Source organism: Ruegeria sp. H7 (assembly GCF_056532945.1).
The window spans coordinates 110,986-335,548 of record NZ_JBQFNZ010000002.1 but is presented as its reverse complement, the minus strand read 5'-3'; the positions used below and the strand labels follow the sequence as shown (position 1 = coordinate 335,548).

The window sequence follows — 224,563 nt, the reverse complement described above, 5'->3', positions numbered from 1 at the left end:
CTCGCGCGTTGATGTCGCCAACGCCCTGACCCAGCAACGCCTGCAAGCATTTGCCGAAAGCCTGCTGGAACAGCTGCGCGCCGACGCATCCATAACCGAGCAATGACAGCCCCCATCGCGCTCAGCTGCGGTGATCCGGCGGGCATCGGCCCTGAAATCGCCGCCAAGGCATGGGGCGAACTGCGTGACACCTGCCCGTTTTTTTATATCGGCGACGCATCGCACCTGCCCGCCGGCACACCAACGCAACACATCGCAGACCCGGCCGAAGCTGTTCAGATCAGCCCAAACGCGCTGCCGGTACTGCATCTGGACTTCCCTGCCCAAAACACACCCGGACAGCCCGACCCCGCCAGCGCCCCAAGCGTGATCGACGCGATCGAACGTGGCGTGGCGCTGGTGCAATCTGGCGCGGCCTCGGCGCTCTGCACCGCGCCGATCCACAAAAAGGCCCTGATCGACGGGGCCGGGTTTGCCTATCCGGGCCATACCGAGTTTCTGGCCGCACTGGCGGGGCGACAGCGCGTTGTGATGATGCTGGCCAGCGCGCAGTTGCGGGTTGTTCCCGCCACCATTCACATCCCCCTGTCACGGGTACCACAGGAACTGACGCCCGATCTGCTGACCGAAACAATCGCGCTGACCGCCGACGGGCTGCGCCGCCAATTCGGCATCGCGCATCCAAGGATCGCTATTGCGGGGCTGAATCCCCATGCCGGTGAAGGCGGCAAGATGGGCACCGAGGAATTGGATTGGATCGCGCCCCTGATCGCGGGTCTGGACAGCAAGGATTGCTCCGTCACCGGGCCGCATCCGGCAGACACGCTGTTCCACGCCGCCGCCCGCGCCCGCTATGACGCGGCCATCGCCATGTATCACGACCAGGCCCTGATCCCGATCAAGACGCTGGATTTCGACCGAGGCGTCAACGTGACGCTCGGCCTACCCTTCATCCGAACATCCCCCGACCACGGCACCGCGCTGGACATTGCCGGACAAGGCATCGCCAACCCCACCAGCCTGATCGAGGCCCTGAAACTCGCCCAACAGATGGCACAAACCCCTTGATCCTTCACCTGGCTGAAAATATCCCCGCCGGAGGCAAAAAATCTCTGGCGCTCCCCCATCAACCCGCGCCACGGTAACCGGATCATGAGCGCTATCGACACCCTCCCCCCCCTGCGCGAGGTCATCGCGACCCACCAGCTGTCGGCCCGCAAATCGCTGGGCCAGAACTTTCTGCTGGACCTCAACCTGACCGCCAAGATCGCACGTCAGGCCGGGGATCTGACGCAATGCGACGTTCTGGAAATCGGCCCCGGCCCCGGCGGCCTGACGCGGGGGCTGCTTTCGGAAGGTGCGCGCAAGGTTGTGGCAGTGGAAAAAGACACCCGCTGCATCGCCGCCCTGAACGACATCGCTGCGGCCTATCCGGGCCAGCTAGAGGTGATCAACGGCGACGCGCTGGAAATCAACCCGCTGGAACATCTGACGCCACCGATCCGCGTCGCCGCCAACCTGCCCTATAACGTGGGCACCGAGCTTCTGGTCCGCTGGCTGACCCCGCCCGAATGGCCGCCCTTCTGGCAAAGCCTGACCCTGATGTTCCAGCGCGAGGTCGCCGAGCGCATCGTCGCCCAACCCGGCAGCAAGGCCTATGGCCGCCTTGCCATTCTCGCCCAATGGCGGGCCGAGTCGCGCATCGCCATGTCACTGCCCCCCGGCGCATTTACGCCCCCGCCCAAAGTCTCCAGCGCCGTGGTCCACCTGACCGCCCTGCCCGAGCCGCGCTATCCGGCCGATGCAGCCACGCTGTCGCGCGTTGTGGCCGCCGCCTTCAACCAACGCCGCAAGATGCTGCGCGCCTCGCTGAAAGGCGTGGCCCCCGACATCGAGGACCGCTTGATCGCAGCCGGGATCAAACCCACAGAACGCGCCGAACAAGTCCCGCTTGAAGGTTTTTGTGCGCTGGCGCGCCAAATTACGAACCGCTGAGCAAAAAAGCCCCGGACAGTGTCCGGGGCTTTTTGAATTCGTCTATCGGGATTTACTCAGCCGCTTCCGGGGTATCCCCATCCGTTTTGGGCGCACCCTCTGACGCAGGCGCGGCCTTGGGCTTGCGGGCACGCGGTTTGCGGGCGGGTTTTTCTTTTTTCTCGGGCGCTTCAGCCGTTTGGGCGTCGCCTTTGCTTTCCGGTGTTTCGACCAACCCGCTTTCAGGCGCCGACGCCTCGGGCGAGAAATCCATCACATCGGGTTGTGGTGCCTCGGCCGGGTCGGCCTGACGGGCGGCTTCGCGTTCCTGCCGTTCGGCGCGTTCGCGGTCACGCTCGGCCTGACGCTCGCGGTTCTGGCGCTCCTGCTCTTCGCGGCGGGCTTCGATCTCGCGCTGTGCCTCGCTCAGCATCCGCAGATAATGTTCCGCGTGCTGCTGAAAGTTCTCGGCTGCGACACGGTCGTTTGACAACTGAGCGTCGCGGGCAAGCTGGTTGTATTTGTCAATGATCTGCTGCGGCGTGCCACGCACCTTGCCCTCGGGGCCCGAGCTGTCAAAAACACGGTTCACGACGTTACCGCCGGAAGGACGATTGCGGTTGTTCTTGGCCCGCGAGCGGGATTTGGAAGATCTCATCTTACTTTACGTCAGCCTTGTCATTCGCTGTCGACCAACCCGTGTTCTGCACTGCTCTGCGGCGTTTGCCATGACGGGAAGTCAACTTTTTTGGGCTTGGCGTCAGGGGTGCGCTGCAACAGCGTCAACCTCGCCGACTAATCCTGAGTAAACATGTCCTGCCCCGGCAGACAAGAGGATTCTCGGATATTTCGCAGCTTTTTTACCAAAACCGGCGTTTTTCGGCCTCATACTGTTGATTTCAAGCAGGCAGACGTGCGCCCACGACGCGGTCACGCCCGTCCAGATCCGGGATCACGCGGATATCCGCCAGACCAGAGGCGTCAAACAACGCGGCAACCTGCGTGGCCTGTGTAGGGCCGATTTCAACCAGAATGCGCCCGCCAGGCAGCAGAAAATCCGGCGCATCGGCGGCCAGATGGCGGTAGGCGTTAAGCCCGTCGCCCTCATCTGTCAGGGCCATCCGGGGTTCATGCTCGCGCACTTCCGGGGACAGGTCCGGCATTTCCGTCAGCGCAATGTATGGCGGGTTCGAGACGATCAGGTCGAACTTGCCCTCGACCACCTCGAACCAGTCCGAGCGCAGCACTTCGGCACGCGCCTGCACATTGTGCTGCACTGCATTGGCGCTGGTTTGCAGGCAGGCGGCCTCGCTCAGATCCACGCCCACCCCGCTTGCGCTGGTGCGTTCAGCCAGCAATGTGATCAGTATACAGCCCGAGCCGACACCAAGATCCAGCACATGGTCGAACGGCTCGCTCAGCGCGGCTTCGATCAGCGCTTCGGTCTCGGGGCGCGGGTCCAGAACGTCGCGGCTGACATGGAACCGGCGACCATAGAATTCACGCTCACCCAGAAGATGCGAGACTGGCACCCGGATGGCGCGCAGCGAGATCAACTGGTCGTAGCGTTCGGCAATGTCGGGCGGCAGTTCTTCGGGCGCGATCAGAGTGACCCGACTGGCTTCAATCCGCGCCGCATGGGCCAGCAGAACACGGGCGTCCCGCGCCGGATCTTCCACGCCCGCAGCCCGCAGGCGCGCCGTGGCGGCCACCATGGCCTGTGCCGCTGTTTGCACCCCGGTCATTGCGCCATCTCGGCCAGCAGCCGGGCCTGATCATCGGCGGTCAGTGCGTCGATCACTTCATCCAGATCGCCCTGCATCACCTGATCCAGCTTATAGAGCGTCAGGTTGATGCGGTGATCCGTCATGCGGCCTTGCGGGAAGTTATAGGTTCTGATCCGTTCCGACCGGTCGCCCGACCCCACCTGACTGGCCCGATCGGCCGAGCGTTCGCTGTCGATCCGCTGCCGCTCCAGATCATAAAGCCGCGTTTTCAGCACCTGCATCGCGATCTCGCGGTTGCGGTGCTGCGACTTCTCGGAACTGGTCACCACAAGGCCTGTCGGCAAGTGGGTGATCCGCACCGCCGAGTCGGTCGTGTTCACGTGCTGCCCACCTGCACCGGAACTGCGCATCGTGTCGATGCGGATGTCATTTGCGTCGATCTGGATGTCCACATCTTCAGCCTCGGGTAGAACCGCCACCGTCGCTGCCGAGGTGTGAATACGCCCGCCGCTTTCGGTTTCAGGCACGCGCTGCACCCGATGCACACCGGATTCGTATTTCATCCGGGCAAAGACATTGTCGCCCTTGATGTGGGCCACAACTTCTTTGACGCCCCCCAGATCCGAGGCCTGTTCCTCGATAATCTCGAACCGCCAGCCGCGACTTTCCGCATAGCGCTGGTACATGCGCAGCAGGTCCCCCGCAAACAACGCGGCCTCGTCCCCGCCGGTGCCGGGTCGGATTTCCAGCATCGCCGGGCGGGCGTCCGCCTCGTCCTTGGGCAGCAAGGCCAGTTGCAGCGCATGTTCGGCTTGCGGAATCTGCGCCTGCAATTCCGGGATTTCTTCCTCGGCCAGTTCCTTCATATCCGGGTCGGACAGCATCGCCTCGGCCTCGGACAGATCGGCAACCAGCTGACGCCACGCCATGATCTGGTCAACCACCGGCTTGAGGTCCGAATACTCCTTGGCCAAAGCCGCAATGTCCCCGCCCGAGGCACCATCAGCCATGGCCGCTTCGAGGTATTGGAATCGCTGGGTTATCTGCTCAAGGCGTTCTTCGGGGATCATCCCGGCGGTGTCTCTTAATCCGGGGCTTTGGTCAAGGGCTAGCCTTGTGCTAAGATTCTGCCCATGAAACGGTTTGTTCTTGGATTACTGCTGTGTGCCTCGCCTGTTATGGCGGATGTGACCGGCCCGAATGGCAAGGTTCAGGACTGTTATTGCACCGACAAAACCGGCACGCGCGTTGAACTGGGTGAGATGATCTGCCTGCAGGTCGATGGCCGCATGTTCATGGCGCAATGCCAGATGTCACTGAATGTGCCCATGTGGCGCGAGGTGCAGGAAGGGTGCTTGTCGTCTGGTTTGCCGTCCGACTGGCCGGATCTGGAACCTGCGCCCGACACCGCCGCGTCCTAAGCGACACCTGCGGCGTCACATCTGCCCCAACCACCCATCAACCCGCGCCTTGTTCACTCCAAAATCCTTGCGGCCAAAGCGCAAACGCCCGTGAATGCGCAGGACATCCCCATCCTGCTGTACCGTCGTGTAGTCCGGGAAGCCGATCACCTTGGTGCGGGTGATGTAGGTGATCATCCCGTCCCCAACCGATCCGGCCAGAACCGTGGTGCGCGGTGCCGCCCTTGCAATCGCATCCAGACGCGCCAGGCCATCCGGACCCGCCTCAACCACGCGCAAAACGCCGCCCTGCAAGTCACGATCCGCATCGGCCTGAGGGGCCACGTGCCAGCGCTTTGGGTCTGACGGTGCCAATCGGATATACGCCGCCATCCCAACGGCCAGAAAAAGAAGCAAACCAAGGGCTATCTTCATCACCTACCTCAACCTTTTCCCGTCAGCCTATCCCGATCCGCCACCGGAACAAGGTGCCCCGTACGGCTTTACCGCGACGTCACGCCGGGCAGGATGCACAACAGCTCGAACAGCAGGTTCGCCGCCGTCAGCGCCGTGTTGCCCGACGGGTCGTAAGGCGGAGAGACCTCGACCAGATCACAGCCCACCACATTCACCCCCTGCAAGGCGTGGATCAGTTGCAGCGCCTGCGGGGTGGTCAATCCTCCAATCTCGGGCGTGCCGGTGCCGGGTGCGTAGGCGGGATCGAGACTGTCGATGTCATAGGTGATGTAGACCGGGTGATCCTCGACCGTCTTGCGGATCTGCGAGCCGATCTGGGTCAGGTTCTGTTGCCACAACTCCCACGCCGGAAACTGGCGAAAGCCCCAGTCTTTGGCCTCGGTAAAGTCGGTGGCGGCGTAGCCCGAGCCGCGAATGCCGATCTGGAAGGTCTTGTCGGGGACGATCAGCCCCTCTTCATAGGCGCGACGGAAGACGGTGCCGTGGGTTTCCTTCTCACCAAACATCTCATCGTTCACATCCGCATGGGCATCCACATGGACCAGAGCCACCGGCCCGTGTTTGGCCGCAATCGCCCGCAGGATCGGCAAAGTGATCGAGTGATCCCCGCCCATCGCCACCGGGATCACGTTCTTCGCCAGAATACCGTCATAGCTGTCCTTGATGATCTTCAGGCTTTCGGACAGCGAGAAGGTGTTGATTGCAAGATCGCCAATATCGGCAATCTGCAAACTGTCGAACGGGGCAGCAGATGTGGCCATGTTATAAGGCCGGATCATCGCGCTTTCGCTGCGGATCTGCTTGGGGCCAAACCGGGTGCCCGAGCGCCACGAGGTGCCGATATCCATCGGGATCCCCAACAGCGCAACGTCCAGCCCCGCCAGCGAGGTCGCCTGCGGCAGACGCATAAAGGTGTTCGGCCCGGAAAACCGCGCCAGATCATTGCCGCTGATCGGTTGATTATACTCAGTCATGCGCGTTTGGTTCCCACTCCATCAGATCACGTCCCTCAGCACATACCGGAGGTATGGCTAACCATTGGTTAACGCCCGAGGGGTCGCGTTTACGTTTTGCCAGCCATCAGGCGTTTCCACCCCAGCAGGCAGATGATCTGCGTGGCCACATGCGCCCCGGCAATCGCCGTCGCACCGGATGTATCGAACGGAGGCGACACCTCGACCACATCGCCGCCCTTGATGTTGATCCCAGCAATGTCGCGCAGGATGATCTGCGTCTGGATCGAGCTCAGGCCACCCCAGACCGGCGTCCCCGTGCCAGGGGCAAAGGCCGGGTCCAGACCGTCAATATCAAAGCTCAGGTAGACGGGATTGTCGCCCAGAATGCCCTTGATCTTCTGGGCCACGGCGGCGGGGCCGGATTCGTAAACCTCGCGCGCGTCGATGATGTTGACGCCCAGCGTGTCCTCGTTATGGGTGCGAATACCCACCTGGACCGAGCGTTTGGGGTCCACGATCCCTGATTTCACCGCCTTGTAGAACATCGTCCCGTGATCCACGCGCGACATATCATCGTCGGCCCATGTGTCGGTATGCGCATCGAATTGCAGCAGAGACATCGGCCCGAATTTCTCGGCATAGGCTTTGAGGATCGGGAAGCTGATATAGTGATCCCCGCCCAGCGTGACCGAGGCCACATCGGCGGTCAGAATAGTCCGGATATGATCGGTCAGCGTGTCCGGAAAGGCCGGGATATTGGCGTAGTCATAGGCCATGTCGCCGTAATCCACAATGGCCAGTTCGCTGAGTGCATCAAAGGGCCAGCCATAAGGTGCATCTGGCGATTGCAGCGCGCTGGCCTCGCGGATCGCGCGGGGGCCCAGACGTGTGCCGGGGCGATTGGTCACGGCCTGATCGAACGGCACGCCGGTTACGGCGATGTCCACGCCCTTCAGCTCTTTGGTGTAAAGCCGCCGCAGGAACGAGGTCGCGCCGCCGAAGGTGTTCTCATAGGACAACCCTTTGAGATCGGGGTTGGTAAAGGCCTCGTCTACCTGATGCTTAGCGTCTTCCAGTGCCATACCTGCCCCCCATCAGCCCAGCGGCTGGGCCTTTTCGACGATCCGCGCGAAGAACGATGCGCCCACCGGTGCAATCTCGTCATTGAAGTTGTATTTCGGGTGATGCAGGCCCGCGCCCTCGCCCTGCCCCAAGAACAGATACGCACCGGGGCGTTTCTGCAGCATGTACGAGAAATCCTCGGCCCCCATCTCACGCCCGGTATTTGCGATGACCCGGTCTGGCCCGGCAACGTCCCGTGCAACCTCGGCCGCAAAACCCGCCTTGTCGGCATCATTGATCGTCGCGGGATAGCTGACGACATAATCCAGCCGCGCCTCGACTCCGTACGAGGCCGCCTGCCCCTGCACGATCTGCTCCATCCGCTGCATCACCATTTTCTGAACGGCAGGGTCGAAGGTGCGGACGGTGCCGTTGATATAGGCCGTATCGGGGATCACGTTGTTGACCGTCCCGGTATGGATTTGCGTGACCGAAACGACCAGATCGTCCAAGGCATAGTGATTGCGGCTGACAATCGTCTGAATCGCCTGCGCAATGGCGCAGGCGGCCATGACCGGGTCGCGGGTCTCATGCGGCATCGCACCGTGGCCACCGACGCCCTGGATATGCACCTCGAACGTATCGACCGCTGCCATGATCGGACCGGGCGTGGTGTAGAACGCGCCTTCGGCAAAGCCCGGCGCGTTGTGCAGCGCGTAGACCTGAGCGATGTCGAACTGCTCCATGATGCCTTCCTGAACCATGACATTGGCCCCGCCACCCTCTTCCTCGGCGGGCTGGAAAATCAGCGCAACGCGGCCGCGGAAGTTTCGCGTCTCGGCCAGATAGCGCGCGGCGCCCAGCAGCATCGTGGTGTGCCCGTCATGGCCGCAGGCGTGCATCTTGCCGGGGTGTTTCGAGGCGTAGTCTACGCCCGTCTCCTCGGTAATTGGCAGCGCATCCATATCGGCGCGCAGGCCAATGGTCGGCCCGTCGCCCTGCCCGTTGATGATCGCGACCATCCCGGTTTTCGCAATACCTTCGTGCAGTTCATCCACCCCGAACTCGCGCAACCGTTCGGCCACAAAGGCGGCGGTTTCAAAGCACTCGAACTCCAGTTCGGGGATCGTGTGCAAATGCTGGCGCCATGCGGCCATGTCGGCTGAGAAATCGGCAATTCGGTTGACGACGGGCATCTGGGGTGGACTCCTGATCGGGACTGCGGAATGGATGCATCTGACACCGGAACGAAAGGGTTCGCAATGGCCGAAAATCCTCTGATCCACGACAGCGATGCGGGTATCGAACGTTTGCTGGAAATCATGCGTCGCCTGCGCGACCCGGATTCAGGCTGTCCGTGGGACATCGAACAGGATTTTTCGACGATTGCCCCCTATACCATCGAAGAGGCCTATGAGGTTGCCGACGCCATCGAACGTGAGGCCTATGATGAGCTGCAAGGAGAGCTGGGCGATCTGCTGTTCCAGTCCGTCTTTCACGCCCAGATGGCCGAAGAAGCCGGGCATTTCACCTTTCAGGACGTGGTGCGCACCATGTCGGACAAGATGGTCGACCGCCATCCGCATGTGTTCGGCGACGAATCCCGCGACAAATCGGCTGAACAGCAGACGCGCGACTGGGAAACCATCAAAGCGGCTGAGCGTGCGGGAAAGGAACAGAAAGGCGCGCTGGACGGTGTCGCCGCCAACCTGCCTGCCCTGTTGCGCGCGCATAAGCTGCAAAAACGCGCCGCCCGCGTGGGGTTCGACTGGCCCGATGCCAGCCACGTACTGGCCAAGATCACCGAAGAGGCCGCCGAACTGGAAGAGGCGCGCAACAGCAAAGACGCCGATGCGCTTGAGGATGAGTTCGGCGATCTGCTGTTCGTGATGGTCAATCTGGGCCGTCATCTGGGCATCGAGCCCGAAGCCGCCCTGCGCCGCACCAACGCCAAGTTCACCCGCCGGTTCGAACAGGTTGAGGCGCGCCTCGCCGCCCGTGGCAAAACGCCGTCGCAAAGCGATCTGGCCGAGATGGATGCGCTGTGGGATGAGGTCAAGATCGAGGAACACCGCGCCAACGGCAAACTCCCGCCTGTGGACGCACCGACCGGGGCCTGAAACCGCTGGACAAGTGCGGTGACACTTGCGAGTGTCCGCGCTTCAAGACCCCGGAGGCACAGCATGGCACCGCGCAAGATCATCATCGACACCGACCCGGGACAGGACGATGCCGTCGCCATCCTGCTGGCGCTGGCCAGCCCCGAAGAGATCCAGGTTCTGGGCATCACCGCCGTCGCCGGAAACGTCCCGCTGGCGCTGACCGCCAAGAACGCGCGCATCGTGTGTGAACTGGCCGGGCACACGCATATCCCGGTCTATGCCGGGTGCGACCGCCCGCTGAACCGCCCTCTGATCACCGCCGAGCATGTGCATGGAAAAACCGGGCTGGATGGCCCTGTATTGCCGGACCCGGTGATGCCGCTGGCCGAGGGCCACGCGGTCGATTTCATCATCGACACCCTGCGCGCGCAGGAACCGGCAACGGTTACGCTGTGTCCGCTGGGACCGCTGACAAACATCGCCTCGGCGTTCCAGAAGGCGCCTGACATCATCGACCGGGTGCAGGAAATCGTGCTGATGGGCGGCGCCTATTTTGAGGTCGGCAACATCACTCCGGCTGCGGAATTCAACATTTACGTCGACCCGGAAGCTGCTGAAATTGTGTTCAAATCCGGCGCTCATATCGTGGTCATGCCGCTGGACGTAACCCATGACGCCCTGGTCACGCCCCATCGCAACGATGCGTTCCGGGCGCTGGACAGCAAGGTTGGCCATGCGGTTGCCGAAATGACCGATTTCTTCGAACGCTTTGACAAGGAAAAATACGGCTCGGAAGGCGCACCGCTGCACGACCCTTGCGTGACGGCCTATCTGATCCGGCCAGACCTGTTCTCGGGCCGCCACATCAATGTTGAGATCGAAACCCAGTCAGAGCTGACGCTGGGCATGACCGTGGCCGACTGGTGGCGGGTCACGGATCGTGCGCCGAACGCGATGTTCATGGGGGATGTCGACGCCGAAGGATTTTTCGACTTGCTGACAGAAAGGCTGGCCCGCCTATGAGCGCCGCACTGAGACTTGCCCGCCCCGAGGATCTGGATCGCCTGATGGGTCTGGTCACCGCTTTCCATACCGAGGCACAGATCGCGCAGGATGCCGATCAACGACGCGAGGCGTTGCTGCCGTTGCTGGAAGGCATCCCGCATGGCTGCATCTATCTGATCGGTCCGGGCCGCGCGCCTTTGGGCTACATCATCCTGACCTTCGGCTGGTCGGTCGAGTTCGGCGGCATGGACGGCTTTGTCGACGAGATCTACATCCGCCCTGCCGTCCGGGGCCGTGGCATCGCAACCGAAGTGCTGTTGGACTTGCCCAAAGCGCTGGCCGAGGCCGGGCTGACTGCCCTGCATCTGGAAGTCGATCGCACCAATGAAACGGCGCAAAAGCTGTATCTGCGCACGGGCTTCAAACCGCGTGAGCGTTACATGTTGATGAGCAAGCCGCTCTAGCGGGATTCCCCACGGAAAATCAGGCCCGGATTGTACATCTCTTGAACCGGGTCGTCCTGAGAGATCTCTGCCCCCGTAATCGGATAGGTTCCGGGCTCGGTGCAGGCAGATAGAACGCCAGCAGAAATCACTGAAAGAATAAGAAGGAATCTTGAAGCAGACATCGCGTCCCCCTTTCTGTAATATGTTAAGGATTACCGCGAATATTGTACCTCATATAGGAACAAGTTCACATATGAGCATGTTATTGTCAGTTTTTTCGCATCAAAATGGTGAAAAATCAGATGTTTTTCACTTGCCAAGGTTCTTTGTCTCCACCTCGTTCCCACCCAACCGGAGCTGTCGGTTTCACCTGAAATTTGGATTTTAGCAGGCAGCCCTGATAAGCTGTTGTGCATGCGCTTCGGCAGCTCGGTGCGCTTTTGATGATGTCATGCCCACATTTGCGCGTGCACATCCTCCATTTGGGTTCGCACGGCAGCAAAGGCTGAAGCCATCCATGCGGTTTTTGGGGAAGCCAAAGTAAGACTTGGAACGAATCTCGCTTTGGTGTCCTGTATCCGCATTTAGATTAAGAGGTAAGTTAATATGAAATCAGTCTATTTTTCTCTTACGGCGCTGTGCCTGGCGGCCTTGGTAGGATGCGGCGAAACCGTTCCTATCGCAGATGAAACCGGCGGTCGTGAACTGAAACCCCCGCGTGAAGGTATCCGTGTCGGATCTTTGTACTACGTTCGCGAAAACCCCACCAACGACCTGACCCGCCCTGCAAACCTGGAAAGCCTGTGTTTCTTTGACTTGCCTTTGTCCGATGTGACGCTTGAAGCGGACCAGCGCGTCGCTGATATCGACCTTTTGAAAAAGCTCGAAGCGTCCGGTGAGTTGGGTGGGATAGAAACCAAATTCGCCTCGGCCGGGCTGAATGGCGGTATTGATCGCTACTATTCCTACAAGCTGACCAATGCCAGGAAGTCATCCGTGACACTGCAGGACGCATCCCGGTTGTTCAATGAACAGGGCGACGGGCCCAAATGCAGTGGCTGGCGGGAAAATGTCGGACAGTTTGACTGGGCGGCCTATCAGATTCAGTCGGTGATTTCCGGGGACATCGTCTTTGCGCGCAAGTCGACCTCGAACGCGTCAGGCGACTTGTCGGCGGCCCTTGAAGTGCTGGAACCCGAGCTGGTTGCCGAACTCAGCAAGGAAAACTCGGCGGGTGTGACGGGAACAGGGCTGGTCGTCAGCTTCGTTCCGATCAGCCGACAGTAATGTGGCCGACCCCGTCGCGGTGTGCGCCGCCACGGGGTCAACCTTGTTCGTTCAGCGTTTCAGGATCGACGCGCCTGCGTATTCCGCGACCTCACCCAGCGATTCCTCGATGCGGATCAGCTGGTTGTATTTGGCCAGCCGGTCCGACCGCGCCAGCGAGCCGGTTTTGATCTGGCCGCAATTGGTCGCCACGGCCAGATCGGCAATGGTGGCGTCCTCGGTCTCGCCCGAGCGGTGCGACATCACGTTGGTATAGCGTGCGCGGTGGGCCATATCGACGGCGCGCAGGGTTTCGGTCAGCGAGCCGATCTGGTTCACCTTGACCAGCATCGAGTTCGCGCAACCACGCTCGATCCCTTCGGCCAGACGCGCGGGGTTGGTCACGAACAGGTCGTCGCCCACCAGCTGCACCTTGTCGCCGATGGCGTCGGTCAGGGCTTTCCAGCCGTCCCAGTCATCCTCGGACATGCCGTCCTCGATGGAGATAATCGGGTAGTCATTGACCAGCGCCGCCAGATAGGCCGCGTTTTCCTCGGATGACAGCGAGATCCCCTCGCCCGCCAGAACATACTTGCCGTCTTTGAAATACTCGGTCGCCGCACAATCCAGCGCCAGGTGGATTTCCTCGCCCGGTTTGTAGCCTGCCTTTTCGATGGACTTCAGGATGAAATCCAGCGCCTCGCGGGTCGATGCGATGTTGGGCGCGAACCCACCCTCGTCGCCCACACCAGTCGCCAGACCAGCGGCAGACAGTTCTTTCTTCAGCGTGTGGAACACTTCGGACCCCATGCGCACGGCTTCGCGGATATTCGCGGCCGAGGTCGGCATGATCATGAATTCCTGAATGTCGATAGGGTTGTCGGCGTGTTCACCGCCGTTGATGATGTTCATCATCGGCACCGGCAGCACGCGGGCCGAGGTGCCGCCGACATAGCGGTACAAAGGCTGCGTGGTGAAATCTGCCGCCGCCTTGGCGGTTGCAAGCGAGACACCCAGAATGGCGTTGGCCCCCAGACGGCCTTTGTTGTCGGTCCCGTCCAGTTCGATCATGGCCTGATCGATGGCGACCTGTTCGGTGGCGTCAAAGCCAACCAGTTCTTCGGCAATCTCACCGTTCACCGCGGCGACAGCTTCCAGCACGCCTTTGCCCATGTAACGCGCCTTGTCACCGTCGCGCTTTTCCACTGCCTCGTAGGCGCCGGTCGATGCGCCCGAAGGCACGGCAGCGCGGCCCATGGTGCCGTCTTCCAGAATCACGTCCACCTCAACGGTCGGATTGCCCCGGCTGTCCAGAATTTCGCGTGCGTGGATGTCGATGATGGTGCTCATGAGGCCCGTCCCTGTGGCTGCGTTCAGTTGCACGCCTCTTAGCATCACAGGGCAAAAAGTAAACCGTTCATGTTATCGCTAACACGACTCTGGGCAAATGTTTGCGCCAACCTGCGACGATCCGTCAGGCGGCGACAGCCAATGCGCGCGCCAGCCTGCGTTCACGGATGAATGTATACATGCCCGATCCGATGATCAGCGTGGCACCGGCCAGCGTCATCGTATCCGGGCGCTCGCCGAACATGAGCATCCCTGCCGCAATCGAGAAGATCAGGCGGGTATAACGAAACGGTGTCAGGGCCGAGGCTTCGCCGATCCGCATTGCGGTGACGATGCTGTAATAGGCCAGAACGCCAAAGCCGACCGCCCCGACAAACGGCCAGATTTGTGCCGACCCCATCGGGGCCACCGGCTGCGCGTTCAGAACCATCAGGGTCAGCCCGGCCAATGCCACCGCGACATAGGCCTGCAAGGCCACGACGGATGAGGCAATCCGCGCGTCCAGCCGCCGCGTGATCAGGTCTCGCGCAGCGATGGCAATGACGCTGAGCACGACGAACAGTGTTTCCGGCTGAAACCCGTCCAATCCGGGCCGAATGATCATCAGGACACCGATGAAACCCAGACCGATAGCGCTCCACCGTCGCCAGCCGACCTGTTCGCCCAGAAACAGTGCCGCGCCCATCGTCACCGCCAAAGGCATCGCCTGAAACACAGCCGCCACGGTCGACAGATCAACCAGGGACAGCGCGGTCAGGAAAGCCACGGCCCCAACCCCTTCGCACGCCGCGCGGATCAGCGGCAGGGGTTGCCATGCTTCTGTGTTGAAGATGCGTTTGCGTGTTGCCACAGCCATCAGGGCAAACAGCACCGCACAGGCCAGACCCAGCATTACCATGATCTGACCGGTCGGTACCGTCGCCGACATGTGCTTGATGAACATATCCTCAAGCGAGAACGCCGCCATCGCGCCGACGACCAGCAAAATGCCGTGCACGTTGTTCATGATCACATCCGTTGAAACCAGCGGCCCGAATTACCGCTCTTTGACTCACCCAAATCGTAAGACGCCCGTTCAGACAAGCCTTAACCGCCCGGAATATATGATATCCCGTGCGGCTGACCTTCGCGATTGGTGATGAGTCAGTCTTTGTCCAGCGGAACGCCGTACAGTTCCAACCGGTGGCCTTTGAGCTTGTAGCCCAGTTTCGCAGCGATCTTTTCCTGCAGCGCCTCGATTTCGGGGTCGACGAATTCGATCACCTCACCCGACTGCATATCGATCAGATGGTCGTGGTGGTCGCGCTCGGCATCCTCGTAGCGGGCGCGCCCGTCGCCGAATTCCAGACGGTCGAGTATCCCGGCCTCTTCAAACAGCTTTACCGTGCGATAGACCGTGGCAATCGATATCCCCGCATCGATGGCCGAGGCGCGTGCATACAGTTCCTCGACATCGGGGTGGTCTGCGCTCTGCTCAAGCACCTGCGCAATGGTGCGCCGCTGGCCAGTCATGCGCAGGCCCTTGGCCTCGCACCGCGCGATGATCGTGTCGGACATGCTGCCCCTCAGAAGTTACTTGGGGTGCTGTCTTAAACCGTCTCAGCGCCCAGCGCCACAGGGATTCGACGCCCAAGGCGCAGATCATCCGGCGCGCTGCAAATCCGCCCAGATCGGCAGATGGTCCGAGGCGATATGGGCGGGCCGGTCCAGATGTGCGCCGTGGTTCAGCGCCTCGATCCCCTGCCCCAGCGCAATCCGATCCAACGCGCCCAACGGTTGCGCCGCCGGAAAGCTGGCCACAGGTGGTAGAAACCGCATCTCGGGCGCCAATGTGTCCAGCACAGGCTGGCGCGACCATTCGTTGAAATCCCCGGCCCAGACAGTGGGCATCTGGTCCAGATCGTCGTCGAAGCGCCGGATATGCGTGATCTGTTGCCGCCTGGATGCGGGCAGCAGCCCCAGATGCATTCCCATCACACGCAGCGGTCCGATCTGCGTATCAAACTCGACCCGTACAGCGCCACGCGGCTCAAACCCCGGCAGGTCGTGGTGGCCGGTCTGACGGACCGAGATCTGATCCCCGCGCCAGATCACAGCATTGCCATGCCAGCCCAGACTGCCGGCCCCGCCCAGATCGACGATCTGCCATCCGGCCTCATCCAGCATGAAATGCGGCAAAGCGGCCGGGCGCGGCGGCAAGCGCTTATCCGCCTCTTGCAGAACGACAATATCGGCCTGCATGCCGTTCAGAACCTGCATGATCCGCTGCGGTTGACGCCGAAAATCCAGCCCGACACATTTCTGAATGTTGTAGCTGGCAAGGCGCAGGGTCGGTGGTTTTTGGAAGTCGTTTTTGATGTTCACTGCCCCCGACAAGCGCCCCGCCCCGAGATTGTCACAAAACGACCGGGATTAACCCGCATTTGTGGTGTTCTGCGCGTCTTGCGACTTGCAATACCGGGGGCGTATATTCAATGGTCTAAGATTATTAGATTAAGTCAGTGTACACAAAATTCTGCGGGGTTAAACTGCCGCAAAAAGGAACCGCGCTATTGGACGTTGAATCCACATTCGCCACGATGATCATTGCCGATATCGTGGGCAGCACGCCGCTTTACAAAGCTGTAGGCGATGATGAGGCCCAGCGACTGATCCAGCTTGAGATCGACCGGCTTCGCTCGGTTCTGCTGGAGTTCGGCGGCGTACCGGTTGGGCAGAAGGGCGACGATGTTCTCAGCTATTTCGAAGACCCAAGCGCCGCGTACCAGGCCGCGCTCAAGCTGATTGAACCTTCGACCCACACGCCTCTGTCCGTACATATCGGTGTGCATTGCGGCCCCATCGTGATCGGCCAGCGCGGGATATACGGCGAGGCCGTCAACGTCACCGCCCGGTTTGCGACTGCAGCCAATCCGGGTGAGGCCTGTTTCAGTCAGGGCGTTGCGGTGTTGCTGCCAAATGAATTGCGGCAAACTCTGATCCCCTTGGGCCAGCTGAGCCTAAAGGGCCTTAACGAGCCGCAGACTGCTTATTCACTGATCCATCCGGACTCGGATTCGATCATGCAGACAAGGCTGCCCCAGAACTTTGGCCGGTCCGAGGAAAACTGGCAGCCGCGCGAAGGGCTGACGCTGATCCTGCGCCATGAAGACCGGGTCTGGCGGTGTCTGGGCAATGGCGAGTTCAATATCGGCCGCTCTCCGGATTGCCATGTGGTTCTGTCGCAACCCTGGATTTCGCGCCTTCACGCCGTGCTTGCAATGAAGGCGGGCAAACTGATCCTGACCGATCGCAGCACGTCGGGCACCTATGTGAAATCCGAGTCGGGGCGTGAAATCCAGCTAAAACGCGAATCCGTCATGCTGGCCGATAGCGGCCTGATTTCTCCGACCCTGCCCATCGAAATGTCCGAGACCTGTTTGCAGTTCGAACTGCTGGGCCGCAATCAGGTGCCGCAGAACGTGGCGTGAACCACCTCGCCTTGCGTCGGTGGGCGCGTCAGGTCGGCCTCATCCGGCTGGTCGTCATAGGGCCGCGACAACACCGTATCGAGACGCTGGAACAAAGTGTAATCCCCCTGCACCGCCGCTTCGATCATCTGCTCGATCCGATGATTGCGTGGAATGAAGGCGGGGTTTGCCGCGTTCATGACCGTTTGCGGCTCCGGCTCGCGCTGCAACCGCGCGGTCCAGCCCTCGGCCCAACTGTCAAAGGCCTGCGGGTCGGTGAATTGATCCCGCGCCGCCTGACCGCTGAGCGCGCGGAACGTGTTGGTGAAATCCGCCTGTTGTTCGGCCATGCGTTTTAGCAGATCGGAAATCAACTCCAGATCCCCAGCTTCGGCGCTTGAAATCCCGATCTTGGCGCGAAAGCGGGTCAGCCAATGATCCTGAATCTGCTCGGGCATCGCATGGACAATCTCGGTCGCCTCTTCCACCGCGGCCTCTTTGTCCTCCATCTGCTGGATCAGAGCGGTCGCCAGCTGCGCAAGATTCCACACAGCTATGTCGGGCTGGTTGGAATAGGCATAGCGCCCCATCCGGTCAATCGAACTGAACACCGTGTTCGGGTGATAGGTGTCCATGAACGCACAGGGCCCGTAATCGATGGTTTCCCCGGCAATCGAGCAATTGTCGGTGTTCATCACCCCATGGATGAACCCGACGCTCATCCAATGCGCAATCAGCCGCGCCTGCACATCGCGCACCGCGCGCAACAAGCCCATCGGCCCATCGGCCTCGTGATAGTGGCGCTCGATGGCGTATTCCGTCAGGCGTCGCAAACTGTCGAACTGCCCCCGCGCCGCGAAGACCTGAAACGTCCCCACGCGCAAATGGCTGCGCGCCACGCGCGTCAGAACGGCTCCCGGCAGTGGGGTTTCGCGAAACACCTGCTCGCCCGTCTCGACCGCGGCCAGCGCGCGTGTGGTCGGCACGCCCAGCGCGTGCATCGCCTCGGACACGACATATTCGCGCAATACCGGCCCCAACCACGCGCGCCCGTCACCCCGTCGGGAAAACGGCGTGGGACCTGAGCCTTTCAACTGAATATCCCGCCGCACCCCATCGGCCCCGATGGTCTCACCCAGTAAAACCGCACGCCCGTCGCCCAGTTGCGGGTTGTAAGTGCCGAACTGATGCCCGGAATAAAGCTGTGCCAAAGGCTCGGCCCCGTCTGGCAGGCTGTTGCCTGCAAAAGCCTCGGCCATTTCCTGCACATCCCCGGGTGAGATCTGCAGCAACCGGGCCAGATCGGTGTTGAACGCAATCAACCGAGGGGCACTTACCGGAACCGGTGCCTGCCGCGCAAAAAACGTATCCGGCAGGCGGGCATAAGAATTATCGAACGGGATCGTCAGGGTCATGCGCCAAACATATGACCTGAACCGACAATTGCCATAGCGGATCACTTGCACCCGTGCATAATCACCTCAAACCCCCGAGGATACTATGACCGCACAAGAGATCATCGACCACCTGAACCTGCAACGCCACCCGGAAGGTGGTTGGTTCAAGGAAACCTGGCGCGCTGATAACGCGGGCCGCGCAACGGGCACCTGCATCTACTTCCTGCTGCAAGAAGGTGAGAGCAGCCATTGGCACCGCGTCGATGCGACCGAGATATGGCTCTATCACTCCGGCGCGCCACTGGTGCTGTCGCTCAGCGAAAGTGATCAGGGCCCTGCGACCGATCACCTTCTGACCCCCGATCTGAACGCAGGAGCCCCGCAACTGATCGTGCCCGAAGGCCACTGGCAAGCCGCGCGCAGCACCGGCGATTACACTCTGGTCAGTTGCACCGTCTCGCCGGGGTTCGAGTTCGATGGCTTCGATCTGGCCCCACCCGGTTTTGACATTCCGAGGGCATAATCCATGGACCACCGCGCCCTCATCGCCTCAATTCCGGCCGAGACCAAGGACAAGCTGCAACGCCGGTCCGACGCGGCAGGATTGAAACATCTGGCGGTCTATTTCGCGCTTTTGGCCGTTTGTAGCATCGGTATCGCCACGCAAATTCCGCTCTGGCCGGTCCTTATGGTCCCGCAAGGCGTCCTGCTGGTCTTTCTGTTCACGCTCAGCCACGAATGCACCCACAAGACACCGTTCAAAACCGGGTGGATCAACGATGCGGTCGGCCACTTGGTCTCGGTACCGATCGCTCTGTCCTTCACATGGTTTAGGTATTTCCATTTGGCCCACCACAAATGGACCAACCACCCGGACAAAGACCCCGAACTTGGCGGAAAACCGCGCCCTGACAGCTGGCGCAGTCTTGCACTCTACCTCAGCGGTGCACCTTACTGGTCCGGCATGGGCAAAGTGTTGGCTCAAAACGCCTTCGGACAGATCGACGCCCCCTACCTGCCCGCGCGACAGCATCGAGCCATCCGAACCGAAGCCCGCATTTTGCTCGTGCTCTACGCATTGGGCCTGCTCAGCCTGCTTTTCTCCCCGCTCCTGCTCTGGCTTTGGATCATCCCCGTCCTGATCGCCCAGCCCGCGCTGCGCCTTTACCTTCTGGCCGAACACGGCCTCTGCCCACCGGTCGCCAATATGCTGGAAAACTCGCGCACCACCTTCACCAACCGGATCATACGGTTTCTGGCCTGGAACATGCCCTACCACGCCGAACATCATGCCTTTCCGAACGTGCCCTTCCACCAGCTACCCGCATTCCACGACTGGACCCGGACCCACCTGAAATCCACATCCGACGGCTATTCAGGCTTCACCAAAGATTACGCCCGTACGCTCAACTCCTAGGATCCGTTCTTCATCTGGCCAAAAATACCTCGGGGGAGTCGCGCCTGCGCGACGGGGGCAGCGCCCCCTATTTCTCGGTCCGGCTTTTGATCAGCATATTGATCAATGGCACCAAAACCGCCGTCAGAGACCCCAGTGGATTCGCCCCAATGCCTTTGACCGCACGCACCACTTCGCGTGCCTCGGTCGCCATATCCTCAAGCTCATCCTCGATATCCGCAATTGCCATATCACGCAGCTCAACGGCTGGTGCGACCTCATCTTCGGCATTGCTGCGCCGTGCAATCAGCACAAGGAGCCCGGCCAATACAAGATTGCCAAAGGACAGCAGCGCGGCGGCGGCGGCAGGCGACATCGTGCTTCGAAGCGCAAAGAACAGCGCGACGTTCAGCAGAACGAGCGCCAACATGGCGGCAATCCCGGCCAATACCATCAAAATGGTCTGCTGCTGCATAACGGCCAGACGGCGGCGCGCGATCAGGCGTTCGGTTCGGTAGATCGTGACCAGATTTCTGCTCAGCCTGCTCATAACGTTGCTCCTACCCCTTTACCCGCCCAACCACGTAGCCCAGCGAAAACGCAATCAGCAGGGCAGTGATCGGATAATCCTTCTGTAGGCGGCCGAATTCCTCGACCACGTCCTCTCCCAATGACTGCGCTTTGCCCAGATCGATCCCGTGCTCTTCCAGCAGCTTTCGAATCTCATCCGAGGTTTTGACCGGCTCGGTCTGATCCTCGGGGGTCGAAGCCGCACCGCCCATCGCCTCCAACTCGGCATTGCGGCTGCGTAGCGCTTCCAACTCGGATTCAAGCTCGGCTTTGGTTGCCATACTCTCTGGCCCTCATTGCATGGGTGTCGCGCAACCGTCGCACAATGAGTCGTTTTTTTGAACTGTTTTCCGGTTCCGCCTCACCCGGCCCGATTCATCGAGACCGAACTGACAACACCGCCCCCCACCAGCGCCTGCACACCGGTGGTGCCGGGGCACGAGGTCGGCAACCCGCGCGCCACACGTACGGCGAGATAGGCAAATGCCTGCGCTTCCAGCATGTCACCGTCCAGACCCACGGCCTCGACCGGTTCGACCGGGCAATCGAGCGAGACCCGCAGCATCTCCATCAACACCGGGTTGCGCCGCCCGCCACCAGTAACCAGAACGCGGGACGGAGGTTTCAGACAATACCCGATCCCCTGCGCAACCCCTGCTGCGCACATCCCCGTCAGGGTCGCCACCGCATCCGCGTCGCTGAGTTCCTGAACCAGCCCGATCATCTCGGCAAAATCGTTCCGGTCTAAAGACTTCGGTGGCATCTTGGTAAAGAACGGCTCGGCCAGAAACAGTTCCAGCGCGCCCATCTCAACGGTGCCCTCGCGCGCAACCGCGCCATCCCGGTCCATCGGTTGACCCAAACGCGCCTGCATCAAATCATCCACCGGCGCATTCGCCGGCCCGGTGTCAAACGCCAGCAGGGCACCGGGTTGTTCGGGCCCGTCAAAGCTTGGGTCCACATAGGTCAGGTTGCCGACCCCCCCAAGATTGAGGAAACACAGGGGCGCATCAGCCCCGATCCATTTGGCGCAGGCAAAGTGAAAGAACGGGGCCAACGGCGCGCCCTCACCCCCCATGGCGACATCGTCGCTGCGGAAATCCCAGACCACAGGCACGCCCAGCGCCTGCGCCAGACCTTTGCCATCGCCAACCTGCAATGTGCCACGCCCACGTGGCTCATGCGCAAGGGTCTGACCGTGCACGCCGATCAGGTCGATATTGTCGAATTCCGACAACGCTTCGGCATGGGCGATGGTCACCAGTTCAGCCGCCGCATCGACATCTGAGCCGTGCCATTGTCCCAACGCCGCGCGCAGGATCTGACGCTCTTCTTCGGAATAGGGGCGGTATCCGCTTTCGCCGAAACCATAGATGCGGTGGCCATCGGTTTCCACCACCGCCGCGTCCACCCCATCCATCGAGGTGCCGGACATCGTGCCAAGGGCTCGGATCGGCTTGTTTGTCTTAATGGCCGGGCGCACCTGTCATTCTCCTGCTCGTTCTTTTTCTACCCTTGCGGGTTCGACACTGCCCGCCATTCCCGGGCCAAAGCAAGACGAATAGAAACAGAAGCCGCGTTTTTGGGCAGGCGCGACCGCAGGCCCACACTCGGCCCGACCGAACCCGTTGCGCAATTCCCGCTTCTGCGCCAGCATTGCTGGGCATCTTCGAATAACGGGGCGGGAATGACCGAGGCGCAAACGCCAAAAGACGCAAAAGCGGTTGAGAGCCGGAACTACCAGTTGATCTTCTGGTCCGGCGCGCTGGCTACGATTGGCGGGCAATTGGTGAACCCGCGTCTGGTGCTGCCGTTCCTGTACCTGGCCCTTGGGGCACCAACCTTTGTGGCGGGCCTGCTGCTGCCTTTCGTGACAGGGGCGCGGTTGATTGCGGAAATCTTCGTCTCGCCTTTCGTCAACCACGTGACGCGCGCAAAGCTTGCCGTCTATGTGCCCAACATCCTGACGGGGGCCATTCTGGCAGTTGTCGCCCTGTTCGCCACCAACCTGACACAGGTGATGGTGGTTTTGCTGTTCCTGCTGACCGCCATCATCATGGGCTTGTGTCAGGGTATCAACAGCCTTGGCACCAGCCAGATATACGGCACCTCAGTCCCTGAGTCGAAACGCAACCGCATGGTGTTTGCACAGGCGACCATATCCGGTGTGCTGGCCATCATCGTGGTTTGGGTGACCAAGGATCTGCTGGCTTCGGATCAGCCGATGCAGCGGCATATCGTGGTGATGTGGTGCGGCGTGGTTGCCATGTTCGCCGCCGGGATCAGCTTTGCCGGGGTGCGACTGTTCGAGGAAGAGATCAAGCGCCCGCCGAAACGCGTCGAGAAACCGAAACCCCTGGCCGAACTTGCAACAGGCTTCAGGACCGGGATGGCCTACCCGTGGTATCGCAAGTTCCTGTTGGCCCGTGTTCTGTTCATCTCGGTCGAGCTAGCGATGCCGTTTTACACAATTCACGCAGCCACCTACCATATCGGCACCGAACACTCGCTCAGCTATTTTGTGATCGGTGCCAGCGCAGGGATCGTGATCGGATCCATTCTGTGGGGGTGGCTCAGCGGTCGGGTGTCGGTAAAGCATGTGATGTGGCTGGGCTGTCTGACCTCGGCGCTGTCGGCAGTCATGGCGCTGGTGTTCACCATGACCGGCCATGCCAGTAATGTGTGGATCTATGCCGCGGTCATCCTGCTTCTGTCCCTTGGCGGCAACGGAGTGATCTATGGGCGCTACCTCTACGTGATCGAGATGACGCAAGAACAAGAGCGGTCCTATCTGGTCGCCCTGGGCGATGTGACAGCCGGTCTGGTCGGCATCGCCTTTGCCGCCGTTCTGGGTGCCGTGGCGCATCTGCACGACCCGGTGACGCCGATCATCGCGCTGGCCATTTTGAACGTGGTCGCGATGCTCTATGCCTTTCGATTGCCCGCCACCGGAACCGGTGCTGAGACTGCCGCGCATTAGGCTGCCAATTCTTGCAAAATGGTGCCTTTCCCTTACCCATCCTGCCGCCTATACAGTGCCCCGCAATAGTAACCCCGAGGGCACGATATGACCTACCACCCCAAATCGGATTTCATCGCCACGATGATCGAGCGCGGCTTTCTGGCCGATTGCACCGATTATCAGGGCCTTGATGAGGCGCTGATCAGTGGGTGCAAACCGGCTTATATCGGCTTTGATGCAACGGCCAAGTCGTTGCATGTGGGCAGCCTGATCCAGATCATGATGCTGCGCTGGTTCCAGAAGACCGGACACCAGCCGATCACTCTGATGGGCGGCGGCACCACCAAGGTGGGCGACCCGTCGTTTCGTGCGGACGAACGCCCCCTGCTGGGGCCCGAGCAGATCAATGAGAACATCGCGGGCATCAAAAAGGTATTCTCCGCCTATATCGACTATGACAGCGACGCCGAGAACAAGGCACTGATGCTGAACAATGCCGAGTGGCTGGATGGCCTGAACTACCTTGATTTCCTGCGCGATATCGGGCGGCATTTCTCGGTCAATCGGATGCTGAGCTTTGAATCGGTGAAATCGCGGCTGGATCGCGAGCAGTCGCTCAGCTTCCTCGAATTCAACTACATGATCCTGCAGGCCTATGACTTCCTTGAACTGAACCGCCGTTACGGCTGCGTTCTGCAAATGGGTGGCTCGGACCAGTGGGGCAACATCGTCAACGGCATCGACCTGACCCGCCGGGTGCTGGATCACGAGATTTACGGCCTGACCTCGCCCCTGCTGACCACCAGCGACGGCAAGAAAATGGGCAAATCCCAGGACGGTGCAGTCTGGCTGAACGCCGACATGCGCTCGCCCTATGAGTTCTGGCAGTTCTGGCGCAACACCACCGATGCGGACGTGGGGCGGTTCCTGAAGCTCTACACCGAAATGCCGGTGGATGAGTGTGATCGGCTGGGCGCGCTGCAAGGGTCCGAGATCAATGAGGCCAAGATCCGCCTCGCCAACGAAGTGACCACGCTTGCCCACGGTGCGCAGGCCGCGGCAACCGCCGAAGCTACTGCGCGCGAGGTGTTCGAAAAAGGCGGCGTGGGCGACGACCTGCCGACCCTGACCCTCAGCGCCGCTGAGCTGGGCGACGGCATGTCGATCGTGCAATTGATCGTGAAATCCGGTCTGGCCAAATCCGGCAAAGAGGCCAAGCGCCTGATTGCCGAAAACGGGGCCAAATTGGACGACGCGCCGCTGACAGATGCGGGGCTGATGATCGATGCGGGTGCCTTGTCCTCACCCATCAAACTAAGCGCGGGCAAGAAACGGCACGCGCTGGTGCAACTGGGCTAAACCGATTGACCCTGAGCGCGTAAGGGCGTGCTCGGGGGCCTTCTGTGAACTCGGCTTCTTTGCCGTGATGCATTCTGTGCTAACCTGTTCGGGGTTTTGGTTTCGCAGATTGTTGTGTCATGGTTGTTCAGAATATTTTCAAATCCACCAAAAGAAGCGATGTTGTCTTCGAAGGCGAGAAATTCTCGACCGGAGCGGATGAAGTCACCTGTGTTTTGACGACAGACAGTTTGAAGCTGAAAGGCAGCCCGCCCGCTTCGGGTCACTGCAACATCGTCGAACGCTTTAACTCTCGCTGGGACGTCAAGGATTTGATTGACCTATCGGCGGTTCAAAAGGCGCTTGCGAACAAGACGACACTGCAGAAGCTGGCCAAAGCCAAATCGGTCGAAAAAATCCTAGAACTACTGGCGCTTAGCGAAATTCATATGTTGGCCGACTATTCCGAGCTGCAGGCCCAGACCTATGTCAAAGGTCATATCCTCAGCGAAAAACTGGGCGGCCCGGGAACCAACGTGAACCTGACGCCGATGTCGGCAAGTTCAAATTCAACTTACTACAGCAAGTTCGAATCCAAGCTGATCAAATTGCTTGAGGATGTGAAAAAGGAAGAAAAAGTCACCGGCTACCGCGTGCGGGTTCGGTTTCACGCAAAATGCAAGGGCGCGATGAAGCCGTGGTGGGGTAGCGGTGCGTCCAAAGAGACCGCGCGAATGCTAAGCAAGCTACCAAAGACCCTGCAGGCCAGCTGGCGGTTTGACAGTTTCTTCCGAGACGGCAAGCCGACCGAACGTATCCCCAGGACAAAACTCCCCCCTTCGGTTGTCAAGAAGATGCCAGTTGCGGCCGGGATAAGACCGTTCAGCATACCGTTGGATCTTTGATCGACTGGTCTTTTTTGTGAATTGACGATGACCGGGCGTTAGGGATGATCTGGCGCCAACAAAAACTCGGCCACCCGAAAGTGGCCGATGATTGTTCAAGCGTGCCGGGTCACTTTTTGCCTTTGCCGCCACCTTTTCCGTCGCCGCCTTTGCCGTGTCCGGAACCGTTGCCCTGGCCATTGTTGTTGCCGTTATTGCCGGTACCTGGTCCGGAACCGTTGTTGTTACCGCCGCCGTTACCGGGGTTGCCTGCATTCCCGTTGCCGTTTCCGGGGCCGTCGCCGCCTTTGCCGCCGCCCTTGCCGCCACCTTTACCGTCGCCGCCTTTGCCGCCACCTTTGCCGTCGCCGCCCTTGCCGCCACCTTTACCACCGCCTTTGCCGGGGCCTTCACCGCCACCATTGCCGGGGTTGTCACCACCACCGTTTTCAGGGTTGTCACCGCCGCCATTGCCGGGGTTGTCACCACCACCATTGCCGGGGTTATCGCCGCCACCGTCGGCGGGACCGTCACCACCACCGTTGCCAGGGTTGTCACCACCACCGTTGCCGGGGCCATCGTTTCCGCCGTTGCCGCCACCATTACCCGGGCCCTGACCTCCGCCGCCGGTATTGCCGCCATCGTTTCCACCACCCGTCGGGCCTTGTGCGACCCGATCCGAACTGCGGTCTTCGCCCCGTGTGCTACCTGCGTCCGAAATCGACGCCGTCGGCAGATCCGTCAGCAACGCCGCCAGACCGGGGCACATTGCGCCCGTATTTTGCAACGTCTTCTCAAAATCCGCGCGCCGCTGTAGCTGCTTCAGAAAGCTTGGCGTGACCTGCGTGCAGTCACACAGCGCAGCATAATCGCCGCTATTCGCCGCCGTCCGTGCGGTGCGCCAATCGCAAACCTCGGGCGCGGCCGCGGCGCTGCTGGCCATCAAAACTCCAACAAATGGTGCAATCGCAAACGCACCCAATTTGTGCTTCGTACTCGTTAACATGTCGGTACCTCCTGACATAGAAACACCTGACCATGTCAGGCTATTCGATCACGAGATGGAGACGTCTCGTGAGGTCCGGATGAACGCTGGCTGAAGATTTGTTAACCTTGCGTCACCCACGTCGGATGCAAATGACGCTTGGTCTTTGGCCAAACATCTGGACACACCCGACCCAAGCCGCTTATTGAACATACGTTCATAAATCTGGGAGGCATCCGCATGAACCTGTCGAACACAGCCGCACTCGTCACCGGAGGCGCGTCGGGTCTTGGCGAGGCCACTGCCCGCCATTTCGCGCAACACGGTGCACAAGTCACGATTCTGGACCGGGATGAAGACCGCGGCGCGCAGGTGGCCAATGAGATCGGCGGCCATTTTGCACAAACCGATGTCACCGACCAAAGCTCGGTCGCGGCTGCTGTTGCCACCGCAGCAAGCAAAATGGGTCGGATCACGGCCACGGTGAACTGTGCCGGCATCGCATACGGGATCAAAACCGTGGGCCGCGATGGCCCGCACCCGCTGGACGCCTTTCAGCGCACCATCGACATCAATCTGGTCGGCACCTTTAACGTGTCGCGACTAGCCGCCGTTGAAATGGCCAAAAACGAACCCGAGCCGGATGGCGCGCGCGGTGTGATCATCAACACCGCCTCAATTGCCGCATTCGACGGGCAAAAGGGCCAGGCGGCCTATGCGGCGTCAAAAGGCGGCGTGGTGGGTATGACCTTGCCCATGGCGCGCGATCTGGCCTCGACCGGTATCCGCGTGATGGCTATCGCTCCGGGCATTTTCATGACGCCGATGCTGGCGGGCCTGCCCGAAGAGGTGCAGCAGCAACTGGCGGCTGACGTTCCGAACCCCGCTCGCCTGGGGGATCCCAATGAATACGCCCGCCTTGCCGGTTTCATTGTCGAGATGGGCTATCTGAACGGCGAAGTCATCCGCATCGACGGAGCGCTACGTATGCGCTAGGTCTGTCGAATGACCGAGCGTGAAAAGATGCAGGCCGGGCAGTGGTATTGCTGCCTGGACCCTGAGTTGGACGCGTTGCGGGCGCAAGCCCGCCGCGCAGTTCACGCGCACAACACTTGCCCGCCAGACGATCGCGGCGCGCTGGCTCCTGAATTGCAAACGCTGTTCGCGGACCTTGGGTCCGAGTGTTATCTCGAAGCACCGTTTCACTGCGCTTACGGGATGAACATCCACCTTGGACACCGGGTCTATTTCAACGCCGGATGCGTGATTCTGGACACCGCGCCGGTTCGGATCGGTGACGACACGATGTTCGGCCCCCATGTTCAGATCTATTGCGCTCAGCACGCCAAAGACCCAACCGAGCGCGCCCAGGGTCTGGAAATCGCCCTGCCCGTGACCATCGGGCGGAATGTCTGGGTCGGCGGCGGTGCCATTCTGATGCCCGGTATCACCATCGGCGACAACGCAACCATCGGCGCTGGCAGTGTCGTCACCAAAGATGTCGCGGCCAAAGAAACCGTGGTCGGCAACCCCGCCCGGCCTATTCAACCCCTCCGATAGCCCTGTTCTGCCCCCAGTCCGCCAAAGCCGCGATCACAGGGCGCAGCGCTTGCCCCTTTTCAGTCAGGCTGTACTCCACTCGGGGCGGCACCTCGGCAAATACCTTTCGATGCACGATTCCATCTGCCTCAAGCTCGCGCAATTGCTTGGTCAGGCTGCGCTGGGTCACCGTACCCAGCGCACGGGACAAGGCGTTAAAGCGCATGGTGCCGCCAAGAAGATGATAGATTACCAGCCCTTTCCATTTTCCCGATATCTGCTCCAACCCGGCCTCAACCGGGCAGCCTGCACTGCAGTCATATCTTTCAAATCGATCCACCGCCGCCTCCTGCCTTTGACAGTATACAAAAGGTACCTACCTGCATAAATAGTGCGTACTTGCGTGTTTTGTATACGTGTCACATATCCCGGGTCATCGCAACTGAACCCTGTAAGGAGACATCATGGCCCTGACCATTCTCGCTCAAATCACGGCCCATCCGGGTAAGGAAGACCTTGTCCGCGCCGAGCTTGAAAAGCTGATCCCAATCACCCGTGTCGAAGACGGATGCATTCAATACGACCTGCATGTGGACACAACCAATCCCGGTGTTTTCGCGTTTTATGAGAATTGGGAAAGCCGTGACCTGTGGCAAACGCATATGAACGCGCCCCATCTCGCGGCGTATATGGAGGCTACCGAAGGGGCCGTGGCCGAGTTTACGCTGAACGAAATGACACGGATCGGTTGATCCCATCCACGGCAAAGCCGGAGCAGTCGCCAGGCTCCGGTTTTGTGAAACTTTTTCAATGTGGCCTTTTGAGCGTCGAAGAGTCTGCGTTTACCCGGCCTCGGCCTTCTCTTCCAGAATCAGCCACTCTTCCTCAGCCGCCGACAGCTTTTCCTGCCGTTCAACCAGCGCCTCAGACGCCTTCTGGAACTTGACCGGCTCACGCGTGAACAGGTCGGGGTCAGACATCAACTCTTCCAGCTTACCGATCTCGGCCTCAAGGCGCGCGATCTCGACGGGCAGTTTCTCCAACCGGTGTTTTTCCGAGAAGGACAGGCCCGATTTCGGCTTCGCCTCCTGCTTGACCTTCGGCTTGGAGGGCTTTGGTTTTTCTTCCTTTTTCCCAGCAACCTCTCCGCGCTGAGCGATATAGTCCGACCAGCCCCCGGCATAGACCGTGGCGCGCCCATTGCCTTCCATCGCGATGGTGGTTGTGGCAACCCGGTCCAGAAAATCCCGGTCGTGGCTGACCAGCAGGACGGTGCCGTCATAGTCGTCCAGCAATTCCTGCAACAGGTCCAGCGTTTCCACATCCAGATCGTTGGTCGGTTCGTCCAGCACCAGCAGGTTTGACGATTTCGCCATCAGCTTGGCCAGCAGCAACCGCGCCTTTTCGCCACCCGACAGGGATTTGACGGCGGCCCGCGCCTGCGCGTCGTCGAACAGAAATTCCTTGAGATAACCCACGACGTGTTTGGGCTGCCCACCCACCAAGACCTGATCGGCCTTGCCTGACACCCGCATCTCGGGGTCGCCGGTCAGGCTGTCCCACAGGGTCATCTCCGGGTCTAACTGAGCGCGGGTCTGGTCGAACACCGCAATCTCCAGATTGGTGCCCAAAGCGACCGCGCCGGAATCCGGCTCCACTTGCCCCAAGAGCATCTTCAACAACGTGGTCTTGCCCACCCCATTGGGTCCGACAAAGGCCACGCGATCCCCACGCTGCACCAGCAGGTCGAAATTCCGCACGATCTGCGTGTCGCCGTACCCCTTGGCCAGCCCTTTGGCTTCGATCACCTTGCGGCCCGATTTCGGCCCGGCCTCCAGCGTCATCGCGGCCGAGCCCTGACGTTTGATCTGCGCCGCCTTCTCGGCCCGCAGCGCTTGCAATGCCCGCACCCGGCCTTGATTGCGCTTGCGGCGAGCGCTGATGCCCTCAACGGCCCATTTCGCCTCGGACTTGATCAGGCGGTTCAGCTTGTGGCGTTGCTGATCTTCCTCTTCCCAAACCTTGTCGCGCCAGGCCTCAAACGCATCAAACCCCTGCTCTTGCCGCCGTACTGCACCGCGATCAATCCACAGCGTCGCCCGCGTCAACACCCGCAGAAACGCGCGGTCATGCGAGATCAGCACAAAAGCGGCCCGCGTCGCCCCCAACTCGCGCTCAAGCCACGCGATGGCCTCGATATCCAGATGGTTGGTCGGCTCGTCCAGTAGCATCAGGTCCGGCGCTTCGGCCATCAGCTTGGCCAAGGCCGCCCGCCGCCGCTCACCGCCCGAGGCAGTCTCAACAGGGCGCGTGGGGTCGAATTTCAGCCCCTCCCCCGCACGCTCGACCTTATACAGCTCTCCCGGTTCCAACCCGCTGGCGGCATAGTCGCCCAGCGTGGCAAACCCCTTCATTCCGGGGTCCTGCTCCATATACCCGACCGACTTGCCCGGCGGCACGACGATCTCGCCCTGATCCGCCTCGACCAGCCCCGCCATCACTTTCATCAGCGTGGATTTACCCGACCCGTTCCGCCCCACAAGGGCCACGCGGTCGCCCGGCTGAACCACCAGATCAAGCTCGGAAAATACCGGATCGCCCCCGAAGGTCAGGGAAATGCCGGACATCTGCAACAAAGGAATTCTCGCCATGCCCGCCAGCTAAACCGGCTGGGCTGGCGCGTCAACGCCCCTGCTTCTTCTCGTCAAAAATACGGATTCACCCGGCCACCGCCCGCAGCAAACGTTTCCGTGCCGGGGGAATCGCCCCAATCTCGAGCCCGGTGAACACGTGCAGAGTGTTCATATGCCGGTCCACCACCGCATGATCGCTGACCCAACCGCCCATCAGCAGGTATGTCCGCAGCAAAGGCGGCATCCGCAGCATTGCCTGTTTTGCATCCGGCCTGCGCCGCAGGCGCGCGGCGAAACGGAAAACATCCGGCGCCTTGACGCGTGGCAGCCACCGTTTCGGGGCCAGATGGCGGTGTTTGAGCATGGCAAAGGAATCCAGATATTGTTCGGTCTCGATCCCGGCGAAGGACGAGCAACCAAACAGCATCTCGATCCGGTTTTGGTCGACAAACGCGGTCATCGCCCCCCACGCCACGCGCAGGATGTCCGGGTCGGTCCAATCGGGGTGAATGCAGAAACGGCCCATCTCGACCATACGCCCGCTGAACCCTTCCAGACTGGACAGGTCATAGAACTGCGCCGAATAGCTGTGCGCGATCTCGGACCCGCTCCCCATTGTCAACATCCGGAAACAGCACACAAGCTGTCCACCGGCCTGTATATCCTCGACCAGCACATGGGAACACACCGCATCAAACGTGTCCGCGTCGGTTTGATCCGTCGCAAAGGCCAGCGTCCGTAGCGCCTGCGCCGCCGCCACGTCCCGTTCAGACTGCGCCAACCGGGCCCGATAGCGCCCTTTGTTCAACAAAACGGCTGTTGCCATGGTCGCATCCTCCGAGGTTGCTGACCGGAGATCCAAGTTACCGCCCCGATATCATAAGACATGTGACCTTCCTGTGAACCTCACAAGACGATCCCGTGACTTAGTTCGACGCGCCCGGAATGTTGGCCGGGTTGAAGTTGCCGATATTGCCCAGCAGCTGACGCAGGAAGCCGGTGTTCTCGACACTGGATTCGGTCACGCGGCGTTCCAGCGGGATGACGACCCCGTCCTCCAGGCCAAAGCGTTCGACATTGCTGACCACACCGCGCTGGTCGAAGCTGATGGCAACCACCTCGCGGGAAACGACCTCGGGCCGTTTAGGGCCATAGTGGCGGATTCGGGACCGGACATAGTAATATCCGGAATCGCGCACCACGCCCGAGGCACCGGGCGCGCCAACCGCCTCGGCAACGCTTTCGCGTGTATCCGTGCCCACCTTGATCTCGGCCAGATCCTCGGCCGGAGGCACATAGCCGTGATTCCGGAAGATCGGAGTGCAGGCGGTGATCACAGCCAGACAGGCCACCAACGCAAGCGAACGCATCGCCGATTTCGACCTGTTTCCAATCATCAACATACGCACCCTCTTGCCTTGGCCTCTTGCGGCTCCTATCCGATTACAGAAACCGCTGCCACGGTTCAACACATAGAAAGGCTCACGAATGAGCGACGTTACTGCATTACGGGTGGCCGACCTGCCACAAAACGCCCCCACCCGGTTCGAATTGCGCCCGGGAAAGGACGTGTTGGAGGCTATAGGCCGGGATCTGGGCCTGCTCGGTCTGCGCAAGCTCAGCTTTGTCGGGGATCTGCGCGCAGCAGGAAAACGCGACTGGGCGCTGTCCGGCAAGCTGGGGGCGACGGTGATTCAGCCCTGTGTGGTGACGCTTGAACCTGTGACCACCCGGATCGACATCCCAGTTTCGCGCCTATTTGTGGCCGACTGGACCGACCCCGACGAGCCCGAGTTCGAAATCCCTGAAGATGACGAGACCGAGCCATTAGGCGCTGAGATCGACCCTGCAGCTGTGATGGTCGAGGCGCTTTCGCTGGCCCTGCCCCAATACCCGCGCAAGGACGGGGCCGAACTGGGTCAGGCCGACTATACCGAACCGGGCAAACAGGCGATGACGGATGAGGATGTCAAACCCTTCGCAGGGCTGGCGGAATTGCGCGATGCCCTGAAAAAAGACGAGTGACAGAGGTCTGATTTCCTGTCATAGCAGGCGGTCAGAAAAATCACTTGAACATGACGAGAATCGCAGTATTTTCGCGCGCTCATCGGATTTTGGGTTGGACATTTCGGGGCTGGTCCCCTAAACGCGCGTCAAACCACGATAAACGAAATATGAAACCACGGTCGGCGGCGAATCTGCTGACCCTCAGTAGACAAAGGTTGAGACCATGGCCGTCCAACAGAACAAAGTTTCCAAGTCGCGTCGCAACAACCGCCGCGCACACGACGCTCTGGTTGCTGCAAACCCGAACGAATGCCCGAACTGTGGCGAGCTGAAGCGCCCGCACCACGTTTGCGCATCCTGCGGCCACTATGACGATCGTGAAGTCGTCGCGCAGGCCGAGGAAATCGACCTGGACGAAGACGCAGCCTAAGCCTGATTGAGCGCAGGCCAAGGCATGACTGAACAACCCACGCACGCCGAACGGATCACCATCTCGGTTGACGCTATGGGGGGGGACGAAGGTCCCGCAGTTGTTGTTGCAGGCCTCGCGGAATCGGCCAAAAAGAACCCCAATATCGGGTTTCTTCTGCACGGTCCGGAAGACATGCTGCGCAAGCTCGTAGCAAAACGGCGCGTCCTTGATGGGCGCGTCGCTTTTCGTGATTGCCCCGACGTGGTCACGATGGAAGACAAGCCCAGCCAGGTTGTGCGCAGCGGCAAGCAGACCTCGATGTGGTCCACGCTTGAGGCCGTCCGTCAGGGCGAGGCGCATGGCGCGGTGTCCTGCGGCAATACCGGCGCGCTGATGGCTTTGTCGATGATGCGCCTGCGCAAACTGCCCGGTGTGAACCGCCCGGCGATTGCGATTCTGTGGCCTTCGCGCAACCCGCAGGGGTTCAATGTGATGCTGGATGTCGGTGCGGATGTGCGCGCCGACGCCAAGGATCTGCTGCAATACGCCCTGATGGGCGCATCTTATGCCCGTAACGGCATGGCCCTGCACCGTCCCCGGATCGGGCTGCTGAATGTGGGCACCGAAGAACACAAGGGCCGCGCCGAGTTGAAAGAGGCGCATGCCATGATCGCCGATTTCGCCGAGCCTGCGAATTTCGATTTCGTGGGTTTTGTCGAAGGCAGCGACATTCCGGGCGACAAGGCAGATGTCATTGTAACCGATGGGTTTACCGGCAACGTCGCGATCAAGACCGGGGAAGGCACCGCCAGCCTGATTGGCGACCTGCTGCGGCAGGCGTTCAAATACACGCCACTGTCCCGGCTGGCCTCGATCCTTGCCATCACCTCGCTGAACCGTCTGAAAAAGCGGATCGACCCGCGACGTGTAAATGGCGGCGTGTTCCTTGGGCTGAACGGCACGGTTGTCAAATCCCATGGCGGCGCTGACCCGACCGGAGTGTCGGCGGCGGTCAAACTGGCCTTCACCTTGGCCGAGTCGGGTTTTGCCGAAAAATTGGCGGCACGGGTTGCATCGACGGCCCAGCTTGCACAAGATGCCGCGCAATCTGCGCCGCAGACGGAAAAATAACAAAAAAGGCAGTACCCCAGCATGGCAGGCCGCTCAGTTGTTGTAGGTGTCGGGCATTATTTGCCAGAACGCGTTGTTCCGAATTCCGAGTTCGAAAAGACACTCGACACCACCGATGAATGGATCCGGACCCGGTCCGGGATCGAACGTCGCCATTTTGCAGCCGAGGGCGAGACCACTTCGGATCTGGCCACCAACGCCGCCCAGGCGGCCCTTGCGGATGCCGGGCTTGAGGCGGACGATATCGACGCCATCGTCCTGGCCACCTCAACTGCTGACCTGACCTTCCCTTCCGCCGCGACGATGGTTCAGGCGCGGCTGGGTATGACCAGGGGGTTTGCCTTTGACGTACAGGCCGTCTGCGCCGGGTTTGTCTTTGCCCTCAGCAATGCCAACGCGCTGATTCTGTCGGGTCAGGCCAAACGGGTTCTGGTCATCGGGGCCGAGACGTTTTCGCGAATCATGGACTGGACCGACCGCTCGACCTGCGTCTTGTTCGGCGATGGCGCGGGGGCATTGGTGCTTGAGCATCAGGAAGGCCACGGCACCTCAGATGACCGGGGCATTCTGGCAACCGATCTGAATTCGGACGGGCGCTATCGGGAGTTGCTGTACGTGGATGGTGGCGTATCGACGCAATCCACCGGCTATCTGCGCATGCAGGGCAATCAGGTCTTCCGCCACGCTGTTGAAAAGCTGACCAAAACGGCCGAAACCGCCCTGTCGAGCGCTGGCCTGTCCAACGAGGATGTCGACTGGATCGTGCCGCATCAGGCCAATATCCGCATCATTCAAGGCACCGCCAAGAAAATGGGCCTGCCGATGGAAAACGTGGTCGTAACCGTGCAGGACCACGGAAACACCTCGGCCGCCTCGATCCCGCTGGCCCTGTCGGTGGGCAAACAGCGCGGGCAAATCAAGCCCGGCGATCTGTTGGTGACCGAAGCCATCGGCGGCGGCTTGGCCTGGGGCGCGGTTGTCCTGCGCTGGTAACAAGCGCATTCCAGCTTACACACCCGCCTGCAATTCATTGATATTGACAGCGAATTTGCGTGGACCCTATGCTTTGATATCAACAGGGGAAAAAGGTATGGGCGACAAAACACTGACCCGAATGGATCTGAGCGAGGCCGTCTTTCGTGAGGTGGGCCTTTCACGCAACGAAAGCGCACAGCTGGTCGAAAGCGTTCTGAACCACATGTCTGACGCTTTGGTGCGCGGCGAGCAGGTGAAAATCTCGTCTTTTGGTACGTTCAGCGTTCGCGACAAAACCGCCCGTATCGGTCGCAACCCCAAAACCGGCGAAGAGGTTCCGATTCAGCCGCGCCGCGTGCTGACCTTCCGCCCGTCGCATCTGATGAAAGATCGCGTCGCTGCCGGGAATCGCAAGTAACCCGAGGGCCGCACGGACATGAGCAAATCTCCCGACGCGTTTCGCACAATCTCTGAGGTTGCGGACTGGCTCGGTGTTCAGGCCCATGTTCTGCGGTTTTGGGAAAGCCGGTTTACCCAGGTCAAACCTGTCAAACGGGCCGGAGGACGGCGGTACTACCGCCCCAATGATATGCGCCTGCTGGGCGGTATCAAAAAGCTGCTGCATGAAGATGGCATAACGATCAAAGGCGTGCAGCGCATTCTGCGCGAACAGGGCATCGCGCATGTGGCGTCGCTGTCGCCAGAGCTGGACGATGTCGCAGCGTCTGAAAACGCCGGTGATGATACTGTCGTACCCTTCACCTCCGCCCCTGCCCCAGCGTCGGAACAGATTCATATGGATTTGGGCGAACCGCAGGCGGCGCGGCCAGACGTCGCACCCGCGCAGGAACCCGAACTGGACGCGGCCCCACTGATGGGGGGAATCGCCTCACTGGCCTGGAACCGGTCCGAGTTTGATGAGGAACTTCTGGGCCGAATCGCGCCGCTGGCGAAAGACCTGCGCAAATGGCTGGATCGGGTCGAAACCCAAGCGGCGGGATAGGACAAAAAGGCAGTGTTTTCCTCTTGCCCCTGCCGGGAAATTCTTTATGAACACCTCAACGTCGGGCTATGGCGCAGCCTGGTAGCGCGTCCGTCTGGGGGACGGAAGGTCGCAGGTTCGAGTCCTGCTAGCCCGACCAAATCACACCGACGTTTATGGCAGACAGGCCAGATCCCGCTCTGGCATCAGGGGGGATCGGAATGACAGGTGTATGTCCAAATCAACAGATCGAAGCGATGATCACGCGCGGCGAGATCACCGCGAGCCCGGATGTGATCCCTGCACAGGTGCAACCGGCCAGTCTTGATCTGCGTTTGGGAACAGTGGCTTACCGGGTACGCGCGTCGTTTCTGGCCGGTGAAGGGCGCTCAGTCGCCGACCGGCTGGCCGAGTTCGAGATGCACCGCATCGACATCACCGACGGGGCCGTTCTGGAAAAAGGCTGCGTTTATCTGGTGCCGCTGATGGAATCGCTGGCCCTGCCCGACAGCATCACGGCCGTGGCCAACGCCAAAAGCTCGACCGGGCGTCTTGACCTGCTGACACGTACCATCACCGATGGCGGGACCGAGTTTGACCGGGTTCCTGCAGGCTATACCGGACCGCTATACGCCGAGATTTGCCCGCGATCATTCTCGGTGCTTGTCCGTCCGGGGATGCGCCTGAACCAGATCCGGTTCCGTCAGGGACAGGCCGTTTTGACCGACGCGGAACTGATGACGCTGCACGGGGAATCGCCTTTGGTCGATGGGCCTGCGGTGATTCAGGACGGGCTGGGGTTCTCGGTCGATCTGCAATTGCCCGACAGTGATCTGGTGGGGTACCGCGCAAAACCCCACACCGGGGTGATCGATCTGGACCGGATCGGCGAATATGACCCGCAGGAATACTGGGAAGAGGTGCGCACCACGGACGGTCGCATCATCCTTGATCCCGGCGCGTTCTACATTCTGGTCAGCCGCGAGGCGGTGCATATCCCGCCCATGTATGCCGCCGAAATGGCCCCCTATCTGGCCATGGTCGGCGAGTTTCGCGTGCATTACGCGGGCTTCTTCGACCCCGGATTTGGCCACGCTGCCGCAGGCGGTGCCGGGTCGCGCGGCGTGCTGGAGGTGCGCTGCCACGAGGCCCCGTTTGTGCTGGAACACGGGCAGGTTGTCGGGCGGCTGGTTTATGAGAAAATGGCCGAGATGCCGACGCAGCTATATGGTGCGGGCATTGCGTCGAACTATCAGGGTCAGGGCCTGAAACTGTCCAAACATTTCAAGGCCGTAGGCTGAGTTTCAGAACTTCATGAAACGGCGCATCTGACGCGTCACCCGCTGTGCTTGGCGTAGGTTCTTCGCGTGATTTGCCGTGTTGGGGCGTTTCTGCGCCCCCGGGGCTGCATCGGGCTTTTGACCTTTGCGCGTGGCCATATCAAATCCTTTGTCCACGCCCTTGTTGACAAGACGGCGCATGACCTGTCGCACGATCATGTCGATGATCCGATTGGCATTCATTGCTCAACTCCGTTTCTCAAACCACAAGATAGGCATCCTGTGCGGCAACAAAAGGGCGGCGCGATCACTCTTCCTCGAACAGCTCGCTTTGATCCTCATTCTCAGCGTCATCCTGCCCCTCTCCCATCGGTATTGTCCCGGGCGGAGGACGGTTTTCCAGCAACCCAGCAGCGCGCAGTTCTTTCAGCCCGGGCAAGTCACGGGCGTTTTCCAGCCCGAAGTGATCCAGAAACTGCGGCGTCACCACGAACGTCACCGGGCGGCCCGGCGTCATCCGGCGGCGACCGAGCCTGATCCACTCCATCTCAAGCAACTGGTCGATGGTCCCGCGAGAGACCGAGACTCCCCGGATTTCCTCGATCTCGGCGCGTGTGCAGGGCTGGTGATAGGCCACAATCGCCAACGTCTCGATAGCCGCGCGGCTTAGCTTGCGGGTCTCGACCGTTTCCTTCTGCATCAGAAAACCAAGATCGGCGGCGGTTCGGATCGCCCATGCGCCGCCGACGCGTACAACGCACACACCGCGCCCTTCATAGCGTTTCTGAAGTAATTCAACCGCTTGCCCCGCATTGCTGCCATGAGGCATCCGCGCTTCGAGGTCGGCAATGGTGACCGGCTCGGCGCTGGCAAACAGCACCGCTTCGACCATGCGTTCCTGCTCGGCCAACGGGGGCGCTTCGAACAGGGTACCGGTCTCTTCGGGGGTGTCAGTCACGTGTTTCGGTCCTCTTGCGCAATTGGATCGGGGCAAAGGTGTCGCTTTGCTTGATCTCCATATGTCCTTCTTTCACCAGCTCCAGCGAGGCCGCAAAGGTCGCCGCCGTGGCTGATCTGCGCCGCACCGGGTCGGCGTCCCAGCCTTGGGGCAGATAGGTCTCCATATCCGTCCATGTCCCCGCAAACCCGATCAGCGGGCGCATTCGTTCCAATGCCTGCTCCATCGTGAAGACGGCATCGCGGTCCATCACAAAGGGGCGGAATTCGTCGCGGGTGCGGATACGCGCATAGCCCTGCATCAGGTCCAGCAGCGTGGCGGAATAGGTCACGGTGCGGATGCGGGTCACATCCTCGCCCTGCCCGCGCTTGAAGAAATCGCGCCCCAACTGGTCGCGCGCCATCAGACGCGCGGCGGCGTCGCGCATGGCTTGCAGACGTTCCAACTGGAACGCCAGATGCGCCGCCAGTTCCTCGCCCGACGGCCCTTCGTCATCCGGGTCCGGCGGCAGCAGCAAGCGGGATTTCAGAAAGGCCAACCAAGCGGCCATCACCAGATAATCGGCGGCCAGTTCGATCCGCAGCGCCCGCGCCTTTTCAACAAAGGCCAGATATTGCTGCGCCAGCGCCAGAACCGAGATTTTTCGCAGATCGACCTTTTGCGTGCGCGACAAGGTCAGCAGCACATCCAGCGGGCCTTCGAACCCGTCAACGTCAACAATCAGCGCCTCGGCGGCCAGCCGATCGGCGACCGAGACCGGGTCTTCGCTGAAAAGGTTATCGTTCATATACCTGCCCGCCCATTAGGGCAGATAGTTCCGCCTCGGCGGCCTCAATGTCAAGTTCCGCAGGGGTTTTGCGCATGGTCAGGGCGCGCTCTGCGCGGGTCTGCGCCGCCTGCGTCATCTGGCCCGCAGCTTCCAGCACTTCGGCCCGTTCGGCAAAGCTACCATTGCAGTGCAGAACAACGTCACAGCCCGCCTGTAGCGCCTGCCGCGACAGGTCCGCGACAGAACCGCTGAGCGCTTTCATCGAGATGTCGTCGGTCATGATCAGCCCTTCAAACCCGATAACCTCGCGGATCACGCGCATCATCGGGGCCGAGATCGTGGCCGGGGTCTGGTCAATCTGTTCGAACACCAGATGGGCCGTCATCCCCATAGGCAGATCGTTCAACGCGCGGAAGGGCGCAAAATCAGTTTCGGTGAGTTCATCCAGCGACAGATTAACGCGCGGCAGATCGAAATGGGTGTCCAGCGTCGCCCGACCATGGCCCGGCATGTGCTTGACCACGGGCAGAACCCCGCCATCCAGATGCGCCTGAGCCACGGCGCGCCCGATCTGACCAATCGTGCCCGCATCCTCGCCATAACAGCGATTGCGCAGAAAGGCATGGGTTTCCGCCCGTGCGGTATCCACCATTGGGGCGCAGTTGCTGTCGATCCCAAGCTCGAACAATTCATGCGCAATCAGGCGATAGCGCAGATACATGGCCCGTTCCGCCTGATCCCCTGCCCGTTCGGCGTGATCCAGTGGCGGCATCCATTCGCGCGCCAGTGGCGCGCGCAGGCGCTGCACGCGCCCGCCTTCCTGATCGATTGTGATAGGACAGTTGCGCCCGACGGATTCGCGGAAATCATCGCGGAGCGCGCGCACCTGATCGGCGCTTTCGATATTCCGGGCAAACAGAATGAACCCGAACGGGTTCATCTCGCGGAACAAGGCCCTTTCATCATCGGTCAGCCGCAAACCTTCGGCATCGGTGATTACGGCCCCGAAACTCACCTGACGGCCACCGGGATGCAGTCAGCCCCTTGCGCCACCAGCGCGGCGCAGAATTGACGCGAGTCGCTCAGGTCTTCAAATCCCAGCACGCGCAGGCGATAAAACGTGCGCCCACCGCTTGAGGTTCGCTGAATAACACGCTGTTTACCATTCATATATTCGCCAAATCGACCATCCAGACGAGACCATTCCGCCTTGGCAACATCGGCGCTTTCGAACGCCCCAAGCTGTGCCAGACGGGTGCCCTTGCTCAGTGTGTCGGGGTCAACATCCAGACCAGTCGCGGCCTTCACGGCGGCATTGATCGCATCTTCTGAGGCAGCAGCGGCCGAAACACGGCGCGCGGGCCGCGTGTTAGGGCGAAGCGAGCGGCGCACACCCGGCAGTTCCGCAATCGCCGGATCAGGCAGAGATGCGGCCAGATCGGCGGGGTCAATGGCGGGTTCTTCTTCGGGCGTCGCCAAAGCGGCAACCTGCACACCGGGTTCTGCCTCTTGCTGATTCCGCGCAGCCTCGCCCGCCAGTTCAGCGACCAGTGCGTCAACCGCGTTCTGCCGCAGCTCCGCCGCCTCCTGGTTCGAAATCGGCTCTTCCACCACATGCAGCGCCTGGGTTGGCTTCAACTCTCCGGCGGGCAGGTCTTCGTCGGTCAGCGAGACCGGGCGTGGGGCAAGGATCAGGCGATCCGCAGGTGCTGCGGCCGAGCCTTCGGCAGCGACGGCATTGACGGCAAGCCCCTGATGGTCGGCGGGCTGGCCACCCGGATTTTCGGGTTGAATACGCATCGGCCCTTCAGCGGCGCGCACGACCGGGACGCCACTGACATCCCGCATGACCAACTTGTAGCTCCAGATACCGACACCGGCGACCAGCGCCAGAGAGGCCACCGCCCCCAGCACATTCACCGCTTTGCCCAGCCCAAACGAACTGCGCGACGCATCGTCAGCGTACGCATCCTGTGCATGCGGTTGATTCGTGTAATGCATATGCTCGGGGCCTTGCTGCCCCGAGTAATCGTAACTCGCCATGTCCGCCTCGCTGCCCGTTTGCGCCTTAAAAACACGGCGCGCGGGTCATTTCTTGCCTACCTCAGACCGGCGTTTCGGGCGATGTTGGTCACCGCATCTCCTGCGCCGGGGTAACGCCAAGAATACCCAAGCCCGCTGAAATCACAACAGAAACAGCCCGGGCCAAAGCGATTTTCGACTGGCTTGTGGCAACATCGCCATCCTGGATGAAGCGCAGTTGGGTTTCATCGTTGCCCTTGTTCCACAACGCGTGGAAATCCCCTGCGAGTTCATACAGATAGAAGGCAACGCGGTGCGGCTCATTGGTGCGCGCCGCGATTTCCACCAAGCGCGGCCATTCGGCCAGCTTCTTCGCCACGGTCAGTTCCGAGGCGTGATCGTTTTTGCTGAGGTCAGCACCTGTAAGCGTCGCATCATCGGCGGCAATCCCGGCCTCGGCGGCGCGGCGCAGCACGCTCATGACGCGGGCATGGGCGTATTGCACGTAGAACACCGGGTTCTCGCGGCTTTGTTCCAGCACCTTGTCGAAATCGAAATCCAAAGGCGCGTCGTTCTTGCGGGTCAGCATGACAAACCGGGTCACATCCGGCCCGACCTGATCGACCACATCGCGCAGCGTGACAAAGTTCCCGGCTCGTTTGGACATCTTGAACGGCTCGCCATTCTTCCACAGCTTCACCAACTGCGTCAGCTTGATATCCAGCGGCACCTTGCCATCGGACAGCGCCGAAACAGCCGCCTTCATCCGTTTGACATAGCCGCCGTGGTCCGCGCCAAACACGTCGATCAGCGCGTCAAAACCACGGCTCACCTTGTCATAGTGATAGGCGATATCGGGGGCGAAATAGGTCCACGAGCCATCCGATTTCTTGACCGGGCGGTCCACATCATCGCCATGCTCGGTCGATTTGAACAGGGTTTGCTCGCGCGGTTCCCAATCCTCGGGCTTCTTGCCCTTTGGCGGCTCCAGCACGCCTTCGTAGATCAGGCCCTTGTCGGTCAGCGACTCCAGCGCCGCCTCGATCCGTCCGGTGCCGTAGAGCGACTTTTCCGAGAAGAACACGTCCATCTCGACGCCCAGCGCCTTCAGGTCGGCGCGGATCAGGTCCATCATCGCATCGGTCGAAAACTCGCGCAGCTCTTCCAGCCACTCGCTTTCCGGCTTGTCGATCAGGCTGTCGCCATATTTCTCTTTCAGCGCCTCACCGATCGGGATCAGGTAGTCACCGGGATAAAGACCTTCGGCAATCTCAGGGCTGAGGCCATTGGCCTCGCGATACCGTTCATAGGCCGAGCGTGCCAGCACATCCACCTGCGCGCCGCCATCGTTGATGTAATACTCGCGGGTCACGTCATGACCCGAATAGGCCAAGAGGCTTGCCAAGGCATCGCCGAACACCGCCCCCCGCGTATGGCCCACATGCAGCGGGCCGGTGGGGTTGGCCGAGACATATTCCACGTTAACCTTCTGCCCCTGCCCCATGGTCGAGCGGCCATAGTCGGTGCCCTGCTCCAGCACCGCCGCCAGTACGCCCTGCCAGACGGTCGGCGCAAGCCGCAGGTTCAGAAAGCCCGGCCCGGCCACCTCGGCACTGGTGATGCGCGCGTCCTCGGCCAGTTTCCCGGCCAGCACATCGGCAATGTCGCGCGGCTTCATTTTCGCCGGTTTCGCCAGCACCATCGCCGCGTTGGTCGCCATGTCGCCATGCGCCGCATCGCGCGGAGGTTCGACCGCCACGTTGTCAAAGCTCAGCCCCTCGGGCAGCGCGCCTTCGGACTGCATCTGCGCCAGCGCGTCCAGTACAAGGGCGCGGATCTCGGAAAACAGGTTCATTACGGATGTCCTTTTGCTTGCCGCGCGGTTTACCACGCACCACGCCAAGGTCAATGGACGCCTAAAGTTTGCGCTTGGTTTACCGTCAAAGCCCGCTAGTGTCGGCAGAAATCCACGAACCGGAGATCCGACAATGCGCCTTGCCCTGCCGCTGAGCCTGATGCTGACCACTGCCCCGCCACTCTGGGCCGATATGCCCGCGCCGCAGGGCCATGTGCTGCTGACACTGGGCGGAGCCGTGACCGAGACCAACCTGCCCGCCCGCGGCCAGAATGACGGCGGGCTGCTGGGTTATCTTGAGGTCCAGCACGACGGCGCGGCTGGTTTCGATGCTGTGATGCTGGACGGGCTCGAACAGGTCGAGATCACCATAGCCTACGGCCCCGAGGGAAATCAGCGCGACATCGCATTCTCCGGCCCGCGCCTGTCAGATGTGATGACCATGGCCGGGGCCGAGGGGAAAACGGCAAAGCCGATGGCGATGGATGGCTATCAGGCCGAAATCCCGTGGGACAGCATCTCAGCACATCAACCGATTGTTGCCACGCACGTCGATGGAAACCCGATGGGCATCGGCGGTTATGGCCCGACCATGATCGTCTTCCCGCCCACCGACGACCCCGATCTGGCGCAGGAACAGGCCAGTCAGCAGGTCTGGGCACTGGCCTATATCGGGATCGAGTGATCAGCCTCCGGTCAGCCGCGCATGATCCTGCAGGGCGAACCGGTCCGTCATGCCCGCGATGTAATCCGATACGATCCGGGCCAAAGCCGTCTCATCACCGGCGGCTTCGATATCGTCATGCCAATGACCCGGCATCTGTTTCGGGTCATTCAGATAGATAGGGAACAGTTCCTCGACTACTTTGCTGACCTTGGCCCGCACCTCCATCACCGAAGGCGCGCGGTACATTCGCGTGAAAAGAAAGGCGCGGATTTCTTTCAACTGGGTCCAGAGATCGCCCGAGAACTGGATGACCGGAGACCCAAGGTGCCGGATATCTTCGACAGACCCCGCCCCCGACGCCGCGATCAGATCAGCCGAGGTGTCAATGACGTCCGAGACCATAACACCAAAGACCCGCCGCAGCGCTTCATGCCGACGGCGATAAGGGTCGAGACCCGGGTATTTGGCGTCCACCTCGGCAAAACAGGCCCCGACAATCGGTAGATCCTGAATGTCCGCATCCGTGAACAGGCCCGCCCGCAACCCGTCGAACAGATCGTGGTTGTTATACGCGATATCGTCTGAAAGTGCCGCCACCTGCGCCTCGGCGCTGGCATGGGTGTGCAGTTCAAGGTCAAACCCCTGATTGCATTCGGCCAGTGCCCAGGGCAGTTCGCCGACCACCGGGCCATTATGCTTGGCGATCCCTTCCAGACATTCCCATGTCAGATTGCAGCCATCAAACTCGGCATAGTGACGTTCCAGCTTGGTCACGATCCGAATGGCCTGCGCATTGTGATCAAACCCGCCATAGGGCGCCATCAGCGCGTGCAAGGCGTCCTCGCCTGTATGCCCGAACGGCGTGTGTCCCAGATCATGAGCCAAAGCCACGGCCTCGGTCAGTTCGGGGTTCAGCCCCAACGCCCCGGCAATGGTACGCGCCACCTGAGCGACTTCGATGGAATGGGTCAGACGGGTGCGATAGCTGTCGCCTTCATGCTCGACAAACACCTGCGTCTTGTGTTTGAGCCGCCGAAACGCGCTGGCATGAATAATCCGGTCGCGATCACGCTGAAAGCATGACCGGAAACTGCTCTCCTCCTCCGGCACCAGCCGCCCCCGCGCGCGGGCTGGGTCCGAGGCAAAACCCGCTCTTTCCAAAGGTCTTGTCCTTGTCGCCTGTCCTGAGGTTTCATATATTGTACCCGGCTTAGGAAATAAACCTTTGGAGATTGGCATGAATCTGCCCCCAACAGTCACGGAACGCGCCTTTGATCGCCTCGCCGAGATCGGCGCAGCGGATCAGGGTCAAGCCCTGCGCGTCGCGGTGGAAGGCGGCGGATGTTCCGGTTTTCAATACGAAATCGCACTGGATAAACCTCAGGACGACGATCTGGTTCTTGAGGGCAAGGGCCAAAAGGTCATCGTGGATTCCGTTTCCCTGCCGTTTCTTGAAAATGCCGTCATCGACTTCACCCAGGAACTGATCGGCGCGCGGTTTGTGATCGAGAACCCCAACGCCACCTCCTCCTGCGGCTGCGGCACCTCTTTTTCCATGTAGCGCAGGTGGGGGCCAGCCCCCACACCCCCGGGATATTTGTAGCCAGATGAAGCAGGGATCCGTCTCTTCATCTGGCCATAAATATCCCGGAGCGCGAGGCAGAGCCTCGCAAACCCGCCATCCGCCTTGCCGTTGGGCCGGTTCTGCGCGATAGGTTGCCCTGAGGCATCGGAGGAGCGCGCATGAAAATCGCCACGTTCAATATCAACGGCATCAAGGCGCGGGCCGAGGCCCTGCCCCGGTGGCTGGATGATGCGCAGCCCGATGTCGTTCTGCTGCAAGAGATCAAATCGGTGGACGAGAACTTTCCACGCGAGTTGTTCGAAGAGCGTGGTTACAATGTCGAAACCCATGGCCAGAAGAGTTTCAACGGGGTTGCCATCCTGTCGAAACTGCCGCTTGAGGATGTTTCGCGCGGATTGCCCGGAGATGACGAAGATGAGCAGGCGCGCTGGATCGAGGCAACCGTTGTTGGAAAGCAGGCCTTACGGATTTGCGGGCTGTACCTGCCCAATGGCAACCCGGCTCCGGGCCCCAAATACGACTATAAGCTTGCCTGGATGGAACGCCTATATGCGCGCGCCAAGGACTTGATGGCCAGTGAAGAACCCGCGCTGATGGCCGGGGACTACAACATCATTCCGCAGCCCGACGACGCCAAACGTCCCGATGCGTGGCGCGAGGATGCTCTGTTTCGCCCCGAGAGCCGCGCGGCGTTTCGCAAGATCCTGAATCTTGGGTTTACCGAGGCGTTTCGCGCCCGCACCCAAGGCCCCGGGCACTACTCGTTTTGGGATTACCAAGCGGGGGCCTGGAACAGGAATGACGGCATCCGGATCGACCATTTTCTACTGACGCCGCAAGCCGCCGACCTGATGCGCGACTGCCGGATTGATGCCGAGGTCCGTGGGCATGAAAAGCCGTCGGATCACGTTCCGGTCTGGGTGGATCTGGAGATCTGACAGATCAGGCGGTCACGTCGTGGCTGTAAATCCATTCGTACCGGCGCGTCAGATGCGGCCCCAGGGCTGAAAGCGCCAGCTGCGCGGCAAACCGCATGGGGCCTTGCAGGTGAAAGTTGCGGGCGTTTGCGGCAGCTGTGGCGACGACACGCTGGGCGCGAGGGATGCGTGTTGCCTCATAGGCCGCAAGGGCGCGGGCCACGCCCGATTGGTCCGTGAAGGACCGCGCCAATACCCAGGCGTCTTCCAGTGCCAGACAGGCCCCCTGCGCCATGAAAGGCAAGGTTGGGTGCGCGGCGTCCCCAAGCAAGGCAACACGCCCGTTTTGCCATGTCTGGGCGACGGGCCGCAGGAACAGCGCCCAGACATGCGCTTCCTTCACCTCGGCCAAAATATCGCGCACGGGGCCACCGAAGTCAGCGAACCGGGCGCGCAGATCATCTGGATCGCCCTGCTTGCGCCAGCCTTCTTCCTGCCAGTCAGACCGCTCTTCTACTGCCACGATATTCATGAGTTTCTGGTCGCGCAGAGGGTAAGTCACCACATGGCGGCGTGGACCCATTGTAAGGGTTGCGCGCGGCTCTGCTTCGGCACCACTCCACGGGAGCGTCGCGCGCCAGGCGACCTGATGGGTGAAACTGGGCATCTCGGGCCCGTTCAAGTCGGGCCGGATGGCGCTTCGCCCGCCATCGGCGGCTATGGCACATTCGGCGCGGAGGCGTTCCCCGTTAGCCAACACAATCTCGGCTTCTGCGGGGTGCTTGTGCACCTGGGTCACGCGCGCATTTAATCGTATGTCCACGCCCGCCTTTTTGGCCGCGTCATGCAGCAGATCCAGAAGATCGGCGCGGTGGTAGTAATAGGTCGCCCCCGCCGTCGGGCCCGGAACGCGGCTGATCACACGCCCCTTGCGATAGTCGGACAACACCGTGCCATAAGATCGCTGCCCCAGTTCGGGGATGTCCGAGACCACGTTCAGGGCGTGCAGAACGCGCATCCCGTTTGCGCTGATCTGCAGGCCCGCCCCGACCTCGGTCAAGGCGGGGGCCTGTTCCAGCACTGTCACCTGCGCCCCGCGTTGGCGCAAAGCCAGCGCTGCGGCCAGCCCGCCGATGCCGCCGCCGATGACACAGAATCTAAGCCCGTCGATATTCATGCCCTTGGCTTAACGCAAAAACGCCGAGGCGACAGGCCCCGGCGTTTGTGTTCTTGTGGATTCCGCAGCGATCAATCGTCGCGGTGAACCTTCTCGCGCCGCTCGTGGCGTTCCTGCGCCTCTAGCGTCATGGTTGCAATCGGACGTGCATCCAGACGTTTCAGCGAGATCGGATCGCCTGTCTTTTCGCAATACCCGTATTCGCCTTCGTCGATCCGGCGCAGGGCCGAGTCAATCTTGGCCACCAGCTTGCGCTGACGATCCCGGGTGCGCAGTTCCAGCGCACGGTCGGTTTCCTCGCTTGCGCGATCGGCGACATCGGGAATGTTTCGGGTATTGTCTTGCAGCCCTTCGATCGTGTCGCGGCTGCCTGCGAGTAATTCTGTCTTCCAATCCAGCAGCTTGCGTCGAAAATACTCAAGCTGCCGATCATTCATGAAAGGTTCATCTTCGGCCGGGCGGTAATCGTCCGGCAGAAAAACTTCCTGCTTCATATTTGCTCCCTCGGTATGGCCTGAAACGTCGGTAGCGGTAGTATCACCTGACATTTGGCACCCCCTTCTGCGCAGCGTTTATCCGACGGGCACACGATTGTCACTACACAAACGTAGGACCGGCGCGCCGGGTCGCTGGGCTGTCTAAATATGAGACTTGAAACAACAAAACGTTGTTTTTCAGTGGTCATACGCAGGTTTTTTTGGGGCAAGTTTCAACCGGCGGCACAACGGGGGACTTGCGAATCACGTAAAAGGGTTTGGAGTCGTTGCGATTTTCCGCTGAATCGACGCAGCGACCCGGGTTGTCAAAAACCCCACCCCTCTGTAACCCGGAACCAAGATTGCCCGCATCCGCGCGCTACCACATGAGGGGCCCATGACCGCACGTTTCCAAGGCACAGCCGAATATGTTGCCACAGACGACCTGAATATCGCCGTGAACGCCGCCGTCACGCTGGAACGCCCGCTGCTGGTCAAGGGTGAACCCGGCACTGGCAAGACCGAGCTGGCCAAGCAGGTGGCAGGCGCGCTTGGTCTGAAAATGATCGAGTGGAATGTGAAGTCCACCACCCGCGCGCAGCAGGGTCTTTACGAATACGATGCCGTCAGCCGGTTGCGCGACAGCCAGTTGGGTGAAGAGCGCGTGCATGATGTCGCGAACTATATCCGCAAGGGCAAGCTGTGGCAGGCGTTCGAGGCTGACGAAAAGGTCGTTCTGCTGATTGATGAGATCGACAAGGCCGATATCGAATTTCCCAACGACCTGCTGCAGGAACTCGACAAGATGGAGTTCCATGTCTACGAGACCGGCGAGACGATCCGGGCCCAGAACCGCCCCATCGTCATCATCACTTCGAACAACGAAAAGGAACTGCCCGACGCCTTCCTGCGCCGCTGTTTCTTCCACTATATCCGCTTCCCGGACGAGGCCACGATGCGCCGCATTGTCGAGGTGCACCACCCCGGCATCAAGGATGCGCTGCTGACCACCGCCCTGACGCAGTTCTACGAAATCCGCGAGACGCAGGGGTTGAAGAAAAAGCCCTCGACCTCGGAAGTGCTGGACTGGCTCAAGCTGCTCTTGGCCGAGGATCTGACCGCCGAGGATCTGAAACGCGATGGGGCCAATGCCCTGCCCAAGCTGCACGGGGCGCTGCTGAAGAACGAGCAGGACGTGCATCTGTTCGAGCGTCTGGCCTTTATGGCGCGCAGCAAGCGCTAAATTGCATTTGAACAGGCTGTGAACGCGGCTTGCCTTGCGACGGGGTGGATGTCAGCATCGAAAGACCTAAGCTTATCTCAGGAACAGGACGCATCGCTTGGCCAACGCACCGAAAATTCGCCCCCTCACGGCTGAGGACAGGGATCAATGGGCCGAGATGTGGCACGCCTATCTGGCGTTCTATGAAACCTCCGTCCCGGATGAGGTCTACGACACTACGTTTGAGCGCCTGTTAGGCGATGATCCGCAGGATTTCTCGTGCTTTGTCGCGGAACAGGATGGCAGGCTTGTCGGCCTGACGCATTATCTGTTCCACCGCCACGCTTGGAAGGTTGAAAAGGTGTGCTACCTGCAGGACCTGTTTGCCCGGTCCGAGGCACGCGGAACCGGGGTCGGGCGCGCCCTGATCGAAGCGGTGTACGATGAGGCTGACCGACAAGGCGCGCCGTCGGTCTACTGGCTAACGCAGGATTTCAACCACACGGCGCGAAAGCTATATGACCGGATCGGCACGCTGACGCCCTTTATCAGGTACAATCGCTCATGATCCGTTGGGGCGCGCTTGCTGCGGCACTGGTGCTTTCCGCCTGCGCATCCGTCGAACGGATCGAGCTGCCGGACAGCGTGAAAGTTGTCGAACGGTCACTGCCCCCGGCCAAGACGTTTTCAACGGCGCGCCCTACCCCTCCGGCGCGGTCGAACACCAACATCGCTTCGGACTTTGTCGATCTGCATTTCGCACTGGAAGGCGGCACAAAACTGCCGGTGTTCACACGGTTCGAAACGCCGGTCACGGTCCGTCTGACCGGCAGGCCCACGCCCAGTATGCAGCGGGATCTGACCAGTCTTCTGTCGCGGCTGCAACGCGAAGCCCGGATCGATATTCGCCAGATCACCGAGGGTCAGGCCAACATCACTATCGAAGCCGTCAGCCAGCGCGACATTCACCGCATCCTGCCAAACGCGGCCTGTTTCGTGGTGCCCAACTCTTCCAGCCTGGAAGAATACCGCCGCGACCGGCGCAAAATCAAAAGCAGCTGGACCGAACTGCGCCAGCGCGAGCGATTGGGAATTTTCATCCCCTACGATGTCAGCCCTCAGGAAATGCGCGATTGCCTGCATGAAGAACTGGCGCAAGCGCTGGGGCCGTTGAACGACCTGTATCACCTGCCGGATTCGGTGTTCAACGACGACAATATCCACACCGTTCTGACCGGGTTCGACATGCTGATCCTGCGGGCGGCCTATGCGCCCGAGTTGCGCACCGGCATGACCCGCGAACAGGTCGAGGCGGTGATCCCGGGTGTGCTGAGCCGTCTGAACCCGCGCGGCGATCGGCTGGCAGTGCAGCCATTGACCGAAACACCGCGCGAATGGATCGACGCCATCAACAAATCCCTCGGCCCCGGCCCCGGATCCCCCCGGCAAATGCGGGCCGCCCAACGGGCCGCCGAAATCGGTCGGCAACTGGGATGGACCGACCATCGCCGCGCCTATCCGCATTACCTGATGGGCCGCATGGTCCAGTTCCGCGATCCGGCAGCGGCGTTGCAACAATACCAGATCGCCATGCAGTTCCTGAACGCCACACCGGGAACCGAGGTGCACCGCGCCCATGTCACAACCCAGACCGCCGCCTTTGCCCTGGCGCAGGATCGCGGGCCAGAGGTACTGCCGCAGTTGGACAGCGCCATTGATGTGATGACCCGTGCTGAAAACGCCTCACTCCTCGCGACGTTGCTGCTGCTGAAATCCGAGGCGTTGAAGCAGGCGGGACAGATGCAGCAGGCACGCGCCGTCAGGGTGGACAGTCTGGGGTGGGCGCGATACGGGTTTGGCTCGGATTTGGTGGTGCAGTCGCTGGTGGAAAGCGGCGCGGCTGGACGTTTGGACAACAATACAAGCGGATGACAAACGAATGCTCGTAGTACTGGGAATGGCTGTTTTGGGTGCAATCCTGGGCGGTTTGAGCGCACGCAAGCGCAACGGCAACGCTGCGGATATGGCGCAATACGCGGCAGGCTATGGCATTGCTTTTGCCCTGGTGGGCCTGATCCTGTCGCTGATCCTTGTGCGGTTTGTGGGGTAGCCCATGTTCCTGCCCTTCTTCGAAAACCTTCGCAAAGCAGGCATCCCCGTATCCCTGCGCGAATATCTGACCTTTCTGGAAGGCATGAAGAAGGGTCTGGCCACCTATGATGTCGAGGCGTTCTACTACCTCGCCCGTGTCTCGATGGTGAAGGACGAGCGCAACATCGACAAGTTCGATCGCGCCTTTGCTGCCAGTTTCGAAGGGCTGGGCGAGATCAGCTTTGATCAGGTGTTGGATGCCGTCGACATCCCCGCCGACTGGCTGGCCAAGATGGCCGAGAAACATCTGAGCGATGAGGAAAAGGCCGAGATCGAAGCGCTTGGCGGTTTCGACAAGCTGATGGAGACGCTGCGCGAGCGTTTGCAGGAACAGCAAGGCCGCCATCAGGGTGGCAACAAGTGGATCGGCACCGCCGGGACCTCTCCGTTCGGAGCCTATGGATATAACCCCGAAGGCGTGCGCATCGGCCAGAAGGAAAGCCGCCATCAGCGTGCCGTGAAAGTCTGGGACAAGCGTGAATTCAGAAACTTGGACGACACAGTTGAACTGGGCACCCGCAACATCAAGGTCGCCCTGAAACGCCTGCGCCGATGGGCGCGCGAGGGCGCGGTCGAGGAACTGGATCTGGACGGCACCATCCGCGCCACGGCTGAACACGGCTATCTGGACGTCAAAACCCGGCCCGAGCGCCATAATGCAGTCAAGGTGCTGCTGTTTCTGGACGTCGGCGGCTCAATGGACCCGCATATCAAGGTGGTTGAGGAATTGTTTTCAGCCGCGCGGACCGAATTCAAGCATCTGGAATACTACTACTTCCACAATTGTCTCTATGAAGGTGTCTGGCGCGACAACCGCCGCCGCTGGGATCAACAGACCCCAACCCATGAGGTTCTGCGCACCTACGGCCCGGACTACAAATGCATCTTTGTCGGCGACGCCTCGATGAGTCCCTACGAAATCGCCTATCCCGGCGGTGCCAACGAACACTGGAACCAGGAGGCCGGGCAAGTCTGGCTGCAACGTGCCCGCGAACAGTGGAGTTCCAACCTGTGGATCAACCCGGTGCCCGAGAAGTACTGGGAATACACCCATTCCATCGGCATGGTCCGCGAGATTTTCGAGAACCGGATGGTACCCATGACGCTGGCCGGGCTGGAACAAGGGATGCGGGAATTGACGCGGTGAGCAGTGTGCCCGCTTTGAGCCCAAAACGACAGCTTTCGATGTCGAACATATGCTAACTGGTAACACTTTTAGCTTTAGCGCCGGGCACCTTTAATGAGGACTGGTGCGCAGTACGGGCAAATGTCAGTTAGCCTGTTAGCTTTTGCTCTTTCAGACGTTTTCGGTAGTCCTTAGAGTATGCGCTCTTTGTGATCGAGGTTGTCAGATTTGCGGACGGATTTACCAGCTTGATCGATCGAAAATTAATGATACTTGCCAACTTGGGGTCTGGTTTTACTCCGAGGTTGGATAAGCCGATCAAGCATAGTTCCATCATTGAACTGTTTTCGCGCAATGGCTGCTTCTTCCAGTATTTTGGGTCATCAAAGGCTGCGTCGTGGAAGGTTACCCTTTCTTCGCCGTGAGGGACTATAATCTTGTGGTGGTGCCATAGGTAAATCGCCTGAGTTGCAGATATTCTTGACTTCTTTCGTAACCAGGCACCACGAATATCTGCCGACGCCGAAATTGACTTAATTCCATTGTCTGGAAACTCAGATGCAGTCAGCGCTTCCGGAAATTCGTAAACAAATTCGGGGCGGCCGTTCACAACGGGATACTGCATCATGCCATAGCAAAAAATAAACAACGCGAAGTCGGCAATAGAATAACCTGAGAATAGTTTTTCATTCAGAAAGTGCTTCTGTGAACTTGGAAACGAAGCCAGCCATTTTGCGTTCATGTCCAAACGCCCGTCCGGAAACGTCACTTCTCTACGCTCAAAGTACTCGATGATGTCAAAATTTGGCTTGTCGGAGGTGCGTAGAACTCCAATTAACCCGATATCGCAGCGCGCAGCCTTTCGGCGTGCAGGGTCAGAAAAATCGGCGTTCGAGCATATTGCGCCTCCATCGGCCCCGAGGTCTCTAAGCTTGGATTCAAAAGCGTCTAGTGTGGCGATCCCGATACGCCGCTTTTTTTTGTAGTCCTTACACTCAAACAGAAATCTTCGAGTGTCGTCCAAAACTTGGTGTTCTATCATTACATCGACCTCTCTACTTCCATCCGGGCCATCGACCCATGCGCCTTGGGTTACTAACGCGTTTGGTTCGATCGCTTCAATGATCTGAGTGAGCGCCAATTCGTAGGCTGTGCCACGCTTTGTCATAACTGTGAACTACCACAACACGTTGCGTTTCCAAACAGCAACGTTGAAGCAATAAGGCGAGCAGGTCGCATGTGAAACGACGGTCGCGATATGGCGGGAAAGTGCGCACAGCCGACTTAAAGAATTTTTATTTGCTCTCGAAGTGAAGCGCTACCATATCTACCCCATGCTGCGTTTCACCCCGATCCTGCTGGCCATCGCTTATGGCCTTGTGATGTACCGGATTTCCGTCTGGCGCACCCATCGTGAGTTGGACCAGAAGTCGACCGAGCTGGCTGATCCGGCGTTGAAGCGGATGACCGACCGGCTGGCCGCCGCTTTGGATATCGCGCGGGTGCCGGTTTATATTTATGAGATTGATCCGGTGAACGGTCTGGCCGCGCCGGATGGGCGGATTTTCATCACGCGCGGGTTTTATCGCAAGTTCCGGAACGGTGAGGTTTCGGCCGAAGAAATGGCCAGCGTGATTGCGCATGAGCTGGGGCATGTGGCCTTGGGTCATGCGCGGCGTCGGATGATCGATTTCTCGGGACAGAACGCCTTGCGCACGGCGCTGATCCTGGTGCTGAACCGGTTCATTCCGTTTGTCGGCGCGATGATCGCCAATGCGCTGACCTCACTGCTGGCCTCGCGCCTGTCGCGGCAGGATGAGTATGAGGCTGACGAATACGCCGCTGCTTTGCTGACCAAGGCCGGGATCGGGATCGAGCCGCAGAAATCCCTGTTTCACAAGCTGGAAGATCTGACGCAGCAGAGGGCTGGAATGGTGCCTGCCTGGCTCATGAGCCATCCGAAGACGGGTGAGCGGATTGCGGCGTTGGAGGCGCTTGAGCAGCGTTGGGCGGGTGGCTGAAGGGGGCGTAGCGAGAGGCCAGCCTCGCCGCCATTGGCGCTCGAACCAATGGCGCACCAATGGCGGCTCTCCGAGATATTTTCAGCCAGATGAAGTGGGATCCCGCCTATTGAGTGAGTGCTTTGCCCAGACGCGGCAGGCGGGCTTTTTTCATCAGCGCGCGCAAGGTCCATTGGTCGCCGGACAGGCGGTTGGCTTCGGCCAGGATTTGGGTGGCGGTATTGGTCATGCCGTCGGGGTCGGTTTGCCAGAAGCTGTGAAGCAGAGTGTCGGGGTCGCGGCGGCCAAGCCCCTCTTCCGCAAGGATGTTTTTGGGAAAATCCTTGGCGTTGACCGTGGCGATAAGGTCGGCTGAGGCGTCAATGGCAGTTGCCAGAACGTGGATATCTGCCGGGTCAGGCAGCCACAGACGTTGTTCAAGCCCCGTTGCGGGCGCGCGTTCGGCCTGCGGCCATTGCGCCTGAGCCAGGGCGATTTCGGCGCGGGCCTGGGCCTCGCCCTCGGGGCCGAGTTTGCGGGCGGCGCGGGCCCATTCCTCTAGGATGCGGGCCGACCAGATCGGGGTGAAATGGCCGAGTTTGGCGGCACCCAGCAGCATCTCTCGCATCACCGTGGGGTAGATGACGCAGGTGTCCAGAACCGCCTTCACAGCCGGTAGAACACGGCTTTGAGGTAACCGCTTTCGGCCAGTTGCGGCAGTTGCGGGTGGTCGGGGCCTGCGAAACCTGTGTGGATCAGTTGCGCTTGGCGTCCGGCCCGGCCGATCCCGCGCGATGAGGCGTCGCGGAAGCGTCCAAGATCGGCGGCGTGTGAGCAGGAGCAGAGGCCCAGATAGCCACCGGGCTTGACCAGCGGCGCGGCCAGACGCGCGATGCGCTCATACGCGCGCAGCCCCGCATCCAGTGCCTGTTTCGAAGGTGCGAAAGCGGGCGGGTCGCAGATGACAACGTCGAATTGCGCGCCCTCCTCGCCCAGTTGGGTCAGCACGTCGAAAGCGTCGCCCTGGCGGGTCCGGAAACGACCCGAGCAGCCGGTAGCCTCGGCCCCTTTGCTTGCCAACTCCAAAGCGGCGGCAGAGCCATCGACGCAGGTAGCCTGCGCGGCCCCTCCGGCCAGCATGGCGAGGCCAAAGCCGCCCACATGGCTGAACACATCCAGCACCTGTGCGCCGGGATGAACCAGTCGGGCAGCAAAGGCATGGTTCGGGCGCTGATCGTAGAACAGGCCGGTTTTCTGGCCGCCGGTCAGGTCGGCCATAAAAGTTGCGCCATTCATCGGCACCGGCAGTGGCACTTGGGGTGCTGAGCCGCGCAGGGTTTGGTTCATGTCATCCAACCCCTCAAGCCCGCGGGTGCGGCCTGAGGCGTTTTTGAGGACGGTCGTCACTCCGGTCACCTTGACCAGCGCCTCGGTCAGTGTCTCCAGATGTGCCTCGGCCCAGGCGGCGTTGGGCTGGATCACACAGGCATCGCCGAAGCGGTCGATGATCACACCGGGAAAGCCGTCGGCCTCGGCATGGATCAGGCGGTAGTATGGCGCATCGAACAGACGCTCGCGCATGTCAAGCGCGCGGCGCAGGCGGGTTTCGAACCAATCCGCGTTCAACTCGGCGTCGAGGTCGCGGTCCAGCACACGGCACATGATTTTGGACTCGGGGTTGACGGCCACCAAGGCAATTGGCGCGCGTTTGTCATCTTCGAGCAGGGCCAGCGCCCCGGCGGGGATTTTTCGGGTGCGGCGGTCGGTGACGATGTCATTGGCGTAGACCCACGGGAACCCGTGGCGCAGTCCGCGCGCGTTGGCTTTGGGTTTCAGGCGGATACGGGGGCGGTCGTCGGTTTGGGTCATGATCGCCTCATAGTCGCGAACAGAGCGAAGGAAAAGCCCTTAGCGCGGGCGCGAGCGCCAGCCGCCACGTCGTTTCGGGGCCTGAGCGGATTGCAACCCCTCGGCCAGCACCTGTGTCATCGGGTGATCTGCCTCCTGCGCGGCATAGGCGGCGTGCAAGGTGGCCAGCGCCTGTTTCTGATCCAACCCCTCCGGCAAGCTCAGCGCCCAGTCGAGGAAAATGCTGCGGCATTCCGGCAGGGCGATACCTTCGATGTTGTACGCCTCGCGGATCAGGCCCTTGGGGTCGTTGGGATCAGTGCTGCGCGCCATCTTCGCCCTCTTTGATTACGCTGCCGATGATCGCGGCGGCGGATGTGTAACTGTCTTGCAGCGCGGATTGCAGCGCATCGACCTGATCGAACCCTGTGGCCCGGCAGAGGAAAGCGGTTCCGCCCTCGCCAATGTCATCCGCTTCGATCACCTTGCCCGAAAGCAGCCGCGCCGCGCATTGCACCGACCAGCATAGATCGTAACTGTCCTTGAGCGTTTGTGCCTGCGCGACATCCAGCAAACCGGCAGCGACTGCACCGTCGAGGCCCGAGCGGACATCCCGCTCCGCGATGCCCGCCAGCAATGCGCCGGTCTCCGCCATCAACTCGATATCCATCATCCGACCGGGGCCGTTTTTGGCATCCCAAACGCCAGCAGGTGCTTTTGCGGCGGCCAGACGGGTGCGCATCTCGGCCACTTCATGCAGCACCCTGTCGGCCTCACGCTGGTGCGACAGGAATTCGGCCCGAAAGGTTTCAATATCATTTGCCAGACCGGCGTCGCCCGCGACCACATGGGCGCGCGTCAGGGCGAGGTGTTCCCAGACCCATGCCTCTTCCTGCTGATAATGGGTGAAGCTGGCCCAGCTGGTGGCGACCGGCCCCTGATTGCCCGAGGGGCGCAGGCGCATATCGACCTCGTAGAGGCGGCCCTGAGACATTGGGGCCGACAGTGCCGTGATCAGCGCCTGCGTGAAGCGGGCATAGTATGTGCGTGTCGCCAGCGGACGCGGGCCATCGGACATATCCTGATCCAGCGGATCGTAGATCACGATCATGTCCAGATCGGATTGTGAATTGATCCGCCCTGCCCCCAGCGACCCCATGCCCAGAACCGCCGCACCGCGGCCCGGTGCAGGCCCGTGTTTGCGGGCGAAATTGTCGGCCACATGAGGCAAGATCGCCGCGATGACCGCCTGCGCCAGATCGGCGTATTGGCGACCGGCTTGCGCGCCGTCGATCAACCCACGCAAGTGGTGCACACCGACACGGAAATGCCACTCCTTGCACCAGCGCCGCGCCAGATCAAGCTGGGTCTCGTAATCTGCCTCGTCCTCCAGCGCCTGCACAAGTTCCGCCTGCAACGCCGCTTGCCCCGGCCAGTCGGCAAAGAAACTGCCACCGATCACGGCATCGAACACAGACGCATTGCGCGACAGGTGCGAGGCCAACGCATGAGACGTGCCCACAATGTCGATCAGCAGATCAATCAGTTGGGGGTTGGCCTCGAACAGGGAAAACAGCTGCACGCCAGCAGGCAGACCGGCCAGAAACCCGTCCAGCGCCAACAGCGCCTCCTCGGGCTTGGCCGTCTTGGCGAGGCGCGACAAAAGCTCAGGCCGGAGCCGGTCAAAGATCCGCCTGCCCCGTTGTGAGCGCAGCGCCGGATAGGTCGCCCATCGGGCCAGAATGCTCTTGTCAAACGTGACCTCTTGTTCCGGTGTCGGAGACGCCCCGGGTCCGGGGGCAAAGAACCCTTCGGTCAGCTCATGCACTTCGCTCAGGTGGCGGGTCAGGTCAGCGGTCAGGTCCGCGCTGGTGGTCCCCATCAGGCAGGCGACGCGTTCGATCCCGTCCGCGGATTTCGGCACCTTATGGGTCTGGGCGTCATGGATCATCTGGATGCGATGTTCGACCTCGCGATGGGCGCGATAGTGATCGGTCAGCTTTTCAGCAACGTCTTCCGGCACCCAGCCTTTTGCAGCCAAGGCTGCCAGTCCGGGCACTGTCCCCCGCACGCGAAGATCCGGATCGCGTCCCCCGGCGATCAACTGGCGGGTCTGGGTGAAGAACTCGATCTCGCGTATCCCGCCCTGCCCCAGTTTCATGTCGTGGCCCGGGATCGAGAGGCTGCCGCCCGTCCGCTTGTTCTCGCGAATGCGCAGGCGCATGTCGTGGGCGTCCTGAATGGCGGCGAAATCCAGATGCCGACGCCAGACAAAGGGGCGCAGCGTTTCCAGAAACCGCTGCCCGGCTGCAATGTCGCCCGCGCAGGCGCGCGCCTTGATATAAGCTGCACGCTCCCACGTGCGGCCCAGGCTTTCGTAGTACCGCTCGGCCGCTTCCATCGCCATGCAGACCGGAGTCACCGCCGGATCGGGCCGCAACCGCAAATCGGTGCGGAACACATAGCCATCGGCGGTCTTGTCGCTAAGCGTGGCACAGAAATTGCGGGTGGCCCGCACCATCCCCTGCCGGGCTTCGTAGAAGTCATCCGGATCAAACCGCGTCTCGTCAAACAACACGATCAGATCGATGTCCGAGCTGTAATTCAGTTCATGCGCACCCATCTTGCCCATCGCCAGAATGACCATACCGGCGGCGGTTTCGACGTCATCTTCGGTCATGCCGGGCAGTTTGTTGCGGCGGATCAGGGTGGCAATCTCGGCCTTGGCCGCCACATCCGCCGCCAAAGCTCCGAAATCGGTCAGCGCAGCGGTCACCTTTTCCAACGGCCATGCGCCCGCGATGTCGGCCAAAGCGGTCAGCACTGCCATGCGGCGCTTGGCAAGTCTCAGGCCCGGTTTAAGCTGGTCAGGCGCAAGCGCACGAGCCGTTGCCATAACCTCTTCCAGCGCCTCATCCGGATGGTGCAGCGCGTTTGGCAACCACTCTCTTTCTTGCTCGATCAGACCTTTAAGATAGGGGCTTGATCCAGCCGTCCCGGCGATCAGATCGCCTTGCTCAGCACTCAGATCCGGGATCAAAGCGCGCGTTTCATCCCCCAGCGAGGGATCAAACGCACGCGGCAGACGATTGATGGACAGGCTATTATTCATACCCGGACCCTGCGCATCGCCGCAGGGCAAGGTCAATGGGGCAAACGCATCACAGGTCCTGAACCGGAGTGTCCTGGCTAAAGCTGTTGACCCAAACCCCATGCCGACGCTCCCATAGGGAGGAAATCAGCATCGCGCCCCATTCGGTGGCGTCAGGGCGCAGGTAATCCGCCCTATAGGACAACAGCACGATGTCAGGCGTCAGAACCCGCAGCTTTTCCTGGCTCAGCTTGAACTCGGCCATTGTCGGTGCATCTGCGAACTGACCCACATGGTCGTCGCGATTGGCAAAGCCAGAGGGATAAACACCCAGAAAATCAGCGCTCAGCAGTGCCCTGTCGGCGCTGGCATCACCATTGACCAATGCGGCCCAGACCTGCGTTTCAAGCTTCAGAATATCAGCAAGCGAAGGGGCGGTTTCGATTTCTACAGTCATGCCTGCACCCTGCGCGCGAAGCCCTCTGCCGTCAACCGATCCACAAAATGTAAATCTTTTTCACATCGACCCCTTGCAACCGGTCAGAACCTCCCCATCTAGACAATGTGAAAGGAATTTACATCAAACCCTGGAGAGACCACATGACCGCATTGTCCGAACCCGCCGCCCCTGCAAACCCGGGATGGCTTCACCGCACCGAGGCCTGGATGGACGACAAAGGCAAAGGCGCCTGGATCGCCGCCATGGTCCTTGGTTTCATCTTCTTCTGGCCCCTGGGCCTGGCCCTTCTGGCCTATATGATCTGGAGCAAACGCATGTTCAGCAAGTCCTGCAGCCGCCGCAAATCCTGGCACAGCCATATGAGCGCCATGAAACCTTCCGGCAACAGCGCGTTCGACGCCTACAAGGCAGACACTCTGGCACGGCTGGAACGCGAACAGCAGGATTTCGAGGCCTTCCTGCATCGCCTGCGTGAAGCCAAGGACAAGGCCGAGTTCGACCAGTTCATGGATGAACGCGCCCGCGAGAACACCGAAGACGAAGGCAAAGGCGAACCTGCCTAAAGCCCCTTGCCCTGTCCCGAATTTTCGGGACAGGGTGACACGACCTTATCTCTGAGACAGTTATACATGACCCACCTGCCCGATCCTGATCGCCAGCCCGAATTTTACCGATCCGTCGCGACCAAACGCTTTGTCGCGTGGCTGTTCGACATCGCCTTTATCTCACTGCTGTGCATCGTGCCCGTCTTCCTGACATTTGGCGCGGGGCTGTTCTTCCTGCCGCTGATTTATGCAGTCATCAGCTTTGTCTACCGAGTGATCACCATTTCGAACGGCTCGGCCACTCTGGGCATGCGCTTCATGGGGATCGAGCTGCGCGATTCCTTCGGCGAGCGTATGGATATGGGCAAAGCCGTGGCCCATACCGCCGGATACTTCATCAGCATGGCGTTTTTCGTGGTCCAGATCATCTCGATCATCATGATGCTGACCAGCGCCCGTTGTCAGGGCCTGACCGATGCCTTCCTGGGCACAGTCATGATCAATCAGCGGGCCTGAACAGCCTTCGCGTGAATCACTTGGCGGCATCAAAAACCGTTGCTATCATCCGGTCCGAGGCTACATGGGACCTTCATGCGACACACGCTGCCAATTGCGCCACAATTCTATGTGACGGCCCCCCAGCCCTGCCCTTATCTTGAGGGCAGGATGGAACGTAAGCTTTTTACCGCCCTGCAAGGCGAAGGCGCAGACCAGCTGAACAATTCCCTGTCACAACAAGGATTTCGCCGGTCGCAAAACGTGCTCTATCGCCCGTCCTGCACAGATTGCGCGGCCTGCCTGTCGGCCCGGATCGACGTTGCCGCCTTTCGCCCGACCAAAAGCCAGAAACGCGCGGCAAAACGCAACTCTTACCTGCAACGCCGCGCCACATCGCCCTGGGCCACGGACGAACAATACGAACTGTTCCGCCGCTACCTCGATACCCGCCACGCCGATGGGGGCATGGCCGATATGGACGTCTTCGAATTCGCCGCGATGATCGAGGAAACCCCGATCCGCAGCCGCGTTGTGGAATATGCCGACCCCGAAACCGGCAACCTGATTGCCGTCAGCCTGACCGATGTGCTCGATGACGGGCTGAGCATGGTCTATTCCTTCTATGATCCGCTGCAGCCTCAGAACTCTCTGGGCACCTACATGATACTCGACCATATCGAAATCGCGCGCGAGGCCGGCCTGCCCTATATCTACCTGGGTTACTGGGTGCCCGGCAGTCCGAAAATGGGGTACAAGGCCAAGTTCTCAGGGCTCGAAGCCTATGTGCAGGGGCAATGGCAGAAGATCCGGAACCCCGACACCTTCTCGGACGAGTCTCATCACCCTCTGTCCTCGGCACCCATTGCCGAACAGGTGGCGAATATCCAACTGCCAGACCGCCACCCCACCAAAGGCTGACCCAACATGAAACAGACCCTGCACGCCGTCACCCTTGTGGTGCCGGAGTATGATGCTGCAATCGAATTCTACACTGAAACGCTGAACTTCGCCCTGACACAGGATATCGACCTCGGCGGCGGTAAACGCTGGGTCCTTGTCACACCTCCCGGCTCTGACGGTGCCTCCCTGCTACTGGCCAAAGCCGACGGCCCGGATCAAAGCGTCGCCATCGGCAACCAAACGGGCGGCCGGGTCGGTTTCTTCCTGCAAACCGATGACTTCGAACGCGACCACACGAACATGCAAGGCAAAGGCGTCACCTTCGAAGAAGAGCCGCGCCATGAACCCTATGGCTCGGTCGCCGTCTGGCGCGACCCGTTCGGCAATCGCTGGGACCTGATCCAGTTCACCTGATCCATTCTTCATCTGGCCAAAAATATCTCGGGGTTGAATTGGCCGCAGGCCAAGAAGGGGCTGGCCCCTTAACGCCAAACAAACAAGCAAAAGGGGGCCAGCAGGCCCCCTTTTTCAATTTGATCACCCAATCAGATCAATTCGGGATCAAATCCGGCACAATAGTCACAATCGCCGGGAAGGACCACAGGATCGCAATCCCCACCACCTGAATGATCACAAACGGCACCACACCACGATAGATATGGCCCGTCGTCACCTCTTTCGGCGCAACCCCGCGCAGGTAGAATAGCGCGAACCCGAACGGCGGCGTCAGGAACGAGGTCTGCAGGTTCACCGCCACCATGATCGTCACCCATTTCGGATCAAACGACCCGCCATAGATCACCGGGCCCACGATGGGGATCACGATGTAGATGATCTCAAGGAAATCCAGCACAAAACCCAGAATGAACAGCACCAGCATCACAATCAGGAAGACCGTGAACTCGTTGTCAAAGCTCTTGAGGAATTGCTGGATATAGTGTTCGCCCCCGAAGGAAATCACCACAAGGTTCAGCAACTGCGACCCGATCAGGATGGTGAACACCATCGAGGTCACTTTGGCCGTTTCCCGCACCACCGGGCTCAGAACCCCGCTGGAGAACAAGACCCAGCAACCAAAGATCAGACCAAACAGAGCATAAAGGTATGCCGCATAAGCCAGAAAAAACGCGATCCAGGTTTCGACCGGCACATTCCCCTGAGAGATGCGCAGATCGAAATTCACGCCCATCAGCAGGCAGATGATCACTGCAAAGGTTGACCAGATGATCACGCTGCCTGACCGCTCCTGATCCTGCAGCTTGCGATAGGCTGCCAGCATGATCGCACCACCCGCCCCCAGCGCCGCAGCGGGTGTGGGGTTGGTGATACCGCCCAGGATCGAACCCAGCACGGCGATGATCAGAACCAGCGGCGGGAACACCACCCGGATCAGATCGTTTGTCGCACAGCGCGCGGCGGCCTCTCTGCACCCGTAAATCGCGATGGCAAAGGGTATGGCCAGCAGAACAAAGGTCAGCCCGGATGAGGTTGTCGGCGCGATAAACAGAATATCGACCAGCAACATCAACAGAAGGCCAATCGCCCCCACGATCAAAGGCTGCGGCGAACGCGACGGGGCGATGCCCCGACCCAGAACCAGGGTCAGCGCCAGCAGAACCACGACAATCGCGACACCAGTGCCGATGGGCGCGGCGCTGGCGATCTTGGCCTCGCGGGCGGCGGCCAGTTCCTCTTCGCTCAGACGTTCGGCATTGGCGATGCCACCGGCGGCGTCGATCTCTTCCTGCTCGGCCACCGCCTGATCCCAGGCCGCTTGACCGTGCAGGTCGATCATCGACGCTTTACACTCTTCGGACACGTTCGTGCGCAGTGATGCGCCCTGCCCCACATCCGAGAAGGCCGAGACCGAGATATTCTGGCTGCCGATCACCCCGGCACTGCCCAACAGGATCGCTCCAATAATGATCGCAGCCGGTGCACCCAGCAACCATGTCAGACCTTCGGACCGCGTGATCGCCTCGCCCGAGCCGCCGGTCAGTTCCACCGCGGGGGCCTTGTCGGGGTTCAGCAACGCGTAGCCAAAGGCATAAAGCGCATAGAGCAAGGCCAGCATGATCCCGGGCAGCAGCGCCGCCTGGAACAGGGTTCCGACCGAGACCACCGCAGGCTCGCCCAGATAGGTCAGCGCATCGGTACATCCGGCCTCAACCGCGCGGGTTTCCTGCGCGGTCGAATAAAGATCACCCGCCAGAGTCCCCAGAAGAACGATCACAATCGAGGGCGGAATGATTTGCCCCAGCGTCCCCGAGGCCGCGATGACACCGGTTGCCAATTCGGGCGAGTAGTTATTCCGCAACATGGTCGGCAGGGCCAGCAAGCCCATGGTCACCACGGTCGCTCCGACAATACCGGTCGAGGCGGCCAGAAACGCACCCACAACCACGATAGACACCGCCAGACCACCCGGCAACGGGCCGAACACACGGGCCATTGTGGTCAGCAGATCGTTTGCGATCTTCGAGCGTTCCAGTGTGATGCCCATCAGAACGAACATGAGCACGGCCAGCAGAGTCTCAATCGACTGACCGGCCAGAACACGTTCGTTCATGCGGTTCACGATGAAGGACACGTTGCGGTCCAGCGCGGTTTCCCATCCCGCCGGGAAGACAGGTTCTCCTATCCTCGGCAAGTCAGGGTATCGGAACACCGAGACCGAATCCGGTTTCACCCCCTTTGCGACCAGATCGCGGTACATTTGCGAGCTGGTATCGATTGCCTGATGGATCAGCAGCCCGGCGCTGTCCAGCGCGGCAATGATCCCGAATGAGATAACCCCGGCCCCGCCGATGGCAAAGGCCACCGGGAACCCGGACAGGATACCTCCGAAGAGGCAGAAGAATACGATAATGAGGCCTATCTCGACGCCATCAAGTCCGAATAGCATTGTCTTGGTCTCCGTCCTTAATGTGCGCCTTCATAGGCTTCTTCACCCTCACCAAGGCTGTCCTTGTCGAGGTATTTTCCGGCGCTTTCCGGGCCTTCCACGTATTCCAGATACGACCGCCACAGGAACGCGACCGCGTGCAGGAACACCATGCCCGCAAACAGAACGAGCAGGATTTTGAACAGGAAGTAGGCGTTGAACCCGTTGGGGCTGAACCCGATGGTTTCCACGTTCCAGCGCAGGGCGCGTGACTTGGCCACGAGGCGATCCAGCGTGTCACTGGCCGATGGTTTCGGCACGATCAGGTGCCGCCACATGAAGTACCAGCCATACATCCACGTCAGCACCGCCATTGGCATCATGAACAGCACGGCTCCGCACATATCAACGACGCGCTTGGCCCGGTGGCTGATACCCGCATAGATCAGGTCAACCCGCACATGCCCGCCCTGAACGAATGTATAGGTGCAGCACAGGCAAACGACCATGGCGTTATACAGTTTAAGTTCTTCCGCGAACCAACTGATATCCTGACTGAAAGGGATACCCAGGCCAAAGGACATATCAGGCCGTGCAAACACCCGTTGCATGAAGACGATCACGATCTGCTGGATCACCATCAGCAGGCCTGCCCATGCGAAAAACCGCCCGGTTGTGTTCGCAAACCCTTCGAGCCCGCGCACCATGCCCCACATGAAGTTCCGGTAATAAAGGCCAATGGCCGTCAGCACCAGAAACAGGGTGAAGACCACAAAGAAGAACTCGACCGAGCCACCGTAATAGACAAAGCGCATGATCGCTTCTTTGTCAGACCAGTTCAGCCACAGCTGCGGATGCGTCACCGCATATCCGAAATTATAGAAGGCTTCGGCAATGTTCTGAATGAACCAGATCAGTCCATTCCACAGGGCGCCGAAAAACGAGATACCGTTATCGTCCTGCATGTTGTCCCCGGGTCGCGTCAGTTGCATTGCTGATTATAGCGGCATGATGGGGCCGCGCATATGCAACAGGAAAGGTTTCCCCACGCAGGCGGGGAAACCGTTTAGTCTGATGACTGGCGTTTAGCCGCGAACGCGGTCGCGCTGCGAGGTATAGACGCCCGACGACAGGTTGTTCCACGCCGACGATGCTGCCATCGATTCCATGGCGCTGTCGTGGATCCGCTTGAACAGCTCGTCGCCCATGTTTTCGTCCAGAACCTCTTGGCTGGCCTGACCGAAGGCGTCCCAAACGGCATCCGGGAATTCCATGACCTTCACGCCGCCCGACTGCAGACGCTGCAGGGCTGCACCGTTATTGGCCAGGAACTGCGCCAGGTTCCACTGATGCGCTTCGGCGGCTGCGATCTCGATGATCTTCTGTTGCGCCGGTGTCAGTTCATCGAACACGTCGCGGTTGGTGGCCAGCGACAGACCCGCGCCCGGCTCGTGGAAGCCTGCGGTGTAATAGGTCTTGGTGATTTCCTGGAAACCGGCCTTTTCGTCGGCCCACGGACCGATCCACTCGGTGCCGTCAATCGCGCCCGAGGACAGCGCCTGATACACTTCCGAACCCGGAATGTTCTGAACCGATGCACCCAGCTTGCCCAGCGCCTGTCCACCCAGACCCGGCATACGGAATTTCAGACCCTGGAAGTCTTCGGGGCCGTTGATCTCTTTCGAGTACCAGCCGCCTGCCTGCGCGCCGGTGTTGCCAGCCAGGAAGGATTTCAGGCCGAAGATCGAGCCCAGCTCGTCATGCAGCTCCATGCCGCCATCGTGATAGTACCAGTTCACCAGTTCCTGCGCGGTCATGCCGAACGGAACAGCGGTGAAGAAGGCATAGCCCGGATGCTGGCCCACAAAGTAGTAGTCCGCCGCGTGGTACATATCGGCCTGACCCGAGGATACCGCGTCAAACACCTCGAACGCGCCAACCAGCTCGCCCGCAGCTTTGATTTCAACGTTCAGGCTGCCATCGGACATCGCGTTGATGCTGTCGGCGCAGCGCTGTGCGCTGTCGAACACGCCCGCAAGGCCACGGCCCCACGAGGTTACCATGGTCAGGGTCCGCTGACCCTGCGCATAGGCCGGAGCCGCCAGTGCCGTTGCCGCAGCAGCCGAGCCGCCCAGAGCGGATTTTTTCAGAAATGAACGACGATCCATATAAGTGTTCCTCCCCTTTATAGTCGTAACCCGGACAGTTCCGGGCCTGTCGCATTCAATAGGCCGGAGCGTAATGCCGAAGATGTGAAAAGGAATACCTACTACTGCGTAGAAAACCGGATTTCTAACCCTTTTTCGCGGGTTAATCCCTGTGAAACTCCAGCCCAATCGCGTCTTTTCAGCCCTTTTGAGCCCGAATTGTTCAATCTTTTTGCATTTTTGCCGCCGCTTGCGTATCGATTCGACCATGCAAAGACTTAGAAATCTGGTTTCGCTGACCTATGCGCAGAAACTGTCTTTGGTTGCGGCCATCCCTCTGGTCGTTGCCGTTGCCGCGATTGCCATACTGGTCGCCTATCAGGCCCGTGCCACCGCCGAGCGCGAGATCCAAGCGCTGGAGCGCAGCCTGATCCAGGCCAAGAAGGAAGAGTTGAAGAATTACGTCACCCAGGCCCGCAACGGGTTTGCCTATATCTATGGCCGCGCCGAACCGGATGATCAGGTCGCCAAAACCCTTGTCACTCAGATCCTGTCGGCCATGATCTACGGGCAGGACGGGTTCTTTTTCGTCTACGATTACGATGGCACCAATCTGGTCAGCCCGCGCCAGACCCAATTCATCAACCGCAATTGGGAAGGGCTGACCGACAGTGACGGCACCCCGATTGTCGACGAATTCATCACTCTGGCCCGTCAGGGGGCCGGTTGGCACAGCTTCATGTGGCAAAAGCCCTCGACCGGGGAAGAGGCGCAGATGATCGCCTACGTGGTGGGCTTGCAGGATTGGCGTTGGGCTGTGGGCACCGGCGTCTTCATCGACGATATCGTGGCCACCGTCGCCAATGCCCGCGCCGAGGTCGAGGCGCGGGTTCAGCGCACCTTCATGTATATCGGCGGCATCGTTCTGGCTGCTGTGCTGATCGTCTTTGCCTCGGGCATGCTTCTGAATATCCGCGAGCGGCGGTTGGCCGATGCCAAGCTGAAGGAACTGACTCAGCGCGTCTTTGATGCGCAGGAAGAAGAACGTGGCCGGGTGGCGCGTGAATTGCATGACGGTATCAGCCAGATCCTCGTCGGCGTGCGCTACGCTTTGGACAATGCCCGCCGCCGCCTGTCGCGCGGCGATGATGCGGGCGCTCAGGACCCGCTGGACAAGGGCATCGATCACCTCGGGACTGCCATTACCGAGGTCCGGCGCATCAGCCGCGACCTGCGCCCCGGCGTGCTGGACGATTTGGGCCTCGGCCCTGCATTGAAGGCCCTGACCGATGATTTCCGCGACCGCACCGGAATCGAGACCGAGTTCTCGACCGTCGTGTTCCGCAACCGGCTGGACCATGACAGCAAGATCGCCCTCTACCGTATTGCGCAAGAGGCGCTGACCAATATCGAACGCCACGCGGATGCAACCCGTGTTACAATCGATCTGCGTGGCCACAAGAAGGGCGCGACCATGCGGATCACCGATAACGGGCGCGGGTTGCGGACGGAACCGGGCCAGATCACCACCGGGATCGGGCTGCGCAATATGCAGGAACGCATCGAACAGCTTGACGGATCGCTGCGTATTCTGTCATCACGCGGCCCGCGCGGGGGCACGGCGATCGAGGCCAGCCTGCCGCTCAGCCGCCTGCTGCCGCCGCAGGAAGACGCAACCCCGAACCGAAAGGCCGGTACATGACAATCCGAGTTCTCATCGTCGACGATCACCCGATGGTGGCCGAAGGCATCCAGTCGATCCTGGAAAGCTATGATGAGATCGAGGTGGTCGGCACATTGGGCAGCGGTCAGGCGGCGGTGGATCAGGCGGTCGGGCTGGCCCCCGACGTGATCCTGATGGATCTGAACATGCCCGGCCTTGGCGGCCTGAGCGCGACCGAGATCATCCTCGAACGCCTGCCCGAAACGCGCATCCTGATCCTGTCGATGCATGACAGCCCCGAATATATCTCGACCGCACTCAGCCACGGGGCCAAGGGGTATATCCTCAAAGACGTCCCCACCGATGAGATCAAACAGGCCATCGACGCCGTGATGCAGGGTCAGCAATACCTGTGCACCGGCGCAAGCGGATCGCTGAAACCCAAGGGCGACAGCACGCGCGAGGCATTGACGGGCCGCGAACAGACCATTCTGCTGGAACTGGCGCAGGGCAAATCGAACAAAGAGGTCGCGCTGGCGCTGGATATCTCGGTCCGCACCGTTGAAACCCACCGCAAGAACATCAAACGCAAGCTGGGCATCTCGTCTACGGCAGGCCTGACCCGTTATGCTCTGGAACACGGTGTCTTGCAGGGCACCGGCGTCGGCTACTGACACAGCCGCAGCGCGGCACGCGCTGCCTGGCCCAACCAGAGGAGATGCGCCGCAGGCGCTGCGACGATGGACGGGAGGCTTACTCCCTTGGCCGAATATCCTCGCCAAAAAAGATCAGCGTTCCGTCCTCATCGATGACGTGGAATTCCCGTTGCAAATACGGCTGGTCAAACGGTGGACGCACGCGCCCCTCGGGCAGGTCGCTTAGCCCGTCTTTCAGGCTGTCATACAGCGCGTCAATGTCCTGAACGTCGATATAATAGGACTGATTGTCCCCCAAGGGTTTGCCATCTTCGCGTGGCGGGCATTCCAACAGCCGAATGGCAATCGGGCCGTTCTTCAAAAAGGCGTAATTGTCCTGCCTGAAGTTGCATTCAAATCCCAGCCGCGTGCAGTAGAACGCGATCTGCGCGTCCAGTGACGCGCACAGAACAAATGGCGTGAGTTGCAGGATGTTGGACATTCCGGCCTCCGCAAGAAACAGCACCATCCTACACGCTGGGCCGTATCAATCCAGCAGCTGATCTTTGCGCGTTCCTTCCCGTTCGTAATGGTGCGGCAGAACGCGGCCATATAGCTGTCGCGTCCGCTCGATCCCGCCGCACATCCCCTCGGCCTCGACAAAGGAAAAAATCCCCACATAGCGACGCCGCGCCCCGGAAACCGGCGCAACCCGGTGCAGTGAATACCGCCCCTTGAATATCTGCAGGTCGCCCGGTTGAAGTTCCAGCTGACAGACACGGGACATATCGCCATCCAGAACCGAGGCCACCGCATTGAAATTCTCATCTTCTGCGGTGCGGAGGTTCGGCGCATACTCAAACGCCCCGCCCTGTTCCCCGTTCTGGATGGCAAGAGTGACGGTGAAATTGTTGGTGTCGAAATGCCAGGGAAAACCCTGCCCCTCTTCCACTACATTGATAATCACATCCGCCAGCGGGTCGTCATAACGAAAGAACCTGTCCTCGGGTTCATCCAATGCGACGCGTATGAACGGCAGGAACCCGTCAAACTCGTAAATCCGGCGCAGCGGGCTGGATTTCGGGAAGTTGTCAGCCGGGACAAACGCGTTTGACCGATCATAAAAGCGCCGGATCGGGTGGCCGATGCCAAACCGGGGGTCGTCTTTGGTGAAATAGGCGTTGGTGCGATTGAACGAGCGATGCGCCTGCGGCGCGACGGCGTCCGCCTCCTGCACCAGCAGATTTAACCCGTCCTGATGCACGAACCCCGGCAAAACGGCGCATCCATCCTGCTCTAACTCGCGCTGAATGTCGCCGATCATCCGGTCATAGGCATGAGACCCCGGACAGTCTATCGGATAGCGCCCCAAATCCACCAGATCGTGCAGCATGATGAGCCTCGCAGTTGGTTCCGTCCCCCACAGCGTGGCGCAGACACAACCGCCAATCATGCCCGTTTCGGACATTCCATTGACGCATTCCGACCAGTTCAAATTCCGTTCAACCGGCGGTTTTCCACCACAAATTGCCGGAAGTTCCCAGCATGCGGCAATCTGCGCAACAAAATGTCGCAAAATCAGGTCCTCAGGATAGAAAATTGGTGCAATTGCCTGTTGACGCCCCTGCGCGCCGACCATAATGTCCCTGCACGCAAAGAAGGAGCCTCTGGCGATGAGAACGCTAGTCGTAATCGTAGGAACCACGCGCATGGGCCGGTAACGGTAAACCATAATCGAACCCATGCGCCTCCGAAAAAATCGGGGGCTTTTTTTATGCGAAACGCAAGACACATGTCGCGAACGGAGCAAAGCAGATGACACGTGAGATGACCGGCGCAAAGATGGTGGTTCAGGCCCTCAAGGATCAGGGCGTGGACACGGTATTCGGATACCCCGGCGGCGCCGTGCTACCGATCTATGATGAGATCTTTCTGCAAAACGACATTCGCCACATTCTGGTGCGCCACGAACAGGGCGCGGTGCACGCCGCCGAAGGCTATGCGCGCTCGACCGGCAAGCCGGGCGTTGCGCTGGTGACATCCGGCCCCGGCGCGACAAACGCGGTGACCGGTCTGACCGACGCGCTGCTGGATTCGATCCCGATTGTGGTTCTGACCGGACAGGTTCCGACCTTCATGATCGGCTCGGACGCGTTTCAAGAGGCCGACACCGTCGGCATCACCCGCCCCTGCACCAAGCATAACTGGCTGGTGAAGGATACGGATTCCCTGTCCGCAACCATTCACGAAGCCTTTCACGTCGCCAAATCCGGCCGTCCCGGCCCGGTGTTGATCGACATCCCGAAGGACGTGCAGTTTGCAAGCGGTGAATACAACGCGCCGAAGCCGTCGACATCGCATTACCAGCCGGTTCTGAAAGGCGATCTGGAAGAGATCACCGAACTGGTTGCCGCAATGGAAACTGCCAAAAAGCCGGTTTTCTACACTGGCGGCGGCGTCATCAATTCCGGCCCCGCGGCCAGCCAATTGCTGCGCGAGCTGGTGGACGCGACCGGCTTCCCCATCACCTCGACCCTTATGGGTCTGGGGGCTTATCCGGCGTCGGGCGAAAACTGGCTGGGCATGCTGGGCATGCACGGGCTGTACGAAGCCAACATGGCGATGCATGACTGCGATCTGATGATCAATATCGGCGCGCGGTTCGATGACCGGATCACCGGGCGCATCGATGCGTTTTCGCCCAATTCGAAGAAGGCGCATGTGGATATCGATCCGTCCTCGATCAACAAGGTGATCCGCGTGGACATCCCCATTGTTGGCGACGTGGCCCATGTGCTGGAAGACATTCTGAAGGTCTGGAAGTCGCGCGGGCGCAAAACCGATGCGGCCTCGGTCAAGCAATGGCAGGCGCAGATCGCGGATTGGCGCAAGGTGAATTGCCTGGCCTTCACCGCCAGCGAAAAGACCATCAAACCGCAGCACGCGCTGCAGCGGCTGGAAGAGCTGACCAAGAAACACGACCGCTACATCACCACCGAAGTGGGCCAGCACCAGATGTGGGCCGCGCAGTACCTCGGGTTCGAAGATCCGAACCGCTGGATGACATCCGGTGGTCTGGGCACGATGGGCTATGGCTTCCCGGCCTCGATCGGTGTGCAGATGGCGCACCCGGATGCGCTGGTGATCAACGTTGCGGGCGAGGCGTCGTGGCTGATGAACATGCAGGAAATGGGCACCGCCGTTCAGTACCGCCTGCCGGTGAAACAGTTCATCCTGAACAATGAACGTCTGGGCATGGTGCGCCAGTGGCAGGAACTGCTGCATGGCGAGCGCTATTCGCATTCCTGGTCCGAGGCCCTGCCCGATTTCGTAAAACTCGCCGAGGCGTTTGGGGCGAAAGGCATCCTGTGTTCCGACCCCGCCGATCTGGACGATGCGATCATGGAGATGATCACCTATGACGGCCCGGTGATCTTCGACTGTCTGGTCGAAAAGCACGAAAACTGCTTCCCCATGATCCCGTCGGGCAAGGCCCATAACGAAATGCTGCTGGGCGAGGCCGAGACACAGGGCGTGATCGACTCCAAAGGCTCGGTTCTGGTCTGACGCATTTGAAGATTTCAGTCGGACGCCTCGCGCGTCCGGCCACAGATGGATGATGAAAGGGACATAAATGTCTGCCCTACATATCAAAAAAGGCTCCACCCGCCACTCGGCCTATAACCTACGGCCTACGTTTTCGGACGTTCAGGAACGCCACACCATCGCGGTTCTGGTCGAGAACGAACCCGGTGTTCTGGCCCGCGTGATCGGCTTGTTCTCGGGCCGTGGTTACAACATCGAAAGCCTGACTGTGGCCGAGGTGGATCACACCGGCCACCTGAGCCGGATCACCATTGTCACCGCCGGAACCCCGCAGGTGATCGAGCAGATCAAGGCGCAACTTGGCCGTATTGTGCCGGTTCATGACGTGCATGACCTGACGGTCGAGGGCCCCTCGGTCGAGCGTGAACTGGCCATCATCAAGGTGGTGGGCGAAGGCGACAAACGGGTCGAGGCGCTGCGGCTGGCCGATATCTTCCGCGCCAATGTGGTCGACAGCACGCTCAATTCGTTCATCTTCGAGATCACCGGTGCGCCGGACAAGATCGACGCCTTTGCCGATCTGATGCGTCCGCTGGGATTGATCGAGATTGCCCGCACCGGCGTCGCTGCCTTGCTGCGCGGCGACTAAAGAACCAACGCCCTGCCCCGGTTCACTGGATGAAACCGGGGCAAGGACAGGCCTGACGTGCCAATATGCTGCCCCTGACAGCCTCTGATTGAGTTTATGTGCGTTAATTTTGTCATAACGCCGCCCTCTCTCGGATAAACATCAAACAAATTGGAATAAAGCCTATTGCCTTTGGCTTACGGCGCGTTAGCCTCGTGGCCGCAACGCGACGTGGGGATACGTTGCTTGGGGTCATCTTTACGATTGCTGATATGCGTACGGTTATCCGGACGCCGCTATCATGTTTTTGCAGGGAATTGGTAACGCCGGGGACAGACATGACCGACGACATTCGCAGCCCTGCTGAGCTTCGGGCCATGTTCGGTTCGAATCTCAGACAGCTTGCGCGACAGCATCCGTCTGTCTCGGCTCTGTGTCGGAAACTGGGAATCAACCGGACCCAGTTCAACCGCTATCTGGCAGGCGAAAGTTTTCCCCGCCCCGACGTTCTGGATCGCATCTGCCGGTTCTTCGACATTGATGCCCGAATTGTTCTGGAACCGCTGAACGACATCCCCAAGTCCGAGGGCCACCCGGCCAGTTCTGTCCTGACCCAGTTTCTTGGCTCTGGGTCCGAACCCAGCGCCGCGACCCCCTTTCCGTCTGGCTTTTATGCAGTTGTCGAAAGCCAGCCCCTTACGCCGCAAGTGTCGATGCTGTACGCAACCCGATTGCCGCAATGCACGTTGGTCCGCGGATACACACCGCGCGGCCTGATGCCCGGCGCACCGCCAAAAGCCCGCGAGATTCAGGGCATCGCCGCCAGTTCCGGGGATCACGTCTCGATCCTGACATCCCAACGCGGCGGGGCAAACAGCAAGATTTACGTCATCACTCCCGATGCAGATCACTGGCGCGGCACGGTGATCCGGCCGTCTACGGCGCAGGAGCCCAAACCGGTCATGTTGCAGCATCTTGGCCAGAACGCCGGTGCCGTGTTCCACACGGCCCGGCAATCCATGAAATCCAGCACGTTGTCCGCGCCGGGTGGGCTGGCTGTCAGCTAGCGATCTCGGCCTTGTCGGCTTGCGCGATTTCTCGATACAGGTGCCAGCTTGCGTGCCCCAACAGTGGCAGGACAATCAGCAGGCCCAGAAACCACGGAATCATGGCGACAAATGTCAGCACGGCAATGAACGCCCCCCATGCAAGCATCACGGCCTTATTTTCGGAAACATACGTAAAGCTGGCAATCATGGCGGTGACAAAATCCAGCTCGCGATCCAGCAGCATCGGAATCGACAGAACGGAAATCATGTAAAGAAGCGTCGCAAACACAGCGCCAACAACGGTGCCGACGGCCAGCATCGTCAATCCGTTCAGCGTCAGAAATACCTCGATCGACGTGGACACGTTCGTCATGGTCGACAGCCCCATGAATAGGGCAAAGATCATGTGACCCAGAAAGAACCAGAACAGAAACACCACCACAATAATGGCGCAGATCGAAGGCAGTTGACGGCGGCTTTGCTGTATCACCACCCCGAAAATCGCCTTCATATCAAGTGGTTCACCCCGTTCCAACCGGTGCGAGACCTCATACAGCCCAACCGCTGCAAAAGGTCCAAGCAACGGAAAACTGATGGCAGCCAGAACCAGCCAAAAGGTTGTGCCTGTTTGCACCGTCACCCAGGCCATCGCCCACCCGGCCAGAACATAGAACCCGGCAAATATCAGACCAAACACCGGCGCGCGGCGATAATCGGCCCAGGCCTGTCGCAAAGCGCTGCGCAACATCGCGGTGTTGACCGCTTGCATCTGTGGAACTCCAAAAGGCTTCTCCATCTCGTTTCCTCCCTCCCTGCCCGGCGCTATGGCATTGCCGGTCTTCTTTTTGGCCAATCGGTTGCGGCGTGATAAGCCGCGCCCAGCGACAACAACCGCGCGTCCGACCCGCGCGGCCCGAACAGTTGCAAGCCCATCGGCAACCCCTGCGCCCCAAACCCGGCCGGAACCGCCAGACAGGGCAAGCCAATCAGGCTGACCGGCACCGTCACGTGCATCCAGCGGTGATAAGTGTCCATTGCACGCCCGGCAATCTCGGTCGGATACGGTGTCTCAACCGCAAAGGGCCAGACCTGCGCGGCAGGCAGGATCAGCGCGTCATAGCTTTGAAATACCTCCGCCGCCGTCCGGAACCATTCGGACCGCACCACACTCGCCTGATGAACCTGCATGGCGGTCAGCGCCAGGCCCCGTTCCAACTCCCACAGCGCGCTGTCCTTCAAGGCCGAGCGTTGCCCGGACAAGGGCTCCAGACCCGTAGCAACCGACCAGGATCGCAGGGTGATCCAACTGTCCCACATCCGTTCGGCATCAAAGGGCGGCGGCACGGGCTCGACCTCAGCCCCCAGGTCTTCAAAGACCCGCGTGGCCACTTGGCAGAGGTCCAGAACCCCCTCCTCCATCGGAAACGCCCCGTCCCAATCGCCCAGCCACCCAATCCGAATACCGCTCAGATCGGCGGGTCTCACTGGTGAGACCGTTGCGCTTGAAGCAGCCAGAGGCAGGCGCGGATCAGGGCCTGAGATCACATCCAACAACAGGCCCAGATCCTCCGGGCTTCGCGCCATCGGACCCAAAGTCGACAACTGATGCAAAAACCCATCGCCAACCGGGTCCGACGGCACCCGCCCCCAGCTGGGCCGAAAGCCATACACATTGTTCCACGCTGCCGGGTTGCGCAAACTGCCCATCATGTCCGAACCATCTGCCAGCGCCACCATCCCCGTCGCCAAGGCCACCGCCGCCCCGCCCGAAGACCCGCCGCAGGTGCGCGCGGCGTCATATGGGTTCCGCGTCGCCCCATAGACCGGATTGAACGTATGCGAGCCCAACCCGAATTCCGGTGTATTGGTCTTGCCAATCAGGATCGCCCCCGCCGCCCGCATCCGCGCCGCGATCAGATCATCCGTGTCAGGCACAAACCCATCGAACAAAGGCGACCCCTGCGATGAGACAACACCCGCCACGTTGACCAAATCCTTCACTGCGATCGGCACCCCGTGCAACGGCCCGCAAATGGGCCCTTCATCCATCGCCTGCGCCTCGGCCAACAGCGCATCTTCGTCCCGCAAGGCGACAATGGCATTCACCACGCCATTCACCTGCCCGATCCGCTCCAGCGTCGCGCGCATCACCTCGACCGCTGTCACCCGCCTGTGCGACAGGTCAGAAATCAGCGTCCGCGCAGAATGGTCTGAGAGGTTCATATGGGCTCCGGCAGCAATGCAACTCACGTCACAATCAGCCTAGTCGGGCCGCAAGGTCAATAAAACCCACTGTTTAAATACATCTTTCCCGGGTCAGCCTGCGCCGCCTGGATCCCCTTCATCTGGCTAAAAATATCTCGGGGGAGTCGCGGCTTGCCGCGGCGGGGGCAGAGCCCCCGACCCACTTAGTCGCCCTGCGCTTCGGACCGGCTTTTGCCTGCTACGTTCAATGCAAGTGTCGCCGCCATGAACCCGTCCAGATCCCCGTCCAACACACCTTTGGTGTCCGAGGTCTCATGGTTCGTCCGCAGGTCTTTCACCATCTGATACGGCTGCAAGACGTAAGACCGGATCTGGTTGCCCCAACCGGCATCGCCCTTCGCCTCATGCGCCGCATTGATGTCGGCATTCCGGCGGTCCAGCTCTTGTTGATACAGCCGCGATTTCAGCGCCTTCATGGCAATGTCGCGGTTCTGGTGCTGCGATTTCTCGGAACTCGTCACAACAATCCCGGTCGGAATGTGCGTGATCCGCACCGCCGAGTCCGTGGTGTTCACGTGCTGACCACCCGCACCCGAGGACCGATACGTATCGATGCGGATATCCGCCGGGTTCACCTCGATCTCGATATTGTCGTCCACCACCGGGTACACCCAGACCGAACTGAACGAGGTATGCCGCTTGGCCGCCGAGTCGTAAGGCGAAATCCGTACCAACCGGTGCACACCGCTTTCCGATTTCAGCCAGCCATAAGCGTTATGGCCCGAAATTTTGTAGGCGGCAGATTTGATCCCCGCCTCTTCGCCCGCCGTTTCGGACTGCAACTCGACAGTGTACCCCTTCTTTTCGGCCCACCGCACATACATCCGCGCCAGCATCGAGGCCCAGTCGCAGCTTTCCGTCCCACCCGCGCCCGAGTTGATCTCAAGGAAAGTATCATTGCTGTCGGCCTCGCCATCCAGCAGCGCCTCAAGCTCTTTCTTGGCCGCCTTGGCCCCAAGCGCCTTGATGGCCGCTTCGGCGTCCTGAACAACCTCTTCGTCCTCTTCCATCTCGCCCAGCTCGATCAGCTCGATATTGTCGCTGAGATCGGTTTTGATGGTCTCATAGGTCTCAATCGCGTCGACCAGCATCTGGCGCTCGCGCATCAGTTTCTGCGCGTTTTCAGGGCTGTCCCAAAGGTTGGGGTCCTCGACCCGCGCGTTGAATTCCTCTAACCGGTGCGGCGCGGTTTCATAGTCCATGCGCTGCGCCAACAGCTCCAGCGACTTTTCGATTTCCGCCACGATATTCTGGGTTTCGGCGCGCATGGTCTTGTCCCAACTTGCTCAATCAGGCCTGCGTGATAGCAAGAGGTGAAGGCCACCACAAGACAGGCGAGAGGTGAATGCAGGCCCCACCGCAAGAGATTCTGGATCACTGGCGATTGACGATGGTCAGGCCCGTCGCCGAAACCGGTGCCGCGCGGGTGTGGAAGGTGCGCGATGCGAGCGGCGCGGATGTCGCGCTGAAACTCTACCCCCGCGAAAATCGCGGGAACGAGGCCTGCGGGGCCGATCTGTTGTGCGCATGGCAGGACCGGGGTGCCGTTACAATCCTGCGCGAAACCGAAACGGCGATTTTGATGGAATGGCTCGAGGGCCCAACCCTCGGCGACATTGCCCGGCAAGGCGCGGTGACTGAGGCTCTGAACGCGCTGGCAGAAACTGCCACAAGGTTACACGCATCGCCACAACCAACACTGCAAGGGTTGCGCCCGCTAGCGGATGTCATGACACCCCTCTTTCAATGCAAATTCGACCCGAAATGCCCAACGCCCCTGACGCAGGACATGACGCGCGCCATCGTTCTGGCCAAGCATCTGTTGGAAACCCAACCAACACCCCAGCCGCTGCATGGCGACCTGCACCCGGACAATGTCATCCTGACAGACAGCGGCCCACGTGTGTTTGACGCCAAAGGGTATCTGGGCGATCCCGCGTTTGAACTGGCCAATGCGATCCGTCACCCGAAAGGAATGCCGGATTTGGTGCGCCAGCCAAAGCAGATCGAACGCTGCCTGACGCTCTATGCCAACAACCTTGGTGTGTTGCGCAAACGGCTTGCCCAATGGGCGGCCGCTAAAAGCGCCTTGTCGATTTTCTGGAGGTCAAACGGCCTCGTCACAAGGGATGAAGAGGCCGATCTTCTGCACGTGCTTCTGAAAGCGGCTGATCAGTAAAGCCCGCCTGTCGTCACATCGCCCTGCGTGGCCTTTGGCCCAACCGTGACCGTCTGACCGGTCGAGGTCTGCACCTGAACACCCGCGCGCTGCACTTCTTCGAACAGCGGCAGGTCCGAGCCGATAGCAAAGCCACCGTCATAAATCCGGTCGATGAAGCCATCGACGCCATCCCGGAAATACTCGGCCACCACATAGTCGCCCGTTGCATCCGCAGGTAGGCGCGCACCGCTAAAGCGGTCGATCTTGATGAAATGACCACCTTCGGGCACTTCGAACGGGCCGCCACCATATTTCTCAACGGCCTTTTCCATGAAGCTCTGGAAGACCGGGCCGCACATGGTGCCGCCATAGGCCCCCCGGCCCATCGGGCGCGGACGGTCATAACCAATATAGCAACCGGCTACGATGTTCGAGGTGAAGCCAATGAACCAAGCGTCCTTCGACTCGTTGGTCGTTCCGGTTTTGCCCGCCGTTGGAACCGGCAGGTTCACATAGCGCGACGCAGTGCCACGATCCACAACGCCCTTCATCATCGAGGTCAGCTGATACGCGGTGATCGCATCCATGACCTGAGAGCGGTTGGTCTCGATGGTCGGCGACTCGTCTGGCTCCAGCCAGCTTGAGTTGCAATCCAGACATTGCCGGTCGTCATGGCGGTAGATCGTCTTGCCGAAGCGGTCCTGAATACGGTCGACCAGAGTGGGCTCGACCCGTTCACCGCCATTGGCGAACATCGCGTAGGCGGCGACCATTTTGTACAGCGTGGTTTCCTCGGACCCCAAGGAGTTGGCCAGAAACGCGCCCATCCGGTCATAGACCCCAAACCGTTCCGCATATCCGGCGACAACGGGCATCGTGACCTCTTGCGCCAGACGAATGGTCATCAGGTTCCGAGATTGCTCGATCCCCGTGCGCAGCGGCGTGGGACCATAGAATTTGTTCGACGAGTTCTTGGGCCGCCACAGGCCCTGCGGCGTGTTCACCTCGATCGGGGCATCCACAACGATGGTTGCCGGGCTGTAGCCACTGTCCAGCGCGGCAGCATAAACGAAGGGCTTAAAGGACGATCCCGGCTGACGCTGCGCCTGTGTGGCGCGGTTGAACACCGTATCCTGATACGAGAACCCGCCCTGCATCGCCAGAACACGGCCCGAGTTCACATCCATCGCGACAAAACCGCCCTGCACTTCGGGCACCTGACGGGCGGACCATTGGCCCTCTTCCCCGGCCATGACAAGGATCACGTCGCCGCGTTTGAAATTGTCGAAGAAGTTGCCCTGCATCCATTTGATGTCAGATCGCGGGATTGTGCCATCGGACGGGCCATCCTCGATCCCGACCGTCAACTGCTGTTCGGCCACGTCCATCACAACCGCCGGGTACCATTGGGTCGGCAGCACCACGTCGCGGGGGATTTCCATCAGCGCAAGCGCCTGACGCCACTGCGCCTCGTCCGCCAATTGTTCTTCTGGGATCACCTCGCCGGTTCCGCGCCATTTGCCGCGCGACAGGTCGTATTTCTGCAACGCTTCACGCAACGCGCGGGCGGCTTCGACCTGCATCTCTTCGTCAACCGAGGCGCGGACGGTGAAGCCGCCGGTAAAGAATTCACCCTCACCAAAATCCTCGCTAAGCTGACGGCGAATTTCATCGGTGAAATAATCACGCGGTGGCAAGGCGGTACGGAAGCTTTCGAAATCTCCGTTTTGAACCGAGCGCAGAGGCATTTCGACCTCGACCTCATAGGTCGCCTGATCGATATAGCCGTTCTGGTTCATCTCGCGCAGCACATAGTTGCGACGGGCCAGCAGGCGTTCCTTTTGGCGAACCGGATGGTAGTCAGACGGTGCCTTGGGCATGGCGGCCAGCATCGCGGCCTCATGCGGGGCCAGTTCCTGCAGGGTCTTGTTGAAATAAGTCTGCGCTGCAGCGGTCACGCCGTAGGAGTTCTGGCCCAGAAAGATCTCGTTCATGTAGAGTTCGAGGATCTGTTCCTTGTCCAACGTATCCTCGAGCCGGGTGGCGAGGATGATTTCCTTGATCTTGCGCTCGGCCCGACGGTCGCCAGACAGCAGGAAGTTCTTCATCACCTGCTGCGTGATGGTCGAGGCCCCGCGGACGGTCTCACCCTTGGTCCGAACCGCCTCAACCCCTGCCGCGATGATTCCGCGCGGGTCATAGCCCTGGTGGCTGTAAAAGTTCTTATCTTCCGCCGAAATAAAGGCCTGTTTCACCAGATCGGGAATTTCCTCGGACGGGGTGAACAAACGACGTTCCTGCGCGAACTCGTCGATCAACTGGCCTTCACCCGAGTAAATCCGGCTGATCGTCGGGGGCTTGTATTGGGCCAATGATTCATGGCTGGGCAGATCGCGGCCATACATCCAGAATACCGCGCCGATCACCAGCGCGGTCATGAAAATACCCAAAGTCACGAGGCTGAAGATCGCCCCGAAAATCGAAAGAATGAACCGGATCACGTTACTGCCTTTTTCTCGCGCTGCCGCCTATATAGGGACGCACCGCCCAAGGGTCAAAACCACAAGCGCATTCTAGCCGCTTTGCGCCCTCAGGTCACTGTCCAATCAGGGATCGTCTGATCACATCCTGCTGCCGCCAGTCTTCCAACCCCTGATAAATCCCCAGCGCCATCTGGGCGCGCCATTCGGGATTTTTGATGTTTTTCAGGTCTCTGGGGCTGGACAGAAATCCAAGCTCGACCAGAACCGAGGGGATGTCGGCTGCCTTGAGCACCGAGAAGGAGGCAGATCGCAAGGGTTTGCTGTTCATCGGCCCACCCTGCTGCGCCATGCCGTTCGCAACCGCCCGCGCCAGCGCATCCGTGCGCGGCTGGGTTTCCTGCCGCGCCAGATCTAGCAAAACGTCAGTGACTTGATCATCCGCCCCGCTCAGATCGACGCCGGACAGCAGATCCCCCCGATCATGCCGTTCGGCCAGTTTCAGACTGGCCATGTCCGAGGCCTCTTCCGACAGGGTATAGACCACCGCGCCATGGGCCTGCCCTTCGGACAGTGAATCCGCGTGCAGTGAGACAAACAGATCCACACCCGCCTGATGCGCCAGAGCGATGCGGCGTTCCAGCGACACGAAATGATCGCCGGTTCGCGTCAAATAAACCTCGTAACCGCCTGATCGCAAAAGCAGCTCGCGCAGTTCGCGGGCAAAGTTCAGCATCATGGTTTTCTCATCGATCCCGCCAACCTCGGCCCCCGGATCGATACCACCATGGCCCGGGTCCAGCATCACGCGCAGCGGTCGATCTGCATTTGGCGGGACCACTTTGGCGGTCACAGCCGGTTCCGGCAAATCCCAACCGGGATTGTGCGGCACGCCAGCCGAGGCATTGAAGGCGTCAAAATCGACCCCCTTCAGGTTCAGCGACAGCACCGCCGTCCCCGCATTTTGGTCGATTTTCATCTCGGCAGTGTCCACGGCCATCGGCGCACCCAGATCCAGCACCAAACGTGACCAACCGGGCACATAAGCCCCGAATTGCACGCCGCTGATCCGGTCCGATTGCAGGAAATCGTCACGGTTCAGGCCGCGCCAGTCGACTTCCTGAAAGTCCATGACCATGCGGTAGGGATCGCGCAGGGTAAAGATGCGGTACGGCACCCCCTGGCTAAGGCCCAGATCGACGCGGACACCCGTGCGCCCCGTATCCTCGATGCGGCTTTGATCTGGCTGAATACGCGCCAGCGCATTGAAATCCTGCGCAAACGCAGCACTGGCGAGCGCCCAGATCAGGGCGATGCAAAAGAAAATCCTGCTCATAGCCTCAAGTTTTCCCGAGATCGTTTGGCTGGCAGACTATACCACGCGGGGCCTTTTGTGAACGGGTCAGACCTGCTGGACCAGCGCGCCGCGTTCGGACATGAATCTGCGCAGCCGCGACAGGCCGTCTTCGATATCGGCAGTGGCCCGAGCATAGGAAAACCGCAGGGTCTTGTGACCGCGCGCGGGGTCGAAATCCAGCCCCGGGGTGACCGCGACGCCGGCCTTGTCCAGAATTTCCGCCGCCAAGGCGCGGCTGTCGTCGGTCAGGTCCGAGACGTCAGCATAGACATAAAACGCCCCGTCCGGCGGGGCGATATTGGTGAAACCGGCCTTGGGCAGCCCGTCCAGCATCAGCGCGCGGTTCTGGCGGTAGACGTCCAGATTGGCCTGCAACTCATCGTCACAATCCATTGCGGCCAGCGCGGCCACCTGACTGGCATGGGGCGCACAGATGAACATGTTCTGAGCGATCCGCTCGACCACCCTCACCTGATCTTCGGGAACCACCACCCAGCCGACCCGCCAGCCGGTCATCGAGAAATACTTGGAGAAGGAATTGATCACATAGCACTCATCCGTCAGTTCCAGCGCGGTGACGGCTTTGGCCTCATATTCCAGCCCGTGATAGATTTCGTCGCTGATGAATGAGGCGCCCTGTCCCTGCGCCGCGTCGATCAGCGCACCCATAGCCGCGTGATCCAGCATGGTGCCGGTTGGATTGGCCGGGGACGCGACCATGAGACCTTGCAGATCCAGCCCGGCAAAATCGCTGGGCACCGGTTGCAGCCGATTTTCGGGCGCAGTCGGCAGATCGACAGGGACCAAGCCAAGGGCCTTCAGGATCTGCCGATAAGACGGATAACCCGGCGCGCCAATGCCTACGCGGTCGCCACTGTCAAAGAGCGCGGTAAAAGCCAGCAGAAACCCGCCGGATGAGCCGGGCGTGATCACCACACGTTCGGGGTTCAGATCGACATTGTACCATTCGCCATACATCCGCGCGATCCGCTGCCGCAGCGCCGGCAGGCCCAAAGCCACCGTATAGCCCAGTGGCCCTTGCTGCATCGCCTCGGCCAAAGCTTCGGTCGCGCCTTTGGGGGCACCGGTTCCGGGCTGGCCGACCTCCATGTGGATGATGTGGCGTCCGGCCTCTTCCGCTTTGCGTGCGGCCTCCATCACATCCATCACAATAAACGGATCGACCCCGGACCGGGTTGAGTTTCTCATGCCCATCTCCCATGTTGCAGCCATGGCTTTTGAACGCGTATCCCGGCTGGCGTCAATCCCGGCCCTGATACTGGCGGCTGTCGTTTGGCTGACGGCCGCAGCGCAAAGCCATGCCCAAAGCCTGATCCGCGACCCCGATATCGAATATGGGCTGCGAGAGCTGGCCTTCCCGGTGCTGCGCGCCGCCGGGCTGAACACCAACCGGGTGCGAATTCTGGTGGTCAATGAAAGTACCTTCAACGCCTTTGTCATCGACTACAACGCCATCTACCTGAATTACGGTCTGATTCTGGGCGTCGACAGCCCCGAAATGCTGCAAGCGGTGATCGCACACGAGGCCGCCCACATCGCCAACGGGCACCTCGCCCGTCGTGCCGAGAACCTGCGGGCGGCAAACCGCAATGCGGGCCTGGGCACCGCCTTGGCCCTGATCGCCGCCGTCGCTGGCGGTGGGGAAGCCGCAGCCGGGATTGCCGCTGGTGTACAGGGCTCGGCCTTGCGCAGTTTTCTGGGCCATACGCGGGCCGAAGAGGCCTCGGCCGACCGAAGCGCCGCCAGTTATCTGCGATGGGCCGGGATTTCGCCCAGCGGCATGGTCACGCTGCATCGCAAATTCGCCGGACAGGAACTGCTGAGCCTGACCAATCAGGACCCCTATATGCGGTCCCACCCCACCAGCCGCGAACGTCTGCGCGCAGCCGAGGCGTTTTTGGAGGAATTCGGAGACAAGGCCGAGCCCAACGCCAATGCCGATTACTGGTTTTCGCGGGTCAAGGGCAAGCTTTCGGCCTTTCTGCGCTCACCCACATGGACCTTGCGCCGCGCCAAAGAGGAAACCGACCGCGACATTCGCATGATGCGCGAGGCGTCGGCCCATCACCAAAACCGCAACCTCGCCCGCGCCCGCGCAGCCATTGACGAAGCGCTGGCCATTCGCCCGGACGATCCGTTCTACTACGAACTCAAAGGTCAAATCCTGTTGGAAAACAGACAATTGTCCGAGGCTGTTCAAGCTTATGGGCAAGCGGTCGAGATGGCCCCGAATGATTCATTGATTCTGGCCGGATACGGGCGCGCATTGCTGGCGCAAGGCAAGACCAATGAGGCTTTGGGCGTGCTTGAAAAAGCGCGAGCGCGTGATTTTCGAAACGCCCGCCTGATGCGCGATCTGGGTCTCGCCTATTCGCAGGTTGGAAATAACGGGATGGCGGCGACCGTCACCGCAGAACGATATGCCCTGCAAGGCCGGTTGGCCGATGCGGGGATCCACGCAAGGCGCGCCGTCGGGCAATTGCCCGAGGGCTCTCCGGGTTGGCAAAGGGCACAGGATGTGTTGATTGCCTCGGAACGCGCAAAGAAAGCAAAAAGGAACAGGAAATGATCCTCAGACATGCAGCACCCGCCCTTCTGGGGCTTTCCCTGATCACAGGCCCGGCGCAGGCGCTGGACCTGAACGCCATGACCGAGACCGAGCGCGCCGAATTTGGCGCCCAGGTCCGTGAGTACCTTCTGGAAAACCCCGAGGTCATTCTGGAAGCGATCAACATTCTGGAACAGCGCAACGCCGCCGCCGAAGCTGCTGCCGACAAGGAACTGGTCGCGGCCAACGCGGATGAGTTGTTCAATGACGGTTTCAGCTGGGTCGGCGGCAACCCGGACGGAGATATCACTCTGGTCGAGTTCATGGACTATCGCTGCGGCTATTGCCGTCGCGCGGTGCCCGAAGTGGCGCAGTTGCTGGAAGCCGATGGCAACATCCGGCTGGTGATCAAAGAGTTCCCGATCCTTGGCGACGCCTCGGTCCTGTCCTCGCGCTTTGCCGTGGCCACCAAACATGTGGCGGGCGCTGATGCGTATAAACAGGTCCACGACGCCTTGCTTGAATTCAGCGGCGAGCCGTCCGAAGTGACCCTGCGCCGTATCTCGGACGGTCTGGGACTGGACAGCGACGCGATCATCGCCGCAATGGATAGCGATCAGGTCACCGAAGAAATCCAGCACACCCGCACCCTGGCGCAGCGGATGCAAATCTCGGGCACGCCTTCGTTTGTTCTGGGCACCGAAATGCTGCGCGGCTTCCTGCCCGCCGACCAGATGCAACAGATTGCAGATGGGGTTCGCGCGGATCGGGGCTGAACGAACCGTCTGGAGGCGGGCATCCCGCCTCCTCCGGTACAAGTTCGTGGCACCCACTCAATAGGGAAATGGTGCGTCGCACGTCAGCCAGACCACCCACCGGTTCGTACCATCGGAACGGAACTGAGCAGCTGGCACAGCGGTTCCCTTCACGCTGGCGGGGATAACATCGCGCCCCTGCTTGCGGCTTTCGGCCAGCACAGCCTGGATGTCCTGAGGGTTCGAGATGCGCCGCACCCCATTGTTCGGAGCAATCTGACCGGATCGGCAGTAAGTTGAACGTGCAACCTGCTGCGCCACAGCCATTGCCGCCTTCGCGTCGCTGCCGTCTCGTAAGGATACCGCGACGCGCGCGGCCAGATTCGGATCAGCCAGAACCAGCGGTTTGTCTTTTGGCGGCTTTCCCTGCCCGCCCGGAGATAAGGTCACAATGATGCTTGAAACTGTGACCCGGTCAGTACCGGGCGCAAGGTCCGCAGACAGGTAGCGCAATTGGGTTTGAGCAACTGTCGCTGGGATCGGAATATTCACATCCCGTGGATACCGGTCCAGTTCACCCGAACCGTTGCTACACGCGCCCAGAACGAGGCAGAGGACTGCGGTAGCGCAGGAAATAAATTTCATGAAAAAACGCCTTTGAACTGCTCGATTTCAGAACAGTCTTTAAAGGCAATTCAGGCGAAAAAATGTCGTCGTTGAAAAATACCTAGGACGACGTCAGGCACAACGCAGGAAAGATGTAAGGGCCACTCTGCAGCCTTTACTTTCGCGTCCAGTTCTGCGGTCAATTCTTTTTGCCGGTCTTTTCAAACTCGGCGAATTTCTCCGCATAATCCGGGTGCCAGCGTGACAAAGCCGGGCGGTTTTCGGTCAGGTCGACCATATTCCACTCGATCCGGCGGTTGTCGCGGGTGCTGTCCACGTCATTGTCCGGGCAAAGAATGTAGAACGCACCTTCTGACATACGGCTTATGAAATGATCCACCGTCTGCTCGCTGGTCCAGGCGGCATCGGGTTTTTCCGGAAGGAACGCCGCAATCATGCCGGTATATGTGAAACCGGGAACGAACAGATGCACCGAGATCGGGGCCTCGGCCTGCCGCAATTCATGCGCCAATTGTTCGCTGAGAACGCGCACAGCCGCCTTGCTGACATTGTAGCCCGGATTGCCGGGCGGCGTGGTAATACCCTGCTTCGAGCCGGTATTGATCACGACGGCGGGGCGACCGGCCTCGATCATGCGCGGAACAAAGGCCTGTACCCCGCGCAGAACACCCAGAAAGTTAACCTCAAGCAGTTTCAGCCAGTTTTCCATCTCGGACCATGCCTTGGTCGGCAGGCTGATACCGGCATTGTTCATCAATACGGCGACCGGCCCCGTGGCAAAAGCTTTGTCGGCCAGCGCATCGATGTCTTCCTGCTTGGTGACATCAGTCGGAACAGCAAACACCTGGGCTTCGTCCGCAGCATGGCCACGAACCTCGGCCACGGCCTCATCCAGCGGCTCACCGGGCAGATCGGCCAGAATGACGCTAAGGCCTGCCTGTGCGAACCGGATGGCCGATACGCGGCCCACACCGCTGGCCGCCCCGGTGACGACGGCCACACCGCCCTGTTCAATTGCCTTGAGATACATGCCAATCCTCCCTTTGTGGGACAGAAGGCTACTCCGCCGCCTCTGCCGCTGCATCCAGTTCGGCGGCTTTCTTCTCGACCTCTTCCACGATGTGATCGATCATCTGATCGTTCGACATCTTGTGGCTGGCCTTGCCCGCCAGATAGACCATGCCGGACCCTGCCCCGCCGCCGGTAAAGCCGACATCGGTCATCAGCGCCTCACCCGGACCATTTACGACGCAGCCGATGATCGACAAGGACATCGGTGTTTTAATGTGTTCCAGACGATGCTCCAGCGCCTCGACCGTCTTGATCACGTCAAACCCCTGCCGCGCGCAGGACGGGCATGAGATAATGTTGACCCCGCGATGGCGCAGGCCCAGCGATTTGAGGATTTCAAAGCCGACCTTGACCTCTTCCACCGGATCCGCGGACAGGCTGACGCGGATCGTGTCGCCAATGCCCATCCATAGCAGATTGCCCAGACCGATGGCGGATTTGATGGTGCCGCTGACCAGCCCACCGGCCTCGGTGATACCCAGATGGATCGGCGCATCCGTGGCCTCGGCAATGCCCTGATAGGCGGCTGCCGACAGGAACACGTCGCTGGCCTTCACGCTGATCTTGAACTCGTGGAAGTCGTTGTCTTGCAGGATGCGGATATGCTCTAACCCGCTTTCGACCATCGCCTCGGGGCACGGCTCGCCATATTTCTCAAGCAGATGCTTTTCCAAGGACCCCGCGTTCACCCCAATGCGGATCGAGCAATTGTGGTCGCGGGCGGCTTTGATCACCTCTTTGACGCGCCTTTCATCCCCGATATTGCCCGGATTGATCCGCAGACAGGCGGCACCCGCCTCGGCGGCTTCGATGCCTCGGCGGTAGTGAAAATGAATGTCGGCCACAATCGGCACCGGGCTTTCGCGCACGATCTCTTTCAGCGCTTTCGCGGATGCCTCATCCGGGACCGACACGCGAACGATATCCGCACCAGCCTCGGCCGCCGCCTGCACCTGCGCAACCGTCGCAGCCACATCCGTGGTCAGGGTGTTGGTCATGGTCTGCACGGCGATGGGCGCATCACCACCAACCGGCACATTGCCGACCATGATCTGACGGGATTTGCGGCGATAAATGTCGCGCCAAGGGCGTACATGATTAAGAGACATGAGAACCTGTCCGCGTCTAGCTGGGTTGCGACATTAGATAGTCCGCGAACCGGGGTACCGCAATGGCTAGATCACTCGGACGGTTGTTCCGCGACTTCGGTCTGCAGCTCGGCCACGAATTGTTTCAGGGCGCTGTTCTGCTCGGCCTCAAGATCGGCTTCGGCATAAACCTCGGACACCGCATCCTTGGACAGGACAACGCCTTTCGCCACGGTGCCCGGTGCACCGGCGGGGCCGTAATGCTTGCCGTTCATCGAGAAATAGACCGAACCCGAAGCGCCTGCACGCAGCTGCGGCGGTTCTTCGGTCAGCGGCACTTCGAACACATTGCCCTGCTCGACCGTGCCCAGAGTACCTTCGAAGATCACGCTGCCATCGGCGGCCGTGACGCGCATCCAGGCCGGATCGACGGCCACGATCTTCAGCGTGGTGTCGATCTGTTCAACAACCTGCGGCAAGGCCGGGCGTTCCACGGTATGGATGTCGGCCACCACAACCTCGGGCAGTTCAGGCGGGCGGAACGTGCCCACATCACGCGGATCGAGCGTTGAGATCGGTGCATCGCGCGCCACCAGAACCGGCACATCCAAGGCCTGCGGGCGGTACAGACGATCCAGCGCCTCGACACTGGGTGCTTCTGCTGTTTCGACCTCAGGCGAGGCGCTGCGGGCGGCATCCAGCGGATCAAGATCAGACAGAACGACGGGGGCCTGTTCAACCGGGCTGACCTGCACCTGCTGGATCCGGTTCAGAACGGACCAGCCGCCATAGCCGATACCACCGATCAGCGCCAACAGCACCAGCGACGATCCGATGGCGCGCGGTTCTATCTGACTGACCAGAGATTCCTTGCCCGGAATGTAGGGTGTGTTGGGCGAAATGAAGGGGTCGCGCCCCATCGGTCCGCGCGCGGGCAAATCGCCCGAGGGTTTGCGCACAACAGACGCCTGAGCGGACATTCCATGCGCCACCTCGAACCCGCTTTCTGCGCAGAAGGTGGCGAAGGTTTCGTCGGGGTCCATACCCAGATAACGGGCATAGGAACGCACATATCCGGCGATGAAGCCGGGTGTGTCAAATGCGTCGGGGTCGGCGTTTTCAATGGCAGCGATGTAGTTGGCTTTGATCCGAAGCTCGCGCTGAACGTCCAGAAGCGATTTGCCCATGGTGGCACGCTCGCCGCGCATTCGATCACCAAGCCGAACCTCGTAATCGTCAAACCCTTTGGGTCTGACGTCTACACCTTCCTCGGCTTCGCGCTGTGATCTGCGCCCAATCATCCTGCTGCCCCATTCTGCCTGTCACGCGTTTCGCGCTAACGGCGAATCGCCCCCATAACGATTCGTCCGTCACTTTTGTTAGCGTAAGCTTAACACGTGGCAAATAAGTTGCACACTTTGGCGTGAGGTTATCCGGCAAGTTCGGCGCGATTTAGCGCACAATGTGACCAAAGTTCGTCCATGGCCTGCACCAGACGGTTCAATTCGCCCGGTCCATGCACCGGAGACGGGGTAAACCGCAAACGCTCGGTCCCGCGCGGGACGGTCGGGAAATTGATCGGTTGCACATAGATGCCATAATCCTCAAGCAACCGGTCGCTGAGGATTTTGGTGTGTACAGGGTCCCCGACGATGACCGGGACGATATGGCTGCCGTGATCGATCAGCGGCAGGCCCAGCCCTTTCAGGCGCAGCTTCAGGATACTGGCCTGAGTCTGGTGCTGTTCGCGCAGCTCAGGGGCCGTTTTCAGATGCGCCACCGAGGCAGCCGCCCCTGCCGCAACCGCAGGCGGCAAAGACGTGGTAAAGATGAAGCCCGGCGCGTAAGAGCGCACGGCGTCACACATCTTCTCGCTGGCCGCAATATAGCCGCCCATGACGCCGTAGGCTTTCGCCAGCGTGCCGTTGATAATATCGATACGATGGGCAAGACGATCACGCTCGGTCACGCCGCCGCCGCGCGGGCCGTACATACCAACCGCGTGGACCTCATCAATATAGGTCAGCGCGCCGAATTCATCAGCCAGGTCGCAGATCTCTTCAATCGGGCCGAAATCGCCATCCATGGAATAGACCGACTCAAAAGCGATCAGCTTGGGCGCATTGGGATCATCCGCCTCCAACAATTCGCGCAGATGGGCGACGTCATTGTGGCGGAAGATCCGCTTGGCCCCGCCATTGCGGCGCACGCCTTCGATCATCGAGGCATGGTTCAGCGCATCCGAATAGATGATCAGACCGGGGAACAGCTTGGGCAGAGTGGAAAGCGTCGCGTCGTTAGCGATATAGGCGCTGGTGAACAGCAGGGCCGATTCCTTGCCGTGCAGATCGGCCAGTTCGGCCTCAAGCCGTTTGTGATAGACCGTGGTGCCCGAGATATTGCGCGTCCCGCCCGAGCCTGCACCAGCCGCATCGACAGCCTCATGCATCGCCTCCAGAACAACCGGGTGCTGGCCCATGCCCAAATAGTCATTGCCGCACCACACGGTGATGTTCTGCGTTGATCCGTCAGGACGGGTGCGAACCGCGTGCGGGAAATGCCCGTTCCGACGTTCGATATCGATAAAGGTCCGGTAACGTCCTTCGTCATGCAGCCTGGCAATCGCTGTATCGAGCTGAGCAGTATAGTCCACCGGACCCTCCTAATTCACCCAAGGTGATACACCCACCCTAAGCGCGTATTCCACCACCTGTCACAGCCTAAAGCGTTCCGGCGGTTTTTCGTTCCCTCGTGCTACCTGACTACAGGCGAACGGAAGAACCTAACTTTGACCTGCATCAAATATAAACTTCATTCGGGTCGAGCAAGTATAGTTACGCCCCCCAGACGCGAGGAAACGACGCAGGCCCCGTGTCTTAGCCCGCCCGGTTTCCAATGATAGCACAAATTCCACCTCAACGCCTCTGGACGGCAGCGGCTACGCTGGTAGGTTCGCCACAATCCAAAATCACGCAGGAGCCCTGTTATGTCGCTAGACGCCGTGCTGAGCCGGATCGATTCCGATCTGCAAACTTCGATCGACCGGTTGATGGAGCTGTTGCGCATCCCGTCCATCTCGACCGACCCCGCCTTCAAAGAGCAAGTGGATCAGGCCGCCGACTGGCTTGTGGCCGATCTGCAAAGCATCGGTATCAAGGCCGAAAAACGCGAAACCCCGGGGCATCCCATGGTTGTCGGACATGTGGGCGAGGATTTGGACGGTCCGCATGTGCTGTTCTACGGCCACTACGATGTGCAACCGGTTGATCCCCTGAACCTGTGGAACCGCGATCCTTTCGATCCGGCCATCGAAGACACCGAACACGGCCCGGTCATTCGGGGACGAGGGTCGTCGGATGACAAAGGTCAGTTGATGACCTTTGTCGAAGCCTGCCGCGCCTGGAAAGCCGTGCACGGCACCCTGCCCTGCCGCATCACCTTCTTTTTCGAAGGCGAGGAAGAATCGGGTTCGCCCTCGCTGGTGCCCTTTCTTGAGGCCAACAAAGAAGAATTGCAGGCCGATCTGGCATTGGTTTGTGACACCTCGATGGTGTCACGCGGCGTGCCCTCGATTTCATCGCAACTGCGCGGGATGCTGAAGGACGAATTCACCATCATCGGCCCACGCATCGACCTGCATTCCGGCCATTACGGCGGCCCGGGGCTGAACCCCCTGCGCGAATTGTCCAAGATCATCGCCTCGTTTTACGACGATGAAACCGGACGCGTCGCGGTCGAGGGGTTCTACGAAGGCGTGCACGAGGTTCCTGCCGAGCAGCTGCGCCAGTGGGAAAACTGCGGCTTTGACGAAGCCGACTATCTGAACTCGGTAGGCTACAGCCAGCCCCATGGGGAAAAAGGCTACTCGACCCTCGAACAGCAATGGGCGCGCCCGACGCTTGAGGTCAACGGCCTTTGGGGCGGGTACAACGGTGCAGGGTCCAAAACGGTGATCCCGTCCGAGGCGCATTGCAAGATCACCTGCCGCCTTGTTGGCGACATGGACCCGGACGCCCTGCGCAAGAAAATCCGCAAACATGTCGCAGACCGCCTGTCGCCGGACGCCAAAGTCACGTGGGACAATGACCTTGAAGGCTCACCCGCCTCGGTCATGAACCTGGACCGCCCTGAATTTGAAGCCGCGCGCGGTGCGCTGTCTGATGAATGGGACCGCGAGGCCGTCTTTACCGGAATGGGCGGATCGATTCCGGTTGTCGGTTACTTCAATACCGTGCTCGGGTTGGATTCGATGCTGGTCGGCTATGCAAATGACGACGACGCCATTCACTCACCCAACGAGAAATACGACGTCAAAAGCTTCCACAAAGGTATCCGCTCCTGGGCCCGCATTCTGGACGCTTTGAATAAGTAAGAGTCTTTTGCGAGGCTCTGCCTCGCGCTCCGAGGTATTTGGGAACAGAAGAAGTATGGATCCCCTGCTTCTTCTGTTTGAAAATACCTCGGGGGAGTCGCGGCTTGCCGCGGCGGGGGCAGAGCCCCCTTTTCTTACATATGGATCACACGCCCGTAGGCATCCAGCACGGCTTCGTGCATCATCTCGGACAGCGTTGGGTGCGGGAAGACGGTGTTCATCAGATCTTCTTCGGTTGTTTCCAACTGTCGACCAACCACGTAACCCTGGATCAGTTCGGTCACTTCCGCGCCGATCATGTGGGCACCCAGAAGTTCTCCGGTCTTGGCGTCGAATACGGTTTTGATCAGGCCCTCGGGCTCTCCCAACGCGATGGCCTTGCCGTTGCCGATGAAGGGGAAGCGGCCGACTTTGATGTCATAGCCCAGTTCTTTGGCCTTGGCTTCGCTGTAGCCGACCGAAGCAACCTGCGGCTGGCAATAGGTGCAGCCTGCGATGCTTTCGGGTTTGACCGGATGTGCGTGTTTGCCCGCGATAAGGTCCGCGACCATGACGCCCTCGTGGCTTGCCTTATGCGCCAGCCAAGGCGCGCCGGCGATGTCGCCGATGGCATAGAGACCCTCGACCCCCGTGCGGCAATATTCGTCTGTGACCACATGGGTACGGTCGATTTTGACGCCCAGAGCCTCTAGCCCCAGGTTCTCGACATTGCCCACGATACCAACGGCAGAGATCACGGTGTCGAAATCGTGTTTCTCGACCTTACCTTTGACCTCGATATGGGCTGTGACCTTGCCCTTGGCGCGGTCCAGCTGCTTGACCATCGCCTTTTCCATGATGGTCATGCCTTGCTTGGTGAAGGCTTTCTTGGCGAAGGCGCTGATTTCGGCGTCCTCAACAGGCAGGACTCGGTCCATCACCTCGACCACAGTGGTATCCGCGCCAAGCGTATTGTAGAAGCTGGCGAATTCGATGCCGATGGCGCCCGACCCGATGACCAGCAGTTTCTTCGGCATCCGGGGCGGTTGCAGCGCGTGTTTGTAGGTCCAGACCAGATCGCCGTCAGCCTCGAGCCCCGGCAGTTCGCGCGCCCGTGCGCCGGTGGCCAGCACGATGTTCTTGGCCGTCAGTTCTTCGGTGCCTTTGTCTGTCTTGACGGTCACTTTGCCCTTGGCGGGGATCGTGGCCTCGCCCATGATCACGGACACTTTGTTTTTCTTCAGCAAGTGCCCGATGCCGCCGGAAAGCTGCCCTGCAACACCGCGCGACCGTTTGACAACCGCATCCAGATCATAGCCGATCTTGTCCGCTTTCAAGCCGAAATCCTTGGCCCGCTCCATCAGATGGAACACTTCGGACGAGCGCAGCAGCGCCTTGGTGGGGATACAACCCCAGTTCAGGCAGATACCACCCAGATGCTCACGCTCGACCACAACGGTTTTCAGCCCCAGCTGCGCCGCGCGGATGGCAGCAACATAGCCTCCGGGGCCTGCCCCGATTACGATCAGATCAAAAGATTGTGCTGCCATGTGTCCCTCTCGGCGCAGGTCGGATGAAATTTAGTTTACCATTAAACTATTTTTCAGAACGCATCAACACACCCTACCCGCGACAAAAGCGACGCAGGGTAAACAGTGGCAGGATTGCGCTGTTTTCAGCCTATACCCGCGCCATCCCAAAGGCTAGAAAAGAACAGCCGACTGTGGCGCCGCTTTCCTAATCACAAGTCATTCGAAAGGCTTACCATGGCCAAAACTATGAAAGATCTATTTCTTGCCCTACTCAACGCAACATTGATTCTGGTGGCGCTTTGCCTGTTTCTGGGATGGAAGCTGGCCTCGAGCGTCGAAAATGTCACAACCGATTTCGCTGAAACACTGCAGGTTGTGACACCACTGCGGGACGAAGCACAAGGTATCCGTGGGGAACTGGCGGCCTTGCGCAGCGAGCTTGCGGCCCTGCCGACCGATGGCAGCGTCATCGACACCGCCACGTCGCGACGGATTAAGACGGCGTTGAACCGGCTGAATGCGATCGAGGACAAGCTGCAAACAACTCAGGCCCGGTTCTCTGACCTGGCAGAGCAACCGGACCTGTTGATCGAAAAAGCCATTCAGACCTCGGGCGACGTTGTCGCCGACCGGGTCCTTGCCATCAGGGGGTGCGTCCCCGAGACTTAACTCGCCGCCTGAAGCTCGCGCACTGTTGTACCGTAGCCGCCCATGTTGACATATGCTGTCTCATGTTCGGTCGAATGGCGCGACAGTGCCTCGTTCCGATAGGGGAACCGGCCGAATTTGCGGATCACCTCACGATGGGCCCGAGCATGTAACAGATTGCCCGGGTTGCTGCTGAGGTTCTGGCACATCAGGCGCACACAGCGTTCCTGATCGCACAGGTTTTCCGAATGCATCATGGGCAGATAAAAGAACTGCCGGGCCGGTTCATCGATCCTCATATCCCAACCCTTGTCCACCGCACATTTGGCGGCGGTAAGCGCCGCCTTGTCCGTTGCAAAGGCTTTTGCGCTGCCTCGGAACATGTTGCGTGGAAACTGGTCGGTCAGGATGATGTAGGCCAACACCCCGCTGGGATAGGTCAGCCAAAGAGAGAATGTCCCTTCGGTTGCGGCCTCCCATGTTGTCTGGAAACGGTCCCGGATTTCCGCGTCCAACGCGTCATCCTGTAGATACCAACCTTTGGGACCAACTTCATCTAACCAATAACTCAATACGTCTTCAGGCCCTACCATTGCCCTAAACTCCAACTTGTGCCCTCCCCAGGGACGTAACGTCATTTAAGGCTGTTTTACAGAATTGTAACAGTAAAATATTGCAACATTAGCGACATATTTACGTGTCTTAAGCGACTTCCTGCGTATCCTGTTCAGCTTCGGCGGCCTCGATGGCCACCTCTTGTGCCACTTCAAGCGCAACCGGCGACGCGGTGGGATAAAGCGGGGACATGGTGCCGGTTTCGTCGACAGGCACAGTCGGGCGCTGCGTCGTCCGGTAGAGCGCATAGACTGCGGTCATGAACAACAGGGCGGCGATAAACAGGAAGAAGCCCTGCGGCCCGAAAATGGCATCACCCATCAGCCAGCCGGTGATCAGCGGACCGGCAATTGCGCCCAGACCGTTGATGAAGATCAGCCCGCCCGAGGCCGCCGCCATATCCTCATGCTCCAGAAAGTCGTTAGCGTGGGCAATCAGCAGTGAATAGAGCGGATTGGACATGCCGCCGATCAGGAAGGCAGCGCCCAGCAGAACCGGGAATGCCAGACCAAAGATCATTCCAACCACGGCACCGATGCCGCCGCCAGCCGAAACAAGCATGATCAGAACACGGCGATCCATCCGGTCCGAGAACCAACCCAGCGGATATTGCAGAACAACAGCCCCAATATAGAACGCGGCCACGAAGGTCGAGATTTCGATCAGCGACAACCCGGCGCGCGCGCCGTAGACCGAGGCCATGCCGAACTGGGCCGAGAATACGCCGCCCAGCAGGAACATGCCAACGCATCCCAGAGGAGATTTCCCCATCAGCTCGCGCAGGGTCATCGGCTTTGTTCTATCGAAGGCCGGTGTGGGGGAAATTGACAGCAGAATGGGCGCAAACGAGACCGAAACCAGGATCGAGGCGATGACGAATGTTTCATAGCCCGCCGGATCGCCCAGCAAAACAAGCCCTTGCGCGCTGATGATCCCAGTCATCTGGACGATCATATACAGCGACAGGGCCTGACCACGGTTTTCATTGCTGGCGGCGTTGTTCAGCCAGCTTTCGGCAGTGACATACACACCCGAGAAACAGAACCCGATCACGACGCGGCCCAGAACCCAGGCAATCGGGTCGGTCAGCATCGGATACATGATCATCACGGCCGAAATGAATGAGGCCAGCGCGGCAAAGACCCGGACATGCCCGACCCTGCGGATCATCTCGGGCGTCAGGCGCGATCCGCCCAGGAACCCAAGGAAATACGCCGACATCACAAAAGACATCTGAAGGGTCGAGAACCCCTCGATCTCGCCACGAACGCCCAGGATGGTGCCCTGCAGGCCGTTGCCGATCATCAAAAGACCCATTCCGAGCAACAGCGCCCACGCGCTGGACAGGACCTGAAACATTGGGGCCTCCGATGAAATGCCGTTCTTAACTTGGATTCGTTGGTGCGATCAAAAAACGCTCTGGTCGCGCTTGTCTACGACTTTCCTGTCGTTTGCGGCCCGAAACGCGTCCTTCACGGGATCAAAAGCGACGAGTCACCATATGAGAAGAAGCGATATTTCTGTGCAATGGCATGGGCATACACCTCGCGCATCCGGTCCTGGCCCATCAGGGCTGAGACCAGCATCAGCAGGGTGGATTTTGGCAGGTGGAAGTTGGTCATCAGCGCGTCGGTGACGTGGAATTGGAAACCGGGGTAGATAAAAATATCGGTCTCGCCTTCCCATGCCTGGATCTCACCACCCCGCGCGGCGCTTTCTATCAGACGCAGCGCGGTGGTGCCTACGGGGATGACACGCCCGCCTGCGGCTTTGGTGGCACGAATCTCGGCGGCGGCGGTGTCGCTGACCCTGCCCCATTCGGCATGCATCTTGTGGGTGGTCACGTCTTCGACCTTCACAGGCAGGAAAGTGCCCGCGCCGACATGCAGGGTCACATGGCTGAATTCGATACCGCGTTCCTTCAGCGCCTGCATCAGCGGTTCGTCGAAATGCAGCGAAGCCGTCGGGGCGGCAACCGCGCCTGAATTCCGCGCCCAGATGGTTTGGTAATCGGTCTTGTCCTGCTCGTCCGCAGGGCGTTTGGCGGCGATGTAGGGCGGCAAGGGCATTGCACCGGCCTGTTCCAGCGCGGTGTCGAAATCCTCGCCCGTCAGGTTGAACCGCAGATAGGCTTGCCCGTCTTCCACGCGGTCCAATGTTGCGGTCAGATCGTCCGAGAAGATGATCTCTTCCCCCGGTTTGACCTTTTTCAGCGGCTTGATCAAAGCGGCCCAACTGCCATCGGCTTGCGGGTCCAGCAAGGTGGCCTCAATCGCGGCCGACACAGGGCCCTGTGCGCTGTCACGATGACGCCTGCCGCTGAGTCTTGCCGGGATCACCCGCGTATCGTTCAGCACCAGCCGATCACCGGGTTGCAGCCAGTCGGGCAGATCGAACACATGGCTGTCCGAAACCGCATCCCCCCGCGCCACCAGCAGACGCGCCGAGGATCGCGGATTGGCGGGCCGCGTTGCAATCAGGTCTTCGGGCAGGTGGAAATCAAAATCGCTGAGTTTCATGGCCGCGCCATACAAGGCCAAAACAGATTCGGCCATATCCCCGGATCAGTTGTCCCTTGGCGGTGATCCATAGGTGCGTTTCACCTCATCGGGTTTTTGAGGCTGGGAATTTGGCCCGTCGGACACCCTGGGTGCCGGTGGGCGCAGCAGGTCACGTAAGAACAAGGGTGCCAGCCCTGACAGCGGGTTCACCGATACTTTCGGCGCGCTCAGCGGTCCGGTCAGCCTGTAGTTAAAGCCGATCACGCCTTCGCCTTTGCGCGTCAGAACACTGCCAATTGCATTCACAAGATAGATCGGAGAGATCGCGCCGCGCAGGTCCAGCATACCGTTGACGGTATCGATGGTGCCATCAAACGACAGGCCCATGGACGGGCCAACGGCACTGCCGCTTAGCACCTTGATGTCCGTTGGTGTCAGCCGCATGCGGCTGTCGATGGACGAAAAGAAGATGCCCTGCCCCGCCATCTCATCCAGCAGGCCAACAAGGCTGATGGCGTTCAACAGGGCCGCCATGGCGGGCGCGTCGGTAATGCGAGTGTTCACGATCTTGACGATCACATCATAACTGCCGGGGGCCGCCACCGGCTCAAGCTGCAAGTCAAGATCGCCGCCGCGCGCCTGCGTCAGCACCCCGGCTGATCGCAGCACCGCCCCCGCGTCCTTTGACGTCAGGCTGACCGCACTGCGGTTGCTGCGCGGTGTCACCTGCCCTCGCACAGCGGCCCCGCCATTGACGGCAGCCGTGAAACCGCCGGTGACACCGCCTGTGGTCTGGAAGTTCCCCTTGAAACCGGTCAGCGCCACGGTCTCGGTCACTTGCAGCCGATCCAGCGTTACATCCAGCTTTGGCCCCGGACCGCCACCGCCCGAACCTCCGCCCTCGCCAAAGGTTGCATCGCCCATATTTATGACACCGCCCAGAACGCGAATATCCGGCACCGCCCCGCCCCGGCTGATCAGTTCCGCCGGAACGGCCAGCCAATTGCCCAGATCGAACGAGCTAAAGCGGACGCGGTCAAATTCGCCATCCTCGCGGAACGAGATTGAGGCATTGGTACGCAATCCCGCCGCATCTACACGCAGGGAGTCGACGCTCAGCTGGTCACCCAACGTGACGTCGGCAATCAAAGTACCGGTGCTGTTCGCGCCTTTGCGCCAACCCAGTTCGGGGATGGAAAGAACGACCCCGGACAGATCCGATGTCGCCAACAGCTTGGGCGGCTCACCTGCACCGATGCCCAGACTGATGTCCGCCGTGCCTTGCCCGGTCAGCATCCCGTCCGGCAGACCTGCGTTGATCTCTTGCATCAGTCGGGGGGACAGTTCGATCTGGCCCGTCAACTCACTGCGCTGCGCGGTTTTTCCGTCGATCGGTTGGCGCCACGCCGCCTGAATCGGAACGTCGCCGAAATTGCCCTGACCGGCGATCTCAACTCCGGTCTGATCTCCGCTTAGATCCAGCAGATCGGCGCTGACGGAAAATCCGGGGACAAGCCTGTCGCTGCTGAGATTCCCCAGATCGCCGTCAAAGTGGAATTGCGTGTCCTGAAACTGCAGCTCTTTCTTCATTGGCAGTGACAAAGTACCCGCCAGCGCGACGGTCCCATCCGCCAGATCAACCGGCAGCCCGGCTTTGCTGAGCAGTGACAACGGCGGCCGGTCCAGCAAGGACAATGCCGCCGTAACACTGCCCGACGCCTTGATCCGTGCAATCGCCGGCGAGGATTTCTTGATGCTTGTATCCGGAATGATAAAGGACGTCCCAGAGGCATCCACCTCACCGCCCGCATCCGCGATCACAATCCCGCGCTGCGCCGTCGCGGTGAAGCGGCGATCTATCAGGCTGGCTTGCCCTTGCGCGTTTTCGATGGGCGGCAGGGTTTTGACAAAGCGGATCGTTGCATCCTCGAACCCGAAATCCAGATAGAGGTCCGGCTTGGACCCGGGCCGCAGACGCAGCGCAAAATCCATGTCCGACAGCAGGCCCTGATACAGGTTCTTTGTCACCCACTCCCGCGGCTTGGGGGCCAGACGTTCGGGCCAGTAGCTTAGCACCTCATCCGAGGTCATGCGATCCAGATGCGCGTCCAGATCGACCGACCACCCGTCAGGCAGGCCCACAAGATCACCGGATGCGCGCACCCGGTGATCCCCATCTTCGATGGTCATCTGACCAAGACGCAGATGAAACGGCGCGAAGGTCATCTTGAAATCCAGATCGGCCTGCCGCAGCTTCAGCGCCTCGGGGAACAGGTCTGCCGGGTTGGCGTCGATGCCGGTCAGGCGCAACTGCGCGTCGAGGCTGTCGAGGGTGCCGTTTTCCACCCCTTGCAGAAACGCCTTCCCTTCCGCCTGGACCGAGCCCCAGGCGGACACTACTGAAACTTCGTTAAAATCAATCTGATGCCCGACGGGGTTGTAGGTGAAATAGGTGCGGGCCGAGTCGAAGGGAACGGGCCGTGTCTCGGGGTTGGGTTGTACTACCCCGGCCCCAAGGTTGAGCGTGGCAAACAGCGGCCCAACCGCGCCTTCGCCGTCAATACTGCCGCGCAGCGCGCCGGAGATTGGCGTGCGAAGCACCTGCAACCACGCCAACGCCGGGCTTTGGCCATAGACATCTTCGGCCGGCAGATCGGTGATTGAAACACCGAACCGCGCCTCGGGTGTGCCCAGAACGCTGGTATAGTTCGCCTCGATCCCGCTGACATAATCGCGCCCCGACAGAACCGAGAAGCCCGTCGCCAGCCGCATCTCATTGTCGTTACGGGTCAGTTGGATGTGGCCACCATCCAGCACCCAGGACCGGCCCAGCCGCAAATCGCGGTAATCCAGTGTGATCGCGTCCAGTTGCACCGAGGTCAGCGCCGACAACATGGGCGACAGGAACACCTCGTCCGAGGATTCGATCAACTGCGCCAGGTTTGGTGCTTCCTGAACAGGAGAGCTGTCGGTGCCCACCGTCAGGGTTAGCGCCCCATCCATCCCTCGGGTCAGTGCGATCTGGGCGCCGCTCAGCATGATGCGTTTGGGGCGTACGTTGCCGCGCAGCAACGGGCGCATGGCCAGGCTGGCCCGCATGTCCGAAACCTGCGCGATTTGCTGGCCCGCCGCGTCGCTGATGCTGACATCGGTCAAGCGCAGGCGGGGTCGCCATCCTTCGTGGATGATAAAGCTGACATCCCCGAACCGGATTTGCAGACCGCCCAAGGTCTGTTCCAGCCGCGCCTCGACCCGGTCGCGCACCCATGCCGGGGCGTGCATACGTTGGCCGATCATCATGAACCCGACCACCACTGCCAGCACCACAAGCAGAATGGTGCCCCGCATCGCCCAAAGGCCCGCCGTCCGTCGGCGCGAGCGGCGGCGTGGGGTGCGTTCCGGCGGATCGCCCCCTTGCTGTTCCTGTTGCGCCAATTTGCTGTTCACGCCTTTTAACCCGCTGGTATCGCCCTATGATCTCGGGCAGCCTTTAAAAACCTTTAGCGGAGTTTCCAATGCCCGACATTTCAGACATGGCCCCCGATTTCACCCTGCCGCGCGACGGCGGTGGCGAGGTGAGCCTTTCGGACCTGCGCGGCAGTACCGTCGTTCTGTTCTTCTATCCTCGGGATGATACGCCGGGCTGCACCAAGGAATCCATCGGTTTCTCGGAACAACTACAGGCCTTTGCGGATGCAGGCGCTCAAGTTTTCGGCATCTCGCGCGACAGCGTGGCCAAGCATGGCAAGTTCGTCGCCAAACACGGCCTGACCACACCGCTACTGTCCGACGAGAACTCGACCGTGTGCGAGGATTATGGCGTCTGGGTCGAGAAGAACATGTATGGGCGCAAATCGATGGGGATCGAACGGTCTACCTTCATCATCGACGGCGAAGGTCGCATCGCGCAGATCTGGCGCAAGGTCAAAGTGCCCGGCCATGTCGAGGCCGTGTTGGAGGCCGTTAAGGCGATGTAAGTCCCTCGACCCCGGCGGCCATCCGGTTTATGTCGCAGCCTTGCAATCAACAGGCGGAGCGCACCCGTGCCCAAAACACTGACCCAGATGGCCACCGAGGTTCTGACCACAGCGGACGGGCGGGCGAAAACCGCCCTGTCCGAACGCCATGCCGCCGCCTGGTTTGCCGCCCGCAAGGGTGAGGGCGAGCCGATTGAGATCGGCACCGCAACGCCACCGCTGCAACCCTCACGCCCCGACAAACCCGAATTGCTGTCGCCCCGCGAGGTTCCAAAGCGCAAACCGGGGACCGAGGCCGGGCGGATCGCCCTGTTGCATGCGGTTGCCCATATCGAGCTGAACGCCGTCGACCTCCATTGGGACATCATCGCGCGCTTTGGCCATGTTCCCATGCCCATCGGCTTTTACGACGATTGGGTCAAATGCGCCGAAGAAGAGTCGCGCCATTTCGAGATGGTTTGTGATTGTCTGGAACAGATGGGCAGCCATTACGGCGCCCTGCCCGCCCATGCAGGCATGTGGCGCGCTGCCGAAGACACCGCCGAGGACCTGATGGGGCGTCTGGCCGTAGTGCCCATGGTGCTTGAAGCGCGCGGGCTGGACGTGACGCCGGGCATGATCGACATCTTCCGCAAGGCCAAAGCCGAACAGGCCATCGCGGCGTTAGAGGTGATCTATGCCGAAGAGGTGGGCCATGTCGCCTATGGCTCGAAATGGTTTCACTTCCTCTGCGGGCGCGAGAATGCCGACCCCAAGGACGTGTTCCACCAGCTGGTCCGACGCTACTTCCACGGCGCATTGAAACCGCCCTTTAACGAGGAAAAACGCGCCGAGGCCGGGTTGCCGCCCGATTTCTACTGGCCGCTGACCGAAGACCTGCCCTTGCCGGGCGCTGTCTCAAAGTGATCCTTGCCGGTTAATTTCGGCAAAATCCCGCCGATCACGTGGGGTAAAATTGCGAGGTTTGTGGCAAATTGGTCAACAAACTTGCCGCATGGCCACGACCCGTTTATGCAATCGCCCCAAGGGACGGCTACTGCACCACGACCGGTCCCGATCTTGGGGATGAGAGGTAAGACGCGTGCGAACACGTCTGGCAATTAAGTTTCACTCGTGGCTTGAACGCCGCTTCCCGGAACGCCGGGTTTTTCTGAAATCTGATCAAGACACGCGGTTCATCCGGCTTAGCTCGGAAACGCAGGTAGCTGCTGTTGCCGGTGTGGCCGTGATGGTGGGCTGGACGACGGTTGCCACCGCGATCCTGCTGATGGACAGCATCGGATCCGGCAATTTCCGCGAGCAGGCAAAACGCGATCAGGCGACTTATCAGGAACGTCTGAACATTCTGTCCACAGAACGCGATTCTCGCGCGCAGGAAGCACTGGCCGCACATGAACGGTTCAATGCGGCGCTCGAACAGATCTCGGCCATGCAGTCCGAATTGCTGGCCTCGGAAAACCGCAGGCGCGAGTTGGAAACCGGGATCGAAGTCATCCAGACCACCCTGCGCGCGACCATGAAACAGCGCGAAGAGGTTCGGACCGAGCTGGCCAACCTGCAACAGGGTGCTGACGGTTCAGACATGTATATGGCGGCGGTCGCCAACCCCGCGCAGATGGAATTCATGACCGAGGCACTGGCGCGCACAGCGGAGGAACGCGATCAGATCGCCACCGATGCGCAGGATGCCCTGGATCAGCGCGACGAGCTGGAGCTGGAAATCCAGCTGATGCAGGAACGTAGCGACGAGATCTTCCGCCAGTTGGAAGAGGCCATGGTAATCTCGGTCGAGCCGCTGGACAAAATGTTCCGTCAGGCAGGCATGCCCACAGATCGTATCATCGAAGAGGTCCGGCGCGGATATAGCGGTATGGGCGGTCCGCTGACCCCTTTATCCTTCAGCAGCCGCGGCACTGAAGAAGAGCTGACGGCTGACGAAATCCGGGCCAACAAACTGCTGCAACAGATGGATCAACTGAACCTGTACCGTCTGGCTGCGGAAAAAGCGCCCTTTGCCAATCCGGTGCATTCCGCCGTGCGTTTCACCAGCGGCTTCGGCACCCGCCGCGATCCCAAAAGCGGCGGTCGGCGGATGCATAATGGCGTTGATTTTGCCGGGCCTCAGGGCACCGACATCTTTGCAACCGCTGATGGAGTGGTCACCCACGCAGGCTGGCAATCCGGGTTTGGCCGCCTTGTGAAGATCAAGCATGCCTTCGGGATTGAGACACTTTACGCTCATAACACCAAGATCAACGTAAAGGTTGGCCAAAGGGTCTCGCGCGGGGATCATATTGCTGATATGGGTAGCACCGGACGGTCCACCGGCACGCATTTGCACTATGAGGTGCGCGTGAACGGAAAACCCGTGAACCCAATGACTTACATCAAGGCTGCGAGAAATGTTTTCTAAGAGCAAAATCAACGAGCCCGCATCCAAGGATTCTGAGGCGGCGAAACCTGCTGCTCCGGCGACTCCGGCGGCCCCTGCACCATCCGAGCCCAAGGCCAGCACCACGCCCAAGCCCAAGCCGCCCGCGTCGGTTCTGTCCTCGGACCTGCACATCACCGGTAACATCAAGACAACCGGCGACATTCAGGTTGAAGGCACCGTCGAAGGCGACATCCGCGCGCATCTTCTGACCATCGGTGAAACCGCCACCATCAAGGGTGAAGTCACCGCCGACGACGTTGTGGTCAATGGCCGTATCGTGGGCCGCGTGCGTGGCCTGAAGGTCCGCCTGACCTCGACCGCGCGGGTTGAAGGCGACATCATCCACAAGACCATCGCCATCGAAAGCGGCGCGCATTTCGAAGGCTCGGTCCAGCGTCAGGACGATCCGCTGAACCCGGGTCGCAGCGCGAAATCCGGCGGCAACCCTGCGGCGGAAGTCAAGCAGTAAGCCATTCGCCGAATAGAATTCGAAAACGCCGCGGGACCTTCCTGCGGCGTTTTTCTTTTGGGCCTGCGACGGGCCGTTTTGCGTTTCCCGTCAGGCGGGAACTGGCTTAGGCTCGGGCCATGTTCATGTTTCTAAGCGTTGTTGCCCTGATCGCTGCTGTCGTTGCCTACTACCTGTGGTCGCGCAGACAGGCGCGCGCGCAGTTGCTGGCAACGCCGCTGACTGCGTCTCAGCGCCAGACGATTGAGACGATGGTGCCAATTGTCGAACGCCTGCCGTCCGAGCTGCGCGCCAAGCTTGAAGGCAAGATGAACCTGTTTCAGAACCAGGTCAGCTTCTATGGCTGTGACGGGCTGGAAGTGACCGAAGATATGCGGTTGTCGATTTCCGCTCAGGCCTGCCTGCTGGTCGTGAACACCGATATGTGGTTCGACAACCTGACCACCATTCTGATCTACCCGAACGCCTTCAAATCCCGCCAACAACGGCGCAGCGGCTATGTGGTGACCGAGAAAGAGATCGTGCGCACCGGGGAAAGCTGGAACCGGGGGCCGGTTATCCTGTCCTGGGCGCACAGCCAGCAAGGCGCGTTGAACGACCATGACGGGCATAACGTCGTCTTTCACGAATTCGCGCATCAGATTGACGACCTGTCAGGCGGCACGGATGGCGTGCCGGTTCTGAGCCGAGGACAAAGCTATGCCGACTGGGAACGGGTCTTTGTATCCGCCTATGACGCCCATGTCTGCGCCGTCGAAACCGGACACCCCACTGTCATCGACCCATACGGTGCCGAAGGTCATGAAGAGTTCTTTGCCGTCTCGGTCGAGGTTTTCTTCGAACGACCGCGGGCGCTGAAATCCAGCAATCCAGACGTCTACGACCAACTGTCTCAACTGTTTCATCTGGACCCGGTCAGCTGGAATTAGCCAAACCTGCCGCGTTTGACGAAAGCCGGGAAAAACTCCCCTTTCTCAAAAAAATTAACAAATGGCATTTCCTGAATTAGACTAAAAACCATTGGTTTAACGGAGGAGTTTCCATGTCATCCAAATTGATGGCCGAGTTTATCGGCACATTCTGGCTGGTGCTGGGCGGTTGCGGCAGTGCGGTTCTGGCGGCGGGTGTTGCCGATGTCGGGATCGGCTGGCTGGGCGTGTCCTTTGCCTTTGGCCTGACGGTTCTGACCATGGCCTATGCGGTCGGTCCGATCTCGGGCGGGCATTTCAACCCGGCTGTCAGCCTTGGCCTGATGATCGGCGGGCGGTTCGACGCCAAGGATCTGATCCCCTATTGGATCGCTCAGGTCGCCGGGGCCATTGTTGCAGCCGTTGTTCTTTATGTGATTGTCAGCGGCGCGCCCGGGTTTGAGGGTGTGGGCGGATTCGCCTCGAACGGGTATGGCGAGGCGTCGCCGGAAGGTTATTCGATGATGTCTGCGCTGGTGATCGAGATCGTGATGACCGCGTTCTTCCTGCTGATCATCCTCGGCGCGACGTCCGACAAAGCGCCTGCTGGCTTTGCGCCCATCGCCATTGGTCTGGGCCTGACCCTGATCCACCTGATCTCGATCCCGGTGACCAACACGTCGGTCAACCCGGCGCGGTCGACCGGGGTTGCCCTGTTTGCCGATGGCCCTGCCCTTGCACAGCTTTGGTTGTTCTGGGTCGCGCCACTGATCGGCGGAGCCATTGGCGCCCTGATCTGGAAGGCAATGGCGTCCGACGACTGAACCCTTTCACGGCGCGGCCAAAAGGGTCGCGCCGGTTGAACTGCGGCAAGACACAGGTCTGCGCAGAATTCTTGTACCTGGAACTGGCTGGTTGAATTTCGCCCAAAAGCGGCGAAAACTCCGGCTTATGTGTATGAGAGATTTTTCATGACCTCCGGAACCGGTTTCAAACGCCCTGCCTCGGCTATTCCGGTGACGCCAGGATGGATTGCGATGCTGGGCATTCCGATCCTGCATTACCTCTGGCCTGAAATGCCAAGTGTGTCTGACCGGGATCAAACGGTTTTGTTTGCCCTAACGATCTTTGGGCTGATGGCTGCGGCTGAATTCGCCATTTGCAAGCTGCACCGGATGCCCGGCAGCGGGCTGGTCTACAAACCACAGAACTTCCGTGACCCCGCCTATATTCGGGCCTACCAGATCAAGCTGGTGGGATTGGCAACCAGCGCCGCGCTACTGGCCTTGGTCTATTGGTCCGCCGACCTGTACCACGGCGACTGGTACTGGCCCTTCTTTTCCCTGCTTGCCGACTATTGGTGGCTGATCCTGACCGTCGTTCTAAGCGTCGTCACATCCGTCCATTTCATGATGCGCCATCCCCGCGACGGGATGTGGCATCTGGGCCGGGTTGTCCTGACGCTTGGGCAAGAGTCGCTGCACGCGCGCGGTCTCAAGGTCTATCTGCTGGGCCTGTTGGTCAAAGGCTTCTTTCTGCCACTGATGTTCTGCTATCTGGTCTATGACTGGAGCTTTTTTCAGTCGCGATCGCTATGGGAGGCCACAACCTTTCCCGAGGTTTACGAATACCTCTACCGGTTTTCCTTCTTCCTTGACCTGACCATCGTGGTGATCGGATACGCAACGGCCACGCGACTGTTGATGTCCCATATCCGGTGGACGGAAACGACCGTCAGCGGCTGGCTGGTCTGCGTGCTGTGTTATTCGCCCTTCTGGCAGGTGCTGTCGCGCGAATACTTCAATTATGTGCAGGACGGGTTCGCCTGGGGCGCGTGGCTGTGGGATTACCCGGTCATCTATACGATCTGGGGCTGCACGATCCTGTTCTGCCTGTTCATCTACACTCTGGCCTCAGCACGAATGGGGCTGCGGTTTTCGAACCTCACCTATCGCGGTCTGGCCTGCGATTTCCCCTATAACATCACCAAACACCCCGCGTATATCAGCAAGAACCTCAGCTGGTGGATGGTATCGATCCCGTTCATCGCCGTGGATTTCTGGACCGGTGTGGCCAATTGCGTGGCGCTGTTGGGCATCAACGTCATCTATTTCCTGCGCGCCTGGCATGAGGAACGTTGCTTGTCTCAGGCACCGTCGTACCGGGCCTATCAGCGGCATGTGAATGACTACGGGATGCTGGCGCGGATCCGGCAAGCTGTTCTGCCAACCCCGCCGCGCACTTCGGAAAAGGTGAACTGATCCGAAATGGGTGTCCCGGCGCAGTCAGCCGCGCCGGGACACAGGTTTATTCGGTGACCGTGACGGTTTTCATCACGTCAGGCTGGCCTGTGACCGCCCCGGTCTGAGAGTGACCGCGTTTGATCGCGTCGACCACCTCCATCCCTTCGGTGACCTGACCGACGACGGTGTACTGACCATCCAGAAACGGGCCCGGATCGAACATGATGAAAAACTGCGAGTTCGCGCTGTCCGGATCGTTTGACCGCGCCATGCCAACAATACCGCGATCAAAGGTGCGGTCCGAAAACTCGGCAGGCAGATCAGGACGGTCCGAGCCGCCACGACCGGCATAGCGCATATCAAAGGACGCGTCCGACTGGTCGCCGTACTGAACATCCCCGGTCTGGGCCATGAATCCGTCGATCACGCGGTGGAACACGACACCGTCATATTGGCCTTCGCTGGCCAGGGCGGTGATCTGTTCGACATGCTGGGGCGCCAGATCTTCGAACAGGTCGATGGTGATGGTGCCGTTGGCCCCTTCTCCTTCGACCTCGATCTGAAGCCCCGTGGCCAGCGCCGGGCTGGCCAGCAGGGCAAAAGCGGCGGCCAGCTTACGCATCTGCGGCCACTTTCACGCTGATCATGCGATCGGGGCTTGCAGGCGGCTCGCCACGAGTGATGGCGTCCACATGCTCCATACCTTCGATGACGCGGCCATAAACGGTGTATTGACCGTTCAGGAAGTGGTTGTCCTTGAAGTTGATGAAGAATTGCGAGTTGGCCGAGTCCGGGTTCTGCGAGCGCGCCGCGCCCAGCGTCCCGCGATCATGCGGCAGCTTCGAGAATTCCGCCGGAACGTTCGGCAGCGACGATCCACCGGTGCCCGCCATGCGCAGGTTGAACCCGTCTTCCATGTCGCCATGCTGCACGTCGCCGGTTTGCGCCATGAAGCCGTCGATCACACGGTGGAAGGCCACGTTGTCATACTCGCCCCCACGGGCCAGTTCCTTCATCCGCGCGCTGTGCTGCGGGGCCACATCGGGCAGCAGCTCGATCACGACATTGCCGTCTTTTAGCTCGATGATGATGGTGTTTTCGGGATCCTTGATTTCGGCCATCTGGCCCTCCTGTCGTTTTGTCTTGCGCAAATACCTATGCGCCGGGCGCGTGAATGCCAAGTGACGCATTGACCTGAGGGCAAAATGAAGGAAAAGAACCGCCTAAATCGGTATCAAACTCACGAAGGATTGCACGATGGGCTGGAAAACGCTGGACGACATGGACCTGAACGGCAAACGCGTCTTGGTGCGCGTGGACATCAACGTGCCCGTCGTGGACGGCGTTGTCACCGACGCCACGCGCATCGAACGGATCGTGCCCACCGTCCGCGACATTCTGGCCGCCGGCGGTAAACCGATCCTGCTGGCGCATTTCGGGCGTCCGGGCGGTGAGCGGCGCGAGAACCTGTCGCTAAAGCAGTTGGTCCCGACATTGGAAAGCGCCTTTGGCACCCCGGTCCTGTTTGCCGCCGATTGCGTCGGAGCCGAGGCTGAACTGGCCGCAGATGCGCTGCAACCGGGTCAGGTTCTGCTGTTGGAAAACACCCGCTTTCATGCAGCCGAGACCAAGAATGACGCCGATCTGGCCGCAGGTATGGCCAAGCTGGGCGATGTCTATTGCAACGACGCGTTTTCAGCCGCGCACCGCGCCCACAGCTCGACCGAGGCACTGGCCCGCCTTCTGCCCGCCTGCGCAGGCCGTTTGATGCAAGCTGAATTGCAGGCTTTGGAGGGTGCTCTGAGTGCCCCAAAACGCCCCGTGACCGCCGTTGTGGGCGGCGCGAAAGTGTCGACCAAGTTGGAACTGCTGGGCAATCTGATCGACAAGGTGGATTACTTGGTGATCGGTGGCGGCATGGCCAACACCTTCCTTGTCGCCAAGGGGATCAGCGTCGGCAAATCGCTGGCCGAGCGTGAGATGAAGGACACCGCTGCCGAGATCTTGGCCAAGGCCGAAACCTCGGGCTGCACTATTGTCCTGCCCACCGATATCGTTGTGGCCGAGAACTTTGCGGCAAATGCCCCGCATCAGGTGCTGCCCGCCGATCAATGCCCTGACGAGGGTATGATCCTTGACGCAGGCCCCGAAAGCGTTGCCGCGATCTCGGAGACTTTCGCAAAAAGCCAGACGCTGATCTGGAACGGCCCGCTGGGCGCGTTCGAACTGGAACCGTTTGACGCGGCCACCAATGCCGCCGCGCTGAAGGCCGCGGCGCTGACACGGTCGGGCCAATTGGTCTCGGTCGCGGGTGGGGGTGACACGGTTGCGGCGCTGAATGCCTCGGGCGCTGCGCATGATTTCTCGTATATCTCGACAGCGGGCGGCGCGTTCCTTGAGTGGATGGAAGGCAAAACCCTGCCCGGCGTCGCAGCGCTGGAACAGTGACGCAGGCCTGCGCGGCGAGACATTCTGACTCAGCCTGACATTTTTGCGAATCAGGGGATTCACATCGCGAATCACCTGTGACATAGTGCTGGCAGAGGTTCGAAAAGGACCCGTTATTGAGGCAAGTTTTCATACGGCGGTAAACAGAGTGTCCCGTTCCAATCGCCCCGGTTTGGGCTCAGTTGCTTTCTTCTCGGTGGCTTTCATGCTGGGTGTCTATTTCACCTTTGCCGCCGTGCAGGGTGACTATGGCCTGTTTCGACGGGTCGAGATTGCAGCGGAACGGGACGCTCTGTCGCGCGATCTGGCCAATTTGGATGCCGAGATCACCGAAATGGAAAACCTGACCCGCAGGCTATCGGATACCTATCTGGATCTGGACCTTCTGGATCAACAGGCCCGCTCGGTTCTGGGCATGATCCGCGCCGATGAGATCGTGATCCGGTAAACCGCCCCACACCCGCTGCCCCATATTTTTCGAAAACCTATCATCACGTGCCAGCCGGATTCCGCGTCTGGCGACGCTGCGTCACATTTGCACTCGCCAGACCGTCGCAAATGCTCTAAAAGATAGTTTAACGCTAAACTATCTGTCCGAAAGGGGGAGATCGCCACGATGGCTGCGCGAAAAACCACAAAGAAACCAAATGTTTCTGCGGAAGAGCTTAAAACCTACTACCGCGAAATGCTGCTGATCCGCCGATTCGAAGAAAAGGCTGGCCAGCTTTATGGCATGGGTCTGATCGGCGGGTTCTGCCACCTTTATATCGGTCAGGAAGCGGTGGTTGTCGGCCTCGAGGCGGCGGCACAGGACGGTGACAAACGCATCACCTCGTATCGCGATCACGGCCACATGCTCGCCTGCGGCATGGATCCGGGCGGCGTGATGGCCGAACTGACCGGGCGCGAGGGCGGCTTGTCCAAGGGCAAAGGCGGCTCGATGCACATGTTCTCGAAAGAGAAGCATTTCTATGGCGGCCACGGCATCGTCGGCGCGCAGGTTCCGCTTGGGGCCGGTCTGGCCTTTGCGGACAAGTACAAAGAAAACGGCGGCGTCACCTTCACCTATTTCGGGGACGGTGCGGCAAACCAGGGACAGGTCTATGAGACCTTCAACATGGCCGCCCTGTGGGACCTGCCTGTGGTTTTCGTGATCGAGAACAACCAATACGCCATGGGTACCGCTCAGGCGCGGTCGACCTCGACCAAGGACATCTACCACCGGGGCGAGGCGTTCGGCATTCCCGGCGAGATCGTGAACGGCATGGATGTGCTGGCCGTCAAGGAAGCCGGTGAAAAAGCCGTGGCCCACTGCCGTTCGGGCAAAGGTCCTTACATCCTTGAGGTCAAGACCTATCGCTATCGCGGCCACTCGATGTCCGACCCGGCCAAGTACCGGACCCGGGAAGAGGTTCAAAAGGTGCGCGAACAAAGCGACCCGATCGAGCACGTGCGTGAGCTGCTGCTGTCCGGCAAACACGCTTCCGAGGATGACCTGAAAGCGATCGACAAGGAAATCAAAGAGATCGTTAATCAGGCCGCCGAATTCTCGAAAGAAAGCCCCGAGCCTTCCGTAGAAGAGCTCTGGACCGATATTTACGCCTGAGAGGACGTCTAAGACATGGCAACCGAAATTCTCATGCCCGCCCTTTCGCCCACGATGGAAGAGGGCACGCTGGCCAAATGGCTGGTCAAGGAAGGCGACACCGTATCCTCGGGCGACATCATGGCCGAGATTGAAACCGACAAGGCGACGATGGAGTTCGAAGCAGTCGATGAAGGTATCGTCGGCAAAATCCTGATCGCCGAAGGCACCGAAGGGGTCAAGGTAAACACCCCCATCGCGATCCTTGTTGAGGAAGGCGAAGACGCCTCCGCCCTGCCCGCGGCTGCGCCCGCAGCCGCAGCGGTGGCCGAGGCCGCCCCTGTGGCGGTTGAGGCCCCCGCTCCTGCCCCGGTGGTCGATCTGTCCCCCGACTGGCCCGCCGATGCCGAAATGAAGTCCGAAACCGTGCGCGAAGCCCTTCGGGACGCCATGGCCGAGGAAATGCGCAACGACCAGGACGTCTTCCTGATGGGCGAGGAAGTCGCCGAGTATCAGGGCGCGTACAAAATCTCCCAGGGCCTTCTGGACGAATTCGGCTCCAAACGCGTGATCGACACCCCGATCACCGAACATGGCTTTGCCGGTATCGCGGTCGGTTCGGCCTTTGGTGGTCTGAAACCGATTGTCGAGTTCATGACCTTCAACTTCGCCATGCAGGCGATTGACCAGATCATCAACTCTGCCGCCAAGACGCTGTATATGTCCGGTGGTCAGATGGGCTGCCCCATCGTGTTCCGAGGGCCCAACGGTGCCGCCGCCCGCGTGGCCGCGCAGCACTCTCAGGACTACGCGGCATGGTACATGCAGATCCCCGGCCTGAAAGTCGTCATGCCTTATTCCGCAGCTGACGCCAAAGGCCTGCTGAAATCGGCGATCCGCGACCCCAACCCGGTGATCTTCCTTGAAAACGAAATCCTCTACGGCCGGTCCTTCGACATGCCGCAAGTGGATGACCTGACCATCCCACTGGGCAAGGCGCGCATCTGGCGCGAGGGCTCGGACGTGACCATCGTCAGCTTTGGCATCGGCATGCAATACGCGCTGGAAGCCGCCGACAAGCTGGCCGAAGACGGCATCAGCGCCGAAGTGATCGACCTGCGCACCATCCGCCCGATGGACACCGGCGCGATCATCAACTCGGTGATGAAAACCAACCGTCTGGTCACGGTCGAAGAAGGCTGGCCGCAAGGCTCGGTCGGCAGTTACATCAGCTCGGTGGTGATGCAGGAAGCGTTCGATTACCTCGACGCACCGGTCATCAACTGCACCGGCAAGGATGTTCCGATGCCTTATGCGGCGAACCTTGAAAAGCTGGCGTTGGTGACCACGGATGAGGTCATCGCGGCGGTCAAACAAGTGACCTACCGATAGGCAATGACCCCCGGGAACGTACATAATCCTGCGGGCGTGGACTGGCTTTTCGAAAGCCTCGTCTCGGCGCGCAAGGACAATAACCGCAACCTTCTTTATGTTTGTGCGGCGTTCCTGTTGGTCTCCTTTGTCAGCATCGCGTTCAATCTGGATGCCTTCGACCAGCTTCAGTTCGATCTGCTGTCGGTCGAAGGCAGTCTGACAAGCGCCTGGCCTATCCGGGCCATGCTGTGTGTCGCCTGTGTCGTGTCCTATGCCTCGGTCATTTACATCGTGCTCGAACAGCAGCGCCTGCAGCTGGGCATGGATTATCTGGCCGCCATCGAACACAGCGACGCAGCCGCCCTGGGCCAGTTCACCGAATGGCTTGAACAGAACCATCCGCGCGTCTCCAAGGCGCGCTCTGTGGTCGTGGGGGTGTTCGTCACCTTCTGCGCAGCCATTCTCCTGATCGATATCGCAACGCTGATCTACTCATTTTCGAAGTAAGAGGACATGAAGACATGCCCACCGAAATTCTGATGCCCGCCCTTTCGCCCACGATGGAGGAAGGCACGCTTGCCAAATGGCTGGTTAAAGAGGGCGACACTGTCTCTTCCGGCGACTTGCTGGCCGAGATCGAAACCGACAAGGCCACGATGGAGTTTGAGGCCGTTGACGAAGGCACCATCGGCAAGATCCTGATCGCCGAAGGCACCGAAGGCGTCAAGGTCAACACCGCCATTGCAGTCCTGCTGGAAGATGGCGAAAGCGCTGATGATATCGCGGCCACACCTGCCAAGGCTCCTGAGGCGGCCCCAGCCGCCGCGGGTAACGAGGCTGCCGCGCCAGCGGCATCCGAGGCACCCGCCCCTGCCCCGGCGGCCCCGGTCAAGGCAGATGGTGGACGGATCTTTGCCTCGCCGCTGGCCCGTCGCATCGCCGCGCAAAAAGGTCTTGACCTCGCGCGGATCACTGGGTCCGGCCCGCATGGTCGTATCGTCAAGGCCGACGTCGAAGGCGCAACCGCAACGGCCCCTGCCGCTGCCCCGGCATCCGCCGCAGCGGCTCCGGCGGCTGCTGCCCCGGCTGGCCCATCGGCAGATGCTGTCGCCCGGATGTACGAAACTCGCGAGTACGAGGAAATCAAACTCGACGGGATGCGCAAAACCATCGCCGCGCGCCTGTCCGAGGCCAAGCAGACCATCCCGCATTTCTACCTGCGCCGTGACATCAAGCTGGACGCCTTGCTGAAATTCCGCAGCCAGTTGAACAAGCAGTTGGAAGGCCGTGGCGTGAAGCTGAGCGTCAATGACTTCATCATCAAGGCCGTCGCCAACGCACTGCAACAGGTTCCGGCCTGCAATGCGGTTTGGGCGGGCGATCGGGTTCTGCAATTGAAACCCTCGGACGTGGCTGTCGCCGTCGCCATCGAAGGCGGGTTGTTCACTCCGGTTCTGCAGGATGCCGACACCAAATCACTCTCGGCCCTTTCGACCGAGATGAAAGACCTTGCTGGTCGCGCGCGCGAGCGCAAGCTGGCGCCGCACGAATATCAGGGTGGCACGTTTGCAATCTCGAACCTGGGCATGTTTGGCATCGACAATTTCGACGCCATCGTGAACCCGCCGCATGCGGGCATTCTGGCTGTTGGTTCAGGCGTCAAGAAACCGGTTGTGGGCGATGACGGAGAACTGGCCGTTGCCACCGTCATGTCCGTTACCATGTCGGTCGATCACCGCGTTATCGACGGCGCGCTTGGGGCGGAACTGCTGCAGGCCATCGTCGACAATCTGGAAAACCCGATGGTCATGCTGGCCTGAACGAAATTCTCCCGCCGGGTCCAAGCCCGGCGGGAATTTTTGCGATCACCGCCATGATGTGAGCGGGCGTGATCGCCCGGGCAATTGCCTAACACCCGATCCCATACCACCTTGGATGCATAGACAACCCAGATGCACAGGTGCGCCATGGCTTTCGGAACTACCACAAAAACCCTGTTACTGGTCGCGCTGACGGCGACCGCGCTGCCCGCTGCGGCCATTGCCAAGCCCAACAGTTATCCGGGTGAGAATTCAAAGTTCAAATCCAGCGACCCCGCCGTGATCGCCCAGCAAAAAGCCGAGCAGAAACAGCGCTTTGAAGAGCGGAAAAAACGGCGTGAGGAAAGACGGTTCAAGCGGTTGAACCGAAAGAAGAACCGCTTGAACTGATCCTTACTGGTCCTTGCCCAGCATGTGATCCATCGAGATCGAGGGCTGATCGCATCCGGCCTCGCCCACGATCTTAGCGGGAATACCGGCCACGGTTTTGCACGATGGCACGGGTTGCAGAACCACGGACCCGGCCGCGATACGGCTGCAATGGCCGACCTCGATATTGCCCAGAACCTTGGCCCCGGCACCGATCAGAACACCGTTCCCGATCTTGGGATGGCGCTGTTCCTCTTCCTTGCCGGTCCCGCCCAACGTCACCGAATGCAGCATCGAGACATTGTCGCCCACAACCGCAGTTTCGCCGATCACGATAGAATGGGCGTGGTCGATCATGATGCCCTTGCCGATCTTGGCAGCCGGGTGAATGTCGATCCCGAAAATCTCGGACGAGCGCATCTGGAAGAAATAGGCCAGATCGTGCCGGCCCTTGGTCCACAGCCAATGTGCAACCCGGTAGGCCTGCATAGCCTGATAGCCCTTGAAATACAGAATCGGCTGTAACAGGCGGTGGCACGCCGGATCGCGTTCATAAACGGCCATCAAATCGGCCCGCGCCGCTTCGACCAGGCTTGGATCGTCGGCATAGGCCTCATCCACGATCTCGCGCAGGACCATCATCGACATCTCGTTCGAGCACAGCTTGGCCGAAACCCGATAGGACAAAGCCCGGTCAAGGCTGCGATGGTGCAGGATACAGGCATGCACCAGCCCGCCCATCAGCGGCTCTTGCTCCACCGCTTCGGTGGCTTCCGAGGTGATGCGATCCCAAACCGGGTCGACTTGTGTCACATGGCTGCGCTTTTTGAACATAGCTTTTGATCCTTTGCTGCGCCTAGAATGCCATTTAGTGGCAAAAACACCAAACGCAAACCCGTGAACTGCATCGCAACGAAAATGAATGAGTCCCAGCGCCGTTATTTCGAGACACAAATTCGCGAGCGATTGGCCGAATTGGCGGCACTTTCTGCCTCGGGGCAGCAGGCACAGGCTGTAGTGGAATTGGATCAGCAAGCGGTTGGACGGCTCAGCCGCATGGATGCGCTGCAAAATCAGGCCATGGCCAAGGCGCAGCAGGCCAACCGGGATATTGAAGCCCACCGCCTGAACGTCGCCTTGCAACGCCTTGAGGACGGTGAATACGGCTATTGCGAGGATTGTGGCGAGCGGATTCCCGATGGCCGCCTGAAGCTGGATCTGGCGGCCAGTAAATGCGTCAGCTGTGCGTCCGGCTGATGTGAAAACGGATCAACTGTCGCAGAACCATCTCAAAACACTGACAATATTGCACGTCGTCAAACCCCGGCTCATCCGCCAGAACCCGTGTACGCGCCGTGGCCATCAACGAACCATTGCCATAGAGCGGATGCAGACGTCCGGTTTTCTGAACATGGGCGTCGGCCAGTTCCGCCTCGGCAATCATCTGCACGCACAGGCGCGTGCGGCTGGGATGCGGCGCGGCCAACAAGGCCCGCGCCGCCGAACTGAGATCGCCGTGAAGAACCGGGCGCATGGCGGCGATTTACCCAACCGCCACGCGCGCCGATGCGCCCGGTCCGAATATGGCCGAGACCTGCGCGATCTCGATCTCGAACGGTCCGGTCACGCCATCCGCCATTCGCATCGCCGTTGAATAGGTCCAGCGGGGCTGGGTCGTGAGGTCTTCGCGAATGACCGCGCCGCCCGAGTGGACCCGAACGAGATAAGACTCGGTCTCTTCGCCCAGCGGAACATCCAGACCAGACCAATCATCACCGTCCAGACGGGTGCGCCGGACCCATGTCGCCTGATGACCGGCGGAGGTCTGACGCACCGCCAGATGCGCGGGGGAATAGGGCCGCAACCCGTTGCCGTCGAAGGCGTGAATCAGGTGCTCATAAGCCGGATCATCATAGCCGCGCGTTGCCGGTCCGATGCGATAGTGCTTGTCCACACGCCGCTCGGTCCGCAGCAGGTTGATCTGCGAGACGCTGTCATTCAGCAGCACAAAGAGTGAGCCATCGGGCCAGGCGTCCGGCATCAAGGCATCCGTCCCCAACTGCCCCCGCAAACGCCCGGACAAGGCATAGACACCGGGGCTTTCGAGATGGGCGCTTGAGAACTGGAAGATTTCCCAGTTGCCGGGCGTTCCATCCCCGATGGCCGCCAGATTGAGACCGTTCAGCAAAGACTCGCGCGGTTGAGATTCCAACTGACCGTCAATCAGCCGAACCCGCAGCAACGGGCCTTCATCCCAGACCCCGGCACTTGCGCGTCGCAGGGGCGTTTCAGTCAGACCAATCGTCGCCGGGGCGGTGATCACATCGCTGAGCGAATAGCCCTGATCATTGGTCGAGCTATAGACGGCGGCATTTCCCGGCCATGGGTCCGCTGCAACAGCCAGATACGGCGCGTGCGGCAACTCGGCCCCGGTGATCAGCGGCAGGTCCATGAAGACCGGCAAAACGGGCACCGGGGCCAGATAGGGCCGCACAGTCGGGGGTTCGTCTTCAATGTCCGACAGCTTGTAGACACCGTGTTCAATGCGAACCGCGTCGGCCAGTTGCAACCCGGCGCTTTCCAGCCGGTCGATCCGGTACCGCGCACCGGTGTCATCGTCAGACAACCGCACCACATCCCCCGCCCCAAGATGCATCATGGAGGGCGGCAGCGCAAAACGCGCAGAGTCGCGGGACACCCGCGCCTCGCTCAACCACCGCTCAGCAGTTTGCCGCCCCTCGCCGCGTGTCATCGACAAGGGCATTTCGTTGACCGCGACAGAATGGGTTTTGTCGTCGGGCAAAATCGCCTCTTCCGCCACAATATCGTGGTCGGAATCGGATTGGACAAAACGCAGACGGACCCGACCGGTCATCTCGGCTTCGGCCTCGCGACGATATTCGACGGTGCCGTCAAGATCAGCGCTAATCGCCAGGCGATCCGGATCGACGTCAATGGCGCCAAAGCCGTCCCGCATTTGGAACCGCAACACGCCATCCCGCTCGATCGCGTCGAACCCATAGCGCAGCATCAACGGTTGCAGGGCCGAGCGCGCGTTGGTGACATCTTCGATCACATAGCCCCGCACCACACCGTATAGGCCGCTGACGTCAATATCGGTGACACCTGCGCCATGGCAGATCTCGGTCACGACCGAGGCCAGCGTGCGCGCGCCGGACCGCCCGTTCAGCCAATGGCCACGGGCATAATTCGCCCCATCGCTCCATTTCCCGCGGCGGTTCGGGAAGGCCGGGAACGGTCGCGCATCCCAGGCCCAGACATAGGCGTTCGACAGATCCACCATGGGCTTGCCGTAGACGGGTGATTTTGGATTCACCTGAGGATCGGCCCAATAGGTCAGCATCGCCGTCAGGTACTGAACCTGAATGAAATCGTCGCGCATCCCGTTCGAATAGGCCGGAAGCCGGGATTCCGAGGATTTGGGGTCCAAAAACTTGTTCGGCTGGTTCGTGCCCTTGTCAATGGCGGCGCAGCCCAATTCCGTGAACCAGATCGGTTTCGAGCCCGGCACCCAATCGGTCGGGTTTGCCTGCCTTACGCCATCGATCCGGTTGTGGTGCGTGTTCGACCACCAGTTGCGCAGATCCTTGTACCGCCAGATCCACGGCTCATCATGCTCGCCATCCTCGATCGGAGTGCGAATTTGCGCCACGTCCTCTTCGGGCGATGCATAGTACCAATCATACCCTTCGCCGCCTTCGATATTGCTGCGAAGGTAGTCCAGATCGTAGATCGACGGCGCGCCTGCGGCGGCATCCAGATGATCCTCGCCGTCGCGCCAGTCGGACAGGGGCATGTAATTGTCGATGCCGACAAAATCGATGTCATCATCTGCCCATAAGGGATCGAGGTGGAACAGCCGATCACTGGTGCCGGGTGGCTGATAGCCGAAATACTCGCTCCAATCCGCCGCATAGCCGATTTTCGTGTTTGGACCCAAAATCTTGCGCACCTCGGACGCCAGCGCGCGCAGCTGCGCCACCGCCGGGAACCCGTCGGCACCGCGGATCTGAGTCAGGCCTCGCATCTCGGACGCAATGCAGAAGGAATCGACCCCACCCGCGGCCTTGCACAACGCCGCATAGTGCAGAATGAAGCGGCGAAGGCCCCATTCCTGCGGACCGGTATAGGTGACAACGCCGTCGCCAACCACAAAATCGCTGGCGCGTGCCGTCCCGAAGAACTGCGCCACCTGCACATCCGCCGAGATGGTTTGATCCGGTGAACCGGTACGTCCCGGCGCGATATTCAAGGTGATGCGCCCGCGCCATGGCAGGTGCGGCTGGTTGGCGTTATCAGACCAGGGGTCAGGCAAACCGTTGCCCTTCAACTGCTCCATCAGAATGAACGGATAGAACATGACCCGCTTGCCGCGCTGTTTCAGGTGCCGGATCGCCTCGACCACAGAAGCATCCGCCGGGGTTCCGCCATAAACCGGGCGATTGTCGTCATGCGCTACGATCTGAGCGTAACTGCGCCGGACGCCCGAGACACGCCATGGCATCCCCTGTCCATCCGCATCCCGACGCTCGACCTTTGGCCGAATTTCGCAGGACGCGCAGCGCAGATCATCCCCGAACCACGAAACGATAAGCGAGGCGGCGTCGCATCCCGGCAGTTCCCGTCCCAACGCCCGCGTGGACGACACCAGATCGGTCCGACCTGATGCCGAGCTGACATTGGCCGGTGCGTTCTTGCCGTAGCCCAGCGCATAGTTCACTTGCTGACTGGCCAGCGCATATTCACCCGTGCCGGGCATCAGCGCGACGCCCTGCACCAGTTGGGGAAGCGAGGTTTCATAGTCTGGCATGTCGCTCTGTGAGGGACGCACAACTTCGAAAGAGAATTGCGGGACGCGGTTGCCGAACGCGGCAAGCTGAAAATCCTCGATCACCACATAAGCCGTACCGCGATAGGCCGGAACATTTCCCGCGCCCTCAATCGCCTCGATCAGCGGGTCCGGCAACTGATTTGCCGTACCGCGATAGATGCGCATGTTCAGGCTGTTGTGCTCCAGCTCTTCCCCATCGGCCCAGATACGCCCGACATCGGCAATCGTACCGACGCCAACGGCAATCGCCAGCGAGATCGAGTAGCTGTAGGTGACGGTCGTAACCTCGGGGGCTTTGGGCTTGCCTTTGCCACCCCCGCCGCCTTCGGTGGTTTCACTGCGGGTTTCCAGAAAGTCCGATGCCCAGATCACCTGCCCGCCGACCCGCATCCGGCCAAACACGGTCGAAACCGGGGCACCCTCGCCTGTCTCGGTCAGGCGAAACCGGTCCATGCGGCCGGTTTCCACCACTTCACTGCCGCCGCCCATGACGGATTGGCTCAGAAATCTCTGATCAATCACACGTCCCAGTGTGGCCCCGACGGCGCGGCCAATGATGGCAGTCGAAAGGCCCGCAACCGTACCACCGATTGAGCCGCCCAGCGCAGCCCCGGCTGCGGATAATAGAATAGTCGCCATCAGCGGTCCTCCAACGGGAATTCAAAACAAGCGACCACGCGGCGACGCCACGGATCGCTGAGTGCGTTTTCCACAACGCCATATCCGGAATAGGCATGAATGAATCGCGGGACCGCGCCGATGCCGGTCACAATCCCAAGATGCTTGGCAACGCCAGCGTCACGCATGCGGAACAACACCACATCCGCCGGGGCCAGATCCGCGATTGGCTTTTCGGTCAGATGACGCTGCGCCGCCGCCCACATCCGTTCCTCGCCCTGAGGTTCGGACCAATCCATGCTGTAGATCGGCACCTCTTCGGGCTCCTGCCCGATTTGCGCCCGCCACACACCGCGCAAAAGCCCCAGGCAATCCGTGCCCGCCCCCTTGGTCGAGGCCTGATGGACGTATGGCGTACCAAGCCAATCGCGCGCCTCGTCCACGATATCCTGTCTGTTGGGCTTCACCGCCTGCTTCCCCCTTTGTTCGGATTGCTTTTCTTGGGCACAGCCATCATCCAGTCTTCGCCCGGAAGATCAGGGAACCCTTGGAAATTCAGCAGGTTGTTGAACTTCAACCGGCAGGTGCGCATGCGTTTGTCACATCCGGCGGTCAGACGGACGCGGTCGCCCAAGGCAAGCCCGCCGCCAATGCTGGACCACATGGTGATCTCTCGCCCACCGGCAGTTTTCTGATCCGTCTTGATCGAGGACCAAAGCCCACTGGCAGATCCGGACAGCACGTCCAGACGCCCGCGCTTGAACCACCCGGACGCAAAGGCCGCTCCACCCGCCAGTCGGATCTGAGTGCCCCCGTCGAACCCGACGATATCCGCTTCAACCCAGAAACCTTCAACTTCTGTATTGAACCGGCAGGACCGGTCGCCAAGGACGGCGGTGCAGGGCTTTTGATACACCCGCCCCACGGGCCGGTTCAGCAAATCCGTCAGCCCGCGCAATTCGGCATGAAAAGCACCACCAGCGCGCCGCAACTCACCAATTGAACCGCGAAACTGCAAAATCCGCTGGTCCGGATTGGCCCAATTGACCAGCCAGGCCCGTACCTGAGCGCCATCGAACCGACCGGCTTCAATGTCCTCCTCGCGCACAGCTGCATCGGACAACGCACCCATCGCTTCGGTATTGTCGATTGACAGGCCGGTGGCCTGCTCGATGGCGGCGGCGGTCAAGCCGGTGCTGGCCTTGAAGGTCAGACCCTCGAAGGTCAGCGCCAAATCGTGATCGGTGAACCCGTATTCCTGCCCATCCGTGCGCGTTATCGCCCAGCAGCGGCAAACCGTGGTCAGCCCGCTTTGCAGATGACCATGCAGTCCCTGAACATCTCCGGCCATCAGACACGCACCTCGACCACGGGAACATTCGGGACGTCACCGGCCTGAAAGCTGGCCACGCTGGTCTGGATCTTGTCAGTGTCGAACCGGACCGGCACGTCAAACTCGTACCCTGCCGTGATCTCGACCCCTTCGGGTGGCGGATCAGAAAAGGTCACTAAGCCGGTGTTCAGATCGACCTCAAAATCCACGCCCTCGCGCACGGCGTCCTGATCCAGCCCCAGCACAACTGTGCCCAGAACCGGCTTGGTGATCGGACGCATACAGCTGACGCCGCCGGATGTATAGGTCTTGACCAGTTGAAACGCGGCGCGCACCCCGTCGCCCAGTGCGATGACCTGATCATCCATCGCAACATCTGCCGAGGCCACGCCGGACTTGAAATCAGACCAGTCCTTCCAGCGGAAGCCGAACATCTGCCCCTGTCGCGCCTCGAAGAAGGAAATCAGCGTCTCGATATCGTCCAGTGAGCGCATGCCCAGCCCCGCATCATAGCGACGGCGCGAATGCGCCCAGGGTGTGTTGCGCTCTTCGAACCCGTTGGCCAGCGTCACGATATCGGTGCGCCTTTCTGGCCCGCCGACCGAGCCAAAGCTCAGGCTGGCCGGAAATCTGACCTCGTGAAAATTCATGATCTGCTCCCGGAATTATCTGTTGCGATTGCCGCGCCCCAGGGCCCGGCTCATCTGTGCCGCGATCTGGCCCTGGCTGCGGCGGAACCCCTGAACGTCAGGTGTTGTGATGTTCATGACGACATTGACCGCGCGCCCACCGCCCGAGGTGCGCACGCCCAGCTTGCCATCCGGCCCGCGGGCCAAGGGCATGATCGCCTCGGGGCCCGCCTCACCCATCAGCCCCGTGCCGCCCCGCATCGGGAAGGTGGTCGGGCCGCTGATCACGCCGCCATTGGCAAAGGGCATCACGCGCCCCTGACTGAAGCTGCCGCCATCGGCAAAGGGCAGAACCCCTTGCACCACGCTGCCGACTGTGTTGGCCAGCAACCCGCCAAAGTGATCCGTCACCGGCTTGATCGCCGCCGCATAGGCCGTCTGGATCAGCGAGTTCTTCAACACGTCCAGCGCGTCCGACAGGTTCATCCCGTCCAGCACCACGCCGTCAAAGGCCTTGCGCAACCCGCTGGACATGCCGCGTTCCAGCGTGGCGACATCCTTGCCGGTTTCCTCAAAAGCTGCGCTGATGCGCTTCATCTGCCCGTCAAAGGCCGCTGCCATGCTGGCCGCATCACTCAGCGAGTCGCCCAGCGCCTCGCCCCGTTCCTGCAGGTCGTCAAACCCGTCACGATCCGTCATCACGCTCTCCTTGTTGCTTGTCCGGGTAGGCCGCCAACAGCGCGTCCAGCCCGGCGCGGTTCATCGCGGGCATCCCTGCACCCTGCCCCAGCATCAGCCGCAGCTCGGCCGGGGTCAGACGCCAGAACTGTTCCGGCGTCAGGCGCAGGCCGACGAAACCGGCCCGCATCAGAACAGGCCAGTCGAACCCGCTCATGCGCCACCCGGCACCATGAAGGCCCGCGCCAGCAGTTCAGCCGCCGCTTTCGCGCCTGCCATGGGGCCGCCTGCGATCTCGGCATGCATCACATCGGCCCGCGCCACATCGGCCCCACCGCCGCGCAATCCGGCCACGATCAGCGCCAGCACATCACTGCTGGAATAGGCCCCACCTTCGAACCGCTGCACCAGATCGACCAGCGACCCGGCCTGCAGTTCCTGCTCCAACTCCGCCAAGGCACCCAAAGTCAGTTTGAGCACCCGCCGCTCCCCATCGATGGTCAATGCCACCTCGCCCGTCCACGGATTGGCCATCAGAGCGCCGTGAAGCTCAGCGCACCGGCGCTTGCCAGGCTCATCTCATAGGTCGCCTCGCCATTGTGCGAGCCTGCGTATTCGATGCCGGTCACCTGAAACGGGCCTTCGACAATGCCGAAATCGGGAATGATCACCTGAAAGCCCGGCGTCTCACCATCAAAGAACAACTGCCGCGCGCGCTCATCCGTGCCTTCGTCCCGAAACACGCCCGAGCCCGAGATCGAGGCCGACTTAACCCCCGCCCCCGACAGCAACTCACGCCAGCCGCCCTGGCTTTCCAGCGTTGTCACATCCACACTTTCCGCGTTGAAACTGATCCGCGTGGCGCGCAGGCCCGCGATGGTCTCGAACAGGCCCGTGCCGTTCATATCCACTTTGACCAACAGGTCTTTTCCGTTCTGGACAGCCATGTGCTCTCTCCGTTGATTGCTTAGTCGTCTTCCACGCGGGCGCGGAATCTCAGGTCGATCTGGCGGATCGCGCCGCCTGTTCCGGTGCGCCGGGCGCGGGCACGTTCGAACCACAGCCCAACCAGACGCCCCCGATCCAGGGTCAGGTCCGCGCCTTCCAGCGCATCGCACACTGCCCCGGCCAGCATCTTGGCCGCGCTGAAACCAGCCGCCTCGGACACCACGGAAACCGTGAACCGATGCAATGCACCCGCGCCGGATTTGTCCGAGGCTTCCCGGACCTCCTCCGGGCCTAGCGTCACGTAGGTCTCGGGCACGGTTCCGATGGGCACCGCGTCATAGATCGCGCCACCGGATTGGGCGCTGACATCGGCGTCGTTCGAAAGCTGTTGAAACACCGCCGCCTGCAAAGCAGCTGAAACGCCGTAACTCATGCCGCCACCTCTTCATCTGCGAAACAGGTCAGATACCGGCCCTGTGGGTCCCGATCCGCGACCGCGCGGATCACAAAGCGGCGCGCGCCTTCCACGAAACGCTGATCCGGCGAAGGCCGCATCGAGGACCCCTCGGGCGCGCCGCGCACGACAATGCGATAGCCAACGCGCGACACCGGCACCCCGGCGATGGATCGCTCGGACCCGCTGCGCGCTGTTATCTCGGCCCATACTGTGCCTAGCGCCTCCCAGGTCTCGGCAAAGCCACCCGCACCGTCGGCCACGCGTATGGGGGCCTCAAGCACCAGCTTGCGGTTCAGATGCGGAGCGCTCATTGGGTCACCCCTGCGCCAAAGCGTACAATCCGGTAGCGCTGGATCAGGCTGGTGACGCCAAAGGGCATGCAGCCCGCGCCAAGCGCTGTTTCATCGCGATATTCGTAGTAATGGGCAGCAAGCAGCAGCACCGCCTGCCCCAGATCGGCGGGCAATCCGCCCCAATCCACCGACAGCCCGGCGGTGAAATCAATCTTCACACTGCCCCCGGTCGGGACCTTGGGCAAAGCAGTCGCCACAGGCCGCAGCCGGGGGCGCTGACTGTCGCGCTCCAGCCGATAAGCACCGTCATCGGCAACGCTGTCCACGCCAGCCGCGTCGGTAACCGTGACCACATCAATCGCCGAGACCGGGGCAGCCGGCAAAACCTCGCCAGACCGATCGCGCCAGCCGTTCAGGCTCCAGGAAAAAGCGCGTTCAATCAGAACCTTGCCCGTGCGCGCCTCAATCGCCGCAATCGCTGCCCGCAGAAAACCCTTCAGCACCTCGTCCTGCACATTGTCCTCGGCAAAGCCTGTGCCCAGCCGCAGATGCGCCTTGAACTGATCCACCGGCAGCGCCGCATCCGCGATGGCGGTTTCTTCGATCAACATCATCCATTCACTCCGCAATCTCGGCCCCCTCCGGGGGTCGTCACTTCAGGAAATTGGCGGGCACGCGCCGCCCCACGTTGCTCGGACGGAGGGGAGCAGCTAGACAACGCGGGGGATCTCACCCCGGCCCGCGCCCGCCGCCCGAGGGGCCAATGGCCCCCCGGATCCGTCACCGCTTAGGCAGTGCCGAATTTCAGCAGCTTGATCGCAGCAAAATCGCTCACGTCACCGCCGACGCGCTTGGTCGCGTAAAACAGGACATGCGGCTTGGCGCTGAACGGGTCGCGCAGCACGCGCAGATCGGGGCGTTCGGCGATGGTGTAGCCCGCCTGGAAATCGCCAAAGGCAATGGCAAAGCTGTCGGACGCCGCATCCGGCATATCCTCGGCAATCAGCACCGGATAGCCCATCAGACGCGCAGGCTCACCAGAGGCCAGACCGTCCGACCACAGGAAGCGGCCATCGCTGTCCTTCAGCTTGCGGATCTGACCGGCGGTTTTCGAGTTCATGACGAAGGTGCCATTGACCCGGTACTGCGCGCCCAGCGCGTAGACCACATCGACAATCGCATCCGCATCAACGCCGCCATCGATGCCGGTGGCCACATAGCCCAGGCTTCCCCACGACCAGGTGTCATTCGCCACCGCACGGTGGATCATCAGGCCCTTGGGCTTGTCGATCCCATCCCCGTTGATAAAGGCTGCGGCCTCGGCACGGGCGAACTTGTCCGCGATGCGACCGGCCAACCAGCCTTCGACGTCAAACGCGCTGTCATCCAGCAGACGTTGCGAGGCCTTGGGCAGCGCACTCAGCTCGTGCAGCGGGATCGAGATACGGTCAATCACCGGCGTCGAGGTCTCTGCCGTAGTCGACGCCTCATCCACCCAGCCCGCGCCCACATCGGTATGGTCGATCAGCACGTCGAACGAGTTCGCCTCGACATTCACCACCGACGCAATCGAACGGATCGAAGCGGTCGAGTTCAGCACCGACTTGACCGTCTCAGCGGTTTGCGGATCGACCAGATAGCCGCCATCGCTGTTGACCGCGGTGGACAGCGATTTCGCTTCCATCTCGAGCCCGCGCAGCCCGTCATCCTCGCCGGACCGCACATAAGCGTCGAACGCCTTCTGATGCGGTGCGCCGTCTTCGATCGAGGCCGCAAGATGCGGACGCGCCGCGATGGTTGATTTACGATCCAGCATGGTCAGTCGCTCTTCTGTCTGTTGCAGTTTGGTTTTAACTTCGGCCTTGAGGCCCTTGAATTCATTCACGAAGCCAGCCATCGCCTGCTTCACCTCCTGAACCAGGGGCGCACCCTCTCCGGTCAAGGCCGGGGTCTCGGTCTTGCTCATCAGCACTTCCTTATTGGGGGGTTGCGGCGCTAGATCCGCGCCAGCTCCTGCCGGGCATCTCGGAACACCTCGGCAATACTGCGCCAGGTGAACGCGGTTTCGGGGTCTGCCCCTTTCGCCGCCACCCGCGCACTGGGCAGCATCGGGAAGGTCACCAAAGACACCTCCCACAGCTCCAGTTCGGTCAGGACCCGCTGGCCCTTGTCATTCTTCACGGCCCGCTTGGTGCGATAGCCAATCGACAGTCCGTCCATGGCACCGGCGCGGATCAGTTCCGCTGCCTCGCGGCCCTTCTGCGTCGCCTCCAGCAGACGTCCCTTGACCCAAAGGCCCCGGTCATCCTCGCGCACCTCGTCCCAGACGCCGATGGGCTGGGCCGGGTCGTGCTGCCACAGCATCTTGACCCGCTGACCCGCCTCGGCCAGCCCGGCCAGCGAGCTTCGATACGCCCCGCGCTGCACCACATCGCTGCCCTGATCGACCTGCCCGAACAGGCTGGCATAGCCTTCAATCACCGCATCATCCGAGACGGACAGACCGTCCCCAAACCGCGCGAATTTATGTTCCAAATCCATGAACTTCTCCATGTAACTCACTGACTTTATGGCGCCGCCACAAGGAATGACTGAAACGCCTGCGCCAGGATCACCGCCGCCACGCCATAGACCGTCAGCCACAACCGCCGCTCCAGCCGTTCCATCATCTCTTCGATCTGATCCAGTCGCCGACAGAGGTGAGCGTGCTGGATCTCGGCCACCCGCTCATGCGCGGCCAGACGCAGGCCCGGCGCGCATTCGAACGGGGGATACCCCTCAGCCATCGGCACGCTCCGGCAGCCCCAGCAAAGCGCGCTTCTCGGCATCGCTCAGGAAATCGGCCCCGTTGACCCGCGCCCATTGCGCATCACGTTCCGCCGACAATGCGGGCACCTGATCCAGATCGGGCTTCAACACCAACTCCTCGCCGGTAAAGCCCGCCAGCCAGTCCGACACCGCCGCCGCCACCCGCGTCACCAGGGGCAACACGGTCAGGCGATAAAACGCCCGGTTGGCCTCCTGATAGTTCGAATAGGTCGCGTCGCCCTGAATCCCCAGCAGCATCGGCGGGACCCCAAAGGCCAGCGCGATCTCGCGGGCGGCGGCTTCCTTGGTCTTTTGAAACTCCATATCCGAGGGCGAGAAACCCATCGGTTTCCAATCCAGCCCCCCTTCCAGAACCATCGGCCGCCCGGCATTCCGCGCCCCGCGATAGTTCTGCTCGATCTCGTCCGACAGACGACGGAACTGATCCTCGGCCATCACCCCATGGCCATCGCCCTTCCACACCAGCGCCCCCGAAGGCCGCGCCGCATTGTCCAAAAGCGATTTCGACCACCGCGACGCGCTGTTATGCACATCAATCGCCATCGCCGCCGCCTGCATCGGCGAAAACCCATAGTGATCATCCTGAGGGTGGAACGATTTGATATGACAGATATTTTCCGCCGCAAACCGATGCTTCTTGCCGCCGACCGCGTAATCATACGCCTTGGGCCACCCATCCGCCCCCGGCACCACGCTCATTCGGTCCGAGCGCAATACATGCAGCTCAACCGGCAACCCTTCCTCGGCCTGAACCGCCTCAACATAAGCATTTCCCGACAGCAGCAACTGCCCGAACAAGGCTTCCATCAACTCCGCCCGCCCCTGCGCCGCATTGGGACGACGCATCAGCGACAGGATCGGATGCACGTCAAACCGCTGCGCCTGATCCTGCAAAACCAGCGGCAAAGCAGCAGCCGCCTCGGCAATCAACTTGACCGAGCGAAACCCTACCGGGTTCCCCGAAAACCCCGTCCGCGTCAGCGACACCGCATCCCGAGGGCTCCACGCCACGCGCCCACCCGTCTGCCACGCCACCACAGGCCCCGCCGCGCTCGCCTTCGCCTCGGGCGCGCCTTCAGCCGATCCACGACGCAAGAAATCGAATACCATCTGTGCTCCTTTCTGCCGCCGCTCTGCCCGGCTTGTTGAAAGGAGTTATGACAGAAAGAAGTTTAGGGCTTGGGAATGGGGCGTACGGGGGTTGGGCAACGGGTAAGTCAAAGAAGGTGCGAGTTTGTAGTTTAATTGCAAAGTCGAATGACATAACCATTTGAAGAAACGGGAGGCCAGAGTGCTTTTCCCGCCATTCAAATGCGGTTCCGAACCGTACAGCAAAAGCCTGTATTCCTAGCATTCGAACTTGAGAAACTAGTAATGAGCAAACAAGACGAAAAGATAATCGAGATCTACGAAGTTCTGTGTGACCTACGCTATGCGTTGCATAAAGAAATGAGCACGGTCGACGACTACAAAAAAAGTTTCGACGGATATTACCAGCGGGTGGCACAAGCGGCACACGATGCCGAAGACCTGCTGCCTGCCGGGTACAAAGAACAACTCAGAAAGATGTAGACTAGTTCGAAAAGGCGTAGCAGCGGCTACTCAGGTAACGGAAACAGCCTTTTGATAAGACGGTCTGCATCAAGCTTATTAATCAGCGCTGCGAACTCACGCCAGTTCATAAAATCTTGACCCTTATTATGAAATTGGATCGCGGTTGTTCTAAAATTCATGTACGCCGCATAAAATCGTCTGTTTTCTTCAGTCACTTCCTGCTCACTGTCCAATATCTGCTTCGTTGAGCCATACAAAATCAAGGCTCGCTCTATGTCGCCCTCGAACAACTTAATATCTGCCAGAAAGAGATTGTAACCTACCGAGCGCGGAAATTTCTCCAGCAGTCGAATAACAATTCGCTCTGCTTTGGAATACTCACCTTTCGCAACCAATCGCTGCGCTCTGAGTAATTCATAGTTGCGAACAAGCCGTGCGAGCATTTTACAATCTCCAAGCATTCAATGAGAGAATCTTGGTGATAGGCGCATTGCTTTTCAAGCATTTTTCTTTAAATCAAAAACCATTACGGGGTCACAAACTCCGCACCCTCGGTCGACGATACACCCCAGCCGGCCCCACAACCAACTCGTGCAGTGCCCAGACCAGCGCGTCGACCCGGTCGGGTGAGCCCTGCCCCTCGAACCCCCGTGCGGTCATCTGGCACATCTGCTCCTCTAGCGCATCCAGCCCGGCCACATGGCTCACCCGCCCCTGCTCGTACAATGCCGCCACAGGCTCGGCACGCGCGACCTTCCCGCGTGAAGCCCGCACCGCGCGGTAAGGCACCAGAGGGTCCACCTGTCGCACAACCTCTTCCACCAGCTGCCCGCCCTGATTGACCTCGGCCACCAGCCGTTCGGCCCCGAACTCGTACATCGCGTCAATCGCCGCCTGCGCCCAGCCCGCTGGGCCAACGCCCTGCACCGTCCGGTCAGACAGCACATAGGCGCGCCAGTCCTCGGGAGGTCCCTGCACCTGCGCGCCAACCACCACGATCCCGCAAGCGTCCGCTCCTGAACCGGACGTCACTGCGGGGTCCAGCGCCACAACGACCCGGTCCAACTCAGGCACCTGAGCACAGCGCGCCGCTTCCAGCATTGATCCCGTCCACAGCGCCCCTTCGGCATCCGACAGCAGCACCCCGTCCAGCTCCTGCCGGCCCAGCCGTGTGCCCGCATAGCGCGCGCGCACCTCTTCCAGAAACGACGCCGCCAAATTGGCCCGGTTTGCCTCGGTCGGCGCATGGGTCTGCACGGTGGACGGAGACGCCAGCAAATCCTTCAAAACCTTCACATTGCGCGGCGTGGTGGTCACACAGACCCGCGGCCGATCCCCCAACCGCAGCGCAAATTGCAGCATATCCCAGGTCTCGCCCGCCTTCTTCCACTTGGCCAGCTCATCCACCCAGGCCGCATCGAACTGAGGGCCGCGCAGCCCTTCGGGATCATGCGCCGAAAACGCCTGCGCCTCGGCTCCGTTGGGCCAAATCAGTTTGCGCTCGGATGCCTTCCACACCGGCCGACGGTCCGGCGGCGAACACTGCAAAATCCCGCTATCGCCAAAGATCATCACATCGCGCACCTGATCGAAGGTCTCACCGACCAGAGCCACGCGACTGGCCTCGCCCTGATCCAGCGGCTTGGCCCCTTCGACCATCGACCGCACCCATTCGGACCCGGCCCGGGTCTTACCCGCACCACGCCCGCCCATGATCACCCATGACCGCCAGTCGCCCTCGGGCGGCAGTTGATGCGGCAGCGCCCAGAACTCGAACAGGAAAGGGAGGGCGCACAGCCCCCCCTCCCCGATCTCACTCAGAAATCTCTCCCGCACCGCAGCATCGGCGGAGGCGAGCCAGCCTGCACCCGATTTCAAATCGAGCGCGCTCAAGGTCGAGCGCATAGCCCCCTTGGGCAATTCCGGCTTGTCTGTGATGTTGTTCGACAAAATTCGCCTCCACTTTCTGGCAGGTTCGGATCAGCCCCTCCAGCTGCCCGATCTGCCGCGCTGAACCAGCAAGATCTGCATCCTCCCCGGCTCCGATCTGCCTGTGCAGTTCTTCCGCTGCCTGGCGCAAACCACGAATGGATCGCTCAAGCGACTGCAACAAGTCAGCCGTCTGGGAAATCCGCTCTTCCGGGGTAATCAAAGTCATGTTTGCCTGTGACCTCATGCGTGAGTTTTCTCCGCACGAGAGAAACGAAAAACGGCCACCGGATCGCCCCGGGGCCGTTGCCCACCTCTTCTAGCATGGCACAATCGATATAGAAAAAAGCGCGCGAAGTCAATGTTTTACGCAACACACGCGCAACACGCACCGTGCGACCTGTTTACACTTCGCCGTCAATCTCCTGACGGTTTCAGGCCTTACCCCCGCGCGATTTCCAACAATGCCGCGCTGACGATCAGCGTCGCGCCGATTAATTCGCGCAGCCCAAAAGGTTCACCCGAGAACACGGCGGCGGAAATCAGGCCAACGACAATCTCGCTCATCAAAAGCAAACCGACCCGCGCAGGCGTTAACAGCGTTGCGGGCCAAATTGTCAGAAAAATCATCGGCAGCGTGTATAGGACCGACAGCAGCGCAATCGGAAGCACCCGGACAATAACGTCGCTCTGCTCGCTCAACGCGCCCGCGCTGAAGGCCAGACTGGCCACTGACAGCAACAATGCCCCGGTGATGAACGCAAAGACCTGCCCCGGAACAGAAATACCTGACGCCCGGTACAGCCCAAGTGTTCCCACAGCCCAGGCCATCCCTGACAGAAGGGCCGCCCAATCCCCGGCATTGCTGGGCCAGGGGATGATCTGCTCGCCCCCGAGGACGATGACCATACCGCCAAGCCCACAGGCAAGCCCCAACAGCCGGATCAGGGTCAGCCGCTCGCCCAGAAAGACAAGGCCGACAATCGTTCCCCATACTGGTGTGAGGTAGAACAGCAGGATCGCGCGCACGACATCGGTATAGATCAGGCTGATCGTGAACAGGCCAAAAGCTGCGCCAGTGAAAACGCCACTGAACATCAAGTCCTGCCAGCGAAGCACCAGATCCCGCCAGTCGCGCCACAAAAAGGGTGCCAGACCGACAAGAGCAGCGGAATACATCACGATGCCAGGCCAAGCGCCGCTTAGTCCCTGATCAACGAAAAAGCGGACCGGGATCCAATACAGCCCCCACATCATGCCGCCAAACACAAGGGCGACACTTGCGACCTTCAGGTTAGAGCCGTGCAAGTTTCTTGACATCATCTGTGATACTCGGTGCCGATCAATTCCGGTTGCGGCACAACCCGCTCAAATTGCAGCGGCCTGGACCACAAAATCGATGCCGCAATCCGCCCAGGAACACCAGCAGATTCTATACCTCGAGGCGCTTAGGGTTTACCCAATGCAGGCTCAACACCTTGACAAACGCCGTCACAGCCTTCATGTGCCCCATCAAAGCGCTGACGCGTGAGCATTGGCGGGCTTCTTCCGCCCCACAGCGCCCTACAGACACTTCTCCAGTTCCCCTTCACGCAGGGTTCTTGATGCGATGGCCGGATGGCACAGGGTTCGCCTGTGAGTCCCGAGGCCGCGCAAAACCCCTGCCGGTTGCGCGGTTGCCGCGTGACCCGTTTCAAATGCGCCCCGGCCAGTTCGGCCCGGGGTGGAAAAAGGATAGACATTGTTCGACTTTGACATGCTGGGCCTTGCGCCAGCTTTGAATGACGCGCTGAAACGCGCGAATTTTTCGCAGCCGACCCCGATCCAGAACCAGGCCATTCCGTTGGCCCTGAACGGGCATGACATTCTGGGGCTCGCCCAGACGGGCACCGGCAAAACCTTGGCCTTTGGCCTGCCGCTGATCGATCACCTGCTGGCGCAGCCCGGCAAACCCGATCCCAAAACCGCCAAAGCCCTGATCCTTGCCCCGACCCGAGAGCTGGTGAACCAGATCGCCGACAGCCTGCGCACCCTGACCCAAAAGACAAAGCTGCGCGTGGCCACTGTTGTGGGCGGGCAGTCCATCAACAAGCAGATCATGTTCCTGTCCCGTGGCACCGACATTCTGGTCGCCACCCCCGGACGTCTGATCGATTTGATGGAGCGCGGCGCGGTTGACCTTGGCGCCGTCCGCCATCTGGTGCTGGACGAGGCAGACCAGATGCTCGACCTCGGCTTCATCCACGCGCTGCGTAAGATCGCGCCGGCACTGGGGACGCCGCGCCAGACCATGCTGTTCTCGGCCACCATGCCCAAGCAGATGGAAGAGCTTAGCCGCGCGTACCTGACCAACCCGCAACGGGTGCAGGTCTCGCCTCCGGGCAAGGCGGCGGACAAGATCACCCAGTCGGTGCATTTTGTCAGCAAACCCGGAAAGCCCGGCAAGCTGCGGGAAATCCTGTCGCAGGACACCGATGCCCTGACGCTTGTCTTCTCGCGCACGAAACACGGGGCCGAGAAGCTGATGAAAGGTCTGGTCGCCGATGGCTATAACGCCGCGTCGATCCACGGCAACAAAAGTCAGGGCCAGCGTGACCGCGCCATCAAGGCCTTCCGCGCCGGAGAAATCAATGTATTGGTCGCAACAGATGTGGCCGCACGTGGGATCGACATTCCGGGCGTCGCCTATGTGATCAACTACGATCTGCCTGAGGTGCCCGACAACTACGTCCACCGCATCGGTCGCACCGCACGGGCCGGGCGCGAGGGCGAAGCCATCGCGTTCTGCTCAGCGGAGGAGGTCGATCTGCTGCGCCAGATTCAGAAGCTGATGAAAATCGACATTCCCGTGGCCAGCGGAGAAATGCCCGAAGCCGTTCAGGCCGAACGCCCCGCGCGCGGTCAGAACAATCGCCGCCGTGGATTCCGACCCAAGCCCGCCAATGGCGGCTCAAAGCCGTCGCAATCCAAACGCAGGCGGCCCCGTCGCAAACCCGCAGCTTGATCCAACAAAAAACAGCGCCCGAACCGGCGCTGTTTTTCTTTCAAACTCAGAGCTTAGTTGCCCGAATTCCGTTCGGCCTCAATCTCGCGCCACTTGGCGACATTGCGGTTGTGTTCCTGCAGGGTCTCGGCAAAGGCGTGACCACCGGTGCCATCCGCAACAAAGAAGATGTAATCCGTGCTGTCCGGGGCAACAGCCGCTTGCAGGCTGGCCTGACCCGGGTTGGCAATCGGCGTCGGCGGCAATCCATCGATCTGATAGGTGTTCCACGGCGTCGGGCGATTCAGCTCACTGCGCCGCAATCCCCGGCCCAACGTGCCCTGCCCCTTGGTGACGCCATAAATCACGGTCGGGTCTGTTTGCAGCCGCATACCCTGGTTCAGACGGTTCACAAACACGCTCGCCACCTGACCACGTTCTTCCGGGACACCGGTTTCTTTCTCGATGATCGACGCAAGGATCAGCATTTCTTCGGGGCTTTGCAGCGGCAGACCATCCTGACGGCTTTCCCAAGCTGCATTGATGCGCAACTGCTGAGTTTCCTGCATCGCCTGAAGGATTTCGTTCCGGTCCTGCCCGGCAACGACATCATAGCTGTCCGGCGCCAGCGATCCTTCGGCGGGAATTTCTGTCACCTCACCGCTCAGCGCTTCAAACCCCTTCAGCGCCTCAACCACCTGCCACGAGGTCACGCCCTCGGCCAGCGACACACGATAGCGGGTATCCGCTTCGTTGCGCTTCTCCGTATAGGCTTCGGGCGTTTCATCTTCGGCTGCATCGAAAGACGCGATCTCGTCGAAGTCCAGTGTCGCCGGATTCAACTCGCGCACACGGGTCTGGGCACGGGTCACGCCGATCCGATATTCAATCTCGGACCCGCAGGTGCTGGCCCCGCTGCTGGTGATCTCATCTATGATCTGCTCCATCGACGCGCCTTCGCGCACCAGAAAGCTGCCCGCCTTCAACCGCTGCGCCCGGTCGGTGTAATCCGCAGCCATCCGAAAGATCGTGGCGCTTGTGATCGCGCCCTGATCCTCAAGATCGCGGCTGACGCGGGTCATGTTCGACCCGCTTGCCACTTGCAGGCAAATCGCGGTGTCCAGCGGGCCTTCGGCCTTGTACTGGGATTGGCCCCAAAGGATCAGGCCGCCCATCAGGAACAGGCCGACCACCAGAATGGTCAGCGCGTTCGATGCCAGGGCACGCCACATTTAACTGACCTTTCCGAAGATCACGCTGGCATTGGTTCCGCCAAACCCGAACGAGTTCGACAAGGCCACGTTAATCTCACGCTCGCGCTTGGCGTTTGGTGCCAGATCAATCGGCGTTTCAACCGCTGGATTGTCCAGATTGATCGTCGGCGGTGCAACCTGATCGCGGATCGCCAGGATCGAGAAGATCGCCTCAATCGCGCCCGCCGCACCCAGCAGGTGCCCGGTGGCCGACTTGGTCGAGGTCATGGTCGCGTTGCTGGCATGATCGCCCAGCAGACGCTCCACCGCACCCAGCTCAATCGTATCCGCCATGGTCGAGGTGCCGTGCGCGTTGATATAGTCCAGATCCTTCGGCTCAAGCCCGGCACTGCGCAGCGCGGCTTTCATCGAGCGTTCGGCCCCGTCGCCATCCTCGGAAGGTGCGGTGATGTGATAGGCGTCGCCCGACATGCCATAGCCCAGCACTTCGGCATAAATCTTGGCACCGCGTGCCTTGGCGTGCTCATAGTCTTCCAGAACCACGATGCCTGCGCCTTCGCCCATCACGAACCCATCGCGATCAACGTCATAGGGGCGACTGGCCTTCTTCGGATCGTCTGCATACTTCGTCGACAGCGCCTTGCACGCGTTGAATCCTGCAATCCCAATCTCGCAGATGCAGCCTTCACCACCTCCGGCAATCATCACATCCGCGTCGCCCGACCGGATGATCCGGCTGGCATCGCCAATGGCGTGGGCACCGGTTGAACAGGCCGTCACCACCGAATGGTTGGGACCCTTGAATCCAAACCGGATCGAAACCTGACCAGACGCCAGGTTGATCAGCGCGCCGGGAATAAAGAACGGCGATACGCGGCGTGGGCCTTTGTCGCGGATCAGGTTTGCAGTTTCCGCAATCGATCCCAGGCCACCAATGCCCGACCCGATCAGAACGCCGGTCCGCAGACGATCCTCTTCATCCTCGGGCGTCCAGCCCGCATCCTTGCACGCCATCTCGGCCGCCGCGATGGAATACAGGATAAAGTCCTCGATCTTGCGCTGCTCTTTCGGCGGCATCCAGTCGTCGGGGTTGAACGTCCCGTTGGTTCCGTCCCCGCGTGGCACTTCGCAGGCATAGGTCGTGGTGACCCCGCTTGCCTCGGCATCGAACAGTGTGATCGGGCCAGCGCCGGACTCTCCGTCCAGCAGACGTGACCAGGTTTCTTCGACCCCGCTGGCCAAAGGAGTGACCAATCCCAGACCGGTTACGACGACTCTGCGCATGAAGTGCCTCTTGCCTGCTTCCTGTTATGAGAACCGCTCATACCCCGCCCCGGGGTACGGGGGCAAGAGCAAGGGCGCATTCCTTACCGACATCATATTGCCAATTCCGGTCACATCTTGCCGGGCAGCCGGGTTTCGCCACCCCGCTGGAACAAAAAAAACCGCCCTCTCCCGGATGTGGAAAAGGGCGGAACAGATTTCCCGGCCAGTCCTATTGGAACTGCGCTACCGGTTCATGGGCAGCCGTCGCAACCTCAAGCGCCTCAGACAGATCCAGCGTTTTGCGGAACAATGCGCGCGCGAACATCGCACCCGAAATGTTGGGAATATAGGCCAGCCGCGAAATATCATCAGCCGAACGCACCACGCCGTTTGCTACGATAGGCGTACGCGAATGCTGCGCCAGGCCGGAAATCAGCCCAAGCTGGGCTTCGACATCTTCCATGTCGCTGTCAATATCCGTCACCACGATGGCCGCAAAAGGCGTGCCTTCGAACGCGTCGATAAATGCCTCGGGTGTAAAAGCGCTCTGGCTGCGCCAACCTTCGGTCATCACGTAGCCCTGCCAGACATCCACCGCCAACACGATCTGATCGGGGTACAGCTTGGCCAGTTCCTTCACCAGTTGCGGATCACGCGCCGCCAATGTCCCGATCACAATACGGCCCGCGCCTTTGTCGATCCAATGCTCGACATGCTCGCGGCTGCGCATGCCACCGCCCAGCTGTACCGGGATTTCAGCGCTGCGAATGATCTCTTCGACCAGCCCCGCGTTGGTGTCGCGCCCTTCGATCGCGTCGAAATCGGTCAGATGCATCCATTCAGCACCGACGGCAGCCCAGCTGCGCGCTGTTTCAACCGGGTCCACATGCCAGATCATTGCATCGTCCAGGCGACCCTTGTCCAGGGTGACGCACCGCCCGTTCTGCAATTCCATCGTGGGGTAAATCCGCATGAGCATTCTCCTCCGCTCAATCGTTCTGGAAATCCAGAATAGCATACATGCGATGGATCGGCTCAATTTACCGGGATCGGCAAAGTCTGGTCAATTTGCGGCATAAGTTGCCCTCGGCGGAGTTACGCCCGCGCCGGTGGTCCGTTGCGACGTAGCAAGTGGACCGGAGTGCCCTTGTACTCGGCCTCGCGCGTCAGCACATAGCCCAGCTTTTTCGCCAGTTTCTGCGAAGTCGCGTTGCTTGCATTCACCATGGCAACCAACGGCCCCGGCATGATCCGGTCGAACCAGTCATGCGCGGCCTGCGCGGCCTCATACCCCAGCCCCTGCCCTTGGGCTTCGGTGGCGAGGACCCAACCGGCCTCGGGGAAAGCGTCGAACTCTTCACCCATCCCGCGATCGGCGTAGAAGAACCCGGCCTGACCTATCAATTTGCGATTCGATTGTTGCAAAACGCCCCACTGCCCGAACCCGGCCATCTGCCAATGGCCCGCATTGCGCAGGAACGAATCCCAGGCTTCACCGCGCGAACGGGGCTGGCCGCCGATATGCTGAACCACGCAAGGGTCGCGCCAGATTTCGGCAAAGCGCTCAAAATCCTCGGGCCGCATCGCACACAGCGTCAGCCGTGCCGTATTGATCATCGGTGTGGATCTTATCATCGCCTGCCCACTTGGAATAACGCCTCAGTGGAAACAGTGCTAAGCGAACAGGCGTCACGCAAGCCTGAAAGTTGGGCCGACAATAAAAAACGGCGCCCCCGTTGCCCGGAAGCGCCGCTTTTGATCAGAAATGAAACGCTTAGGACGCTTCGCTGATGAATTTGACCGCGTCGCCGAAGGTCTGGATGGTCTCGGCTGCGTCATCAGGAATTTCGATGCCGAACTCTTCTTCGAAGGCCATGACCAGCTCGACGGTGTCCAGGCTGTCTGCGCCCAGATCGTCGATGAAGGAGGCGTTTTCCGCAACCTTGTCTTCTTCAACACCCAGGTGCTCAACAACGATCTTTTTAACGCGATCTGCGACGTCGCTCATGTCTATTCCTCATTCCTATTCAGGGCGGTTTGCCCGGTTCTGCCCTTGCCCGCACGGGTTGGCTTTGATTTGCCCGTTCCGGGCGGTTTGGGTCCCGGCTCACCGGGAAAGTAGAAGGCCGACCTGAACGACCGGCCCCTGCATAGATGCGCCGCCTATAACATAGTCCGCGCACAAGGCAAACGCTTTCGCGCCTGTCCTGTTATGCGCTCACAACATGGCCATACCGCCATTCACATGCAAGGTGCTTCCGGTAACATAGCCCGCTTCGGGGCTGGCAAGATACAGAACGGCGGCCGCAATTTCCTCGGGGTCGCCCATACGACCCGCCGGAACCTTGAGCAACAGACCCTTTTTCTGTTCCTCGGTCAGCTTCTCGGTCATGGCCGTGGTAATGAAACCCGGAGCCACAGCGTTAACGGTGATGCCGCGCGTGGCAACTTCGTGGGCCAAGGCCTTGGAAAAGCCGATCATTCCGGCTTTCGACGCCGCATAGTTCGCCTGCCCCGGATTGCCGATCGCGGCCACCACGGACGAGACATTCACGATCCGGCCCCAACGCGCCTTCATCATGCCCCGGATCACGCCTTTGCACAGTTTCATGGTCGAGGTCATGTTCACGTCAATGACGCTCTGCCATTCTTCATCGGACATGCGCATGAACAGATTGTCACGCGTGATGCCGGCATTGTTGACCAGAATGTCGACTGATCCCATCGCCTCGGCTGCCTGTTTCGGTAGTGCCTCGACGGCCTCTGTGTCACTCAGGTTGCAGGGCAGCACATGCGCCCGCTCTCCCAGTTCATCGGCCAAAGCCTGCAGTGGCTCAACCCGCGTACCTGATAGGCCCACATTGGCACCAGCGCCATGCAAGGCGCGGGCGATATCGCCCCCGATCCCGCCCGAAGCGCCAGTAACCAGCGCATTCTTACCCGTCAAATCAAACATACTGTTTCCCTCGTGAGGCGCCCTGAACGGCGCGTTCTATGCTTACGACTCGGCCGCGACGGCCTTTAGGACATCTTCTGGCGTTCCAACCGCTTTGCCAGCGATGGCCCGGTCAATCTTGCGGATCATGCCGGACAGGGCTTTGCCCGCGCCAATCTCCCATGTCTCGGTCACGCCCTGCGCCGCCATGTACTGCACGCTTTCGCGCCACCGAACCGAGCCCGTCACCTGCTCGACCAGCAACTGCCGGATCAGGTCCGGGTCGCTCACGGCCTCGGCGCGCACATTGGCGACGACCGGAACCGTCGGGGCCTTGATTTCGACTGCGGCCAAGGCGTCTGCCATTACATCTGCAGCAGGCTGCATCAGCGCACAGTGAAATGGAGCACTTACCGGCAACAAAATCGCCCGCTTTGCGCCTTTTTCCTTGGCAATCTCGGCAGCGCGTTCCACGGCTGCCTTGGCGCCGGATACGACAACCTGCGTTGGATCGTTGTCATTTGCCGCCTGACACACCTCGCCCTGCGCGGCTTCTTCAGCGACGGCGCGCACCGCTTCAAGGTCCAGACCAAGAACAGCGGCCATTGCACCTTCACCCACCGGAACCGCGCTTTGCATCGCCTGACCGCGCTTGCGCAACAGGCGGGCGGTATCGGCCACCGACAAAGCACCCGCCGCCGCCAGTGCGGAATATTCACCCAGCGAATGCCCGGCCACATAGGCCGCATCAGTTACAGACACACCTTCGGCCTCCAGCGCACGCATCGCCGCCATAGAAGTGGCCATCAGCGCGGGCTGCGCGTTCTGAGTCAGCGTCAGTTCTTCGATCTCGCCGTCCCAGATCAGGCTGCTTAGCTTTTCGCTCAGCGCCTCGTCGACCTCATCAAAAACGGCTTGGGCCGCCGGGTAGGCCTCGGCCAGTGCTTTACCCATTCCGATGGTCTGGGCGCCCTGCCCCGGAAAAACGAACGCGCGTGTCATTGCAACCTCATGGATGACGTTAGGTTGCGGCGGGGTGTAAACTGACATGGGACGCGGCACAAGTAGGGTGCATTGCGGCACCTTGAATGTGCGCAGTCTCGTACTTGTGTCATTGCGCGTGCGCTTTAGGTTGGGGGCAGCCTACCCATACCGGAGCGTTTGTTCGATGCCCTCAAGCAATACCTTTTCCAGCTATGGCAGCGTCGCCAAGGCTTTTCACTGGCTGACGGCTTTGCTGATCTTCACGGCCCTGCCACTGGGCTGGTACGCCAACCAGTTGGCCCACGCGATCTATGACCCTAACATCCCGACATCCGAAGAGGATATTGCCAACGCGGCCCGCCTGTTCTCGCTGCACAAGACCGTTGGCGTGACGGTGTTCTTTGTCGCGCTGGCCCGCATTCTGTGGACATTGTCTCAAACCAAACCGGGATTGCTGAACGCTGAAAACAAGCCCGAGGCTTTTGCCGCCGAAACCGTGCATTGGATGCTTTATGCCTCGCTGGTTCTGGTGCCGCTGACCGGCTGGCTTCACCACGCCGCCGCCGAAGGGTTTGCGCCGATCCTGTGGCCTTTCGGCCAAAACCTGCCGTTTGTTCCGAAATCGCCATACGTGGCCGAGGTGACCGCCGGGCTGCACTGGCTGTTCATCTGGGTTTTAGGCGGGTCACTGGTTCTGCACATCATGGGCGCCCTGAAACACCACGTTGTAGATAAGGACAGCACCCTGCGCCGCATGCTGCCCGGTCAGGCGGACGCACCCGAACCGCCAGCACAACACCACTCGGCCCTGCCTGCATTCGCTGCCTTGATCGTCTGGTTGGGGGTTCTGGGCTTTGGCTGGACCAACGGCACATTTGATGACCACTCCAAAGCGGCAACCGACACGGCCGAGCTTGAAGACGTGCAATCGGAATGGGAGGTCGAGGATGGCACCTTGTCGATCACCATCTCTCAGCTGGGCAGCCCCGTGACCGGGACCTTTGGCGACTGGACAGCCGCGATTGCCTTCGAAGACCCCGCCGAACCGGGATTGGCCGGGGCGGTTGATGTGACAATTGCCATCGGATCGCTCAGCCTGGGTACAGTGACCGATCAGGCGATGGGCGCGGATTTCTTTGACAGCGCGCAATTCCCGACCGCCGCTTTCAAGGCCGATCTGTTCAAGACCGAAACAGGCTATGAGGCCCGCGGGCCTCTGACGATCCGCGACAAATCCCTGGACGTTGTTCTGCCTTTCGCCCTGGAGTTGCAGGATGATCAGGCAACCATGTCAGGCGAGTTGCAGTTGAACCGGATGGATTTCGACGTTGGCACATCTCAACCGACAGAGGACTCGCTGGGCTTTAACGTCATAGTCTCGGTCGAGTTGACTACCGAGCGGGACGAAGAGTGACAAAAAAACCGCCGGGTCGTCTGACCCGGCGGTTTCCTGTCGTAACGATCAAGCTTCGCTTATTCGGCTTTCTGCGCTTCGACCGAAATCTGAACCTGTACCTCGTCGCTGACGAACGGGGCGAACTGGCCCAGATCAAACTCGCTGCGGGTCAGGGTTGTGGTCGCATTGAAACCGGCCCAGGGCTTGTTGGCCATCGGGTGCTGGTCGACCTTGTTCAGTTTGGCATCCAGAACGACCGACTTGGTCACACCGTTCATGGTCAGGTCGCCGGTAATATTGGCCGTGTCGTCTCCGGTAACTTCGATCCCGGTCGAGGTGAAGGTGATCAGATCGCCTTCGGACGCACCAAAGAAGTCTTCGGTCATAAAGTGATCTTCACGCGCTTCCCAGCCGGTGAACATCGACATCACCGGCATCGAGACCGACACGCTGGATGCGGCAGGGTCTTCCTGATCGAACATGATCTCGCCTTCAAAGCCCGAGAACATGCCAGTGGTGGTCGAGAATCCCAGGTGGTCATAGCTGAAAATGACCTGACTGTGGCTTGGATCCAGAACGTATTTCTCGGCGCTGGCGAAGGCAGTGGTCGCCGTCATGGCCAGGGCAGCAGCAAGCAGGGTGGATTTCATAACAGTCTCCGCTTTTTTGTGAATGCAAACCGTTTGGGTTGCTCAAAACAAAAATGTGCCGCCCAAGGGCGGCACACAAGTATTTTTGATTCACAAACTCTGTTCCTTTTTGAACAGAATAAAACTCAGGCGAAAATTGTTACGCTTTGGCTCAGTTGACCCTTCAGCGCTCGGCTGACATCCGCCGATTGCAACGGCAGTTTCATCAGCAGGCTGCCGTCAACGTCATACAATTGGACTTCATCATCCTCGAAACGGGCACCGCCAAGGCTTTCGTAGCTGCGACGCAGAACCGTCTGGGGACGGCCGTTCTCATTCTTTTGCAAAATGCGGACTTCACGGCGGATCGGGTCGAAATAGGCATCCGGGCGTGAATCCATCACTTCGATGGTCAACAGGCTGACACCGACGATCAGGAACAGCATCGACGCGACCATCTTGATCGGCCAGACCTCGGCCCCGATCACCGACCCCGGCATCAGCCACATCGAGAAGGCCGACACGATCAGGAAGGCTCCGACGATGCGGGCCAGAACGATCCGGGCTTTCCAGTTCACTTTGAATGCAATCTTGACCGGCACGGAATGTTCAAAGCCCGCGCCCTGCGCCTGCTTGCCAAGTGTGTTCGTGTTCGTCGCGGTCATAACATCATCACCCTGTATAAGGTTACCGTCTTAGATTTGGCTGTCCGGATGTGTTCCGGCTTGCTTAACAACTTTGAGCCGAAAAGCGTCAGGAATTGGGCGCAGCAAAGGAAATTGGACGACTTCACCATGGCAGTCCCGGCAGGCCTTGCCCCGGACGGGGAAACGTGTATACGGGGCCATCCTTCGCACGACACATGAATCGCGCAGCCTCTCGTGGCAGGGTCGCGAAGGATCACAGTGGCCCCGCCTATGAAATGCGCCTTGATATAAACAGGAGTGAACATGCCACTGTATGAGCATGTAATGATCGCGCGTCAGGACCTGTCCAACGCGCAGGCCGAAGGCCTGATCGAACACTTTGGCACCGTGCTGGCCGACAACGGCGGCAACCTCGTTGATAGCGAGTACTGGGGAGTCAAGACGATGGCCTACAAGATCAACAAGAACCGCAAAGGCCACTATGCCTTCCTGAAGACCGATGCCCCCTCGGGTGCGGTTCAGGAAATGGAACGCCTGATGCGCCTGCATGACGACGTCATGCGCGTTCTGACCATCAAGGTCGACGGTCACGAAGATGGCCCGTCGGTTCAGATGCAGAAGCGTGACGAACGTGGCGACCGCCGCGAGCGCCGTTGATCAACGCCTGAGAAAAGGACACTAAACCATGGCCGCAAAACCATTTTTCCGCCGCCGCAAGGTCTGCCCGTTCTCGGGTGAGAACGCGCCGAAGATCGACTATAAAGACACCCGTCTGCTGCAGCGTTATATCTCTGAGCGTGGCAAGATCGTTCCTTCGCGCATCACCGCCGTTTCGGCGAAAAAGCAGCGTGAACTGGCCCGTGCTATCAAGCGCGCCCGCTTCCTCGCCCTGCTGCCCTACGCCGTGAAGTAAGGAGAGACTGACATGCAAGTTATCCTTCTGGAACGCGTTGCGAAACTGGGTCAGATGGGCGACGTCGTTGACGTCAAGCCCGGCTACGCCCGCAACTTCCTGCTGCCCCAAGGCAAAGCCCTGAGCGCATCGGACGCCAACATCGCGTCGTTCGAAGCCCAGAAAGCGCAGCTGGAAGCACGCAACCTGGAAACCAAGAAAGAAGCTGAAGCACTGGCTGAAAAGCTGGACGGTCAGCAGTTCATCGTGATTCGCTCGGCATCGGATGCCGGCGCTCTGTACGGCTCGGTCACCCCGCGTGACGCCGCAGATGCCGCAACCGAAGCAGGTTTCACAGTCGACAAGAAACAGGTCATCCTGATCGCTCCGATCAAGGAACTGGGCCTGCATTCGGTCGCCGTTCGCCTGCACCCCGAGGTTGAAGTCGAGATCAAGATGAACGTTGCCCGCTCGGAAGAAGAAGCCGAACTGCAGGCATCGGGCAAATCGATTCAGGAACTGGCCGCTGAAGAAGAAGCTGCCGCTGAATTCGAAATCGCCGAACTGTTCGACGACATCGGCTCGGCCGCTTCGGACGACGACGATCTGGTGGCCGAAGACGCCCCTGCCCAAGAAGACGAAGCAAAAGCCTGATCTGGCCAAGCTGACCTTACAGAAAGGGCCGCGCCATTCGCGCGGCCCTTTTTCTTGCCCGAGCCAGCAAAATTCAGCCCAATTTCACAGCTAATCTTGCGGCGTCGACCGCGATCCATATCATCGCGCACCGGAACCTGGAGAATTTAGATGGCAGTTTTCCCCCGCCGCAGCATCATCGCCTTCCTCGCAATGGCCACCCTTGCCGCCTGTAGCGGCGCCGAAGTATCCCGAGGTGACGCGGAACCGTTCGATCCGCCGCTCTACCCCAACGAGACCCCGGAATTGCGCGCGTCGATCAACAAATGGGCAGATCACTACGAGTTGCCGCGTGAGTTGGTGCACAAGCTGGCGATCCGCGAAAGCACGCACAGACCGTGGGCTGTGAACCGCCCTTACTACGGCCTGCTCCAGATCCTGCCTGCCACGGCGCGCTCAATGGGATATAAGGGCAACGCGCAAGGTCTACTGGACGCTGACACCAATCTTGAGTTTGCGGGAAAATACCTGCGCGGTGCATGGCTGCTTTCCGATGGCGATCAGCAACGCGCCATCTTTTTATATGCAAAAGGGTACTATCCCGAAGCCAAGGCACGCGGTATGCTGGTTGAGACAGGATTACGACCCGCGCCGTGATATGGGGCGGTCAATCGGAATGATCTTCTGTTAGCAGTTGCGTTCCGATAGTGACAAAAATGTTCTAATACGTCACCAGCAGCGTCGAAAAGCGCAGACATTTCGCACGTCGCCTTGTCATGTTTTCAAAAGTATGTTGTGCTGGCTGCCGTGAGGTAAGTTGGGTTCCACTCTAAGTTTACTGCCGGTCTGACGACACCATCAGACTTGTGGTATGGGCCGCAGTTGGTAGGCGCCGCATGGAAATTTTCGATCTGAGCACTCTGCCGGATGCAGAAACTCGGTATACCGAGTTTCTTAAGCAGATTTGCGACAAGCATGAAATGGACCATGCCGCCTATGCTGGCATGAATCCTGCGGCTGGTACCGTAGCCGGTTTTGTGACCTACGACGACGCCTGGAACGAACACTATCAGAACCAGGGTCTGATCATGATCGACCCCACAATCCACATGGCCCGACGCAGCATCGCCCCCGTGGATTGGAGCCGTCTTGAACGCAGCCCGGAATTTCAGCGCGTTTTCAGGGACGCCCATGATTTTGGCATTCCGAATCAAGGCGTTACCATTCCTGTCCGTGGACCTTACGGCGATATTGGATTGCTCAGCGCGACCCGCAATTGCAGCAAGGAAGAATGGCGTAAACTATACACCCATGTCATCAGCGACCTGCAATCGATGGCCGTTCACATTCACGACCATGTCGTGACCTCAGATGAACTGACCGGTGCGCTGTACCATCCCACCCTGTCCACGCGCGAAGCCGAGATCCTGCAGTGGGTCGCGGCAGGCAAGTCGCAGCAGGATATCGGCGACATTCTGTCCATCTCACACCGCACCGTCGAGGTGCATCTGCGTTCAAGCCGCGAAAAGCTGAGCGCATTGACCACGCCGCAAGCCGTCGGCCGGGCCATCGCAATTGGGCTTATTACCCCAGGTTAAACACAAAATTCCCCAAATTCCGTCAAAATACGGGAAACCCCCAATAGAAAAACCCCCTCAAAACGGTAACTTCTAGTTTACCGAACAACCACTCGAAGGGGGAAAAAATGATCATCGTGGTAGATGGGCTGAACAGACACCTGTTCGGCGAAGTTCTCGACGAAATGTTTGAACTGCGCGCACGCGTATTCGGCGGACGTCTTGGATGGGACGTTAATATCGAAGACGGGAAAGAGATCGATGAATTCGATCACCTGGATCCTGCATACGTAATCGGACTCGACGACGGGGGGAATGTCGTCGCAGCCGTGCGTGCCCTGCAGACCACCGGACCTCACATGCTTTCCGATGTCTTCTCGGCCATTCTTGATGGCGAGGCACCGCTGCGCAGCGCGACGATGTGGGAATCCACGCGCTTTTGCGTCGACACGCAGCGTCTCAAACGCGGCAAGGACAAAAACTCGGTGTCTTATGCCACCTGTGAACTGATGATTGGCTCGCTGGAATATGCCAAGAACGCAGGTATCCAGGACATCATCACCGTAATCGATCCGGTTATGGATCGCGTTCTGCAGCGGTCGAACTGTGCGCCTTACGACTATGTCGGCAAAACTGTCCCGATGGGCAAAGTATCTGCACTGGCCGCGCTGTTGGATTGCACCGATGAACGCATTCAGGGCGTCCGCGACTTCGCTGGCATCGAAGGCGACGTCTTCTTGGACGAGGAAGAGGCTCTGGCCCTGTTCAACTCGAAGAAAGCTGTTGAGCCCAATCCGGCCAACCGCGATCACAAACCGCTCACTGACCTCGAAAAATACTTTGTCGAACAGATGAGCGCAGCGCGCACCGAAGCGGAACGGCAAGATGTTCTGAAGCTGATCGAAGCGCTGACCGACACCTTCACGCCAGAGCAGAAGACCGCTCTGCTACAGACCCCCCGTGCTTTTGCTCATGAGGCCTGACCCCCTCACCTCATAGTACAAAGCCACCCATGCGGAGTCGCCAATTTCAGGCGGCTCCGCTTTACTTTTGGCCCCCGAAAAGGGGGGAAGAGGATTATTCCTCTTCCAGTGCCTCAACGGCTTTTTGCAGGTCGTCCTTGCTGACTTCTTTGTCTGCAACGGTGGCCAGTTCGAAAACGTAGTCGACAACCTTGTCTTCAAAGATCGGCGCGCGCAGTTGCTGCTGCATCTGGGCGTTTTGCTGCACGAACTCAAAGAACTGGCGTTCCTGACCCGGGTACTGACGCGCCTGGTTCATGATCGCCTGAGTCATCTCGGCATCGGTCACTTCAACTTCAGCCTTCTGGCCCAGCTCGGCCAGCAGCAGGCCCAGACGCACGCGGCGCTCGGCCAGTTTGTTGTGCTCGTCGGTGGGTTCGATCTCATCGTGATCGTGGCCTTCGACCTCGGGGTTTTCCTCGTGCCACAGCTGGTGGGCGATCTGCTTGGCCTCAGCCTCTACCAGCGACGGCGGCAGGTCAAAGGACACCTTCTCGTCCAGCGCGTCCAGCAGGGCGCGCTTCATCACAGCGCGTGACGCACCAGCGTATTCGGCCTCCAGACGCTCGGAAATCTGACCTTTCAGAGCCTCCAGATCCTCGGCGCCGAATTTCTTGGCCAGCTCATCATTGACCTCAGCGGCAACCGGTTCTTTCACCTCTTTGACGGTGCAGGTGAAAACAGCGTCTTTACCGGCCAGATGCTCGGCACCGTATTCTTCGGGGAAGGTGACGTTGACGTCTTTTTCTTCCTCGGCTTTCACACCAACCAGCTGCTCTTCAAAGCCGGGGATGAAGCTGTTCGAGCCCAGCACCAGCGGGTAGTCTTCCGCCGAGCCGCCTTCGAACTCTTCGCCGTCAACCTTGCCGACGAAATCGAACACGATCTGGTCACCGTCCTTGGCTTTCGAACCCTTGCGGCGCGCTTTGAAATCCTGTGCAGTTTCGGCCAGGTTGTTCAGCGCCTCTTCCACGGCTGCGTCATCGGCTTTGACAACCAGCTTCTCCAGTTCGACCGATTTCAGGTCAACCTCGGGGATTTCCGGCAGCGCTTCGTAGGACATTGCGACCTCGACGTCGTCGCCTTCTTTCCAGTCCTCATTGGTCATCTTGACCTCGGGCTGCAGCGCAGGGCGGTCGCCGCTGTCTTCAAAGTGCTTGTTCATCGCACCGTCGATGGTTTCCTGCATCGCTTCGCCCAGCAGGCGCTGGCCAAATTGCTTCTTCAGCAGCGCCATCGGCACCTTGCCTTTGCGGAAGCCCTTCATCTCAACTTCGGGCTGCGCCTCGGTCAGCTTCTCGTTGACCTTGTCGTCCAGCTCGGCTGCTGTGACGGTGATGTTGTAGCCGCGTTTCAGACCTTCGTTCAGCGTCTCGGTAACCTGCATTATGGTAGTCCCCATAGGATTCGGGGCGCGCAAAACGGCGCGCCGGGCAAATTTGACGCCTTCTATTTGCCCAGCCGCCCGCGTGCAAGGGGGCAAAGGCCGGATCACCCCGGATTTACCGCTTCTCAGTATAAAAAACGCCCCGGATTGGACCGGGGCGTTTGTTCAGGAAATCGTCCGGGTGATCAGAACCGCCAGCGCGCGCCCAGAACCCAGGCCTCGTTGTTGTCGAACGAGGTACCGTCGTCAAAATCGTGGTTGCGGTATTTCAGATAGGCATCGGTGTTGATTGCGTCGATCTTCTGCACCACCGCGATGCCCCAAGCCTTGGTGCTGGACCCGTCCGAGTCAAAATCCGAACCGTCAAAGTAGTCGATCCCCACGCCGGTTTTGCCCCATGGCACCCAGTTCCCTTCATAGGCGATTTTGCCGTACCAGTAATTGGGGTCGGACGCGCCATCCGCGTCGTCGTCGCGCGTACCTGCTGCAACGGTAAAGCTGAACCCGCTGGGCAACAGAACCGAGGCCGAGCCGATCGTGTCTTTGCGCTCACCCGAGTTGTCGTCACGGTCGCGCACAGCATAGGCCAGACCGGCCGCAAACTCGACCCCGCCCGCAAAGGTGTTTTCGTAGGACAGGCCAATGTCGTAGTAATCGTCGTCATCGCTGCTGGACAGGATGTTCTGACCATAGGCGATCCCGGCAGAAAATCCGTTGACGGTCGGCGTGTCATAACGAATGCGGCCCCGGCGCGAACCGTCCAGGTTGCTGCTGGAGTCGCCAACGGTGATATCGCTCAGCATGCCGTCAGTTCCGCGGTAGAAGAAGCCCGCGTTCTCGTCGTTGGTGAACGAATAAAGCGCTGTGCCGACATAGGACAAATCCACTTCGGCTGCACCATCGGACACCATGCTGCCCTGCCCGGCCGAGAATTTACCCCAATCGCCTTTCAAGGCGAAATCGACATGGCGCAGATCTTCGCGCGTCCAGCCATCGCCATTGGTGCCGAACTGATCCGCCGAGGCTGATCCGGGCAGACCCAGGCCGGTTTCAAAGCGGAAGGTAAACTCGTTGCTGCCAAAAGGCTGCAGCAAGCGCAGGCCAACGCGGCTGTTCGACAGATCGTTGTCCAAAAGCCGGGTCTCGGTCTCTTCGCCATCGTCGACCGAAATAATGGCCGGGTTCAGCTGGCCATAAAGCTCAACATAGCCGCCGCTATTGTTTTCATATTTCAATTCAGCCGCAGCCGGAATTGCCGTTGATGCGGCAAGGACTGCAACAACCGAGGTGGATTTAAAGTTCAGGGTCATTTCACTCACCATGAAAAATTCAGGTTTCAGGTACTGCTCAGATGTTTACGGAACGTGAGCGTTCCAGTGCGCCGCAATCGGTTCCGCGCGAGCATTGCTTTTTCGCAACAGCAGAAACTCGCAAAATTTGATATTTGTTAATGTTTATAAAGGCTTGAACATTCACACACTAGATCTCGCCAAGCACCACAAGTGAATTGTGACGCCGAGCCATGCGTCTGGCAAACACTCGCTATGCAACTGCGCAGGCCTTGACGGCGGATTTCCGCCGACTCGCGCCCCGCTGAGCCATTCCCCGCCCAATATACTTATATATTTAATTGCCTAAATACGTATGGAAGCTGCTCGGGCAGATCTTCCGCGATCAGCCCTGGGCCGAAGTGGCGCGCGCATTCCACGTGCGACCAGGCCGCGCTCTCGGCGGCCTGCATGGCTGAAACCCCTCGTGCCATAAGCCCTGTGATGAACCCGGCCAGCACATCCCCCGACCCGGCCGTCGCCAACCACGGGGCGGAACGGTCGCAATGCGCCGCGTTGATCGAGCACTGGCCATTTGGATCGGCAATCACCGTATCCGGCCCTTTGAACAGAACAACACACCCGGCCCGTTTCGCGGCCTCGCGCGTGGCATCCACTTTGGAATATGCAGGGCCTTTCAAGGGCACCGCATTCAGCTTCTCAGAAATATCCGGGAAAAGCCGCGCAAACTCTCCGCCATGTGGGGTCAGCACGCAGTTTGCGTGCAGCAGTCCGAACAGCGCGTCTGGGTCGTTCGCAAAGGCCGTCAGCGCATCGGCATCCAGCACTGTTGCCCGCCGCGCTGCCAACGCGACCGGCACCAATTGCAGCGCACGCTTCACTCCCAGCCCCGGGCCAAGGCACACAGCATTCAGCCGCTCATCCTGCAACACCTCGGCCAACCCATCCGCACCCTCAACGCGCTGCAACATGATGGCCGTCACCTGCGCCGCAACCTCCATCTGGGCCGACGGCGGCACCCCAATCGTCACCAACCCGGCACCGATCCGCAAAGCCCCCCGCGCCGCCAGCCGCGCCGCGCCCGTTTTACCGGCACCACCCGATAGGATAAGGGCGTGACCGTATCCATATTTGTGCGCGGAACTGCTCTTGCTAATACGCGATGAAACGCCCTCAGTCTTTTTCAGGATCGGCCCTTCGGCGTACCTGTCCCACCCGCCGTCCAATCCAATCGACTTCGTAGCAAGCGTGCCAGTATGCCGTGGACCACCACAAAGCACGTGACCACGCTTGGCCCTATGGAATGAGACCGTCAATTCGGCATCCAGCTGAGCCCCAAGTAGTTTTCCGCTATCCGAACAAAGACCCGAGGGCACATCGACCGCGACAATTCTGCCGCCGCGCGCCTCCCTGAACGCCCTTACAGACTGAAAGGCCTGGGCCAACTTGCCTTCGACAGGCCGCGCAAGCCCGGTTCCAAAAACCGCGTCAATGATCAGGTCCACTGCGGCCATATCGTCAAAAACGTCGCGAACAGAAAGGTCTTGAACAGCTCCGTTTTCCATCCACCGCTCATAATTCACCCGCGCATCCGGCGGCAGCTTCTCTGGGTCGCCATATAGAAAAACCTCAACCTCCCAACCCAACTCCCGCAACAACCGCGCCACAACAAACCCGTCACCCCCGTTGTTCCCAGGTCCACACAGCACCACGGCACGCGAGGGATCCCCTTCATCTGGCCCCAAATATCCCGGGGAGCTCGAGGGGCTGGCCCCTCGATCCCTCAACTCTGGCCACTCCTCGAAAATCGCGTCGACAACGCCCTGCCCCGCGCGCTCCATCAGGTCCAGACCCGTCACCTGACCGGACCCAATAGCCGCCTGCTCGATCGCCCGCATCTGCGCCGCTGTCAGCAATTCTGCCATCCGAAACCCCTTCGCGATTCAATTCTGATTACTTTTTGTGCAAAGTGACTAAAATTTCACCCCACGCCAAATTTCGCCCCGCCCTAAGGCCTACATTTTCGCAATCACATTGCTGAGCGATCTTAGACGTGATCACTGCGGGTCTGACAACCATGCGAGGTGAGCCGGGATGAAAAAGATCGAAGCGATCATCAAGCCGTTCAAACTGGACGAAGTGAAAGAGGCATTGCAGGACGTTGGCGTCCAGGGCCTCAGCGTGATCGAAGTCAAGGGCTTTGGCCGCCAAAAGGGTCACACGGAACTCTACCGGGGTGCCGAATACGTGGTCGATTTTCTGCCCAAAGTGAAGGTCGAAGTGGTTCTGGACGACGATCAGGTCGATGCCGCCATCGAGGCTATCGTCTCGGCCGCCAAGACCGACAAGATCGGCGACGGCAAGATCTTTGTCTCACCCGTTGAACAAGCCATCCGCATCCGCACCGGCGAGACCGGCTCGGACGCGCTGTAACCCATTACCGAATTCTCAAACCAGAGGAACAATAGAATGAGCAAGGACGCAGTTCTTCAGCTGATCAAAGACGAAGGCGCCGATTACGTCGACGTCCGTTTCACCGACCCGCGCGGCAAGCTTCAGCACGTGACCCTGATGGCTGATCAGGTTGACGAAGACTTCCTGGAAGAAGGCTTCATGTTCGACGGTTCGTCGATTGCGGGCTGGAAGTCGATCGAAGCATCGGACATGAAACTGATGGTCGATACCGACAGCGCTTATGTCGATCCGTTCTATGCAGAAAAAACCATCTGCGTGCACTGCTCGGTCGTCGAGCCTGACACCGGCGAAGCCTATGAGCGCGACCCGCGCGGCACCGCCCAAAAAGCCGAGGCCTACCTGAAAGCGTCCGGCATCGGCGACGCGGCCTTCTTCGGCCCCGAAGCTGAATTCTTCCTGTTTGACGATGTCCGTTTCTCAAACACGATCAACAAGGTATCCTACGAAGTTGATGCGACCGACGCGTCGTGGAACACCGACACCGAATACGAGATGGGCAACATGGGCCATCGTCCGGGCGTCAAGGGTGGCTACTTCCCGGTTAACCCGATCGACGAATCTCAGGACCTGCGTTCGGAAATGCTCAGCACCATGAAGCGTCTGGGCATGAAGGTCGACAAGCACCACCACGAGGTTGCCTCGTGCCAGCACGAGCTGGGCCTGATCTTCGACAGCCTGACCAAACAGGCGGACGAGCTGCAGAAGTACAAATACGTCATCCACAACGTCGCGCACGCCTACGGCAAATCGGCGACCTTCATGCCGAAGCCCATCGCAGGCGACAACGGCACCGGCATGCACGTGAACATGTCGATCTGGAAAGACGGCAAGCCGCTGTTTGCAGGTGACAAATATGCCGACCTGTCGGATGAAGCACTGTGGTTCATCGGTGGTGTTCTGAAACACGCCAAGACCCTGAATGCCTTCACCAACCCGTCAACCAACAGCTACAAGCGTCTGATCCCGGGCTTTGAAGCTCCTGTTTTGCGCGCTTACTCGGCCCGTAACCGTTCCGGTTGTGTCCGTATTCCGTGGACCGAAAGCCCGAAAGCCAAGCGCGTCGAGGCCCGTTTCCCCGATCCGGCCGCAAACCCCTATCTGGCGTTTGCTGCGCTGCTGATGGCCGGTCTGGACGGCATCAAGAACAAGATCGATCCGGGCGAAGCCATGGACAAGAACCTGTACGACCTGCCCGCCGAAGAACTGGCCGACATCCCGACCGTCTGCGGCAGCTTGCGTGAGGCTCTGGAAGCTCTGGCTGCCGATCACGACTTCCTGCTGCAGGGCGACGTGTTCACCAAAGACCAGATCGACGGCTACATCGCGCTGAAGATGGAAGAGGTCGAAACCTACGAGCATACCCCGCACCCGGTTGAGTACGGCATGTACTACAGCTGCTGATCCGGAACAGGGTTACATCTGCAAGGGCGTCCAAACGGGCGCCCTTGTTTCGTTTGGCATGATCTTTCACACTCGGACGCAAACCGGTCAGGAGAGAGCGCATGTCATCCGATACCCCGTTTGCACAATTCTCGGACATCGTAACCTCGGTCGAAGATCTGGAACGCATCACCGGCGCGCCTCTGCCCCAGATCATCGCCAAGGAATTGTCCGCACTGGATCAGATGTGCCGCGACTTCATCGACAAATCCACCTTCTGCCTGATCGCTTCGGCCAACCCGGATGGGTATCTGGACATCTCACCGCGCGGCGACCCTGAGGGGTTTGTTCAAGTGGTATCGGACACCCTGATCGCCATCCCGGATCGCCCCGGCAACAAGCGGGTGGACACGTTTCACAACGTTCTGAAAGACCCGCGCGTCAGTGTGATTTTCTTTGTTCCCGGCAAAATGGAAACTCTGCGCATTCGCGGCACGGCGCGAATATGCGCTGACCCCGACCTGCTAAGCGGTATGGCCGTGAACGGGCGGGTGCCGAAACTTGTCCTGCTGATCCATGTCGAAACTGCCTTTGCCCACTGCCCCAAATGCGTCATCCGTGGGAACCTGTGGCAACCCGATCACTGGCCCGATGCCTCGCAACTGCCGAACATGAACGCGATGATGGTCAAACACGCGAAAATCGACAAAACGCCCGAGGAATGGTTCGAAAGCCTGAAAGCCACGGACGAACTGGGCCTGTATTAACCGACTTGCCATTTCGCCCTTGGCATTTACGCTTTCACAACCACAGCCAATCGGAGTGCCCCTATGCTGCGCGCGCTTTTTCTGTCGCTTGCCCTGACCATCCCGACCGTCGGACTAACCGCGCCCTGCGGGAATACCAGCGCGGGGTTCGAGGCCTGGAAAGCGGACTTTGCCAAACAGGCGCGCCGGGCCGGAGTGAAAAGGAAGGGCTTGCAAGCGCTGGCTCAGACGCAATACGCCACCCGCACCATTGCGGCCGACCGAAACCAGAAGAGTTTCAAATACTCGCTGGATAAATTCATGCGTGTGCGCGGCGCGGATACAATTGTTGCGCAGGGGCGCAAACGCAAAGCCAGAAACCCGGATTTCTACGCCGCATTGGAACGCCAATACGGCGTGCCATCCGGAATTCTGCTGGCCATCCACGGTATGGAAACCGGCTTTGGCAGCTTCATGGGCGACAGTCAGGTTGTTTCCGCAATCACAACATTAGCCTATGATTGCCGCAGATCGGATTTCTTTATCCCCCATGCGATCGGGGCACTGAAACTGGTCGATCAGGGCAGCATCACCATGGCGACAAAAGGGGCAAAACATGGCGAACTGGGCCATACGCAATTCCTGCCCGGCAACGCCCTTGAATACGGCGTCGATGCCACCGGCGACCGACGTGTGGATTTTTACAACCTGACGGATGCAATGGCCTCGACCGCGAATTTCCTTCGCAAAAAAGGATGGAAACCGGGGCGTGGGTATCAGCCGGGACAGCCGAATTTCGCGGTCATCCAACAATGGAATGCGGCATCGGTCTATCAGCAATCCATCGCCATCATGGCCGCGCGAATCGATGGTTAGGCCCGACACTCCGTCACCACGCCCTACGCGCAATTCGGCCACAAAATTGCCATAGTAGCCACCAAAACGCCTTGGATTCAGGGTTTCCAAAGCGTAATCAATCCTCGGAAATTTCGATTTTTTTCCATTTTGGTCAAATTCTGTCCAAAAACCGTTGATAGTTTGCCGGCTTAGACAATAAGCGGCAAAGGAACACTCCAGTGGCTCGGAAGCACAGCTACCATGGCGGCCTGCAATTCGATGGCGACACAGACGGCGCGATCGAGCGGTTTGGCACAATTGTCGCCACGACGCTTGAGGATTACGGCCATTTGGTCGAACGCAAAGCGCTGTTGTCACGGACCGAGGCAAGCGTTGTCTCAAACCAGTATATGGTACGCCTGACGCTGGATACCGAAGCGGCTGATACCGACACACGTTACGAACGTATGGATCGCGCGGCTGGCCTGCGGACGCTCGCCCGGCCCGTTGTGTCCAACCCTCAGAACCGGTTGGTCCTGACGGTTACTCCGGTGTCGCCGCTGCTGGACGATCCCGAGATCTCGGAACTTATGCTGGTCGTCATTCTGTATCGCATGGTCGATATCTGCTCGACCCGGCGGGTGGAATGGCTGTCACCGCACACGGTACTGACCGTCGAACAGTTCATGAGCGCCTTTGACACGCTGGCCCCCAGCAAACCCAGAAACCGAAAACAGATCTTTCAATCTGTGACCGGTCAGTTTGCAGGTCTGGACATCCCAGAACCGCAAGATCCTATCGAAGCAGCCAAACCTGCGGCCCGTCCGATCCAGCTGTCAGACGAACAACTGCTCAGCATCGCGTTTCGCACGGACGAACCCCAAACCCCAACAGAAACCCTGCCCAGCGAAACCGCTGAGGAAGACGAGCGGCCAAGCGACATTCTGCGGCTCAGCAGCTGGTGCATGACAGGCGTGATCGCCAGTGTCTCCACCCCGATTGCGCTGTCCATGGCGGCGGTTAACCTGATCCGGGGTGAGGATTTCAGACTGAACACTCAGGTTCTGGTCTTCACCTTTGCCATTGTCGCCCTGAATGCCAGCAACGCTTTTGCCGACGTTGCCACCGCTTTGGGCATGTAACCGAATTACAAGAACCCTCCTTGGAGGCCCCGCCGTCAGGCGGGGTTTTCCATTTCTGCCAGGCTGTGCGCGGCCAAAACATAGGTGTGGATCGAGAAGACGACCGCGCCAGTCTTGGGCAGCCGCATCAAAGTCTGACGCTCGCTTCGCAGGTATGAGGTGGTCCCCGCTTTTGGTTTTTCCCGCGGTTCGCTGGCACTGCGGGGTTGAAAAAGCTCCGGGTCCTCGTACCACAGCGCATTGAAGCGCCAAAGCGGGCGATCTGGTTGAATCCCATCGAACAATCGCTGCACGCGCCGGGCGATATTGTCGTCGTAGCTGGCGACCGGCACATGAATATCTACCAGCGGGCGCATGAATTTTTCACTCAAACGCCAACTGGCCGGAAAACACAGGATCGCGCCTGTCAGAACATGCTGTTCGGCTTGCTTTTGCAGGATACAGAAATCCTCTTGAACCAGATGGCACAGCGTATCCAGTGGCCGGGTCCTATCGATGTCAACCGACACGCCGTCAGGTCGGCGCACGCTGTCCGTAGCATCAGGATAGACCTGCGCCAGAACCAGCTCCAAAAGCTCTTGCGCCGCAGGTTCGGCACCTTGGTCCAGTGCCAGCACCTGATCGCGCAGTTCTTTCAACAGGGTCGCCCGATGGCTCATCTGCGCGGCAAAGGCATCATCCTGATGCAGCCACGCGTCCAGCGACGCAGGCTGCACACCGGGCAGCGCACGGGCGTTGCGCGGGTCATACGGGATTTTTTCCTGCAAAATGATAGTCATGAGACCCAGCTACCACCGAATCCATGCAATGTCGGTCAAAAAACGACCCGCAGACGGTCGCAATCTTCTGCGACGACGGATCAGGGCCTCAACACACTCGACCCCATGTCAGGGAGGCGTGACGTGAATCAACACTACCGGGATACCCGCAAAATCGACCCGACCCGAGGGGAAACACTGGGCGACGGAACACCCAACGACAACAACCGGATCGAGATCGGACCGACGCAACTGTCCTTTGACGAATGGGCTGCGGCCGGGTTGCAGCTACCGAACCTTGAACGGATGCGCGAATACCGCTGGAAGCGCCTAACGCAGGCGATTGTCGATCGCGGATACGGTGGACTGTTGATCTTCGACCCGCTGAACATCCGCTACGCCACTGACAGCACCAACATGCAGCTGTGGAACACCCACAACCCGTTCCGGGCTGTGCTGCTATGCGCCGACGGGTATATGGTGATCTGGGACTATAAGAACTCACCCTTCCTATCGACGTTCAACCCGTTGGTGCGCGAACAGCGGTCAGGCGCGGATCTGTTCTATTTCGACCGGGGCGACAAGGTGGATATCGCAGCGGACGTGTTCTCGAACGAGGTGCGCGTGCTGATCGACGCACATGGCGGCGGAAACAAGCGTCTGGCGGTCGACAAGATCATGTTGCACGGGCTGCGCGCGCTTGAGGCGCAGGGGTTCGAAATCATGGAAGGCGAGGAACTGACCGAAAAGACCCGCGCCATCAAAGGCCCGGACGAGATTCTGGCCATGCGCTGCGCCAGCCATGCCTGCGAGACCGCCGTGGCCGAGATGGAAAAATTCGCCCGTGCCAATGTCGGCGACGGCAAAACCTCGGAAGATGACATCTGGGCCGTTCTGCATGCCGAAAACATCCGGCGCGGGGGTGAGTGGATCGAAACCCGCCTTTTGGCCTCGGGCCAGCGCACCAACCCGTGGTTTCAGGAATGCGGCCCCCGTATTACGCAGCAGAATGAAATCATTGCCTTCGACACGGACTTGATCGGTTCGTACGGGATTTGCATCGATATTTCACGCACATGGTGGATCGGCGACCAGAAACCCCGCGCCGATATGATCTATGCCATGCAGCACGCGCATGAACACATCATGACCAATATGGAAATGCTGAAACCCGGTGTGATGATCCCTGAACTGACGGCCAACTCTCACAGGTTGGACGACAAGTTTCAGGCGCAGAAATACGGCTGCCTGATGCATGGTGTGGGATTGTGTGACGAATGGCCGTTGGTTGCCTATCCCGACAAGGCGGTTACCGGGGCCTATGACTATCCATTGGAACCCGGCATGGTGCTCTGTGTCGAAGCCGCTGTTGGCGAAGTGGGCGGAGATTTCTCGATCAAGCTGGAAGATCAGGTACTGATAACCGAGGACGGCTATGAAAACCTGACCAAATACCCGTTTGATGGGCGGCTTATGGGGTCAGAGTGAGGATGCCCTCACTCTGACCAATATGAACGACGCACATTGCCGTGCCAGTCTTCAATCGGCTGCGTCAATTGCGGGTGGCTTGCGAATTCGCCCAGTGGCCAGGACTGTCCCAGCGCAAAACCCAATGCGCCAACCAGAACAAGAGTAACCAATGTGCCTGCCCCGATACCGGGCGACTGCGGGGTTGCTGTAATATGTGTCATGCTTTCCTCCGGCGATGGTGTGGATACCGTGAAGATGGGGGAGGCAGTTGAATTATGAAAATGAATATTTAATCGACACAACATCACCAATTGTGATGTTTGGTCATTCAATTGGACGCCGCAACACCGCTTACCTGCGCAAGTGCACAGGTCCTGTGCACCTGTCCGCCAAGTCCTCACCTTACCGTTACGCCTTTGACATATCCCTTGAGACTGGCTTTGCTTCACCACAGTATTGCAGGCATCCCCCCAAACCGAAGGAGCCGAAATGCCCACGGAACGCATCACTTTTGCCGGACATGACGGCGGTCAACTTGCAGCACGACTGGACCTGCCCGACGGTCCGGTGCTGGCAACCGCCCTGTTCGCGCATTGCTTTACCTGTTCCAAGGACATTCCAGCCGCGCGCCGCATCTCGGCCCGGCTGGCGGCAATGGGCATCGCGGTCTTGCGGTTCGACTTTACGGGTCTGGGCCACTCGGAAGGCGAATTCGCAAACACCACCTTCACCTCGAATGTCGAAGACCTGATTGCGGCGGCTCAGTATCTTGCGGGCCGGAATATGGCCCCTGCCCTGTTGATCGGTCACTCGCTCGGCGGTGCTGCGGTTTTGCGCGCCCGTGCGGGCATCCCTTCGGTCAAGGCGGTTGTGACCCTTGGGGCCCCGGCCGATCCCAGCCACGTCTCGCACCATTTCGAAGATGCCCTGCCGCAGATCCAACAGGACGGCAGCGCCGAGGTTTCGCTGGGCGGGCGTCCGTTCCGCATTGGCAAGGCCTTTGTCGATGATATTGCCGAAGCAGCACTGACCCCATCGGTTGCTGATCTGAAAGCCGCATTGCTGATCCTGCACGCGCCGATGGATGAAACGGTCAGCATCGACAATGCCAGCACAATCTTTCTTGCGGCCAAACACCCCAAAAGCTTTGTCACCCTTGACGATGCCGACCACCTGATCACCCGCGCCGCAGATGCCGAATATGCGGCCGATGTGATCGCAGCCTGGGTGTCGCGCTATGTCTCGCTTTGCCCGCCTGCCCCACCGCCGGGCGCGCCCGAAGGCGTCATTCGAGTGACCGAGTCGGACCCCAATGGTTTCTTGCAGGACATTCAATCGGGGCCGCGCCATCACGTCGTGGCGGACGAGCCGGTGTCATATGGCGGCACGGATCGTGGCATGTCGCCTTACGGGTTTGTCTCCTCGGGTCTTGGGGCGTGTACCTCGATGACCATTCGCATGTATGCGCGACGCAAACGTTGGCCGCTGACCGGCATCACCGTCGATGTCTGCCACGACAAGGTCCACGCGCAGGATGCGGGGCTGGCGAACGAGGGCAAGATTGATCAGTTCAAGCGCAAGATACGGCTGGAAGGTCCCCTGACCCCCGACCAACGCGCGCGCCTTCTGGAGATTGCGGATAAATGCCCCGTGCACCGCACGCTGGAAGGCTCGTCCGTTGTGACCACGATCCTGCTGGACGCGTGACCTGAAATCCTGTCACGGAACTGTTTCGCGTGGCTGCTACCCACGCGGCCATGGAAAAACAGATCGTGTACATAAACTGGGGCACGCTCTACGGTGCCCCCTATATCAACCGCCTTTATCGGATGGTCTGTGCCAGAACGACGCCGCCTTTCCGGTTTGTGGCCTTCACGGATTCGCGCGACGGTGTCGATCCCGGTGTCGAATGCTATGACCTGCCCGAGATGCCCGGCTTCATGCCGCAGCGAACGATTGGCCAATGGCCGAAATCCAGACTGTGGGCCGCACAGCTGGCCGATCTGAAGGGTCCATTCCTGTTTCTGGATCTGGACGTCGCGATCACCGGCTCGCTGGATCCGTTCTTCGAGTTCGGCGACCCGGACGACGTTATCCTTGCACGCAACGTGGCCAAACCCCTCAGCCGTCTGGGGCAAACGTCGATCTACCGTATGCCGGTCGGCGCGCTTGCCCCGCTGCAGGATATCTTTGCCGCCGACCCTCAGGGCGTGGCGGATACGTATCGGTTTGAACAGCATTTTGTCACAAAGAACGCGCCAAACGGGATAAGGTTCTGGCCGTCCGGCTGGGTCCGTCATTTCCGGATCGAGTGTATTCCCAAGTTCCCGCTGAACTACTTTCTGGACACGCGCGCCCCCAAGGACGCACGCGTCGTGATCTTTGCCGGATCGCTCAACCCGCCCGATGCGATCAAAGGTCAGTACCACGCCGAGGTTCCGCACCTGCCGCCCGGCCAACACATCTGGCGCGCGCTCAGATCAAAGCACAAGCTTCGGGGAATCCGCCAATTTGTACGACCAGCAACCTGGGTCGAGCGGATTTGGGATCAGGCAGAACAAAGCTAAGCCCGGCCCGGCTGTGTGCCGGGCACGGAACAGATCGCCAATCAGCGTCTCCGCGGCGCAGGCCGATGGATCGGAGGCCGCGCCGCAGGTGGTCTTGCAACCGGAGGACGCGGACGCGACGGCGGCTTGGCAATTGGCGGCTTCGGACGCGCAGGTGGCTTGCCCGCCGGGGGCTTCGGTCGATTGGGTGGTTTGCCGTCCGGAGGTCTGGGCCGGTCCGGCCGGTTCACATCGATATCGACATCGACGTCGTGGTAATAGTCATTCCACAGCATCGAGTCATAAAACGGGTCATACCCGTAGCCATAACCAACGCCGACCGATACGCCATCGCAGGCAGACAGGGTCAGCCCCGCAACCCCAAGGCCCAGCGCCAGAACAGAACGTTTGATCAGTTTACGTGTCATGCCGGCCTCCGTCATTGCAGCGACCGGAACGACGCGAAAACGGCGTTCAGGTCATCCACATACGCCGGGTCAGCCCCATCGCGCAGGATCGCCACCACGACGGCCACCCGGTTGCGCGGCAGGTCGATCAGGGTTGCTGTAAAATTGACCCCGCGACCATCGCGGTTGCCGGTGCCACGGTACACGCGGGCGGGCAGACCTCCGATACGGGTATCATCAGTGCTGGTGACGGTCGGGTCACTGACAAGGAACTTGTCGATGTCTTCAAGATACCGCTCCCCGTCTCGAATATTCGCAACACCCGCCGGGGACACGAACCCCATCCAGACCGCGTCGTCGGTGACCGGTCGAATGCCCATGACACGCGCCACGGCGCGGGCATCCCCTAACTCGGTGTCTTCTATGTCGCGCGCCCCACCAGTGCGCAGGACCCAGAAATCCGGCACCGAGAATCGGAACAAGGCCCGCCCCTCGTCCGTATAAGTCACAGGGGTCTCAGCCCGGACAGGTGTCACCCCTGCCGCCCACAGGACCGTGCAGGCCGCAAGTGTTGACGCTAGAAAAATACGCATATCTCAATAACCTGATGGTTTCACTGACGGCAGATTGAACCGGGCGCGCTTGCTTTGTCCAGCATTGCCTTGCGCAACAAGGGAAATTCCACGCGGAACGCGTTGGCCTCAGTTCCCCCGCTCAACAAGGACACCGTCTGTGGTGTCGCCGACGTCATCGACAAAGCGGATTGTCTGACCCTTTTGCTGAACATCATAACACGCCCACAGATCCGATTGCGGCCAGAGCGAGCAATACCGGTCCCCCCGCACAGCCCAGCGCCCCTCACTTGGGCCGCCCGCGAAATATTGGGTCAGCATCGAGGGCTCGAAGGTCTGCCAGACGCCATCCCCGTAATCCAGCTTCTGCTCGGTCAGCGCCGCCAGAATTCCCTCGCCGGACAGGGTCTGAAACTCTTCAGCCGCCAGAAAGCCGGGCCAGATCGCTAAAATCAGGGCAAACCGTCTCATATCCGCACTCAAACCTTGTTCCTTTGATGGTGCGGGTTTAAACCCCGCCGCATCGCCTCCTGCCCAAACACAATAAGGTGCCGCTGCTTATGATTCCACGTTATTCCCGCCCCGATATGGTCGCCATCTGGTCGCCCGAAAGCAAGTTCCGCATCTGGTACGAGATCGAGGCCCATGCCTGCGACGCCATGGCCGATCTGGGCGTGATCCCGCGTGAGAATGCCGAGGCCGTGTGGAAAGCCAAGGACGTGGAATTCGACGTCGCCCGCATCGACGAGATCGAAGCCGTCACCAAGCACGACGTCATCGCCTTCCTGACCCATCTGGCCGAGCATGTTGGCAGTGAAGAAGCCCGCTTTGTGCATCAGGGCATGACCAGTTCCGACGTGCTGGACACCTGCCTGAATGTGCAGCTGACCCGCGCCGCCGATCTGCTGATCGCCGATCTTGAGGGTCTGCTGGCCGCGCTCAAACGCCGCGCGATTGAACACAAGAACACCGTCCGCATCGGCCGCAGCCACGGTATCCACGCCGAGCCGACCACCATGGGCCTGACCTTTGCCCGTTTCTACGCCGAGATGGACCGCAACCTGTCCCGCATGCGCGACGCCCGTGCGGAAATCGCAACCGGCGCAATTAGCGGTGCGGTTGGCACATTCGCCAACATTGACCCGCGCGTCGAGGAACACGTCTGCGACCAACTTGGTCTGGTGCCCGAACCGATCAGCACCCAAGTTATCCCCCGCGACCGCCACGCGGCCTTCTTTGCAACCCTTGGCGTGATCGCCAGCAGCATCGAAAACATCGCCATCGAAATCCGCCACATGCAGCGGACCGAGGTGCTGGAAGGCGCCGAGTTCTTCTCGATGGGTCAAAAGGGCTCGTCGGCGATGCCGCATAAGAAAAACCCGGTTCTGACCGAGAACCTGACCGGTCTGGCCCGAATGGTGCGCGCGGCTGTGATCCCGGCGATGGAAAACGTGGCGCTTTGGCATGAACGCGACATCTCGCATTCCTCGGTCGAACGCATGATCGGGCCCGACGCCACAATCACGCTGGACTTTGCCCTGGCCCGTCTGACCGGCGTAATCGACAAGATGCTGATCTTCCCCGAGAACATGCTGGAGAACATGAACAAGTTCCCCGGTCTGGTGATGAGCCAACGCGTTCTGCTGGCCCTGACCCAAGCTGGCGTCAGCCGCGAGGACGCCTATGCCATGGTGCAGCGCAACGCGTTGAAAGTCTGGGAACACCGGACCGATTTCAAGCAAGAGCTGCTGGCAGATGCCGACGTCACCGCCGCGCTGAGCCCCGAAGAGATCGAAGAAAAATTCGACCTCGGCTATCACACCAAGCATGTCGACACGATTTTCGAGCGTGTTTTTGGCGAATAAATCATCGTAAGCCATGAAACAGCCCGGTCTGCCACAGCAGCAGGCCGGGCTTTTTTGCGATTCAGCAAGAATCGGTTACTCTTCACGGGACATCTCTGCAAAAGGAACTGATCATGATCCGAACCGTTCTTTGCTCGATCGCCCTTGTCTGCTTTGCCTCGGCCAGCCTTGCCTGCACCGGCCATTCCAAGCAGACCCAATCCTGCGCCGATGGCGCCGTTTGGGATCAGGAATCGCAAAGCTGCACAAAAATCATAAACAGCTAAGAGTTTTCTTTCCTGTTTGTGAATAAATGCGACCCGTCCGGTGTTAGCTTTTTTGAAGATCGCACTATGATTTCAATTAGCAGACCCGAGAACGGAGTTAAATTATGCGCCTAGTCCTAGCATCCGCGATTGCATTTCAGGCATTTGCCTTTGCCCCCATTGTTCATGCCGCAGGCGGCGACAGCAGCCCGCCGAAACCGACAAACACGACGAAGAAATGCCTGTTTGGCCGTGTGTATGACGAGGCTGCGGGCCGCTGTGTGAAGCCGAACAAAACCAATTTCACCCAAGATCAGTTGTATGACGCGGTGCGCGAGCTGGCCTATGACGGGCAGTATGAACATGCGCAGGACATTCTGCGCGTGATGGATCAAGGCGATGACCGTGTTCTGACCTATTGGGGCTTTACCTACCGCAAGATGGGCGAACTGGCGCTGGCCAATGCGTTCTATCAGGATGCGATCACTGCAAACCCCGACAACATTTTGGCGCGCAGCTATATGGGTCAGGGCTTTGTCTCGGAAGGCCGCACCGATCTGGCCATCGAACAATGGCGCGAGATCAAGGCCCGTGGTGGCGAAGGCACCTGGGCCGAAGCCTCGTTGCGCGACGCAATCCGCACCGGGCTGACATATAGCTATTAGGCTTCAGCCTTTCTTTACCCGATTCTCGCTAATCTGCCTGTGGACTTGATTTTCGCTCGGCAGGCAGATGCAGGATACGAACGCGCTGATACAATTGGCACCGGGGGCGGCCGCCCCCGCCGGTGACGGTAACGACGCCCCAAGGGTTGTTCCCCGATCGCTCAGCTCTCTACAAAAGGCCGCGGTTGTTGTGCGGCTTTTGTTGAATGAAGGAGCGGATATACCGCTGGAAGACCTGCCTGACGATTTGCAGGAAAAGCTGACCCATCAATTGGGTCAGATGGGGTTGGTGGATCGCGTTACACTGGATGCCGTCGCGCGTGAATTTGGCGATGCGCTGGACAATATCGGATTGTCCTTCCCGCATGGTTTGGCTGGGGCTCTGGACGCGATCAACGGCAAGATCGCGCCCGCCACGGCGGCCCGGTTGCGCAAAGTGGCTGGCGTGCGCCAGATCGGTGATCCGTGGCAAAGGTTGCGCGAAATTCCAACCGAAGACCTTGCCCAAATGGCGCAAGCCGAAAGCACCGAGATTGCGGCGGTCATGGTCTCCAAGCTCGATACAGCGCAGGCGGCGCAATTGCTGGGTCATTTACCCGGACCTGTGGCCCGACGGATCACCTATGCCATCTCTAAAACCGCCAATGTCACCCCCGAAGCGGTCGAACGGATTGGCTGGTCGCTGGCCTCGCAACTGGATCAACGTCCGGCCCAGGCCTTCAGCGACGGGCCCGGCGCGCGGGTCGGGGCGATTCTCAACCAATCGGCGGCCTCAACACGCGACGGGTTGCTGACCGCGCTGGACGAAGAGGATGCAGATTTCGCTAGCGTCGTGCGCCAGTCCATATTCACCTTCGCCCATATCACGACCCGTATCGCCGCCCGCGACATTCCGGCCATCCTGCGCGAGGTAGATCAACCCGTTCTGATCACCGCCCTGGCAGGTGCTGCGGCGGATGACGACAAGGCGTCGGTGGAATATGTCCTTTCGAACATCTCATCCCGTATGGCCGATAACCTACGCGAAGAAATGGGCGAACGCGGCCGCGTCAAACAAGCCGAAGCCGAGGAGGCGATGACACAGATCGTCGGTGCCATTCGCAATCTGGTGGATGCAGGCACGCTCACCCTGATCGAAGCCGAGGAAGAGGACGCGTAGATTGGGTCGCCGCAGATCCATGAGGATGCTTGAGGTTGCCAGCCCCGGTCTGTATGTCTGATCGGGAAACGCGCAATATGCGGTGAGACGCCTTCATGCCTGTCGAAAAGTCAGAGCTCAGCCAGACTGAGCTTGCAAAATACTATGTCGCCAATCTGTTCCTGAAGGGGGTCATCGGCACCATGCGCCTGCTGCCGTATGAACGGCGCATCGCGACAATGGGTGCCATCGTGCGTGGCCTTGCCCCGGTGGTTGGATTTCGCAGACGCGTGCGCCGCAACCTGAACCTGACCTGCCCGGACCTGTCCGAGGCCGAGATTCGCAAGATCTCGGGCGATGTGTCGGACAATGCCGGGCGCGCGATCATGGAGCATTTTTCGCCCGAAGGCTTCATGGCGCGTCAGAAGACCGCCAAGATCAGTGGAGCCGGGATCGCAGCGCTTGATACCGCGATTGCCGAGGGCCGTCCGGTGATGATGATCACCGCTCATTTCGGTCACTACCTGGCGGCGCGCGTCGCGCTTCAGGCCCGGTGCGGCAAGCCAATCGGATGCCTTTATCGTCGAATGGCAAACCCCTATTTCAACGACGATTACGTCAAAGCCTTCTACAAAACCGGCTCACCCATGTTCGAGCAGGGTCGGCGCGGCATGGTGGAAATGGTGCGGTCGCTGAAAAGTGGTGGCATTATCGCGATCGTATCAGACCTGCATGTTCAAGGCGGCGAACAGCTGCAATTCTTCGGCAAACCCGCGATCACCTCAGTTCTGAACGCCGAACTTGCGATGAAATACAAAGCGGTCCTGATCCCGGTTTACGCGGTGCGTCAACCCAACGGAATCGACTTTGAAATCGTTCTGCATGAGCCGGTTCCGCACACCGACCCCAAGGAAATGACGCAGTTCACCAATAACGACCTGGAAAAGATGGTTCGTCAGCACATGGGCCAATGGTTCTGGATCCATCGCCGGTGGAAACACTGGAACGGGCTGGGCGTCAGCCCCGAGGAAATGCCCTGATCATTTGACCTTGGTCGCGGCAACAATAGGTCCGTGCCCGGCTTGCTGCACCAGCACGACCGCAGGCAGGTCTGACTCCAGTTCCGCCGTGTAGCTTTGCGGCGCAACACCGTCCCACTGCCCGGCGATCTGCCAGGATTCGACCACATTGGCATAATCCAGTTCATGCCCCGCCAACTCTCCCCGGCGGATCGAGGCATGGCGCAACGGCGAATATTGGACCACTCGGACGTCATAGACCTGCCCCTCGGGCAGCTCGACGGGTGAGACCTCAACAATCACGGCACCGCCATCCCGCTGCGCCTGAACCGAAGCTTGCGGGGCCGCCGTCAGATGCGCATTGATCAGCTGATCAAGCTGGCGGGCTTGTGCCCCGACCACGTCCTGCTGTCCGTTTACCACCATCTGTGGCGTGTAGATCATCGTCCGTCCGCCTTGCCGTGCATAGGCGCGCTGCCGGTCAGTGTGGCTGGGGTCGGCATATTCGTCTTTCCAGCCGATATAGTCCCAGTAATCCACATGCAGGGCCAGACCAATAACATCGTCGCGTTTGGCCAATTCGTGCATGATGTCGTCGGCTGGCGGGCAGGACGAACAGCCTTGCGAGGTAAACAGCTCGATCACCACCGGATCGCTTTTGGCCACAACGGGAACAAGCGCAAAAAGGGAAAATGCAGTGGCAATGGCGGCAGTTCGGATCATGTCTGGCCTCGGGCTAATAGCTTTATTCTCTGGATTCGATAAGGTGTGGTAATGGTTTAAACCCTTTGCTCATCACCCTCCAATCAAGGTTTCTTGAGACCGGTTGCAAGGATTTCCACCAAAATGTGTGCAATGGTATACAAAATTTGCACTTACCGAGCCGATCCTTCTTGAACCGGTGGCCCGAGTGATGCAGATAAAATGCAGCGACCCTGAATTCCAAGTTGTTTGAGAGGGAGGCCAACAGATGCCCATCAAAGTCGGACAGGACACCGCCAAAACGCGCCGCAGCCTGAGCGTGAATGGCAAAACCATCTCGTATTATTCAATCCCCGCGGCGCAAGAGGCCGGGCTGGGTGATTTTTCCAGGCTTCCCGCCGCGCTGAAAGTCGTGTTGGAAAACATGCTGCGGTTCGAGGATGACGGCTTTTCCGTCTCGGTCGAGGACATCAAGGCCTTCGGCGAATGGGGCGCGAATGGCGGCAAGAACCCGCGCGAGATCGCCTACCGCCCTGCCCGCGTGCTGATGCAGGATTTCACCGGCGTTCCGGCGGTGGTCGATCTGGCAGCGATGCGCGATGGCATCAAGGGGCTGGGGGGCGACGCACAAAAGATCAACCCGCTGAACCCGGTCGATCTGGTCATCGACCACTCGGTCATGATTGACGAGTTCGGCAACCCCCGCGCCTTCCAGATGAATGTGGATCGCGAATACGAGCGCAATATGGAACGCTATCAGTTCCTGAAATGGGGTCAGAACGCATTCAACAATTTCCGCGTTGTCCCCCCCGGCACCGGCATCTGCCATCAGGTGAACCTGGAATATCTGGCCCAGACCGTCTGGACCGACACTGACCAGAACGGCGATGAGGTCGCCTATCCCGACACGCTGGTCGGCACCGACAGCCACACGACCATGGTCAACGGCATGGCCGTTCTGGGCTGGGGCGTTGGTGGGATCGAGGCCGAGGCCGCGATGCTGGGTCAGCCGATCTCGATGCTGATCCCCGAGGTTGTGGGCTTTGAGCTGACCGGCGCGATGGTCGAAGGCACCACCGGCACCGATTTGGTGCTGAAGGTCGTGGAAATGCTGCGCGAGAAAGGCGTCGTGGGCAAATTTGTCGAGTTCTACGGCAGCGGACTGGACCGCCTGCCGCTGGCCGACCGCGCGACCATTGCAAACATGGCACCGGAATACGGCGCGACCTGTGGCTTCTTCCCCATCGACGGCGAAACCCTGCGCTACATGCGCAATACGGGCCGCGGTGAGGACCGGATCGCACTGGTCGAGGCCTATGCCAAGGAAAACGGATTCTGGCGCGGGGCGGACTATGCGCCCATCTACACCGACACCCTGTCGCTGGACATGGGCACCATTGTCCCGGCGATTTCAGGGCCGAAACGGCCGCAGGATTATGTCGCGCTGACCGACGCCAAGGCCGCCTTTGCACACGAGATGGCCGAGACCTTCAAGCGCCCCATGGGCAAAGAGGTCCCCGTCAAAGGCGAAGACTACACCATGGAATCGGGCAAGGTCGTGATCGCCTCGATCACCTCCTGCACCAACACCTCAAACCCTTATGTGATGATCGGCGCAGGTCTGGTGGCGCGAAAAGCCGCCGCGCTGGGTTTGAACCGCAAGCCGTGGGTCAAGACCTCGCTGGCACCGGGATCGCAGGTTGTGTCCGCCTATCTTGAGGCCGCTGGCCTGCAGGATGATCTGGACAAGATCGGCTTCAACCTTGTTGGCTATGGCTGTACCACCTGTATCGGCAACTCTGGTCCGATCCAGAAAGAACTGTCCGAGGCGATTGCCGAGGGCGATCTGGTTGCCACCTCGGTTCTGTCGGGCAACCGCAACTTCGAAGGTCGTATCAGCCCGGACGTGCGCGCCAACTATCTGGCCTCACCGCCGCTGGTCGTGGTCTACGCACTGGCGGGCACACTGGATATCGACCTGACCTCGGAGCCGATCGGTCAGGACAAGGATGGCAACGACGTCTACATGAAAGACATCTGGCCCAGCCAAAGCGAAATCGCCGAACTGGTCGAGGCAACCGTGACCCGCGAGGCGTTCCAGACCAAATATGCGGACGTGTTCAAGGGCGACGAGAAATGGCAGAGCGTCGAGGTTCCGCAACAGGAAACCTATGACTGGCCACCGAGCTCGACCTACATCCAGAACCCGCCCTATTTCCAGGGCATGAGTCCCGAGCCGGGCACGATCTCGAACATTGAAGGTGCCAAGGTTCTGCTGATCCTGGGCGACATGATCACCACCGACCACATCTCACCCGCCGGATCATTTGCGACGACCACACCGGCTGGCAAATACCTGACCGACCGCCAGGTTCAGCCGCGCGAGTTCAACTCATACGGGTCCCGCCGTGGCAACCACGAGGTCATGATGCGTGGCACCTTCGCCAATATCCGCGTCAAGAATGAGATGCTGGACGGCGTAGAGGGCGGCTACACCGTCGGGCCGGACGGTCAGCAGACCTCAGTCTACGAGGCGTCGATGGCGCATCAGGCGAACGGAACCCCGTTGGTCGTGTTTGGTGGCGAACAATATGGCGCGGGCTCGTCCCGCGACTGGGCGGCCAAGGGCACGGCGTTGCTGGGCGTCAAGGCGGTGATCGCCGAAAGCTTTGAGCGCATTCACCGCTCGAACCTTGTGGGGATGGGTGTGATCCCGCTGGAATTCACAGGCGGCGACACGCGCAAGTCGCTGGGTCTGAAGGGGGATGAAACCGTCTCGATCCATGGGTTGGACACGGTTGAACCCCTGCAGGAGGTGCCTTGCACTATCGTTTATGGGGATGGAACCGAGAAGACCATCACTCTGAAATGCCGGATCGATACCGCGCCCGAGATTGAATATATCGAAAACGGCGGCGTGCTGCAGTATGTGCTGCGGAATCTGGCGAAGGCGGGATAAAGCCGCGCCTTTGGATTTGATCAGAAAGGACGCCTTCGGGCGTCCTTTGTTTTTTGCGAGGCTCTGCCTCGCGCTCCGAGGTATTTTTGAACAGAAGAAGTTGAATTGGCGCAAGAGACCGGGTTTGCTGCGCCGGGGAGGTCGCGATGAACAGGGTGGCATTGATAACCGGAGGCGCGCGCGGCATTGGGCGCGCGATTGTCGAGGAGTTGAGCCGCGACAATCACATCGCATTCACGTGGTTTTCGACCGATCCGACGCATACGCATTTGAGTGACGGGACTCTGTCCATTCAATCCGATCTGACGCAGGACGGGCAGCCCGAGGCGGTAATCCAGCAGGTCATCGACAGGTTTGGCCGCCTGGATGTGATCGTAAACAACGCGGGGGCGGTGAAATCGACCCCAAAAGAGGTGTTCAATCGCGACGACCACCGCGCCATTCAGGATTTGAACCTGCTTGTGCCCGCAGCCTTGTTGACGGCCGCGTTGCCGCATCTGAAACCGGGTGCGGCGATTGTCAGCATATCTTCGATGAACGCCGTTTTGCCGCCGAAAGACGCGGTAACCTATGGGGCAAGCAAGGCTGCGCTGAACCTGTGGACCCGCGGCATGGCGAAAGAGCTTGGGCCCGAAGGTATCCGGGTGAACGCAGTCGCACCGGGGGCCATCAACATCCCCGAGGCCCCGCGGCCCGATGATCTGACAGCCCTGTTTGTGAAAGACACAGCCATTGGGCGCGTGGGAGGACCGGAAGACATTGCAAAGGCCGTTCGGTTCCTCGCATCGGATGACGCTGCATTCATCACCGGTGAGACCTTGGCGGTTACCGGGGGCTACAGGCTTTAGGCAAAGGGGTTATCCGCCCGCCGCCTTTTCCAAAGCAGGGCGGATTGTGCTTTCGATCACGCGCTGAGTGATCGGCCCGGCAAAGCGCAGAATGACCATACCCTCACCGTCAATCACATAGGTTTCCGGCACGCCGTATAGGCCCCAATCCAGCGCCATGCGTCCCTGCTCGTCGCGGCCGATGGCTTCGTATGGATCACCCAACTCGGTCAGGAAACCCTCGGCATTGTCCAACTTGTCCTTGTAGTTGATGCCATAGACCGGGATGCCTTCGTCCGACAGCGCCTCAAGATTCGGGTGCTCGGCCCGGCATGGGGCGCACCAGCTGGCCCAATAGTTGACCAGCTTGACCTCACCATCCCTTAGGGTCGTGTCGTCGAACAGGGCCTTGCCGGGAAACTCGGTCAGCACGACCGGGGGCGCAGGCTGCCCCTCGCGCGCAGAGGGCAGCGCGTTTGGATCCTCGCGGAACATGCCGATCCCGGCCAGAACCGCGAAAGCCCCGAAAATCAGGGGCGGCGCGAGCATCAGGGGCGAGATTTTAGCCATTCCGAGTTACCCTTTGTTCGATCTTTTCCATCTCGGCCCGCACCTTGCGTCCGCGCAGAATGCTGAAGACAACCAGTGCGACCAGCAGTGCAATCGAGGCTGCGTAAGACGACAGGACCGCGTCCGCGTATTTTCCAAGATCAGGGATCATCCGCCCACCCTTTCCCGTGCAAGCAATGCCTTGATCCGCCGTGCCCGGATTTCCGTGCCGGTGCGATACAGCACCAGCGCGATGAACAGCAACACAAAGCCGATGATGCACGCCAGCAGCGGATAGAAGAAGATATTGCTGACCTTCTCTTCGGTATCGGTGCCGGTGACAGCACCCGCCCGCATGACGGACGCGCCCTGATGCAGGCCCTGATTCCAGAAGTTCACCGCATAGCGGCTGAGGATCGCAAAGACCGACCCCACCAGACACAGGACCGAGGTCAGGTCGGCAGCGGTGTCGGGGTCTTCAATCGCCTCCCACAAGGCGACGTAGCCGAGGTAGAACAGGAACAGGATCAGGAACGAGGTCAGGCGCGGATCCCAGGCCCACCATGTCCCCCACATCGGCTGGCCCCAGATCGCCCCGGTTGCCAGCGCGATCAGCGTCATGACGATGCCGATCGGGGCGGCGGCCCGCGCGGCCAGTGCACTGACATGGTGGCGGCGCACCAGCCAGACCAGCGAGGTGACCAGCATCATCAACCAGCAATTGATCGCCATCAGCGCCGACGGGACGTGCAGGTAGATGATCTTGACGGTCGATCCCTGCTTGTAATCGTCCGGCGTGAAGAAAAAGCCCCAGACCAGCCCAACCACGATAAACACTGCCGAAGTGATCCAGAAAAACGGCAGGACACGTTCACTGGTGGCAAGGAACTTGCGCGGGTTGGCATATTCCCAGAGGGCGTTGGCTTTGGCTGCGATTGTCATGGCCGTTATTTAGTCTGAATCGGAGGTTTTCTCAATTGACCTCGGTCAAAGATGTGGCGCTTCACCGCAGATTGATCCGCAGCACCGCTGCGCTGGCAAAGGGCAGCAGGGCGATGGTTGCTGCAGTGATCCCGGCCAGCATCAGAAGCGGTGTCTGTGTCTCCATCCCGATGGCGCCACGGCGGGCGACCTCAGCGCCGAAAATCAGGGTTGGGACGTAAAGCGGCAGGACCAGCAAGGACAACAGCAACCCGCCCCGTTTCAGGCCGACGGTGAGCGCTGCGCCGAAGGTGCCAATGACGCTCATGGCCGGGGTGCCCAGCAACAGCGAGATCACCAGCCAGAAAAAGCCCGGAATCGGCAGGTTCAACAGTACACCCAGGAAGGGTGCAGCAAGGACCAGCGGCAGGCCGGTGGTGATCCAATGGGCCAGCGCCTTGATCGAGACAACCGCTTCAAGCGGTAGCGGCGCGGTCGCCAGCAAGTCCAGCGAGCCGTCCTCCCAATCCAGCGCCAACAGGCGGTCGAGCGACAGCAGGCAGGCCAGAAGCGCACCGAGCCACAGGACACCCGGCGCGATCGTAGACAGCAGCGACGATTGCGGGCCGACCGCAAAGGGCACCAGAACCGTTACGATCAGGAAGAAGGCCAGCCCCAGACCAAAGCCGCCGCCCGCCCGGAAGGCCAGTTTCAGATCACGCAGCAACAGGGCGATCACAGGAAACCTCCGTCAAAGTCGTCGATAGGGGCGGGTTTGGCTTTGTTGGGGCCTACGTCCAGGACCTCGCCATCAAGGCCCAGATCGATATGGGTGGCAATCAGGGCCGAGCCACCCTGCCCCAGATGCGCGCGCACCGCATCTGCGAACATCTGCACGGCGTTTTTGTCCAGCGAAACGGTGGGTTCGTCCAGCATCCAGATCGGCCGCCCCGTGACCAGCATCCGCGCCAGCCCCAATCGCCGCTTTTGCCCGGCGGAAAGGTTGCCAGCGTGACGGTCAGAAAGCTCATTCAGCGCAAAGGCGTCCAGGGCGGGCTGGATCTGCTGGGTCCCAAAAACCGAGGCCCAGAAGCTGAGGTTTTCAGTCACTGTCAACGTTGGTTTCAACCCGTCGGAATGCGAGGCGTAAGCGATCTGATCTTCGGCACCGTCTATCTGACCGGCCAATGGGGGCTGCAACCCGGCCAGCGTACGCAAAAGGGTTGTCTTGCCGATCCCGTTCGGCCCGCGCAGGATCAGGGCCTGACCGGGTTGGAGCGTGAAGCTCAGCCCCTCCAGCACTGGAATGCCGCCTCGGGTGATGGTCAGATCGGTTACGGTTAACGTCATGTGACCCGCTTATCCGATTGGGGACGCAGGCAAAAGGCGGGATTTGCCGCAGGGTGGCGATGTCGGCGCATATTGGTGATTGCGGGAGCGAGAGGCCAGCCTCTCGCGCTCTCCGGGATATTTTTGGCCAGATGAAGGGGGATCCGGTTACACGGGGATCAGGGCCAGCGCGATGCGGCGACCTTCTGACAGCAGGACGTTATAGGTGCGGCAAGCGGCTGGGGAGTTCATGATCTCGATCCCGATACCCGCATTTTCCAAGGCATTGCGCAAATCTGTGGGGATATGTGTCAGTTCGGCTCCGGTGCCGAACAACAGTACATCTATTGCGCCCGAAAGGTTAAGCAGGGGTTCGGAGTCGGCATACCCCTCCCACGATTGGGTACCGGTTGCGCCAGTCAGGACGCCGCCGTTATGGACCTGCCCTCCGATACGAAAAAAGCCCGGTCCGTAGCCGTCGATGGGTTGGGCGTTGGTATAGGTGATCTCATTCAATCGCATGGGGGATGTTTATCCCCAAAGTGGCAGGCCGGACAAGGCCGCCAGCGCAATCGCCAGATAGGCGGCGGCACGGTAGAGGTGTTCGCGGTCGGGTCGGAACAACCAGGCCCCCAGCAAGTTGCCCAACAGGTTTGGCACGGCCAGCGCAAACCCCAGTCCCGCGGCGGCCAGCGTCACCTGCCCCATGCCGGCGAGATAGCCCAGTAGCAGGAAGTCAAAGGCAAACAGGAAAAGCAGGATGGTTGCCCGGATCACTTCGACAGGCAGCGGGCGTGACATGTAGAATAGGATGACGGCTGGTCCGGGCAAACCGGCGACTCCGCCCAAAAACCCCGCCGCCCCACCGATACCCGTGACCATCGTGCGGCTGATCTGCCCGTGATAGCGCAGGCCCAGGATCAGGATGGCGAGCATGATCAGGGCAAGGCCGCTGACCGCGTAGCGAAACACTTCGGGGTCGACTTGCGTTAGCACCCACAGACCGACCGGCAGTATCGCGGCGCAACCGATCACCAAACGTGCCAGATCGCCCTTGTTCACCGCCCCCCAAGCCCGGCGCAGGTTCGGCAAGGGGCCGAAGATATCCATGATGGTCAGACCGATCAGAGCGCCGAATGGGCCCAGACAAGGCGTGGCGATGGGCAGGAAGACCAAAGCGGTTCCGAATCCCGAAAAGCCGCGCACGACCCCGCCCAGAAACGCTGCAAAAAAGATAACGGCCAGACCCTGCGGGGACTGGCCGAATACCTCAGGCATCTATGTTGGCAAACTGATTGCCGGCGGTGTTCGACGGCTTGGACCAGTCACGCTTGACCCCCAGCCACAGCAGGATGGTCGAGGCCACAAAGACCGACGAATAGGTCCCCACGATCACGCCCCAGATCATCGCAAACACAAACCCCCGGATCACGTCGCCGCCCAAAACATAAAGCGAGATCAGCGCCAGCAGGGTTGTGACCGAGGTCATCACCGTCCGGCTGAGCGTTTCGTTGATCGAGATGTTCAGAACTTCCTTGAGGTCTTTCTTCTTGTACTTGCGAAGGTTCTCCCTCACCCGGTCGAACACAACCACGGTGTCGTTCAGCGAGTAGCCAACGATGGTCAGAAGTGCTGCGATGATGGCCAGATCGAAGCGGATTTGCAGCTCTGAGAAGATGCCGATGGTCAGGATCACGTCATGCACAAGTGCGGCCACCGCGCCCAAGGCAAACTGCCATTCGAACCGAAGCCAGATATAGACAAGTACGGCGCCGATGGCCAAGGCCACGGCGATGACCGCCGTCTGGATCAGTTCGCCGGACACTTTCGGGCCGACCGATTCAACCGAGACAAATTGGATGTCGGGGATCACAGTTTGCAACGCGCTTTCAACCGCTGTGATGGTCGAAGCTTCAACCGCTTCGGCATCGGCCTGCGCCTGAATGCGGATCATGGCGACGTTTTCGTCCGGCCCGAATGTCGGGTCGAAAATCTCGGTGATCGTGACATCGCCCAATTCCAGCGGCGCGATGGCGTCGCGGTAGGTGCCCACGTCAATCGGCTGAGCGCTTTCGGTGCGGATCGTGGTGCCGCCCCGGAAATCGATGCCGAAATTCAGACCTTGCAACAGGAATGAAACAAAGGCGATCACCATCATCAAGCCCGAGATGCCCAGCCAGACTTTCCACCGGCTGAAGAAATCGAACGAGGTTTCCTGGGGTACGAGTTTCAGTCTCATGTCAAACCTCGATCATTTTCGGACGGCGGCGTTCGAACCACATGACCACCATCAGGCGCGTCACGAAGATCGCAGTGAAGACCGAGGTGATGATACCCAGCCCAAGCGTAATAGCGAAGCCCCGCACCGGACCGCTGCCCATGGCAAACAGGATGGTCGCAGTGATGAATGTGGTGACGTTGGCGTCCAGAATGGCCGACAGCGCCTTTTCATAGCCAAGCTCGATGGCGCGGGCCGGGCCTTTGGCGGATTTCAGTTCCTCGCGGATGCGTTCAAAGATCAGAACGTTGGCATCCACTGCCATACCCACGGTCAACACGATCCCGGCGATGCCCGGCAGGGTCAGAGTGGCCCCGATCAGGGACAGCAAGCCGAACAGCAGACCGACGTTGATGATCAGAGCGATATTGGCAAAGATACCGAACAGCCCGTAGCTGAGCGCCATGAAGACCAGCACCGCGGCGAAGGCCACGATTGTGGCGACTTTACCGGCGTCGATGCTGTCTTGGCCCAGTTCAGGGCCGATGGTGCGTTCTTCCAGAAAGATCAGCTCGGCGGGCAAGGCCCCTGCCCGCAGCAGGATGGCCAGATTGGTGCTTTCCTCGACCGAGAAGTTGCCGGTGATGATACCCGACCCGCCCGGAATGTGGCTTTGGATGACAGGGGCCGAGATCACCTCGTCATCCAACACGATGGCAAAGGGCGCGCCGATATTGTCGCGCGTGTAATCACCGAATTTGCGCGCACCGGATGTGTTGAAACGGAAGCTGACCGCCGGACGGCCGTTCTGATCGAAGGATGGCTGCGCGTCCACCAGTTCCTCACCCGTTACAACCGGGGCGGACTCGATGATGTAGTAAACACCGCTTTCGTCGATTGAGGGCACGACTTCCTGACCGATACCAGCAACCGCATCCGGGTCGGTGCCGCGATTGACCACAGGGTTGAAGGTCAGCTGTGCCGTCGTTCCGATGATATCTTTTAACTCACCGGCGCTGCCGATGCCGGGCACCTGGATCAGGATACGATCCGCGCCCTGGCGCTGAATGGTGGGTTCGCGAGTTCCGACCTCGTCAATCCGGCGGCGGACAATCTCAAGCGATTGGCGCACGGTGCGGTCATCTGAGGCCAGTTTTTCAGCCTCGGACAGTTGCACGACAATCGTGTCCCCGTCGGCGAAGGCTTCGATGTCGGTCGCGCCGACCCCGGTCAGGGTTTGCACCTGACGGGCAAGACCGCGCACAACCTCCAGCGCGCGGGGCATCCCCTCGGGATGGCTGATGCGGACGCGAATCTGATCGGGGGCCGAGTCCTGACGGCGGATGGTTCCAACGGTCGCCCGCTCGTCCCGCAGGGCGTCGCGGATTTCCGGCCACATGCCCTCCATCCGGGATTCGTAGACATCCTCGACCTTAACCTCGGCCAGCAGATGGGCACCGCCGCGCAGATCAAGGCCCAGATTGACCAAGGACGATGGCAGCCAGTTGGGCCATTTTTCGGCTTGCGCCTGATTTTCGGGGGTGTTTGCGCCCAGCTCAATCGCGGCTTTGGCGTCGTTGGATTGTTCGACCCGCGTGTAAAACGCATTCGGCAGGGCAAGGATCAGGCCGGTCACACAGACCAGCCAGATCAGAACCCGCTTCCAGGTATCAATTTGCAGCATTACCCTGCCTTTTCAAGGAATTGTCAGGCGAAGTTACTTCGCAGGTTCGGTCTTGTTCAGAACCTGGGCGATGGTCGATTTGACCACGCGCACCTTCACACCTTCGGCGATCTCGACCTCGATCTCGTTCTCGCCTTCCTTGACCTTGGACACTTTGCCAATCAGGCCACCCTGCGTGACGACCTGATCGCCCCGGCGCACGGCCTCGACCATGGCCTGATGTTCCTTCATCTTCTTTTGCTGCGGACGGATCAGCAGGAAATACATGATCGCGAAGATCAGGATCAGCGGGAGAAACTGGGCGATTGCGCCACCTTCCATGGGATATTCCTTTTGCTTTGTGTTGCGGCACCGTTCCGCAAATTTGGCGGGAACCTATGCGCTGATATGTCTGTTTGCAAGCAAAGGCGGCGGTGTGACCCACCTGAACGCGACCCTGTCACCGCAAGAACAGTCAAAGCGTTGCAGATATGTCCTAGGAACATGGCCCAAACCGGGTATAGTCCGGGGTAAGGGGGACATATGGCACGGCAATTCAAGCCCTTCCTTTTGTTACGTTATTTCCTGGCCGCTTTGGCGGTGATCCTGTGGTTTGACGGTCCTGTCCGGGCACAGGACGCACCTGCGGAAGCGACCGCGCCCGAAGCAGCTGAATCAGAGGCCTTCATGGCCCCGGTCATCGTGGACGGGGACATCCTGTTTCAGGTCCGCGGTTCAAGCGCCCTGCCCGCGCCCGAACGGGCCGAGGGTGTTCAGAACAAGATCATCGAAATCGCCGAAGCCTCGGACGCGACCGAGGTCGCAATCAGCTTTGAAGAAACCGACTTTGGCACCTGGATTCTGGCAGATGGTGAAAGGGTCTCAATCGTCACCGAAGCCGATGCTGAACTGGATCAGATGGAGCTGAGCGTTGTCAGCGTTCTGCACGGCAACGCGATCAAGCAATCCATCGAAGCCTACCGTTCGAACAGAACGGATCAAGCGCGCGTGTCGGGCGCGATCGAGGCTGCGGCCTGGACCTTGGGCTTTTTTGTCTTTGTTGTCGCCATCCTGTGGCTGCATCGCAGAATCCGGCGGCGCACCCTGAAATTCGTCAAACGCCACCTGAAGGACGTTGAAACCGCCACCGCCAAAAGCGTTCAGGCCGAGGCAATTGCTGCCCTGGTCCGCTATGGGCTGAATTTTGTCCTGCTGGTGATCTTCTTTCTGGGCTTTTACTACTATCTGTCCTTCGTCCTGCTGGCCTTTGCTGAAACCCGATATTTCGCGCAGTTGCTTCTGACCTACCTGACGGAACCCGTCCTTCTGATCTTCAAAGGCATCCTCAGCTATATCCCGAATATGATCATGCTTGGCCTGATCACCTGGGTAACGATGTATATTATCAAGGGCATGCGGGTGTTCTTTGACGCGGTCGAAGCGGGCTCGTTCGAGTTGGGGGATTTCGAAAAGCACTGGATCAACCCAACCTTCAACATCGCGCGGGTCGTTGTGATCCTGATCGCGCTGGTCTTTGCTGTGCCCTATATCCCGGGCTCGGATTCCGCGGCGTTTCAGGGGCTGACCATTCTGGTGGGCGCGATGCTGTCGCTTGGCGCAAACTCGGTCGTGTCGAATATGCTGGCGGGGCTGTTTGTGATCTATCGCCGCTCGACCTCGATCGGGGATCGAATTCAGATCGGGGATCACATTGGTGACGTGGTGCAGATCAAGCTGATGGAGACACATCTGAAATCCATCAAGAATGAGCTGATCTCGATCCCCAACGCGCAGCTGATGAATTCGGATGTGGTGAATTTCTCGAAGAAAACCGACGGCAGCGGTCTGTTGCTGCACACCACTGTCGGCATCGGGTACGAGGAACCGCCCGAAAAGGTCGAGGCGATGCTGATCGAAGCCGCCCATCGCACCAAGGGGATCAAGGCCAAGCCCGAACCCTTTGTTTTGTGGACCGCACTGGCCGACTACGCGATCAATTATCAGATCAACGGGTACACCACGCGCGGCAGTATTATCCCTAAAATCCGGTCAGACCTGCACCGCAACATCGTGGCTGTGTTTAACGAGAACAATGTGCAGATCATGACCCCGTCCTACATGGCCGACCCGCCCGAGCCGAAGATCCCAGCCGGGGATTGGGATGGTCATCTGGCGCATCACGAAGAGACGCCAGACAGTTAAGCGCAATTTGGTTAACCAGCGCTACACCCTTCCAGCCATATGGTGCATAAGCAGCTTTAGTGATTCACGCATTAAGGATCTGAGACATGCACGACATCCGCGCCATTCGCGAAAACCCTGCCGCCTTCGACGCCGCTCTTGCGCGCCGTGGGGACGCGCCGGTGTCGTCAGACCTGCTGCGCCTGGACGAAAGCCGCCGCGCCAAGATTCTGGCGGCTGAGACGGCGCAGGCCGAACAGAACAAAGCCAGCAAAGAGGTCGGTGCCGCCAAGGGGCGCGGAGATGAGGCGGAATTCGAACGCCTGCGCACTCTGGTCGCCGAAAAAAAGGCCGAGATTGCGCGGATGCAGACCGAAGCCAAGGATCTGGACGCGCTGCTGACCGATCAACTGGCCCGCATCGCCAACCTGCCTGCCGAGGATGTACCCCAAGGCGCGGACGAAAATGATAATGTCGAGGTGAACCGCTGGGGCACGCCGCGTGCGTTCGATTTCGCTCCGAAAGAGCATTTCGACATTCCCGCCGTCGCCGCCGCAATGGATTTCGAGACCGCCGCCAAGACCAGCGGCAGCCGGTTTGTGAACCTGTCAAAAGGCGTCGCGCGTATCCACCGCGCCTTGGCCCAGTTCATGCTGGACACCCATATCGACAAGAACGGTCTGACCGAGATGCAGACCCCCGTTCTGGTCCGGGATGAGGCGATGTATGGCACCGACAAACTGCCGAAATTCGGCGATGACAGCTATCAGACCACCAATGGCTGGTGGCTGATCCCGACCTCTGAGGTCACACTGACCTATTCGGTATCCGGGGAGATTCTGGACGAGGCCGCCCTGCCCATCCGCATGACCGCCCACACCGTCTGCTTCCGGTCCGAAGCTGGCAGCGCCGGTAAGGACACCGCCGGGATGCTGCGGCAGCACCAGTTTGAAAAGGTCGAGATGGTCTCGATCACTCATCCCGATAAATCGGACGAGGAACAAAAACGGATGCTGCGCTGCGCCGAGGACCTGTTGGAGCAGCTGGGCATCCCCTACCGCACCGTTGTCCTGTGCACCGGTGATATGGGATTTGGCGCGCGCCGCACCTTTGACATCGAGGCATGGCTGCCCGGTCAGGATACCTATCGCGAGATCAGCTCGGTCTCGACCACCGGCGATTTTCAGGCGCGTCGCATGAATGCCCGTTTCCGCCCCGAAGCGGGTGGCAAACCGGAATATGTCCACAGCCTGAACGGCTCGGGGCTGGCCGTGGGGCGCTGCCTGATCGCCGTGCTGGAGAACGGGCAGAACGCAGATGGCACTGTGACCCTGCCCGAGGTTCTGGCCCCCTATCTGGGCGGCAAGCGGACCCTGCAAACAGACGGTACGCTGGGATAAGAAAACCGGTGCTTCGACAAGCGCCGGTCTTTCCAAAAGGGCGAGGAAGGCTTACTTCTTCGCCTTTTTCTTATCCTTCTTCTTATCTTTCTTTTTGCTGTCCTTCTTGCCAGCGTCTTTTTTCTTGTCGTCCTTCTTGGACTTCTTGTCCTTCTTCGACTTGGCCTTCACCTTGTCCTTGGCTTTCGAGAACGCGGCCTCCATCTCGGCACGTTTCTTGGCGGCCTTTTCAGCCTTTGCTTTTGCCTTGGCCTTCTTCTTGGCCTTCGCCTCGGCGGCTTCGGCCGCAGCCTTTTCAGCCGCAGCTTTCTTCGCGGCCTCTTCCGCGCGTTTTTCGGCGGCTGCTGCGGCGACTGTCTTGCGGGCCGCGGGGCGTCGCGCCGCAGCTTTGCGCGGCGTCGCCCGACGTGCCGCTGGCGCGCGCTTGGCGGCAGGCTTGGCGGCGGCGGGTTTCGCAGCGACGGCCTCTTTCGCAGCAGCAATCAGCACAGCGGCCCGTGCCAAACCTATTCTGGGGACCTTGACCAGATCTTCGGGCTTGGCTTTCGCCACGGCCTCGGCTGTCTTGAAACCGTTCGCGGACAAGGCTGTGGCAAGCGCTTCTCCCACGCCCTTAACATCGGCCAATGCGGTCATTATGGGTCCTTTCTCTGTCTCCCTGCACATCCGTATATACACAGGATATACAATCCTTCAAGTCGTGATGCTGTCCCGTTGCGATCTCACCTGCCGTGAGCCAGCTTGGCGCCCTGCCGCTGCTTAGGAAACGGCACCAAACGTTTGGCGTCTTCGTCCCATAGCTTAAGGGTCAGCGCGGCCACAGCTTCGGGGAATTTGATCCGACGCGGGGTGAATTCTGGCGGCAGGTTATAGTGACACGCCCGCAGCCGGTAGGACGGGATGCGCGCGTTGAAATGGTGGATGTCGTGCAAAGTGATGCAGGCAACCGCATTGTCGAACCACCACCCGAAATCCAGAGCAGACGATCCTTGCAAGGCCGCCAGCTGAGGGTCCAGATCAGGCCGACGATCCCAGTATGTGTCCTCGAAATTATGCTGCAGGTAGACAAGAAATACGCCCAGCATCCCCCCGAGCAGAGAGAATACCAGCCAGACCAGAATGCCCGTCGTGCCCGCAATCAACCACAGAAGCCCCAGGAATACGACGATGGAAAGGTTGTGCAGCACAACCCCCTTCACTCCGAACCGAACGGTGTTCTTGGGCCAGCGATAGCGGATGAAATAGGTAAACAACGCCCCAACCGGCACGAGGATGAACGGGTTGCGATAAAGTCTGTAGAACAGGCGCTTTTTCCAATCCGCCTCATTCCATTCCCGCAAGGTCATCGTATGGATCTCGCCGGTTTCGCGGTGCTCCAGATTGCCAATTCCGGCGTGGTGCAGGTTGTGGTTCTGCTTCATCACCTCGAACGGAGCGAAGGTGAAAGGCGACAGGCCGTGCCCGGCCCATTCGTTCTGTTGCCGTGTCTCAAACAGCGAATGATGCCCGCAATCATGTTGCAGCACGTAAAGACGCACTGCCGAAAAGGCAAAAACAATCCCCGCCGGAACCATGATGTACCAGCGATCCACGTATGTGATCGCCAGCGCCAGCGATGCGAAATACACCGCGAAGGTCCCAAAATAGCTCAACACTGCCAGTTTGTTGTCCTGAACCGCGTATTGTCTTGTGTATTCCCTAAGATCCATCCAGCCCGCTCCCCACGATGGCCCGACAAAAATTAACCCAAAAATATGCGCGGAGTGTCCGCGTACAAGCAGCGTACACGAAACAAATGCACGCAACTGAATGCTAGCGCGGGGAAAAGGCGCTGTCACGCCCCGAGACTAAAAACGCTGAAAATTGGCGCAGTTACGCCTTACCCTTGAGATGTTTGGCCAAAGCACCCGCATTTTTCTTGCGTCGCCCCTTGTAGGGGTTCTTGTCGCCCTGCCCCCTCAGGGTCAGGCGGATCGGTGTGCCGGGCATGTCAAAATCTTCGCGCAGACCATTGACCAGATAGCGGGTGTAGCTGGCGGGCATCTTGTCGGGATGCGAGCACATGACCACGAAACCCGGCGGGCGGGTCTTGGCCTGAGTCATGTAGCGCAGCTTGATCCGGCGGCCCTGCGGGGCTGGCGGTGGGTGCTGTTCCAGCATTGCGGTCAGCCAGCGGTTCAGCGCAGCGGTCGGCACGCGCCGGTTCCAGATGTCGTGGGCGCGCAGGATTGCGGCGCGCAGACGCTCGAGCCCCCGGCCCGTTTTAGCAGAGACGGTGATCAAAGGCGCGCCGCGCAGTTGTGGCAGCAGGCGTTCGAAGGACTCTTTCAGCTCGCGCAGTTTTTCCTGCTTGTCGTCTTCGATGTCCCATTTGTTGACAGCGACAACCACGGCACGGCCTTCGCGTTCGGCCAGATCGGCAATGCGCAGGTCCTGTTGTTCGAACGGAATCGCAGCATCCAATAGAACCACGACAACCTCGGCAAATTTCACGGCGCGCAGCCCGTCAGAGACCGAGAGCTTTTCCAGCTTCTCTTGCACCTTGGCCTTTTTGCGCATGCCCGCGGTGTCGAAGATCCGCATCGGGGTGCTGTCCCCATCAGGGTCGGCCCAGTCGATGCGCAGGCTGATGGCATCGCGGGTAATCCCGGCCTCGGGGCCGGTCAGCAGGCGGTCTTCGCCGATGATCTTGTTGATCAGCGTGGATTTACCGGCATTCGGACGTCCAACCACCGCAACCTGCAGCGGCTTGGCGGCGGTGATCAGAGGCGTTTCACCTTCGCCATCCTCATCCAGCTCGATATCGGTTTCGGGGGTATCGTCCTCGGCCTTGTCCTCAGCCTCATCCGCCAGCGGCATAAGTTGGGCATAAAGGTCCGTCATCCCTTCGCCATGCTCACCCGACAGGCGTACGGGTTCGCCGAGGCCCAGGTTATAGGCCTCCAAAACACCGGCATCCGCTGCGGACCCTTCGGCCTTGTTGGCTGCCAGAATCACGTGTTTCGAGCGTTTGCGCAGAATCTCGGCAAACATCTCATCCGTTGGGGTCAGACCGGTCCGCGCGTCGATCATGAACAGGCAGACATCGGCCATGTCCACCGCACGCTCGGTCAGGCGGCGCATCCGGCCCTGCAGGCTGTCATCGGTTGCATCCTCAAGCCCCGCCGTGTCGATCACGGTAAAACGCAGATCGCCCAGCCGCCCTTCGCCCTCGCGCAGGTCGCGCGTCACGCCGGGCTGGTCGTCGACCAAGGCCAGACGTTTGCCCACAAGGCGGTTGAACAGGGTGGATTTGCCCACATTCGGGCGCCCCACGATGGCGAGGGTCAGCGACATGTTCTCAACTTTCAAGACTCAAGAAGCGCCCTTTAGCGCATCTGAACGTCAACGGAAAGCGTGTAGATCGCCCTTGGTCGAAACGACATACAGCGTCTGCCCCGCCACAACTGGTGAGGTGGTGGCCCCGCCCGGAACCTCGACCTGGTAAATCTGCGATCCGTCGACCGGATTGAAGAAGCGCACATAGCCATCGTTTGAGGACACGACAAGACGTCCACCCGCCAGAATCGGGCCGTAGTGGGCCACAATCGGTCCGCGCCGTCCGGGACGGTCTTTGACAAAACCCGGTAGGTCCTGTGCCCAGATGATCGAACCATCAGCAGCGTTCAGGCGCACCAACTGGCTGCGGTCGCTGATCAGGAAGATGCTGTTGCCCGCAGGCCAGACCGTATCCACCGCGCCTTCATCGGCGGTCCAGCGACGTTCGCCCGAACCCGCGTCAAAGGCGACGGTGCGCCCGGAATGGTTGCCGATATAGATCGTGTTGCCCGCAACCATCGGCCCGCCGGTCACGTCGATGATCTGCGCTGCGGCCCGTCCCCGGCGCCCGCCGGCAACCGACGCGTTCCAGCGGCGGATACCGCCCCGCCGGAAGGTGGCGGCAATATCACCGGAACCAAAGGCAAAAACAGCAAGGTCCGAGGCCAGAACCGGGGCCGGAGCGCCCAGAACGTTGCCGACGCTCGGCGTGCCTTCGATCTGCCAGGCAATCCGGCCGTCTTTGGTGTCGATGGTCCAGCCGGTTTCGTCCCCTGCGACCAGATACAGCAGCCCGTTCGCAACCAGGGGCGATCCGCTGCCTGTAGCGTTCAGGCGTTTCTGCCAACGGATCGCTCCGGTTCGTGCATCCATCGCGGTCAGGCGGCCAAAGCCAGAGGAGACGTACAGAACACCGTCGGCATAGGCCATGCCGCCGCCGGTCGCGTCCACATCACCGTCATTTCTGGGGATCAGGTTGGTCTCCCACACAACCTTCCCTTGCGGCGAAACAGCTGTCACGGTCGCAACCGCGTCCAGAGTGTAAATCAACCCTCCGGCCACGACAGGTTCGGCGGTGATGCGCTGTTTGCGTGAGTCGCCCTTGCCGATCGGGGCCGACCAGATCCGCTGCGGTGTTCCGCGCAGGGCTGCGTTGGTGGTGCGGAAAGCCGGGGTTCCGGCACTCTGCGACCAACTGGAGTTGGCCGTTTGCGCTGGCAGGCTGATCGGCTGAGACCCGCGCGTTTCCACAACCTCGGTGTCCGAGGCAGGCCGGATGTCTTCGCGAGCGCCGGGCAGAATGGACTCGGGCTCTTCACAGGCGGCCAGGGCAGTAAGGGCAATTGCCGCAGCCGGCAATCCCATACGGGAAAATAGTCGTGTTACCATGTCAATCCGAACTCGCCTGTCCTTTATTATACCGCCAGCTTAGCCCTGTTGCGCCACCAACGGGTCCGGCTCGCCCCCCAGGGCGACAATCAACTGCGCAGCGCGTTGCTGCAAATCTACGCCCACCTCGGCATCCTGCCGCAATGCCTGCAAACGGGTCAGCGCCGCGTCAACCTCACCCTCGGAAATATCGATCAGGGCCAGTTGCTCTTGGGCCAGCAGTCGCAGCGGTGCGCCCGGCGCGGCCAGAGCCTCGAACTGCAGGCGGCGATCTGCGGCAGGCAACGTATCCGCTTGCAGCAACAGTGCCTTAAAACTTGCAATCGCCCGGTAAATCTCCGGCAAATCGCCCTGAACGGCAATGGCGTTCAGGCTGGCAACGGCGTCCTGTTCGGATCCGGCATCCACTTGCGCGGCGGACAACAGCATGCTCAGAACAGCATCACCGCCCGGCGATTGTGGCTGAACTGCCAGCAATTCGGTCGCCCGCGCAGCAGAATCGTTTTCCTCAAGCGCGGCAAGGATTTCGTCGCCCAGCTTTTGCGCCTGAGCCGTTTCGCGGGACTTGCGAACCTCGTTGAAAGCGGCCCCGCCGACGACCAGTATGACGGCAACAACACCCACCCAGCCCCAGCGGCGCAACAGCAGGTACATGCGGTCACGGCGTACCTCTTCTGTGACCTCATCAATGAAACTGTCGGTGTCGCTCATCCCTGCCCCCGGGCTGTGTCTTCTGCTTTCGTGCGCCATGTCATACCCCGGCACCACGGCCAAGCCAAGGCCCGGATTGTGCACAATACCGTAGCGGCAGTCCGCTCTTGCGCAAAAAAGTGAACCGAACTATTCAGTTTAGCGTAGAAAATATACATGTCCGCCCCCATTTTCAGACATGTATGTCAGGTCCGCCTGACGTGAAATTCTGGGAGAAGTACCTTATGCGGTTGATTTCGTTCATCAACGCCCTTTTGGTCATTGTTGCACTGTATTTTCTTGTGTTCGAGCGTGACGCGCTGTTTGCGTTTGCCGGACGGGGTGACGCCGAGGACTCTTCCACAACCGAGGGCGAAGCAACCCAGGTTGCAGCCGCAGATGAAGCAATTATTCGCGTCGTCGCGGTGCGTTCGCAAGCGCGCGAAATCGACAGCGCCGTGCTGCTGCGTGGACAAACCAAAGCCAACCGGCAGGTTGAGGTTCTGGCCGAAACAACCTCGACCGTTGTCTCGGAACCCAAACGCCGGGGTACGTTTGTAGAGACCGGCGATCTGCTGTGCGAACTTGATCCGGGCACGCGCCCTGCCAGCCTGGCGGAAGCCATGGCCGGAAAACTGGAAGCCGAAAGCCGCATTCCCGAGGCCGAAGCGCGGCTGGAAGAAGCGCACGCGCTTGTAGCCGAGGCGCAGATCAATCTTACTGCCGCCCAGAAACTGTCAGAAACCGGGTTCGGGTCCGAGACCCGGCGCATTTCCAGCGAAGCCGCGATGAGCACTGCCGAAGCCGGCATCAAGTCCGCCGAAGCCGGGCTGGAAGCCACCCGCGCCGGGATCGAAGCTGCCACAGCCGAGGTCGAAGCCGCACGGCGTGAGATCAACCGCTTGACCATCGAAGCCCCGTTTCAGGGCCTGCTGGAAAGCGACACGGCAGAGCTTGGCAGCCTGATGCAGCCCGGTTCGCTATGCGCCACGGTCATCCAGCTTGACCCCATCAAGCTGGTCGGCTTTGTGCCGGAGACCGAGGTCAACCGCGTGCAGGTCGGTGCCGAAGCCTCGGCGCAACTGGTTACCGGGCGGCAGGTTGAAGGGCGCGTGACATTCCTAAGCCGGTCGGCGGATGAAACCACCCGTACCTTCGAGGTTGAGATCACCGTACCGAACCCCGATCTGACCATCCGCGACGGCCAGACCGCAACGATCCGCATTGCAGCCGAAGGGGCCAAGGCACATTTGCTGCCGCAATCGGCGTTGACACTGAACAATGAAGGCCAGTTGGGCGTGCGCACCATTGGCGCGGGCGATGTGGTCGATTTCATGCCGGTCCGCGTATTGCGAGATACCGCCGATGGCGTCTGGATTGGCGGATTGCCGGAAAAAACTGATATAATCGTTGTCGGACAAGAATTCGTGACCCGGGGCGTCACCGTCGCCCCGACCTATCAGGAAGCGTCACAATGACAGGTATTGTTGCTTGGGCCGCTGATCGGGCCCGAATGGTTCTGGCCTTTATCGCCATCTCGCTGGTCATCGGCGGGTTTGCCTATGTCAGCTTGCCAAAAGAAGGCGAGCCGGATATCGAAATCCCGGCGTTGTTTGTGTCGGTCCAGTTTCCGGGCATCTCGGCAGAGGATTCCGAAAACCTGCTTGTCAAACCGATGGAGACCGAGCTTGCGGATCTTGACGGTCTGAAAGAGATGACGGCAACCGCCGCCGAAAGCTATGCCGGTGTGGCGCTCGAATTCGACTTTGGCTGGGACAAGACGGCCATCATGGCCGACGTGCGCGATGCCATGAACAGCGCGCAGGCCGAGTTCCCCGAAGGGGCCGAGCAATATTCGCTGCACGAGATTAACTTTTCCGAATTCCCCATCGTCATCGTCAACCTGACCGGGGCCGTGCCCGAACGCACAATGGCCCGCGTGGCCAAGGACTTGCAGGATGAGCTTGAGGCACTGGATTCGGTGCTGGAGGCCGGTATTGCGGGCAATCGCGACGAATTGCTTGAGGTCGTCATCGACCCCCTGCGGCTTGAAGCCTACAACGTCACAGCAGCCGAACTGATCAATGTCGTGCAAAACAACAACCAGCTGATCGCAGCGGGTGAAGTTGAAACGGCGCAAGGCACATTCTCGGTCAAGATCCCCTCGTCCTTCAAAACCGCGCAGGATGTCTATGGGCTGCCGGTCAAGGTCAACGGTGACCGGGTGATCACGCTGGGTGAACTGGCCGAGATCAATTACACCTTCGAAGACCGCGAAGGCACGGCACGGTTCGATAATGTGCCGACCGTCGCGTTACAGGTGGTCAAGCGGAAAGGGTTCAACCTGATCGACACGGTCGAACAGGTCAAAGCAACCGTTGCCGAGGCGCAAAGCAAATGGCCGCCAGAACTGCAAGCCGCCGTGGATGTCGGCACGTCGAACGACCAAAGCCGCATCGTGGGATCGATGGTCAGCCAGTTGGAAGGCTCGGTCCTGACAGCGATTGCGCTGGTGATGATCGTTGTGCTGGCCTCACTGGGGTCACGCGCCGCGTTGCTGGTGGGTTTCGCCATTCCCACGTCGTTCCTTCTGTGTTTCGCGTTCCTGGCGGTTATGGGCGTCAGTATTTCGAACATTGTGATGTTCGGTCTGATCCTGGCGGTTGGTATGCTGGTGGATGGTGCGATTGTGGTGGTCGAATATGCCGACAAGCGCATCAAGGAAGGCGTCGGCCCGATGCACGCCTATGTCGAGGCGGCGCAGCGGATGTTCTGGCCCATCGTCTCATCCACTGCGACAACGCTGTGTGCTTTCCTTCCAATGCTGTTCTGGCCCGGCGTACCGGGTGAGTTCATGGGGATGCTGCCCGTCACCCTGATCTTCGTTCTGTCCGCCTCGCTGATCGTTGCGCTGATCTACCTGCCGGTCATGGGCGGCGTGTCGGGACGCCTCAGCCGTGTCTTTGACCGCTGCTCGAATTGGCTGCGGGCCCGCACGCCGTGGTGGCTGCGTGCGGTGCTGGTGGCCCCTTCGTTCTACCTTGTGTTCCTGGGCGCAATGCAGGTGTTGAACCCGAACTACCTTGTGCCCGGTGGTGGTTCCTTCATCGGCGCTGTCATGATGATTTTTGGCGCGTTCGCCGGATCGGTCACGCTGGGTGCGGCCAAGATCGAACGCAAGCCGGACACCAAGGTTCATACCGCGAAAGAGCACACGCCATTCGGCTATTTCATCAAGTTCCTCGTCGGCAACCCGATCATGCCGATTGTGTCCATCGCCGCCGTCGGGTTTGCAGTGATGACCGTGATGACGATCTTTGGCGAAAACAACCGCGGCGTTGAGTTCTTCGTCGAAAGCGAGCCCGAGCAGGCCACCGCCTTCGTAAGGGCGCGGGGCAACCTGTCGCTGGCGGAAAAAGACGCCATGGTTCTGGCCGCCGAACAGGTAATCGCGGCCCATCCTGCCGTTATCAACGTCTTTTCCTTCGCCGGTGAAGGCGGGCTTGACCAGAACAACGGCGGTGCACAGGATCCGGCGGATACCGTCGGGCGCGTACAGTTCGAGATCATCCCATGGGAAGACCGCCCGAACATCTCGGAACCCATTCTGGGTGGGTTGTTTGATCGCCACTTTGTCGCCCCTGAATATGACGGCGACTATGTGCTGGACGAGCTGAATACCCAACTGGCCGAACTGCCCGGCTTCGTGGTCGAGATTCTGCCGCTGGAACAAGGGCCGGCCTCGGCCAAGCCCGTGCATCTGCGGATCAAGGGTGATGGTTGGGACAGTCTGACAAGTGCCACTCTGGCGGCGCGTGAGGCGTTCGATACCATGCCCGGCCTGATCAAGATCGAAGACACTCTGCCCCTGCCCGGCATCGACTGGCAGATCGACGTGGATGTCGCCAAGGCGGGTCGTTTCGGGGCCGACGTGGCAACTGTTGGGGCCATGGTGCAACTGGTCACGCGGGGTATCCTGCTGGGTGAGATGCGCCCCGACTCCACAGATGAAGAGATCGAGATCCGCGTCCGCCTGCCCGAGGAAGACCGCGTCCTGTCCACGCTGGACACCTTGAAAGTCCGCACGCCTGACGGGCTGGTGCCGCTGTCCAATTTCGTGTCGCGTCAACCCGTGGCCAAACTGGCCGAGATCAACCGCATCGATCAGGAGCGTTACTATGACGTCAAGGCCGATGTCGAACCCGGTCTGAGCAAAGTGGTGACGGATGGCCCCGATGGCACAGACAAACGTCTGGCCGTTCTGCGCGCGCTTGAGGATGGTGCCGCGCCTTCACCCTCGACCCTGACAACGCCGGACGGCAAGCAGTTCGACCTTGTTCAACTGACCGGCGCAAACAGCGTCGATGAGCTGCGCGGCGTGATCGACGCAGGTGACGCCCGCATCAGCCTGATCAATCCAAACGAACGTATCGCCGTTCTGACCGAGTGGCTGCAAACCGACCCGTTCGATCCCGCAATCAGCTGGGAATGGACCGGCGATCAGGAAGAACAGGCCGAAAGCCAGGCCTTCCTGTCCAGCGCGTTTCTGGCCGCTTTGGGACTGATGTTCGTGATCCTGCTGGCGCAGTTCAACAGCTTCTACAACTCGGTTCTGGTGCTGTTGGCGGTGGTGTTGTCCACGACCGGCGTCCTGATCGGGATGCTGGTGATGGAGCAGCCCTTCTCGATCATCATGACCGGCACAGGGATCGTGGCGCTGGCAGGCATCGTGGTGAACAATAACATCGTTCTGATCGATACCTATCAGGAATACAGCCGCTATATGCCCCGGATCGATGCCATCGTGCGCACGGCCGAGGCCCGGATCCGTCCGGTTCTGCTGACCACGCTGACCACAATGGCCGGTCTGACACCGATGATGTTTGGCCTGTCGCTGGATTTCGTCAATGGCGGCTACACGATCGACAGCCCCACCGCGCTGTGGTGGAAGCAACTGGCGACCGCCGTGGTGTTTGGTCTGGGTATCGCGACCGTGCTGACCCTGATCGTGACGCCATCCTTCCTGGCGCTACGCGTCTGGGTGACAACCTACGCGGTTTGGCTGGGCAAGCTTCTGGCACGGGTGTCCGCAGGCCGTTCCAGCAGGATCGCGCAGGACATGGCAATTGGCCGGACCGCGCGCGCCATGCAATCGACCGAGATTGTGTGGGACGATCAGCCTCTGCCCAATCGGGTCGAACCCGAGGATCGCCCCGACACCCCACCCGGCGCACCGCTGAAAGCCGCAGAATAAAGCAAAAGGGCGAACCGCAATGGTTCGCCCTTTTCAATAGTCCGGTCCGTGGTCCCGATTATTCGGTGAACGTGTATTCACCCAGATCACACAAATCCAGGCCGAAATCTTCGTAGGTACCGCCGTCATCGAAGACGCCGCGAATGTCATAAACGCAGGTGCTCAGGCCGTCGGCGATCAGAACCTCGACCTCGTAACCCGATGCCAGATACCCGTCGACCAACAGATCTTCTTCCCATTCATCGGACGAGCTTGTTGAAACGTTGAATTCAACCAGATCCGAGCTGGTTTCGTTAACCAGCAGGAAGTTAAGATCTTCGGCTTTGGCCGCTGTGCTCGACACTAAAAGCACAGCGGTCAGCGCCGCCGTAAACTTATTCATAGATATATCCTTTGTTGAACTTCGCCGCAGCATTTCGCTGCGTCGATCCTGCATTTCATCGCAGGGGAGAAAGGTCAATTCAAAGCTCAACCGATTTGAGCGAAAGCCTCAGGCGGCCTGACTGTCGGATTGCTGGCGGCTCCACAGTTGCGCATAGCGCCCATCGCGGGCCAGCAATTCGTCATGGGTGCCCTGCTCGATGATCTCACCGGCCTCCAGTACGACGATGCGGTCGGCCTCGGCTATTGTGCTCAGCCGGTGGGCAATGGTGATCACCGTGCGCCCTTCACCCGCGCGGGCCAGTGCATCCTTGATGTCCTGCTCGGTATCCGTATCAAGGGCCGAGGTCGCCTCATCCAGCAACAGGATCGGCGGGTTCTTCAGTAGCGTGCGGGCGATCCCAACGCGCTGCTTTTCTCCGCCGGACAGTTTCAGCCCCCGCTCGCCCACTTTGGTGTCATAGCCTTCGGGCAAGGAGGCAATGAAGTCGTGAATCTGTGCCGCCCGCGCGACCGCTTCGACATCTTCCTGCGTCGCGCCATCCCGGCCATAGGCGATGTTGTAGCGGATGGTGTCGTTAAACAGAACCGTGTCCTGCGGCACAACGCCGATGGAGCCGTGCAAGCTGGTTTGGGTCACGTCCCGCACATCCTGCCCGTCGATTTTCAGAGCCCCTCCGGTGACGTCATAGAAACGGAACAGCAGGCGTCCGATGGTGGATTTCCCGGACCCGGTCGCCCCAACGATTGCCACCGTCTTCCCTGCCGGAACGGTCAGAGACACGCCTTTTAGGATTTCACGATCCGGGTCATAGCCAAAACGGACGTCCTGTAACGTCACCTCACCGCCGTTGACGTTCAGCTTGGGCGCATCGGGCTTGTCTTTGACCTCGGCGGGTTGTTCCAACAAGTCGAACATCTGCCCCATATCGACCAGAGCCTGCCGGATTTCACGATAGACAGTGCCCAAAAAGTTCAGCGGCACGGTAATCTGGATCATGTAGGCGTTCACCATCACGAAATCGCCTACGGTCAGCGACCCGTTCTGCACCCCGACGGCCGCCAGAACCATAACCCCGATCAGACCACAGGTGATCAGAAAGGACTGGCCGAAATTCAGAAAGGCCAGTGAATAGGCCGTCTTCAACGCCGCCCCGGCATAGGCCTTCATCGATACGTCGTAGCGTTCGGTCTCGCGCGTTTCCGCGTTGAAATATTTGACGGTTTCAAAGTTCAGAAGGCTGTCGATGGCGCGTTGGTTGGCTTCGGTGTCCTGATCATTCATCTCGCGCCGCAGCTTTACGCGCCATTCGGTGACGACGAAAGTAAAGCAGATATAAAGCGCGATGGTGACCGCCACGACCACCAGATACCAAATGTCGAACAGCCACATCAGGATGACGGCGATCAAGAGCAGTTCCAGGATCAGGGGCCCGATCGAGAACAGCAGGAACCGCAGAAGAAAATCGACGCCTTTGACCCCACGCTCGATGATGCGGCTCAGGCCGCCGGTGCGGCGGGTGACGTGGTAGCGCATCGATAACTGGTGGATATGCCCGAAGGTCTCAAGCGCAAGGGCACGCAGGGCGCGTTGACCCACCGGGGCAAAGGACGCATCGCGCAATTGCTGAAACCCAACTGTCATCATGCGCGCAACGCCATAAGCGACGGTCAACCCGACCGCGCCCAGCGCAACGGGCGGAACCCCTTCCCCCGCCAACGCATCAACGGCCCCTTTATACAGGATCGGTGTATAGACCGCGATCAGCTTGGCCAGCACCAGCATCGACATCGCAATGACGACCCGGCGCTTCACCCAGGGCTCATCATCCGGCCACAGGTAAGGCGTGACCTTGCGGATCGTGCGCCAGCCCGACTTTCGCTCGTCGATTTCGGCCAATTCCTCAGATGTCATTGGGACCGTCCGTCTCATCACGTACCTTGTCTGCGGTCAGAGATATACTCTGGCCCCAAAAGGGCCAGAGGTTTCTTTATTCAGGGATCGTGAAGACCTGCCCCGGATAGATCAGGTCCGGGTCCCGGATCAGGTCGCGGTTGGCATCAAACAACCGGACATACAGAATGCCATCACCAAAACGCTCGCGCGAAATGGCCCATAGCGTGTCGCCCTTTTGCACAGTGACCGAGCGGATCGGGGCCGCCTGTTCCGCAACCTCTTCCGAAGCCGTCGCCTCGGCTGCTTGCAGAACTTCCACCGGCTCGCGTTTGAAGGGCGTTTCCACCCGGCTGATGACGGTGCCATCGGTGGCAACCTCATCCACCCGCAAGGTGTAGACGCCCGGATCGATACCCTCCAACTCACCCCGCCAATTGCCATCATCGGCAGGTGTCAGGTCCGCAACCAGACGGTTGTTCAGGTAAAGGCGAACGGCAGAGCCTTCGCTGACGCGGCCTGTCAGTTCGACCTCACCGGTGTCGGAATAGCCAATCGTATCCAACTCGACCTGTTGCGGTTCGCTGGCAGATGCGGATGGTGACTGAACCAACTCAACCCCCTCTTCGCCCGAGCGTAGAACGGCAATCTGTTGATCGTCGGCTTCATCCTCGACCGGGGCGGCTTCGGCAACCTGCGTGTCTTCAGCAGGCTGTTCCGGTTGCGCCGGGGCATCGCTGCTGTCCGCTTCGGTTGGTGCCGCTGGCGCTTCCTCCGGCTCTGGCACCGGATCGGCGCTGGCCACCTGTTCGCCTTCAACCGGTTTCGGCAGCGCCGCAATCAGGTAGTCATCCGACTGCGCAGTTTGCTGGCCGTCCGAGGTTTGCAGCACCAGCCCTTGCGCATCATCGCTGAACGGGATCGACACGAACTCGGCAAACTGCCCGCTGCTGTCCACGGTGAAGCTGTGAAGCGGTTCTCCGTCCAGCAGCACCTGAATCTCGCTGCCGGGCGCGGCCTCGCCGGACAGAAGCGCATTGCCGTCTTTTTCAACGAAAATCTGATCTAGGACAGGAGCGGCGATTGCGGGGGCCTCGGCCACCTCTTCGGTGGTTTCCGCCTCGGGCTCTGCTTGGGTTGGCTCGTCGGTCGCGGTATCGGCAACCTCGGGCGCGGGCTGTTCGGCGGGCTCTTCCGTGGCGGCTTCGGCCTCATCCGACGCAATCTCGGCGGTATCCTGCGCGGGGGCTTCGGCTGCTTGCTCAGGCTCTGCTTCTTCAGTCTGTTGCTCGGTCTCGTCCGCCGGCACCGCAGCCGTTTGTTCCTGAGGGACGTCTTCCGGTGCCGGGGCCGAGGTGAAGACCCCGGACAGATACAGCCCGCCGGCCCCCAGAATTGCGATGATACCGGCAACCACCCCCCACACGAAGTTCCCCGAGCTTCCGTTTCCCGACTTGGCGTCCATTCTTTTCCTTTCGCTCCGCAGCGCGAAGGCATTCATTCCTAATGCGTTCCGGCGGACAGTTGAGCCAATTTATCAATCCCGCTATCACGGGTCAAAACCCCTGACACAACCCCGGAGCCCCCATTCGATGTCCCAGAAATCTGTCTGTGTGTATTGCGGGTCACGCAATGGCGCAAAACCGGCCTATTCCGATACGGCCCGAACGTTTGGCACCTTGCTGGCAAAGGAAGGCTGGCGGCTTGTTTACGGTGCCGGAGATGTTGGCCTGATGGGCGAAGTCGCCCGCGCCGCACAGGACGCAGGCGGCGAGACCTTTGGCGTCATCCCGGTACATCTGGTGCAGCGCGAGGTTGGCAAAACCGACCTGACCCATTTCGTGATCACCGAAACGATGCACGAGCGCAAGAAAGTCATGATCATGAATGCCGACGCAGTCGTTGTTCTGCCCGGTGGCCCCGGGTCATTGGATGAGCTGTTCGAGGCGCTGACATGGCGGCAGTTGGGTCTGCATGACAAGCCCATCGTGGTGGTGAATGTCGATGGCTATTGGGATGCCCTGCATACGCTGCTGGATCAGGTCATGGGTCAGGGCTTTGCCGACGCATCGCTGGCCGATTTCATCACATGGGCCGACAGCGCCGGGGCCGCCATGGACGCTTTGCGCGACAAACTGGCTTAGTGTGGGCGGCTGTTGCCGCCCTTGGCGCCCTTACGCCAGCCGCGGCGCGGGCTTCAGGCGTTGCCGCAAAACCCGCTCGACCTTGTGCAGCGGATGGTTGGTCAGCGTCTTATCGACCTCGGCCACGACCTTGGCCAGCACGTCGCTGTGCAAACGCCGCCGCAACAGCCCCAGCACATGGGGGCTGGCGACCAGAACCAGACGTTTATACGCGCCCTTCAACCCCTTGCGGTTCAGCAGGTTTGCCAGATCCTGCACGAAAAGGGACTTGGCATGGGTTTTCCAGGACACCTCCTCCATCGCCGATTTCTGATTGGGACCACCGTCATTTCGACGCCCTGCACGATCTGAAGGCTTTGCAGGCAGCGTATCTGGTTCTTCGACCGAAACAACAACCAGATTGGGGTCTTCGGCATCGGTGATGTTCTCCATGAACAGCGCCTTTTCCCCGTCTGCAATAATAACCCAGGTTCCTTGTGCAAGTGCGACCATCGTGTTCTCCCGTAGCGATGTCAGGTGGCATCCCTCATCCGTCAGTCATAGCGTCTGCCCACAGCCTCGTAGGTGTGGCGGTTGCCGTCCGTTTTGTTGTTGGCGGGCTTCTCCTTCCGCTCACCTTAGGTAAGCATTGGCAGGTGGGGTACAATCCCGTCTCAGGATGAAACTTTGTTCATCGGCGGGATTTTTCTGATCAGGCCGACAGCTCGATCACGGTGATCTCGGGCGTTACGCCAAAGCGCACCGGCAACATGGAACAGCCAATGCCACCCGACACAACCAGATCGCGCCCATCTTCGTGCACATGGCCATACGCATAGCGATTGCCAAACCGCGATGGCACGACCGGAGACCACCCGAACAGCCGCACCTGCCCTCCATGAGTGTGACCGCACAACGTCAATGCAACACGGCTTGGCACCTTGGGAAAAATGTCGGGCTCATGTGCCAACAGAATTGCCGGGGCGTCCGGCGGGATCTGCTCTAGCGTTCCGGGCAGATCATCCACCCCGGTATAAACACCTCGGCTATGGCGAATGGCGATCTGATCCCCAAGGCCCGCCAACCAGACACCGTTTGGCAAGGCTACCGCCTTGTTTTCCAACACCGGAATACCGTTGCGCTCTAGCTCGACAGCGGTTTCGACCGGCCCGCGCCCCCGGTCTTGCGCGGCTTTGTCCTGCCACCAATCGTGGTTGCCCAATATCGCGTAAACACCTAGCGGAGCCGACAATGCCCCCAAAACCGTGGCCGTCTCACGCACCGGAACATCCTTGGTCACATAGCTATGCCCGGCCGTCAGATCGCCCAAAACCACGATCAGATCGGCACCCAGCGCATTTGTGCGCGCCACGATCTTCTCTAGCCGAGACAGCGGCGTCGTCGGCTCTGCCATATGAAGGTCGGTCAGGACCGCGACCTTGACTGGGCGATCCTGCGGCCAATCCGAGCGCTTCACCCGCCACCGACGCACACGCAAGCGCAGCGCCGGTTCGATGAAAAACCCGTAAAACGCAGCAAAAAGGCCTGCCAGCGTCACCGCCAGCAGGCCCTTTATGAACCCTCGTCGGGTCAAGGTTTACATCCGCGATGCAACGTTTTCCCAGTTTACCAGATTGTCGAGGAAGTTCGACAGGTAAGCCGGGCGCTTGTTGCGGAAATCGATGTAGTAGCTGTGCTCCCACACATCACATCCCAGCAGCGCGGTCTGACCAAAGCACAGCGGATTCACGCCGTTTTCAGTCTTGGTCACGGCCAGCGAGCCGTCCGCGTTCTTGACCAGCCACGCCCAGCCCGAGCCGAACTGGCCGGCACCTGCGGCGCTGAATTGCGACTTGAACTGGTCAACCGAGCCGAAGCTTTCGGTCAGAGCCTTCTCCAGCTCACCGGGCATGGCATTGCCGCCGGGGCCCATCATCTCCCAGAACTGGTTGTGGTTCCACAGCTGGCTGATGTTGTTGAAGATACCGTTCTGCGCCACGGCGTTTGCGTCGTAGGTGCCAACGATGATCTCTTCCAGCGACTTGCCGTCCCACTCGGTCCCGGCGATCAGCTTGTTGCCGTTGTCGACATAGGCCTTGTGGTGCAGGTCGTGGTGATATTCCAGTGTTTCCGCGGACATACCCTTGGCTGCCAGCGCGTCATGTGCATAAGGAAGATCAGGAAGTTCAAAAGCCATGTCGGCCCCCTGTTAAAATGTAAGTTGCGGTTCCCAAGGTTAAATGCTTTGGCAGCAGCCGCAGGTCAAGAGCCGAGACAAGAAAACCCGGAGGTCCGCGATGCTGACACAGGCGCGCAAGATGTTCTACCGCGCCCGCGGATACTATGCGGGCACCCTGAACGGAGAGCCGTTCCGCCTGGACCCCTACCACTCGAAGTTCTGGCGCAAAGCCTCGGCGGGCAATTGGGAACCCGAAACCTTTGCGGTTCTGGACCAATACCTGTCGCCCGACCGCGATTATCTGGATATCGGCGCCTGGATCGGTCCCACCGTTCTCTACGCCGCGCGCCGCGCCCGCCAAGTCTGGTGTTTCGAACCCGATCCCGTGGCCTACCGCCATCTGGTCTGGAATCTGCACCTGAACGACATCCGAAACGTGTCGGCCTTCAGCATCGCCCTGTCGGATGGGTTCGGGGTGACGCGCATGGCATCCGCCCATGGCGAGGCGGGCGATTCAACCTCATCGCTGCTGCATGACGGCAGCCACGGTACGGATGCAATGACGATCGGCTGGGATCAGTTCGCAACCGCGGTCGATCTGTCTGAGGTTGCTTTGGTAAAAATGGATATCGAAGGCGCCGAATACCCGGTCCTGCCCTCATTGACCCCGTGGTTGCAGGCCACGAACCCCGCCCTGCTGCTTTCGACCCACGCGCCCTATCTCGACGCAGAAAACCGGGCGCCCGCGATGAAACAACTGGCTGACGCACTGGCCTTCTACGGCCGGTGCCAGGACCCGCTCACCGGCGAAACCGGCGCATCGATCCTCACCGGAAACCGCGCCCTGACCCAGTTCCCCACTTTCCTGTTCAGCACGAACCCCTGACCCCGTGGGCCACCGATCCGCCCTTCATCTGGCCAAAAATATCCTGGGGGTGAGGCCGAAGGCCGAGGGGGCAAAGCCCCCTCACCCAGCTCTCAACACCGGCACCGGGCTCAGTAAACGCCAACCTCACTTCCCGGCTGCGCTGCAACCTTCAGCAGGTTGAACGCATAGTCGGCAGCCGAGCGGAAACAAACCACCCGGAACGTCTCGGCGTCGTCCATCCAGAACGCGCCTGCCACCTGCGCCAGACGCGAGCGGCGGATTTGGCCGGGCTGGAATGCCTCGGGTGACAGATCGACCGGGGACAGTTTGCCCAGAACCTCGCGCGCGGACGCGCCCGAGATGCGAAACACCGCCCGCGCGTCCGAGACGTTGACCGCAAGGGCATGTGTGCCGCCAAGCGCGTTGGTCATCGCCGCCAGCTTGGCCTCGACCTCGGCATAGGGCACCAGCACCAGCAACTCGTCGGTGGACATCCAGCAGACGCCGGTGTCGCCATCGACAAGAGCCTCACGCTGGCCGGGCATTTTCTGCCCGGTGGCATCCTTGACGGCCTTGGCCAGCACCTTGTCGGACAGGTCGCCGCGCAGGGTGATCATGCCCTGCAGGCCGGTTTCCTCGACCCTGGCGATGCCGTCATAGCTGGCGTGGTTCAGTGCGCTGATGGGTTCAAACATTCTGCTTCTCCCCGTCCTTGTCGAAGAAGATCGGGTCCACGATCTTGGCTTTGTAGATTTTGTCATCCGTGCCCGGGAACTCGACAATCTCGCCCATCCGGTCGGGGCCGTGCTTGATCAGGCCCATGGCGATGCCTTTGCCCAGATTGGCCGAGTAATAAGTCGAGGTCACGCGCCCGATCATGTTGCGCTGACCATTTGCGTTGACGCCCTCGCCGACTGCGTAAGCGCCGTCCGGCAGAACGGAACCATCCACAGTCTCCAAGCCGACCAGTTTCCAGCGCTCGGGATCGGCCATATGGGTCCGCGAATGGGCGCGTTTGCCAAGGTAATCCTCTTTCTTCTTGGACAGTGCCCAGTGCAGCCCCAGATCCTGCGGGATCACGGTGCCGTCGGTCTCGTCCCCGATCATGATAAAGCCCTTTTCGGCCCGCAGGATGTGCAGACATTCGGTGCCGTACGGCATCACACCGAATTCTTTGCCAGCCTCCATCAGCGCGTCCCAAAACGCCTGTCCCTGCGACGCAGGCACGGCGATCTCATAGGACAGCTCACCCGAGAACGAGATGCGGTAAGCGCGGCAATCGAAGTCACCGATTTTTCCGTCGCGCCATTCCATGAAGGGCAGCGCCTCTTTGGACACATCCATCCCGCCCAGCTTCTCAAGCACCTTGCGGGCGTTGGGGCCAACCACGGCGACCTGAGCGTATTGCTCGGTCACATTGGCGACATAGACTTTCCAGTCCCACCATTCGGTCTGCAACCACTCTTCCATATGGCCATGGATGCGCTCGGCCCCGCCGGTGGTGGTGTGGCACAGCCATGTATCCTCATCGATGCGGGCGACAACGCCGTCATCGATCAGGAACCCGTTTTCCGAACACATCAGGCCATAGCGACATTTGCCGATCTTCAGCGTGGACATCATGTTGGTATACATCATGTCCAGGAACTTGCCCGCATCCGGGCCTTTGACGATCAGCTTACCAAGCGTCGAGGCATCCAGCAGGCCGAGGTTGTCGCGGGTGTTCTTCACCTCGCGGTTCACCGCGTCATGCACGGATTCGCCGGGACGCACATAGGCGTAGGTCCGGCGCCACTGGCCGACCGGCTCCCAATCGGCGCCGTTCTTGTCGTGCCAGTTGTGCATCGGCGTCTGTCGGATCGGCTGGAACACCTCTCCGCGCGCTTCACCGCCAATCGACGCCAGAGAGATCGGCGTGTAGGGCGGGCGGAACGTGGTGGTGCCGACCTTCGGAATCTCTGATTCCAGCGCATCAGCGAGGATCGCCAAGCCGTTGATGTTGCTCAGCTTACCCTGATCGGTCGCCATGCCCAGCGTGGTGTAACGCTTGGTATGTTCAACACTTTCGTAGCCTTCACGCGCGGCCAGCTGAACGTCCGAGACTTTGACGTCGTTCTGGAAATCCAGCCACGACTTGGCGCGCAGCTGGATCTCGGCATTGGCGGGCATCAGCCACACGGGTTCCATAGGTGCTTCGTCATCTTCACTGACTTCGAGAACCGACACTTTTGGTTTTTTCAGACCAAGCGCTTTGACCACCTTCAGCCCCGCTTCAGTGGCGGTCCGAAGCGTTTCAAAAAGCGAAAGGCCTTCGAAGTCAGTATCTGTTTGCGAGCCAGCGGCTACGCCTGCCGGGACGACAAAACCATTGCCATCTGCTCCCAATGGTGGGCGCTCTAAATCAGGTTGGAACATCGCGTATTTTTCGTTCCACACCAACTTACCGCCGCAATGCGACCACATATGCACAACCGGAGACCAACCGCCCGACATGGCAACCGCGTCGCATTCGACCTCTTCCCGCGCGCCGCCGACGCCCTCTTGATTACAGATGGCAACTTTCTTGACGCGCTTGCCGCCCTTGACCTTGGCGATGGCCTTGCCTGGATCGACACGGATGCCAAGCTGGCGCGCCTCTTCCGCAAGCGGCCCGGCGGTGGCGCGGGCATCGACCACGCGGATCACATCCACTCCGGCCTGTTTGAGAGTAATAGCCGTGCGATAGGCGTCATCGTTGTTGGTGGCGACGATCACCTTCTCGCCCGGGGTTACACCCCAGTTCACGACATAGTCACGCATGGCCGAGGCCAGCATCACGCCCGGCACATCGTTACCCGCAAAGGACAGCGGACGCTCGATGGCTCCGGTCGCCGTCACAACCTGTTTGGCGCGGATACGCCACAGACGATGGCGCGGGCCTTGCGCGCCCGGGTTGTGGTCGGTCAGACGCTCGTATCCCAGCACGTAACCGTGGTCATAGACCCCCGCGCCCATGCAGCGGGACCGCATCGTGACATTGTCCATTGTTTCGAGTTCGGAAACCAATTGTTCCACGAACTTATCCACAGGCTCACCATCTACCAACCCGCCGTCAACCGGAGCGCGACCGCCCCAATGCGCGGTCTGTTCGATCAGCATGACCTTGGCACCAGACGCCGCTGCCGTCTTGGCTGCCTGCAGACCAGCCACTCCGCCGCCGATCACCAGGACGTCGGTGAAGGCATAGAAGTGCTCATAAGTGTCCGCATCGCGGCTGTCCTTGTCGGGGGCCTTGCCCAGACCGGCGGACTGGCGGATGAAGGGTTCATACACATGCTTCCAGAACGGTTTCGGATGGATGAACATCTTGTAGTAGAACCCGGCGGGCAGGAACCGCGACAGGTGGGTGTTGATCGCGCCCACGTCGAATTCCAGATTCGGCCAATGGTTCTGCGACGCTGCGGTCAGTCCGTTGAACAGCTCGGTCGTGGTGGCGCGCTGGTTCGGCTCGAACCGATTACCCTGCCCCAGTCCGACCAGAGCGTTCGGCTCTTCCGCGCCGCTGGCGACCACGCCGCGCGGGCGGTGGTATTTGAACGACCGGCCCATCATCATCTGATCATTGGCCAGCAGGGCCGAGGCAAGCGTGTCGCCCTCGTACCCCTGCATCGAGGTGCCGTTGAAGGTGAAGGTAACCTTTTTCGACCGATCAATCAGACGGCCTTGTTTTGCGAGACGGGTGCTCATTGTGCGGACCTTTCGCAGGTGGAGGCGTCAGGGCCTCCGGCGGGAGTATTTTGGAAAAGATGAAGCATCAGGAGAACTCTCTCCACGTCCAGCCGGGCCGTTTGGCGGCGATGGCGTCCTTGATCTCTTGCGGCGGCTCAGAGGTCTGGGCGGTGTAGGTGCCGAACACCTCGAGCGTTTGGGTGCAGCGCGCGGCGTGGAACCACTTGCCGCAGCCATTGGCGTGGCGCCAGCGTTCAAGGTGAACGCCCTTTGGGTTTTCGCGCATGAACAGGTAGTCGTGGAACTCGTCATCCGACGAGCCCGGGCCATAGCGCTTCAGATGCGCCTCGCCACCGGCGGCCAGTTCGGTTTCTTCGGCGTCAACGCCGCAATAGGGGCAATTCAGGATCAGCATGTGGTCATCCTTTTGGCGGTCAGTCGGCGCGCGGGCCGATCAGAATTCTGTTCTTTGGCACCTTCGGGCAGCCCCTTAGTGCGCCACCCCGGCGGCGACGCTTTCGTCGATGAAGCGGCCCTCTTTGAAGCGGTCCAGCGAGAAGGCCTCGGTCAGTGGCGAATGCCCCGTGGCCATCAGCTGTGCCATGCCCCAGCCCGAGCCCGGAATGGCCTTGAAGCCGCCGGTGCCCCATCCGCAGTTGATGAAGCAATTGCCCAGAGGTGTTGACGACAGGATGGGAGAGCGGTCGCCGGTCATATCCACGATCCCGCCCCACTGGCGCAGCATTTTCAGGCGTGAAATCATCGGGAAGGTCTCGACCAGTGCCCGTACCGTTTCCTCGATATGGTGGAAGCTGCCGCGCTGGGTGTAGTTGTTGAACCCGTCGGTGCCGCCGCCGATCACCATCTCGCCCTTGTCGGATTGCGACATATAACCGTGCACGGTGTTGGCCATCACGACCACATCCATACAGGGTTTGATCGGCTCTGATACCAGCGCCTGCAGGGCAATCGCCTCAAGCGGCAGACGGAAGCCCGCCATCTCGGCCAACTGGCCGGAATGGCCTGCCACTACGATCCCCAGCTTGTCACAGTCGATTGAGCCTTTGGTGGTATCAACGCCGACAACGCGACCATTTTCGGACCGAACGCCTTTGACTTCGCATTGCTGGATGATGTCCATCCCCATCGCCGAACATGCGCGGGCATAGCCCCAGGCCACCGCATCGTGGCGCGCGGTGCCGCCGCGTTCCTGCCACAGCGCCCCCAGTACCGGATAGCGGGGGCCGTCGATATTGATGATCGGGACCAGTTCCTTGACGCGCTCGGGGCCGATCCACTCGGTCTTGACGCCTTGCAGCGCGTTTGCGTGGGCGGTGCGCTGATAGCCGCGAATTTCGTGCTGGGTCTGGGCCAGCATCATAACACCGCGCGGGCTGAACATGACATTGTAGTTCAGGTCCTGGCTCAGGTCTTCATACAGGCTACGCGCCTTTTCGTACAAAGCCGCCGACGGATCCTGCAGGTAGTTCGACCGGATGATGGTCGTATTCCGCCCGGTATTGCCGCCACCCAGCCAGCCCTTTTCGATCACGGCGACGTTCTGGATGCCGTAGTTTTTGCCAAGGTAATAGGCCGTCGCCAGACCATGCCCCCCCGCACCGACGATGATCACGTCATAGCGTTTCTTGGGCTGGGGGGACCGCCAGGCGCGTTCCCATCCTGTGTGATAGCGCAACGCTTCGCGCGCCACAGCAAAGGCTGAATAGTGTTTCATAAGCGAATCCATCCGGTTCGGTGATTGTGCGCAGATATGCCGTGTTGGCCGACTCTACCCCTGCCGGGCAACGCCACAATATAGCACTATTGCGACATGTCGCCCTTTCGCGGCCATTTGTCCCTTTTGTCGGGCGTCTGACGGGTCTAAGTCAAAGCAGCTATTTCGGAGGGACCATGACGTTCTGGGTTCTGCTACTGACCATTGCGCTGTTGATCGCGGCGTTCCTGAGCTACAGCCTGCTGCGTGGCCGTCGCGGCGCCGAGCCTGCGGCTGCGTATGATCTGCGGGTCTATCAGGAACAACTGGCCAGCGTTGACCGCGATCTGGCGCGCGGTGTCATTGGTGAAGCGGATGCCGAACGGGTCCGCACCGAAATCTCGCGCCGCATTCTGGCAGCAGATGCACAGATGGCCAAAGAGGTCGCAGGGGCCGGGCCGTCGGGCGTTGTTTCCGCGATCACAATTGCGTGTCTGACCGTGGTTCTGGCGGGCGGCGGGTTGTGGATGTATCAGCGGATCGGCGCGGTTGGTCTGCCGGACATGCCCCTGACCGACCGCATCGAACTGGCCGAGGAGGTGCGTGCAAACCGCCCACCGCAAGCCGCTGCCGAGGAATTGGCGACACCACCGCCACCGCGCGAACTGGATGAAAGCTACGCCAACCTTCTCAAACAGTTACGCGAAACAGTTGAAGCACGACCCGATGATTTGCAGGGGCATATGCTGTTGGCTCAGCACGAAACCAACGCTGGCAACTTCAAGGCCGGATACCAGGCGCAGCAGCGGGTGATCGAGCTGTCCGGAGACACCGCAACCGCGGATGCCTATGCGGATTTCGCCGAGATGATGATTCTGGCGGCCAACGGATATGTCTCGCCCGAAGCGGAACAGGCACTGTCGCAAGCGCTGGATCGCGATCCACGGCACGGGCCGGCCCGGTACTATCTGGGCCAGATGTTGGCGCAGGTCGGACGCCCGGACATCGCTTATCGCATGTGGATCGAAACCCTGCGCGACGCCCCCCGTGGCGCGCCCTGGGCCGAGGCGATCAGGGTTCAACTGGATGAGCTTGCCTTCCGAGCAGGCGTTTTTAACGCGCCGGACATTGCACCGGCCCCTGGACCCAGCCAAGAGGATATGGCCGCCGCAGCCGAGCTGACGCCGGAAGAACGGCAGGAGATGATTCAGGGCATGGTCGACCAGCTTTCAGACCGATTGGCGACCGAAGGCGGCTCGCCCGAGGAATGGGCCCGTCTGATTGCAGCACTTGGGGTACTGGGGCAAGGCCAGCGGGCCATAGATATCCACAAGGAAGCGAAAGTGGTGTTTGCCGATAACGCGGATGCGTTGCAGATGCTGGACGCGGCCGCCCTGCAAGCCGGTATCGCGCAATGATCCACGACGCGTTCGAAGATTTCGCAGCCGCCCTGCCCCCGATGACCGCGCTGATGGGGCTGGACCTTGGGGAAAAGACCATCGGCGTCGCGGTCTCGGACCGGATGCGCGGCGTAGCCAGCCCGCTGGAAACCGTGCGACGCAAAAAGTTCACTCTGGATTCCGCCCGTTTGCTTGAGATCATCGCAGATCGCGAGATCGGCGGCGTCATTCTGGGACTGCCGAAAAACATGGACGGGACTGAGGGGCCAAGGTGCCAATCGACCCGCGCCTTTGCCCGCAATCTGTCGCGCCTGACCGACGTGTCCATCGGGTTCTGGGACGAACGGCTCAGCACGGTTGCGGCAGAAAAGGCACTGCTCGAGGCGGATACGACACGAAAACGTCGCGGACAGGTTATCGACCACGTCGCAGCCGGTTATATCCTGCAGGGAGCGCTGGACAGGCTGCGCTTTCTCTAACTGGTCGGAGACCGCTGATGACAAATATGGTTTGGAAACGGAACGAGGTTGAAAGCCCGTGTGTCCAGATCTGTGTCGTACACCCGACCGAGCGGATCTGCACCGGCTGCTACCGCACCATCGACGAGATCACCCGGTGGTCCAAGATGGACAGCAGCGAACGCGCCGAGATCATGGAAGACCTGTCCGCCCGCAAGCCGCGCCTGGCAAAACGTCGCGGCGGTCGGGCGGCCCGGTTGAACGGTTCCTGAACCCCTAGTTCGTTTTGACGCGCCGGTCCTCGTCCTTGGCATCGGTCGCGCTGTGAATCGGTTCCCGACCGCGCAATTCTTCTGCAAACAGATTGATGATCTCGGACTGGCTTGTCCGAGGCTGGTCGGAGATCGGGCCTTGTTGATCGTCACGGGCCAAATCACCGGGCAAAGGCAGCACAACTCCGTTTCCGGAAAAGATTTTATTTAAGACAGTCCTGAACGTCATTTCGAGCATCCTGTAGTGAATTAAATAATCGATGTCGCCGCGGGTCGCGTCCGAGCTCCGAGGGTCGGCTCAAGAACGTAGCTGAATGTGAGTGGCAACCCGCGGCAACGAGGCTGAGCTAATCAATGCAAACTTCATTTTTACGGGGAAAACACTCAGATTTTCCTCGTTTTTGAGGTTGAAAACACTAAACCCCACAAATTCCAACAAATTCCCTTACGTCACAAAATGACGATATTCAGGGCCCAAAAGGCCATTTTGCGGGTGTTGGGCCCGCTTTCGAATCAAATGTGGTCAGAAATCAGCCCGCAGACAGCCAGGATTTGGCGTTTTCGATCTCTTCCGAGGGGAAGAATTGCGTGCGCGTGCCAAGGACGTGACTGGCGACACGTTGCGCCATCTGCTGCCATGCCTTGTTGCCGACAATCGCCGCGCGATCCAGCATCCGGATATGGCCGCTGGCCAGACGAAAATGCGCAGCCAATGCCGACAATCCCTGCCACCCGTCAAATTCACGCAGGTCAATAAGCAGCCGGAACCCCTCGCGATCCTGCAAAAGCAGGTCCAGATCGCGCCCGGCCTTGGCATATTCCTCGGGGTCCAGCTTTCCAAGAAGGCTCAGTTGCACGCAGGATCCACCCAGATCGGTGACATGGATCGATCCCAGCGATTCCCGCATCCAGCGCCGTGCGGCCTCTAGCTCGGCCAATTCGAATACATGCAGAGGACATGGAAGGATCGGGGCGGCCAGCCGGACACTGGTCTGAACCCATCCCTGATCGGCAACCACACCAATCCGGTCAAAGCCGCGCCAATGGCTCAGGCCCAGCTTGGTGTCCGACCACGCGGCCCCCAGGTCATACCCTTTGAATTCGGGCTGCACGATGGCCAGCAGGCCGACCGTATCATGTTCGGCCAATGCGGCCTCGATCGCGGGAACAAGGGTTTCAGAGTAGTCGGTGCTGGTGACCTGACCGGACAGTTCAACTTCGATCAATGCGCCGTCAGAATTTCTATGAACTGTAATCATGACCCTAATTCTCCACCAAAAATCAATGGGCGGAGACTACGGAGATTCGATCCATTCGGCCACTCCCCCCGTGAACTCGGGGCGAAAATAGGCGATCATTCGACCATCAGGGCCAGCGGTGGCGCTGTCGCCCCATGGTGCAACCCCGTGCAGGCAATGGCGATGCAGCAGATACGCCTCGCCCGGTTTGGCGGGTAAAGCGATCCGGGGACAGGTTTCGAACACCTCTCGCCGCGCGGCCTGATAGGCGTCGGTGATATCGACCTTGTGCAGACCGTCCCTTGGATGCCCGGCCAAAGCGTCCCGGAACATGTCGCCCAGCAGCTTATGGCTGCCTTCCCACAGCACCATCGGGGCGGCGTCTTCGTTGGCCTCGGTCAGCGGGATACCCAAAATCCATGCGTGAGGCTCATCAACCCGGCGGCGGCGGTCCGGACCCATCGGGCGCAACCCATCCACATGCGCAGCATCCCGGTTTCGGCGATAGCGCGCGGCGGCCTCACTCTCCCCACGCCGGGGACGCGGATAGCCCGGATGGATGACCGAGACCTGCCCCCTATGAAGCGGCAGGTTTCCGTAGTGATCCTGAATGAATGACATCGCAACCCCGGTCAGAGGACCCGATTGCCCGACCCTGCCCTGCGCATCATTGGCCAAGGCATCCACGCCCACAAACCACGTTCCTTCGCAATCCAGCCATTCGGCATAGACCGGGTCGTCTATGGACTGTCGGGCCACCGGAAGTGCATGAGCGACCCATACCGCCAGCAAGGGATCATAGGGGAACTTCACCCAGCCCTTGGACCAGAAGTCATCTACCATCCCAGCGCCTTGCGCAGCATGTTCAGCGCAACCAGCGTCAGGAACACCGCAAAGACCCGCTTCAGGGGTTTCGGGTCCATCGCGTGGGCCAGCTTCACCCCCCATGGCGCGGTGATCATGGTCATGGCCACGACAATTCCAAAGGCCACAAGGTTCACGGCCCCGATCGTCAGCGGCGGTCGGTGCTCGGCCGCGATGCCAAGGAACAGGAAGCCCAGAACCGATGGGACGGCAATAATCACGCCAAACCCGGCAGCGGTTGCGACGGCGCGGTGAATGGGTGTGTTATAAAGGCTCATCAACGGCACACCAAAGCTGCCACCGCCGATGCCCATCAGCACGGACAGAAACCCGACCGACGGCGACAGCGCCGCAAGTTTTACGCCCTTTGGCATCGCATCGCCCAAGCGCCATTCGGATTTGCCAAGGCCCAGATAGGCACCGATCACCATACCCAGGATGCCAAACAGGGCCTGCAGCGCCTCGGTCCGCAGGGCCGACGCCACCAGAACACCGACAATCGCACCGACGGCAATCCCCGGCCCCCAGCCGCGCAGGATGTCCCAATCCACCGCGCCCTTCTTGTTATGGGCCAGAACAGAACGGATGGACGTCACGATGATGGTTGCCAGAGAGGTGGCAAGACACAGCTGCATCAATTGCGGACCGCCATAGCCAAGCGTCTGAAAGGCGTAGAAGAACGCGGGTACCAGAACAATGCCACCCCCGACCCCCAACAGCCCTGCCAGCACCCCGGCAAACGCACCGATCACAAGCAAAAGACCCAGCATTTGGGCCAGCAACATCGTCTCGGGCATCTTTCCCCCAAAATACCGGCGCGGGCCGGTGTTACTTGTTCAGGCCTCGGCCAAGGGCGCGACGCGGTCCAGCGCTTGCAGCATCACCTCGGGCCCGGCGCCTTCATGCACCGCACCTTCGGACAAGGCCCGCCGCCAAGCTCTGGCCCCCGGACGCCCGGCAAACAGGCCAAGCATATGTCGCGTGATCTGGTGCAAACGCCCACCATTGGCAAGGTGGCGCTCGACATAAGGCACCATTTGTTGAACGACTGCAATCGGGTCTGACGGGGTTCCGCTCTGGTAAATCTGAATATCCGCTTCGGCCAGAATATCCGTGGGCTGATGATAGGCAGCCCGACCGATCATGACCCCATCCAAACCGGCATCCAGATGCACACGCGCTTCGTTCAATGAGGTGATGCCCCCATTGATCGAGACATGCATGTCCGGAAATTCACCCTTCATCCGATGCACCAGATCATAGTCAAGAGGCGGGATGTCCCGGTTTTCCTTAGGGCTGAGACCCTGCAACCACGCCTTGCGCGCGTGGATCGTGACCCGATCACAGCCTGCGGCCCGGATTTGGGTCAGAAACTCGGGCAGGACCTCCTGCGGCTCCTGATCATCCACCCCGATCCGGCATTTGACCGTAACGTCAACATCCACAGTCTCGCGCATCGCCGCGACACAGTCGGCAACGCGCGCGGGCTCTCGCATCAACACGGCCCCGAAGGTTCCCGATTGCACACGATCCGAGGGGCAGCCGCAGTTCAGGTTGATCTCATCATAGCCCGCATCCGCCCCAAGCCGCGCCGCCTGCGCGAGCTCTTGCGGGTCCGAGCCGCCAAGTTGCAGGGCAACCGGGTGTTCCTGAGGGTTGTATTCGAGAAGATGCAGCGCCCCACCCCGCACCAGTGCCGGGGCTGTCACCATCTCGGTATACAGCAGCGTTTCACGGCTAAGGAGCCGGTGCAGATACCGGCAATGGCGGTCCGTCCAGTCCATCATCGGTGCCACGCTTAAACGCGCTGCTGTTTTTGCTCTGCCAGTCACAGCAAATCTCCGTCTTGGTCCGGGTACAAGTTGCATCCCCCTGCCGCCGAAACCCGGCTGGCCCGGTCTAGCACTTCTTTGTCTGGAATTACTATCGACCTTTCAGGTCTTCAACGGTGCGCGAACCAGATCTTTCAGCCATAGCGTTGGATGGGTTTCAATTCGGCGCACCCAACTTGCCGCTATTCAAACTGATCACAGAGCTATTGTGATCACCAGGTAGGTAAAAAAGACCAGAAAGCCGACGATTCCCATTGACCGGATAGGCTTCTCTTCGATTGGCAGCGCATATTGCAGCGCGGAAAGGATCGGGCCAGAGCGGGCCAGCAAGCGGATCAGCAGCGTTCCAAGCGCAGCGGCCCAGAGCCAAAAGCTGGTGATGAAAGCTGTAAAAAGAACAGCAAAGCCCAAAGGGCTGTCAATGCCGTCAGCATCGAAGCCAAATGCGCCCAAAAACCCATATAGAAAGACAAAAGCGGTTGTTAGCAGACCAGACGACGTGGCGCCGAAGGCCTGAGTGAACAGCCATATGATTACTAATATGATGACAAAAATGATGAGGGCTGTGAACACCAGATCGAAGAAAATTGCCCAGCTTAGCGACATCGACTTTTTTAAACTTTGCTGCAAGACCTTTCTGGTGACGTAAAGCGCCGGATAGTCTCCGATCCCGTTGAAAAGCAATCCCGCCAATAGGAGCATGAATATGTTTGAGGCAGTTATTTCTTCGTCGCCCAATGGTTGTCGACTGTCCGGAAGGAAAAGTCGCATCAGTAAGACCACCGAGAAAAAGAAAACGGCTGAAAGAACAAACGATCTGCTAAGGCATTTCCAGCTCAAGTGCCGTTCCCCAAAGAACTTTTCGAACATCGCAAGAACGGATTGAACGACAGGGCTGTTTCCGGGGGGTGGCTTAAGCAATATCAGCCAGGCGGCCAGATCATCCCTGAACTCTTTCGATATGCAGTCGTCACCCTTCCAGAACACGGCAAGTACAGCCAGAATGATGGCTGAGCCCCCCAGAAGTTCGACCAAATCACCCCAAGGCACTAGAAATTTCCTTTGAGCAGATGCAATTTCATCTTACCCGGTGGTGGAAATTTTCCAAACCATCAGGTGCCGGACGCATGCGACGGTCGTCAATCCATTGTTTTTAGACTAAATTCTCAAGGCCTATCGCCGGCACAAATGGTGGACGCGCCCGTCGTTCACGGTGTGTGTCAGGTCTCGATGCCGTAGCGGCTGATCATCATATCGACGCTGTTCTCGATCGTTTCGGCCATTTCAGATTGGCTCAGGACCGAACCGCTGAACAGCATCGGCCAAAAGGCGCGGGCCTTGATCAAGCCGATAAACTCTTTCCCGGCCTGATCGGGGTTGTCGATTTTTAACTGACCGTCTTCCGCCGCATTGCGCAGCATGTCCGAGAACACGGCTGTTTTATCCAGCTTGCCCTGCGCCTCGACCGCAAGGGATGGGTTGCGCAGGGTTTCGCTTATCACCATGCGCGACATCGCAATCACATCCGGCAGCATCAGAATGCGGCCTTCGGCCCAGGCAAGCTCGGTCAGTTGCGCGCGTATATCGCGGCCCTTTTCGTACTTCATCTCGACCACTTCCGCGAACCTGTTTGACAGTTCCACCACGATGGAGCGGAAGAGGTTCTCCTTGCTTTCGAAATACTTATACAGCGTGCGCTTGGACACTTCGGCCTTGGCCGAAATGCGATCCATACTGGCCGCGGCGAACCCTTTTTCCAGAAACTCGGCCACGGCAGCATCGATGATCTGTGCGTATTTGGACGCATTCGGGGCGCTGCATTCGTTCATACCCGAGCTATAGACCCATTGACCGGCGCGGGTCAAACCCTACGTAAACTCACCAGTTTACAGGTCGCGAAAATTATGCCACTTGTAAACGCGCCAGTTTACCGACTCAGGTAATTAGCCAACAGGAGAGTCCCCCTATGACCCTTACTTTGAAACTGAACGGCCAGACCCACACGGTCGACGCCGAACCCGGCACGCCCCTTTTGTGGGTGATCCGTGATGAGCTGAAGCTGACAGGAACCAAATTTGGTTGCGGTGTCGCCTCGTGCGGCGCGTGCACCGTGCATCTGGATGGTGAACCCGTTCGGTCCTGCCAAACCTATGTCGAAGATGTCGAAGGTGCCGAGATCACCACAATCGAAGCCATTGGCGATGACAAAATCGGCGCTGCTGTTCAACAGGCCTGGGTTGAACTTGATGTCGTTCAATGCGGGTATTGCCAATCCGGTCAGGTGATGTCTGCGGTTGGGCTGCTGTCTGAAAACCCCAAGCCGTCAGTTGAAGAAATCGACGACTACATGGCTGGCAACGCCTGCCGCTGCGCCACCTATCAACGCATCCGCGCCGGTATCCAGCGTGCATCCGAAATTCTGGAGGCCTGATCATGACCATCAACACCTCTCGCCGTGGATTTCTGAAAGGCGCTGCTGCCGCTGGTGCCGTGCTTCTGGTTGGTGCCCGACCCGATGGTGCGCTGGCGGCGGCCTCGTCCGAGACCGCGACGTTCAACCCGTTTGTGAAAATCGATGCCGATGGCACTGTGACGGCTATCGTAAAGCACTTTGAAAAAGGTCAGGGCCCTGCAACCGGTCTGCCGACGCTGATCGCCGAGGAAATCGGCCTGACCATGGACCAGATCGAATACGAGTTCGCCCCGTCCGATCCGAATGTCTACAACAACCTTCTGTTCGGCCCGTTCCAGGGCACTGGCGGGTCCACCGCGATGGCGAATTCGTGGATGCAATACCGCCAGGCCGGGGCTGCGGCGCGTGAGATGCTGATCAACGCTGCCGCACAAAGCTGGGGCGTGGATGCGTCGGGCATCACCATTGAGGAAGGCATCGTGAAGGCAGGCGACAAGTCGGCGCCCATCGCTGAATTCGTGGCCGCCGCGTCTCAGTTAGAGGCCCCCGCTGAACCCCGCCTGAAAGACCCGTCCGAGTTCCGGTTGATCGGCAATGACTCCGTTCGTCGCAAGGATTCGGCCATCAAGGGCAACGGTCAGGCGATGTATGCCATGGACGTTCACCTGCCCAATCAGATGGTCGCCATGATCAAGCGCCCAGAATCGAAAGGCAGCATCGCCCTTGGCTTTGACGACAGCGCGTCGAAAGAGGTCAAAGGCTATATCAACGCCGCCGTGCTGCCCAATCAGGCGGGTGTTGCCGTGTACGCGGAAAATACCTGGGCCGCGATTCAGGCGCGCGATGCGCTTGAGGTCGAGTGGGATTTGTCCGGCGCTGAAACCCGCGACTCGGACCAGATCAAGGCCGAGATCATGGCGGCGCTGGACGCAGCACCCAAGTATAACGTGAGCAAGGCTGACGCCGCCGCTGTGGCAGCCGCCATCGACGGGGCGGACAAGGTTGTCGAAAAGACCTTCTACTTCCCGTTGCTGGCCCATGCACCGATGGAGCCGCTGAACTGCACCATCGAGCAAACGGCAAAGGGTGACATCGTCCTGCATGACGGCGCGCAGATGCCGACCGGGCCGCATATGGCCTATCAGCAGATCTTCCAACTGCCGCCCGAGAAGATCCACATCAAAACCATGCTGGCAGGCGGGTCTTTCGGTCGCCGTGCAACCCCGGACGCGGATTATCAGGTCGAGGCTGCGCTGGCCTTTGTCGTCACCGACCGCTCGCGCCCGGTCAAGCTGGTCTGGACGCGCGAGGATGACATTCGCAGCGGGTACTACCGCCCTGCCTTTGGTCACAAGGTTCGTGTGGGTCTGGACGCCGACGGCAACATCGTCGGCTGGCAGCACCAGATCGCAGGTCAATCCGTCATCAAGGGCACTCCGTTCGAGGCGGTTTTGGTGCATGACGGCATCGACCACAGCTCGGTCGAGGGTGTTTCGGACAGCCCCTATTCGATCCCTGGCATGGCGGTGGGTCTGACGGACACGCCGAAGGCAACCACGGTTCTGTGGTGGCGCTCGGTGGGTCACACCCACACCGCTTATACGATGGAAACCATGATGGATCTGGTGGCCGAGGCCGCAGGGCGCGACCCGGTCGAGTTCCGTCTGGCGCATCTGTCCGACACCAGCAACGCCGACCAGCAGCGCAAGGCAGCCGTCTTGAAGCTGGCGACCGAAAAAGCGGGTTGGGGCAACGCGCCAGAGGGTCGGTCCCAAGGGATTGCGGTGCACAAGTCCTTCGGGTCTTACGCGGCTGAAGTGGTCGAGGTCTCGGGCGATCCGGACAGCGGTATCAAGATCGAAAAGGTCACCTGTGCCGTCGATTGCGGTATTGCCGTGAACCCGGATGTTGTCCGCGCCCAGATGGAAGGGGGCATCGGATACGGGATCGGGCACGTCATGCGCGACCAGATCACCTTGACCAGCGGAGCGGTGGATCAGTTCAACTTCCCCGATTACGAGCCTCTGCGGATCGGCGATATTGCCGCAATCGACGTCCATATCGTGCCGTCTGCCGAAGCACCAACTGGTGTGGGTGAACCCGGAACGCCGCCCTCGGCCCCTGCCCTGGCCAACGCTATTCGCGCAATGTCGGGCAACCTGGTGGCCGAGCTTCCGATGGCTGAAAACGGGGTCAGCTTCGCCTGATCCGCAATACGCCGCGCCGGGTCGTACTGACTCGGCGCGGCATATCATTTTTCCGGCCAGAAAAAATTTGATCAAATTTCGTGACAAGCGCACATGCCTTCGATACATCTCGGATAACCCGAGGAACGGAGGCCCCAATGGACCTGAATGCCCTTCACAATTTCCGCGTCGCGGCCTGTGATCTTAACGGGCAGATGCGGGGTAAGCGCGTGCCACCTGCCTATGCGGACAAGCTGTCCAAAGGCGCGGTTCGGATGCCGTTTTCCGCCCTGAATGTCGACCTGTGGGGCGCGGATATCGAAGGCAGCCCGCTGGTGTTTGAAACCGGCGACGCCGATGGCGTATTGCTGCCAACTGAACGCGGCGCGGTTCCGGTCCCGTGGTTGAACGCCGAAACGGCCCTGGTGCCTATGAGCCTTTATGACGATGACGGCACACCCTTTGCAGGCGACCCGCGCCACGCGCTGGGGGCCATCCTGTCGCGTTATACACAGCGCGGCTGGTCCGTGGTCGCCGCGACCGAGTTGGAATTCACGCTGCTGGATGCCTCAGGCCCTCAGCCTCAGCCGCCGATCAACCCGGTGACAGGTCACCGTCTGGCGGATGAGGCGGTCCTCTCCGTCACGGAAATGGACGCGTTCGAGGCGTTCTTCAACGACCTCTACGACGGTTGCGCGGCAATGGGCATTCCTGCGCAAACCGCCATTTCCGAAAGCGGGATCGGCCAGTTCGAAATCAACCTGAACCATCAGGACGCCATGCGTTGCGCCGATGATACATGGCTTTTCAAGGGTTTGACACGAGGATTGGCGCGCAAACACGGGTTTGCCGCGACCTTCATGTCAAAGCCTTACGCTAATGACGCCGGAAACGGGATGCATGTGCATTTCTCAGTCCTTGACCAGAACGGCCAGAACATCTTTGACGATGGCGGGCCCCAAGGCACCTATCTGCTGCGCGCTGCAGTCGCCGGATGCCTTGCCGCTATGCCCGCCAGCACCCTGATTTTTGCGCCGCACGGGAACTCCTACACCCGGCTTGTGCCCAGCGCGCATGCCCCGACGGGGGCAAGCTGGGCCTATGAAAACAGAACCGCAGCCATTCGCATTCCGGGCGGTGCCCCGGCGGCACGGCGGATCGAACACCGCGTGGCCGGGGGCGACATCAACCCTTATCTGATGCTGACCGCTGTCCTTGGCGCGGCGCTGCTGGGGATTGAAGACGGCCTGACGCCCCCCGCCCCGATCACAGGAAACGCATACGAGATTGACGGCTTGCCGCAACTGGCTGACAGTTGGGCGGCGGCCATCGACGCGTTCGAAACAGACCCGCTGATGACGCGCCTGTTCCCGACCGAACTGATCCGCAACATGGCAATGACCAAGCGGCAGGAAATCGCGCGCTTTGCGGACCGTCCCGAAGATCAGCACTGGCTGAGTTACCTCGAAGCAGTCTGACCCCTTGCCCGCCGAGTGGGACTCGGGTATTTCTGAATTTGATCAAATTTGGTGACTTATGAAAATCGGCATTCTACAGACCGGCCACACCCCTGATGCGCTTCGGGATACATTCGGGGATTACGATTCACTCTTTCCCGACCTGCTGGACGGGCACGGGCTGGATTTTGAAAGCTACCCCGTCGTTGATGGGATCTTCCCGACCGGTGCAGAGGATGCCGAAGGCTGGCTGATCACCGGCTCGCGCCATGGCGCGTATGAGGATCTGCCGTGGATTCCCCGGCTTGAGGCGCTGATCCGCGAAATCCATCAAAGTGGTAAACCGCTTGTGGGCGTGTGTTTCGGCCACCAGATCATCGCGCAGGCCTTGGGTGGAACCGTCCGGAAATTCGATGGCGGCTGGGCCGTGGGGCGCACAGAATATGACTATGACGGCGAAAAAGTCTGGCTGAACGCCTGGCATCAGGATCAGGTTGTCGCGGTGCCGGACGGGGCCGAGGTCACTGGGCACAACGACTTCTGCCAGAACGCGATGCTGCGCTATGGCGATCAGATCTGGACGGTTCAGGCCCACCCCGAGTTCACTAACGACTTCGTTTCGGGCCTGATGCGCACGCGCGGCAAGGGCGTGGTGCCCGATGATCTGATGCAAGCCGCCGCAAACCGGCAAACCGCGCCGGATCATAATGCCCGGATCGCGCAGGTCATGGCAGATTTCCTGAAGAAAGCGAGGGACTGATGGCCGATTGGACAGACGACTTACCGCAGGCCGCGCAGAACTATATCGACGGGCACCGGCTGGACGAAGTGGAATGCATTATCTCGGACCTGCCCGGTATCGCGCGGGGCAAGGCCGTTCCGGCTTCGAAATTTGCCCGCCAATCCTATTTCCACCTGCCCGACAGTATCTTCTACCAGACCATCACGGGCGGCTGGGGTGAGGCTGCGGGCGAGGACGGGTTCATCGAACGGGACATGATCCTGAAACCGGATTTCACGACCGCATCTGCCGCACCCTGGACCGGTGACTGGACCTTGCAAGTGATCCACGACGCCTATGACAGGGACGGAGAGCCCATCCCCTACAGCCCCCGCAACGTGTTGAAACGCGTTGTGCAGATGTATCACGACAAAGGCTGGAAACCTGTCGTCGCGCCCGAGATGGAATTCTTTCTGGTCGCCCGCAATGTCGACCCCGCCCAATCAATCGAGCCGATGATGGGCCGGTCTGGACGTCCGGCTGCCGCCCGGCAGGCCTATTCCATGACTGCGGTGGATGAATTCGGCCCAGTGATCGACGACATCTATGATTTCGCGGAGCATCAGGGGTTCGAGATCGACGGCATCACTCAGGAAGGCGGCGCGGGACAGTTGGAGATCAACCTGCGCCACGGCAATCCGGTCAAGCTGGCCGATGAGGTGTTCTATTTCAAACGCCTGATCCGCGAGGCCGCCCTGCGCCACAACTGTTTCGCCACCTTCATGGCAAAACCGATTGAGGATGAGCCCGGCTCGGCCATGCACATCCATCACTCGATCACAGATATTGAAACGGGTCAGAACATCTTTTCCGGCCCGCAAGGCGGTGAGACGGATGCGTTTTATCACTTCATCGCAGGGCTGCAGAGCCATTTGCCCGCTGGTCTGGCGGTGATGGCGCCTTACGTGAATTCCTATCGCCGCTACGTCAAAGACCACGCTGCGCCGATCAATCTGGAGTGGGCGCGGGACAACCGCACCACCGGCATTCGCGTGCCCCTGTCGGGCCCCGAGGCGCGGCGCATCGAGAACCGCATCGCCGGGATGGATTGCAACCCGTATCTGGGCATCGCTTTGTCGCTGGCCTGCGGGTATCTGGGGCTAATCCAACAGGAACGCCCCCGCCGTCAGTTCTATGGCGACGCGTATGAAGGCGACGGCGACATCCCTCAGGTCATGGGCAACGCGCTGGATCTGTTCGACGAGGCCACCGAGTTGCATGACATTCTGGGCCCCGAATTCGCCCGCGTCTACGGTATCGTAAAACGGGCCGAGTATGAGGAGTTCCTGCAGGTGATCTCCCCCTGGGAGCGTGAGCACCTTTTGCTGAACGTCTGAGCCTGTTGAGGCGTTCGGGATATCCGTATTTGGAACGAGAAGAAGATGAATCTGCTCTACTCCAATGACCGCAAGGCCGAGTATCCGGCAAGCTGGTACGCCGCGACCGCAAATCCGCTGGAGCCGTTCCCGGCGTTTGAGGGCGAGGCCCGCGCCGATGTATGTATCGTTGGCGGCGGCTATACAGGGTTGTCGGCCGCGCTGCATCTGGCCGAAGCCGGGATGGATGTGGTGCTGCTTGAGGCGCACCGTGTCGGGTTCGGAGCCTCAGGCCGCAATGGCGGGCAGTTGGGCAGCGCGCAGAGGATGGATCAGGAAGATCTGGAACGGCTGGTCGGGCTGGACGATGCCGCCAAGCTGTGGGATCTGGCCGAAGACGCTAAGGATCTGGTCAAGTCCCTGATCGCGAAGCACAAGATTGATTGCGATCTGAAACCCGGCGTTGCGGGGCTTGGGTTGTCAGTTGCGGAACAGAACGACCTGCATGACCACGCTGCCCATTTGTCGGACCGGTATGGCTATGACCAGATCGAGTTGCTGGACGAAGAGGCGGGGCATGCGCTGTGCCCCTCACCTGCTTACAAAGGCGGCTATCTGGACAGGGGCGCGGCGCATCTGCATCCGTTGAACTATGCGCTTGGGCTTGCAAAGGCGGCGCATTCGGCGGGCGCGCGCGTTTTTGAAGGCACCGAGGTTCTGGGGATCGACGAAGGCGACCCCGCCTTGGTCCGCACCCAGCATGGCGCGGTTCGCGCCCGGAACGTCATTCTGGCCTGTAACGGCTATCTCGGTGCGTTGAACCAGAAGGTGGCCGCGCGGGTTATGCCGATCAACAACTTCATCGCCGCGACCGAGCCGTTGGGGGACGACGCCGCGCGCGTGCTCACTCAGGACGTTGCCGTTGCGGATACGAAATTTGTGGTGAATTACTTCCGCCTCAGCGCGGATGGGCGGTTGTTGTTTGGCGGCGGTGAAAGCTATGGGTATCGGTTTCCGTCCGACATCGCCTCGACGGTGCGCAAACCGATGACCGAGATTTTCCCGCATCTCCGGGACGTCAAAATCGATTTTGCCTGGGGCGGCACGCTTGCGATTACGATGCGCCGGATGCCGTATCTTGCGCGGGTTGCACCCAATATTCTGTCAGCTTCCGGCTATTCCGGCCACGGGGTCGGGACTGCGACTCATGCGGGTCAACTGATGGCTCTGGCCATTCAGGGACAGGCCGAAGGGTTCGATACATTGGCCCGCGTGCCCGCCTTGCCCTTCCCCGGCGGCCCCGCCCTGCGCAGCCCGCTGCTGGTGCTGGCGATGACCTGGTATGCGATGCGGGACAGGCTGGGCATCTGACCCTATTTTCCATTGCGACAGTTTGGTGAAATTTTGCCGATCCGGCGATTGGGGGCTTGGCACGGGCTGCGCGCCTGATTTAAATAAACGAAAGTTAGAATTCGGGAAATCCAAATATGACGCTGCCCCCCAACGTCCACGACGCCGAACCCATCCCCGCCGCTGCACGAGATGCCATCGATGCCCTGATGCAATCAGGCGACCTGTTTCGCTATACCGCACCACAGGATGCGCCGGTCGCACTGCTGGAGGCGGAATTTGCCGAACTTCTCGGCTCTAAATACGCTTTGGCGGTTTCGTCCTGCTCGGCGGCTTTGTTTCTGTCGCTGAAGGCGCTGGGTCTGCCCCGCGATGCGCGGGTACTGATCCCGGGCTTCACCTTTGCGGCGGTGCCCTCCTCGGTCGTGCATGCGGATTGCATTCCGGTCCTTTGCGAAGTGGCCGAGAACTATCGCATCGACATGGCTGATTTCGCAGCCAAGCTGGACAATGTGCAGGCCGTCATCATCAGCCATATGCGCGGCCACACCTCGGATATGGACGCGATCATGGAGCTGTGTGACGCGCGCGACATCCCGGTGATCGAAGACGCTGCCCATTCGCTGGGTACCACATGGCACGGTCGCAACATCGGGACCATCGGCAAGATCGGCTGCTTCTCGTTCCAGTCCTATAAGATGATCAATGCAGGTGAAGGCGGCATTCTGATCACCGACGATGCTGATCTGGTGGCCCGTTGCGTGATCATGTCCGGCGCGTATGAGAGCAACTGGAAGAAACACAAAACCCCGCGCGGCGATAACTCGCCCGAGTTGGAGCAGGCCTTTGCCCGCTGGCAGAACCAGTTGCCGCTGTATAACTTGCGGATGAGCAACCTCAGCGCCGCCGTGATCCGTCCGCAACTGCCGGAACTGGCGCGTCGGGTGAAAGATGGGCTGGCAAACCATGACTATGTTGCCGAGCGCCTGAACGGTTCTCCGTATATCAACGTCCCTGCCCCGTTGGCGCCCGAACGTCGCGCGCCGGATTCGATCCAGTTCAATCTGGTCGGGTTGGATGAGGACGAGATCCGCGCCTTTGCCGCCGCCTCGGACGCGCGCGGCGTCAAGGTTCAGGTTTTCGGTCTGAGCGAGAACAACGCCCGCGCCTTCTGGAACTGGCAGTTCCTGCCCGAAACGTTCGATCTGCCCCAGACCCGCGACATGCTGATGAAAGCCTGCGATGTGCGCCTTCCCGTCCGCCTGACGCGCGAGGAGTTGGATGTGATCGCCGACATCCTGCTGGCCTCGGTCGGTGAGGTGACGGGCCCGGTTCCGGTGTACGGCACCTGACACGAAAAAGGCCCGCGCGATGCGGGCCTTGCTTTTTCTGATAGTGGTATCAGTTCAACTTGGACAGCTTGTTCTGCAGCTCGGCCAGTTGCTTTTTGATATCGTCCAGATCTTCCTTGGCCTCAGGCTTTTCTTCTTCCTTGTCCGGTCCGGACCAGCCGCCGGACAGACCACCGGTCATGGCTTTCAGAAACGCCTGCTGCTGCGCCTGCAACGCGTCGAACCCGGGCATCTGCGACATCGGATTCATGGCGTTCATGTTTTCCATCATCTTGCTTTGGCTTTCGCGCAGCATCTCGAACGAGCTTTGCAGGAACTGAGGCATCATACCCCCGCCCGGCACCATATAGCTGCGCACGAGATCGTTCAGCACATTGACCGGCAGCACATTCTCGCCCCGGCTTTCATGTTCTGCGATGATTTGTAGTAGATATTGACGGGTCAGGTCGTCGCCGGTTTTCAGGTCGATGATCTGAACTTCGCGCCCGTCCCGAATGAACCCCGCAATGTCTTCGAGCGTCACGTAATCGCTGGTCTCAGTGTTATACAGCCGACGGCTGGCGTAGCGCTTGATCAATAGCGGTTTTTCTTGGTCCGACACCTTGTACCCTCCCCAAGGATGATGCGTTGCAGCGCAGGTTATGCGACTGCAGCACAAAAAGAAAGGGCAGGTCAATGGACCTGCCCAACGCGATTGCACCTGTAGGGAGGATAAGGTGCCTGTCGCGGCCGTTCTTACTTGGCGGCTGCTGCTTTCTTTGCAGCAGTCGTCACGTCGTTGGTGGCTTTCTTGACAGCTGCGGTTGCTTCTTCAGCAGCGTCTTTGCCAGCGGCCATCAGCAACTCGACGGTTTCGGTCTGAACTTTTTTCGCGATTTCTGCGAAAGCGGCCAGGTTTTCAGCTGCAACTTCAGCCGACGCGCTTGCGAAGTCGGTTGCCGCTTTGGCGTAGTCAGCAGGCTCTGCC

233 protein-coding genes and 1 tRNA gene (2 of these 234 running past the window's edge) are annotated in these 224,563 nt (G+C 60.2%); 103 read left to right on the top strand and 131 right to left on the bottom strand.

Annotated elements, in window-relative coordinates:
• From ACR0AC_RS06725 to rsmA, 3 genes are all read left to right on the top strand, one after another.
• Positions 1-106: the 3' portion of a peptidylprolyl isomerase gene (locus tag ACR0AC_RS06725; protein WP_480872507.1), read on the top strand. Its footprint begins 1,148 nt before the window's first position; the window shows 106 of its 1,254 coding nt (coding positions 1,149-1,254); the start codon falls outside the window, past its left edge; the stop codon is at positions 104-106.
• On the top strand, positions 103-1,068 hold the full coding sequence (gene pdxA / locus ACR0AC_RS06720; RefSeq protein WP_480872506.1) for a 4-hydroxythreonine-4-phosphate dehydrogenase PdxA: 966 nt from the start codon (positions 103-105) through the stop codon (positions 1,066-1,068). Before ACR0AC_RS06725 ends, pdxA begins: the two co-directional genes overlap by 4 nt.
• 84 nt (positions 1,069-1,152) lie before the next feature.
• The gene (gene rsmA / locus ACR0AC_RS06715; protein WP_480626105.1) at positions 1,153-1,995 is read left to right on the top strand and encodes a 16S rRNA (adenine(1518)-N(6)/adenine(1519)-N(6))-dimethyltransferase RsmA; all 843 of its coding nucleotides are present in this window, start codon (positions 1,153-1,155) and stop codon (positions 1,993-1,995) included.
• A gap of 52 nt (positions 1,996-2,047) precedes the next feature.
• Here rsmA and ACR0AC_RS06710 read toward each other — a convergent pair whose 3' ends face one another.
• The 3 genes from ACR0AC_RS06710 to prfA all read right to left on the bottom strand — a co-directional run bounded on the left by ACR0AC_RS06710 (position 2,048) and on the right by prfA (position 4,771).
• Entirely contained in the window at positions 2,048-2,632 is a 585-nt protein-coding gene (locus tag ACR0AC_RS06710; protein ID WP_170450140.1) for a DUF4167 domain-containing protein, read from the bottom strand.
• A 241-nt stretch (positions 2,633-2,873) separates the two neighbouring features.
• Positions 2,874-3,719, bottom strand: coding sequence for a peptide chain release factor N(5)-glutamine methyltransferase (gene prmC, locus ACR0AC_RS06705; protein WP_480626106.1), 846 nt, complete (start codon positions 3,717-3,719; stop codon positions 2,874-2,876).
• Positions 3,716-4,771 carry a peptide chain release factor 1 gene (gene prfA / locus ACR0AC_RS06700; RefSeq protein ID WP_170621922.1) on the bottom strand — a complete coding sequence of 352 codons (1,056 nt, stop codon included), beginning with the start codon at positions 4,769-4,771 and terminating at the stop codon, positions 3,716-3,718. Before prfA ends, prmC begins: the two co-directional genes overlap by 4 nt.
• Positions 4,772-4,834: 63 nt before the next feature.
• On the opposite strand from prfA, the gene ACR0AC_RS06695 reads away from it, so the two are divergent.
• Positions 4,835-5,122 carry a hypothetical protein gene (locus tag ACR0AC_RS06695; protein ID WP_170450133.1) on the top strand — a complete coding sequence of 96 codons (288 nt, stop codon included), beginning with the start codon at positions 4,835-4,837 and terminating at the stop codon, positions 5,120-5,122.
• 15 nt (positions 5,123-5,137) lie between these two features.
• Here the strand turns inward: ACR0AC_RS06695 and ACR0AC_RS06690 are convergent, their stop codons facing one another.
• From ACR0AC_RS06690 to ACR0AC_RS06675, 4 genes are all read right to left on the bottom strand, one after another.
• Positions 5,138-5,536, bottom strand: coding sequence for a DUF1499 domain-containing protein (locus tag ACR0AC_RS06690; RefSeq protein ID WP_170621924.1), 399 nt, complete (start codon positions 5,534-5,536; stop codon positions 5,138-5,140).
• A 68-nt stretch (positions 5,537-5,604) separates the two neighbouring features.
• Positions 5,605-6,552, bottom strand: coding sequence for an agmatinase (gene speB / locus ACR0AC_RS06685; RefSeq protein ID WP_480580857.1), 948 nt, complete (start codon positions 6,550-6,552; stop codon positions 5,605-5,607).
• Positions 6,553-6,641: 89 nt separating this feature from the next.
• Complete coding sequence (speB, locus tag ACR0AC_RS06680) at positions 6,642-7,616, bottom strand: agmatinase (RefSeq protein WP_480872501.1); 975 nt, start codon at positions 7,614-7,616, stop codon at positions 6,642-6,644.
• A 12-nt stretch (positions 7,617-7,628) separates the two neighbouring features.
• Complete coding sequence (locus tag ACR0AC_RS06675; protein WP_480872500.1) at positions 7,629-8,792, bottom strand: M20 aminoacylase family protein; 1,164 nt, start codon at positions 8,790-8,792, stop codon at positions 7,629-7,631.
• A gap of 66 nt (positions 8,793-8,858) precedes the next feature.
• Here ACR0AC_RS06675 and mazG point away from each other — a divergent pair, with 66 nt between their 5' ends.
• The 4 genes from mazG to ACR0AC_RS06655 all read left to right on the top strand — a co-directional run bounded on the left by mazG (position 8,859) and on the right by ACR0AC_RS06655 (position 12,436).
• Complete coding sequence (mazG, locus tag ACR0AC_RS06670; RefSeq protein ID WP_170453015.1) at positions 8,859-9,716, top strand: nucleoside triphosphate pyrophosphohydrolase; 858 nt, start codon at positions 8,859-8,861, stop codon at positions 9,714-9,716.
• 63 nt (positions 9,717-9,779) lie between these two features.
• Complete coding sequence (locus ACR0AC_RS06665) at positions 9,780-10,721, top strand: nucleoside hydrolase (protein ID WP_170621928.1); 942 nt, start codon at positions 9,780-9,782, stop codon at positions 10,719-10,721.
• Positions 10,718-11,167 (top strand): GNAT family N-acetyltransferase, encoded by a 450-nt coding sequence (locus ACR0AC_RS06660; protein WP_170450121.1) that lies wholly within the window; start codon positions 10,718-10,720, stop codon positions 11,165-11,167. The genes ACR0AC_RS06665 and ACR0AC_RS06660 overlap by 4 nt, the downstream gene beginning before the upstream one ends.
• Before the next feature lie 588 nt (positions 11,168-11,755).
• Entirely contained in the window at positions 11,756-12,436 is a 681-nt protein-coding gene (locus tag ACR0AC_RS06655; RefSeq protein WP_170450119.1) for a hypothetical protein, read from the top strand.
• 51 nt (positions 12,437-12,487) lie between these two features.
• On the opposite strand, the gene eno is transcribed toward ACR0AC_RS06655, so the two are convergent.
• The 4 genes from eno to ACR0AC_RS06635 all read right to left on the bottom strand — a co-directional run bounded on the left by eno (position 12,488) and on the right by ACR0AC_RS06635 (position 16,129).
• Positions 12,488-13,765: a phosphopyruvate hydratase gene (eno, locus tag ACR0AC_RS06650; RefSeq protein ID WP_170450117.1), complete on the bottom strand. Its 1,278-nt coding sequence runs from the start codon at positions 13,763-13,765 to the stop codon at positions 12,488-12,490.
• 124 nt (positions 13,766-13,889) lie between these two features.
• Positions 13,890-14,771: a DMT family transporter gene (locus ACR0AC_RS06645; RefSeq protein WP_480626111.1), complete on the bottom strand. Its 882-nt coding sequence runs from the start codon at positions 14,769-14,771 to the stop codon at positions 13,890-13,892.
• Between the two features lie 137 nt (positions 14,772-14,908).
• Positions 14,909-15,322: a Fur family transcriptional regulator gene (locus tag ACR0AC_RS06640; RefSeq protein WP_170450112.1), complete on the bottom strand. Its 414-nt coding sequence runs from the start codon at positions 15,320-15,322 to the stop codon at positions 14,909-14,911.
• An 84-nt stretch (positions 15,323-15,406) separates the two neighbouring features.
• A complete protein-coding gene (locus ACR0AC_RS06635; RefSeq protein WP_480580848.1) occupies positions 15,407-16,129 on the bottom strand; it encodes an endonuclease/exonuclease/phosphatase family protein in 723 nt (240 codons plus the stop codon).
• A gap of 188 nt (positions 16,130-16,317) precedes the next feature.
• On the opposite strand from ACR0AC_RS06635, the gene ACR0AC_RS06630 reads away from it, so the two are divergent.
• Positions 16,318-17,235 carry an adenylate/guanylate cyclase domain-containing protein gene (locus ACR0AC_RS06630; RefSeq protein ID WP_170450110.1) on the top strand — a complete coding sequence of 306 codons (918 nt, stop codon included), beginning with the start codon at positions 16,318-16,320 and terminating at the stop codon, positions 17,233-17,235.
• Here ACR0AC_RS06630 and ACR0AC_RS06625 read toward each other — a convergent pair.
• Positions 17,211-18,629 carry a protein adenylyltransferase SelO gene (locus tag ACR0AC_RS06625; protein ID WP_480872496.1) on the bottom strand — a complete coding sequence of 473 codons (1,419 nt, stop codon included), beginning with the start codon at positions 18,627-18,629 and terminating at the stop codon, positions 17,211-17,213. The two genes, ACR0AC_RS06630 and ACR0AC_RS06625, sit on opposite strands and share 25 nt — an antisense overlap.
• 85 nt (positions 18,630-18,714) lie before the next feature.
• Between ACR0AC_RS06625 and ACR0AC_RS06620 the strand changes: the two genes are divergently transcribed.
• Both ACR0AC_RS06620 and ACR0AC_RS06615 read left to right on the top strand, forming a co-directional pair.
• The gene (locus ACR0AC_RS06620) at positions 18,715-19,134 is read left to right on the top strand and encodes a cupin domain-containing protein (protein ID WP_480580844.1); all 420 of its coding nucleotides are present in this window, start codon (positions 18,715-18,717) and stop codon (positions 19,132-19,134) included.
• A 3-nt stretch (positions 19,135-19,137) separates the two neighbouring features.
• Positions 19,138-20,028 (top strand): fatty acid desaturase, encoded by an 891-nt coding sequence (locus ACR0AC_RS06615; RefSeq protein ID WP_480872494.1) that lies wholly within the window; start codon positions 19,138-19,140, stop codon positions 20,026-20,028.
• Between the two features lie 67 nt (positions 20,029-20,095).
• On the opposite strand, the gene ACR0AC_RS06610 is transcribed toward ACR0AC_RS06615, so the two are convergent.
• The 3 genes from ACR0AC_RS06610 to ACR0AC_RS06600 form a co-directional block, all read right to left on the bottom strand.
• A complete protein-coding gene (locus ACR0AC_RS06610) occupies positions 20,096-20,557 on the bottom strand; it encodes a hypothetical protein (protein ID WP_170450102.1) in 462 nt (153 codons plus the stop codon).
• Between the two features lie 10 nt (positions 20,558-20,567).
• The gene (locus ACR0AC_RS06605; protein ID WP_480872492.1) at positions 20,568-20,858 is read right to left on the bottom strand and encodes a hypothetical protein; all 291 of its coding nucleotides are present in this window, start codon (positions 20,856-20,858) and stop codon (positions 20,568-20,570) included.
• An 80-nt stretch (positions 20,859-20,938) separates the two neighbouring features.
• Positions 20,939-22,012: an anhydro-N-acetylmuramic acid kinase gene (locus ACR0AC_RS06600; protein WP_480872844.1), complete on the bottom strand. Its 1,074-nt coding sequence runs from the start codon at positions 22,010-22,012 to the stop codon at positions 20,939-20,941.
• Positions 22,013-22,264: 252 nt separating this feature from the next.
• On the opposite strand from ACR0AC_RS06600, the gene ACR0AC_RS06595 reads away from it, so the two are divergent.
• The 3 genes from ACR0AC_RS06595 to ACR0AC_RS06585 all read left to right on the top strand — a co-directional run bounded on the left by ACR0AC_RS06595 (position 22,265) and on the right by ACR0AC_RS06585 (position 25,782).
• On the top strand, positions 22,265-23,557 hold the full coding sequence (locus ACR0AC_RS06595) for an MFS transporter (protein WP_170450099.1): 1,293 nt from the start codon (positions 22,265-22,267) through the stop codon (positions 23,555-23,557).
• 87 nt (positions 23,558-23,644) lie between these two features.
• Entirely contained in the window at positions 23,645-24,898 is a 1,254-nt protein-coding gene (tyrS, locus tag ACR0AC_RS06590; protein WP_170450097.1) for a tyrosine--tRNA ligase, read from the top strand.
• Between the two features lie 119 nt (positions 24,899-25,017).
• Positions 25,018-25,782, top strand: coding sequence for a DNA/RNA non-specific endonuclease (locus ACR0AC_RS06585; protein WP_170621941.1), 765 nt, complete (start codon positions 25,018-25,020; stop codon positions 25,780-25,782).
• A gap of 109 nt (positions 25,783-25,891) precedes the next feature.
• Here ACR0AC_RS06585 and ACR0AC_RS06580 read toward each other — a convergent pair whose 3' ends face one another.
• Positions 25,892-26,704: a hypothetical protein gene (locus ACR0AC_RS06580; RefSeq protein WP_480872489.1), complete on the bottom strand. Its 813-nt coding sequence runs from the start codon at positions 26,702-26,704 to the stop codon at positions 25,892-25,894.
• Positions 26,705-26,986: 282 nt separating this feature from the next.
• Between ACR0AC_RS06580 and ACR0AC_RS06575 the strand changes: the two genes are divergently transcribed.
• On the top strand, positions 26,987-27,742 hold the full coding sequence (locus ACR0AC_RS06575) for an SDR family NAD(P)-dependent oxidoreductase (protein WP_480872487.1): 756 nt from the start codon (positions 26,987-26,989) through the stop codon (positions 27,740-27,742).
• Between the two features lie 9 nt (positions 27,743-27,751).
• Positions 27,752-28,306, top strand: coding sequence for a sugar O-acetyltransferase (locus tag ACR0AC_RS06570; RefSeq protein ID WP_480872485.1), 555 nt, complete (start codon positions 27,752-27,754; stop codon positions 28,304-28,306).
• On the opposite strand, the gene ACR0AC_RS06565 is transcribed toward ACR0AC_RS06570, so the two are convergent.
• Complete coding sequence (locus tag ACR0AC_RS06565) at positions 28,287-28,625, bottom strand: winged helix-turn-helix transcriptional regulator (protein ID WP_480872483.1); 339 nt, start codon at positions 28,623-28,625, stop codon at positions 28,287-28,289. The two genes, ACR0AC_RS06570 and ACR0AC_RS06565, sit on opposite strands and share 20 nt — an antisense overlap.
• Positions 28,626-28,749: 124 nt before the next feature.
• Here ACR0AC_RS06565 and ACR0AC_RS06560 point away from each other — a divergent pair, with 124 nt between their 5' ends.
• A complete protein-coding gene (locus ACR0AC_RS06560) occupies positions 28,750-29,037 on the top strand; it encodes a putative quinol monooxygenase (protein WP_170450086.1) in 288 nt (95 codons plus the stop codon).
• A 90-nt stretch (positions 29,038-29,127) separates the two neighbouring features.
• Here ACR0AC_RS06560 and ACR0AC_RS06555 read toward each other — a convergent pair whose 3' ends face one another.
• From ACR0AC_RS06555 to ACR0AC_RS06545, 3 genes are all read right to left on the bottom strand, one after another.
• Entirely contained in the window at positions 29,128-30,936 is a 1,809-nt protein-coding gene (locus ACR0AC_RS06555; protein ID WP_480872481.1) for an ABC-F family ATP-binding cassette domain-containing protein, read from the bottom strand.
• Positions 30,937-31,003: 67 nt separating this feature from the next.
• The gene (locus ACR0AC_RS06550; RefSeq protein ID WP_480872479.1) at positions 31,004-31,744 is read right to left on the bottom strand and encodes a GNAT family N-acetyltransferase; all 741 of its coding nucleotides are present in this window, start codon (positions 31,742-31,744) and stop codon (positions 31,004-31,006) included.
• A gap of 100 nt (positions 31,745-31,844) precedes the next feature.
• Complete coding sequence (locus ACR0AC_RS06545; RefSeq protein ID WP_170450082.1) at positions 31,845-32,321, bottom strand: outer membrane protein assembly factor BamE domain-containing protein; 477 nt, start codon at positions 32,319-32,321, stop codon at positions 31,845-31,847.
• 85 nt (positions 32,322-32,406) lie between these two features.
• Between ACR0AC_RS06545 and ACR0AC_RS06540 the strand changes: the two genes are divergently transcribed.
• The 8 genes from ACR0AC_RS06540 (at position 32,407) to ACR0AC_RS06505 (ending at position 37,726) form a co-directional block, all read left to right on the top strand.
• Complete coding sequence (locus ACR0AC_RS06540; RefSeq protein WP_170621944.1) at positions 32,407-32,943, top strand: DUF177 domain-containing protein; 537 nt, start codon at positions 32,407-32,409, stop codon at positions 32,941-32,943.
• A gap of 205 nt (positions 32,944-33,148) precedes the next feature.
• Entirely contained in the window at positions 33,149-33,355 is a 207-nt protein-coding gene (gene rpmF, locus ACR0AC_RS06535) for a 50S ribosomal protein L32 (protein WP_480872477.1), read from the top strand.
• A 24-nt stretch (positions 33,356-33,379) separates the two neighbouring features.
• Positions 33,380-34,468, top strand: a complete 1,089-nt coding sequence (gene plsX, locus ACR0AC_RS06530) for a phosphate acyltransferase PlsX (protein WP_170450078.1) — start codon at positions 33,380-33,382, stop codon at positions 34,466-34,468.
• 21 nt (positions 34,469-34,489) lie between these two features.
• The gene (locus ACR0AC_RS06525; protein ID WP_170450076.1) at positions 34,490-35,461 is read left to right on the top strand and encodes a beta-ketoacyl-ACP synthase III; all 972 of its coding nucleotides are present in this window, start codon (positions 34,490-34,492) and stop codon (positions 35,459-35,461) included.
• Positions 35,462-35,558: 97 nt separating this feature from the next.
• Positions 35,559-35,861, top strand: a complete 303-nt coding sequence (gene ihfA / locus ACR0AC_RS06520) for an integration host factor subunit alpha (RefSeq protein WP_008755922.1) — start codon at positions 35,559-35,561, stop codon at positions 35,859-35,861.
• A gap of 18 nt (positions 35,862-35,879) precedes the next feature.
• Complete coding sequence (locus ACR0AC_RS06515) at positions 35,880-36,446, top strand: MerR family transcriptional regulator (RefSeq protein ID WP_170621947.1); 567 nt, start codon at positions 35,880-35,882, stop codon at positions 36,444-36,446.
• A 62-nt stretch (positions 36,447-36,508) separates the two neighbouring features.
• Positions 36,509-36,585, top strand: a tRNA-Pro gene (locus tag ACR0AC_RS06510).
• A 61-nt stretch (positions 36,586-36,646) separates the two neighbouring features.
• Entirely contained in the window at positions 36,647-37,726 is a 1,080-nt protein-coding gene (locus ACR0AC_RS06505) for a 2'-deoxycytidine 5'-triphosphate deaminase (protein WP_480872474.1), read from the top strand.
• A 3-nt stretch (positions 37,727-37,729) separates the two neighbouring features.
• Here ACR0AC_RS06505 and ACR0AC_RS06500 read toward each other — a convergent pair whose 3' ends face one another.
• The 6 genes from ACR0AC_RS06500 to argS form a co-directional block, all read right to left on the bottom strand.
• Complete coding sequence (locus ACR0AC_RS06500) at positions 37,730-37,948, bottom strand: hypothetical protein (protein WP_480872472.1); 219 nt, start codon at positions 37,946-37,948, stop codon at positions 37,730-37,732.
• Between the two features lie 64 nt (positions 37,949-38,012).
• Positions 38,013-38,663, bottom strand: coding sequence for an SMC-Scp complex subunit ScpB (gene scpB, locus ACR0AC_RS06495; protein ID WP_480872470.1), 651 nt, complete (start codon positions 38,661-38,663; stop codon positions 38,013-38,015).
• Positions 38,656-39,450 carry a segregation and condensation protein A gene (locus ACR0AC_RS06490; protein WP_170450066.1) on the bottom strand — a complete coding sequence of 265 codons (795 nt, stop codon included), beginning with the start codon at positions 39,448-39,450 and terminating at the stop codon, positions 38,656-38,658. The genes scpB and ACR0AC_RS06490 overlap by 8 nt, the downstream gene beginning before the upstream one ends.
• A complete protein-coding gene (gene nagZ / locus ACR0AC_RS06485) occupies positions 39,440-40,447 on the bottom strand; it encodes a beta-N-acetylhexosaminidase (protein WP_480872468.1) in 1,008 nt (335 codons plus the stop codon). The genes ACR0AC_RS06490 and nagZ overlap by 11 nt, the downstream gene beginning before the upstream one ends.
• A complete protein-coding gene (locus ACR0AC_RS06480; RefSeq protein WP_480872466.1) occupies positions 40,444-41,475 on the bottom strand; it encodes an SPOR domain-containing protein in 1,032 nt (343 codons plus the stop codon). The genes nagZ and ACR0AC_RS06480 overlap by 4 nt, the downstream gene beginning before the upstream one ends.
• 88 nt (positions 41,476-41,563) lie before the next feature.
• The gene (gene argS, locus ACR0AC_RS06475) at positions 41,564-43,309 is read right to left on the bottom strand and encodes an arginine--tRNA ligase (RefSeq protein WP_480872464.1); all 1,746 of its coding nucleotides are present in this window, start codon (positions 43,307-43,309) and stop codon (positions 41,564-41,566) included.
• A 133-nt stretch (positions 43,310-43,442) separates the two neighbouring features.
• Between argS and ACR0AC_RS06470 the strand changes: the two genes are divergently transcribed.
• Positions 43,443-43,994, top strand: a complete 552-nt coding sequence (locus ACR0AC_RS06470) for a putative pterin-binding protein (protein ID WP_480580803.1) — start codon at positions 43,443-43,445, stop codon at positions 43,992-43,994.
• On the opposite strand, the gene ACR0AC_RS06465 is transcribed toward ACR0AC_RS06470, so the two are convergent.
• Positions 43,995-45,137, bottom strand: a complete 1,143-nt coding sequence (locus ACR0AC_RS06465; RefSeq protein ID WP_480872463.1) for a deoxyguanosinetriphosphate triphosphohydrolase — start codon at positions 45,135-45,137, stop codon at positions 43,995-43,997.
• 76 nt (positions 45,138-45,213) lie between these two features.
• On the opposite strand from ACR0AC_RS06465, the gene ACR0AC_RS06460 reads away from it, so the two are divergent.
• Both ACR0AC_RS06460 and xth read left to right on the top strand, forming a co-directional pair.
• Entirely contained in the window at positions 45,214-45,537 is a 324-nt protein-coding gene (locus ACR0AC_RS06460; protein ID WP_170450056.1) for a HesB/IscA family protein, read from the top strand.
• A 182-nt stretch (positions 45,538-45,719) separates the two neighbouring features.
• Positions 45,720-46,499: an exodeoxyribonuclease III gene (xth, locus tag ACR0AC_RS06455; RefSeq protein WP_170450054.1), complete on the top strand. Its 780-nt coding sequence runs from the start codon at positions 45,720-45,722 to the stop codon at positions 46,497-46,499.
• A gap of 4 nt (positions 46,500-46,503) precedes the next feature.
• On the opposite strand, the gene ACR0AC_RS06450 is transcribed toward xth, so the two are convergent.
• On the bottom strand, positions 46,504-47,655 hold the full coding sequence (locus tag ACR0AC_RS06450; protein WP_480872462.1) for an FAD-dependent oxidoreductase: 1,152 nt from the start codon (positions 47,653-47,655) through the stop codon (positions 46,504-46,506).
• Between the two features lie 71 nt (positions 47,656-47,726).
• Positions 47,727-48,149, bottom strand: a complete 423-nt coding sequence (gene dksA / locus ACR0AC_RS06445; protein ID WP_170450050.1) for an RNA polymerase-binding protein DksA — start codon at positions 48,147-48,149, stop codon at positions 47,727-47,729.
• A gap of 379 nt (positions 48,150-48,528) precedes the next feature.
• Here dksA and ACR0AC_RS06440 point away from each other — a divergent pair, with 379 nt between their 5' ends.
• The 5 genes from ACR0AC_RS06440 to ACR0AC_RS06420 all read left to right on the top strand — a co-directional run bounded on the left by ACR0AC_RS06440 (position 48,529) and on the right by ACR0AC_RS06420 (position 52,651).
• The gene (locus tag ACR0AC_RS06440; protein ID WP_170450048.1) at positions 48,529-49,374 is read left to right on the top strand and encodes an AAA family ATPase; all 846 of its coding nucleotides are present in this window, start codon (positions 48,529-48,531) and stop codon (positions 49,372-49,374) included.
• A gap of 97 nt (positions 49,375-49,471) precedes the next feature.
• The gene (locus tag ACR0AC_RS06435) at positions 49,472-49,921 is read left to right on the top strand and encodes an N-acetyltransferase family protein (RefSeq protein ID WP_480872459.1); all 450 of its coding nucleotides are present in this window, start codon (positions 49,472-49,474) and stop codon (positions 49,919-49,921) included.
• Complete coding sequence (locus ACR0AC_RS06430; RefSeq protein WP_480781033.1) at positions 49,918-51,285, top strand: DUF2927 domain-containing protein; 1,368 nt, start codon at positions 49,918-49,920, stop codon at positions 51,283-51,285. Before ACR0AC_RS06435 ends, ACR0AC_RS06430 begins: the two co-directional genes overlap by 4 nt.
• A gap of 7 nt (positions 51,286-51,292) precedes the next feature.
• Positions 51,293-51,463, top strand: coding sequence for a hypothetical protein (locus tag ACR0AC_RS06425; protein ID WP_170450042.1), 171 nt, complete (start codon positions 51,293-51,295; stop codon positions 51,461-51,463).
• A 3-nt stretch (positions 51,464-51,466) separates the two neighbouring features.
• The gene (locus tag ACR0AC_RS06420; RefSeq protein ID WP_480872457.1) at positions 51,467-52,651 is read left to right on the top strand and encodes a vWA domain-containing protein; all 1,185 of its coding nucleotides are present in this window, start codon (positions 51,467-51,469) and stop codon (positions 52,649-52,651) included.
• Positions 52,652-52,778: 127 nt separating this feature from the next.
• On the opposite strand, the gene ACR0AC_RS06415 is transcribed toward ACR0AC_RS06420, so the two are convergent.
• Complete coding sequence (locus tag ACR0AC_RS06415; protein WP_480872455.1) at positions 52,779-53,798, bottom strand: restriction endonuclease; 1,020 nt, start codon at positions 53,796-53,798, stop codon at positions 52,779-52,781.
• Between the two features lie 166 nt (positions 53,799-53,964).
• Here ACR0AC_RS06415 and ACR0AC_RS06410 point away from each other — a divergent pair, with 166 nt between their 5' ends.
• On the top strand, positions 53,965-54,651 hold the full coding sequence (locus tag ACR0AC_RS06410; protein WP_480582200.1) for a M48 family metallopeptidase: 687 nt from the start codon (positions 53,965-53,967) through the stop codon (positions 54,649-54,651).
• Between the two features lie 106 nt (positions 54,652-54,757).
• Here ACR0AC_RS06410 and ACR0AC_RS06405 read toward each other — a convergent pair whose 3' ends face one another.
• From ACR0AC_RS06405 to ACR0AC_RS06385, 5 genes are read right to left on the bottom strand one after another with little or no spacing between them, the layout of a single operon-like run.
• Positions 54,758-55,300: an RSP_2648 family PIN domain-containing protein gene (locus ACR0AC_RS06405; protein ID WP_170450033.1), complete on the bottom strand. Its 543-nt coding sequence runs from the start codon at positions 55,298-55,300 to the stop codon at positions 54,758-54,760.
• On the bottom strand, positions 55,297-56,499 hold the full coding sequence (locus tag ACR0AC_RS06400) for an RSP_2647 family RNA methyltransferase (protein WP_480872453.1): 1,203 nt from the start codon (positions 56,497-56,499) through the stop codon (positions 55,297-55,299). The genes ACR0AC_RS06405 and ACR0AC_RS06400 overlap by 4 nt, the downstream gene beginning before the upstream one ends.
• A gap of 39 nt (positions 56,500-56,538) precedes the next feature.
• Complete coding sequence (locus ACR0AC_RS06395; protein WP_170450028.1) at positions 56,539-56,811, bottom strand: hypothetical protein; 273 nt, start codon at positions 56,809-56,811, stop codon at positions 56,539-56,541.
• Positions 56,795-59,590 (bottom strand): [protein-PII] uridylyltransferase family protein, encoded by a 2,796-nt coding sequence (locus tag ACR0AC_RS06390; protein ID WP_480872451.1) that lies wholly within the window; start codon positions 59,588-59,590, stop codon positions 56,795-56,797. The genes ACR0AC_RS06395 and ACR0AC_RS06390 overlap by 17 nt, the downstream gene beginning before the upstream one ends.
• A 49-nt stretch (positions 59,591-59,639) precedes the next feature.
• Positions 59,640-60,026, bottom strand: a complete 387-nt coding sequence (locus ACR0AC_RS06385) for a DUF4440 domain-containing protein (protein ID WP_480872450.1) — start codon at positions 60,024-60,026, stop codon at positions 59,640-59,642.
• A 143-nt stretch (positions 60,027-60,169) separates the two neighbouring features.
• Here ACR0AC_RS06385 and ACR0AC_RS06380 point away from each other — a divergent pair, with 143 nt between their 5' ends.
• The 4 genes from ACR0AC_RS06380 to ACR0AC_RS06365 all read left to right on the top strand — a co-directional run bounded on the left by ACR0AC_RS06380 (position 60,170) and on the right by ACR0AC_RS06365 (position 62,386).
• Entirely contained in the window at positions 60,170-60,592 is a 423-nt protein-coding gene (locus tag ACR0AC_RS06380; RefSeq protein ID WP_170450023.1) for a DUF2852 domain-containing protein, read from the top strand.
• 66 nt (positions 60,593-60,658) lie between these two features.
• Entirely contained in the window at positions 60,659-61,090 is a 432-nt protein-coding gene (locus ACR0AC_RS06375) for an RDD family protein (RefSeq protein WP_170450020.1), read from the top strand.
• A gap of 75 nt (positions 61,091-61,165) precedes the next feature.
• Positions 61,166-61,990 carry an arginyltransferase gene (locus ACR0AC_RS06370; RefSeq protein WP_170450018.1) on the top strand — a complete coding sequence of 275 codons (825 nt, stop codon included), beginning with the start codon at positions 61,166-61,168 and terminating at the stop codon, positions 61,988-61,990.
• 6 nt (positions 61,991-61,996) lie between these two features.
• Positions 61,997-62,386, top strand: a complete 390-nt coding sequence (locus ACR0AC_RS06365; RefSeq protein WP_480872448.1) for a VOC family protein — start codon at positions 61,997-61,999, stop codon at positions 62,384-62,386.
• 136 nt (positions 62,387-62,522) lie between these two features.
• Here the strand turns inward: ACR0AC_RS06365 and ACR0AC_RS06360 are convergent, their stop codons facing one another.
• The 3 genes from ACR0AC_RS06360 to ACR0AC_RS06350 all read right to left on the bottom strand — a co-directional run bounded on the left by ACR0AC_RS06360 (position 62,523) and on the right by ACR0AC_RS06350 (position 67,024).
• A complete protein-coding gene (locus ACR0AC_RS06360) occupies positions 62,523-64,877 on the bottom strand; it encodes a TRAP transporter large permease (RefSeq protein WP_480872446.1) in 2,355 nt (784 codons plus the stop codon).
• Between the two features lie 17 nt (positions 64,878-64,894).
• Positions 64,895-65,821: a TRAP transporter small permease subunit gene (locus ACR0AC_RS06355; protein WP_170628983.1), complete on the bottom strand. Its 927-nt coding sequence runs from the start codon at positions 65,819-65,821 to the stop codon at positions 64,895-64,897.
• A gap of 120 nt (positions 65,822-65,941) precedes the next feature.
• Complete coding sequence (locus ACR0AC_RS06350; RefSeq protein WP_170450010.1) at positions 65,942-67,024, bottom strand: TRAP transporter substrate-binding protein DctP; 1,083 nt, start codon at positions 67,022-67,024, stop codon at positions 65,942-65,944.
• Between the two features lie 247 nt (positions 67,025-67,271).
• Between ACR0AC_RS06350 and ACR0AC_RS06345 the strand changes: the two genes are divergently transcribed.
• Positions 67,272-68,705, top strand: coding sequence for a cache domain-containing protein (locus ACR0AC_RS06345; protein WP_480872444.1), 1,434 nt, complete (start codon positions 67,272-67,274; stop codon positions 68,703-68,705).
• A complete protein-coding gene (locus ACR0AC_RS06340; RefSeq protein WP_170450005.1) occupies positions 68,702-69,340 on the top strand; it encodes a response regulator transcription factor in 639 nt (212 codons plus the stop codon). The genes ACR0AC_RS06345 and ACR0AC_RS06340 overlap by 4 nt, the downstream gene beginning before the upstream one ends.
• Before the next feature lie 79 nt (positions 69,341-69,419).
• On the opposite strand, the gene ACR0AC_RS06335 is transcribed toward ACR0AC_RS06340, so the two are convergent.
• Together ACR0AC_RS06335 and ACR0AC_RS06330 are read right to left on the bottom strand one after the other, a co-directional pair.
• The gene (locus ACR0AC_RS06335) at positions 69,420-69,803 is read right to left on the bottom strand and encodes a bleomycin resistance protein (protein WP_170450003.1); all 384 of its coding nucleotides are present in this window, start codon (positions 69,801-69,803) and stop codon (positions 69,420-69,422) included.
• 45 nt (positions 69,804-69,848) lie between these two features.
• Positions 69,849-70,694 carry a HalD/BesD family halogenase gene (locus ACR0AC_RS06330; RefSeq protein ID WP_170453007.1) on the bottom strand — a complete coding sequence of 282 codons (846 nt, stop codon included), beginning with the start codon at positions 70,692-70,694 and terminating at the stop codon, positions 69,849-69,851.
• 422 nt (positions 70,695-71,116) lie between these two features.
• Between ACR0AC_RS06330 and ACR0AC_RS06325 the strand changes: the two genes are divergently transcribed.
• The 3 genes from ACR0AC_RS06325 to ACR0AC_RS06315 all read left to right on the top strand — a co-directional run bounded on the left by ACR0AC_RS06325 (position 71,117) and on the right by ACR0AC_RS06315 (position 74,542).
• A complete protein-coding gene (locus ACR0AC_RS06325) occupies positions 71,117-72,868 on the top strand; it encodes an acetolactate synthase 3 large subunit (protein ID WP_170450001.1) in 1,752 nt (583 codons plus the stop codon).
• A gap of 67 nt (positions 72,869-72,935) precedes the next feature.
• Complete coding sequence (gene ilvN, locus ACR0AC_RS06320; protein WP_170449999.1) at positions 72,936-73,496, top strand: acetolactate synthase small subunit; 561 nt, start codon at positions 72,936-72,938, stop codon at positions 73,494-73,496.
• Between the two features lie 317 nt (positions 73,497-73,813).
• On the top strand, positions 73,814-74,542 hold the full coding sequence (locus ACR0AC_RS06315) for a helix-turn-helix domain-containing protein (RefSeq protein WP_480580769.1): 729 nt from the start codon (positions 73,814-73,816) through the stop codon (positions 74,540-74,542).
• Here ACR0AC_RS06315 and ACR0AC_RS06310 read toward each other — a convergent pair.
• The 3 genes from ACR0AC_RS06310 to prfB all read right to left on the bottom strand — a co-directional run bounded on the left by ACR0AC_RS06310 (position 74,535) and on the right by prfB (position 78,057).
• Complete coding sequence (locus ACR0AC_RS06310) at positions 74,535-75,320, bottom strand: DUF2189 domain-containing protein (protein ID WP_170449997.1); 786 nt, start codon at positions 75,318-75,320, stop codon at positions 74,535-74,537. The two genes, ACR0AC_RS06315 and ACR0AC_RS06310, sit on opposite strands and share 8 nt — an antisense overlap.
• A 26-nt stretch (positions 75,321-75,346) precedes the next feature.
• Positions 75,347-76,747: an amidase gene (locus tag ACR0AC_RS06305; RefSeq protein WP_170621966.1), complete on the bottom strand. Its 1,401-nt coding sequence runs from the start codon at positions 76,745-76,747 to the stop codon at positions 75,347-75,349.
• 185 nt (positions 76,748-76,932) lie between these two features.
• The gene (gene prfB, locus ACR0AC_RS06300; protein ID WP_170628925.1) at positions 76,933-78,057 is read right to left on the bottom strand and encodes a peptide chain release factor 2; all 1,125 of its coding nucleotides are present in this window, start codon (positions 78,055-78,057) and stop codon (positions 76,933-76,935) included.
• Between the two features lie 77 nt (positions 78,058-78,134).
• On the opposite strand from prfB, the gene ACR0AC_RS06295 reads away from it, so the two are divergent.
• A complete protein-coding gene (locus ACR0AC_RS06295) occupies positions 78,135-78,968 on the top strand; it encodes an aminoglycoside phosphotransferase family protein (protein WP_480872441.1) in 834 nt (277 codons plus the stop codon).
• Here the strand turns inward: ACR0AC_RS06295 and ACR0AC_RS06290 are convergent.
• The 3 genes from ACR0AC_RS06290 to ACR0AC_RS06280 form a co-directional block, all read right to left on the bottom strand.
• Positions 78,962-81,451, bottom strand: a complete 2,490-nt coding sequence (locus ACR0AC_RS06290; protein WP_170449988.1) for a PBP1A family penicillin-binding protein — start codon at positions 81,449-81,451, stop codon at positions 78,962-78,964. The genes ACR0AC_RS06295 and ACR0AC_RS06290 overlap by 7 nt on opposite strands.
• 94 nt (positions 81,452-81,545) lie before the next feature.
• Complete coding sequence (locus tag ACR0AC_RS06285; RefSeq protein WP_480872440.1) at positions 81,546-82,766, bottom strand: N-acetylmuramoyl-L-alanine amidase; 1,221 nt, start codon at positions 82,764-82,766, stop codon at positions 81,546-81,548.
• Between the two features lie 66 nt (positions 82,767-82,832).
• Positions 82,833-83,996, bottom strand: a complete 1,164-nt coding sequence (locus ACR0AC_RS06280) for an aminotransferase class I/II-fold pyridoxal phosphate-dependent enzyme (RefSeq protein ID WP_170621968.1) — start codon at positions 83,994-83,996, stop codon at positions 82,833-82,835.
• Between ACR0AC_RS06280 and ACR0AC_RS06275 the strand changes: the two genes are divergently transcribed.
• Positions 83,995-85,377 (top strand): M48 family metalloprotease, encoded by a 1,383-nt coding sequence (locus ACR0AC_RS06275; RefSeq protein ID WP_480872438.1) that lies wholly within the window; start codon positions 83,995-83,997, stop codon positions 85,375-85,377. The two genes, ACR0AC_RS06280 and ACR0AC_RS06275, sit on opposite strands and share 2 nt — an antisense overlap.
• The gene (locus ACR0AC_RS06270; protein WP_480872436.1) at positions 85,374-86,132 is read left to right on the top strand and encodes a DsbA family protein; all 759 of its coding nucleotides are present in this window, start codon (positions 85,374-85,376) and stop codon (positions 86,130-86,132) included. Before ACR0AC_RS06275 ends, ACR0AC_RS06270 begins: the two co-directional genes overlap by 4 nt.
• A gap of 57 nt (positions 86,133-86,189) precedes the next feature.
• Here ACR0AC_RS06270 and ACR0AC_RS06265 read toward each other — a convergent pair whose 3' ends face one another.
• The 5 genes from ACR0AC_RS06265 to hemA form a co-directional block, all read right to left on the bottom strand.
• Positions 86,190-86,756 carry a hypothetical protein gene (locus tag ACR0AC_RS06265; protein WP_480872434.1) on the bottom strand — a complete coding sequence of 189 codons (567 nt, stop codon included), beginning with the start codon at positions 86,754-86,756 and terminating at the stop codon, positions 86,190-86,192.
• Positions 86,757-86,916: 160 nt separating this feature from the next.
• Complete coding sequence (locus ACR0AC_RS06260; RefSeq protein WP_480872432.1) at positions 86,917-87,768, bottom strand: SDR family NAD(P)-dependent oxidoreductase; 852 nt, start codon at positions 87,766-87,768, stop codon at positions 86,917-86,919.
• A 28-nt stretch (positions 87,769-87,796) separates the two neighbouring features.
• Positions 87,797-88,918 (bottom strand): flavodoxin-dependent (E)-4-hydroxy-3-methylbut-2-enyl-diphosphate synthase, encoded by a 1,122-nt coding sequence (gene ispG / locus ACR0AC_RS06255; RefSeq protein ID WP_480872429.1) that lies wholly within the window; start codon positions 88,916-88,918, stop codon positions 87,797-87,799.
• A gap of 71 nt (positions 88,919-88,989) precedes the next feature.
• Entirely contained in the window at positions 88,990-90,198 is a 1,209-nt protein-coding gene (locus ACR0AC_RS06250; RefSeq protein ID WP_170449974.1) for a helix-turn-helix domain-containing protein, read from the bottom strand.
• A gap of 128 nt (positions 90,199-90,326) precedes the next feature.
• Positions 90,327-91,550, bottom strand: coding sequence for a 5-aminolevulinate synthase (hemA, locus tag ACR0AC_RS06245; RefSeq protein ID WP_170449972.1), 1,224 nt, complete (start codon positions 91,548-91,550; stop codon positions 90,327-90,329).
• A 333-nt stretch (positions 91,551-91,883) separates the two neighbouring features.
• Between hemA and ACR0AC_RS06240 the strand changes: the two genes are divergently transcribed.
• Positions 91,884-93,269 carry a dipeptidase gene (locus ACR0AC_RS06240; protein WP_170519293.1) on the top strand — a complete coding sequence of 462 codons (1,386 nt, stop codon included), beginning with the start codon at positions 91,884-91,886 and terminating at the stop codon, positions 93,267-93,269.
• Positions 93,270-93,403: 134 nt separating this feature from the next.
• Here the strand turns inward: ACR0AC_RS06240 and lpdA are convergent, their stop codons facing one another.
• Positions 93,404-94,798, bottom strand: coding sequence for a dihydrolipoyl dehydrogenase (gene lpdA, locus ACR0AC_RS06235; RefSeq protein ID WP_170449968.1), 1,395 nt, complete (start codon positions 94,796-94,798; stop codon positions 93,404-93,406).
• A 228-nt stretch (positions 94,799-95,026) separates the two neighbouring features.
• Between lpdA and ACR0AC_RS06230 the strand changes: the two genes are divergently transcribed.
• On the top strand, positions 95,027-95,449 hold the full coding sequence (locus ACR0AC_RS06230) for a hypothetical protein (protein ID WP_480872426.1): 423 nt from the start codon (positions 95,027-95,029) through the stop codon (positions 95,447-95,449).
• On the opposite strand, the gene ACR0AC_RS06225 is transcribed toward ACR0AC_RS06230, so the two are convergent.
• The 4 genes from ACR0AC_RS06225 to ACR0AC_RS06210 all read right to left on the bottom strand — a co-directional run bounded on the left by ACR0AC_RS06225 (position 95,446) and on the right by ACR0AC_RS06210 (position 101,991).
• Positions 95,446-96,021: a DUF924 family protein gene (locus tag ACR0AC_RS06225; protein ID WP_170449964.1), complete on the bottom strand. Its 576-nt coding sequence runs from the start codon at positions 96,019-96,021 to the stop codon at positions 95,446-95,448. The two genes, ACR0AC_RS06230 and ACR0AC_RS06225, sit on opposite strands and share 4 nt — an antisense overlap.
• A gap of 109 nt (positions 96,022-96,130) precedes the next feature.
• Complete coding sequence (locus tag ACR0AC_RS06220; protein ID WP_170735042.1) at positions 96,131-97,402, bottom strand: MFS transporter; 1,272 nt, start codon at positions 97,400-97,402, stop codon at positions 96,131-96,133.
• A gap of 113 nt (positions 97,403-97,515) precedes the next feature.
• Positions 97,516-98,562, bottom strand: a complete 1,047-nt coding sequence (gene queA, locus ACR0AC_RS06215; RefSeq protein ID WP_170453005.1) for a tRNA preQ1(34) S-adenosylmethionine ribosyltransferase-isomerase QueA — start codon at positions 98,560-98,562, stop codon at positions 97,516-97,518.
• A 45-nt stretch (positions 98,563-98,607) separates the two neighbouring features.
• Positions 98,608-101,991: a YhdP family protein gene (locus tag ACR0AC_RS06210; RefSeq protein ID WP_480872423.1), complete on the bottom strand. Its 3,384-nt coding sequence runs from the start codon at positions 101,989-101,991 to the stop codon at positions 98,608-98,610.
• Between the two features lie 68 nt (positions 101,992-102,059).
• Between ACR0AC_RS06210 and ACR0AC_RS06205 the strand changes: the two genes are divergently transcribed.
• The 7 genes from ACR0AC_RS06205 to ACR0AC_RS06175 all read left to right on the top strand — a co-directional run bounded on the left by ACR0AC_RS06205 (position 102,060) and on the right by ACR0AC_RS06175 (position 108,593).
• Positions 102,060-102,521 carry a peroxiredoxin gene (locus ACR0AC_RS06205; RefSeq protein ID WP_170449958.1) on the top strand — a complete coding sequence of 154 codons (462 nt, stop codon included), beginning with the start codon at positions 102,060-102,062 and terminating at the stop codon, positions 102,519-102,521.
• 87 nt (positions 102,522-102,608) lie between these two features.
• Positions 102,609-103,427, top strand: coding sequence for a ferritin-like domain-containing protein (locus ACR0AC_RS06200; protein ID WP_170453003.1), 819 nt, complete (start codon positions 102,609-102,611; stop codon positions 103,425-103,427).
• A gap of 175 nt (positions 103,428-103,602) precedes the next feature.
• Positions 103,603-104,934 carry a DUF5930 domain-containing protein gene (locus tag ACR0AC_RS06195; RefSeq protein WP_170449955.1) on the top strand — a complete coding sequence of 444 codons (1,332 nt, stop codon included), beginning with the start codon at positions 103,603-103,605 and terminating at the stop codon, positions 104,932-104,934.
• Positions 104,924-105,424: a polymer-forming cytoskeletal protein gene (locus ACR0AC_RS06190; RefSeq protein WP_170449953.1), complete on the top strand. Its 501-nt coding sequence runs from the start codon at positions 104,924-104,926 to the stop codon at positions 105,422-105,424. Before ACR0AC_RS06195 ends, ACR0AC_RS06190 begins: the two co-directional genes overlap by 11 nt.
• A gap of 119 nt (positions 105,425-105,543) precedes the next feature.
• Positions 105,544-106,353: a M90 family metallopeptidase gene (locus tag ACR0AC_RS06185; protein WP_480781053.1), complete on the top strand. Its 810-nt coding sequence runs from the start codon at positions 105,544-105,546 to the stop codon at positions 106,351-106,353.
• A gap of 113 nt (positions 106,354-106,466) precedes the next feature.
• Entirely contained in the window at positions 106,467-107,156 is a 690-nt protein-coding gene (gene aqpZ, locus ACR0AC_RS06180; RefSeq protein WP_170449949.1) for an aquaporin Z, read from the top strand.
• 147 nt (positions 107,157-107,303) lie between these two features.
• The gene (locus tag ACR0AC_RS06175; RefSeq protein WP_480872420.1) at positions 107,304-108,593 is read left to right on the top strand and encodes a hypothetical protein; all 1,290 of its coding nucleotides are present in this window, start codon (positions 107,304-107,306) and stop codon (positions 108,591-108,593) included.
• 46 nt (positions 108,594-108,639) lie between these two features.
• On the opposite strand, the gene ACR0AC_RS06170 is transcribed toward ACR0AC_RS06175, so the two are convergent.
• Positions 108,640-109,197, bottom strand: a complete 558-nt coding sequence (locus ACR0AC_RS06170; RefSeq protein WP_170519324.1) for a peptidylprolyl isomerase — start codon at positions 109,195-109,197, stop codon at positions 108,640-108,642.
• Positions 109,190-109,696, bottom strand: a complete 507-nt coding sequence (locus ACR0AC_RS06165) for a peptidylprolyl isomerase (protein ID WP_170449943.1) — start codon at positions 109,694-109,696, stop codon at positions 109,190-109,192. The genes ACR0AC_RS06170 and ACR0AC_RS06165 overlap by 8 nt, the downstream gene beginning before the upstream one ends.
• A gap of 136 nt (positions 109,697-109,832) precedes the next feature.
• On the opposite strand from ACR0AC_RS06165, the gene ACR0AC_RS06160 reads away from it, so the two are divergent.
• From ACR0AC_RS06160 to ACR0AC_RS06130, 7 genes are all read left to right on the top strand, one after another.
• Positions 109,833-111,023: a phosphoglycerate kinase gene (locus ACR0AC_RS06160; RefSeq protein ID WP_480872418.1), complete on the top strand. Its 1,191-nt coding sequence runs from the start codon at positions 109,833-109,835 to the stop codon at positions 111,021-111,023.
• Between the two features lie 148 nt (positions 111,024-111,171).
• Positions 111,172-111,471: a septum formation initiator family protein gene (locus ACR0AC_RS06155; RefSeq protein WP_170449939.1), complete on the top strand. Its 300-nt coding sequence runs from the start codon at positions 111,172-111,174 to the stop codon at positions 111,469-111,471.
• Positions 111,472-111,639: 168 nt separating this feature from the next.
• Positions 111,640-112,629, top strand: a complete 990-nt coding sequence (pdhA, locus tag ACR0AC_RS06150; RefSeq protein WP_170449937.1) for a pyruvate dehydrogenase (acetyl-transferring) E1 component subunit alpha — start codon at positions 111,640-111,642, stop codon at positions 112,627-112,629.
• A gap of 15 nt (positions 112,630-112,644) precedes the next feature.
• A complete protein-coding gene (locus ACR0AC_RS06145) occupies positions 112,645-114,000 on the top strand; it encodes a pyruvate dehydrogenase complex E1 component subunit beta (RefSeq protein ID WP_170621982.1) in 1,356 nt (451 codons plus the stop codon).
• Positions 114,001-114,003: 3 nt separating this feature from the next.
• Entirely contained in the window at positions 114,004-114,489 is a 486-nt protein-coding gene (locus ACR0AC_RS06140) for a hypothetical protein (protein ID WP_170449933.1), read from the top strand.
• Positions 114,490-114,503: 14 nt separating this feature from the next.
• Positions 114,504-115,802: a pyruvate dehydrogenase complex dihydrolipoamide acetyltransferase gene (locus ACR0AC_RS06135; RefSeq protein WP_170519333.1), complete on the top strand. Its 1,299-nt coding sequence runs from the start codon at positions 114,504-114,506 to the stop codon at positions 115,800-115,802.
• A 147-nt stretch (positions 115,803-115,949) separates the two neighbouring features.
• Complete coding sequence (locus ACR0AC_RS06130) at positions 115,950-116,192, top strand: hypothetical protein (protein WP_170519336.1); 243 nt, start codon at positions 115,950-115,952, stop codon at positions 116,190-116,192.
• Between the two features lie 3 nt (positions 116,193-116,195).
• Here the strand turns inward: ACR0AC_RS06130 and cysE are convergent, their stop codons facing one another.
• Positions 116,196-117,005: a serine O-acetyltransferase gene (gene cysE / locus ACR0AC_RS06125; protein ID WP_170519339.1), complete on the bottom strand. Its 810-nt coding sequence runs from the start codon at positions 117,003-117,005 to the stop codon at positions 116,196-116,198.
• Between the two features lie 84 nt (positions 117,006-117,089).
• On the opposite strand from cysE, the gene ACR0AC_RS06120 reads away from it, so the two are divergent.
• Positions 117,090-117,428: a TraR/DksA family transcriptional regulator gene (locus ACR0AC_RS06120; RefSeq protein WP_480872415.1), complete on the top strand. Its 339-nt coding sequence runs from the start codon at positions 117,090-117,092 to the stop codon at positions 117,426-117,428.
• Here ACR0AC_RS06120 and ACR0AC_RS06115 read toward each other — a convergent pair.
• From ACR0AC_RS06115 to ACR0AC_RS06040, 16 genes are all read right to left on the bottom strand, one after another.
• Positions 117,409-117,705, bottom strand: coding sequence for a DUF7742 family protein (locus ACR0AC_RS06115; RefSeq protein ID WP_170519343.1), 297 nt, complete (start codon positions 117,703-117,705; stop codon positions 117,409-117,411). The genes ACR0AC_RS06120 and ACR0AC_RS06115 overlap by 20 nt on opposite strands.
• Before the next feature lie 9 nt (positions 117,706-117,714).
• The gene (locus ACR0AC_RS06110; RefSeq protein WP_480872413.1) at positions 117,715-121,662 is read right to left on the bottom strand and encodes a baseplate multidomain protein megatron; all 3,948 of its coding nucleotides are present in this window, start codon (positions 121,660-121,662) and stop codon (positions 117,715-117,717) included.
• A complete protein-coding gene (locus ACR0AC_RS06105; RefSeq protein WP_170449919.1) occupies positions 121,662-122,108 on the bottom strand; it encodes an NlpC/P60 family protein in 447 nt (148 codons plus the stop codon). The genes ACR0AC_RS06110 and ACR0AC_RS06105 overlap by 1 nt, the downstream gene beginning before the upstream one ends.
• A complete protein-coding gene (locus tag ACR0AC_RS06100; protein ID WP_170449917.1) occupies positions 122,105-122,992 on the bottom strand; it encodes a baseplate hub domain-containing protein in 888 nt (295 codons plus the stop codon). The genes ACR0AC_RS06105 and ACR0AC_RS06100 overlap by 4 nt, the downstream gene beginning before the upstream one ends.
• Positions 122,992-123,624, bottom strand: coding sequence for a phage distal tail protein, Rcc01695 family (locus ACR0AC_RS06095; RefSeq protein WP_480872410.1), 633 nt, complete (start codon positions 123,622-123,624; stop codon positions 122,992-122,994). The genes ACR0AC_RS06100 and ACR0AC_RS06095 overlap by 1 nt, the downstream gene beginning before the upstream one ends.
• Before the next feature lie 15 nt (positions 123,625-123,639).
• Complete coding sequence (locus tag ACR0AC_RS06090; RefSeq protein ID WP_170449913.1) at positions 123,640-124,302, bottom strand: phage tail tape measure protein; 663 nt, start codon at positions 124,300-124,302, stop codon at positions 123,640-123,642.
• A complete protein-coding gene (locus ACR0AC_RS06085; RefSeq protein WP_480872408.1) occupies positions 124,289-124,498 on the bottom strand; it encodes a rcc01693 family protein in 210 nt (69 codons plus the stop codon). Before ACR0AC_RS06085 ends, ACR0AC_RS06090 begins: the two co-directional genes overlap by 14 nt.
• Entirely contained in the window at positions 124,495-124,815 is a 321-nt protein-coding gene (locus ACR0AC_RS06080) for a gene transfer agent family protein (RefSeq protein ID WP_480872406.1), read from the bottom strand. Before ACR0AC_RS06080 ends, ACR0AC_RS06085 begins: the two co-directional genes overlap by 4 nt.
• Positions 124,815-125,228, bottom strand: coding sequence for a phage major tail protein, TP901-1 family (locus ACR0AC_RS06075; protein ID WP_480872404.1), 414 nt, complete (start codon positions 125,226-125,228; stop codon positions 124,815-124,817). Before ACR0AC_RS06075 ends, ACR0AC_RS06080 begins: the two co-directional genes overlap by 1 nt.
• A gap of 20 nt (positions 125,229-125,248) precedes the next feature.
• Positions 125,249-125,662, bottom strand: a complete 414-nt coding sequence (locus tag ACR0AC_RS06070; RefSeq protein WP_170449904.1) for a DUF3168 domain-containing protein — start codon at positions 125,660-125,662, stop codon at positions 125,249-125,251.
• Positions 125,659-125,997: a phage head closure protein gene (locus ACR0AC_RS06065; RefSeq protein WP_170449902.1), complete on the bottom strand. Its 339-nt coding sequence runs from the start codon at positions 125,995-125,997 to the stop codon at positions 125,659-125,661. Before ACR0AC_RS06065 ends, ACR0AC_RS06070 begins: the two co-directional genes overlap by 4 nt.
• Positions 125,994-126,593: a head-tail connector protein gene (locus ACR0AC_RS06060; RefSeq protein ID WP_170621986.1), complete on the bottom strand. Its 600-nt coding sequence runs from the start codon at positions 126,591-126,593 to the stop codon at positions 125,994-125,996. Before ACR0AC_RS06060 ends, ACR0AC_RS06065 begins: the two co-directional genes overlap by 4 nt.
• 173 nt (positions 126,594-126,766) lie before the next feature.
• Complete coding sequence (locus tag ACR0AC_RS06055; RefSeq protein ID WP_170621987.1) at positions 126,767-127,945, bottom strand: phage major capsid protein; 1,179 nt, start codon at positions 127,943-127,945, stop codon at positions 126,767-126,769.
• 29 nt (positions 127,946-127,974) lie between these two features.
• Positions 127,975-128,520: an HK97 family phage prohead protease gene (locus ACR0AC_RS06050; RefSeq protein WP_480626156.1), complete on the bottom strand. Its 546-nt coding sequence runs from the start codon at positions 128,518-128,520 to the stop codon at positions 127,975-127,977.
• A 26-nt stretch (positions 128,521-128,546) separates the two neighbouring features.
• A complete protein-coding gene (locus ACR0AC_RS06045; protein ID WP_170449893.1) occupies positions 128,547-128,765 on the bottom strand; it encodes a GTA head formation protein, RCAP_rcc01685 family in 219 nt (72 codons plus the stop codon).
• Positions 128,758-129,918 (bottom strand): phage portal protein, encoded by a 1,161-nt coding sequence (locus ACR0AC_RS06040; RefSeq protein WP_480872401.1) that lies wholly within the window; start codon positions 129,916-129,918, stop codon positions 128,758-128,760. The genes ACR0AC_RS06045 and ACR0AC_RS06040 overlap by 8 nt, the downstream gene beginning before the upstream one ends.
• Before the next feature lie 264 nt (positions 129,919-130,182).
• Between ACR0AC_RS06040 and ACR0AC_RS06035 the strand changes: the two genes are divergently transcribed.
• On the top strand, positions 130,183-130,380 hold the full coding sequence (locus tag ACR0AC_RS06035; protein ID WP_480872399.1) for a hypothetical protein: 198 nt from the start codon (positions 130,183-130,185) through the stop codon (positions 130,378-130,380).
• Between the two features lie 26 nt (positions 130,381-130,406).
• Here ACR0AC_RS06035 and ACR0AC_RS06030 read toward each other — a convergent pair whose 3' ends face one another.
• From ACR0AC_RS06030 to ACR0AC_RS06015, 4 genes are all read right to left on the bottom strand, one after another.
• Entirely contained in the window at positions 130,407-130,805 is a 399-nt protein-coding gene (locus tag ACR0AC_RS06030; protein WP_480872397.1) for a tetratricopeptide repeat protein, read from the bottom strand.
• A 91-nt stretch (positions 130,806-130,896) separates the two neighbouring features.
• A complete protein-coding gene (locus ACR0AC_RS06025) occupies positions 130,897-132,267 on the bottom strand; it encodes a DNA-packaging protein (protein WP_480872395.1) in 1,371 nt (456 codons plus the stop codon).
• Complete coding sequence (locus ACR0AC_RS06020) at positions 132,176-132,520, bottom strand: hypothetical protein (RefSeq protein WP_480872393.1); 345 nt, start codon at positions 132,518-132,520, stop codon at positions 132,176-132,178. Before ACR0AC_RS06020 ends, ACR0AC_RS06025 begins: the two co-directional genes overlap by 92 nt.
• A gap of 212 nt (positions 132,521-132,732) precedes the next feature.
• Entirely contained in the window at positions 132,733-133,614 is an 882-nt protein-coding gene (locus ACR0AC_RS06015) for a DMT family transporter (protein ID WP_170449885.1), read from the bottom strand.
• Between the two features lie 418 nt (positions 133,615-134,032).
• On the opposite strand from ACR0AC_RS06015, the gene ACR0AC_RS06010 reads away from it, so the two are divergent.
• Positions 134,033-135,295, top strand: coding sequence for a DEAD/DEAH box helicase (locus ACR0AC_RS06010; RefSeq protein ID WP_480872391.1), 1,263 nt, complete (start codon positions 134,033-134,035; stop codon positions 135,293-135,295).
• Positions 135,296-135,348: 53 nt separating this feature from the next.
• Here the strand turns inward: ACR0AC_RS06010 and mltG are convergent, their stop codons facing one another.
• From mltG to fabD, 7 genes are all read right to left on the bottom strand, one after another.
• Positions 135,349-136,506, bottom strand: a complete 1,158-nt coding sequence (mltG, locus tag ACR0AC_RS06005; protein WP_480872389.1) for an endolytic transglycosylase MltG — start codon at positions 136,504-136,506, stop codon at positions 135,349-135,351.
• On the bottom strand, positions 136,507-137,772 hold the full coding sequence (gene fabF / locus ACR0AC_RS06000; RefSeq protein ID WP_480872387.1) for a beta-ketoacyl-ACP synthase II: 1,266 nt from the start codon (positions 137,770-137,772) through the stop codon (positions 136,507-136,509). It abuts the gene before it with no gap.
• Between the two features lie 211 nt (positions 137,773-137,983).
• Positions 137,984-138,727 carry a 1-(5-phosphoribosyl)-5-[(5-phosphoribosylamino)methylideneamino] imidazole-4-carboxamide isomerase gene (locus ACR0AC_RS05995; protein WP_170449877.1) on the bottom strand — a complete coding sequence of 248 codons (744 nt, stop codon included), beginning with the start codon at positions 138,725-138,727 and terminating at the stop codon, positions 137,984-137,986.
• 122 nt (positions 138,728-138,849) lie between these two features.
• Positions 138,850-139,389, bottom strand: a complete 540-nt coding sequence (locus ACR0AC_RS05990; protein WP_170519421.1) for a GNAT family N-acetyltransferase — start codon at positions 139,387-139,389, stop codon at positions 138,850-138,852.
• A 139-nt stretch (positions 139,390-139,528) separates the two neighbouring features.
• The gene (locus ACR0AC_RS05985; protein WP_008756330.1) at positions 139,529-139,762 is read right to left on the bottom strand and encodes an acyl carrier protein; all 234 of its coding nucleotides are present in this window, start codon (positions 139,760-139,762) and stop codon (positions 139,529-139,531) included.
• 210 nt (positions 139,763-139,972) lie between these two features.
• Entirely contained in the window at positions 139,973-140,710 is a 738-nt protein-coding gene (gene fabG / locus ACR0AC_RS05980; RefSeq protein ID WP_170449874.1) for a 3-oxoacyl-[acyl-carrier-protein] reductase, read from the bottom strand.
• A 42-nt stretch (positions 140,711-140,752) separates the two neighbouring features.
• Positions 140,753-141,691, bottom strand: a complete 939-nt coding sequence (gene fabD, locus ACR0AC_RS05975; protein WP_170621994.1) for an ACP S-malonyltransferase — start codon at positions 141,689-141,691, stop codon at positions 140,753-140,755.
• A gap of 166 nt (positions 141,692-141,857) precedes the next feature.
• Here fabD and ACR0AC_RS05970 point away from each other — a divergent pair, with 166 nt between their 5' ends.
• On the top strand, positions 141,858-143,087 hold the full coding sequence (locus ACR0AC_RS05970; protein ID WP_480626160.1) for a cytochrome b/b6 domain-containing protein: 1,230 nt from the start codon (positions 141,858-141,860) through the stop codon (positions 143,085-143,087).
• A 59-nt stretch (positions 143,088-143,146) separates the two neighbouring features.
• On the opposite strand, the gene ACR0AC_RS05965 is transcribed toward ACR0AC_RS05970, so the two are convergent.
• On the bottom strand, positions 143,147-143,719 hold the full coding sequence (locus ACR0AC_RS05965) for a YceI family protein (protein WP_170449867.1): 573 nt from the start codon (positions 143,717-143,719) through the stop codon (positions 143,147-143,149).
• A 125-nt stretch (positions 143,720-143,844) separates the two neighbouring features.
• The gene (locus tag ACR0AC_RS05960; RefSeq protein WP_170449865.1) at positions 143,845-144,363 is read right to left on the bottom strand and encodes a hypothetical protein; all 519 of its coding nucleotides are present in this window, start codon (positions 144,361-144,363) and stop codon (positions 143,845-143,847) included.
• A 285-nt stretch (positions 144,364-144,648) separates the two neighbouring features.
• Between ACR0AC_RS05960 and rpsF the strand changes: the two genes are divergently transcribed.
• From rpsF to ACR0AC_RS05930, 6 genes are all read left to right on the top strand, one after another.
• Entirely contained in the window at positions 144,649-145,002 is a 354-nt protein-coding gene (gene rpsF, locus ACR0AC_RS05955; RefSeq protein ID WP_170449863.1) for a 30S ribosomal protein S6, read from the top strand.
• A 28-nt stretch (positions 145,003-145,030) separates the two neighbouring features.
• Positions 145,031-145,258, top strand: a complete 228-nt coding sequence (gene rpsR, locus ACR0AC_RS05950) for a 30S ribosomal protein S18 (protein WP_005608650.1) — start codon at positions 145,031-145,033, stop codon at positions 145,256-145,258.
• A 12-nt stretch (positions 145,259-145,270) separates the two neighbouring features.
• Positions 145,271-145,891, top strand: a complete 621-nt coding sequence (gene rplI, locus ACR0AC_RS05945; RefSeq protein ID WP_170449861.1) for a 50S ribosomal protein L9 — start codon at positions 145,271-145,273, stop codon at positions 145,889-145,891.
• Positions 145,892-146,041: 150 nt separating this feature from the next.
• Positions 146,042-146,527, top strand: coding sequence for a lytic transglycosylase domain-containing protein (locus ACR0AC_RS05940; RefSeq protein ID WP_170449859.1), 486 nt, complete (start codon positions 146,042-146,044; stop codon positions 146,525-146,527).
• A 239-nt stretch (positions 146,528-146,766) separates the two neighbouring features.
• Entirely contained in the window at positions 146,767-147,468 is a 702-nt protein-coding gene (locus ACR0AC_RS05935; protein WP_170449857.1) for a LuxR family transcriptional regulator, read from the top strand.
• Positions 147,469-147,575: 107 nt separating this feature from the next.
• Positions 147,576-148,430, top strand: a complete 855-nt coding sequence (locus ACR0AC_RS05930; RefSeq protein ID WP_170449855.1) for an acyl-homoserine-lactone synthase — start codon at positions 147,576-147,578, stop codon at positions 148,428-148,430.
• A gap of 94 nt (positions 148,431-148,524) precedes the next feature.
• Here ACR0AC_RS05930 and tig read toward each other — a convergent pair whose 3' ends face one another.
• From tig to ACR0AC_RS05915, 3 genes are all read right to left on the bottom strand, one after another.
• Positions 148,525-149,856, bottom strand: coding sequence for a trigger factor (tig, locus tag ACR0AC_RS05925; RefSeq protein WP_170452999.1), 1,332 nt, complete (start codon positions 149,854-149,856; stop codon positions 148,525-148,527).
• 185 nt (positions 149,857-150,041) lie between these two features.
• Entirely contained in the window at positions 150,042-151,166 is a 1,125-nt protein-coding gene (locus tag ACR0AC_RS05920) for a porin (RefSeq protein WP_170449853.1), read from the bottom strand.
• Positions 151,167-151,474: 308 nt separating this feature from the next.
• On the bottom strand, positions 151,475-153,070 hold the full coding sequence (locus tag ACR0AC_RS05915) for an NAD(P)H-hydrate dehydratase (protein WP_480872382.1): 1,596 nt from the start codon (positions 153,068-153,070) through the stop codon (positions 151,475-151,477).
• 169 nt (positions 153,071-153,239) lie between these two features.
• Here ACR0AC_RS05915 and ACR0AC_RS05910 point away from each other — a divergent pair, with 169 nt between their 5' ends.
• The 5 genes from ACR0AC_RS05910 to ACR0AC_RS05890 all read left to right on the top strand — a co-directional run bounded on the left by ACR0AC_RS05910 (position 153,240) and on the right by ACR0AC_RS05890 (position 157,725).
• On the top strand, positions 153,240-153,578 hold the full coding sequence (locus ACR0AC_RS05910) for a P-II family nitrogen regulator (protein WP_050602105.1): 339 nt from the start codon (positions 153,240-153,242) through the stop codon (positions 153,576-153,578).
• Between the two features lie 36 nt (positions 153,579-153,614).
• Entirely contained in the window at positions 153,615-155,021 is a 1,407-nt protein-coding gene (glnA, locus tag ACR0AC_RS05905; RefSeq protein ID WP_170449848.1) for a type I glutamate--ammonia ligase, read from the top strand.
• A gap of 101 nt (positions 155,022-155,122) precedes the next feature.
• A complete protein-coding gene (locus tag ACR0AC_RS05900) occupies positions 155,123-155,767 on the top strand; it encodes an MSMEG_1061 family FMN-dependent PPOX-type flavoprotein (RefSeq protein ID WP_480872379.1) in 645 nt (214 codons plus the stop codon).
• A 63-nt stretch (positions 155,768-155,830) separates the two neighbouring features.
• Positions 155,831-156,622, top strand: a complete 792-nt coding sequence (locus tag ACR0AC_RS05895; RefSeq protein ID WP_170449844.1) for a lytic murein transglycosylase — start codon at positions 155,831-155,833, stop codon at positions 156,620-156,622.
• A 200-nt stretch (positions 156,623-156,822) separates the two neighbouring features.
• A complete protein-coding gene (locus tag ACR0AC_RS05890) occupies positions 156,823-157,725 on the top strand; it encodes a hypothetical protein (protein WP_480872377.1) in 903 nt (300 codons plus the stop codon).
• A 35-nt stretch (positions 157,726-157,760) separates the two neighbouring features.
• On the opposite strand, the gene ACR0AC_RS05885 is transcribed toward ACR0AC_RS05890, so the two are convergent.
• Positions 157,761-158,504: a heme-dependent oxidative N-demethylase family protein gene (locus ACR0AC_RS05885; protein ID WP_170449842.1), complete on the bottom strand. Its 744-nt coding sequence runs from the start codon at positions 158,502-158,504 to the stop codon at positions 157,761-157,763.
• A 123-nt stretch (positions 158,505-158,627) separates the two neighbouring features.
• On the opposite strand from ACR0AC_RS05885, the gene dddP reads away from it, so the two are divergent.
• A complete protein-coding gene (gene dddP, locus ACR0AC_RS05880) occupies positions 158,628-159,971 on the top strand; it encodes a dimethylsulfonioproprionate lyase DddP (protein WP_170449840.1) in 1,344 nt (447 codons plus the stop codon).
• A gap of 8 nt (positions 159,972-159,979) precedes the next feature.
• Here dddP and ACR0AC_RS05875 read toward each other — a convergent pair whose 3' ends face one another.
• Positions 159,980-160,174 carry a hypothetical protein gene (locus ACR0AC_RS05875; RefSeq protein ID WP_480872375.1) on the bottom strand — a complete coding sequence of 65 codons (195 nt, stop codon included), beginning with the start codon at positions 160,172-160,174 and terminating at the stop codon, positions 159,980-159,982.
• A 268-nt stretch (positions 160,175-160,442) separates the two neighbouring features.
• Here ACR0AC_RS05875 and ACR0AC_RS05870 point away from each other — a divergent pair, with 268 nt between their 5' ends.
• Both ACR0AC_RS05870 and ACR0AC_RS05865 read left to right on the top strand, forming a co-directional pair.
• Positions 160,443-161,660, top strand: a complete 1,218-nt coding sequence (locus tag ACR0AC_RS05870) for a bifunctional alpha/beta hydrolase/OsmC family protein (RefSeq protein WP_170519452.1) — start codon at positions 160,443-160,445, stop codon at positions 161,658-161,660.
• Between the two features lie 50 nt (positions 161,661-161,710).
• Positions 161,711-162,520: a glycosyl transferase gene (locus ACR0AC_RS05865; RefSeq protein WP_480872842.1), complete on the top strand. Its 810-nt coding sequence runs from the start codon at positions 161,711-161,713 to the stop codon at positions 162,518-162,520.
• A gap of 41 nt (positions 162,521-162,561) precedes the next feature.
• Here the strand turns inward: ACR0AC_RS05865 and ACR0AC_RS05860 are convergent, their stop codons facing one another.
• The 3 genes from ACR0AC_RS05860 to ACR0AC_RS05850 form a co-directional block, all read right to left on the bottom strand.
• A complete protein-coding gene (locus ACR0AC_RS05860; protein WP_480872373.1) occupies positions 162,562-162,927 on the bottom strand; it encodes a hypothetical protein in 366 nt (121 codons plus the stop codon).
• Between the two features lie 11 nt (positions 162,928-162,938).
• Positions 162,939-163,499 carry a hypothetical protein gene (locus ACR0AC_RS05855; RefSeq protein ID WP_480872371.1) on the bottom strand — a complete coding sequence of 187 codons (561 nt, stop codon included), beginning with the start codon at positions 163,497-163,499 and terminating at the stop codon, positions 162,939-162,941.
• 108 nt (positions 163,500-163,607) lie between these two features.
• Positions 163,608-163,949, bottom strand: a complete 342-nt coding sequence (locus ACR0AC_RS05850; protein WP_480872369.1) for a hypothetical protein — start codon at positions 163,947-163,949, stop codon at positions 163,608-163,610.
• A gap of 89 nt (positions 163,950-164,038) precedes the next feature.
• Between ACR0AC_RS05850 and purB the strand changes: the two genes are divergently transcribed.
• The 5 genes from purB to ACR0AC_RS05825 all read left to right on the top strand — a co-directional run bounded on the left by purB (position 164,039) and on the right by ACR0AC_RS05825 (position 168,431).
• Positions 164,039-165,343, top strand: a complete 1,305-nt coding sequence (purB, locus tag ACR0AC_RS05845; RefSeq protein WP_170449825.1) for an adenylosuccinate lyase — start codon at positions 164,039-164,041, stop codon at positions 165,341-165,343.
• A gap of 113 nt (positions 165,344-165,456) precedes the next feature.
• Complete coding sequence (locus ACR0AC_RS05840; RefSeq protein ID WP_170449824.1) at positions 165,457-165,609, top strand: hypothetical protein; 153 nt, start codon at positions 165,457-165,459, stop codon at positions 165,607-165,609.
• A 104-nt stretch (positions 165,610-165,713) separates the two neighbouring features.
• Positions 165,714-166,253 (top strand): tetratricopeptide repeat protein, encoded by a 540-nt coding sequence (locus ACR0AC_RS05835; RefSeq protein WP_170449822.1) that lies wholly within the window; start codon positions 165,714-165,716, stop codon positions 166,251-166,253.
• Between the two features lie 67 nt (positions 166,254-166,320).
• Positions 166,321-167,412 carry a flagellar motor switch protein FliG gene (locus tag ACR0AC_RS05830; protein WP_480872367.1) on the top strand — a complete coding sequence of 364 codons (1,092 nt, stop codon included), beginning with the start codon at positions 166,321-166,323 and terminating at the stop codon, positions 167,410-167,412.
• Positions 167,413-167,507: 95 nt separating this feature from the next.
• Complete coding sequence (locus tag ACR0AC_RS05825; protein WP_170449818.1) at positions 167,508-168,431, top strand: lysophospholipid acyltransferase family protein; 924 nt, start codon at positions 167,508-167,510, stop codon at positions 168,429-168,431.
• Here ACR0AC_RS05825 and ACR0AC_RS05820 read toward each other — a convergent pair whose 3' ends face one another.
• A complete protein-coding gene (locus ACR0AC_RS05820) occupies positions 168,432-169,133 on the bottom strand; it encodes a DUF1223 domain-containing protein (protein ID WP_480872364.1) in 702 nt (233 codons plus the stop codon).
• Between the two features lie 247 nt (positions 169,134-169,380).
• Between ACR0AC_RS05820 and acnA the strand changes: the two genes are divergently transcribed.
• Positions 169,381-172,071, top strand: coding sequence for an aconitate hydratase AcnA (gene acnA / locus ACR0AC_RS05815; RefSeq protein WP_480872363.1), 2,691 nt, complete (start codon positions 169,381-169,383; stop codon positions 172,069-172,071).
• A gap of 146 nt (positions 172,072-172,217) precedes the next feature.
• A complete protein-coding gene (locus ACR0AC_RS05810) occupies positions 172,218-172,919 on the top strand; it encodes an SDR family NAD(P)-dependent oxidoreductase (RefSeq protein WP_480872361.1) in 702 nt (233 codons plus the stop codon).
• Between the two features lie 9 nt (positions 172,920-172,928).
• Here the strand turns inward: ACR0AC_RS05810 and ACR0AC_RS05805 are convergent, their stop codons facing one another.
• The 10 genes from ACR0AC_RS05805 to yajC form a co-directional block, all read right to left on the bottom strand.
• Positions 172,929-173,468 (bottom strand): DsbE family thiol:disulfide interchange protein, encoded by a 540-nt coding sequence (locus ACR0AC_RS05805; protein ID WP_170622006.1) that lies wholly within the window; start codon positions 173,466-173,468, stop codon positions 172,929-172,931.
• A complete protein-coding gene (gene ccmD / locus ACR0AC_RS05800; protein ID WP_170449808.1) occupies positions 173,461-173,619 on the bottom strand; it encodes a heme exporter protein CcmD in 159 nt (52 codons plus the stop codon). The genes ACR0AC_RS05805 and ccmD overlap by 8 nt, the downstream gene beginning before the upstream one ends.
• The gene (locus ACR0AC_RS05795; RefSeq protein ID WP_170449806.1) at positions 173,616-174,389 is read right to left on the bottom strand and encodes a heme ABC transporter permease; all 774 of its coding nucleotides are present in this window, start codon (positions 174,387-174,389) and stop codon (positions 173,616-173,618) included. The genes ccmD and ACR0AC_RS05795 overlap by 4 nt, the downstream gene beginning before the upstream one ends.
• A gap of 61 nt (positions 174,390-174,450) precedes the next feature.
• Positions 174,451-175,107, bottom strand: a complete 657-nt coding sequence (gene ccmB / locus ACR0AC_RS05790; RefSeq protein WP_170519486.1) for a heme exporter protein CcmB — start codon at positions 175,105-175,107, stop codon at positions 174,451-174,453.
• On the bottom strand, positions 175,104-175,718 hold the full coding sequence (gene ccmA, locus ACR0AC_RS05785) for a heme ABC exporter ATP-binding protein CcmA (protein ID WP_480872359.1): 615 nt from the start codon (positions 175,716-175,718) through the stop codon (positions 175,104-175,106). Before ccmA ends, ccmB begins: the two co-directional genes overlap by 4 nt.
• 147 nt (positions 175,719-175,865) lie before the next feature.
• Positions 175,866-176,219: an Mth938-like domain-containing protein gene (locus ACR0AC_RS05780; protein ID WP_480872357.1), complete on the bottom strand. Its 354-nt coding sequence runs from the start codon at positions 176,217-176,219 to the stop codon at positions 175,866-175,868.
• Between the two features lie 9 nt (positions 176,220-176,228).
• A complete protein-coding gene (locus ACR0AC_RS05775; RefSeq protein WP_480872355.1) occupies positions 176,229-176,975 on the bottom strand; it encodes a TSUP family transporter in 747 nt (248 codons plus the stop codon).
• Positions 176,968-177,936 carry a protein translocase subunit SecF gene (secF, locus tag ACR0AC_RS05770; RefSeq protein WP_170449797.1) on the bottom strand — a complete coding sequence of 323 codons (969 nt, stop codon included), beginning with the start codon at positions 177,934-177,936 and terminating at the stop codon, positions 176,968-176,970. Before secF ends, ACR0AC_RS05775 begins: the two co-directional genes overlap by 8 nt.
• 1 nt (position 177,937) lies before the next feature.
• Positions 177,938-179,599 (bottom strand): protein translocase subunit SecD, encoded by a 1,662-nt coding sequence (secD, locus tag ACR0AC_RS05765; protein WP_480872353.1) that lies wholly within the window; start codon positions 179,597-179,599, stop codon positions 177,938-177,940.
• A gap of 33 nt (positions 179,600-179,632) precedes the next feature.
• Complete coding sequence (gene yajC, locus ACR0AC_RS05760; protein ID WP_170449793.1) at positions 179,633-179,920, bottom strand: preprotein translocase subunit YajC; 288 nt, start codon at positions 179,918-179,920, stop codon at positions 179,633-179,635.
• Positions 179,921-180,121: 201 nt separating this feature from the next.
• Here yajC and ACR0AC_RS05755 point away from each other — a divergent pair, with 201 nt between their 5' ends.
• Together ACR0AC_RS05755 and serS are read left to right on the top strand one after the other, a co-directional pair.
• The gene (locus tag ACR0AC_RS05755; protein WP_170622009.1) at positions 180,122-181,780 is read left to right on the top strand and encodes a mechanosensitive ion channel domain-containing protein; all 1,659 of its coding nucleotides are present in this window, start codon (positions 180,122-180,124) and stop codon (positions 181,778-181,780) included.
• An 86-nt stretch (positions 181,781-181,866) separates the two neighbouring features.
• Positions 181,867-183,159 (top strand): serine--tRNA ligase, encoded by a 1,293-nt coding sequence (gene serS / locus ACR0AC_RS05750; protein ID WP_480872350.1) that lies wholly within the window; start codon positions 181,867-181,869, stop codon positions 183,157-183,159.
• Between the two features lie 51 nt (positions 183,160-183,210).
• On the opposite strand, the gene ACR0AC_RS05745 is transcribed toward serS, so the two are convergent.
• The 5 genes from ACR0AC_RS05745 to ACR0AC_RS05725 form a co-directional block, all read right to left on the bottom strand.
• Complete coding sequence (locus ACR0AC_RS05745) at positions 183,211-183,795, bottom strand: helix-hairpin-helix domain-containing protein (RefSeq protein WP_480872348.1); 585 nt, start codon at positions 183,793-183,795, stop codon at positions 183,211-183,213.
• Between the two features lie 86 nt (positions 183,796-183,881).
• Positions 183,882-184,868, bottom strand: a complete 987-nt coding sequence (locus ACR0AC_RS05740; RefSeq protein WP_480872346.1) for a fatty acid desaturase — start codon at positions 184,866-184,868, stop codon at positions 183,882-183,884.
• Positions 184,869-185,031: 163 nt separating this feature from the next.
• Entirely contained in the window at positions 185,032-186,495 is a 1,464-nt protein-coding gene (gene der, locus ACR0AC_RS05735; RefSeq protein ID WP_170628547.1) for a ribosome biogenesis GTPase Der, read from the bottom strand.
• A 48-nt stretch (positions 186,496-186,543) separates the two neighbouring features.
• Positions 186,544-187,866, bottom strand: coding sequence for a PQQ-binding-like beta-propeller repeat protein (locus ACR0AC_RS05730; protein WP_480872343.1), 1,323 nt, complete (start codon positions 187,864-187,866; stop codon positions 186,544-186,546).
• 39 nt (positions 187,867-187,905) lie between these two features.
• Entirely contained in the window at positions 187,906-188,577 is a 672-nt protein-coding gene (locus ACR0AC_RS05725; RefSeq protein ID WP_480872341.1) for a hypothetical protein, read from the bottom strand.
• Positions 188,578-188,801: 224 nt separating this feature from the next.
• Between ACR0AC_RS05725 and ACR0AC_RS05720 the strand changes: the two genes are divergently transcribed.
• Positions 188,802-190,034 (top strand): efflux RND transporter periplasmic adaptor subunit, encoded by a 1,233-nt coding sequence (locus ACR0AC_RS05720; RefSeq protein ID WP_170449777.1) that lies wholly within the window; start codon positions 188,802-188,804, stop codon positions 190,032-190,034.
• Positions 190,031-193,810 (top strand): efflux RND transporter permease subunit, encoded by a 3,780-nt coding sequence (locus ACR0AC_RS05715; RefSeq protein ID WP_480872339.1) that lies wholly within the window; start codon positions 190,031-190,033, stop codon positions 193,808-193,810. The genes ACR0AC_RS05720 and ACR0AC_RS05715 overlap by 4 nt, the downstream gene beginning before the upstream one ends.
• A gap of 58 nt (positions 193,811-193,868) precedes the next feature.
• On the opposite strand, the gene ACR0AC_RS05710 is transcribed toward ACR0AC_RS05715, so the two are convergent.
• From ACR0AC_RS05710 to ACR0AC_RS05700, 3 genes are all read right to left on the bottom strand, one after another.
• Positions 193,869-194,192, bottom strand: coding sequence for a hypothetical protein (locus ACR0AC_RS05710; RefSeq protein WP_480781083.1), 324 nt, complete (start codon positions 194,190-194,192; stop codon positions 193,869-193,871).
• Between the two features lie 108 nt (positions 194,193-194,300).
• Positions 194,301-196,106, bottom strand: coding sequence for an ABCB family ABC transporter ATP-binding protein/permease (locus ACR0AC_RS05705; protein WP_480872337.1), 1,806 nt, complete (start codon positions 196,104-196,106; stop codon positions 194,301-194,303).
• A gap of 76 nt (positions 196,107-196,182) precedes the next feature.
• The gene (locus ACR0AC_RS05700; RefSeq protein ID WP_480626181.1) at positions 196,183-197,550 is read right to left on the bottom strand and encodes a LysM peptidoglycan-binding domain-containing protein; all 1,368 of its coding nucleotides are present in this window, start codon (positions 197,548-197,550) and stop codon (positions 196,183-196,185) included.
• Positions 197,551-197,677: 127 nt separating this feature from the next.
• Between ACR0AC_RS05700 and ACR0AC_RS05695 the strand changes: the two genes are divergently transcribed.
• The gene (locus ACR0AC_RS05695) at positions 197,678-198,229 is read left to right on the top strand and encodes an LOG family protein (protein WP_480626182.1); all 552 of its coding nucleotides are present in this window, start codon (positions 197,678-197,680) and stop codon (positions 198,227-198,229) included.
• A 30-nt stretch (positions 198,230-198,259) separates the two neighbouring features.
• Here the strand turns inward: ACR0AC_RS05695 and ACR0AC_RS05690 are convergent, their stop codons facing one another.
• From ACR0AC_RS05690 to ACR0AC_RS05680, 3 genes are all read right to left on the bottom strand, one after another.
• The gene (locus tag ACR0AC_RS05690; protein WP_480626183.1) at positions 198,260-198,721 is read right to left on the bottom strand and encodes a host attachment family protein; all 462 of its coding nucleotides are present in this window, start codon (positions 198,719-198,721) and stop codon (positions 198,260-198,262) included.
• 199 nt (positions 198,722-198,920) lie between these two features.
• Positions 198,921-199,802, bottom strand: coding sequence for a metallophosphoesterase (locus tag ACR0AC_RS05685; protein WP_480626184.1), 882 nt, complete (start codon positions 199,800-199,802; stop codon positions 198,921-198,923).
• A gap of 3 nt (positions 199,803-199,805) precedes the next feature.
• Positions 199,806-200,405 carry a superoxide dismutase gene (locus ACR0AC_RS05680; protein ID WP_170449761.1) on the bottom strand — a complete coding sequence of 200 codons (600 nt, stop codon included), beginning with the start codon at positions 200,403-200,405 and terminating at the stop codon, positions 199,806-199,808.
• 100 nt (positions 200,406-200,505) lie between these two features.
• Between ACR0AC_RS05680 and ACR0AC_RS05675 the strand changes: the two genes are divergently transcribed.
• A complete protein-coding gene (locus tag ACR0AC_RS05675) occupies positions 200,506-201,273 on the top strand; it encodes an FkbM family methyltransferase (protein ID WP_480872334.1) in 768 nt (255 codons plus the stop codon).
• 110 nt (positions 201,274-201,383) lie between these two features.
• Here the strand turns inward: ACR0AC_RS05675 and ACR0AC_RS05670 are convergent, their stop codons facing one another.
• The 4 genes from ACR0AC_RS05670 to ACR0AC_RS05655 all read right to left on the bottom strand — a co-directional run bounded on the left by ACR0AC_RS05670 (position 201,384) and on the right by ACR0AC_RS05655 (position 206,698).
• Positions 201,384-201,950, bottom strand: coding sequence for a sarcosine oxidase subunit gamma (locus ACR0AC_RS05670; RefSeq protein WP_480872332.1), 567 nt, complete (start codon positions 201,948-201,950; stop codon positions 201,384-201,386).
• Positions 201,943-204,981: a sarcosine oxidase subunit alpha family protein gene (locus ACR0AC_RS05665; protein WP_480872330.1), complete on the bottom strand. Its 3,039-nt coding sequence runs from the start codon at positions 204,979-204,981 to the stop codon at positions 201,943-201,945. Before ACR0AC_RS05665 ends, ACR0AC_RS05670 begins: the two co-directional genes overlap by 8 nt.
• A gap of 67 nt (positions 204,982-205,048) precedes the next feature.
• On the bottom strand, positions 205,049-205,378 hold the full coding sequence (locus ACR0AC_RS05660) for a sarcosine oxidase subunit delta (RefSeq protein WP_170449744.1): 330 nt from the start codon (positions 205,376-205,378) through the stop codon (positions 205,049-205,051).
• 75 nt (positions 205,379-205,453) lie between these two features.
• Complete coding sequence (locus ACR0AC_RS05655; protein ID WP_170519556.1) at positions 205,454-206,698, bottom strand: sarcosine oxidase subunit beta family protein; 1,245 nt, start codon at positions 206,696-206,698, stop codon at positions 205,454-205,456.
• A gap of 176 nt (positions 206,699-206,874) precedes the next feature.
• Here ACR0AC_RS05655 and ccmI point away from each other — a divergent pair, with 176 nt between their 5' ends.
• The 3 genes from ccmI to ACR0AC_RS05640 are packed head-to-tail and all read left to right on the top strand — an operon-like array spanning position 206,875 to position 208,807.
• A complete protein-coding gene (ccmI, locus tag ACR0AC_RS05650) occupies positions 206,875-208,095 on the top strand; it encodes a c-type cytochrome biogenesis protein CcmI (protein ID WP_480872327.1) in 1,221 nt (406 codons plus the stop codon).
• Complete coding sequence (gene ruvX / locus ACR0AC_RS05645) at positions 208,092-208,556, top strand: Holliday junction resolvase RuvX (protein ID WP_170449736.1); 465 nt, start codon at positions 208,092-208,094, stop codon at positions 208,554-208,556. The genes ccmI and ruvX overlap by 4 nt, the downstream gene beginning before the upstream one ends.
• A 17-nt stretch (positions 208,557-208,573) precedes the next feature.
• On the top strand, positions 208,574-208,807 hold the full coding sequence (locus ACR0AC_RS05640; RefSeq protein ID WP_170735163.1) for a DUF1289 domain-containing protein: 234 nt from the start codon (positions 208,574-208,576) through the stop codon (positions 208,805-208,807).
• A gap of 4 nt (positions 208,808-208,811) precedes the next feature.
• Here ACR0AC_RS05640 and ACR0AC_RS05635 read toward each other — a convergent pair whose 3' ends face one another.
• The 7 genes from ACR0AC_RS05635 to ACR0AC_RS05605 all read right to left on the bottom strand — a co-directional run bounded on the left by ACR0AC_RS05635 (position 208,812) and on the right by ACR0AC_RS05605 (position 214,606).
• The gene (locus tag ACR0AC_RS05635) at positions 208,812-208,988 is read right to left on the bottom strand and encodes a hypothetical protein (protein ID WP_170622023.1); all 177 of its coding nucleotides are present in this window, start codon (positions 208,986-208,988) and stop codon (positions 208,812-208,814) included.
• Between the two features lie 349 nt (positions 208,989-209,337).
• On the bottom strand, positions 209,338-210,066 hold the full coding sequence (locus ACR0AC_RS05630; RefSeq protein WP_170449726.1) for a SpoIIAA family protein: 729 nt from the start codon (positions 210,064-210,066) through the stop codon (positions 209,338-209,340).
• Between the two features lie 36 nt (positions 210,067-210,102).
• On the bottom strand, positions 210,103-210,888 hold the full coding sequence (locus ACR0AC_RS05625) for a hypothetical protein (RefSeq protein ID WP_480872325.1): 786 nt from the start codon (positions 210,886-210,888) through the stop codon (positions 210,103-210,105).
• The gene (locus tag ACR0AC_RS05620; RefSeq protein ID WP_480872323.1) at positions 210,882-211,706 is read right to left on the bottom strand and encodes a sulfite exporter TauE/SafE family protein; all 825 of its coding nucleotides are present in this window, start codon (positions 211,704-211,706) and stop codon (positions 210,882-210,884) included. The genes ACR0AC_RS05625 and ACR0AC_RS05620 overlap by 7 nt, the downstream gene beginning before the upstream one ends.
• 39 nt (positions 211,707-211,745) lie before the next feature.
• Entirely contained in the window at positions 211,746-212,777 is a 1,032-nt protein-coding gene (dusA, locus tag ACR0AC_RS05615) for a tRNA dihydrouridine(20/20a) synthase DusA (RefSeq protein ID WP_170449718.1), read from the bottom strand.
• A 159-nt stretch (positions 212,778-212,936) separates the two neighbouring features.
• A complete protein-coding gene (locus tag ACR0AC_RS05610) occupies positions 212,937-213,776 on the bottom strand; it encodes a hypothetical protein (RefSeq protein ID WP_170449715.1) in 840 nt (279 codons plus the stop codon).
• 185 nt (positions 213,777-213,961) lie between these two features.
• Positions 213,962-214,606 (bottom strand): TetR/AcrR family transcriptional regulator, encoded by a 645-nt coding sequence (locus ACR0AC_RS05605; RefSeq protein ID WP_480872321.1) that lies wholly within the window; start codon positions 214,604-214,606, stop codon positions 213,962-213,964.
• Between the two features lie 101 nt (positions 214,607-214,707).
• Here ACR0AC_RS05605 and ACR0AC_RS05600 point away from each other — a divergent pair, with 101 nt between their 5' ends.
• The 7 genes from ACR0AC_RS05600 (at position 214,708) to ACR0AC_RS05570 (ending at position 223,596) form a co-directional block, all read left to right on the top strand.
• Positions 214,708-215,172: a (2Fe-2S)-binding protein gene (locus tag ACR0AC_RS05600; RefSeq protein ID WP_170449709.1), complete on the top strand. Its 465-nt coding sequence runs from the start codon at positions 214,708-214,710 to the stop codon at positions 215,170-215,172.
• 2 nt (positions 215,173-215,174) lie between these two features.
• Positions 215,175-217,361: a xanthine dehydrogenase family protein molybdopterin-binding subunit gene (locus ACR0AC_RS05595; protein WP_480872319.1), complete on the top strand. Its 2,187-nt coding sequence runs from the start codon at positions 215,175-215,177 to the stop codon at positions 217,359-217,361.
• Between the two features lie 137 nt (positions 217,362-217,498).
• Positions 217,499-218,818: a glutamine synthetase family protein gene (locus tag ACR0AC_RS05590; RefSeq protein ID WP_170519578.1), complete on the top strand. Its 1,320-nt coding sequence runs from the start codon at positions 217,499-217,501 to the stop codon at positions 218,816-218,818.
• Between the two features lie 58 nt (positions 218,819-218,876).
• Positions 218,877-219,557 (top strand): type 1 glutamine amidotransferase, encoded by a 681-nt coding sequence (locus tag ACR0AC_RS05585; RefSeq protein ID WP_480872317.1) that lies wholly within the window; start codon positions 218,877-218,879, stop codon positions 219,555-219,557.
• Positions 219,557-220,915, top strand: a complete 1,359-nt coding sequence (locus tag ACR0AC_RS05580; protein ID WP_170449702.1) for a glutamine synthetase family protein — start codon at positions 219,557-219,559, stop codon at positions 220,913-220,915. The genes ACR0AC_RS05585 and ACR0AC_RS05580 overlap by 1 nt, the downstream gene beginning before the upstream one ends.
• Positions 220,916-220,960: 45 nt before the next feature.
• The gene (locus ACR0AC_RS05575; RefSeq protein ID WP_480872315.1) at positions 220,961-222,265 is read left to right on the top strand and encodes an NAD(P)/FAD-dependent oxidoreductase; all 1,305 of its coding nucleotides are present in this window, start codon (positions 220,961-220,963) and stop codon (positions 222,263-222,265) included.
• Positions 222,266-222,381: 116 nt separating this feature from the next.
• Positions 222,382-223,596: an aminotransferase class I/II-fold pyridoxal phosphate-dependent enzyme gene (locus tag ACR0AC_RS05570; protein WP_170449696.1), complete on the top strand. Its 1,215-nt coding sequence runs from the start codon at positions 222,382-222,384 to the stop codon at positions 223,594-223,596.
• Between the two features lie 49 nt (positions 223,597-223,645).
• Here ACR0AC_RS05570 and phaR read toward each other — a convergent pair whose 3' ends face one another.
• Positions 223,646-224,197 carry a polyhydroxyalkanoate synthesis repressor PhaR gene (gene phaR / locus ACR0AC_RS05565; protein ID WP_170449693.1) on the bottom strand — a complete coding sequence of 184 codons (552 nt, stop codon included), beginning with the start codon at positions 224,195-224,197 and terminating at the stop codon, positions 223,646-223,648.
• Between the two features lie 134 nt (positions 224,198-224,331).
• Positions 224,332-224,563: the 3' portion of a phasin family protein gene (locus tag ACR0AC_RS05560; protein WP_170449690.1), read on the bottom strand. 215 nt of this gene lie beyond the right edge of the window; 232 of the gene's 447 nt are visible here — the last part of the coding sequence; the start codon falls outside the window, past its right edge; its stop codon occupies positions 224,332-224,334.

Coding starts and splice junctions, on each gene's coding strand:
- fabD (WP_170621994.1), bottom strand. CDS start 141,691: ATGACACGCGCGTTCGTTTTTCCGGGGCAGGGCGCCCAGACCATCGGA.
- ACR0AC_RS05885 (WP_170449842.1), bottom strand. CDS start 158,504: ATGACTATCATTTTGCAGGAAAAAATCCCGTATGACCCGCGCAACGCC.
- ACR0AC_RS06095 (WP_480872410.1), bottom strand. CDS start 123,624: ATGAATTTTCACGAGGTCAGATTTCCGGCCAGCCTGAGCTTTGGCTCG.
- ACR0AC_RS06575 (WP_480872487.1), top strand. CDS start 26,987: ATGAACCTGTCGAACACAGCCGCACTCGTCACCGGAGGCGCGTCGGGT.
- ACR0AC_RS06285 (WP_480872440.1), bottom strand. CDS start 82,766: ATGAGCAGGATTTTCTTTTGCATCGCCCTGATCTGGGCGCTCGCCAGT.
- ACR0AC_RS05870 (WP_170519452.1), top strand. CDS start 160,443: ATGCCCACGGAACGCATCACTTTTGCCGGACATGACGGCGGTCAACTT.
- ACR0AC_RS06190 (WP_170449953.1), top strand. CDS start 104,924: ATGTTTTCTAAGAGCAAAATCAACGAGCCCGCATCCAAGGATTCTGAG.
- ACR0AC_RS06470 (WP_480580803.1), top strand. CDS start 43,443: ATGCGCCTTGCCCTGCCGCTGAGCCTGATGCTGACCACTGCCCCGCCA.
- ACR0AC_RS06240 (WP_170519293.1), top strand. CDS start 91,884: ATGTCGCTAGACGCCGTGCTGAGCCGGATCGATTCCGATCTGCAAACT.
- ACR0AC_RS06145 (WP_170621982.1), top strand. CDS start 112,645: ATGGCAACCGAAATTCTCATGCCCGCCCTTTCGCCCACGATGGAAGAG.
- ACR0AC_RS06560 (WP_170450086.1), top strand. CDS start 28,750: ATGGCCCTGACCATTCTCGCTCAAATCACGGCCCATCCGGGTAAGGAA.
- ACR0AC_RS05895 (WP_170449844.1), top strand. CDS start 155,831: ATGCTGCGCGCGCTTTTTCTGTCGCTTGCCCTGACCATCCCGACCGTC.
- rsmA (WP_480626105.1), top strand. CDS start 1,153: ATGAGCGCTATCGACACCCTCCCCCCCCTGCGCGAGGTCATCGCGACC.
- ACR0AC_RS06260 (WP_480872432.1), bottom strand. CDS start 87,768: ATGTATCTCAAGGCAATTGAACAGGGCGGTGTGGCCGTCGTCACCGGG.
- ACR0AC_RS05575 (WP_480872315.1), top strand. CDS start 220,961: ATGAATCTGCTCTACTCCAATGACCGCAAGGCCGAGTATCCGGCAAGC.
- rplI (WP_170449861.1), top strand. CDS start 145,271: ATGCAAGTTATCCTTCTGGAACGCGTTGCGAAACTGGGTCAGATGGGC.
- ACR0AC_RS06315 (WP_480580769.1), top strand. CDS start 73,814: ATGACCGACGACATTCGCAGCCCTGCTGAGCTTCGGGCCATGTTCGGT.
- ACR0AC_RS06250 (WP_170449974.1), bottom strand. CDS start 90,198: ATGATTGGGCGCAGATCACAGCGCGAAGCCGAGGAAGGTGTAGACGTC.
- ACR0AC_RS05865 (WP_480872842.1), top strand. CDS start 161,711: ATGGAAAAACAGATCGTGTACATAAACTGGGGCACGCTCTACGGTGCC.
- ACR0AC_RS06660 (WP_170450121.1), top strand. CDS start 10,718: ATGAGCGCCGCACTGAGACTTGCCCGCCCCGAGGATCTGGATCGCCTG.
- secD (WP_480872353.1), bottom strand. CDS start 179,599: ATGCTGCAAATTGATACCTGGAAGCGGGTTCTGATCTGGCTGGTCTGT.
- ACR0AC_RS06265 (WP_480872434.1), bottom strand. CDS start 86,756: ATGAAATTTATTTCCTGCGCTACCGCAGTCCTCTGCCTCGTTCTGGGC.
- ACR0AC_RS06140 (WP_170449933.1), top strand. CDS start 114,004: ATGACCCCCGGGAACGTACATAATCCTGCGGGCGTGGACTGGCTTTTC.
- ACR0AC_RS06380 (WP_170450023.1), top strand. CDS start 60,170: ATGACCGCATTGTCCGAACCCGCCGCCCCTGCAAACCCGGGATGGCTT.
- ACR0AC_RS05860 (WP_480872373.1), bottom strand. CDS start 162,927: ATGACACGTAAACTGATCAAACGTTCTGTTCTGGCGCTGGGCCTTGGG.
- ACR0AC_RS06490 (WP_170450066.1), bottom strand. CDS start 39,450: ATGAACGATAACCTTTTCAGCGAAGACCCGGTCTCGGTCGCCGATCGG.
- ACR0AC_RS06360 (WP_480872446.1), bottom strand. CDS start 64,877: ATGCTATTCGGACTTGATGGCGTCGAGATAGGCCTCATTATCGTATTC.
- prfA (WP_170621922.1), bottom strand. CDS start 4,771: ATGATCCCCGAAGAACGCCTTGAGCAGATAACCCAGCGATTCCAATAC.
- ACR0AC_RS05940 (WP_170449859.1), top strand. CDS start 146,042: ATGGCAGTTTTCCCCCGCCGCAGCATCATCGCCTTCCTCGCAATGGCC.
- ACR0AC_RS06175 (WP_480872420.1), top strand. CDS start 107,304: ATGACCTCCGGAACCGGTTTCAAACGCCCTGCCTCGGCTATTCCGGTG.
- ACR0AC_RS05705 (WP_480872337.1), bottom strand. CDS start 196,106: ATGACATCTGAGGAATTGGCCGAAATCGACGAGCGAAAGTCGGGCTGG.
- ACR0AC_RS05935 (WP_170449857.1), top strand. CDS start 146,767: ATGGAAATTTTCGATCTGAGCACTCTGCCGGATGCAGAAACTCGGTAT.
- ACR0AC_RS06505 (WP_480872474.1), top strand. CDS start 36,647: ATGACAGGTGTATGTCCAAATCAACAGATCGAAGCGATGATCACGCGC.
- ACR0AC_RS06390 (WP_480872451.1), bottom strand. CDS start 59,590: ATGAATAATAGCCTGTCCATCAATCGTCTGCCGCGTGCGTTTGATCCC.
- ACR0AC_RS06515 (WP_170621947.1), top strand. CDS start 35,880: ATGAGCAAATCTCCCGACGCGTTTCGCACAATCTCTGAGGTTGCGGAC.
- ACR0AC_RS06310 (WP_170449997.1), bottom strand. CDS start 75,320: ATGGAGAAGCCTTTTGGAGTTCCACAGATGCAAGCGGTCAACACCGCG.
- ACR0AC_RS06040 (WP_480872401.1), bottom strand. CDS start 129,918: ATGGTATTCGATTTCTTGCGTCGTGGATCGGCTGAAGGCGCGCCCGAG.
- lpdA (WP_170449968.1), bottom strand. CDS start 94,798: ATGGCAGCACAATCTTTTGATCTGATCGTAATCGGGGCAGGCCCCGGA.
- ACR0AC_RS05715 (WP_480872339.1), top strand. CDS start 190,031: ATGACAGGTATTGTTGCTTGGGCCGCTGATCGGGCCCGAATGGTTCTG.
- ACR0AC_RS06375 (WP_170450020.1), top strand. CDS start 60,659: ATGACCCACCTGCCCGATCCTGATCGCCAGCCCGAATTTTACCGATCC.
- queA (WP_170453005.1), bottom strand. CDS start 98,562: ATGAAACTCAGCGATTTTGATTTCCACCTGCCCGAAGACCTGATTGCA.
- ACR0AC_RS05995 (WP_170449877.1), bottom strand. CDS start 138,727: ATGCGGATTTACCCCACGATGGAATTGCAGAACGGGCGGTGCGTCACC.
- ACR0AC_RS06060 (WP_170621986.1), bottom strand. CDS start 126,593: ATGATGTTGATCGAAGAAACCGCCATCGCGGATGCGGCGCTGCCGGTG.
- ACR0AC_RS06605 (WP_480872492.1), bottom strand. CDS start 20,858: ATGGCAACCAAAGCCGAGCTTGAATCCGAGTTGGAAGCGCTACGCAGC.
- ACR0AC_RS05875 (WP_480872375.1), bottom strand. CDS start 160,174: ATGACACATATTACAGCAACCCCGCAGTCGCCCGGTATCGGGGCAGGC.
- ACR0AC_RS05590 (WP_170519578.1), top strand. CDS start 217,499: ATGGACCTGAATGCCCTTCACAATTTCCGCGTCGCGGCCTGTGATCTT.
- ACR0AC_RS06580 (WP_480872489.1), bottom strand. CDS start 26,704: ATGGCCAGCAGCGCCGCGGCCGCGCCCGAGGTTTGCGATTGGCGCACC.
- ACR0AC_RS05655 (WP_170519556.1), bottom strand. CDS start 206,698: ATGAAACACTATTCAGCCTTTGCTGTGGCGCGCGAAGCGTTGCGCTAT.
- ACR0AC_RS06045 (WP_170449893.1), bottom strand. CDS start 128,765: ATGGCTGAGGGGTATCCCCCGTTCGAATGCGCGCCGGGCCTGCGTCTG.
- ACR0AC_RS05660 (WP_170449744.1), bottom strand. CDS start 205,378: ATGCTGATCCTGAATTGCCCCTATTGCGGCGTTGACGCCGAAGAAACC.
- fabF (WP_480872387.1), bottom strand. CDS start 137,772: ATGCGCAGAGTCGTCGTAACCGGTCTGGGATTGGTCACTCCTTTGGCC.
- ruvX (WP_170449736.1), top strand. CDS start 208,092: ATGATCCACGACGCGTTCGAAGATTTCGCAGCCGCCCTGCCCCCGATG.
- ACR0AC_RS06655 (WP_170450119.1), top strand. CDS start 11,756: ATGAAATCAGTCTATTTTTCTCTTACGGCGCTGTGCCTGGCGGCCTTG.
- ACR0AC_RS05740 (WP_480872346.1), bottom strand. CDS start 184,868: ATGGATCTTAGGGAATACACAAGACAATACGCGGTTCAGGACAACAAA.
- ACR0AC_RS06480 (WP_480872466.1), bottom strand. CDS start 41,475: ATGGCGAGTTACGATTACTCGGGGCAGCAAGGCCCCGAGCATATGCAT.
- ACR0AC_RS06355 (WP_170628983.1), bottom strand. CDS start 65,821: ATGCAGGACGATAACGGTATCTCGTTTTTCGGCGCCCTGTGGAATGGA.
- ACR0AC_RS06625 (WP_480872496.1), bottom strand. CDS start 18,629: ATGACCCTGACGATCCCGTTCGATAATTCTTATGCCCGCCTGCCGGAT.
- ilvN (WP_170449999.1), top strand. CDS start 72,936: ATGTCTGCCCTACATATCAAAAAAGGCTCCACCCGCCACTCGGCCTAT.
- ACR0AC_RS05675 (WP_480872334.1), top strand. CDS start 200,506: ATGCTGACACAGGCGCGCAAGATGTTCTACCGCGCCCGCGGATACTAT.
- ACR0AC_RS06500 (WP_480872472.1), bottom strand. CDS start 37,948: ATGAATGCCAATCGGATCATCGACATGATCGTGCGACAGGTCATGCGC.
- speB (WP_480580857.1), bottom strand. CDS start 6,552: ATGACTGAGTATAATCAACCGATCAGCGGCAATGATCTGGCGCGGTTT.
- ACR0AC_RS05725 (WP_480872341.1), bottom strand. CDS start 188,577: ATGAGCGACACCGACAGTTTCATTGATGAGGTCACAGAAGAGGTACGC.
- ACR0AC_RS06135 (WP_170519333.1), top strand. CDS start 114,504: ATGCCCACCGAAATTCTGATGCCCGCCCTTTCGCCCACGATGGAGGAA.
- ACR0AC_RS05755 (WP_170622009.1), top strand. CDS start 180,122: ATGGCACGGCAATTCAAGCCCTTCCTTTTGTTACGTTATTTCCTGGCC.
- ACR0AC_RS06090 (WP_170449913.1), bottom strand. CDS start 124,302: ATGACGGATCGTGACGGGTTTGACGACCTGCAGGAACGGGGCGAGGCG.
- ACR0AC_RS06025 (WP_480872395.1), bottom strand. CDS start 132,267: ATGCGCTCGACCTTGAGCGCGCTCGATTTGAAATCGGGTGCAGGCTGG.
- ACR0AC_RS06280 (WP_170621968.1), bottom strand. CDS start 83,996: ATGAGAAACTCAACCCGGTCCGGGGTCGATCCGTTTATTGTGATGGAT.
- mltG (WP_480872389.1), bottom strand. CDS start 136,506: ATGTGGCGTGCCCTGGCATCGAACGCGCTGACCATTCTGGTGGTCGGC.
- ACR0AC_RS06200 (WP_170453003.1), top strand. CDS start 102,609: ATGGCCACCGAGGTTCTGACCACAGCGGACGGGCGGGCGAAAACCGCC.
- ACR0AC_RS06665 (WP_170621928.1), top strand. CDS start 9,780: ATGGCACCGCGCAAGATCATCATCGACACCGACCCGGGACAGGACGAT.
- prmC (WP_480626106.1), bottom strand. CDS start 3,719: ATGACCGGGGTGCAAACAGCGGCACAGGCCATGGTGGCCGCCACGGCG.
- ACR0AC_RS05640 (WP_170735163.1), top strand. CDS start 208,574: ATGACAAATATGGTTTGGAAACGGAACGAGGTTGAAAGCCCGTGTGTC.
- ACR0AC_RS06695 (WP_170450133.1), top strand. CDS start 4,835: ATGAAACGGTTTGTTCTTGGATTACTGCTGTGTGCCTCGCCTGTTATG.
- ACR0AC_RS05960 (WP_170449865.1), bottom strand. CDS start 144,363: ATGACCGCGACGAACACGAACACACTTGGCAAGCAGGCGCAGGGCGCG.
- ACR0AC_RS06165 (WP_170449943.1), bottom strand. CDS start 109,696: ATGGCCGAAATCAAGGATCCCGAAAACACCATCATCATCGAGCTAAAA.
- ACR0AC_RS05730 (WP_480872343.1), bottom strand. CDS start 187,866: ATGGTAACACGACTATTTTCCCGTATGGGATTGCCGGCTGCGGCAATT.
- ACR0AC_RS06085 (WP_480872408.1), bottom strand. CDS start 124,498: ATGAGCGGGTTCGACTGGCCTGTTCTGATGCGGGCCGGTTTCGTCGGC.
- ACR0AC_RS05775 (WP_480872355.1), bottom strand. CDS start 176,975: ATGCCTGAGGTATTCGGCCAGTCCCCGCAGGGTCTGGCCGTTATCTTT.
- ACR0AC_RS05680 (WP_170449761.1), bottom strand. CDS start 200,405: ATGGCTTTTGAACTTCCTGATCTTCCTTATGCACATGACGCGCTGGCA.
- ihfA (WP_008755922.1), top strand. CDS start 35,559: ATGGGCGACAAAACACTGACCCGAATGGATCTGAGCGAGGCCGTCTTT.
- ACR0AC_RS06345 (WP_480872444.1), top strand. CDS start 67,272: ATGCAAAGACTTAGAAATCTGGTTTCGCTGACCTATGCGCAGAAACTG.
- ACR0AC_RS06370 (WP_170450018.1), top strand. CDS start 61,166: ATGCGACACACGCTGCCAATTGCGCCACAATTCTATGTGACGGCCCCC.
- yajC (WP_170449793.1), bottom strand. CDS start 179,920: ATGGAAGGTGGCGCAATCGCCCAGTTTCTCCCGCTGATCCTGATCTTC.
- plsX (WP_170450078.1), top strand. CDS start 33,380: ATGACTGAACAACCCACGCACGCCGAACGGATCACCATCTCGGTTGAC.
- ACR0AC_RS06185 (WP_480781053.1), top strand. CDS start 105,544: ATGTTCATGTTTCTAAGCGTTGTTGCCCTGATCGCTGCTGTCGTTGCC.
- ACR0AC_RS06115 (WP_170519343.1), bottom strand. CDS start 117,705: ATGCGCCCGGTTCTTCACGGCGATCTCAGTTCGGCGGCGCGGGCCTTG.
- ACR0AC_RS06305 (WP_170621966.1), bottom strand. CDS start 76,747: ATGAACCTCTCAGACCATTCTGCGCGGACGCTGATTTCTGACCTGTCG.
- ACR0AC_RS06690 (WP_170621924.1), bottom strand. CDS start 5,536: ATGAAGATAGCCCTTGGTTTGCTTCTTTTTCTGGCCGTTGGGATGGCG.
- ACR0AC_RS06400 (WP_480872453.1), bottom strand. CDS start 56,499: ATGACCCAAACCGACGACCGCCCCCGTATCCGCCTGAAACCCAAAGCC.
- ACR0AC_RS06410 (WP_480582200.1), top strand. CDS start 53,965: ATGCTGCGTTTCACCCCGATCCTGCTGGCCATCGCTTATGGCCTTGTG.
- ACR0AC_RS05670 (WP_480872332.1), bottom strand. CDS start 201,950: ATGTTTGAACCCATCAGCGCACTGAACCACGCCAGCTATGACGGCATC.
- ACR0AC_RS05695 (WP_480626182.1), top strand. CDS start 197,678: ATGTCCCAGAAATCTGTCTGTGTGTATTGCGGGTCACGCAATGGCGCA.
- ACR0AC_RS06550 (WP_480872479.1), bottom strand. CDS start 31,744: ATGGCAACAGCCGTTTTGTTGAACAAAGGGCGCTATCGGGCCCGGTTG.
- ACR0AC_RS06275 (WP_480872438.1), top strand. CDS start 83,995: ATGCCCATCTCCCATGTTGCAGCCATGGCTTTTGAACGCGTATCCCGG.
- ACR0AC_RS06425 (WP_170450042.1), top strand. CDS start 51,293: ATGCTCGTAGTACTGGGAATGGCTGTTTTGGGTGCAATCCTGGGCGGT.
- ispG (WP_480872429.1), bottom strand. CDS start 88,918: ATGTCTCTTAATCATGTACGCCCTTGGCGCGACATTTATCGCCGCAAA.
- ACR0AC_RS05700 (WP_480626181.1), bottom strand. CDS start 197,550: ATGGACGCCAAGTCGGGAAACGGAAGCTCGGGGAACTTCGTGTGGGGG.
- rpsR (WP_005608650.1), top strand. CDS start 145,031: ATGGCCGCAAAACCATTTTTCCGCCGCCGCAAGGTCTGCCCGTTCTCG.
- ACR0AC_RS05690 (WP_480626183.1), bottom strand. CDS start 198,721: ATGGTCGCACTTGCACAAGGAACCTGGGTTATTATTGCAGACGGGGAA.
- ACR0AC_RS05805 (WP_170622006.1), bottom strand. CDS start 173,468: ATGGCTAAAATCTCGCCCCTGATGCTCGCGCCGCCCCTGATTTTCGGG.
- acnA (WP_480872363.1), top strand. CDS start 169,381: ATGCCCATCAAAGTCGGACAGGACACCGCCAAAACGCGCCGCAGCCTG.
- ACR0AC_RS06170 (WP_170519324.1), bottom strand. CDS start 109,197: ATGCGTAAGCTGGCCGCCGCTTTTGCCCTGCTGGCCAGCCCGGCGCTG.
- ACR0AC_RS05900 (WP_480872379.1), top strand. CDS start 155,123: ATGTCATCCGATACCCCGTTTGCACAATTCTCGGACATCGTAACCTCG.
- ACR0AC_RS06110 (WP_480872413.1), bottom strand. CDS start 121,662: ATGGCGACTATTCTATTATCCGCAGCCGGGGCTGCGCTGGGCGGCTCA.
- ACR0AC_RS06070 (WP_170449904.1), bottom strand. CDS start 125,662: ATGAGTTACGGCGTTTCAGCTGCTTTGCAGGCGGCGGTGTTTCAACAG.
- ACR0AC_RS06160 (WP_480872418.1), top strand. CDS start 109,833: ATGGGCTGGAAAACGCTGGACGACATGGACCTGAACGGCAAACGCGTC.
- ACR0AC_RS05830 (WP_480872367.1), top strand. CDS start 166,321: ATGCAGGATACGAACGCGCTGATACAATTGGCACCGGGGGCGGCCGCC.
- rpsF (WP_170449863.1), top strand. CDS start 144,649: ATGCCACTGTATGAGCATGTAATGATCGCGCGTCAGGACCTGTCCAAC.
- ACR0AC_RS06065 (WP_170449902.1), bottom strand. CDS start 125,997: ATGAGCGCTCCGCATCTGAACCGCAAGCTGGTGCTTGAGGCCCCCATA.
- ACR0AC_RS05835 (WP_170449822.1), top strand. CDS start 165,714: ATGCGCCTAGTCCTAGCATCCGCGATTGCATTTCAGGCATTTGCCTTT.
- ACR0AC_RS05810 (WP_480872361.1), top strand. CDS start 172,218: ATGAACAGGGTGGCATTGATAACCGGAGGCGCGCGCGGCATTGGGCGC.
- dusA (WP_170449718.1), bottom strand. CDS start 212,777: ATGCAACTTGTACCCGGACCAAGACGGAGATTTGCTGTGACTGGCAGA.
- ccmA (WP_480872359.1), bottom strand. CDS start 175,718: ATGACGTTAACCGTAACCGATCTGACCATCACCCGAGGCGGCATTCCA.
- ACR0AC_RS06120 (WP_480872415.1), top strand. CDS start 117,090: ATGAATGAGTCCCAGCGCCGTTATTTCGAGACACAAATTCGCGAGCGA.
- ACR0AC_RS06055 (WP_170621987.1), bottom strand. CDS start 127,945: ATGAGCAAGACCGAGACCCCGGCCTTGACCGGAGAGGGTGCGCCCCTG.
- mazG (WP_170453015.1), top strand. CDS start 8,859: ATGGCCGAAAATCCTCTGATCCACGACAGCGATGCGGGTATCGAACGT.
- fabG (WP_170449874.1), bottom strand. CDS start 140,710: ATGTTTGATTTGACGGGTAAGAATGCGCTGGTTACTGGCGCTTCGGGC.
- ACR0AC_RS06450 (WP_480872462.1), bottom strand. CDS start 47,655: ATGAATATCGACGGGCTTAGATTCTGTGTCATCGGCGGCGGCATCGGC.
- ACR0AC_RS05600 (WP_170449709.1), top strand. CDS start 214,708: ATGACCCTTACTTTGAAACTGAACGGCCAGACCCACACGGTCGACGCC.
- ACR0AC_RS06075 (WP_480872404.1), bottom strand. CDS start 125,228: ATGGCTGTCCAGAACGGAAAAGACCTGTTGGTCAAAGTGGATATGAAC.
- pdhA (WP_170449937.1), top strand. CDS start 111,640: ATGGCTGCGCGAAAAACCACAAAGAAACCAAATGTTTCTGCGGAAGAG.
- ACR0AC_RS05630 (WP_170449726.1), bottom strand. CDS start 210,066: ATGATTACAGTTCATAGAAATTCTGACGGCGCATTGATCGAAGTTGAA.
- ACR0AC_RS05990 (WP_170519421.1), bottom strand. CDS start 139,389: ATGATAAGATCCACACCGATGATCAATACGGCACGGCTGACGCTGTGT.
- ACR0AC_RS05970 (WP_480626160.1), top strand. CDS start 141,858: ATGCCCTCAAGCAATACCTTTTCCAGCTATGGCAGCGTCGCCAAGGCT.
- ACR0AC_RS05840 (WP_170449824.1), top strand. CDS start 165,457: ATGATCCGAACCGTTCTTTGCTCGATCGCCCTTGTCTGCTTTGCCTCG.
- ACR0AC_RS06335 (WP_170450003.1), bottom strand. CDS start 69,803: ATGTCCAACATCCTGCAACTCACGCCATTTGTTCTGTGCGCGTCACTG.
- ccmD (WP_170449808.1), bottom strand. CDS start 173,619: ATGATCCCTGATCTTGGAAAATACGCGGACGCGGTCCTGTCGTCTTAC.
- ACR0AC_RS05850 (WP_480872369.1), bottom strand. CDS start 163,949: ATGAGACGGTTTGCCCTGATTTTAGCGATCTGGCCCGGCTTTCTGGCG.
- ACR0AC_RS05580 (WP_170449702.1), top strand. CDS start 219,557: ATGGCCGATTGGACAGACGACTTACCGCAGGCCGCGCAGAACTATATC.
- ACR0AC_RS05920 (WP_170449853.1), bottom strand. CDS start 151,166: ATGACCCTGAACTTTAAATCCACCTCGGTTGTTGCAGTCCTTGCCGCA.
- ACR0AC_RS06460 (WP_170450056.1), top strand. CDS start 45,214: ATGAATCTGCCCCCAACAGTCACGGAACGCGCCTTTGATCGCCTCGCC.
- tyrS (WP_170450097.1), top strand. CDS start 23,645: ATGACCTACCACCCCAAATCGGATTTCATCGCCACGATGATCGAGCGC.
- ACR0AC_RS06230 (WP_480872426.1), top strand. CDS start 95,027: ATGAAAGATCTATTTCTTGCCCTACTCAACGCAACATTGATTCTGGTG.
- ACR0AC_RS06080 (WP_480872406.1), bottom strand. CDS start 124,815: ATGGCCAATCCGTGGACGGGCGAGGTGGCATTGACCATCGATGGGGAG.
- ACR0AC_RS06030 (WP_480872397.1), bottom strand. CDS start 130,805: ATGCTCGCACGGCTTGTTCGCAACTATGAATTACTCAGAGCGCAGCGA.
- ACR0AC_RS06350 (WP_170450010.1), bottom strand. CDS start 67,024: ATGGATCGTCGTTCATTTCTGAAAAAATCCGCTCTGGGCGGCTCGGCT.
- ACR0AC_RS06020 (WP_480872393.1), bottom strand. CDS start 132,520: ATGACTTTGATTACCCCGGAAGAGCGGATTTCCCAGACGGCTGACTTG.
- pdxA (WP_480872506.1), top strand. CDS start 103: ATGACAGCCCCCATCGCGCTCAGCTGCGGTGATCCGGCGGGCATCGGC.
- ACR0AC_RS06585 (WP_170621941.1), top strand. CDS start 25,018: ATGGTTGTTCAGAATATTTTCAAATCCACCAAAAGAAGCGATGTTGTC.
- ACR0AC_RS06270 (WP_480872436.1), top strand. CDS start 85,374: ATGATCCTCAGACATGCAGCACCCGCCCTTCTGGGGCTTTCCCTGATC.
- ACR0AC_RS05795 (WP_170449806.1), bottom strand. CDS start 174,389: ATGACAATCGCAGCCAAAGCCAACGCCCTCTGGGAATATGCCAACCCG.
- ACR0AC_RS05585 (WP_480872317.1), top strand. CDS start 218,877: ATGAAAATCGGCATTCTACAGACCGGCCACACCCCTGATGCGCTTCGG.
- ACR0AC_RS05930 (WP_170449855.1), top strand. CDS start 147,576: ATGATCATCGTGGTAGATGGGCTGAACAGACACCTGTTCGGCGAAGTT.
- ACR0AC_RS06540 (WP_170621944.1), top strand. CDS start 32,407: ATGAGCGACGTTACTGCATTACGGGTGGCCGACCTGCCACAAAACGCC.
- ACR0AC_RS05855 (WP_480872371.1), bottom strand. CDS start 163,499: ATGCGTATTTTTCTAGCGTCAACACTTGCGGCCTGCACGGTCCTGTGG.
- ACR0AC_RS06675 (WP_480872500.1), bottom strand. CDS start 8,792: ATGCCCGTCGTCAACCGAATTGCCGATTTCTCAGCCGACATGGCCGCA.
- ACR0AC_RS06365 (WP_480872448.1), top strand. CDS start 61,997: ATGAAACAGACCCTGCACGCCGTCACCCTTGTGGTGCCGGAGTATGAT.
- glnA (WP_170449848.1), top strand. CDS start 153,615: ATGAGCAAGGACGCAGTTCTTCAGCTGATCAAAGACGAAGGCGCCGAT.
- cysE (WP_170519339.1), bottom strand. CDS start 117,005: ATGTTCAAAAAGCGCAGCCATGTGACACAAGTCGACCCGGTTTGGGAT.
- aqpZ (WP_170449949.1), top strand. CDS start 106,467: ATGTCATCCAAATTGATGGCCGAGTTTATCGGCACATTCTGGCTGGTG.
- ACR0AC_RS06015 (WP_170449885.1), bottom strand. CDS start 133,614: ATGATGTCAAGAAACTTGCACGGCTCTAACCTGAAGGTCGCAAGTGTC.
- dksA (WP_170450050.1), bottom strand. CDS start 48,149: ATGAAGCAGGAAGTTTTTCTGCCGGACGATTACCGCCCGGCCGAAGAT.
- ACR0AC_RS06130 (WP_170519336.1), top strand. CDS start 115,950: ATGGCTTTCGGAACTACCACAAAAACCCTGTTACTGGTCGCGCTGACG.
- ACR0AC_RS06415 (WP_480872455.1), bottom strand. CDS start 53,798: ATGACAAAGCGTGGCACAGCCTACGAATTGGCGCTCACTCAGATCATT.
- ACR0AC_RS06340 (WP_170450005.1), top strand. CDS start 68,702: ATGACAATCCGAGTTCTCATCGTCGACGATCACCCGATGGTGGCCGAA.
- ACR0AC_RS06050 (WP_480626156.1), bottom strand. CDS start 128,520: ATGGATTTGGAACATAAATTCGCGCGGTTTGGGGACGGTCTGTCCGTC.
- ACR0AC_RS06100 (WP_170449917.1), bottom strand. CDS start 122,992: ATGGCCGGAGATGTTCAGGGACTGCATGGTCATCTGCAAAGCGGGCTG.
- tig (WP_170452999.1), bottom strand. CDS start 149,856: ATGCAGGTTACCGAGACGCTGAACGAAGGTCTGAAACGCGGCTACAAC.
- speB (WP_480872501.1), bottom strand. CDS start 7,616: ATGGCACTGGAAGACGCTAAGCATCAGGTAGACGAGGCCTTTACCAAC.
- ACR0AC_RS06330 (WP_170453007.1), bottom strand. CDS start 70,694: ATGCTGCACGATCTGGTGGATTTGGGGCGCTATCCGATAGACTGTCCG.
- ACR0AC_RS06395 (WP_170450028.1), bottom strand. CDS start 56,811: ATGGCGCGCAGCACTGATCCCAACGACCCCAAGGGCCTGATCCGCGAG.
- ACR0AC_RS05965 (WP_170449867.1), bottom strand. CDS start 143,719: ATGAAATCCACCCTGCTTGCTGCTGCCCTGGCCATGACGGCGACCACT.
- rpmF (WP_480872477.1), top strand. CDS start 33,149: ATGGCCGTCCAACAGAACAAAGTTTCCAAGTCGCGTCGCAACAACCGC.
- xth (WP_170450054.1), top strand. CDS start 45,720: ATGAAAATCGCCACGTTCAATATCAACGGCATCAAGGCGCGGGCCGAG.
- ACR0AC_RS06525 (WP_170450076.1), top strand. CDS start 34,490: ATGGCAGGCCGCTCAGTTGTTGTAGGTGTCGGGCATTATTTGCCAGAA.
- ACR0AC_RS06555 (WP_480872481.1), bottom strand. CDS start 30,936: ATGGCGAGAATTCCTTTGTTGCAGATGTCCGGCATTTCCCTGACCTTC.
- ACR0AC_RS05910 (WP_050602105.1), top strand. CDS start 153,240: ATGAAAAAGATCGAAGCGATCATCAAGCCGTTCAAACTGGACGAAGTG.
- ACR0AC_RS05570 (WP_170449696.1), top strand. CDS start 222,382: ATGACGCTGCCCCCCAACGTCCACGACGCCGAACCCATCCCCGCCGCT.
- ACR0AC_RS06615 (WP_480872494.1), top strand. CDS start 19,138: ATGGACCACCGCGCCCTCATCGCCTCAATTCCGGCCGAGACCAAGGAC.
- ACR0AC_RS06640 (WP_170450112.1), bottom strand. CDS start 15,322: ATGTCCGACACGATCATCGCGCGGTGCGAGGCCAAGGGCCTGCGCATG.
- serS (WP_480872350.1), top strand. CDS start 181,867: ATGCACGACATCCGCGCCATTCGCGAAAACCCTGCCGCCTTCGACGCC.
- ACR0AC_RS05625 (WP_480872325.1), bottom strand. CDS start 210,888: ATGGTAGATGACTTCTGGTCCAAGGGCTGGGTGAAGTTCCCCTATGAT.
- ACR0AC_RS05780 (WP_480872357.1), bottom strand. CDS start 176,219: ATGCGATTGAATGAGATCACCTATACCAACGCCCAACCCATCGACGGC.
- ACR0AC_RS06710 (WP_170450140.1), bottom strand. CDS start 2,632: ATGAGATCTTCCAAATCCCGCTCGCGGGCCAAGAACAACCGCAATCGT.
- ACR0AC_RS06440 (WP_170450048.1), top strand. CDS start 48,529: ATGACCGCACGTTTCCAAGGCACAGCCGAATATGTTGCCACAGACGAC.
- ACR0AC_RS05720 (WP_170449777.1), top strand. CDS start 188,802: ATGCGGTTGATTTCGTTCATCAACGCCCTTTTGGTCATTGTTGCACTG.
- ACR0AC_RS06325 (WP_170450001.1), top strand. CDS start 71,117: ATGACACGTGAGATGACCGGCGCAAAGATGGTGGTTCAGGCCCTCAAG.
- ACR0AC_RS06545 (WP_170450082.1), bottom strand. CDS start 32,321: ATGTTGATGATTGGAAACAGGTCGAAATCGGCGATGCGTTCGCTTGCG.
- ACR0AC_RS06600 (WP_480872844.1), bottom strand. CDS start 22,012: ATGTCCGGCACCTCGATGGATGGGGTGGACGCGGCGGTGGTGGAAACC.
- argS (WP_480872464.1), bottom strand. CDS start 43,309: ATGAACCTGTTTTCCGAGATCCGCGCCCTTGTACTGGACGCGCTGGCG.
- purB (WP_170449825.1), top strand. CDS start 164,039: ATGATTCCACGTTATTCCCGCCCCGATATGGTCGCCATCTGGTCGCCC.
- ACR0AC_RS05820 (WP_480872364.1), bottom strand. CDS start 169,133: ATGATCCGAACTGCCGCCATTGCCACTGCATTTTCCCTTTTTGCGCTT.
- ACR0AC_RS06220 (WP_170735042.1), bottom strand. CDS start 97,402: ATGTTTCAGGTCCTGTCCAGCGCGTGGGCGCTGTTGCTCGGAATGGGT.
- ACR0AC_RS05745 (WP_480872348.1), bottom strand. CDS start 183,795: ATGACCGCATTGGCCGATGTTAAGGGCGTGGGAGAAGCGCTTGCCACA.
- ccmI (WP_480872327.1), top strand. CDS start 206,875: ATGACGTTCTGGGTTCTGCTACTGACCATTGCGCTGTTGATCGCGGCG.
- ACR0AC_RS05665 (WP_480872330.1), bottom strand. CDS start 204,981: ATGAGCACCCGTCTCGCAAAACAAGGCCGTCTGATTGATCGGTCGAAA.
- prfB (WP_170628925.1), bottom strand. CDS start 78,057: ATGCGCGCCGAAACCCAGAATATCGTGGCGGAAATCGAAAAGTCGCTG.
- ACR0AC_RS06225 (WP_170449964.1), bottom strand. CDS start 96,021: ATGGTAGGGCCTGAAGACGTATTGAGTTATTGGTTAGATGAAGTTGGT.
- ACR0AC_RS06570 (WP_480872485.1), top strand. CDS start 27,752: ATGACCGAGCGTGAAAAGATGCAGGCCGGGCAGTGGTATTGCTGCCTG.
- ACR0AC_RS06620 (WP_480580844.1), top strand. CDS start 18,715: ATGACCGCACAAGAGATCATCGACCACCTGAACCTGCAACGCCACCCG.
- ACR0AC_RS05985 (WP_008756330.1), bottom strand. CDS start 139,762: ATGAGCGACGTCGCAGATCGCGTTAAAAAGATCGTTGTTGAGCACCTG.
- ACR0AC_RS06595 (WP_170450099.1), top strand. CDS start 22,265: ATGACCGAGGCGCAAACGCCAAAAGACGCAAAAGCGGTTGAGAGCCGG.
- eno (WP_170450117.1), bottom strand. CDS start 13,765: ATGAGCACCATCATCGACATCCACGCACGCGAAATTCTGGACAGCCGG.
- ACR0AC_RS06645 (WP_480626111.1), bottom strand. CDS start 14,771: ATGAACAACGTGCACGGCATTTTGCTGGTCGTCGGCGCGATGGCGGCG.
- ACR0AC_RS05595 (WP_480872319.1), top strand. CDS start 215,175: ATGACCATCAACACCTCTCGCCGTGGATTTCTGAAAGGCGCTGCTGCC.
- ACR0AC_RS06385 (WP_480872450.1), bottom strand. CDS start 60,026: ATGACTGTAGAAATCGAAACCGCCCCTTCGCTTGCTGATATTCTGAAG.
- ACR0AC_RS05620 (WP_480872323.1), bottom strand. CDS start 211,706: ATGCCCGAGACGATGTTGCTGGCCCAAATGCTGGGTCTTTTGCTTGTG.
- ACR0AC_RS06205 (WP_170449958.1), top strand. CDS start 102,060: ATGCCCGACATTTCAGACATGGCCCCCGATTTCACCCTGCCGCGCGAC.
- secF (WP_170449797.1), bottom strand. CDS start 177,936: ATGAGACTGAAACTCGTACCCCAGGAAACCTCGTTCGATTTCTTCAGC.
- ACR0AC_RS06420 (WP_480872457.1), top strand. CDS start 51,467: ATGTTCCTGCCCTTCTTCGAAAACCTTCGCAAAGCAGGCATCCCCGTA.
- ACR0AC_RS06035 (WP_480872399.1), top strand. CDS start 130,183: ATGAGCAAACAAGACGAAAAGATAATCGAGATCTACGAAGTTCTGTGT.
- ACR0AC_RS05825 (WP_170449818.1), top strand. CDS start 167,508: ATGCCTGTCGAAAAGTCAGAGCTCAGCCAGACTGAGCTTGCAAAATAC.
- ACR0AC_RS06430 (WP_480781033.1), top strand. CDS start 49,918: ATGATCCGTTGGGGCGCGCTTGCTGCGGCACTGGTGCTTTCCGCCTGC.
- ACR0AC_RS05710 (WP_480781083.1), bottom strand. CDS start 194,192: ATGAATAAGTTTACGGCGGCGCTGACCGCTGTGCTTTTAGTGTCGAGC.
- ACR0AC_RS05915 (WP_480872382.1), bottom strand. CDS start 153,070: ATGGCAGAATTGCTGACAGCGGCGCAGATGCGGGCGATCGAGCAGGCG.
- ACR0AC_RS06295 (WP_480872441.1), top strand. CDS start 78,135: ATGCAGGCCCCACCGCAAGAGATTCTGGATCACTGGCGATTGACGATG.
- ACR0AC_RS06610 (WP_170450102.1), bottom strand. CDS start 20,557: ATGAGCAGGCTGAGCAGAAATCTGGTCACGATCTACCGAACCGAACGC.
- der (WP_170628547.1), bottom strand. CDS start 186,495: ATGTCGCTGACCCTCGCCATCGTGGGGCGCCCGAATGTGGGCAAATCC.